Origin of the sequence: Nocardia flavorosea (genome assembly GCF_015477805.1) — a bacterium.
GTDB classification, from domain to species: domain Bacteria; phylum Actinomycetota; class Actinomycetes; order Mycobacteriales; family Mycobacteriaceae; genus Nocardia; species Nocardia flavorosea_A.
Genome location: NZ_JADLQL010000006.1, coordinates 57,672 through 288,357 on the forward strand (window position 1 = coordinate 57,672; position 230,686 = coordinate 288,357).

At 67.8% G+C, this 230,686-nt stretch carries 215 protein-coding genes, 7 pseudogenes and 1 riboswitch (1 of these 223 running past the window's edge); of the genes and pseudogenes, 119 read left to right on the forward strand and 103 right to left on the reverse strand.

Features of this window, described 5'->3' with window-relative positions:
* Positions 1-37: the 5' end (the start) of a hypothetical protein gene (locus IU448_RS29210; RefSeq protein ID WP_228814191.1), read on the reverse strand. It extends 473 nt beyond the left edge of the window; only the first 37 of its 510 coding nucleotides appear in the window; it begins with the start codon at positions 35-37; its stop codon lies off the left edge, out of view.
* Positions 38-517: 480 nt separating this feature from the next.
* Between IU448_RS29210 and IU448_RS24220 the strand changes: the two genes are divergently transcribed.
* On the forward strand, positions 518-1,675 hold the full coding sequence (locus IU448_RS24220; RefSeq protein ID WP_195058007.1) for a DoxX family protein: 1,158 nt from the start codon (positions 518-520) through the stop codon (positions 1,673-1,675).
* A 108-nt stretch (positions 1,676-1,783) separates the two neighbouring features.
* Here the strand turns inward: IU448_RS24220 and IU448_RS24225 are convergent, their stop codons facing one another.
* From IU448_RS24225 to IU448_RS29820, 4 genes and pseudogenes are all read right to left on the reverse strand, one after another.
* Positions 1,784-2,155, reverse strand: coding sequence for a VOC family protein (locus IU448_RS24225; RefSeq protein WP_195058008.1), 372 nt, complete (start codon positions 2,153-2,155; stop codon positions 1,784-1,786).
* 96 nt (positions 2,156-2,251) lie between these two features.
* Positions 2,252-2,752: a hypothetical protein gene (locus IU448_RS24230; RefSeq protein ID WP_195058009.1), complete on the reverse strand. Its 501-nt coding sequence runs from the start codon at positions 2,750-2,752 to the stop codon at positions 2,252-2,254.
* Between the two features lie 191 nt (positions 2,753-2,943).
* Positions 2,944-3,618, reverse strand: coding sequence for an MMPL family transporter (locus tag IU448_RS29815; RefSeq protein WP_416383044.1), 675 nt, complete (start codon positions 3,616-3,618; stop codon positions 2,944-2,946).
* Positions 3,619-3,951: 333 nt separating this feature from the next.
* A pseudogene (locus IU448_RS29820) lies at positions 3,952-5,082 on the reverse strand (MMPL family transporter); the annotation flags it as partial.
* Between IU448_RS29820 and IU448_RS24240 the strand changes: the two are divergent.
* The 3 genes from IU448_RS24240 to IU448_RS24250 all read left to right on the forward strand — a co-directional run bounded on the left by IU448_RS24240 (position 5,076) and on the right by IU448_RS24250 (position 6,706).
* The gene (locus IU448_RS24240) at positions 5,076-5,588 is read left to right on the forward strand and encodes a MarR family winged helix-turn-helix transcriptional regulator (RefSeq protein ID WP_195058011.1); all 513 of its coding nucleotides are present in this window, start codon (positions 5,076-5,078) and stop codon (positions 5,586-5,588) included. The pseudogene IU448_RS29820 and the gene IU448_RS24240 sit on opposite strands and share 7 nt — an antisense overlap.
* Before the next feature lie 153 nt (positions 5,589-5,741).
* Complete coding sequence (locus IU448_RS24245; RefSeq protein ID WP_195058012.1) at positions 5,742-6,071, forward strand: plasmid stabilization protein; 330 nt, start codon at positions 5,742-5,744, stop codon at positions 6,069-6,071.
* 5 nt (positions 6,072-6,076) lie between these two features.
* Positions 6,077-6,706, forward strand: a complete 630-nt coding sequence (locus IU448_RS24250) for a UdgX family uracil-DNA binding protein (RefSeq protein ID WP_195058013.1) — start codon at positions 6,077-6,079, stop codon at positions 6,704-6,706.
* 5 nt (positions 6,707-6,711) lie between these two features.
* On the opposite strand, the gene IU448_RS24255 is transcribed toward IU448_RS24250, so the two are convergent.
* Positions 6,712-8,292, reverse strand: coding sequence for a Na+/H+ antiporter (locus IU448_RS24255; RefSeq protein WP_195058014.1), 1,581 nt, complete (start codon positions 8,290-8,292; stop codon positions 6,712-6,714).
* Between the two features lie 251 nt (positions 8,293-8,543).
* On the opposite strand from IU448_RS24255, the gene IU448_RS24260 reads away from it, so the two are divergent.
* Genes IU448_RS24260 through IU448_RS24275 form a run of 4 tightly spaced genes read left to right on the forward strand, consistent with a single transcriptional unit; the run spans position 8,544 to position 13,305 of the window.
* Entirely contained in the window at positions 8,544-10,394 is a 1,851-nt protein-coding gene (locus IU448_RS24260) for an SCO2524 family protein (RefSeq protein ID WP_195058015.1), read from the forward strand.
* 10 nt (positions 10,395-10,404) lie between these two features.
* Positions 10,405-11,319 (forward strand): SCO2523 family variant P-loop protein, encoded by a 915-nt coding sequence (locus tag IU448_RS24265; protein WP_195058016.1) that lies wholly within the window; start codon positions 10,405-10,407, stop codon positions 11,317-11,319.
* A 5-nt stretch (positions 11,320-11,324) separates the two neighbouring features.
* The gene (locus IU448_RS24270) at positions 11,325-12,332 is read left to right on the forward strand and encodes an SCO2522 family protein (protein ID WP_195058307.1); all 1,008 of its coding nucleotides are present in this window, start codon (positions 11,325-11,327) and stop codon (positions 12,330-12,332) included.
* Position 12,333: 1 nt separating this feature from the next.
* Positions 12,334-13,305, forward strand: a complete 972-nt coding sequence (locus IU448_RS24275) for an SCO2521 family protein (RefSeq protein WP_195058017.1) — start codon at positions 12,334-12,336, stop codon at positions 13,303-13,305.
* 9 nt (positions 13,306-13,314) lie between these two features.
* On the opposite strand, the gene IU448_RS24280 is transcribed toward IU448_RS24275, so the two are convergent.
* Positions 13,315-14,148, reverse strand: a complete 834-nt coding sequence (locus IU448_RS24280) for a hypothetical protein (RefSeq protein ID WP_195058018.1) — start codon at positions 14,146-14,148, stop codon at positions 13,315-13,317.
* 15 nt (positions 14,149-14,163) lie between these two features.
* Entirely contained in the window at positions 14,164-14,622 is a 459-nt protein-coding gene (locus IU448_RS24285) for a GNAT family N-acetyltransferase (protein WP_195058019.1), read from the reverse strand.
* 165 nt (positions 14,623-14,787) lie between these two features.
* Here IU448_RS24285 and lexA point away from each other — a divergent pair, with 165 nt between their 5' ends.
* Both lexA and IU448_RS24295 read left to right on the forward strand, forming a co-directional pair.
* Entirely contained in the window at positions 14,788-15,435 is a 648-nt protein-coding gene (gene lexA / locus IU448_RS24290) for a transcriptional repressor LexA (RefSeq protein ID WP_195058020.1), read from the forward strand.
* A gap of 53 nt (positions 15,436-15,488) precedes the next feature.
* The gene (locus tag IU448_RS24295; protein WP_195058021.1) at positions 15,489-16,160 is read left to right on the forward strand and encodes an NUDIX hydrolase; all 672 of its coding nucleotides are present in this window, start codon (positions 15,489-15,491) and stop codon (positions 16,158-16,160) included.
* 279 nt (positions 16,161-16,439) lie between these two features.
* Here IU448_RS24295 and IU448_RS24300 read toward each other — a convergent pair whose 3' ends face one another.
* The 7 genes from IU448_RS24300 to IU448_RS24330 form a co-directional block, all read right to left on the reverse strand.
* Positions 16,440-16,727 (reverse strand): hypothetical protein, encoded by a 288-nt coding sequence (locus IU448_RS24300; protein ID WP_228814193.1) that lies wholly within the window; start codon positions 16,725-16,727, stop codon positions 16,440-16,442.
* Between the two features lie 56 nt (positions 16,728-16,783).
* Positions 16,784-17,497 (reverse strand): phosphodiesterase, encoded by a 714-nt coding sequence (locus IU448_RS24305; protein WP_195058022.1) that lies wholly within the window; start codon positions 17,495-17,497, stop codon positions 16,784-16,786.
* On the reverse strand, positions 17,490-18,344 hold the full coding sequence (locus IU448_RS24310) for an SDR family oxidoreductase (RefSeq protein WP_195058023.1): 855 nt from the start codon (positions 18,342-18,344) through the stop codon (positions 17,490-17,492). The genes IU448_RS24305 and IU448_RS24310 overlap by 8 nt, the downstream gene beginning before the upstream one ends.
* Positions 18,345-18,380: 36 nt before the next feature.
* Positions 18,381-19,442, reverse strand: coding sequence for an NAD-dependent epimerase/dehydratase family protein (locus IU448_RS24315; protein ID WP_195058024.1), 1,062 nt, complete (start codon positions 19,440-19,442; stop codon positions 18,381-18,383).
* A gap of 561 nt (positions 19,443-20,003) precedes the next feature.
* On the reverse strand, positions 20,004-20,531 hold the full coding sequence (locus IU448_RS24320; protein ID WP_195058025.1) for a carboxymuconolactone decarboxylase family protein: 528 nt from the start codon (positions 20,529-20,531) through the stop codon (positions 20,004-20,006).
* Positions 20,521-21,606 (reverse strand): dihydrodipicolinate reductase, encoded by a 1,086-nt coding sequence (locus IU448_RS24325; protein ID WP_195058026.1) that lies wholly within the window; start codon positions 21,604-21,606, stop codon positions 20,521-20,523. The genes IU448_RS24320 and IU448_RS24325 overlap by 11 nt, the downstream gene beginning before the upstream one ends.
* Before the next feature lie 53 nt (positions 21,607-21,659).
* Positions 21,660-22,436 carry an AraC family transcriptional regulator gene (locus IU448_RS24330; RefSeq protein ID WP_195058027.1) on the reverse strand — a complete coding sequence of 259 codons (777 nt, stop codon included), beginning with the start codon at positions 22,434-22,436 and terminating at the stop codon, positions 21,660-21,662.
* 202 nt (positions 22,437-22,638) lie between these two features.
* Here IU448_RS24330 and IU448_RS24335 point away from each other — a divergent pair, with 202 nt between their 5' ends.
* The 7 genes from IU448_RS24335 to IU448_RS24365 all read left to right on the forward strand — a co-directional run bounded on the left by IU448_RS24335 (position 22,639) and on the right by IU448_RS24365 (position 29,676).
* Positions 22,639-23,511: an alpha/beta fold hydrolase gene (locus IU448_RS24335; RefSeq protein WP_195058028.1), complete on the forward strand. Its 873-nt coding sequence runs from the start codon at positions 22,639-22,641 to the stop codon at positions 23,509-23,511.
* Positions 23,512-23,631: 120 nt separating this feature from the next.
* The gene (locus tag IU448_RS24340; protein ID WP_195058029.1) at positions 23,632-24,405 is read left to right on the forward strand and encodes a DUF72 domain-containing protein; all 774 of its coding nucleotides are present in this window, start codon (positions 23,632-23,634) and stop codon (positions 24,403-24,405) included.
* A 168-nt stretch (positions 24,406-24,573) separates the two neighbouring features.
* Entirely contained in the window at positions 24,574-25,548 is a 975-nt protein-coding gene (locus IU448_RS24345; protein ID WP_195058030.1) for a TIGR03557 family F420-dependent LLM class oxidoreductase, read from the forward strand.
* Between the two features lie 98 nt (positions 25,549-25,646).
* A complete protein-coding gene (locus IU448_RS24350; RefSeq protein WP_195058031.1) occupies positions 25,647-26,729 on the forward strand; it encodes a Vms1/Ankzf1 family peptidyl-tRNA hydrolase in 1,083 nt (360 codons plus the stop codon).
* Positions 26,730-26,757: 28 nt separating this feature from the next.
* Positions 26,758-26,949, forward strand: a complete 192-nt coding sequence (locus IU448_RS24355; protein WP_195058032.1) for a hypothetical protein — start codon at positions 26,758-26,760, stop codon at positions 26,947-26,949.
* 805 nt (positions 26,950-27,754) lie between these two features.
* The gene (locus IU448_RS24360; RefSeq protein ID WP_195058033.1) at positions 27,755-28,684 is read left to right on the forward strand and encodes a hydroxymethylglutaryl-CoA lyase; all 930 of its coding nucleotides are present in this window, start codon (positions 27,755-27,757) and stop codon (positions 28,682-28,684) included.
* A complete protein-coding gene (locus IU448_RS24365) occupies positions 28,681-29,676 on the forward strand; it encodes a 2-hydroxyacid dehydrogenase (RefSeq protein WP_195058034.1) in 996 nt (331 codons plus the stop codon). Before IU448_RS24360 ends, IU448_RS24365 begins: the two co-directional genes overlap by 4 nt.
* 31 nt (positions 29,677-29,707) lie before the next feature.
* On the opposite strand, the gene IU448_RS24370 is transcribed toward IU448_RS24365, so the two are convergent.
* Together IU448_RS24370 and IU448_RS24375 are read right to left on the reverse strand one after the other, a co-directional pair.
* Positions 29,708-31,168 carry an MDR family MFS transporter gene (locus IU448_RS24370; protein WP_195058035.1) on the reverse strand — a complete coding sequence of 487 codons (1,461 nt, stop codon included), beginning with the start codon at positions 31,166-31,168 and terminating at the stop codon, positions 29,708-29,710.
* Positions 31,169-31,402: 234 nt separating this feature from the next.
* Complete coding sequence (locus IU448_RS24375) at positions 31,403-32,869, reverse strand: FAD/NAD(P)-binding protein (protein ID WP_195058036.1); 1,467 nt, start codon at positions 32,867-32,869, stop codon at positions 31,403-31,405.
* A 153-nt stretch (positions 32,870-33,022) separates the two neighbouring features.
* On the opposite strand from IU448_RS24375, the gene IU448_RS24380 reads away from it, so the two are divergent.
* The 13 genes from IU448_RS24380 to IU448_RS24440 all read left to right on the forward strand — a co-directional run bounded on the left by IU448_RS24380 (position 33,023) and on the right by IU448_RS24440 (position 48,517).
* Positions 33,023-34,186: a LuxR C-terminal-related transcriptional regulator gene (locus IU448_RS24380; RefSeq protein WP_195058037.1), complete on the forward strand. Its 1,164-nt coding sequence runs from the start codon at positions 33,023-33,025 to the stop codon at positions 34,184-34,186.
* 97 nt (positions 34,187-34,283) lie between these two features.
* Complete coding sequence (locus IU448_RS24385; protein ID WP_416383045.1) at positions 34,284-35,714, forward strand: NAD-dependent succinate-semialdehyde dehydrogenase; 1,431 nt, start codon at positions 34,284-34,286, stop codon at positions 35,712-35,714.
* Positions 35,711-36,775 (forward strand): tartrate dehydrogenase, encoded by a 1,065-nt coding sequence (locus tag IU448_RS24390; RefSeq protein ID WP_195058039.1) that lies wholly within the window; start codon positions 35,711-35,713, stop codon positions 36,773-36,775. The genes IU448_RS24385 and IU448_RS24390 overlap by 4 nt, the downstream gene beginning before the upstream one ends.
* Before the next feature lie 313 nt (positions 36,776-37,088).
* Positions 37,089-38,057, forward strand: coding sequence for a glycerate kinase (locus IU448_RS24395; protein ID WP_195058040.1), 969 nt, complete (start codon positions 37,089-37,091; stop codon positions 38,055-38,057).
* Between the two features lie 230 nt (positions 38,058-38,287).
* On the forward strand, positions 38,288-38,710 hold the full coding sequence (locus IU448_RS24400) for a ChaB family protein (protein ID WP_195058041.1): 423 nt from the start codon (positions 38,288-38,290) through the stop codon (positions 38,708-38,710).
* Between the two features lie 136 nt (positions 38,711-38,846).
* Entirely contained in the window at positions 38,847-39,077 is a 231-nt protein-coding gene (locus IU448_RS24405; RefSeq protein WP_033245578.1) for a hypothetical protein, read from the forward strand.
* Between the two features lie 640 nt (positions 39,078-39,717).
* Positions 39,718-40,005 carry a hypothetical protein gene (locus IU448_RS24410; protein WP_195058308.1) on the forward strand — a complete coding sequence of 96 codons (288 nt, stop codon included), beginning with the start codon at positions 39,718-39,720 and terminating at the stop codon, positions 40,003-40,005.
* 16 nt (positions 40,006-40,021) lie between these two features.
* A complete protein-coding gene (locus tag IU448_RS24415) occupies positions 40,022-41,515 on the forward strand; it encodes an aminotransferase class I/II-fold pyridoxal phosphate-dependent enzyme (RefSeq protein ID WP_228814194.1) in 1,494 nt (497 codons plus the stop codon).
* Between the two features lie 1,358 nt (positions 41,516-42,873).
* Positions 42,874-43,524 carry an ABC transporter permease gene (locus IU448_RS24420; RefSeq protein ID WP_195058310.1) on the forward strand — a complete coding sequence of 217 codons (651 nt, stop codon included), beginning with the start codon at positions 42,874-42,876 and terminating at the stop codon, positions 43,522-43,524.
* Positions 43,517-44,704 (forward strand): ABC transporter ATP-binding protein, encoded by a 1,188-nt coding sequence (locus IU448_RS24425; RefSeq protein WP_195058042.1) that lies wholly within the window; start codon positions 43,517-43,519, stop codon positions 44,702-44,704. Before IU448_RS24420 ends, IU448_RS24425 begins: the two co-directional genes overlap by 8 nt.
* Positions 44,701-45,477 (forward strand): ABC transporter permease, encoded by a 777-nt coding sequence (locus tag IU448_RS24430; RefSeq protein ID WP_195058043.1) that lies wholly within the window; start codon positions 44,701-44,703, stop codon positions 45,475-45,477. Before IU448_RS24425 ends, IU448_RS24430 begins: the two co-directional genes overlap by 4 nt.
* Entirely contained in the window at positions 45,474-46,499 is a 1,026-nt protein-coding gene (locus tag IU448_RS24435; protein ID WP_195058044.1) for a glycine betaine ABC transporter substrate-binding protein, read from the forward strand. Before IU448_RS24430 ends, IU448_RS24435 begins: the two co-directional genes overlap by 4 nt.
* Before the next feature lie 347 nt (positions 46,500-46,846).
* On the forward strand, positions 46,847-48,517 hold the full coding sequence (locus tag IU448_RS24440) for an FUSC family protein (protein ID WP_195058045.1): 1,671 nt from the start codon (positions 46,847-46,849) through the stop codon (positions 48,515-48,517).
* A 31-nt stretch (positions 48,518-48,548) separates the two neighbouring features.
* Here the strand turns inward: IU448_RS24440 and IU448_RS24445 are convergent, their stop codons facing one another.
* The 3 genes from IU448_RS24445 to IU448_RS24455 all read right to left on the reverse strand — a co-directional run bounded on the left by IU448_RS24445 (position 48,549) and on the right by IU448_RS24455 (position 51,209).
* Positions 48,549-49,295, reverse strand: coding sequence for a maleylpyruvate isomerase family mycothiol-dependent enzyme (locus IU448_RS24445; protein ID WP_195058046.1), 747 nt, complete (start codon positions 49,293-49,295; stop codon positions 48,549-48,551).
* A 33-nt stretch (positions 49,296-49,328) separates the two neighbouring features.
* Complete coding sequence (locus tag IU448_RS24450) at positions 49,329-49,916, reverse strand: TetR/AcrR family transcriptional regulator (RefSeq protein WP_195058047.1); 588 nt, start codon at positions 49,914-49,916, stop codon at positions 49,329-49,331.
* 69 nt (positions 49,917-49,985) lie between these two features.
* Positions 49,986-51,209, reverse strand: a complete 1,224-nt coding sequence (locus IU448_RS24455) for a cytochrome P450 (protein ID WP_195058048.1) — start codon at positions 51,207-51,209, stop codon at positions 49,986-49,988.
* A 261-nt stretch (positions 51,210-51,470) separates the two neighbouring features.
* Between IU448_RS24455 and IU448_RS24460 the strand changes: the two genes are divergently transcribed.
* The 8 genes from IU448_RS24460 (at position 51,471) to IU448_RS24495 (ending at position 62,088) form a co-directional block, all read left to right on the forward strand.
* Complete coding sequence (locus IU448_RS24460) at positions 51,471-52,793, forward strand: bifunctional o-acetylhomoserine/o-acetylserine sulfhydrylase (RefSeq protein WP_195058049.1); 1,323 nt, start codon at positions 51,471-51,473, stop codon at positions 52,791-52,793.
* Between the two features lie 845 nt (positions 52,794-53,638).
* Complete coding sequence (locus IU448_RS24465) at positions 53,639-53,734, forward strand: potassium-transporting ATPase (RefSeq protein WP_156052360.1); 96 nt, start codon at positions 53,639-53,641, stop codon at positions 53,732-53,734.
* Entirely contained in the window at positions 53,731-53,820 is a 90-nt protein-coding gene (locus tag IU448_RS24470; protein WP_195058050.1) for a K(+)-transporting ATPase subunit F, read from the forward strand. The genes IU448_RS24465 and IU448_RS24470 overlap by 4 nt, the downstream gene beginning before the upstream one ends.
* Positions 53,821-55,491, forward strand: a complete 1,671-nt coding sequence (gene kdpA / locus IU448_RS24475; protein ID WP_195058051.1) for a potassium-transporting ATPase subunit KdpA — start codon at positions 53,821-53,823, stop codon at positions 55,489-55,491.
* The gene (gene kdpB / locus IU448_RS24480; protein ID WP_195058052.1) at positions 55,491-57,638 is read left to right on the forward strand and encodes a potassium-transporting ATPase subunit KdpB; all 2,148 of its coding nucleotides are present in this window, start codon (positions 55,491-55,493) and stop codon (positions 57,636-57,638) included. The genes kdpA and kdpB overlap by 1 nt, the downstream gene beginning before the upstream one ends.
* A gap of 1 nt (position 57,639) precedes the next feature.
* The gene (locus IU448_RS24485; RefSeq protein WP_195058053.1) at positions 57,640-58,587 is read left to right on the forward strand and encodes a potassium-transporting ATPase subunit C; all 948 of its coding nucleotides are present in this window, start codon (positions 57,640-57,642) and stop codon (positions 58,585-58,587) included.
* Between the two features lie 253 nt (positions 58,588-58,840).
* Entirely contained in the window at positions 58,841-61,378 is a 2,538-nt protein-coding gene (locus IU448_RS24490; RefSeq protein WP_324188705.1) for a sensor histidine kinase KdpD, read from the forward strand.
* Positions 61,375-62,088 carry a response regulator gene (locus IU448_RS24495; RefSeq protein WP_195058054.1) on the forward strand — a complete coding sequence of 238 codons (714 nt, stop codon included), beginning with the start codon at positions 61,375-61,377 and terminating at the stop codon, positions 62,086-62,088. The genes IU448_RS24490 and IU448_RS24495 overlap by 4 nt, the downstream gene beginning before the upstream one ends.
* A gap of 4 nt (positions 62,089-62,092) precedes the next feature.
* On the opposite strand, the gene IU448_RS24500 is transcribed toward IU448_RS24495, so the two are convergent.
* On the reverse strand, positions 62,093-63,910 hold the full coding sequence (locus IU448_RS24500) for an alkyl/aryl-sulfatase (protein ID WP_228814254.1): 1,818 nt from the start codon (positions 63,908-63,910) through the stop codon (positions 62,093-62,095).
* Positions 63,911-64,195: 285 nt separating this feature from the next.
* Here IU448_RS24500 and IU448_RS24505 point away from each other — a divergent pair, with 285 nt between their 5' ends.
* Positions 64,196-64,429, forward strand: a complete 234-nt coding sequence (locus IU448_RS24505; RefSeq protein ID WP_195058056.1) for a lipopolysaccharide assembly protein LapA domain-containing protein — start codon at positions 64,196-64,198, stop codon at positions 64,427-64,429.
* 120 nt (positions 64,430-64,549) lie between these two features.
* On the opposite strand, the gene IU448_RS24510 is transcribed toward IU448_RS24505, so the two are convergent.
* The 3 genes from IU448_RS24510 to IU448_RS24520 all read right to left on the reverse strand — a co-directional run bounded on the left by IU448_RS24510 (position 64,550) and on the right by IU448_RS24520 (position 67,226).
* Positions 64,550-66,259, reverse strand: coding sequence for a SulP family inorganic anion transporter (locus IU448_RS24510; protein WP_195058312.1), 1,710 nt, complete (start codon positions 66,257-66,259; stop codon positions 64,550-64,552).
* 124 nt (positions 66,260-66,383) lie between these two features.
* A complete protein-coding gene (locus tag IU448_RS24515) occupies positions 66,384-66,809 on the reverse strand; it encodes a DUF7144 family membrane protein (protein ID WP_195058057.1) in 426 nt (141 codons plus the stop codon).
* Positions 66,810-66,851: 42 nt separating this feature from the next.
* On the reverse strand, positions 66,852-67,226 hold the full coding sequence (locus IU448_RS24520; protein WP_195058058.1) for a PLDc N-terminal domain-containing protein: 375 nt from the start codon (positions 67,224-67,226) through the stop codon (positions 66,852-66,854).
* A gap of 293 nt (positions 67,227-67,519) precedes the next feature.
* Here IU448_RS24520 and IU448_RS29625 point away from each other — a divergent pair, with 293 nt between their 5' ends.
* Together IU448_RS29625 and IU448_RS24530 are read left to right on the forward strand one after the other, a co-directional pair.
* A complete protein-coding gene (locus tag IU448_RS29625; protein ID WP_195058059.1) occupies positions 67,520-70,078 on the forward strand; it encodes a LuxR C-terminal-related transcriptional regulator in 2,559 nt (852 codons plus the stop codon).
* A 120-nt stretch (positions 70,079-70,198) separates the two neighbouring features.
* A complete protein-coding gene (locus IU448_RS24530) occupies positions 70,199-70,396 on the forward strand; it encodes a hypothetical protein (RefSeq protein WP_195058060.1) in 198 nt (65 codons plus the stop codon).
* 54 nt (positions 70,397-70,450) lie between these two features.
* On the opposite strand, the gene IU448_RS24535 is transcribed toward IU448_RS24530, so the two are convergent.
* Positions 70,451-71,464 carry a polysaccharide deacetylase family protein gene (locus IU448_RS24535; RefSeq protein WP_195058061.1) on the reverse strand — a complete coding sequence of 338 codons (1,014 nt, stop codon included), beginning with the start codon at positions 71,462-71,464 and terminating at the stop codon, positions 70,451-70,453.
* A gap of 113 nt (positions 71,465-71,577) precedes the next feature.
* Between IU448_RS24535 and IU448_RS24540 the strand changes: the two genes are divergently transcribed.
* From IU448_RS24540 to IU448_RS24550, 3 genes are all read left to right on the forward strand, one after another.
* Positions 71,578-73,176 (forward strand): putative glycoside hydrolase, encoded by a 1,599-nt coding sequence (locus IU448_RS24540; RefSeq protein WP_324188706.1) that lies wholly within the window; start codon positions 71,578-71,580, stop codon positions 73,174-73,176.
* A 102-nt stretch (positions 73,177-73,278) separates the two neighbouring features.
* Entirely contained in the window at positions 73,279-75,060 is a 1,782-nt protein-coding gene (locus IU448_RS24545) for a cutinase family protein (protein ID WP_195058063.1), read from the forward strand.
* 286 nt (positions 75,061-75,346) lie between these two features.
* The gene (locus IU448_RS24550) at positions 75,347-75,841 is read left to right on the forward strand and encodes a nucleoside deaminase (protein ID WP_195058064.1); all 495 of its coding nucleotides are present in this window, start codon (positions 75,347-75,349) and stop codon (positions 75,839-75,841) included.
* Positions 75,842-75,940: 99 nt separating this feature from the next.
* Here the strand turns inward: IU448_RS24550 and IU448_RS24555 are convergent, their stop codons facing one another.
* The gene (locus IU448_RS24555; protein ID WP_195058065.1) at positions 75,941-76,468 is read right to left on the reverse strand and encodes a PadR family transcriptional regulator; all 528 of its coding nucleotides are present in this window, start codon (positions 76,466-76,468) and stop codon (positions 75,941-75,943) included.
* A gap of 84 nt (positions 76,469-76,552) precedes the next feature.
* Between IU448_RS24555 and IU448_RS24560 the strand changes: the two genes are divergently transcribed.
* From IU448_RS24560 to IU448_RS24570, 3 genes are read left to right on the forward strand one after another with little or no spacing between them, the layout of a single operon-like run.
* Positions 76,553-77,113, forward strand: coding sequence for a hypothetical protein (locus IU448_RS24560; protein ID WP_195058066.1), 561 nt, complete (start codon positions 76,553-76,555; stop codon positions 77,111-77,113).
* Positions 77,097-78,440, forward strand: a complete 1,344-nt coding sequence (locus IU448_RS24565; protein WP_195058067.1) for a carotenoid oxygenase family protein — start codon at positions 77,097-77,099, stop codon at positions 78,438-78,440. The genes IU448_RS24560 and IU448_RS24565 overlap by 17 nt, the downstream gene beginning before the upstream one ends.
* 48 nt (positions 78,441-78,488) lie before the next feature.
* The gene (locus IU448_RS24570) at positions 78,489-79,487 is read left to right on the forward strand and encodes a zinc-binding dehydrogenase (protein ID WP_195058068.1); all 999 of its coding nucleotides are present in this window, start codon (positions 78,489-78,491) and stop codon (positions 79,485-79,487) included.
* Between the two features lie 17 nt (positions 79,488-79,504).
* Here IU448_RS24570 and IU448_RS24575 read toward each other — a convergent pair whose 3' ends face one another.
* From IU448_RS24575 to IU448_RS24585, 3 genes are all read right to left on the reverse strand, one after another.
* Positions 79,505-80,062 (reverse strand): SRPBCC domain-containing protein, encoded by a 558-nt coding sequence (locus IU448_RS24575; RefSeq protein WP_195058069.1) that lies wholly within the window; start codon positions 80,060-80,062, stop codon positions 79,505-79,507.
* 1 nt (position 80,063) lies between these two features.
* Positions 80,064-80,405, reverse strand: a complete 342-nt coding sequence (locus tag IU448_RS24580) for an ArsR/SmtB family transcription factor (RefSeq protein WP_228814196.1) — start codon at positions 80,403-80,405, stop codon at positions 80,064-80,066.
* Between the two features lie 175 nt (positions 80,406-80,580).
* Positions 80,581-81,423, reverse strand: a complete 843-nt coding sequence (locus tag IU448_RS24585) for a nucleotidyltransferase domain-containing protein (protein WP_195058070.1) — start codon at positions 81,421-81,423, stop codon at positions 80,581-80,583.
* Between the two features lie 175 nt (positions 81,424-81,598).
* Between IU448_RS24585 and IU448_RS24590 the strand changes: the two genes are divergently transcribed.
* A complete protein-coding gene (locus IU448_RS24590) occupies positions 81,599-82,351 on the forward strand; it encodes an ankyrin repeat domain-containing protein (protein WP_195058071.1) in 753 nt (250 codons plus the stop codon).
* Between the two features lie 138 nt (positions 82,352-82,489).
* Complete coding sequence (locus IU448_RS24595) at positions 82,490-83,956, forward strand: flavin-containing monooxygenase (protein WP_195058072.1); 1,467 nt, start codon at positions 82,490-82,492, stop codon at positions 83,954-83,956.
* A 31-nt stretch (positions 83,957-83,987) separates the two neighbouring features.
* Here the strand turns inward: IU448_RS24595 and IU448_RS24600 are convergent, their stop codons facing one another.
* Complete coding sequence (locus tag IU448_RS24600; protein WP_195058073.1) at positions 83,988-84,449, reverse strand: hypothetical protein; 462 nt, start codon at positions 84,447-84,449, stop codon at positions 83,988-83,990.
* 220 nt (positions 84,450-84,669) lie between these two features.
* On the opposite strand from IU448_RS24600, the gene IU448_RS24605 reads away from it, so the two are divergent.
* Positions 84,670-85,107: a hypothetical protein gene (locus IU448_RS24605; RefSeq protein ID WP_195058074.1), complete on the forward strand. Its 438-nt coding sequence runs from the start codon at positions 84,670-84,672 to the stop codon at positions 85,105-85,107.
* Positions 85,108-85,207: 100 nt separating this feature from the next.
* On the opposite strand, the gene IU448_RS24610 is transcribed toward IU448_RS24605, so the two are convergent.
* From IU448_RS24610 to IU448_RS24620, 3 genes and pseudogenes are all read right to left on the reverse strand, one after another.
* Positions 85,208-85,348 (reverse strand): hypothetical protein, encoded by a 141-nt coding sequence (locus tag IU448_RS24610; RefSeq protein WP_195058075.1) that lies wholly within the window; start codon positions 85,346-85,348, stop codon positions 85,208-85,210.
* Between the two features lie 223 nt (positions 85,349-85,571).
* A pseudogene (locus tag IU448_RS24615) lies at positions 85,572-87,618 on the reverse strand (TerD family protein).
* A 439-nt stretch (positions 87,619-88,057) separates the two neighbouring features.
* Positions 88,058-88,750 carry an O-methyltransferase gene (locus IU448_RS24620; RefSeq protein ID WP_195058076.1) on the reverse strand — a complete coding sequence of 231 codons (693 nt, stop codon included), beginning with the start codon at positions 88,748-88,750 and terminating at the stop codon, positions 88,058-88,060.
* Between the two features lie 48 nt (positions 88,751-88,798).
* On the opposite strand from IU448_RS24620, the gene IU448_RS24625 reads away from it, so the two are divergent.
* Complete coding sequence (locus IU448_RS24625; protein WP_195058077.1) at positions 88,799-89,509, forward strand: TetR/AcrR family transcriptional regulator; 711 nt, start codon at positions 88,799-88,801, stop codon at positions 89,507-89,509.
* Positions 89,510-89,787: 278 nt separating this feature from the next.
* Complete coding sequence (locus IU448_RS24630) at positions 89,788-90,927, forward strand: nuclease-related domain-containing protein (protein WP_195058078.1); 1,140 nt, start codon at positions 89,788-89,790, stop codon at positions 90,925-90,927.
* Between the two features lie 361 nt (positions 90,928-91,288).
* On the opposite strand, the gene IU448_RS24635 is transcribed toward IU448_RS24630, so the two are convergent.
* Together IU448_RS24635 and IU448_RS24640 are read right to left on the reverse strand one after the other, a co-directional pair.
* The gene (locus IU448_RS24635) at positions 91,289-91,861 is read right to left on the reverse strand and encodes a DNA alkylation repair protein (protein ID WP_416383046.1); all 573 of its coding nucleotides are present in this window, start codon (positions 91,859-91,861) and stop codon (positions 91,289-91,291) included.
* Between the two features lie 121 nt (positions 91,862-91,982).
* On the reverse strand, positions 91,983-92,441 hold the full coding sequence (locus IU448_RS24640; protein ID WP_195058080.1) for an MmpS family transport accessory protein: 459 nt from the start codon (positions 92,439-92,441) through the stop codon (positions 91,983-91,985).
* A 264-nt stretch (positions 92,442-92,705) separates the two neighbouring features.
* On the opposite strand from IU448_RS24640, the gene IU448_RS24645 reads away from it, so the two are divergent.
* Positions 92,706-94,874 (forward strand): elongation factor G-like protein EF-G2, encoded by a 2,169-nt coding sequence (locus IU448_RS24645; protein ID WP_195058081.1) that lies wholly within the window; start codon positions 92,706-92,708, stop codon positions 94,872-94,874.
* 91 nt (positions 94,875-94,965) lie between these two features.
* Here IU448_RS24645 and IU448_RS24650 read toward each other — a convergent pair whose 3' ends face one another.
* Both IU448_RS24650 and IU448_RS24655 read right to left on the reverse strand, forming a co-directional pair.
* Positions 94,966-96,255 carry an RNA polymerase sigma factor gene (locus tag IU448_RS24650; protein ID WP_195058082.1) on the reverse strand — a complete coding sequence of 430 codons (1,290 nt, stop codon included), beginning with the start codon at positions 96,253-96,255 and terminating at the stop codon, positions 94,966-94,968.
* A 3-nt stretch (positions 96,256-96,258) separates the two neighbouring features.
* Positions 96,259-96,678, reverse strand: a complete 420-nt coding sequence (locus IU448_RS24655; protein ID WP_195058083.1) for a YciI family protein — start codon at positions 96,676-96,678, stop codon at positions 96,259-96,261.
* Positions 96,679-96,945: 267 nt separating this feature from the next.
* Between IU448_RS24655 and IU448_RS24660 the strand changes: the two genes are divergently transcribed.
* Both IU448_RS24660 and IU448_RS24665 read left to right on the forward strand, forming a co-directional pair.
* On the forward strand, positions 96,946-97,395 hold the full coding sequence (locus tag IU448_RS24660) for a DUF7144 family membrane protein (protein WP_228814198.1): 450 nt from the start codon (positions 96,946-96,948) through the stop codon (positions 97,393-97,395).
* A gap of 85 nt (positions 97,396-97,480) precedes the next feature.
* Positions 97,481-98,692 carry a cation:proton antiporter gene (locus tag IU448_RS24665; RefSeq protein WP_195058084.1) on the forward strand — a complete coding sequence of 404 codons (1,212 nt, stop codon included), beginning with the start codon at positions 97,481-97,483 and terminating at the stop codon, positions 98,690-98,692.
* Positions 98,693-98,762: 70 nt separating this feature from the next.
* On the opposite strand, the gene IU448_RS24670 is transcribed toward IU448_RS24665, so the two are convergent.
* The 4 genes from IU448_RS24670 to IU448_RS24685 form a co-directional block, all read right to left on the reverse strand.
* On the reverse strand, positions 98,763-99,236 hold the full coding sequence (locus IU448_RS24670; protein WP_195058085.1) for an RDD family protein: 474 nt from the start codon (positions 99,234-99,236) through the stop codon (positions 98,763-98,765).
* A gap of 151 nt (positions 99,237-99,387) precedes the next feature.
* The gene (locus IU448_RS24675) at positions 99,388-100,413 is read right to left on the reverse strand and encodes a hemolysin family protein (protein ID WP_195058086.1); all 1,026 of its coding nucleotides are present in this window, start codon (positions 100,411-100,413) and stop codon (positions 99,388-99,390) included.
* Entirely contained in the window at positions 100,406-101,770 is a 1,365-nt protein-coding gene (locus IU448_RS24680) for a hemolysin family protein (RefSeq protein WP_195058087.1), read from the reverse strand. Before IU448_RS24680 ends, IU448_RS24675 begins: the two co-directional genes overlap by 8 nt.
* A gap of 116 nt (positions 101,771-101,886) precedes the next feature.
* A complete protein-coding gene (locus IU448_RS24685) occupies positions 101,887-102,462 on the reverse strand; it encodes a TerD family protein (RefSeq protein ID WP_195058088.1) in 576 nt (191 codons plus the stop codon).
* A 290-nt stretch (positions 102,463-102,752) separates the two neighbouring features.
* On the opposite strand from IU448_RS24685, the gene IU448_RS24690 reads away from it, so the two are divergent.
* Positions 102,753-103,148 carry a MerR family transcriptional regulator gene (locus IU448_RS24690; RefSeq protein WP_195058089.1) on the forward strand — a complete coding sequence of 132 codons (396 nt, stop codon included), beginning with the start codon at positions 102,753-102,755 and terminating at the stop codon, positions 103,146-103,148.
* Positions 103,149-103,360: 212 nt separating this feature from the next.
* Here the strand turns inward: IU448_RS24690 and IU448_RS24695 are convergent, their stop codons facing one another.
* The 3 genes from IU448_RS24695 to IU448_RS24705 all read right to left on the reverse strand — a co-directional run bounded on the left by IU448_RS24695 (position 103,361) and on the right by IU448_RS24705 (position 106,090).
* Entirely contained in the window at positions 103,361-104,554 is a 1,194-nt protein-coding gene (locus IU448_RS24695; RefSeq protein ID WP_195058090.1) for a Dyp-type peroxidase, read from the reverse strand.
* A 22-nt stretch (positions 104,555-104,576) separates the two neighbouring features.
* A complete protein-coding gene (locus tag IU448_RS24700) occupies positions 104,577-105,131 on the reverse strand; it encodes a copper chaperone PCu(A)C (RefSeq protein WP_195058091.1) in 555 nt (184 codons plus the stop codon).
* A gap of 446 nt (positions 105,132-105,577) precedes the next feature.
* Positions 105,578-106,090: a hypothetical protein gene (locus IU448_RS24705; RefSeq protein WP_195058092.1), complete on the reverse strand. Its 513-nt coding sequence runs from the start codon at positions 106,088-106,090 to the stop codon at positions 105,578-105,580.
* Between the two features lie 509 nt (positions 106,091-106,599).
* Here IU448_RS24705 and IU448_RS24710 point away from each other — a divergent pair.
* Positions 106,600-107,514 carry an alpha/beta fold hydrolase gene (locus tag IU448_RS24710; protein WP_195058093.1) on the forward strand — a complete coding sequence of 305 codons (915 nt, stop codon included), beginning with the start codon at positions 106,600-106,602 and terminating at the stop codon, positions 107,512-107,514.
* A 156-nt stretch (positions 107,515-107,670) separates the two neighbouring features.
* On the opposite strand, the gene IU448_RS24715 is transcribed toward IU448_RS24710, so the two are convergent.
* Complete coding sequence (locus IU448_RS24715; protein ID WP_280458044.1) at positions 107,671-108,186, reverse strand: GbsR/MarR family transcriptional regulator; 516 nt, start codon at positions 108,184-108,186, stop codon at positions 107,671-107,673.
* A gap of 64 nt (positions 108,187-108,250) precedes the next feature.
* On the opposite strand from IU448_RS24715, the gene IU448_RS24720 reads away from it, so the two are divergent.
* Positions 108,251-109,165 carry an ABC transporter ATP-binding protein gene (locus IU448_RS24720; protein WP_195058094.1) on the forward strand — a complete coding sequence of 305 codons (915 nt, stop codon included), beginning with the start codon at positions 108,251-108,253 and terminating at the stop codon, positions 109,163-109,165.
* Positions 109,162-110,832 (forward strand): ABC transporter permease, encoded by a 1,671-nt coding sequence (locus IU448_RS24725; RefSeq protein WP_228814200.1) that lies wholly within the window; start codon positions 109,162-109,164, stop codon positions 110,830-110,832. Before IU448_RS24720 ends, IU448_RS24725 begins: the two co-directional genes overlap by 4 nt.
* Positions 110,833-110,936: 104 nt before the next feature.
* Here the strand turns inward: IU448_RS24725 and IU448_RS24730 are convergent, their stop codons facing one another.
* A complete protein-coding gene (locus IU448_RS24730; protein WP_195058095.1) occupies positions 110,937-112,379 on the reverse strand; it encodes a sodium/glutamate symporter in 1,443 nt (480 codons plus the stop codon).
* 77 nt (positions 112,380-112,456) lie between these two features.
* On the opposite strand from IU448_RS24730, the gene IU448_RS24735 reads away from it, so the two are divergent.
* Positions 112,457-113,149, forward strand: coding sequence for an LLM class flavin-dependent oxidoreductase (locus IU448_RS24735; protein WP_228814202.1), 693 nt, complete (start codon positions 112,457-112,459; stop codon positions 113,147-113,149).
* A gap of 211 nt (positions 113,150-113,360) precedes the next feature.
* Here the strand turns inward: IU448_RS24735 and IU448_RS24740 are convergent, their stop codons facing one another.
* The gene (locus IU448_RS24740; RefSeq protein ID WP_195058096.1) at positions 113,361-114,212 is read right to left on the reverse strand and encodes an alpha/beta fold hydrolase; all 852 of its coding nucleotides are present in this window, start codon (positions 114,210-114,212) and stop codon (positions 113,361-113,363) included.
* A 52-nt stretch (positions 114,213-114,264) separates the two neighbouring features.
* Here IU448_RS24740 and IU448_RS24745 point away from each other — a divergent pair, with 52 nt between their 5' ends.
* Positions 114,265-114,861, forward strand: coding sequence for a TetR/AcrR family transcriptional regulator (locus IU448_RS24745; protein WP_324188707.1), 597 nt, complete (start codon positions 114,265-114,267; stop codon positions 114,859-114,861).
* A gap of 119 nt (positions 114,862-114,980) precedes the next feature.
* Here the strand turns inward: IU448_RS24745 and IU448_RS24750 are convergent, their stop codons facing one another.
* From IU448_RS24750 to aztA, 5 genes are all read right to left on the reverse strand, one after another.
* Entirely contained in the window at positions 114,981-115,757 is a 777-nt protein-coding gene (locus IU448_RS24750; protein WP_195058097.1) for a crotonase/enoyl-CoA hydratase family protein, read from the reverse strand.
* A 229-nt stretch (positions 115,758-115,986) separates the two neighbouring features.
* Positions 115,987-117,270, reverse strand: coding sequence for an acyl-CoA dehydrogenase family protein (locus IU448_RS24755; protein WP_195058098.1), 1,284 nt, complete (start codon positions 117,268-117,270; stop codon positions 115,987-115,989).
* Positions 117,271-117,278: 8 nt separating this feature from the next.
* Complete coding sequence (locus IU448_RS24760; RefSeq protein WP_195058099.1) at positions 117,279-118,280, reverse strand: phosphotransferase family protein; 1,002 nt, start codon at positions 118,278-118,280, stop codon at positions 117,279-117,281.
* Between the two features lie 58 nt (positions 118,281-118,338).
* Positions 118,339-118,635 carry a DUF6285 domain-containing protein gene (locus IU448_RS24765; protein WP_195058100.1) on the reverse strand — a complete coding sequence of 99 codons (297 nt, stop codon included), beginning with the start codon at positions 118,633-118,635 and terminating at the stop codon, positions 118,339-118,341.
* 271 nt (positions 118,636-118,906) lie between these two features.
* Entirely contained in the window at positions 118,907-119,578 is a 672-nt protein-coding gene (gene aztA / locus IU448_RS24770) for a zinc ABC transporter ATP-binding protein AztA (RefSeq protein ID WP_195058101.1), read from the reverse strand.
* A gap of 59 nt (positions 119,579-119,637) precedes the next feature.
* On the opposite strand from aztA, the gene aztB reads away from it, so the two are divergent.
* The 6 genes from aztB to IU448_RS29635 all read left to right on the forward strand — a co-directional run bounded on the left by aztB (position 119,638) and on the right by IU448_RS29635 (position 127,031).
* On the forward strand, positions 119,638-121,746 hold the full coding sequence (gene aztB, locus IU448_RS24775) for a zinc ABC transporter permease AztB (RefSeq protein ID WP_195058102.1): 2,109 nt from the start codon (positions 119,638-119,640) through the stop codon (positions 121,744-121,746).
* Positions 121,743-122,654 (forward strand): zinc ABC transporter substrate-binding protein AztC, encoded by a 912-nt coding sequence (aztC, locus tag IU448_RS24780; RefSeq protein ID WP_195058103.1) that lies wholly within the window; start codon positions 121,743-121,745, stop codon positions 122,652-122,654. The genes aztB and aztC overlap by 4 nt, the downstream gene beginning before the upstream one ends.
* A 59-nt stretch (positions 122,655-122,713) precedes the next feature.
* Entirely contained in the window at positions 122,714-123,868 is a 1,155-nt protein-coding gene (gene aztD / locus IU448_RS24785) for a zinc metallochaperone AztD (RefSeq protein ID WP_195058104.1), read from the forward strand.
* A 199-nt stretch (positions 123,869-124,067) separates the two neighbouring features.
* Positions 124,068-125,408: a TerD family protein gene (locus IU448_RS24790; protein ID WP_195058105.1), complete on the forward strand. Its 1,341-nt coding sequence runs from the start codon at positions 124,068-124,070 to the stop codon at positions 125,406-125,408.
* Between the two features lie 187 nt (positions 125,409-125,595).
* The gene (locus IU448_RS24795; RefSeq protein WP_324188708.1) at positions 125,596-126,123 is read left to right on the forward strand and encodes a DUF1990 domain-containing protein; all 528 of its coding nucleotides are present in this window, start codon (positions 125,596-125,598) and stop codon (positions 126,121-126,123) included.
* Between the two features lie 101 nt (positions 126,124-126,224).
* Positions 126,225-127,031 carry a FadR/GntR family transcriptional regulator gene (locus IU448_RS29635; RefSeq protein WP_195058106.1) on the forward strand — a complete coding sequence of 269 codons (807 nt, stop codon included), beginning with the start codon at positions 126,225-126,227 and terminating at the stop codon, positions 127,029-127,031.
* Positions 127,032-127,059: 28 nt separating this feature from the next.
* On the opposite strand, the gene IU448_RS24805 is transcribed toward IU448_RS29635, so the two are convergent.
* The 3 genes from IU448_RS24805 to IU448_RS24815 all read right to left on the reverse strand — a co-directional run bounded on the left by IU448_RS24805 (position 127,060) and on the right by IU448_RS24815 (position 129,032).
* Positions 127,060-127,968 (reverse strand): acyl-CoA thioesterase, encoded by a 909-nt coding sequence (locus tag IU448_RS24805; protein ID WP_324188709.1) that lies wholly within the window; start codon positions 127,966-127,968, stop codon positions 127,060-127,062.
* Between the two features lie 71 nt (positions 127,969-128,039).
* Positions 128,040-128,441 (reverse strand): DUF427 domain-containing protein, encoded by a 402-nt coding sequence (locus IU448_RS24810; protein WP_195058107.1) that lies wholly within the window; start codon positions 128,439-128,441, stop codon positions 128,040-128,042.
* A 342-nt stretch (positions 128,442-128,783) separates the two neighbouring features.
* Positions 128,784-129,032 carry a hypothetical protein gene (locus tag IU448_RS24815; protein ID WP_195058108.1) on the reverse strand — a complete coding sequence of 83 codons (249 nt, stop codon included), beginning with the start codon at positions 129,030-129,032 and terminating at the stop codon, positions 128,784-128,786.
* Between the two features lie 154 nt (positions 129,033-129,186).
* Here IU448_RS24815 and IU448_RS24820 point away from each other — a divergent pair, with 154 nt between their 5' ends.
* Positions 129,187-129,828: a pentapeptide repeat-containing protein gene (locus IU448_RS24820; protein WP_195058109.1), complete on the forward strand. Its 642-nt coding sequence runs from the start codon at positions 129,187-129,189 to the stop codon at positions 129,826-129,828.
* A 45-nt stretch (positions 129,829-129,873) separates the two neighbouring features.
* Here IU448_RS24820 and bla read toward each other — a convergent pair whose 3' ends face one another.
* Complete coding sequence (bla, locus tag IU448_RS24825; protein WP_324188710.1) at positions 129,874-130,830, reverse strand: class A beta-lactamase; 957 nt, start codon at positions 130,828-130,830, stop codon at positions 129,874-129,876.
* A 152-nt stretch (positions 130,831-130,982) separates the two neighbouring features.
* On the opposite strand from bla, the gene IU448_RS24830 reads away from it, so the two are divergent.
* A complete protein-coding gene (locus IU448_RS24830) occupies positions 130,983-131,858 on the forward strand; it encodes a LysR family transcriptional regulator (RefSeq protein ID WP_195058322.1) in 876 nt (291 codons plus the stop codon).
* Positions 131,855-132,763 carry a serine hydrolase gene (locus IU448_RS24835; protein ID WP_195058110.1) on the forward strand — a complete coding sequence of 303 codons (909 nt, stop codon included), beginning with the start codon at positions 131,855-131,857 and terminating at the stop codon, positions 132,761-132,763. Before IU448_RS24830 ends, IU448_RS24835 begins: the two co-directional genes overlap by 4 nt.
* A 75-nt stretch (positions 132,764-132,838) precedes the next feature.
* Here the strand turns inward: IU448_RS24835 and IU448_RS24840 are convergent, their stop codons facing one another.
* On the reverse strand, positions 132,839-133,675 hold the full coding sequence (locus tag IU448_RS24840) for a mycofactocin-coupled SDR family oxidoreductase (RefSeq protein ID WP_195058111.1): 837 nt from the start codon (positions 133,673-133,675) through the stop codon (positions 132,839-132,841).
* Between the two features lie 50 nt (positions 133,676-133,725).
* Positions 133,726-134,994: a cytochrome P450 gene (locus IU448_RS24845; protein WP_195058112.1), complete on the reverse strand. Its 1,269-nt coding sequence runs from the start codon at positions 134,992-134,994 to the stop codon at positions 133,726-133,728.
* Positions 134,995-135,294: 300 nt separating this feature from the next.
* Here IU448_RS24845 and IU448_RS24850 point away from each other — a divergent pair, with 300 nt between their 5' ends.
* Positions 135,295-135,873 (forward strand): TetR/AcrR family transcriptional regulator, encoded by a 579-nt coding sequence (locus IU448_RS24850; protein WP_195058113.1) that lies wholly within the window; start codon positions 135,295-135,297, stop codon positions 135,871-135,873.
* 155 nt (positions 135,874-136,028) lie between these two features.
* Here the strand turns inward: IU448_RS24850 and IU448_RS24855 are convergent, their stop codons facing one another.
* On the reverse strand, positions 136,029-136,745 hold the full coding sequence (locus IU448_RS24855) for an enoyl-CoA hydratase/isomerase family protein (protein WP_195058114.1): 717 nt from the start codon (positions 136,743-136,745) through the stop codon (positions 136,029-136,031).
* Between the two features lie 93 nt (positions 136,746-136,838).
* On the opposite strand from IU448_RS24855, the gene IU448_RS24860 reads away from it, so the two are divergent.
* The 6 genes from IU448_RS24860 to IU448_RS24885 all read left to right on the forward strand — a co-directional run bounded on the left by IU448_RS24860 (position 136,839) and on the right by IU448_RS24885 (position 144,356).
* Positions 136,839-138,488: an AMP-binding protein gene (locus IU448_RS24860; protein WP_195058115.1), complete on the forward strand. Its 1,650-nt coding sequence runs from the start codon at positions 136,839-136,841 to the stop codon at positions 138,486-138,488.
* Between the two features lie 38 nt (positions 138,489-138,526).
* Positions 138,527-139,723: an amidohydrolase family protein gene (locus IU448_RS24865; RefSeq protein ID WP_195058116.1), complete on the forward strand. Its 1,197-nt coding sequence runs from the start codon at positions 138,527-138,529 to the stop codon at positions 139,721-139,723.
* A gap of 12 nt (positions 139,724-139,735) precedes the next feature.
* Positions 139,736-141,163 carry a FadD3 family acyl-CoA ligase gene (locus tag IU448_RS24870; RefSeq protein WP_195058117.1) on the forward strand — a complete coding sequence of 476 codons (1,428 nt, stop codon included), beginning with the start codon at positions 139,736-139,738 and terminating at the stop codon, positions 141,161-141,163.
* Positions 141,164-141,395: 232 nt separating this feature from the next.
* Entirely contained in the window at positions 141,396-142,655 is a 1,260-nt protein-coding gene (locus tag IU448_RS24875; RefSeq protein ID WP_195058118.1) for an amidohydrolase family protein, read from the forward strand.
* Between the two features lie 129 nt (positions 142,656-142,784).
* The gene (locus IU448_RS24880) at positions 142,785-143,444 is read left to right on the forward strand and encodes a hypothetical protein (RefSeq protein ID WP_195058119.1); all 660 of its coding nucleotides are present in this window, start codon (positions 142,785-142,787) and stop codon (positions 143,442-143,444) included.
* A gap of 171 nt (positions 143,445-143,615) precedes the next feature.
* Positions 143,616-144,356, forward strand: a complete 741-nt coding sequence (locus tag IU448_RS24885; RefSeq protein WP_195058120.1) for an SCO6745 family protein — start codon at positions 143,616-143,618, stop codon at positions 144,354-144,356.
* 443 nt (positions 144,357-144,799) lie between these two features.
* Here the strand turns inward: IU448_RS24885 and IU448_RS24890 are convergent, their stop codons facing one another.
* A complete protein-coding gene (locus IU448_RS24890) occupies positions 144,800-145,966 on the reverse strand; it encodes an erythromycin esterase family protein (protein ID WP_195058121.1) in 1,167 nt (388 codons plus the stop codon).
* Positions 145,967-146,045: 79 nt separating this feature from the next.
* Between IU448_RS24890 and IU448_RS24895 the strand changes: the two genes are divergently transcribed.
* Positions 146,046-146,762, forward strand: coding sequence for a TioE family transcriptional regulator (locus tag IU448_RS24895; protein WP_195058122.1), 717 nt, complete (start codon positions 146,046-146,048; stop codon positions 146,760-146,762).
* A gap of 6 nt (positions 146,763-146,768) precedes the next feature.
* Here IU448_RS24895 and IU448_RS24900 read toward each other — a convergent pair whose 3' ends face one another.
* The 4 genes from IU448_RS24900 to IU448_RS24915 form a co-directional block, all read right to left on the reverse strand.
* A complete protein-coding gene (locus tag IU448_RS24900; protein WP_195058123.1) occupies positions 146,769-147,995 on the reverse strand; it encodes a cytochrome P450 in 1,227 nt (408 codons plus the stop codon).
* Between the two features lie 18 nt (positions 147,996-148,013).
* A complete protein-coding gene (locus IU448_RS24905) occupies positions 148,014-149,141 on the reverse strand; it encodes a radical SAM protein (RefSeq protein ID WP_195058124.1) in 1,128 nt (375 codons plus the stop codon).
* A 387-nt stretch (positions 149,142-149,528) separates the two neighbouring features.
* A complete protein-coding gene (locus tag IU448_RS24910; RefSeq protein WP_324188711.1) occupies positions 149,529-150,620 on the reverse strand; it encodes a cytochrome P450 in 1,092 nt (363 codons plus the stop codon).
* Positions 150,621-151,093: 473 nt separating this feature from the next.
* Complete coding sequence (locus tag IU448_RS24915) at positions 151,094-151,531, reverse strand: TIGR03667 family PPOX class F420-dependent oxidoreductase (RefSeq protein WP_195058125.1); 438 nt, start codon at positions 151,529-151,531, stop codon at positions 151,094-151,096.
* A gap of 218 nt (positions 151,532-151,749) precedes the next feature.
* Between IU448_RS24915 and IU448_RS24920 the strand changes: the two genes are divergently transcribed.
* Both IU448_RS24920 and IU448_RS24925 read left to right on the forward strand, forming a co-directional pair.
* Positions 151,750-152,004: a hypothetical protein gene (locus IU448_RS24920; RefSeq protein ID WP_195058126.1), complete on the forward strand. Its 255-nt coding sequence runs from the start codon at positions 151,750-151,752 to the stop codon at positions 152,002-152,004.
* Between the two features lie 265 nt (positions 152,005-152,269).
* The gene (locus IU448_RS24925) at positions 152,270-153,454 is read left to right on the forward strand and encodes an acyltransferase (RefSeq protein ID WP_195058127.1); all 1,185 of its coding nucleotides are present in this window, start codon (positions 152,270-152,272) and stop codon (positions 153,452-153,454) included.
* 170 nt (positions 153,455-153,624) lie between these two features.
* Here the strand turns inward: IU448_RS24925 and IU448_RS24930 are convergent, their stop codons facing one another.
* Positions 153,625-154,833, reverse strand: coding sequence for a CaiB/BaiF CoA transferase family protein (locus tag IU448_RS24930; RefSeq protein ID WP_195058128.1), 1,209 nt, complete (start codon positions 154,831-154,833; stop codon positions 153,625-153,627).
* A 223-nt stretch (positions 154,834-155,056) separates the two neighbouring features.
* A complete protein-coding gene (locus IU448_RS24935) occupies positions 155,057-156,523 on the reverse strand; it encodes an aldehyde dehydrogenase family protein (protein ID WP_195058129.1) in 1,467 nt (488 codons plus the stop codon).
* A 232-nt stretch (positions 156,524-156,755) separates the two neighbouring features.
* Between IU448_RS24935 and IU448_RS24940 the strand changes: the two genes are divergently transcribed.
* The 8 genes from IU448_RS24940 (at position 156,756) to IU448_RS24975 (ending at position 163,834) form a co-directional block, all read left to right on the forward strand.
* Positions 156,756-157,463 (forward strand): SDR family NAD(P)-dependent oxidoreductase, encoded by a 708-nt coding sequence (locus IU448_RS24940; protein ID WP_195058130.1) that lies wholly within the window; start codon positions 156,756-156,758, stop codon positions 157,461-157,463.
* Positions 157,464-157,511: 48 nt separating this feature from the next.
* Positions 157,512-157,706 (forward strand): ferredoxin, encoded by a 195-nt coding sequence (locus IU448_RS24945; protein WP_195058324.1) that lies wholly within the window; start codon positions 157,512-157,514, stop codon positions 157,704-157,706.
* Between the two features lie 24 nt (positions 157,707-157,730).
* Positions 157,731-159,083, forward strand: coding sequence for a cytochrome P450 (locus IU448_RS24950; RefSeq protein ID WP_195058131.1), 1,353 nt, complete (start codon positions 157,731-157,733; stop codon positions 159,081-159,083).
* Positions 159,084-159,182: 99 nt separating this feature from the next.
* Entirely contained in the window at positions 159,183-160,868 is a 1,686-nt protein-coding gene (locus tag IU448_RS24955; RefSeq protein ID WP_195058132.1) for a thiolase C-terminal domain-containing protein, read from the forward strand.
* A 395-nt stretch (positions 160,869-161,263) separates the two neighbouring features.
* Positions 161,264-161,785: a DoxX family protein gene (locus IU448_RS24960; protein WP_195058133.1), complete on the forward strand. Its 522-nt coding sequence runs from the start codon at positions 161,264-161,266 to the stop codon at positions 161,783-161,785.
* A 20-nt stretch (positions 161,786-161,805) separates the two neighbouring features.
* Positions 161,806-162,645 (forward strand): NAD(P)-dependent oxidoreductase, encoded by an 840-nt coding sequence (locus tag IU448_RS24965; protein ID WP_195058134.1) that lies wholly within the window; start codon positions 161,806-161,808, stop codon positions 162,643-162,645.
* A 103-nt stretch (positions 162,646-162,748) separates the two neighbouring features.
* Entirely contained in the window at positions 162,749-163,543 is a 795-nt protein-coding gene (locus IU448_RS24970; protein WP_195058135.1) for an NAD(P)-dependent oxidoreductase, read from the forward strand.
* A 60-nt stretch (positions 163,544-163,603) separates the two neighbouring features.
* Entirely contained in the window at positions 163,604-163,834 is a 231-nt protein-coding gene (locus tag IU448_RS24975) for a hypothetical protein (RefSeq protein ID WP_195058136.1), read from the forward strand.
* Between the two features lie 134 nt (positions 163,835-163,968).
* On the opposite strand, the gene IU448_RS24980 is transcribed toward IU448_RS24975, so the two are convergent.
* A complete protein-coding gene (locus tag IU448_RS24980) occupies positions 163,969-164,748 on the reverse strand; it encodes an NAD(P)H-dependent oxidoreductase (protein ID WP_195058137.1) in 780 nt (259 codons plus the stop codon).
* Between the two features lie 140 nt (positions 164,749-164,888).
* Between IU448_RS24980 and IU448_RS24985 the strand changes: the two genes are divergently transcribed.
* Positions 164,889-165,734: a helix-turn-helix transcriptional regulator gene (locus tag IU448_RS24985; protein WP_195058138.1), complete on the forward strand. Its 846-nt coding sequence runs from the start codon at positions 164,889-164,891 to the stop codon at positions 165,732-165,734.
* 34 nt (positions 165,735-165,768) lie between these two features.
* On the opposite strand, the gene IU448_RS24990 is transcribed toward IU448_RS24985, so the two are convergent.
* Positions 165,769-166,944 (reverse strand): MFS transporter, encoded by a 1,176-nt coding sequence (locus tag IU448_RS24990; RefSeq protein WP_195058139.1) that lies wholly within the window; start codon positions 166,942-166,944, stop codon positions 165,769-165,771.
* Between the two features lie 58 nt (positions 166,945-167,002).
* Between IU448_RS24990 and IU448_RS24995 the strand changes: the two are divergent.
* Positions 167,003-167,778 (forward strand): annotated as a pseudogene (locus IU448_RS24995) (AraC family transcriptional regulator).
* 90 nt (positions 167,779-167,868) lie between these two features.
* On the opposite strand, the gene IU448_RS25000 reads toward IU448_RS24995, so the two are convergent.
* Positions 167,869-168,474: a TIGR03086 family metal-binding protein gene (locus IU448_RS25000; protein ID WP_195058140.1), complete on the reverse strand. Its 606-nt coding sequence runs from the start codon at positions 168,472-168,474 to the stop codon at positions 167,869-167,871.
* A 166-nt stretch (positions 168,475-168,640) separates the two neighbouring features.
* Between IU448_RS25000 and IU448_RS25005 the strand changes: the two genes are divergently transcribed.
* Positions 168,641-169,099, forward strand: a complete 459-nt coding sequence (locus IU448_RS25005) for a MarR family winged helix-turn-helix transcriptional regulator (RefSeq protein ID WP_195058141.1) — start codon at positions 168,641-168,643, stop codon at positions 169,097-169,099.
* A gap of 374 nt (positions 169,100-169,473) precedes the next feature.
* Here the strand turns inward: IU448_RS25005 and IU448_RS25010 are convergent, their stop codons facing one another.
* Positions 169,474-170,703: an acyl-CoA dehydrogenase family protein gene (locus tag IU448_RS25010; protein ID WP_195058142.1), complete on the reverse strand. Its 1,230-nt coding sequence runs from the start codon at positions 170,701-170,703 to the stop codon at positions 169,474-169,476.
* 101 nt (positions 170,704-170,804) lie between these two features.
* Positions 170,805-171,953, reverse strand: a complete 1,149-nt coding sequence (locus IU448_RS25015) for an acyl-CoA dehydrogenase family protein (RefSeq protein ID WP_195058143.1) — start codon at positions 171,951-171,953, stop codon at positions 170,805-170,807.
* A 142-nt stretch (positions 171,954-172,095) separates the two neighbouring features.
* On the opposite strand from IU448_RS25015, the gene IU448_RS25020 reads away from it, so the two are divergent.
* The 3 genes from IU448_RS25020 to IU448_RS25030 all read left to right on the forward strand — a co-directional run bounded on the left by IU448_RS25020 (position 172,096) and on the right by IU448_RS25030 (position 174,294).
* Positions 172,096-173,385, forward strand: a complete 1,290-nt coding sequence (locus IU448_RS25020) for a cytochrome P450 (protein ID WP_280459220.1) — start codon at positions 172,096-172,098, stop codon at positions 173,383-173,385.
* A gap of 4 nt (positions 173,386-173,389) precedes the next feature.
* The gene (locus IU448_RS25025) at positions 173,390-173,590 is read left to right on the forward strand and encodes a ferredoxin (RefSeq protein WP_195058145.1); all 201 of its coding nucleotides are present in this window, start codon (positions 173,390-173,392) and stop codon (positions 173,588-173,590) included.
* 284 nt (positions 173,591-173,874) lie between these two features.
* Positions 173,875-174,294, forward strand: coding sequence for a hypothetical protein (locus IU448_RS25030; protein ID WP_195058146.1), 420 nt, complete (start codon positions 173,875-173,877; stop codon positions 174,292-174,294).
* A gap of 151 nt (positions 174,295-174,445) precedes the next feature.
* Here the strand turns inward: IU448_RS25030 and IU448_RS29825 are convergent.
* Positions 174,446-175,214 (reverse strand): annotated as a pseudogene (locus IU448_RS29825) (enoyl-CoA hydratase/isomerase family protein).
* 450 nt (positions 175,215-175,664) lie between these two features.
* Between IU448_RS29825 and IU448_RS25040 the strand changes: the two are divergent.
* The 6 genes from IU448_RS25040 to IU448_RS25065 all read left to right on the forward strand — a co-directional run bounded on the left by IU448_RS25040 (position 175,665) and on the right by IU448_RS25065 (position 180,858).
* Positions 175,665-176,705 carry an NADP-dependent oxidoreductase gene (locus IU448_RS25040; RefSeq protein ID WP_228814210.1) on the forward strand — a complete coding sequence of 347 codons (1,041 nt, stop codon included), beginning with the start codon at positions 175,665-175,667 and terminating at the stop codon, positions 176,703-176,705.
* A gap of 70 nt (positions 176,706-176,775) precedes the next feature.
* The gene (locus tag IU448_RS25045; protein ID WP_195058147.1) at positions 176,776-177,645 is read left to right on the forward strand and encodes a polysaccharide deacetylase family protein; all 870 of its coding nucleotides are present in this window, start codon (positions 176,776-176,778) and stop codon (positions 177,643-177,645) included.
* 93 nt (positions 177,646-177,738) lie between these two features.
* A complete protein-coding gene (locus tag IU448_RS25050; protein WP_195058148.1) occupies positions 177,739-178,797 on the forward strand; it encodes an AraC family transcriptional regulator in 1,059 nt (352 codons plus the stop codon).
* Positions 178,798-178,862: 65 nt separating this feature from the next.
* The gene (locus IU448_RS25055) at positions 178,863-179,255 is read left to right on the forward strand and encodes a GntR family transcriptional regulator (protein WP_228814212.1); all 393 of its coding nucleotides are present in this window, start codon (positions 178,863-178,865) and stop codon (positions 179,253-179,255) included.
* Positions 179,252-180,169: an ABC transporter ATP-binding protein gene (locus tag IU448_RS25060; protein WP_195058150.1), complete on the forward strand. Its 918-nt coding sequence runs from the start codon at positions 179,252-179,254 to the stop codon at positions 180,167-180,169. The genes IU448_RS25055 and IU448_RS25060 overlap by 4 nt, the downstream gene beginning before the upstream one ends.
* The gene (locus tag IU448_RS25065) at positions 180,166-180,858 is read left to right on the forward strand and encodes an ABC transporter permease (protein WP_195058151.1); all 693 of its coding nucleotides are present in this window, start codon (positions 180,166-180,168) and stop codon (positions 180,856-180,858) included. Before IU448_RS25060 ends, IU448_RS25065 begins: the two co-directional genes overlap by 4 nt.
* 36 nt (positions 180,859-180,894) lie before the next feature.
* On the opposite strand, the gene IU448_RS25070 is transcribed toward IU448_RS25065, so the two are convergent.
* Both IU448_RS25070 and IU448_RS25075 read right to left on the reverse strand, forming a co-directional pair.
* Entirely contained in the window at positions 180,895-182,013 is a 1,119-nt protein-coding gene (locus tag IU448_RS25070) for an acyl-CoA dehydrogenase family protein (RefSeq protein WP_195058152.1), read from the reverse strand.
* Positions 182,010-182,189, reverse strand: a pseudogene (locus IU448_RS25075) (acyl-CoA dehydrogenase); the annotation flags it as partial. The pseudogene IU448_RS25075 and the gene IU448_RS25070, both read right to left, overlap by 4 nt.
* Here IU448_RS25075 and IU448_RS25080 point away from each other — a divergent pair.
* From IU448_RS25080 to IU448_RS25100, 5 genes and pseudogenes are all read left to right on the forward strand, one after another.
* Positions 182,172-182,757 (forward strand): annotated as a pseudogene (locus IU448_RS25080) (acyl-CoA dehydrogenase family protein); the annotation flags it as partial. The pseudogenes IU448_RS25075 and IU448_RS25080 sit on opposite strands and share 18 nt — an antisense overlap.
* A gap of 26 nt (positions 182,758-182,783) precedes the next feature.
* Positions 182,784-183,769, forward strand: a pseudogene (locus IU448_RS25085) (phosphotransferase family protein).
* A complete protein-coding gene (locus IU448_RS25090; RefSeq protein WP_195058153.1) occupies positions 183,766-184,605 on the forward strand; it encodes an enoyl-CoA hydratase-related protein in 840 nt (279 codons plus the stop codon). Before IU448_RS25085 ends, IU448_RS25090 begins: the two are co-directional and overlap by 4 nt.
* Positions 184,606-184,607: 2 nt before the next feature.
* The gene (locus tag IU448_RS25095; protein WP_195058326.1) at positions 184,608-185,576 is read left to right on the forward strand and encodes an NADPH:quinone oxidoreductase family protein; all 969 of its coding nucleotides are present in this window, start codon (positions 184,608-184,610) and stop codon (positions 185,574-185,576) included.
* 121 nt (positions 185,577-185,697) lie between these two features.
* A complete protein-coding gene (locus IU448_RS25100; RefSeq protein ID WP_195058154.1) occupies positions 185,698-186,306 on the forward strand; it encodes a hypothetical protein in 609 nt (202 codons plus the stop codon).
* Between the two features lie 55 nt (positions 186,307-186,361).
* On the opposite strand, the gene IU448_RS25105 is transcribed toward IU448_RS25100, so the two are convergent.
* Positions 186,362-187,258 (reverse strand): bile acid:sodium symporter family protein, encoded by an 897-nt coding sequence (locus tag IU448_RS25105; RefSeq protein ID WP_195058155.1) that lies wholly within the window; start codon positions 187,256-187,258, stop codon positions 186,362-186,364.
* A gap of 218 nt (positions 187,259-187,476) precedes the next feature.
* A riboswitch (FMN riboswitch) is annotated at positions 187,477-187,635 on the forward strand.
* A 76-nt stretch (positions 187,636-187,711) separates the two neighbouring features.
* Between IU448_RS25105 and IU448_RS25110 the strand changes: the two genes are divergently transcribed.
* A complete protein-coding gene (locus IU448_RS25110) occupies positions 187,712-188,164 on the forward strand; it encodes a 6,7-dimethyl-8-ribityllumazine synthase (protein ID WP_195058156.1) in 453 nt (150 codons plus the stop codon).
* 34 nt (positions 188,165-188,198) lie between these two features.
* On the opposite strand, the gene IU448_RS25115 is transcribed toward IU448_RS25110, so the two are convergent.
* Positions 188,199-189,779, reverse strand: a complete 1,581-nt coding sequence (locus IU448_RS25115) for an adenylate/guanylate cyclase domain-containing protein (RefSeq protein ID WP_195058157.1) — start codon at positions 189,777-189,779, stop codon at positions 188,199-188,201.
* 181 nt (positions 189,780-189,960) lie between these two features.
* On the opposite strand from IU448_RS25115, the gene poxB reads away from it, so the two are divergent.
* Positions 189,961-191,697, forward strand: coding sequence for a ubiquinone-dependent pyruvate dehydrogenase (poxB, locus tag IU448_RS25120; protein ID WP_195058158.1), 1,737 nt, complete (start codon positions 189,961-189,963; stop codon positions 191,695-191,697).
* Positions 191,698-191,774: 77 nt separating this feature from the next.
* Here poxB and IU448_RS25125 read toward each other — a convergent pair whose 3' ends face one another.
* From IU448_RS25125 to IU448_RS25180, 12 genes are all read right to left on the reverse strand, one after another.
* Positions 191,775-192,398, reverse strand: coding sequence for a hypothetical protein (locus IU448_RS25125; protein ID WP_195058159.1), 624 nt, complete (start codon positions 192,396-192,398; stop codon positions 191,775-191,777).
* A gap of 93 nt (positions 192,399-192,491) precedes the next feature.
* On the reverse strand, positions 192,492-193,640 hold the full coding sequence (locus IU448_RS25130; RefSeq protein ID WP_195058160.1) for an acyl-CoA dehydrogenase family protein: 1,149 nt from the start codon (positions 193,638-193,640) through the stop codon (positions 192,492-192,494).
* A gap of 7 nt (positions 193,641-193,647) precedes the next feature.
* Positions 193,648-194,811, reverse strand: a complete 1,164-nt coding sequence (locus IU448_RS25135; protein ID WP_195058161.1) for a thiolase family protein — start codon at positions 194,809-194,811, stop codon at positions 193,648-193,650.
* A 207-nt stretch (positions 194,812-195,018) separates the two neighbouring features.
* The gene (locus IU448_RS25140; protein WP_416383047.1) at positions 195,019-195,870 is read right to left on the reverse strand and encodes an enoyl-CoA hydratase/isomerase family protein; all 852 of its coding nucleotides are present in this window, start codon (positions 195,868-195,870) and stop codon (positions 195,019-195,021) included.
* A gap of 20 nt (positions 195,871-195,890) precedes the next feature.
* Entirely contained in the window at positions 195,891-197,126 is a 1,236-nt protein-coding gene (locus tag IU448_RS25145) for a CaiB/BaiF CoA transferase family protein (RefSeq protein ID WP_195058162.1), read from the reverse strand.
* Positions 197,126-197,893, reverse strand: a complete 768-nt coding sequence (locus tag IU448_RS25150; RefSeq protein ID WP_195058163.1) for an SDR family NAD(P)-dependent oxidoreductase — start codon at positions 197,891-197,893, stop codon at positions 197,126-197,128. Before IU448_RS25150 ends, IU448_RS25145 begins: the two co-directional genes overlap by 1 nt.
* A complete protein-coding gene (locus IU448_RS25155; RefSeq protein ID WP_195058328.1) occupies positions 197,893-199,059 on the reverse strand; it encodes an acyl-CoA dehydrogenase family protein in 1,167 nt (388 codons plus the stop codon). The genes IU448_RS25150 and IU448_RS25155 overlap by 1 nt, the downstream gene beginning before the upstream one ends.
* A 222-nt stretch (positions 199,060-199,281) precedes the next feature.
* Positions 199,282-199,659 (reverse strand): hypothetical protein, encoded by a 378-nt coding sequence (locus IU448_RS25160; protein ID WP_195058164.1) that lies wholly within the window; start codon positions 199,657-199,659, stop codon positions 199,282-199,284.
* Positions 199,656-200,363: an ABC transporter ATP-binding protein gene (locus IU448_RS25165; RefSeq protein ID WP_195058165.1), complete on the reverse strand. Its 708-nt coding sequence runs from the start codon at positions 200,361-200,363 to the stop codon at positions 199,656-199,658. The genes IU448_RS25160 and IU448_RS25165 overlap by 4 nt, the downstream gene beginning before the upstream one ends.
* Positions 200,360-201,073 carry an ABC transporter ATP-binding protein gene (locus IU448_RS25170; RefSeq protein WP_195058166.1) on the reverse strand — a complete coding sequence of 238 codons (714 nt, stop codon included), beginning with the start codon at positions 201,071-201,073 and terminating at the stop codon, positions 200,360-200,362. Before IU448_RS25170 ends, IU448_RS25165 begins: the two co-directional genes overlap by 4 nt.
* A complete protein-coding gene (locus IU448_RS25175; RefSeq protein WP_195058167.1) occupies positions 201,051-203,177 on the reverse strand; it encodes an ABC transporter permease subunit in 2,127 nt (708 codons plus the stop codon). The genes IU448_RS25170 and IU448_RS25175 overlap by 23 nt, the downstream gene beginning before the upstream one ends.
* A gap of 6 nt (positions 203,178-203,183) precedes the next feature.
* Positions 203,184-204,557: an ABC transporter substrate-binding protein gene (locus tag IU448_RS25180; protein WP_324188714.1), complete on the reverse strand. Its 1,374-nt coding sequence runs from the start codon at positions 204,555-204,557 to the stop codon at positions 203,184-203,186.
* 337 nt (positions 204,558-204,894) lie between these two features.
* Between IU448_RS25180 and IU448_RS25185 the strand changes: the two genes are divergently transcribed.
* The 7 genes from IU448_RS25185 (at position 204,895) to IU448_RS25215 (ending at position 211,040) form a co-directional block, all read left to right on the forward strand.
* Positions 204,895-205,425, forward strand: a complete 531-nt coding sequence (locus IU448_RS25185) for a carboxymuconolactone decarboxylase family protein (protein WP_195058169.1) — start codon at positions 204,895-204,897, stop codon at positions 205,423-205,425.
* A gap of 4 nt (positions 205,426-205,429) precedes the next feature.
* Entirely contained in the window at positions 205,430-206,695 is a 1,266-nt protein-coding gene (locus tag IU448_RS25190; protein WP_195058170.1) for an aromatic ring-hydroxylating oxygenase subunit alpha, read from the forward strand.
* On the forward strand, positions 206,682-207,029 hold the full coding sequence (locus tag IU448_RS25195) for a hypothetical protein (protein WP_195058171.1): 348 nt from the start codon (positions 206,682-206,684) through the stop codon (positions 207,027-207,029). The genes IU448_RS25190 and IU448_RS25195 overlap by 14 nt, the downstream gene beginning before the upstream one ends.
* A 2-nt stretch (positions 207,030-207,031) precedes the next feature.
* Positions 207,032-208,246, forward strand: a complete 1,215-nt coding sequence (locus IU448_RS25200) for a metal-dependent hydrolase family protein (protein ID WP_195058172.1) — start codon at positions 207,032-207,034, stop codon at positions 208,244-208,246.
* The gene (locus IU448_RS25205; RefSeq protein WP_195058173.1) at positions 208,230-208,646 is read left to right on the forward strand and encodes a nuclear transport factor 2 family protein; all 417 of its coding nucleotides are present in this window, start codon (positions 208,230-208,232) and stop codon (positions 208,644-208,646) included. Before IU448_RS25200 ends, IU448_RS25205 begins: the two co-directional genes overlap by 17 nt.
* 246 nt (positions 208,647-208,892) lie before the next feature.
* Positions 208,893-209,981 (forward strand): acyl-CoA dehydrogenase family protein, encoded by a 1,089-nt coding sequence (locus tag IU448_RS25210; protein ID WP_195058329.1) that lies wholly within the window; start codon positions 208,893-208,895, stop codon positions 209,979-209,981.
* 3 nt (positions 209,982-209,984) lie between these two features.
* Positions 209,985-211,040 (forward strand): acyl-CoA dehydrogenase family protein, encoded by a 1,056-nt coding sequence (locus IU448_RS25215; RefSeq protein WP_324188715.1) that lies wholly within the window; start codon positions 209,985-209,987, stop codon positions 211,038-211,040.
* A gap of 450 nt (positions 211,041-211,490) precedes the next feature.
* On the opposite strand, the gene IU448_RS25220 is transcribed toward IU448_RS25215, so the two are convergent.
* The 4 genes from IU448_RS25220 to IU448_RS25235 form a co-directional block, all read right to left on the reverse strand.
* Positions 211,491-211,985 (reverse strand): hypothetical protein, encoded by a 495-nt coding sequence (locus tag IU448_RS25220; protein WP_195058174.1) that lies wholly within the window; start codon positions 211,983-211,985, stop codon positions 211,491-211,493.
* Positions 211,986-212,329: 344 nt separating this feature from the next.
* Entirely contained in the window at positions 212,330-212,563 is a 234-nt protein-coding gene (locus IU448_RS25225; protein WP_195058175.1) for a hypothetical protein, read from the reverse strand.
* 257 nt (positions 212,564-212,820) lie between these two features.
* On the reverse strand, positions 212,821-213,609 hold the full coding sequence (locus IU448_RS25230; protein WP_195058176.1) for an enoyl-CoA hydratase: 789 nt from the start codon (positions 213,607-213,609) through the stop codon (positions 212,821-212,823).
* A 138-nt stretch (positions 213,610-213,747) separates the two neighbouring features.
* Entirely contained in the window at positions 213,748-214,746 is a 999-nt protein-coding gene (locus tag IU448_RS25235) for an acyl-CoA dehydrogenase family protein (RefSeq protein WP_195058177.1), read from the reverse strand.
* A gap of 185 nt (positions 214,747-214,931) precedes the next feature.
* Here IU448_RS25235 and IU448_RS25240 point away from each other — a divergent pair, with 185 nt between their 5' ends.
* From IU448_RS25240 to IU448_RS25250, 3 genes are all read left to right on the forward strand, one after another.
* Positions 214,932-215,588: a TetR/AcrR family transcriptional regulator gene (locus IU448_RS25240; RefSeq protein ID WP_195058178.1), complete on the forward strand. Its 657-nt coding sequence runs from the start codon at positions 214,932-214,934 to the stop codon at positions 215,586-215,588.
* Positions 215,589-215,636: 48 nt separating this feature from the next.
* A complete protein-coding gene (locus IU448_RS25245) occupies positions 215,637-216,485 on the forward strand; it encodes an acyl-CoA thioesterase (RefSeq protein ID WP_195058179.1) in 849 nt (282 codons plus the stop codon).
* A gap of 153 nt (positions 216,486-216,638) precedes the next feature.
* Positions 216,639-217,409 carry an SDR family NAD(P)-dependent oxidoreductase gene (locus tag IU448_RS25250; RefSeq protein ID WP_195058180.1) on the forward strand — a complete coding sequence of 257 codons (771 nt, stop codon included), beginning with the start codon at positions 216,639-216,641 and terminating at the stop codon, positions 217,407-217,409.
* 119 nt (positions 217,410-217,528) lie between these two features.
* On the opposite strand, the gene meaB is transcribed toward IU448_RS25250, so the two are convergent.
* Both meaB and IU448_RS25260 read right to left on the reverse strand, forming a co-directional pair.
* The gene (gene meaB / locus IU448_RS25255; RefSeq protein ID WP_228814308.1) at positions 217,529-218,413 is read right to left on the reverse strand and encodes a methylmalonyl Co-A mutase-associated GTPase MeaB; all 885 of its coding nucleotides are present in this window, start codon (positions 218,411-218,413) and stop codon (positions 217,529-217,531) included.
* Between the two features lie 392 nt (positions 218,414-218,805).
* Positions 218,806-219,954, reverse strand: coding sequence for a thiolase family protein (locus IU448_RS25260; RefSeq protein ID WP_195058182.1), 1,149 nt, complete (start codon positions 219,952-219,954; stop codon positions 218,806-218,808).
* A 100-nt stretch (positions 219,955-220,054) separates the two neighbouring features.
* Between IU448_RS25260 and IU448_RS25265 the strand changes: the two genes are divergently transcribed.
* On the forward strand, positions 220,055-220,819 hold the full coding sequence (locus tag IU448_RS25265) for an SDR family NAD(P)-dependent oxidoreductase (protein WP_195058183.1): 765 nt from the start codon (positions 220,055-220,057) through the stop codon (positions 220,817-220,819).
* A gap of 96 nt (positions 220,820-220,915) precedes the next feature.
* Here IU448_RS25265 and IU448_RS25270 read toward each other — a convergent pair whose 3' ends face one another.
* From IU448_RS25270 to IU448_RS25290, 5 genes are all read right to left on the reverse strand, one after another.
* On the reverse strand, positions 220,916-221,467 hold the full coding sequence (locus IU448_RS25270; protein WP_195058184.1) for a hypothetical protein: 552 nt from the start codon (positions 221,465-221,467) through the stop codon (positions 220,916-220,918).
* A 251-nt stretch (positions 221,468-221,718) separates the two neighbouring features.
* The gene (locus IU448_RS25275) at positions 221,719-222,486 is read right to left on the reverse strand and encodes an enoyl-CoA hydratase/isomerase family protein (protein ID WP_195058185.1); all 768 of its coding nucleotides are present in this window, start codon (positions 222,484-222,486) and stop codon (positions 221,719-221,721) included.
* Position 222,487: 1 nt separating this feature from the next.
* Positions 222,488-223,576, reverse strand: a complete 1,089-nt coding sequence (locus tag IU448_RS25280; RefSeq protein ID WP_195058186.1) for an acyl-CoA dehydrogenase family protein — start codon at positions 223,574-223,576, stop codon at positions 222,488-222,490.
* On the reverse strand, positions 223,563-224,468 hold the full coding sequence (locus IU448_RS25285; RefSeq protein ID WP_195058187.1) for an acyl-CoA dehydrogenase family protein: 906 nt from the start codon (positions 224,466-224,468) through the stop codon (positions 223,563-223,565). The genes IU448_RS25280 and IU448_RS25285 overlap by 14 nt, the downstream gene beginning before the upstream one ends.
* Positions 224,446-226,029, reverse strand: a complete 1,584-nt coding sequence (locus tag IU448_RS25290) for a class I adenylate-forming enzyme family protein (protein ID WP_195058188.1) — start codon at positions 226,027-226,029, stop codon at positions 224,446-224,448. The genes IU448_RS25285 and IU448_RS25290 overlap by 23 nt, the downstream gene beginning before the upstream one ends.
* A gap of 99 nt (positions 226,030-226,128) precedes the next feature.
* Here IU448_RS25290 and IU448_RS25295 point away from each other — a divergent pair, with 99 nt between their 5' ends.
* Positions 226,129-227,244, forward strand: a complete 1,116-nt coding sequence (locus IU448_RS25295) for a ferredoxin--NADP reductase (protein WP_195058189.1) — start codon at positions 226,129-226,131, stop codon at positions 227,242-227,244.
* A 43-nt stretch (positions 227,245-227,287) separates the two neighbouring features.
* On the opposite strand, the gene IU448_RS25300 is transcribed toward IU448_RS25295, so the two are convergent.
* From IU448_RS25300 to IU448_RS25315, 4 genes are all read right to left on the reverse strand, one after another.
* Positions 227,288-227,800, reverse strand: coding sequence for a DUF1772 domain-containing protein (locus tag IU448_RS25300; RefSeq protein WP_195058190.1), 513 nt, complete (start codon positions 227,798-227,800; stop codon positions 227,288-227,290).
* A 291-nt stretch (positions 227,801-228,091) separates the two neighbouring features.
* Positions 228,092-228,598 (reverse strand): carboxymuconolactone decarboxylase family protein, encoded by a 507-nt coding sequence (locus tag IU448_RS25305; protein WP_195058191.1) that lies wholly within the window; start codon positions 228,596-228,598, stop codon positions 228,092-228,094.
* A 61-nt stretch (positions 228,599-228,659) separates the two neighbouring features.
* Entirely contained in the window at positions 228,660-229,100 is a 441-nt protein-coding gene (locus IU448_RS25310) for a DoxX family protein (protein WP_195058192.1), read from the reverse strand.
* A 35-nt stretch (positions 229,101-229,135) separates the two neighbouring features.
* Positions 229,136-230,308, reverse strand: a complete 1,173-nt coding sequence (locus IU448_RS25315; RefSeq protein WP_195058193.1) for a serine hydrolase domain-containing protein — start codon at positions 230,306-230,308, stop codon at positions 229,136-229,138.
* Between the last annotated feature and the right edge of the window lie 378 nt (positions 230,309-230,686).

Below are 230,686 nucleotides of genomic sequence, written 5' to 3' on the forward strand. Positions count from 1 at the left end.
TATCGATGGCCTCACGGTCCGGGATCGCGGCGAACATCTGTGGTTGTCCTTCCGATCACATGACTGGTTTGGGGATGTGGTCGCCGCCAACCGGCCGCCGGCCGCGGCGGAACCCGGACGGCGGCGTGTATCACCGCGGCACGCCGGCCGGTGGACCACGGCCGCGACGGCGATTGCGCTGGTCCCGAGGGTAGACATTCGCGCGGAAGCCGGCATCGTGGTGCCGGCCGGAGAACCGGCAAGCCGTTCCCGTTCGGGCCGGTCCACGATTCGCGGATTCCACAGCCGCCCAGCATATTCCGTTCCCCTGACCGTTCTCTGTCCGGCCGCGGGCCGCCGGTGTGATGTTGGCCATGAGCGCCGTGACGTCCGGCCACACCGGGCACCGGCGCCGCGACACGCGCGACGCCACGCTGTTTCCCGCACCGAATGCCGGGTAGATCGCCAGTACGCTGGGCAACCTCCCCTGGTTTCCGGCTGTGACAGATGCGATACACCGAGGAAAGGGATGCACACCATGCTGATACGTCGGCTTGCCCGGCCGCTGCTGGCGAGTACGTTCGTCGCGAACGGCGTCGAAACCCTGATGCATCCGCAATCACGGGTACAGGAAGCGTCGAACCTGGTGGTCAAAGGGCAGGAATCGCTGCCGTCGAATGTCGCATCGTCGCTCCCCTCCGACCCGGACACGCTGGTCAAGGTCACCGCGGCCGTCCAGATCGCGGGCGGCACGCTGCTGGCGCTGGGTAAGGCGCCGCGGCCCGCGGCGCTGGCCCTGGCGGCCACCGTGGTGCCGGCGACGGTCACCGAACAGAATTTCTGGGCCGAAACCGACCCCGAACGCAAGGCCGCGAAGCGGACCGCATTCCTGAAGGATATGGGTCTGCTGGGTGGGCTGATGATCGCCGCGGCGGATACCGCGGGCAAACCGTCGCTGGGCTGGCGGGGCCGGCGGGCCGCCCGTAAGGCCGCGGCCACGGTCGGCGGCGCCCTGCCGGTCGGCGCGTCGAGCCGTAACGGAACCGGCGAGATGGCGCGCCACCAGTTACAGCAGGCCGCGGAGCGCGGCCAGGAGCTCGCGGGCACCGTCGCCGGTAAAGGGGCGGAATTGGCCGAACTCACCCGCGAACGTGGCCCGGACTGGGCCGAGGCGGCCAAACACCGCGGTTCCGAATGGGCCGATATCGCCAAGCACCGGGGGAGCGAACTGGCCGAGATCGCCAAGCATCGCGGCGGCGAACTGGCCGATACCGTGCAGAATCGCGGGCCCGGATGGGCCGAGGCGGCCAAGGGCCGCGCCGCCGAAATAGGGGATATCGCCAAGCACCGAGGCGGCGAATTGGCCGATACCGCCCAGGCCCGGGGCCCGGTATGGGCGGAGACGGCGAAGCGGCGGGCAGCGGGACTGGCCGATGTCGCCAAGCACCGGGGCGAGGAGGTCGCGGAAGCCGCCAAACATCGAGGCAGCGAACTCGCCGGGACCGCCCAGGCCAAGGGACCGGAATTGACCGAGGCCGCCAAGAATCGTGCCGCCGGTCTCGCCGATTATTCGAAGAACCGCGGCGGTGAACTCGGCGCGGCGGCGAAGCAGCAGCGCGCCCAGTTGAAGAAACAGCGGGCACAACTGGAGAAGGCATACCGGAAGGGACGGGCGGACGCGGCGAAGCACCGCTGACCCCATACCGGCGATGCCCGGGCACGGTCACCGTGCCCGGGCATCCACTTATCGAGGTACGTCCCGCGGACGAGTTCTCGGCCCGGGCGGTGTCGCGGCGGCCGGCGGTTATTCGAGCCAGACCAAACAGAAGGTGTGTCCCACCGGGTCCGTGTACACCCGGAACGTATCCGTGGTCTGGATGAGGGTGGCGCCCAGGGCGAGAACCGCGGGTTCGGCGACTTCCACATCGGCGACGCGGATATCCAGATGAATCTGCTGGGAACCCGCCGGGTCGGGAAAGCTCGGGGGCCGGTACTGCGGGCAGAGCTGGAAGGCGAGGCGGCGGCCCTGCGGATCGGCCATCGCCACCCAGGTGTCGTCGCTTTCCGGCCGGACTATCTCCCCACCGAGCAGACCGAGATAGAACTCGGCCAGTTTCCACGGGTCCGGGCAGTCCAGAACGACTGTGCGCAAACCCTCGACACCTGCGGCGGCCATGGACAGCCCTCCTTCTCGACCGGACAACTGTCACGGCATACCCGGGCGAACACCGGGAAAAACCTCGCCGCACCGCACCGGCCGGGTGGTTGCCGTTCAGGCCGTCGCCGCGACCTCTTCGTAGACCTCACCCGCGGCCGCGGACAGCAGCCGTTCGGCCATCTCCTGTTTCAGCACCGTGAGCCGGGCGTCTTCCTCGGGCGTCCGGCCGGTTTTCGCGCCGAGTGCGATGAACTCGTCGGTGACGAACCCCGCATCGCGCAGCTGCACTCGCACGGTTTTTCCGCGGTAACCGAATTCCCAGACATACCGGGCGAGAGTGGTACCGCGGGAGGTCGCTGCGAGATCGGCGTCGACGGTGAATCGGTCACCGGTGACGGCCCGCAGCGCCATCTCGATGGCGTCACGACCGCCCGGTCCGGGGAACGCGGTGCGGACGGTGACCGCACGACGTTCGACCGTACCGAGCACGGCGACGGCGTCACGCATGGCGCAGTAGGCGTGGGCGACACCGCCGGGAAAGCCCGGGCCGTGGTACTTCATGAGGTCGGCATACGAGATATTCAACGGCACACCGTTTTCGTGGACGGTAAGCATTGGTCCTTCTTTCACTGTTCGCGATATCGAGGATCGACCGGTAGGGCGCAGTCCTCAGAGTCTGGGCCGAACTGGGCTCACCGCACGGCGAGTGGTTCCGGCGGCCATGGCGGTACCAGTCGACCGCACACTCGTCGAAGTGCGAATTCAGGCTAGCCTCACCTTTTTCGCGGGTGTCAAGCGGGCTCGTTTCACTTGCTTGCGAGCGCGTTCGGCCACCAGACCTTCGGGCCGACCAGGGTGAACAACGCCGGAATGACCACGGTGCGCACCAGGAACGTATCCAGCACGATGCCGATACCGACGATGATGCCGAGCTGGGTGAGCGTGATCAGCGGCAGCACACCGAGAACACAGAACACCGCCGCCAGCACGATGCCCGCACTGGTGATCACCGCGCCCGTCGCCGAAACCGCGCGCACCATACCGGCGACAGTGCCGTGGTCCGGGGTCTCCTCACGGGCCCGGGTCACCAGGAAGATGGTGTAGTCGACGCCCAGCGCCACCAGGAAGAGGAAGGCGAACAGCGGTGTCGTGGTGTCCAGGGCCGGGAAGCCGAACAGATGAGTGCCGACCACACTGCCCAGACCGAGGGCCGCGAGCGCGCTCAGCACGGTGACCGCGATCAGCAGCACCGCGGCGGGTACGGCCCGCAGCAGCACCAGCAGTACCGCGAAGACCACCACCAGGATCAGCGGGATGACCAGGAACTGATCGCCGCGGGCGGCATCGCGGGTATCGAGAGCCTGCGCGTCACTGCCGCCGACCAGCGCTTCCGCCGCGGGCACCTCGGCCAGCGCCGCACGCATCCGCTCGATCGTGTCGAAGGCCCGCGCGGATTCCGGCGCGGCGTCGAGCGTAACCATCCACCGATCCGTACCCGCATGACTGCCGGCCGGGTTCACCGCCGAGATCGCCGGAACGGCCGACAAGGCCCCGCGCACCTCGTCGCCGGTCCCATGGCGGGCCAGCACGATCGTGGGATCGGAAGAGCCGGACGGGAAATGCGCCGCCAAGGTATCGAAACCGTCGACCGATTCCGCCTCGACCCGGAACTGCTCGGTCTGCGACAACCCGATGGATACTCCGAAAAGACCGGCGCAACAGCCGAGCAGGACCACGATCGCCGCCGCCGATACGGTCGCCGGCCGCCCCACGACCCAGGTCGCGACCCGGTGCCAGACGCCCCGCTCGGTGATGTCGTCCGCGCGCAACCGCGGAACGAACGGCCAGAAGACGTTCCGGCCGCACAATGCGAGCGCGGGCGGCAACGCCAGCAGGACGAACACCACGGCGACCAGCAGTCCCGCCGCGGCCATCAACCCCAGCGACCGCGTGTTGGGCAGAGTCGCCAGCAACAGGGTGCACAGGGCGAGGACCACGGTGACGTTACTGGCCAGGATGGCCGGGCCGGCGCGGCGCACCGCTTCGCGTAGTGCATGCCGGTGGTCGCGGTAGCGGTGTAGTTCGTCGCGGTAGCGGGAGACCAGCAACAGGGCGTAATTCGTACCCGCGCCGAACACCAGAACGCTGGTTATACCGGAGGTGGAACCGTCGAAACTCAGCTCGGTCAGCCGGGCCAGCGCGGTACCGGCACTCGTCGCGGTCCGGTCGGCGAGGCCGATCACCAGCAGCGGGAGCAGCCACAGCACGGGAGACCGGTAAGTGATGATCAGCAGCACCGCGACCACCAGTGCGGTGACCGCCAGCAGGGTGATATCCGCGCCGGCGAACGAATCGGCGATATCGGCGCCGAACGCGGGACCGCCGGTTATCTGCATGATCAGTCCGGGCGGGGTCTGCTGCGCCGCCACCTCGCGGAGCCGGTCGATCTCCTCGGTGAGGGTTTCGCCGCTGAGTTCGGTCGATACGCTCGCCCGGCCCAGCGCAGCCGCACCGTCGGGCGAGCGCACGAGCCCCGGACCGCCCGCCTCCGTGCCCGCGACCGCACCGACGGCCGCTTCGGCCGCCGCGAGGTCGCGTTCGGTGAGCGCAGCGCCGTCGGCGCGGCTGATCACGATGATGACCGGGGCGTCCGCGCCGCCGGGGAATTCGGCCACCGCGGCCTTCACCCGCGCGGATTCCGACGATTCCGGTAGCGAGGTCGGCGCCCGGCCGGCGTCGTCGTTGCTGCCGACCCCGAGAATCGCCGCGCAGGCCGCGACGACGACGGCGACGAGTAGCCACCACGAACGGCGGCCGGTGACCAGTGCGGCATAGCGCTCCCACGCATTCACCCGGCCGACTATTTCAGAAACTGAAATAATACGCAAGATCGCGACTACACTCGGTGCGCCGATCAGAACAGGGAGGACCTCCGAGCGTGACACCAACAGGCGACACGGCCGATACCGCGGCGCGCGACTCCGCCGAGACCGATATCGCCACCGATATCCGCGCGCTCACCGCGATCTCCGAGCAGATCGCCCACCTCTTCGCTCATTCGCACGGCCTGCGCAGCACCGATTTCCGCGCGCTCATGCATATCGCCACCGCCGATGCCGAAGGCCGGCCGCTCACCGCCGGACAACTCCGCGAACTCATGGGCCTGTCCCCCGCGGCCATCACCTACCTGGTGGAACGAATGATCGCCTCGGGCCATATCGAGCGGGAAATCGACGCCCGCGACCGCCGGCGCGTCCTGCTGCACTATGCCGAGCACGGGATGGCGGTGGCCGGCGAATTCTTCTCCCCGCTGGGCCGGCGCACCCGCGCCGCCATGACCGCTCTGCCGACCGATGATCTGCGCGCCGCCCACCGGGTGCTCCAATCGGTGGTCGCCGCCATGCGGGACCACCACACCGCGCTCACCGAGCAACGGCCGGCCGGCAGCTGACGAAAGATCTCGAACGGATCGAAACGAAAGATCGACGGGGTGGCCGAATCCGTCGCGCGGACACATCCGGTATGACCACAGGTCGCCGCGCGGCGCGGCCCGGGTGATTACGTCGGTGCCAGACGGGTACAGCGCATCGACAGGAGGTGTGTCATGCCGAAAGAATGGACAGGTAAACAGGAACGGCAGTACGAGCACATCAAGGATTCGGAGCAGGATCGCGGCGCGGGCACGAAACGTGCGAAGGAGATCGCCGCCCGCACGGTCAACAAGAACCGCGCGCAATCCGGCCGGTCGAAAACCGCGAGCCGCTCATCGATCCGGGATATGTCACCGCAACAGCGCGGCGGGAAGCGGTCGCACAGCAGCGGACCGAAGGGCCAGACCCGTGACCAGCTGTACAACGAGGCACGGCGCCGCCGGATACCAGGCCGTTCGAAGATGAGCAAGGACGAACTCGCCGACGCGCTGGGCCGGTCGTAACGAAGATGGGCGCCACCGCGAAACCTGTCGGGGCGGCCGAGTTCGTCCCCGCCGACGCCGATCTGGACACGGTCCGGGCAGCGGCCGCGGGCTGCCGTGGTTGCGATCTGTACCGCAATGCCACCCAGACCGTGTTCGGCGAAGGTCCCGTCGATGCGTCGGTGGTCATGGTCGGCGAACAGCCCGGCGACCAGGAGGACACCCAGGGGCAGCCGTTCGTCGGCCCGGCCGGGCGGCTCCTGGACCGGGCCCTCGACGAGGCGGGTTTCGACCGCGAGGCGGTCTACCTGACGAACGCGGTGAAACATTTCAAATTCGCCGAACGCGGTAAACGCAGGATCCACAAGCAGCCCAGCCGCACCGAGGTGGTCGCGTGCTCGGCCTGGCTGGCGACCGAGCTCGAGCTGGTGGCGCCGGATCTGGTGGTATGCCTGGGCGCGGTCGCCGCGAAGGCTCTTCTCGGTCCGTCCGCCACCGTCGGCGAACTCCGCGGACAGGTCGTGCAACGGCCGGATTACCGGATCACCGCCACCGTGCATCCGTCCTCGGTGCTGCGTGCGCCCGACCGCACAACCGCCTACGCGGAATTCCTCGACGATCTCGCCCGCATCCGCGCGGCCGCCGCCCGGGATTGAGCCGTTCAGCGGGTGGGCCCGAGATCCAGTCGCCGGGTGACCCGGTCCACGAGATCCGGTGGCATGCCCGGTTCACGACGCGCGGCCAGCGCTTCGCGGCGGCCGGCTTCGGTGAGTTCGGTTCTGATCCGTTTGACCGTGGCCGCCAGCCGGGCCTCCCGTTCCACCTGCGCCCGTGTCTGCTCACCGGCGGCCTCGGGATCGGCCCGGGCCATGCGTTTACGGACGCCTTCCCGCAATCGTTCGTAGAGCTCGTCGGGGATGTCCTCGGATTCGGCGAGTTCCTCGAGCCGGGCCAGTTCGGCGTCGACGACACGTTTCCACAGGTCCCGTTCCAGCCGGCGTTCGGCGCGGGTATCGGCGTGCACACCGGTGAACCGAACGATCAGCGGCAGTGTCGGCCCTTGGATGAGCAGGGTGAACAGCACCACCGCGAATGCGGTGAACAGGATCTCGGTGCGGCCGGGAAAATCGGCGCCCGCTTCGGTGGCCAAGGGAATGGCCAGCGCCAGCGCGACGGTCGCCACCCCGCGCATACCGGTCCACCAGGTGACCACGGTTTCCCGCCAGGTGTACGGCTCGTCGGCGTCCTCGTCGCGCCACCAGGTGCCCCGAAGCCACCAGGTCACCATCAGCCAGACGAGCCGCAGAACCACGACCACGGCCACCACCGCGGCCGCGCCGGCCACCAATTGCGGCCAGTCGTCACCGGTGGCGGCGAGTACAGCGCTCAGTTCGAGACCGATCAGGCCGAACGCGAAACCGCTGATCAGCAACTCGGTGATATCCCAGAACGATTCACCCACCATCCGGTACGCGGAATCGCCGAACTCGATCGCCGCGTCGGTGAGGTACAGCGCACACACCAAGACCGCCAGCACCCCGGAGCCGCCCCACGATTCGGCGAGTCCATACGCCGCGAACGGAAGCAGCAGGCTCAGCGCCACCTGCCAGCTCGCCTCGGCGAGGTATCCCGTGAGTTTGCTACCCAGCATGCCGAGCAGCAGTCCGACAACCACCGCCACAACGGCCGAGACGACGAATTCGAGACCGGCGTGCGTGGCCGAGAAATGCCCGGTGACCACCGCCTCGATCGCGACGGAATAGATCACGATCGCGGTGACGTCGTTGAACAGTCCTTCGCCGCCGAGTACCACCACCAGCCGCCGCGGTAACCCGAGCCGGCCGGCCAGCGCGGTCGCGGCCACGGGATCCGGCGGCGCGACCATCGCCCCGAGCACGACGGCCGCGGCCAGCGGCAGGCCGGGGTACCAGGCGTGGAATACGGCGGCGACCGCCGCCGCGGTCGCGATCACCAACCCCACCGCACGTAGCACGATGGGTTCCCAGTTCTCCGCGAACTGGCGCCAGGAGGTGCGGCGCGCGGCGGCGTAGAGCAGCGGCGGCAATACCAGCGGCAAGATCAAGTCCGGCGGTATCCGGATCTGGGGAACGAACGGCAGCAGCGCAAGCACACAGCCGAACAGTGTCATCAGCACCGCGGAGGCCACGCCGATCCGGCGGCCCAGCGCCTCGGCGAGGACCGCGGCGAACAGAAGCGTGAACATCAGCACCAACTGGTCCATGACCGTCCAGTCTGCGATGTGCGGGCCGTTGCGGCCGGGTGCAATGCCGGAGTACGGCGAAATCGGCATCTTGCGCGAAGCTCCGGCGAAGGGGCGCTATCAACTTGAACTCCGGAAGAATCTGCCCCGCAGGTTATTTCGCGGCAACCGGGAAACTCACCGTTTCCTTGGCCTTGCGAACGATTACGAGGCACACTTTAGGTACTCACAGGGTCGACGCGGCCGATCGGACGCGGGGGCGAGGGCAGAGCATGAGAATCAGGCCGCGGCAGCAGCTGTTGGATCTGTGGCAGGCGGTACTCGCCTGCTGCTATCGGGACGAGGAATGGAGCTGGGGCGGCCGCGACGGCGCCAATTCCATCAGCGATGCCGAACAACTGCTGTGCCTGCTGTATCCGGCCACCGAACTCGAGGCGTTCGCGGTGGACCAGCCGAACTATATGGCCGCCGATACCCGCCTGGCACTCGAGCCGTTCGGCGAAGAAACCCGGATCGGCGGCGTCCTGGTCGGCCTGCTGGAGGACTATCTGCAGCGCTACACGAGCCCGGAAGGTGATCCCGTCTTCGCCGCCGGCAGCTACCTGCATCCCGCCGAAGACCGCCCGCTCACCGCGGAAGAGCTCGAACTCGAGGTGGTCGACTCCTATTCGATGTCGCTGAGCCTCTGTATCGCGGCACTGCGGTTCCTGCGCGGTTACCAGCGTTTCGTCAGCGGTGAGGTGCGGCGTGAGGCGCGCCGGCTCAGCGAGCGGATTCCGGAGGTGATCGACGCGGTGGGAGTCCGGCTGACCGCGGCGATGGCAGGGCTGGTCCGCAGTTTCGTGATCCACACACCGGAACCGAGATCCGAGGCCGGGCAAGCGATTCTGCACATGATCAACCAGAATCACGCGCCTGATGACGAGGTGATCGCCCGGCTGTCGGCCCGGCTGGAACGGTTACGTGTGCAGGCCGCGAACGAGGTCCGTCTCAGCCAGGCCAGCGAGGTGGACGTCGCCGACGACCGGCGGCTCTTCGAATGCGGCTGGGGCTGGGGCATCGTCCGCACCGCGGAACCCATCGATTTCGTTCCGAGCGCGGTCGGCCGGCTACCGGGCCATGCCGAACCCCGCCCCTACCTGTATTTCACGGCGGTGGCGCTGGACGGTATCAGCGACCTGTCCTCCCAGCGCATCCGAGAACTCGATCTACTCACCGACGAACAACGAAAACTGGCCGACGCGCTGCAGTTGCGGTTCGAACTCGCCCGCAACTACTGGGCGACGGTGGCCCAGTTCGGCGGTGGCCGCTGGCCGCTCGAGGACATCCCCTGGCGCACCTCCGACGGCGAGGAATCGGACTATTTCAGCCTCACCGTCACCGCGATGCTCATCCAGGACCTCGTGTACCGCGACAGCACCGAGGACCTCGCCCGTACGGTCGCCGTCTTCGACCAGCTGGCCCGCCGCGGCCGCATAACCAGCCGCCTCACCGCCGGTGATCCGGCCGCGATCCTGCACTATCCCGGGGTCCGGCTCGGTCTTTCCGGGAGCGAGGAGATCAGCGGCGGGGCCGCACTGCGCTGGCATGTCCCCGATTTCGTGACGATGATGCTGAAACGCTGCCTGCAGGCCGCGCGATTGCGCACCGACGTCGGCACCCGCGATCAGCTGATGGCGCTCGCCGAAGCCGCCATGGATCACCTCGACCGGCGGGTCCTGCGCGAAGGACCCGCGGCCGGGCTGTGGGACGATCCCGTCGCCCTGCTCGGCCCCTCGGTCGCACCCGGCCCCGGGCCCTCCTGGTTCGTCACCGAACGGATCATGGAATGTCTCGTGATCGCCTACGACACGTTCCGGGAAGCACCGCTGGCACCGAGCAGTATGGTCGCCCGCGCCATCGACCTGATGAGCGAGGCCGACCATCTGCTCAATCAGGAAGAACTCGAGGTGGAAGGCGCCGATCCGACGCCGAAACAGGCCGCGGTCAACCGGATCCGGCAAACTTTGGACCGCGCCCGCAGTGTGCTGCGGGAACGCCCCGGTACGGCCTACAGCCTGGCGACCCAGGCCCTGGTGCAGCTCGACGAACTGGCGTACGCGCGCCAGGACGCGACCCGGTGAGGCGGCGTAAGTGCTTATTTTCTCCACATCCGACAAGGGCGGCACCGGCCGGTCGGTGACCAGCTGTAACCTCGCGTACCGGCTCTGCCTCACCGGCCGCAACGTCGCCTATGTCGATTTCGATTTCGGTTCCCCGACCGCCGGTGCGCTGTACGAGATCAGCACGGTCGAACGGGGTATCGCCGACGGCGGTGTGCACTCCTACCTGCTCGGGGAGAGCGGTACCGCGGCCCGCGTGGATGTCGGCACGGCCACCGACCGCCCGGAACTCAAACGCATCGGCCCGCGCGCAGGCCGATTGGTGTTGTTCCCCGGCGACGAGGGCGGCGCCGAATTCCTCACCACCAACGATGCCGTGGTGAACCGATGCGCGGAATTGCTGGTGGCGCTGGAACAGGAATTCCGGGTGGTGTTCGTCGACCTCAGCGCCGGCCGATCGGTCGCCCTGGAACTCGCCCTGCAGGCCACCGCGTTGCCGCAGTTGCGCAACCGCACCATCCGCTGGCTGATCTTCCACCGGTGGACCCGCCAGCACATCCTGGCCGCTGCCGGGCTGGTCCACGGCCCGCACGGCCTGCTGGAGACCGGGTCGGTCTGCGGCCACGATCCCGCCGAACTCCTCGGCTCCACCCGCTATGTGCGCACCGCCGTACCCCATGCCCATTCGCATCCGGTCGCGCAGCGCGCCGCGCAGGCCGCCTGGCTACAGGAGCAGGATGTGGCGCTGCGCCGGCTCGCGACCACGAACCGGCTCGGCGCCACCGCCGTCCTGGGCGAAACCCCCATGGAGCCCGTTTTGCAGTGGCGCGAGCAACTGATCCTGGACAGCGATGTGAACGCCCATATCGCCAACCCGGAGACCGCGTCGGCCTACACCGAACTGGCCCGCCTGCTCGTCGACACCGCCATGTGGGAGAGGCTTTGAGAGAGATGCGTGATACGCAGGCATACAGCGAGGCCACCGAACAGCCGTGGATCGCGCCGGTGCCCTTGTCACATCTGTCGATCGAGGTCGGCCATTTCTATCTCAACGACATCATCGGTGATCCGGATCGCGTGCGGGCCGAGTTCCGTCGCATCGTCCCGCTGGTGTCGGCGTTCATCGAATCGGCGCGGGTCGACTTCGGTCCCGGTGCCCGCGTCAGCACCTGCTACCTGATCGACGACTACTTCCAGCCCGATACCGATCCCGCCGAAATCCTGGGCAAACTGCTCGACGCCGCCGATGCCGCCGGGTTGACCATCGACTATCTCGCCCGCGAATCGGGCTGCTGGCAGACGTCGCCGTTCGCCGACGGCGTCCCCGCGGGTGAGGCGATCCCGATCGCGGAGATGGTGGCCGCGCGGATCGTCGCCGAACCCGCACCGCCGGAGACCGGAAGACGGCCGCCCACCGCGGAATCGGGCTGGTTGTGCAACGGCCGCCGTTCGTCCGAGCACGAACAGGCGATGGCCATGCGCAACCGCTCGTATCAGCCTCCGGAGGAGTTCGGGCGGCGTGAGCATTCGATCTTCCTCGATGTGCAATTGTGGAGCAAACAGGTAGTGGCCGGGCGCACGGAGACCAAGTGGTCGTGTCCGTTCCTGGCCGCGGTATGGCATCTACTGCGCCTCGGTATGCTGCGGTATCACGGTGCGCCCGTGGTGGTTCCGCAGCCGTGGCGGGGGGAGCCCTGGCCGCGCCGCTGGCCGGAGGTTCCACCGGTGCTACAACTGCGGCCCGAGGCGGCGCCGTTCGCGGCCTACAAGACACTGTCGATGCTGCCGAAACGCTATATCGGGATCGAGCACGCGGTCCGCCTGGTACTCGATCATCTGGATCTCGACGACGATGTGGTGGAACAGGTCGTCGCCGCCGGCGCCGCCGACGAGATCCCGGTGACCGTTTCCCGCAAGATCAGCGAGCGGCTGTCGCACCTACTCCTCGACGGGTCTTGAGATGGTATCGGCCACTCCCCTGGTCGTCCTCGGCGAGGTGCGCACCTGCCTGCTTCCTTCGGCCGCCGCTCTGGCCCGCGCCGAAGCGGGTGATCTGCTGGCGCTCATGCCGGGTCGCGCGGTCCGCTGGCGGGAGCGGCCGGGCACCCTCGGGGTGTCCCCGGTCACCGCGGTGGGTGTCGATTGCGACCTCGCCCTGGGCGAACAGACCGCGCGGATCGTCGGTACCGTCGCCACCAGTGTTTCCCTGACCGGCGGACGGGTGCTGCAATCGTCGGCACATACCCGGATTCTGCGCGCCGCCGAACGTCGGCGGCAGACGTGGTCGCATTACATCAGCCGAAAGGGCATCACGGAGGTCATCACCCGCATCCCGGAGCGAGAGACCGCCGGAAACGACTTGGTCGAAAGCTATCTCACCCAGGCACCGCACCCGGAACAATTGGACCTCGCCTCTATCAGCGAACGCCTGCTGGGCCGGGTGCGCGCCCACCCCCAACTGGATCAGAACCCGCCGGTGCAGGCCGGTACGACCCGCCTGCGCTGGGCCGCACGGATCGGCGGCAGCGCCGGCCCCGCCGCCTCGCTGCGCCTGGACGACGATACGGTCCGCTCGGTGCGGTTGATCCTGCGCGACGAAACCGATATAGCCGCGGCGCAGCGGTTCTGTGAAGATCTCGCCGTCCACGACTGGCTGCTGACGGTCTTGGCCGATGTCTTGGACGAGGCCGACCGCTTCGCCCTGCACAGCAGCGAACGGATGGATATCCTCGCGCCCGCGCTCGAACATCTCACCGGCTTGTGGATGCCGGGCGCTCATACTCCGCCCGCGTTGCGCACATTGTGGAAGGACTTCCAGAACGACCCGGGATTCAACAAACAGTGGACCACCCTGCTGGGCCGCCTCCGCGACAATATCGCCGTCGCGACGCTCTACACCTTGCGGCACAATGCGGTCGGCAACGATTGGTAGCCGCCGGCTTTACATCCGGAACCATTTGCGCACCAGGAGCGCGAAGAATACCGACATCGACACGACACCGGCCCACCCCTCGAGCACGAACAACGCCTGCGCCTCGGCGGGCATGTCACCGGTATCGTCCAGCCCCGGCGGGCTCAGGAAACTCATCACGCCCAGATAGACCGTGCCGCCCTCGCTGTTGTCTTCCCCCTCCAGCGGTAAAGCCACCGCGATCCCGGTGAACACCGTGATCTGGGCGACCACCCAGCCCAGCAGCCAGGAGGGCCGGTAGCCGTGCCCGCACAGCACATCCGATCCGAATCCCGCCCAGCGCCGCAGCCCCGGTGGGAGCGCCCGCGTCTCGGCTCTGGCGAGCAGCAGACCGCAGCGGTCCTCGGATTCGTTGTCCTCGTTGATCCGGTACAGCGCCACCGCCCGCCGATAGGCCAGCGCCGCATGAGTATCCAGCCGCGCCTGCGCCAGCTGGGCGCCGATCCGCTCGTACTCTTCGGCCAACAGCGTGTTCTGGCGACTGCTGAGCTTGAGCGGACCACGGAATTCCACTTCCGCGGCGATCAACGCGGCCACTACGACGCTGGGTACCCGCCACTCCTCTTCGTCCGCGGCCGGATGCCGGGCGGCGGCGTAGAGATGTGGGAAAACCAGGGTGCCGGAATGTTTGCGGCGCGCGCTCGGTGGATCGTATTCGTCGAGTACCGCCTCGACCCGGGCGTCCAGCTCGTCCAGCGCCATCCGGCCCGGGTGCCGTTGCTGATCGAGGAGTTCGGTGTAAGCCGTTGCGTGCCTTCGGATCCGGGTCGAGGCCGATTTCACGAACGACGGGATCTCGTTCATGACACAGTCTAGCGCTCAGGCGAACTCGTATTCGTAGACATCGCGCGGTTCGCCTGCACCGAAATAGGTCTCGTCGTGTTCACGGGGAACGAAACCGGCCTGTTTGAACAGGCTGCTCGCCGGATGATTGTCCGGCCGGACCGTGAGACGGATACGATGGATGCCCAGTTTCCGGCATACGTTCAGGGTGTGGTCCAGCAGGCCGCGCCCGTACCCCGCCCCCTGGTACCGCTTGGCCACCGCGAACGTGAAAAGTAGTGCCTCCCCCTTCTTTTCGAGCATCAATGCGTAACCGATGACCGCACCCCCCACTTCGGCGACCAGCCATTCATCCCTGTGCAGATCGTAGAGCTGACGTAGCATCAGGTACAGGTACGGCTCCGCGAACACCTCGGCTTCGATGGCCGCGATGTCCTCGAGGTCGGCAAACCGGGCCTGCCGGTATTCCGGCTGCGGCGCCTCCGCGATATCCATGTGCTCCCTAATGCCAGGGCAAAAGCCGTCCGATTCCAGCCTAAGACTTTCGACCGCTCAGTGTAAGGGTCGGGTACATACCTCCTGGGACCTACCGTCCCATGTCCGGCATACCCGGTGGCGCACCCCGCAATCGCTGTCGGTACCAGGTCATACGATGCACCGGTGACCGATTACGACCACCTCGACACCTCCGCCCTGCCCGACCGTCAGCGTCGCATTCTCGCGGCCATCCAGGAGTGGGTGATCCGGCACGGTTATCCGCCGAGCACCCGCCGGCTCGGCGCAGCGGTCGGTCTGCGGTCGGCCTCCTCGGTGTCCAGGCATCTGAAAAGCTTGGAGGAGAAGGGCTTTCTGCGGCGTGGTGCCGGGATGGCGCGGCCCATGGATGTGCGGTTGTTCCTGCATACCGCACCCGGTCGTGCCGCGGATCGCGAGGATGCCGTGGCGGTGCCCATGGTCGGCGATATTGCCGCGGGCACCCCGATCGCCGCCGAGGAGCATGTCGGCGATGTGCTGTCGCTGCCGCGCGAACTGGTCGGGCGGGGCACCGTATTCGGGCTGCGGGTACGCGGGGATTCCATGGTGGACGCCGCGATCTGCGACGGCGATATGGTGGTGGTGCGGCAGCAGCCCGAAGCGCAGTCCGGCGAGATCGTCGCCGCGATGCTGGACGGGGAGGCCACGGTGAAGGTGTTTCGCCGCCGCGGCGGGCATATCTATCTCGAACCCCGCAATCCCGCGTATCCGGTCCTCGACGGTGACCACGCCGTGGTGCTGGGCAAGGTGGTTTCGGTGATGCGGCGGTTATGACGGCACCGGAGCCGGAGTCCGGCCCCCCGCGCCGATGGGGCATGATCGAATCCATGGCCACCGCCCCGGGACCTCGGGTCCCCGAGAATATCGACGAGTTCCGTACGCTCGCCGGCGCCCGGCTGAACACGTTCGAACGGATCGCCGTTCCGGACGATCTGGCCCCCCGGCGCGCCGCGGTGGCGCTGTGCGTGGTGGACAACGGCACCGGGCCGGCGGTGACCGTCATCAAACGCGCCTACCGGGGTCGCAACGCCGGGCAGTGGGGGCTGCCGGGCGGCCGGGTGGAGCGCGGGGAAACCCTCGAACGCGCCGCCGCGCGCGAACTGCACGAAGAACTCGGGCTGGTCGCCGATCCCGCCGAGGTACTCGGTGTTCTCGACGATTTCCCGGCCGCCTCCGGTTTCGCCATCACCCCCATCGTCACGACACTGTCCGATATCGCGGACCTGCAGCCCAGCGCCGACGAAGTGCACTCTGTGCATTTCGTGGACCTGCACCGCCTGGCCGCCGACGGCGCGCCCCATTGGGTGCACCGCGGCGATCCGGATACCCCGGCAACTCCGGAGACCGGCCTGTTGCAGATGCGATTGGCCCCCGATATGACCATCCACGCGCCGACAGGCGCGATGCTCTGGCAGTTCCGGGAGGTCGTGCTGCTCGGGCGACGGTCCGAGGCGGCACGGGTCGCGCATTTCCTGCAGCCCGACTGGACCCATCACTGACGAGCCCGCGCAGACGCTGACATCCGGCTCGGTGCGGTCGGACCGACCCGATCGGCGGCGGACGGCCCTGCGCACATCGGCCGAGCCGATCCCGGAGTCACCCGGTAAAGCACATTGCCCTCGCCTCCGATACCTGTGCGGGTGAGCCGGGGCATGGTTCGACGGCTCGGTCGCGACCGGCCACGGCCAAGACCTCGTCTTTTGCCCGGCGCAGCCCTATCGGCGCTCGAAGTCTCGGCGAAGGTGACCGGCGCGGCCGGCGACCTCCGCCCGGGCTCATCACTCGCGGCGGCGACCCCTGTCGGGTGCCGCGCCGGACTGCTCGCCGTCGGGGACGATATCCGGCTGTTCCTCGGCCAGCCGTTCGTCGAGGGATTCTCCCTCGCGTTGTTCCCGGGGCGTAGTCGCATAGCGATCGGCCGCGGACCAGTCGTCGGGTGGGTCCATCCCCTCTTCCAGCGGGTCGGCGGCCAGTTCGTCCTCGTCCAATTGCTCCTCGGTCGGCGGAACGCTCGCCCATTCGGATACTTCGGCGGATTCCTGACCGATGTCTTCGGTTCCGTTCATGGTCGGCGGGTTGCCCCGCGCCACCGGTCGAAACAGGTATCCACCGATTTCTGTGCTCAGCCGGGAAGCGTCCCGGCGGCCCGCCCGGTTTCGCGATCCTCGGCTCCGCGGCCGCGCCGGCTACCGGTGTAGGCGGCCTCGCGGATGCGCTGCACCACTTGCGGTACCGGTTGCACATCGTCGGGATGGTTGAGCATCGGATCGAAGAAATCCGTCCGGTGTTCTTCCGGATCGGCCCGGCGTAGCGCCAGCTCACCGACCGTCCGTGGGCGCGAGCGCATACCCGCCGCGGTGATCTCGAAATCGAAGGGATGGTCACGCAGATGCTCTTCGAGTTCCGTCAGCCCGGCGCCCTCCGGTTGCGGCCCGGCCGGATCGGCGAAAATCCAGCGCAGACTCGAATCGGGGAAACGGTACGGAAGCAGAGATCCGTACCGGGCATGCGACCAACCGCGAGCCGGGGTGACCACGAACCGGCCGGCCATACCGCGGCCGGTGGTGGCGAGCGCGAAATCCCAGGGGTGTTCGTCGCGCGCCAGCACCCGGAAGCCGATGCCGAGAATATCCGGCACGGTGCCGGGAGTGCCCGTCCCCTTGGACAGCCGGGCGATCACCGCACGGTCACCGGTGCCGAAGAGGTCCTCGAACTCGGGTTCCGCCCGGAAACGCCCGGCCAGCCGGATACCACGGGGATGGAAGAAACGGGCGTGTCGCAGCCGCGCACCGGTGTCGAACGCGGTCCGCACAACGGGAGTGATCGGATCAAGCATCGGTTACCTCCTGTGCCGCGCCCGGCCGACGCCAGTTCTCGTCGCGCACCAACTGACTGGTTTGCGGGCCCATGAGCAGCATCCCACCGTCGACGACGTAGGAGGCGCCGGTGATATAGCCTGCGGCCGGGGTCGCCAGGAACGCGACCACGGAGGCGACCTCGTCGGCGTGGCCGGGCCGGCCCAACGGTAGCCCCGGCCGGGGATGCTCACGCGGGTCGGCATCGTCCTGGCCGGTCATCGGCGTCGAGATCTCCCCGGGCGCCACGGAGTTCACGGTGATGTCGTGTTCGGCCAGTTCCAGTGCCAGCACCTTGGTGAGCGCGCCCAGGCCCGCCTTCGCGGCACAGTACGGCGCCGCCCCGACCTTCGGCGCATGCTCGTGCACGCTGGTGATATTGATGATGCGGCCGCCGCGACCGGCGTCGATCATATGCCGGGCGGCACGTTGAGTGCACAGGAACGATCCGTCGAGATCGACGGAGAGCACATGGCGCCAGGTGTCGAAATCCATATCCATCGCCTTCTGCGAGGAGCCGGTGCCCGCGCAGTTGACCAGGACGTCCAGCCCGCCCAGTTCGCCGGCGAGTTCGTCGATTGCGGCCGTGCTCGTCGGCAGATCGTCGAGGTCGAGCTGCCGGACAGCGGCCCGCGCACCCCGGTCACGAGCCAGCTCGGCAGTATGCGCGGCCCCGGATTCATCCGTGTGGTACGTGATGCCCACATCCACGCCGCCACCGGCCAGTGCGACCGCGACGGCCCGGCCGATACCCGAATCGGAGCCGGTCACCACCGCGCGCAGGGGTGCGCCGATACGTTCTCTCGGTAAGGGAGCGATAGTAGCCATGGGCGGCGGCTACCCGGTTAGCGCGCGGTGACACAGCTATTCGTCGACCGGATCGTGGCCGCCGGCGCCGGAGCCGAATTCGCGGTGCCGGGCCGTGCCGCCGGCGTCCGGCGCCAGCGGCGGGGTCGGGCCGCCGGTTCCGCGCCGGAACGCGTCGAGGAACTGCCGCAGCGTATCGGTGGCGGCGGTACGGGGTACCCAGCCGAGTTCCGCGCGTGCCCGCCCCGAATCGAGTATCGGCAGGTGCATGAGGGCGTCGAACAGGCCGGGGGTCGCGGGCGCCAGATGCAGATGCCAGGCACCGGCCAGGACGGTGCGGACCAGGCGCGGCGGAACCGATATTGCACGAACATCCAGGGTGCGCTCGATTTCGATGCGGTCCAGGAGGGGTTCGGCGGCGAGATTGAACGCACCGTGTACGTCGGCCACCACCGCGGCCGCGTACGCGGTGGCCACATCGGCACTGTGCAGGGTCTGGAAACGCAGCCCACGCGGGTACGGCAGAACCGGGAGCAGTTCGGGGCGGACCAGCCCGTTGGGTACCAGCGGTCCGGCGAACAGGCGGCGCTGTTCGCTGGCCGAGGCGCGCTGGAAGATGAACGCCGGCCGCATCCGGACCACCCGGCATTCGCTGTGCCGCTGTTCGAACAGGTCGAGGATCCGCTCGACATAGGCTTTCTCGACCATGTAGGAGGCCTCGGGCCAGCCTTCCGTCGGCCACGACTCGTCGACCGGTGTATCGCCGGCGCCCGGCGAGTACGCGCCGATCGACGAGGCGTATATGAGGGCCGGGACTCCCGCGGTCGCCACGGCATCGAGCACTCGTTCGGTGCCGCCCACATTGGTGCGCCAGGTGTCCAGCGGCCGCCGGGTGGGCTGGAACGCCCACGCCAGGTGGATCACCGCCGCCGCGCCGCGGAAGATCGCCGCGAGATCGCTGGACCGCACATCCGCGGTCACCCATTCCACGCCCGGCCGTTCCACGGCGGGTTCACGCCGGGCCAGGCCGGCGATCGAGGTCACCTCGGGTGTGGTGGACAGGGCGTCGAGCACCGCGGTACCCACATTTCCGGTCGCCCCCGTCACGACTACGCGCATCGGCACTCCTCGGGTCGGTTCCGGCTCCGGCTTACCCCCATCTGCGCGCCCGACACCACCGATCACCGACGCCCGTGTCGGACGGACCGCACCCCGCGCATGCGGGGATGATCCCGTCGCGGTAGAAAGCCGCTTGCAGGCGATAGCCGTGCTCCGCGCGCCTGCGGGGATGCTTCCTTCTCCGGCGACTGCCGCAGTGATGCTTCGGGCCGAGGTGGTCCGGCGGGTGTCCTGCCGCAGCGGAACCCTCGCGGCTCGACCGTGACCGCCGGTGCCGGGTACCCGGGTACCCGGGTGCGCGGGTGCGCGGCGGGATCGCGGGCCATCGCAGCCCCGCTGGGGTTGCCCGGGGAACAGTGGCCCACAGGACAGAGCCGGATCGCAGACGGCCGGGGGGCGGGATCGACCTGCCCGCGCCGAAGCCGCACCCGGCGACGAGCCGCTCCGGGCCCCGTGCGCACCACACGTAGTTTCCGGTGCCCGGCCGATTTCGGGGGCAGCCCGCTCCGCCGTGATGGAAGCCGGTGGACGGGGGTCAGCGAGAGCCGGGCCGGCCGCGGTTCACCCGGCCGGTGACCGGTCGGGCGCCGGGCCCGGGCGGGAGCCACCGGCATGGCCCGGTAGGACACAGACCGCGTCGAGTCCCAGCACATGGTTGAGCCGGCCGAACGCTAGCCACGAGCCCAGGCACATACTGAGCTCCACGATCTCGGCCTGGCTGTAGTGCGCCGTTATCCGGGACCAGAAGTCGTCGTCGAGATTGTGGTGATCGAGGGCGTAACGTTCGGCGTACTCGGCGGCCAGCCGGGTCCGATCGTCGAGTCCAGCGGCTGCGCGCCAATCGGTGACGGCGTCGGCGAATCCTTCCTCCACCTTCTGCCCGTCGCGTTCGGTGCGCCAGTCCAGACAGAAAATACATCCGTTGATCTGGGCGATTCGCAACCGCGCGGCCTCGAACTCGCGCAGACCGAGCGTGGTGTGCTCGTAGACCGCCAGCGACAACTGCGCGGCGGCGGGGCCGATACCGGGCACCATTTCCCCCCATACATAGCCGATGGGGTCCTTGCCTTCGGGGATGTCAACTCGCATGGCTGTTCCTTCCCAGCTTGCCGGCCGCCGGCCGCAGCGGTACGTCGAGTGCGTCGTAGAGACCGGGCGCGGCGTCGACGAGCCAGTCGATCGCGCCGACGAGGCGCCCGACGGCGGTGGCATTACCACCGGCCGCGTAGTTGCCGCCCTCGTCGGTGGCCTCGACGGTGACCTCGATACGCGGTCGCCCTTCGATGATCACCCGGTGCGCGCCCGACCCGTTGGGCGGGGCCGGCCATTCCGGCGCACAGGACGGATGGATGCGGGTGATGTGCTCCACGACGATCCGCGGCACCCCGGCCACGATGCCCTGTACCTCGAAACGCATCGCCCCTTGGGTTCCGGCCGCGAACTCACCCATCGTCGCGGTCTCCACCGTCTGCGCCAGCGGCAATCGCTGCACGTCTTCCCGGATCTCGTCCAGTTCGACCCCGAGCGCGCGGGCCATGAGCCGCACCTGCCCGCCCCACACCATGGTCGGCACGCCGGGGGCCACCATGGGTGGCAGCTGGTCCATCGGCTGCCCCATACCCACCAGGTATCGGACGGAGTCGGGCTGATCGTAGGTCGAATAGTCGAAGATCTCCTGGCAGCGCACCACCTCGACCACACTGCCGAGACCGCTGATCAGCAACGGCAGGACATCGTTGCCCCAGCCGGGGTCGATCCCGGAGACGAACAGTGATCCCCCGCCGGATTCGACGGCGGCCAGTACGGGTTCGCGCACTTCCGGCGGTGCGCCGCGCTGGTCGTAGAGGGCGTAGAGGGCCGGGGTCACCACCACGGCGCCGGCGCCCACCGCGCGCACGATATCGGTGAGCGCGGCGTCGGGCCGGATATCGCCGGACGCGGCGTAGACCACGGCATCGGGGCCGTCCGCGAGAACGCCGTCGATATCGGTGGTGGCCGGGACGCCGAGCGGCCGGTCCAGCCCGGCGAGTTCGCCGGCGTCCCGCCCGTGCTTGTCCGGATTGTGGACGACCACGGCCGTCAATGCGAGTTCGGGGTGGGCGTCCACCGCACGTATCGCGGCACGTCCCACATTGCCGGTCCCCCAGACGACCGTCGAGATCATCCGCGAATCGTAGCAAGCGCTTGGTTGCGAAAGGGCCGGTTTCGCGGCGCCGCTCACTGTTCGATGATCTGCAGTTCTCCACCGATCCGGGTGAACGCGGTCGGGGTGAGCCCGAACATCGCCCGGAAGGTATCGCTGAAATGCGACGGCGAGGCGAATCCGGCATCCGCTGCCGCCCGGGTCAGATCATGACCGGCGGCGTAGGAGCGGGCGATACGCACCATCCGCGCCCACTGGATGTAGCGGCGGAAACTGGTTCCCGTCTGCCCGGCGAAGGTCCGCAGGAAATACGAGGTGGAAAGCCCCGCGGCGCGGGCGGTTTCCGCCGCCCGGTGCGGATGCGCCGGATCGGCGCGGATGCGGGCCGCGGCGGCGGCGATCCGGGCATCGCGGATCGTGGGCACCGGGATACTGGCCAGGTCGAGCAGCCGCTCGATATCCGGCTCCGGTTCCCGGCACAGTGCCACGAGATCGGCTTCGTTGCGGTGTGCATACGGGTAGTCCCCCGCCCGGCGGGTCATACCGCCGAGGCAGCGGGCGAGGGCGCTGCTGGTCGGGTCGAAGAAACAGAACAGTATGCGGCCCTGGCTCTGCACCACATGGTGAGTGATCCGGGCGCGGAACAGGAAGCTCCGGACGGAGATATCGGGGAGCCCGCCCGCCCGTACCCGGAACGGCGCATCGATACCGACACCGAGAGACGGGACAGCAGTCGAATGCGCGTCCAGTCCCAGCCCCGGCCCCAGATAGACGGCGTGCCCCAGGCGCACCCACAGCCGGGCCGTGGTCGCCGGCGCAGCGCACGTTTCCGGAAGTGCCACCTGTGTCATATGCGCGACGATACCGGCGCGGGATCGAGGAGCGGCACCCTTCCAGTACCGGTGACCAGCACTACGAGAACCCCGCCCGGGCCGACGCCCTCCCGGCACCAGTCGCTGGAAAACGACGCACCTTCCAGCACAGCCGGCCCTGGAGAGAGAGCGCACACACCTCCCGGCACAGGCTGCCCGGGAACGAGAAAGGTGGACGGCGATGACCACAGACCCGATCGACTCGGGAACGGAACCGGAGTTGAAGCAGGCAACGGTCGACGGTGCCCGACTGTGCTACGCCGAGGCGGGCACCGGTGACCCGCTCGTCCTGCTGCACGGCTGGCCGGAATCACATCGGACCTGGCGGCACCAGATCGGCCCGCTGTCGGCGCGGCGGCGGGTACTGGCGCCCGATTGGCTCGGCTGGGGCGAATCCGCCCGCGACACCGCCCTGTCCTGCGATTACGACAGCGAAGTCGACCGGATCGCGCGGATGTTCGACGTCCTGGGGCTCGACCGGGTCGATCTGGCCTGTCACGACTACGGTGGCTTCCTCGGGCTCGGTTTCGTGCAGCGCCATCCCGATCGGGTCCGGCGGCTGGCGATCCTGAATTCGCGGGCACACCGTAGTTTCACGATGCCGTACCGGCTGTTGTTCGGCACGTTCACCGCCGGTTGCCGGCACCGCCCGACCCGCCGCCTGCTGGCCACCCCGGCGGTGTACCCCGTCCACCGGATCGGCCTGGCACGCTACCTGCGCAACGGCAGCTTCGACCCCGAACAGCTGGCGGGCTACCTCGCGATGCTGCGCACGCCGGCGGGCCGCCGCTGGTACACGCATTTCTGGTCCGGATACGAAGTGCGGACGCGACCCGAACTGAGAGCCCGGCTACCGGAGATCGCCTGCCCTACCACCGTCATCTGGGGCACTCGCGATCCGGCGATCCCGATGCGCACCGCCGAGGAACTCGCCGACCGGATACCCGACGCCGACCTGGTGCGGCTGGACGCCGATCATTTCCTCATGGAAGAACGGCCGGCCGAGGTCACCGCCGCCCTGCTGCGCTGGCTCGACCGGCCCGCACCGACCTGACCGGCAGGCCGATTCTCGAATGCACTGACCGCTCCGGGGTAGTCACCCCATATGACGACGTGTCGGTCTTGCGACCGGACGCCCCGGCCCGGCCACGGCAGACGGCCGGGGTGAGCCGCGATGCCGTGGTATGTCGGGACATCCGGCTGGCAGTACCGGGACTGGCGGGGCATCCTCTACCCGGATACCTGTCCGCAGCGGTTGTGGCTCGAGCAGTACGCCCGGAATTTCGCGACCGTCGAGAACAACAACGCCTTCTACCGGCTGCCCGGCCGGGAGACCTTCGCCGCCTGGCACGATCGCACACCCGCCGATTTCCGCTGCGCCGTGAAGGCGAGCCGTTTCCTGACCCATATGAAAAGGCTGCGCGATCCCGCCGAACCCGTGGCGCGGTTACTCGATCACGCCGAAGGTCTCGGCACGAAGCTGGGCCCGGTCCTGGTGCAATTGCCCGGCACGCTGCGGGCCGACCCCGATCTGCTCGAGGCGTGCCTGCGCCGTTTCCCGGCCGGGGTCCGGGTCGCGGTCGAACCGCGACACGAATCGTGGTGGACGCCCGCGGTGCGCGCCGTCCTCGAACGCAACCACGCCGCACTGTGCTGGGCCGATGCCGGGTCGCGGCCGGTGACACCGCTGTGGCGTACCACCGACTGGGGCTATCTGCGGCTGCACCACGGCCGCGCCGAGCCGCCGCCCCGCTACGGCCGGCAGGCGTTGCGCACCTGGACCGAACGACTCGCCGCGGCCTGGCCCGGCGAGCACGATCTGCACATCTACTTCAACAACGATCCCGGCGGCGCCGCGATCCACGACGCGATTTCGTTCGCCCACCTCGCCACCGCCGCCGGCGCCACCGTCACACGCACACCCGGCCGACTGCCCGAGAACGACTGACCGATCAGCGGCGCGCTGACTCGCCCCGCCCGAATCGGGCACCGCTGATCCCGGTTCGGGCGGACCTCGCGTTTCACCCACCGGCGCTCGGGTACCGCGACCGGTGTCCGGTATCTGCGCGCAACTGTTGTCCGTGCGCACCCGCCATCGACAGTTCCGGAGGAACCCATGCAGATCGGGTACAAGCTGGCCGCCGAAGCCTTCGGGCCCGGCGAACTGGTCCGCCAGGCCGTACAAGCCGAAGAAGCCGGTTTCGATTTCGTCGAGATGAGCGACCACTACCACCCCTGGCTCGATAACCAGGGACATTCGCCGTTCGCCTGGTCGGTCCTGGGCACGATCGCCGCGGAAACCGACCGGATCGGACTCGCCACCGGTGTCACCTGTCCGACCGTGCGCTACCACCCGGCGATCATCGCGCAGGCCGCCGCCACCGTGGCCCTTCTCTCGGACGGCCGGTTCACCCTCGGCGTGGGCTCCGGGGAACGGCTCAACGAACATATCGTCGGCGAGGGATTCCCCGTCGATGTCGCCGGTCGGCACGCGCTGTTACGGGAGGCTTTGGAGATCATCCGATTGCTGTGGCAGGGCGGATACCAGTCCTACGACGGCCGTCATCTGCGACTTTCCGACGCCCGCGTGTTCGACCTGCCCGACGAGCCGCCGGTGATCGCGGTCGCCGCCGGAGGCAGCCAGGCCGCCGAAATCGCCGCCGAGCTGGGCGACGGCCTGTTCGCCACCGAGCCGAAACCGGAACTGGTCTCCGGCTATCGCGCGGCGGGCGGGGACGGACCGCGCTACGCCGAGGTCCCCATGGCCTGGGCGCCCGACGCCGAGACCGCGGCCCGCGCGGCTCACGACACCTCACGCTGGGCGATGACCGGTTGGAAGGTGATGAGCGAACTACCCAATCCGGTGAACTTCGCCGCCGCCTCCGCCACTGTGCGGGAGCAGGACATCCTGGAGAAATTCGCCTGCGGCCCGGACCCGCGACGCTACCTCGAAGTCGCGCAGCCGTTCGTGGACGCCGGTTTCGACCATCTCGTCATGCAGAACGCGGGACCCGACCCCGACGGTTTCCTCGACTTCTACCGTGCCGAACTCGACGAGCCGCTACGCAAACTCACTGCCCAGCCGGGCTGAGCCGCCACGCCGAACGGTTTTGCCGACCGGCCGCAGACCGGTTCGGGACACCGTGATTCGATCGGGTCGCGCCGGGTACGCGCCACCACGTGACTGGCATGAGTATCAGAGAAGTAGCGCAACGACCCGGCCCGTTCGCCTCGCTGTACATCGACGCCGAACACGACACCGAGGACGCCGAACAGCAGCGCACACTGCGCTGGCGAGCCCTCGCCGAACGCCTCGAGGCCGCGGGGGCCACGGACCGCATGATCGAATCGCTGGCGGCGGCGGTCACCGGCAGCCCACCCGAACCGGGCCGCGCGGGACGCGTACTGATCGCCGACTCCGAACGGGTGCTGATCGACCGGCGGCTCCCCCGGCCGGTACAGCCGGAAATCGTCCGGGTTTCGCCGCTGCCCTATCTGCTGCCGCTCATCGAATGCGAAACCGAGGAGGTTCCACACGTGGTGGCGGTGGTGGACAAGGTGGGTTCGGAACTGTACGGAGTCGACGACGAAGGCAATGTGGTCGGCGAAACCGTCGAAGGCGAGGGACATCCGGTCCACAAGGTCCGGCACGGCGGCGGCTGGTCGCATCTGTCGATGCAGCGGCGGGTGGAGGAAACGGTCCGGCGTAATGCCGACGATATCGCCGCAGAACTGAAGAACCTGGCCGAACGGATCCGGGCGCGGATCGTGGTGCTGGCCGGTGATGTCACCGCCCGCGCCGAGGTCCGCCGGGCGCTAGGCACGGTGACGGCGCGGGTCGTGGAGGTCGAATCCGGCGGCCGGGCGGCCGGCACCGATCCCGGCGGATTCGACGCCGATGTTCGTGATCTCATCACCGCCGAGGCCCGGGTGGTACGCGACGAGGCGGTCGCGCGGTTCGATCAAGCCCGCGGCCGCGACAACGGTCCGGCCGTCGCCGGCCTTTCCGCGACGGTTTCGGCGCTGCTGGCGGCGAACACCGAAAATCTGCTGGTCAACGCCGCGACGCTCGGCGACCGCACGGTACGGCTGGATCCCGAACCGGTCCGCGACCCGGCCGCGCTCGGCGCCCTGTCCGAAATGTCCGCGCAGACCTGCCGGGCCGACGAAGCATTACCGGTGGGTGTCCTGGTGCGCGGCGGAACGATCACCCCGGTCGACGCGGAGACCGTCCCCAGTGAGGGCGTCGGCGCCCTGCTGCGGCACACCTGAACCGCGCCGGCCCTGGCAGGAGGACACGATGGAACGAGGAAGCAGTAAGCACGGCCCGGCCCGCGACGACGAACTCGCCCACGAAATGGAGGGCACGCTGCGCGGTAACCGATCCAGCCGGGCCGAGGAATGGCACGATCCGGAACCGCCCGCGGACGACGACGAGCTCGTCAACGAGCGAATCGACCGAACCGAGCGCCCACAGAGCGACGGGACATAACGGTCTGCGCGGCCTCGGGCTCACCGGCAGGGCGCGGGGCCGCGGCTGAATTGCGATAGCCCGGCCATCTCGGTCGCCCGGAACCGGGCGGTTAGCGCGGACAGTACCGAGTGTCCCGCACGGCTCACGGCTCACGGCTCACGGCTCACGGCTCACGGCTCACGGCTCACGGCTCACGGCTCACGGCTCACGGCTCACGAGAGTATCGGTGCGTACCCGCGCGGCGTGGTCCCGAACGATTCGATCGGGACCACTCGGCCCACTGCTGCGTTCGTGCCCGGCAACGGCGCGGCGGTCGCGACCGTAGTCACGATCGCCTCTCCATTCGCCCTGTCGGGCACGCCGAACACCGCGCAATCCGGGGATCCGCGTACCGGCCGCCCGGTGTCTCGAGAGGTGGGCGATTGCGCGATATCGATGATGCCGAAAGCCGCACGCTGCGGCGCGGCCGGTATCCCCATCCGGCCGAACGGACTGTTGTGGACCGCCATCAGTACGGAGGCGCCGAGGCCGGTCGCATCGTCCAGTGCGGCATCGGCATCGGCATCGGCATCGGCATCGGAGACCTGGAACCACGCCGGCCAATCGCCGGATCCGACCCGTGGGCGCCGACGCCGCCGGGCCCGGTGGCTTCGCCATGTCCGGCGGTTCCCCGGGAACGTCCCGGTGATCGGCGGGGCTCTGTCCGATCCGTACAATCGGACCGGATCCGGGCGAACACACGCGAGGTTCTCGCTTCGGTGCGCCGCCTCACCGACGACGAAATCGACGCCGTCACAGGCACGGCCGATACAGAGGTCAGGGTATGAGCTTCACCTACACACCGGCCGCGCGATTGCGCGATGTCACGCTGCGCGACGGTTTGCAGCTCACCGGGAAATTGCTGCCGACCGCGCGCAAGGTCGAAATCGCCCGCGAACTGCTCGCCCTCGGTGTCCCGGAGTTGGAGATCGGTTCCATGGCGCGGCCCGACCTCGTACCGCCGCTGGCCAATACGCTCGAGGTCATCGCCGAGCTGACACCGACGGAACTCGCGAAATGCTGGGTGTGGGTGGCCACGCCTCGGCATATCGAGAAGGCCGCCGCCGCGGGGGCGCGTAACTTCCAATACTGCTTTTCTGCTACGGATTCGCATAACCAGGCCAATATCGGGCGCAGCACCGAGGACAGTGTGGCCGCCATGCCGCGGGCTGTGGAACTCGCTCGGGACTGCGGGGGCACCATCGCGCTCTGTATCGCGACCTCCTTCACCTGCCCGATCGAGGGCACGGTCGATCCGGAGCGCGTGCTCGGTATCGCCGCCGACCCCCGCACCGACGGGGCCGCCGATATCGTTATCTGCGATACGCTCGGCCAGGCCGTACCGGCGCAGGTCCGGCAGCTGATCCAGGCGGTCGGCGCCGGCACTGCGGGCCGCCGGATCGTCTTCCACGGCCACGACACCTGGGGGCTGGGCGTAGCCAATACGCTGGCCGCCATCGATGCGGGCGCCGGCATGGTCGACGGCTGCCTGGGCGGTCTCGGCGGTTGCCCGTTCGCGCCCGGCGCCAGCGGTAACACCGCCAGCGAGGACATCCTGTTCGCCACCCGCCCCGACTGGCTCACCCCGGACACCCTGGCGCGGATGGTGGATATCAGTGCGCGGATGCTCACCGAACTCGGCGAACCCAACCGTTCGAAAACCGCCCAGGGCGCGCGTTCGCACGCTCGTGCCTTCGAATGGGTGGTCTCGTGACGGCTACCGATTTCCTCGTCACCACACCGCTGCCGGACCCGGGTATGCGGCTGCTCGAGGCGGCCGGAACGGTGACGGTCGCAGAAAACGGTTTGTCCCACGGCGAATTGGTGGACGCGTGCACATCGGGTAACCACCGGGTGGTGGTGGCGCAGTTGCGCGACGAGTTCGACGCACCTCTGCTGAACCGCGCGAGAATCACCGGGATCAGTAATTTCGCGGTGGGCTACAACAATATCGACATCGCGGCGGCCACGTCGAACGCCATTGTCGTCGGCAACACCCCCGGGGTGCTCACCGATGCCACCGCGGATATCGCCGTATTGCTGATGCTGGCGGTCGCGCGCCGATGCGTCGAGGCCGATGCCTTCGTCCGGGCCGGGAAATTCCACGGCTGGCAGCCGCAGTTGCTCCTGGGCCACGATGTCAGCGGGAAGACACTGGGCCTGGCCGGTTTCGGCCGGATCGCCCGCGCCACTGCCCGGCGTGCCCTCGCCTTCGGAATGACGGTCGCGTTTTGTCCGCGGCCCCCGGGTGATCGCGAGGTGAGCGAGGCGGAACTGGGCGAATTCGCCGGCAAGGTACGCCATGTGTCCTGGCCCGAACTGGTCGCGACCAGTGACTATCTCTCGGTGCACGTACCGCTGAACGCGCAGACCCGCCACCTCGTCGATGCCGCCGTCCTGCACGCGATGAAACCCTCGGCGATCCTGATCAACACCGCGCGCGGGCCCATCGTGGACGAGCGGGCGCTGGTCGCGGCCCTGCGGGACGGGACCATCGCGGGCGCCGGACTCGATGTGTACGAGAACGAGCCGCGGCTGGCCCCGGGGCTCGCCGAACTCCCGAATACGGTGCTGTTACCGCATGTCGGCAGCGCCACCGTACCGGTACGCGCCGAAATGGCCCGCCGCTGTGCGGAGAATGCGATCGCGATGGCACGCCGCGAACTACCGCCCTATCCGGTCAACCCGGAGGCGCTTGCCCGCTGAGAGCCGAACGGCTCTCAGCGCCCGGCCACGATCAGACCTCGACCAGCTCGCCTTTCACCGATGCATCACCGGCCTCGTCCGGCGCGCTGGACCGGTTGGGCAGCAGGACGGCCGTCACGATCACGACCACCGCCAGAGCCGCCGATACGGCGAACGCCCACTGCATCCCGCTCAGCTGCGCCGACACCGCGTCGACACCGGAATCTTCCAGGGATCCGGCCCGGGTTGCCATCACCGTGACCACGAGGGCGGTGCCCAGCGCGGCGGCGACCTGCTGCAAGGTGCCCAGCATCGAACTGCCGTGCGAATACAGGTCCTCGGGAAGGGCGCCCAAGGCCAGCGTGAACACCGGAGTGAAAGCCGCGGCGAGCCCGACCATGAGCACGACGTGCAGGGCGAGCAGCAACCAGTACGGTGTGTCGATACCGATCCGGGTGAAGCCCGCCAGCGCCACGGTGATCGCGATCGATCCCGGGATCACCAGTACGCGACCTCCGAAACGGTCGAACAGCCGGCCGATCACCGGCCCCAGCAGACCCATCGCCAGCCCGCCCGGCATCACCAGCAGACCGGTGAGCAGCGGCGAGAGTTCGCGCAGATTCTGCAGGTAGAGCGGCAGCAGCATCATCGAACCGAGCATGGCGAGGAACGCCACCGCCATGAGCACCAGCCCCTTGGCGTAGGTCGCCGAGCGCAGCACCCGCAGATCCAGCAGCGGGGTCCCGGTGCGCTGCAACCACAGCTGACGCGCCACGAAGAGGCCGATGAGGGCGATCCCGGCCACGGTGATCAGCGCGGGAGTCGCGATACTGCCCGCCTCGAACTGGCTGAGCCCGTAGACCAAGCCGCCGAAGCCGAGGGCCGCGAACACCACACTGAGCCAGTCGATCGCGCCGGACTCCGGTTCACCGACGTTCTCCAGGCTGCGCAGGCCGAACCAGGTCACCACCCCCGCGATCGGGAGTACCAGTACGAACAACCACCGCCACGAGGCGATCTGCAACACCAGACCGGAGATCACCGGGCCCATGGCCGGCGCCACCGAGATCGCGAGTGTCACATTGCCCATCACCCGGCCCCGGTCGTGTTCGGGCACCACCGTCATCAGGGTGGTCATCAGCAGCGGCATCATCACCGCGGTCCCACCCGCCTGCACGATCCGGCCGGCCAGCAGCACTCCGAACGAAGGCGCCAGCGCGGACAGGATCGTGCCGGCGAGAAAGACCCCCATGGCGATCGCGTACGCCCGCCGGGTGGTGACCCGCTGCAGGAACCAGCCGGTCACCGGGATCACGGCGGCCATGGTGAGCATGAAGGCGGTGGACACCCACTGCGCGGCCCGTTCGGTCACCTCGAGGTCGTGCATCAGCCGCGGAATCGCGTTGATCATGATGGTCTCGTTCAGGATCACCACGAACGTCGCGATCACCAGTAATCGGATCACTGCCGGGGTGCCCCCGCCGGCCCCGCGGACAGAAACTCGTGCGGGCATGGGCTACCTCCGGGATCGCGTAGATGATGGTGCGGACCGGGCGGATCCTCGACGACCACGCCGGCCATGAGATCAGACGAACACAGCTCGCCACTCTCATCGGTGACGGACCAGTGTTTCTTACAGCTACGCCCGGGATCAATCGATTTTCATACCCCCGTATTCCCGGGCACCGCCATGATCACAGCGTTCGGCAGCGTCGCCGCAACCATCCGACGCCCGCTGTGAGAGAGGTCACGCGGATCGACGGGTACCGGCGGCCGACCTGGGCTGCCCACCCGCCCCGTGTAGGGCGCGAGCGGCGAATACCGCCTGAGCCGCGAGCCCGGCGATACCGGTGGTGATGAACGACCCCCCGCCGTGCAGGTCGCCTACGATATGGACGCACGGATCGGCCGGGACGATGCCGCCCTCCGGATGGCGAGCGGCCAGGCCGGCGGTCGCCAGGGCGTCGACGAGGGAACGTGCCCCGGCGGGTATCGCTTGCGGGGGCGGATTCACCGCGTTGACCACGATATCGGCGGTGTGATCGCCCGCGCCGTGTTCGATTCGGAATCGACCGGCCACCGACTCGACAGCACGCACGCCCCGGAGCAGTTCGAGCCGGCCGGTGTCCAGCATTTCCAGGACCGTTACGGCATTGACCGGGATCATCGGCGAAGCGATCGCGGTGGCAGTACGGAAATGCTGCCGCAACCGGGCCCGGTCGTCGTCCGGGAGCAGCGGCCACACGGAGGGTCCGAGTCGATGCACCGATTCCTGCAGAACCCGCCGGCCGATCCGGGGATCGTCGATCGCCTCCAACTGGCTCCGCAGCCGGGTCACCGGGTGGTCGGAGTTCAGGAATTCCGCGGCGAGATCGTCGAAACTCTCGCCGGTATCGGCGAGTTCCGCCTCCATCAGATCCGCGAGATCGGCCAGCGTGACCGAACCCTGTTCCCGGTACAGGGCGGAGATCCGCTCGCCGGTCAGCTGGGTGGGTGTCCGCGGGATGGGGCGCTGCCAGACGTGCGGGAGGGTTCCGGTGCGCGACAGCAGCGTGACCGGGCCGGTATGGCCGCGGGCGGCCAGTGATACCGCGATATCGACAGCGGTGAGCCCACTCCCGAGCACCGAAACAGTGCTGTCGACCGGGATCCGGCCCAGAGTGCGAGCCAGCGGGTACGGATCGTGGATATAGCCCGGCCGGTCGGCCAGGTTGTACAGGTCGGGGGGTGTCCCGCCGCCTACGCACAGCGCCAGCCGGCTCACCCGATGCTCCTGCCCCGCGTCCGTGCGCAGGACGATCATCCCCTCATGACGGGTGGCACCGGTGATCCGGGCCCGCACCACACGGGTTTCCCAGCCTCGGCCGCGCAGCGCCGCCAGCGCAGCCTCCGCCGACTCCACCAGGTATTCGCCGTACAGTGCCCGCGGGACCAGTGGCTGTCCCAGCCGGGTATCAAGATATTGCGCGCCTCGCTCGCCCAGCCATCCGCTGTAGTGGCCGAAATCGGCACCGCGGATGGACATCAGTTGTGGAATCGCGTTCACCAGCACCGAGTCGAGATCCGGTGCATAGGGACGGCCGCGCCATAACCACGGTGACGGCTCGAACACGGTGAGCGGACCGGGACGAGCCCCGGCCTCGTCCGCCGATACGGCCAAGGCGTCCAATAGGGCGACCGCCGCCGGACCGCCGCCGATTATCGCGATTTTCATGATGTCCTCTCGATCGACTGCCTTCGACCTTTGCCGGGGCGGCGGCCCGGAACCATCCCGCGCGCACAGGGTGAGCGCGGGACCCGCCCCCCTCGAACGGGGGGTTGGCGGCCGGCCGCCGACCCGGCAGGCTGGACCGCGGAGGAGCACCGAATGAATCAGTTGTCCGAACCCGTCCTGACCGCCGCCGGCCGAGCCGTCGACAGCATGGATTTCTTCGGCCGGGTCTCGGCGGGAATCCGCAGGCTCGTGCCGTTCGATTCGGCAGTCTGGACAGCGGCCGATCCGGAAACGGGACTCATCACCGCGCCGATGCTGGTGGAGAATCTCGGGTCGGGTGAGAGCTGCGCCGCCTACTGGGAGAGCGAACTGCTCGAGGAGAACGTAGTGCCCTTCCGTGATCTGGCGCGTGCCGCCGTCCCCGCGGCCGGGCTGCGCGCGGCGACCGGTGATCTGCCGGCGCGTAGCGCGCGTTTCCGTCGGCTGTTCGCCGGGCAGGGCATACATGACGAACTGCGGGTGGCGCTGCGCATCGGCGACCGGCCATGGGGACTGGTGAGCCTGTTCCGCGGCGCCGGCGACTTCACCGCGACGGAAGTGGCGCTGCTCGCCGATCTCGCCCAGCCGCTGGCGGCGCGGTTGCGCGGTTTCGCCCGGCCGGTCCCGTCGGCGACGCATACCGAGGCACCCGCACCCGGCCTGATCCTGTTCGACGAGACGGGCACGGCCGTCTCGGCCAACGCCGAAGCCAGGCAGCACCTCGCGCTGTTGCCGCCCGGGCCGGCGGTTCCGACCGCTCTCGGGCCGAAACTCCCGATCTGGTTGCTGAGCACGGTACTCCAGGCCCGGGCCCGCGCGGCCGGACTCGATCACGGCAGCGCCCGGTTGCGTATCCGGAATACGCAGGGCCGCTGGTTGTGCTGCCACGCTTCGGATCTCACCGATACGGGAGGTGGCCCCGGCCCGGTCGCGCTGATCATCGAACCGGCGACACCGGCCGACCTCGCGGTGCTGATCGCCGAAGCGCACGGTCTCACGTCCCGGGAACTCCAGGTCACCCAGCTCATCGCGCGGGGCCTGAACACCAGTGAGATCGCGGGCACGCTGTTCCTGTCGCCGCATACTGTGCGCGATCACATCAAGTCGGTCTTCGCGAAGGTCGAGGTGGGCAGCCGGGGAGAATTGGTCGCTCGCTTGTTCACCGAGCACTACTGGCCCGCCCTACCGGATCCGGTCCGCATCTCCCAGCCCGGGAACCTACCCGCGCATATCCGCGCAACCGAAGATATCGAGCCCCCGGTCACCCATCTATTGTAGGATTGTCGACAATCTAGCTCCGGGCTTCCGGGGCCAACAGGGAGGAACCGACGCCGTGCTCACCGAAGACACTCGCACCGCCGCCGAACACGCCGCCATCGATTCCGTGCCAAAAGGCCTTTTCATCGGGGGGCAGTGGCGTACGGCCGCGGCGACCATGCCGGTGTTCGATCCCGCCACCGGCGCGCAACTGTGCGCGGTCGCCGACGCCACTGCGCAAGACGGTACGGCAGCACTGGACGCGGCGGCGGCCGCGCAGGCCGCCTGGGCCCGGACTCCCGCCCGGGAACGCAGCGAAATCCTCATGCGCGCCCACCGCCTGCTGCTCGACGACGCCGACCGCCTCGCCCTCGTCGCCACCCTCGAAATGGGCAAACCACTCGCCGAGGCCCGCGGGGAAATCGCCTATGCCGCCGAGTTCTTCCGCTGGTTCGCCGAGGAAGCCGTCCGCCTCGACGGCGGATACCTGCCCGCGCCCGGCGGCGGTTCCCGGTTCCTCGTCACCAAACAACCCGTCGGCCCCAGCCTGCTCATCACCCCGTGGAACTTCCCGATGGCGATGGGGGCCCGCAAAATCGGCCCGGCGCTCGCGGCGGGCTGCACCTGTGTGGTCAAACCCGCCGAGCAGACGCCCCTGTGCACGCTGGCGCTGGCCGAGATCCTGCGGACCGCGGGCGTACCGTCGGGGGTCGTGAACGTTGTCACCACATCGGATCCCGGCCGGCTGATGGGCCCGCTGATCAGCGACCCCCGTTCACGCAAGCTCTCCTTCACCGGTTCGACAGCGGTCGGCAAACTGCTGCTCGAACAGTGCGCGCGCACGGTCATGCGCACTTCGATGGAACTGGGCGGCAACGCACCGTTCCTGGTATTCGACGACGCGGATCTGGACGCGGCCGTCGACGGAGCCCTCGCCGCGAAGATGCGCAATATAGGCCAGGCCTGTACAGCGGCCAACCGGTTCTTCGTCCAGCGCCATATCGCCACCGATTTCGCCGAACGCCTCACTGCGCGGATGGCCGAACTGCCCTTGGGGCCCGGAACCGAGCCGGGCGTCGTGGTAGGGCCCCTGATCGATACCGACGCCGTCGCCAAGGTGACCGAACTCGTCGCCGACGCCCGCGCGCGCGGCGCCCGGGTGCTGCTGGGCGGTGAGCCCGTGGACGGTCCCGGAAACTTCTACCCGGCCACCGTGCTCACCGACGTACCCGATGACGCGCTCATCTGCCACACCGAAGTCTTCGGACCCGTGGCCTGCCTCACCACCTTCGATACCGAGGACGAGGCGCTGGACCGGGCCAACGACACCCCCTACGGTCTAGTGGGTTACGTCTACACCGAGAACCTGCGGCGCGGGCTGCGGGTCTCGGAAGCGCTGGACACCGGAATGGTCGGATTGAATCAGGGTGTGGTGTCCAATCCCGCCGCGCCGTTCGGCGGGGTGAAAGAATCCGGGCTCGGCCGCGAAGGCGGCCTGGTCGGTATCGACGAATTCCTCGAGATCAAATACATCGGAGTGCCACTGTGAGTTCCTATCGGATCGCGACCATCCCCGGCGACGGTATCGGCGTCGACGTCACGGCCGAGGCAGTGAAGGTCATCGACCGGGTCCTGCCCGGAATCGAATGGACCGAATTCGATTGGTCCTGCGAAAACTACCTGCGCACGGGCGCGATGATGCCGGCGAACGGCCCGGAGCAGCTCGCGGGTTACGATGCGATCCTGCTGGGCGCGGTCGGCTTTCCCGGAGTTCCCGACCATATCTCCCTGTGGGGGTTGCTGATTCCGCTGCGACGGGCGTTCGGGCAGTTCGTGAACCTCCGCCCGGTCCGGCTGCTCCCCGGCACGACCTCGGCCCTGCGCGACCGTGACGCCGGAGATCTCGATCTGCTCATCGTGCGCGAGAACTCCGAAGGCGAATACTCCGAGATCGGTGGCCGCCACAACCCGGGCCGGCCCGACGAATTCGTCCTGCAGGAATCGGTGTTCACCCGCGTGGGCTGCGAACGGATCATCCGCTACGCCTTCGAACGAGCGAGCGAGCGCACGGGCCGGCTGTGCTCGGCCACCAAATCGAACGGCCTGATCCATTCCATGCCGTACTGGGACGAGATCTTCGACCGGATCGCCGCCGATTACCCCGGGGTGCAGACCCGGCAGATGCATGTCGACGCGCTCGCCGCCGAGATCGTGCTGCACCCCGACCGGCTGGATGTGATCGTCGGCTCCAACCTGTTCGGTGACATCCTCTCGGATCTGGCCGCCGCCGTCACCGGCGGACTGGGCCTGGCGCCGTCCGGCAACATCAACCCTGGACGCGACGCTCCCTCCATGTTCGAAGCGGTGCACGGGAGTGCGCCGGATATCGCCGGGCAGGGCATCGCCAACCCGGTCGCCCAGATACTGGCGGCCGCCATGCTGCTCGACCACCTCGGCGAGCACACCGCGGCCGCCGCCGTGGACCGGGCCGTGACCGATGTCCTCGGCACCGGTGGTCCCCGCACACCCGATCTCGGCGGCACCGCCACCACGACAGAGGTCGGCACCGCGATCGCCGACCGCGCCTCGGCCCTGCTCCCGGCCGGCTGACAACCGCTCGGCGCTCAGGACGAGCTGCGAACCGCTACCGCGTTCGGTAGCGTTCGACGGCGACGAGGCCGGCCTGTCCGGCGACGTTCTCGGTCGCCGCGCGGATCGAGACAGCCCGTGGTGAGTCCGGAACCGATACGCCAAGGGCGACCCAGTGGCCCGATAGGGTTGCAGCCATGAATTTCTCAGGCCGTCGAGTCGTCGGTGATTCGCGGATATCCGCCGGCGGATTGTCCGGCCGGGCCGCGGGGACCGCGGCCGGCGCCGCCCGGTTCCGCCCTGCCACGTTCGGGTGTAGCGGAGCGGCGCTGTCGTGACCGTGCTCATCGCCCCGGACAGTTTCAAAGGCACCTATTCGGCGGCGGAGGTCGCCGAGGCGATCGGCCGCGGGGTCGAGGAATCCGGGGGTCGCGCGCTGCGGCTACCGGTCGCCGATGGCGGTGAGGGGACACTGGATGTCCTCGCCGAGCCACTCGGTCTGCATCGGGTGTCCGTCGAATCACGCAACCCCTGGGGTGTGCCGTGCACCGCCACTTTCGGCCTTTCGGACGACGGAATCGCGGTGGTCGAACTCGCCGCGGCCAGTGGAATCACCACCCCGCACGACGGCCCGCGTGACCCGGTCACCGCCGATACCTACGGCACCGGGATGCTCATCGCGGCGGCCGCGCGCCGCGGGGCCCGGCGGATCGTGGTCGCGGCAGGTGGTTCGGCCAGCACCGACGGCGGTGCCGGCGCCATCGCGGCCATCGAGGACCGCGGCGGTCTGCACGCCGCGTCGATCACCGTGCTCACCGATGTCACCACCCGTTACCTCGACGCAGCCCGCGTCTTCGGCCCGCAGAAGGGGGCCGATCCGGCCGCCGTGGAACTATTGACCCGCCGCCTCGCCGATACCGCGCGCCGGTTGCCACGCGACCCTTCCGGTATCGATGCGACGGGGGCGGCCGGCGGCTTCTCCGGGGGGATGTGGGCACAGTACGGCGCGGAATTGCGGTCGGGTGCCGAGTACATCCTGGATACCGGCGGATTCGATGGGGCGGCCGCGGGCGTCGACGCGATCGTCGTCGGGGAGGGTCGTCTCGACGGCCAGACCCGCTCCGGGAAAATCATCTCGGCGATCCTGGCACGTGCCGGTACGACGCCGGTGTACGCCGTGGTCGGTTCGGTGGGCGAGGATCTCGGCGACTACCGGTCGCGATTCGCCGAGGTGTTCATCGCCTCCGATACCACCGCTATGCACACGGCGGGGCAGCGTATCGGAGTCCGGTACTCCCCATAGCGGCCGATGACCGCCGGCCTACTGCCGCCGGTACGGCTGACCCGGGGCGGCCGGCCCCCTGGGGGACAGCTGCGGGCCCCCGTCCGACCGGCCGGTGACCAGGACGCCGCGGGGATCGGGAGGCCGGATTCAGTATTGCGCGAACGGGTAGCCGCCCGGTACCCGAGCCGGACGAGATCACGAAGTCCGCGCCGGAATGCCTGACCACCAGGACCAGGAAGGAGTACGCGATGCCGAAGACGACTGCTCGCGGCACGGTCCGGAAATCGGACCTGCCGAGCACCCTGCAGCGTTCGGACGAGAAAGCGCAGCGAACCTTCGCCAAGGCCCACGACTCGGCACTGCAGACCTACGGCAGCGAGCAACGCGCGCATCGGGTGGCCTACGAGGCGCTCAAGCACAGCTTCGAGAAAGTGGGCGACCACTGGGAGCCCAAGAAGAAGCGGGGGCCGTCCGACGAGCGCGCCGCCAGTGGTGGCCCGAACCCGAAGGGCGCCAGCGCCGGAGGTGTGGACGCAAATGCCTCCAAACAGCATCTGCGCGATATCGCCGGCCGGCTCGATATCACCGGCCGGTGGCGGATGACCAAGGACGAACTCGTCACCGCGATCGAGAAATCCAACCGCCGGGAAACCGCCCGGCGCCGGAAGTGAGCGGGCTCGCCCGGCGGTACACGTACTCCCGCTGTTTCGCGGACGACGCGGCGGGTAGGGCGCCGGTGACGGTAGGGACACCGTCGGCAGAGCAGACGCCCGGTACCGGGCGCGAACAAACGAGCAGGAGGCCGTAATGAGCATCCAGCAGGAAACCGGCCAGTTCACCGGGACCAAGGACAAGGACTACAACCTCATCTGGTTCACCGAGGCATGCCTGAGCAATGCACTGCGCATGGAGGTGTACAGCCGGGACGCCGAGCGGGCCGGTGACGCCGAGATCGCCGAATTCTTCAAACGCGCCCAGCACGAGAGTCAGAAAGGCGCCGAGCAGGCCAAGGCACTGCTCGCTCAGCGCCTGAGCTGATCCCTCCGGCAGGGCCGCTGACTATGCGACCGGCCACCGCCCAGCGCCGGTGGCCGGTCGGCGCAGCACCCGCCCCAGGACGCCGGAAGGAAGATGATGCGAGATATCGACCTGCGGCCGTCGCCGGCGTCCGGTTCCCCCGACCCCGACCCCTGGCCCACTCCCCCGCAGCCTCCGCCGGACCCGGGACACCCGCCCGACCCGGCGCGGCCGCCGGCCCCGGATCCACGCCCGCAACCGGACCCAGGCCGACCGCCGCCGATTCCCGACCCCGGGCGGCCACCACCGGTACCTGACCCGGGAAGGCCGCCCGCTATTCGATCCGGAGAGGCCGCCCCACTACCAGAACCGGAGAGGCCGCCCATTACCGGACCCCGGAACGCTGCCGTCACCCGACAGCTGAAGCGGGGCGGAGATGCCGGTGATTCAATGCCCGGCGACCGGGTATCCGGGACGTAATCCCTGGTCGGAAGGTCGACAGGAAGGACACGCCATGGTCTCCGGACCCGACGAACCGCAGCGCCCCAGTGGCGCGGCACCACACCCGAGCGGTGGCCTGCAGCGCGGCAACGCTCCGCAGACGCCGCCCACCGGTGGCCTGCAGCCCCGCAGCACTCCGCCCAGCAGCGGTCCGCACAACATCCCGTACGAACACCGCTTTCCCGATGATTCGCGAACCACCCGCTCGCATGCCGGGGAGTCCATCGAGGTGGCCCGGAACTGGCCGGGCATGATCCTGGCCGCGATCGGCATCGTGCTGGTGGCACTCACCCTCACCGCCGCCGGCTACGGGTTCGAGGGCTGGGCCGTTATCGCGGGTATCTGCGGCGGGGTATGCCTGGTGGCCGGTATTGCGATGGTGGCCGCCGAACATCGCCGGGTGAAATCCGGAGAAGGGGCGACCTTGCGGGAGCAGCGTGGGCACTGAGGGCGGAGCCCCGGACATGGGCACTGAGGGCGGACCCCGGAAACATCTCGACCATTCCCGGGCGCCGATGCTCGAAGCGCTCGACGAGTACCACACGCTGGGCCGCTACGGATTCACCCCGCCGGGGCATCGGCAGGGTCGCGGCGCGGACGAACGGGTCCTCGCGGTGATCGGCCGGGACGCATTCGCTTCGGACGTGCTCGCGGCGCCGGGGCTCGACGACCGATTGTCGCAGGGCGGGTATCTCGCGCACGCGGAAGAGCTCATGGCCGACGCGGTCGGTGCGGAGCGCGCGTACTTCTCCACCTGCGGCAGTTCCTTGTCGGTCAAAGCCGCGATGATGGCGGTCGCCGGCGGCTGCGACGGCGGTCTGCTCGTCGCCCGCGACTGCCATAAATCCATCGTGGCCGGCCTGATCTTCTCCGGAGTACTGCCGCGCTGGATCACGCCGCGCTGGGATACCGAACGCCATTTCACCCATCCCCCGTCACCCGAACAGGTTCGCCGGGCCTGGGACGAAAACCCGGACGCCGCGGGCGCGCTGGTGGTGAGCCCCAGCCCGTACGGCACTTGTGCGGATATCGAAGGGATCGCCCGGGTTTGCCACGAACGCGGGAAACCGCTGATCGTGGACGAGGCATGGGGGGCGCATCTGCCGTTCCATCCGGATCTGCCGACCTGGGCGATGGATGTGGGCGCGGATGTCTGCGTGGTGAGCGTGCACAAAATGGGTGCCGGGTTCGAGCAGGGCTCGGTATTCCATCTGCAGGGTGATCTTGTCGACCCGGTGCGGTTACGGCACTGCGCGGACCTCCTGATGACGACCAGCCCCAATGTGCTGGTCTACACCGCGCTCGATGGCTGGCGCCGGCAGATGGTGCAGCGGGGCCGCGAAATCTTCGACAACGCCTTGCACACGGCGCGGGAGGTCCGCACCGAACTCGACCGGATCCCGGGGATTCAGGTGATGGAGGACCAACTGCTGGGAGTGGAGGCCTCCCACGACCTCGACCGCCTCCAGGTACTGATGGATATCTCCGAAACCGGGGTCAGCGGATACGAAGCCGATGCCTGGTTGCGTAATCATCGCCGGATCGATCTCGGGCTCAGCGATCATCGCCGACTGCTGGCGACCTTGTCCTTCGCCGACGGCGCGGAGACGGTCGAGACCCTGGTAACGGCGATGCGCGATTGGCGGGCGCAGGCCCGCCCCAGCGATACACCGCAGAAGATACAGGTCCCCAAGCCGGACGAATTACTGCTGGAAACCGCGATGTTGCCCCGTGACGCGTTCTTCGGGCCGACCGAAATGGTGCCGATCGGCAAGGCGGCGGGCCGGATCGTGGCCGAACAGCTCACCCCGTATCCCCCGGGAATCCCCGCGGTGATCCCCGGCGAACGGCTCGGCCAGGGTGTCCTGGACTATTTGCGCACCGGTCATGAACACGGAATGAACCTGCCCGACGCCTCGGACCCGGAGTTGAAACAGATCCGAGTTGTCGCCGGTTGACCCGTCGACCGGTGGCCTGCTGCCTCGGTAACCCGGGCGTGGGGATTGGCGCATACTGTCCGGCCGAGGCCGGAATCCTCATGCTCACCGCGGATCGTCTGTCCGGTGGGCGGACCGTGAACGCACGGCTGCCGACCGGTGAGCCGGTGTTCGCGGGGGTCGCAATAACCCGCGGCTGCGGGCGGTTTCAGCGGACAACGCGGGAAAATGTCCGATCACGACGAGGCATCCAGCAGGCACGCTGTCCCCGGGCCTGATCGCCGCCGGGCGACCCCATGAGAATTGCCGCCGTCGGGGCGACAGCCGTGCCCCGGGTGGCTGGTGTTGCCGGCAGCGGGCAACTTGCGATGTCCAGAGGAAGGCGGTGAAGTCGGTTGGTGGCGGGTCGTCGCCGCGCTCGCGGGCGTCGGTGCGATCATCGCCGCCGATCCGGCCCACCGACGCCGGCAAATCATCGATGTGGGCGGCGGACCCGCGCCCGGCTCCGCCATGGGCCGAGACCAGCACCGAAAAGCGGAGGGCCGTCCTTTGGCCGAACAAACATGTCCTGTCCAGGCAACCATGGCGGCGGACCGGAACGTGCCGACTGCGAGGCGAAAGCCAGGGGTGGGGCTCATTTACCGTCGTTGTCCGGGGATTCGGGCTCGTCCGGGCGGCGGCCGGTCAACCAACGGAAGCCGACGACCAACGCGACGAGGATCGCGATCCCGATGATCACGAGTAGTTCCATAGGGATCGCGTACCCCTCACCAGGCGGCCGAATCACGGGAAGTCCGGCGGCTCACCGCGCCGGCGTCAGGTTCGCTTCGCCCGGCGCGCATCGAGTGGCCGGCGTCGCTCGCGCATGGGGATCGTGCGTTTCGGCGGCCGGCCCCGGGAGACCGGAATACTGCCGGCCCAGCAGCCGCGACGTGCGCATCGCGCGAGGCCGGTTGCCGCGGGTTGCGGTGCGCCGGTGAAGACCCGACAGGACTGTTCGTTCATCGCGCCGGACCCGCAGGTCACGCCGGTACCGGCATCCGGGCCGCGTTCTCCTGCCGCATGCACTACAACTGCTGTCCGCATCGTGACCGCGGCCGATCCGCGTTCTTCGGCGGCGGACGGCTGGAGTCGAGTCGGCGAAGTCGCAGCACGCTCACTACCGCACTCCCGGCACCGCGCGCCGGAGAAACAGTTGGTGTGACAACGCGGGGTTTCGATCTTGTCCCGATCGGGCACTCCATACTGCGGACCCAGTGTGCGCGTCGCGCCGCCGGGCTCCAGTCGTTTGCTTTCGCCGGCGGCCTGCCGCGCCGGTACCCGTCCGGTCGTGGCGAGGCCGCGACAGCCGGTCGCACCGGACACGTGGAGGTCTGATCCTGGATACGTTGTGGACCTTCGTGGTGGAGCGTCGCCACCAGCTTTTCGTGGATTCGTATCTGCACGTCTCGGCCGTATTGCAATCATTGTTGATCGCGACGGCGATCGCGGTGCTGATCGGTGTGCTGGTCTACCGCAGTCCGGCCGGTTCGGCGGCCGCGACCGCCGCGGCCGGCACGATCCTCACCGTGCCGTCGTTCGCACTGCTCGGCCTGCTGATCCCGATATTCGGGCTGGGTGTCGTGCCGACGGTGATCGCCCTGGTGCTCTACGCACTGTTGCCGATCCTGCGTAACACCCTCGTCGGCCTGTCCGCGGTGGACCCGGCGGTCGTCGATGCGGCGCGCGGAGTCGGGATGAACCGGCTACGGGTTCTGGCCGCGGTGGAACTACCGCTGGCCTGGCCGTCGATTCTCACCGGAATGCGGGTGAGCACCCAGCTGATCATGGGCATTCTCGCCCTCGCCGCCTACGCCAAGGGTCCGGGCCTGGGCAATCTGATCTTCTCGGGTCTGGCCCGGCTCGGCAGCCCGAACGCGGTACCGCAGGCGCTGACGGGCACGGTACTCATCGTCGTACTCGCCCTACTGCTCGACGGGATCTTCCTGCTCGTCGGCCGTTTCACCGTTCCGAGGGGGATTCGTGACTGATTCCGCTACCGCCACCGGGAAATCGGCGGTTTCCGGTGTCGAGATCGTGCTCGATTCCGTCACCAAACAGTATCCGGGTCAGCCGCAGCCGGCCGTCGACGCGGTGTCGATGACCATTCCGGCGGGCGAGATCGTGGTGCTGGTGGGGCCTTCGGGCTGCGGGAAGACCACCACCATGCGGATGATCAACCGGCTGATCGAACCTACGTCCGGCACGGTGACGATCGACGGCCGCGATGCCGCGACAATGGATCCGGACCGGTTGCGCCGCGGGATCGGCTATTCCATCCAGCAGGCGGGTCTGTTCCCCCATATGACGGTAGCCCGCAATATCGCCACCGTCCCCGGACTCATCGGCTGGGATCGCAAGCGGATCGCCGCCCGCACCGATGAAATGCTGGAACTGGTGGGCCTGGATCCGGGCACCTACCGGCGCCGCTATCCGCGGCAGCTCTCGGGCGGTCAGCAACAGCGAGTCGGGGTGGCGCGGGCGCTGGCCGCCGATCCACCGGTGCTGTTGATGGACGAGCCGTTCGGCGCGGTCGACCCGATCACCCGCGGCCTGCTGCAGGACGAACTACTGCGACTGCAAGCGGAACTGGGTAAGACCATCGTGTTCGTCACCCACGATTTCAACGAGGCGGTCAAACTCGGCGACCGGATCGCGGTCCTCGGCGACCGGTCGCGCATCCTGCAATACGGCACTCCCGCCGCGATCCTGGCCGATCCGGCCGACGATACGGTGGCTGGATTCGTCGGCGCCGATGCCTCCCTGAAACAGCTGACCCTGACCCGTATCCGGGATGTCGAACTCGGCGACTGCCCCACCGTCGCCGAGGACGCTTCGATCGAAACCGCGCGTGCGGCCGTGGCGGGCACCGACTGGGCTCTGGTGCTCGACGCCCGCCGGCGGCCCCTGCGCTGGGTTTCCGCCGCCCAGCTCGCGCACGCGGCGGCGGTTCGAGACACCGGAACACCGCTCGGTGAAACCCTGTCCATGGCATCGACATTGCAGGACGGTCTGGAGGCACTGCTCACCGACCGCAACGCCACCGGGGTGGTCACCGGACCGCGCGGCGAATACGCCGGCCTCATCACCATCGATACCCTGGTCGCCCACCTCTCGGCCCTGCGCGCCGCGCACGGTGGTGCGCAGACCGCGACGGAAGCACCGGCATGACGGCGCAACTCGCGGCCGATACCGGAAAGCCCCCGGCGCTGCGGCGCGCGGACGGTGCCCGGCTGCTCGTCCAGCCCGTCCTCGTCGCCTTGCTCACCGTCGGCGTGCTGGTGTGGGCACTACGACGCGATCTCACCGTCACCCAGCAGGCCAGCCTGAACGCGAGCAATATCGCCACCGTCACCTGGCAGCACGTGCTCATCAGCGCCACGGTGGTGCTGATCGTGATCGCCGTCGCGGTACCGCTGGGCACGCTGCTCACCCGCCCGGGTTACCGCCGGCTCGCGCCGTTCTTCGTCGGTATCGCCAATATCGGCGCGGCGGCCCCCGCCATCGGGCTGATCGTGCTGTTCTACCTGGCCACCAGGACCACGGGTTTCTGGATCGGGGTGGCACCGATCGCGTTCTATTCGCTGCTGCCGGTCCTGCGTAACACCATCCTCGGCTATCAGCAGGTGGATCCGCTGCTCATCGATGCCGGGCGCGGACAGGGGATGTCGGCGGCAACGGTACTGCGGCGGATCGAATTCCCGCTGGCAGTCCCCTATATCCTGGCCGGACTGCGCACCTCGCTGGTCCTGGCCGTGGGCACCGCCACCCTGTCGTTCCTGGTGAGTGCCGGCGGCCTCGGAATTCTCATCGACACCGGATACAAACTACGCGACAACGTCACCCTGGTCGTCGGCGCGGTACTGGCGGTCGCGCTGGCGCTGCTGGTGGATTGGCTGGGCGCGGTGGCCGAACGCCTGCTCGGCCCGAGGGGGCTGCGATGAACACGCTGCGGACACCCCTGCACCCGTATCGCCCGGTGCGCAGGTCGAACGGGATCCGCACGCTGGGGGTGCTGCTGCTCTGCGGGGTTGTACTGATCGCGGGATGCGGTCTGCAATCCGGTAGCGCGGTACCGCTACGCGTGGGGCCCGGCAGTATCCGGCCGGTGCCCGCACTCGCGGGGGCCCCGGTCACGGTGGGGTCGAAGGATTTCACCGAACAGCAGATCCTCGGCTACATCATCGAATTCGCGCTGGTCGCCGCCGGGGCCGAGGTGCGCGATCTGACGAATATCCAAGGCTCCAACAGCTTGCGCGACGCCCAGCTCAGCGGCCAGATCGATATCGCCTACGACTACACCGGCACCGGCTGGGTGAACTATCTGGGCAACGAAACACCGGTCCCGGACGAACAGGGCCAGTTCGAGGCGGTCCGCGATGCCGACCGGGCCGCCCACGGGATGGTCTGGGCGGCGATGGCGCCGATGAACAACACCTACGCGCTGGCCACCGCCCGGCGCACCGCAGAAAGCACCGGGGTGTGGTCGCTGTCGGACTACGCCGAACTCGTCGCCACCGATCCGGCCGCGGCCGCCACCTGCGTCGGCACCGAATTCAATGTGCGCCAGGACGGCTACCCGGGTATGGCCCGTGCCTACGGGATCGACGAGAGCCGGGTGAGCAAACGGATCGTGCAGGACGCCGTGGTCTTCCAGGCGACCGCCGATGCCCGCCAGTGTGCGTTCGGGTCGGTGGCGGCCACCGACGGCCGTATCCCCGCACTCGATCTGGTACTGCTGGCCGACGATCGCGCATTCTTCCCGAAGTACAATGCTGCGCTGGTGATGCGCGCGGAATTCGCCGACGCATACCCGGAGGTCACCGCGATCATGACGCCGATTTCCCGGTTGCTGACAAACGAGTCGATCACCGAACTGAACAGGCAGGTCGATGTGGAGGGCCGCGAACCCGCGGAAGTCGCACGGGACTGGATGGTCACGCACGGGTTCGTCACAGCGAAGTGACCGGCCTGGTCGGCTCACCGGATTGACCGGCCTGGTCGGCTCAGCGGGGGCGGCCGGGGTCGGCTCAGCCGAGGGCGGCCGGAGGGCGCAACTGAACGCCGACCCGGTTCGCCTCGGCGGAACGACGGGGCAGGTTCGGCTCGACAGAACGACGGGCCGGGTCGGCTCGGCGGGACGGCCGGGCGGCCCGACAGAACGACAGACCGGGCCGCCCCAATGGAGCGATGGCCAGGTTCGGCCCGACAGGAGCGATGGACCGGATCGGCCCAACAGAGCGATGAACCGGATCGGCCCGACGAACGACGGGCCGGATCGGCGCGGCGGAACGACAAGTAGGAGGCGGTGGATTGGTTGCCCCGGAGGGTCCGAAGATTCCGTCGCCCGCACCGGCCCGGTCGGCGCTGTTCGGGGTACCACCCGCGGGCCGCCGGCTGCCCGGCGCCGTCCGGGCCGCGGTGGCGTTCGGCGCGCCGGCTCTCGTCGCGGTAGCGCTGGGGCACGAACAGCAGGGACTGATGGCGGCGACCGGCGCGTTGGCGGTGATCTTCGGCGAGGGCCAGGTCTACCGGCGCCGCGTGCGGGTGATCGGCGCGGCCGCGCTGTCGCTGGTGCTGACGGCGTTCGCCGGCGGGCTCACCGGGGAATTGATCCAGACCCGGCTCGCCGCCGGTGGATCGCACTGGTGGCAGTTGAGTCTGGTGGTGCTGATGTCGGCGGTCGCGGTGGCGGGCACCTTCGTCAATTCCGCCTTGCGTCTCGGCCCGCCGGGCGGGTTCTTCTTCGTCCTCGCCGCGGGGGTCGGCGCGCTCATCACCGGGCACGGGGTGCCGCCCGGTGAGGTGGCGCTGTGGACCGCCATCGGGGGACTCAGTGCGCTGATCGTCGGAATGTCGGCCGCGCTCACCCGCGCCGATCCGCCCGAACAGCGGGCGGTGACAGCCGCGGCTGCCGCGGTACGCGATTACGCCGCGCTCGATCCGGCGGCCGGCGACACCATCGGCGCCCGCTACGCCACCGCGATGAAGGTACAGACGGCGTGGGCGCTGCTCGACGACGCCCGGCGCACTGACAGCACAGACGGCCTCGTCGACGAACTCACCCGCGCCCAGCGCGCGTTCGCCGGTGCACTGCACCGCGACAACGCCGCGGACAACGCCTCCGATCTGCTGTTCGACACCGGCCGCCCTGCGCCGACACCCCGCCCGACGCTGCGGTACCGGCTGCTGCGGTCGGTATCCCCGGACAGCCACGCCGCAGTATCGGCGAACCGGATCGCGATCGCCACACTGCTGGCCGGTGGCCTGACCGTCGCGCTCGACCTGGGGCGTCCCGATTGGGCGGTGGTCACCGTCACGGTGCTGTTGCACCAAGGGCCGGACCGGGTCCGGGGCACCTATCGCGGTGTGCACCGCATCGGCGGCACCGCGCTGGGATTGGTGCTGTTCACCGGTCTCTATGCCCTCGAACCGGGGCCGTGGTCGCTGGTGCTCATCCTGATGACGCTGCAGTTCGCGATCGAAACGTTCGTGGCCCGCAACTACGGACTGGCCGTCGTGTTCATCACTGCGCTGGCGCTGCTCATGGGTGGTGGCGGGCAGTACGGCGATATGGTCCCCGTGGTCCGGGACCGGCTGGTGGAGAGCGCGATCGGCGTGCTGATCGGCCTGGCGGCGCTGTGGTCGATCGACCGCCGCGCGCACCGCCGGGTGCTGTTGCGCAACGACCAGCGAGTACTCGAAGCACTCGGCCGGCTGCTGCGGCTCCTGGCGCTGCCGGCGCGGCAACGCACGGCGTTACCCGAGGTGCGGCGGGAACTCGAATTCGAACTGATGGGTTCGACACTCGGCGCGATCGACGCCGCCCACAACGAACCCGAGTGGACCCGTACCCATTGGATCAGGCATCAGCGTATCCGCCGGCTCGGCCACCACGTCCTCGCCGCCGACCTGTACCCGGACTCCCCTGTCGATCCGGGCCTGCTGAGCGGGTGGTCCCGCAATCTCGCAGAGCTGGCTTGACGTGCTCCCCGCCGGTTCATCGGCCATCCGGTCAGGGGACGATCGGTTCGAGTAACAGCGCGTCCAGGTCGGCGCGACGGCCGTCGACGATCAGTCCGGCCTCGTCCGGGTCGATGCGGCCCCACAGCAGGAGCGCCAGTCCCTCGGCGGGACCGGAGACCCGCAACGGCACCTCGTCGATATCGCCGCCCGAACCGCCGAGCACCCAGCCGGGCGCGGGGTCGAGGTCCGTCGCGACCAGAGCGAGCGGGGACGACAGCGGTGCCATCCGGCCGATTCCCACCTGGCGGGGATGAAAGACCGTCACCACCTCGTCCACAGCGTCCGCCCAGACCTCCGGCACGGCCCGCATCAGGCCGAGGGCGGGCTTGCCCGCGATCGCGGCGCGCAGATCGTGCCCGTGGACGAGCGTCTCGTGGACCTGCCGGCGATGCCAGAACGACACCGGACCTTCGCCCATCGGGTCCGGATGGGCCAGGACGCGGGCGGTCGCCGCCGGATCCAGTTCGGCGAGGGTTCCCCGCAGTTCCGTAGCGCAGGCGGCGTAGTGGTCGGCGAGGTCGAACGGCCCGTCCTCCAGGGGCGTCGCTCGCTGCGCGCGCGCACTTGCCGCGGCCCAGTGGTGCACGAACGCCAGGTGCTCCACCAGTTCGCGGACCGTCCAGTCGCCGCAGGACGGCACGGTGGCAGCCGGGTCCGCGTCCGGAATCGAAGCGAGGAACTCCCCTTGGAAGTCCGCTAGCAGCAGTGGGAAATCGAGACCGGAAAGCGCACTCATGGCGTCACGCTACCGCAGACCACCGACCGGATCTCAGCCGATCGGCAGCCGCTCGTCGAGCAGGAACGGCAGCAGGAAATCGCGGAGCAGGGCGCGTTCCTCGGCCTCGTCCGCGGGCGGCAGGGTCAGCAGCGAGACCATGATCCGCACCGTCCACCGGCTCAGCCGCTGCGCCGCGGCGGGGGTCAGCTCGGGCCGGAACCGGGTGACGAAGGCGGTGACCAGGGCGTCGATCACCGCCGACGAATCCGACAGCCGCGCCACTATTCCCGCGTCGGCCGGTTCGAACCAGACCGCCAGATGAGGTGTCTTGCGGGTTTCGGCGAGGGTGGCGGCGATACCGTCCAGCAGGCGTTCGGCGCGGTCGGGACCGTCCAATCGCTGCTCTCGCCAGACCCGTTCGATCAACTGGGTGGCCTCCCGGCCGGCGAAGGCCACGTACAGCGACTGCCGGCTGTCGAAATACCGGTAGAGCGTCGCGCGTGAACAACCGGCGGCCTCGGCGATCTCGGCCATCCCGACAGTCGCGGCGCCTTTGTCGATCACCAATGCCCGGACCGCGTCCAGAATTCGCTCGACGGCCAGTTCGGAACGCCCGCCGGCCAGCCAGTCACCACTCATACACACCCCGCAGCAGCGCACCGGCCGATACCGGGCCACCACCCCCGGATCCGCCCCGAACCCGGCAGCTCATGCCGCGCATCGGAACGGAACGCTGGTGGGGCGGCGCACATACGGGCCGGGGGCGTAGGTGACGGCATCGATATCGACCCGGTAGTCCGGGAAACGGTCCAGCAGTTCCTCCAGCGCCACCCGTGCCTGCATCCGGGCGGCCGCCGCGCCGAGACAGTGGTGCGGGCCGTGCCCGAAAGTCATGATGCGCTGGGGGTTGCGCTCGATATCCAGTTCCGCCGCGTCGGCGCCGAAGGACCGTTCGTCGCGGTTCGCCGAGCCGTACACCAGCAGTACCTTACGGCCCGCCGGTATCGTCCGGCCGTCGAGTTCCACATCCCGCGTCGCGGTGCGGGCCAGCCCCTGGACCGGGGAGGTGAGGCGGGCGAATTCCTCGACCGCCGCCCGGATCTGTCCGGGGTCCGCGGCCAGCGCGGCCCGCTGTTCGGGGTGCTGCTGCAACAACTGCACGGCGCCACCCAGGAGGCCGGTGGTCGTGTCGTTTCCACCGGACACCATGGTCCAGGTGTAGGCCAGGATCTGCACCAGCCCGTCCACATCGGTATCGTCGGCCGCCATCCCCGCCTGCACCAGCAGCGAGACGGTATCGTCGCCCGGGTCGGTGCGCCGCCGTTTGATCAGTTCGGCGAAATAGCCCAGCATCTGCATCGATGCCGCCTGTGCGTCGGCGGTGCGCTGAGTACTCGCCGCCACGACGGCATCGGTCCATCCGTCGAAAAGCGGCCGGTCGTCTTCCGGAACACCCAGGTAGTAGGCCACCACCATGGTGGGCAGGGGTTTGAACAGGTCGATCACGATATCGCCGCCGCCGTGTTCGGCCAGCCGGTCCAGCCGCTGCCGGACGAACCGGCGGACCACCGGTTCCACCTCCGCCACCTGCCGCGGTGTGAAACCCGCGGCCACCAGTTTGCGGAATTCGGTGTGCTCGGGCGGATCCTGCATCACCATCGGCGGATTGGCGGTGAGGTTGATCTTTTCCAGTTCGCCGTACTCCACGGTGAGCCCCTGGCCCGAGGAGTAGGTGGTGACATCGCGCGCTGCCGCATACACGTGCTCGTGCCGGGTCAGTACCCAGTAGTCGTTCTCCGGCTGGTTCCGCGGCACGACCCGATGCACCGGATCGTGCTCCCGCAATCCCGCGTACATCGCCCACGGCGACCGCCAGGTTTCACCCGAACGCAGCTCGAAATACGCTTCGCTCTGATACGTCTGACCCTCCATGTCGTAACAGTAAGACAAAATCTAGATTTTGTCTGCCGAATCGTCCGAATGCGATCGCTCGGCAAACCACGGCGGAAGAACCGGTCACAGGATGCCCACCCCGCGATCGGCGAACGAGGGCATAGTTGGAATCGACCCGAACAAAACCCTGGCCTCGGCACGCTGACCACCCATAACCTCGGCGGGCCGCAGCGGCGCGACCGGCCGAGGACGCCGGAAGTACGCTTGATCGTTCCCGACCCAGTAGAGAAGGACATCGCGATGACCGATTCCAACCCGCCGAATCCCGCCGACGGCTGGAGCTTCGAGACCAAGCAGATCCACGTGGGACAGGTTCCGGACAACACCACCAACGCCCGCGCTCTGCCGATCTACCAGACCACCTCCTACACCTTCCGCGATACCGAGCACGCCGCTGCCCTGTTCGGCCTGGCCGAACCCGGCAATATCTACACCCGGATCATGAATCCCACCCAGGATGCGGTGGAGCAGCGGATCGCAGCGCTCGAGGGCGGGGTCGCCGCACTGGTGCTGGCGTCGGGGCAGGCCGCCGAGACTCTGGCGATCCTGAACCTCGCCGGCGCCGGTGATCACATCGTCGCCAGCCCGCGGCTCTACGGCGGCACCTACAACCTCCTCCACTACACGCTGCCCAAACTCGGTATCGAGGTATCGTTCGTCGGCGATCCCGACGACCTGGACCAGTGGCGCGCCGCGACCCGCCCGAATACGAAGGCCTTCTACGGGGAGACGGTGTCCAACCCGCAGAACCATATTTTCGATATCCCGGGTATCGCCGAGGTCGCGCACGCCGCCGGTATTCCGCTGATCGTCGACAACACGGTCGCGACCCCCTATCTGATCCAGCCACTGGCACACGGCGCCGATATCGTCGTGCACTCGGCGACGAAATACCTGGGTGGGCACGGCGCCGCCATCGCGGGCGCGATCGTCGACGGCGGAACCTTCGACTGGACGGTTCGCGGGGACGACGGCCCCCGCTTCCCCGGGTTCACCGAACCGGATCCGAGCTACCACGGCGCCGTCTTCGCCGACCTGGGCGCACCGGCGTTCGCGCTCAAAGCCCGGGTCCAACTGCTGCGCGACCTCGGCCCCGCGGTTGCCCCGTTCAATGCCTTCCTGATCAGCCAGGGCCTGGAAACGCTGAGCCTGCGGATGGAACGGCACGTACAGAACGCTCAGGCCGTCGCCGAATTCCTCACCGAACGGCCGGAGGTCACCTCGGTGTCGTATGCGGGGCTCCCGTCCTCGCCGTGGTACGAACGCGGTAAGCAGCTCGCACCGAAGGGCACCGGTGCGGTGATCTCGTTCGAACTGGCCGGCGGTGTGGACGCGGGTAAGAAATTCGTCGACGCGCTGACCCTGCACAGCCATGTCGCCAATATCGGCGATGTGCGCTCGCTGGTGATCCACCCTGCCTCGACCACGCATTCGCAGCTGACGCCCGAGGAACAGCTGAGTTCCGGGGTCACGCCGGGTCTGGTGCGGCTCGCAGTGGGAATCGAGGGAATCGACGACATCCTCGCCGACCTGCGTGTCGGTTTCGCCGCCGCGGCCGGCTAGTCCCGGTCACCCAGATCTGGCGAACCCCGGAGCCGGACCCGCTCGACAGCGGGTCCGGCTCTCTTCGTGCCTCGGCGCCCCCGGCAACGCGACAACCGCCGCCGGGAATCATCGCCCCTTCGTATCGGCCCCCTGTCGCGACGGTCCGGCCGGGTACAAGTGAACCGCTCGCGACCGGCAGGTCGCTCAGACCGGGACGCACGGCGTACCCGACGAATACACATGCAGTACACAGCGCACGGCCAGGATGATGGCATCGGCCAGTTCGGCGGGGGTATAGGCGAACGGGTGCATCGAACGTTCCTCCGGATGCGGGGCCGGGCAGTTCCCGGCCGGGCGGACACTCTGTGCGTGAAACCCTCCTCGGTAAGAGTGTGCGCTCGGCGCGCCTCATACGTCGATTCACCGGATACGGCTTCACATCGACTTCGTCGCGATACGCCCGCACTCCACCGGCCGGCGCGCCAGACTATCCAGGCGGTCCCGCGCCGGCAGACCGCGCACCGCGGTCGAAACGTCCGCCGTCCAGAAGCCGGCCCCGCACTCGGAACACCCACACCACCGTCCAGAGGTGGCCGGAGCCAGGCCACGCTCGCGTAACCAGAGCAGACGGCATACCGGCAGCCGCGCCCAGGGTCTCGGCTGGGCCGCGCGCCGGAGACCGGGCGCGCCCTGTGGCGTACGCCGCAGCGGCCCGGGCGGCTCCGCAAGGAAGCCGTCAAGGCGTCGAAGCGGGGCGTAAAGGACGCGTCAACGTGCTGGGTGCAGGGGAACCCGGCTCGTAGTTTCGACCCGGTTGGGCAGCCGCAGCCGTTCGGTTGCGTCGCGCTGCCCCGGTTTTCGGAATGGAGGCGGACGTGTCGATCCTGGCCTATCTCCTGGTCACGGTCGCGGTATTCGGTGTGCTCGGATTCGTACAGCGGATGGTGGAGCGATTGTGAATGTCGTCAATGCCGTGGGCCTGGTCCTGGCCGTCGTGGTCATCGGGCTGATGGTGGCCGCCCTGCTGTTTCCCGAGAGGTTCTGAGTGAGTACAACCATTGCGGGTGTGCTGTTCCTCGGCACACTGGTGGCGGCGCTGGCCGCGGTACATGTGCCGCTGGGGGATTACATGTACCGCGTCTATACGCGCACCACCCATTCCCGCTTCGAACGGCGGCTCTACCGGCTGGTCGGCGCCGATCCGGACCGCGAGCAGACCTGGGGCGGTTACGCCCGCAGCGCCCTCGCCTTCTCCGCGGTGAGCCTGATCTTCCTGTTCGTTCTGCTGGCCACGCAGCACAAACTGCCCTTGTTCCCGGACGAGACGGCCACCCCGATGTCGGCCGCCCTGGCGTGGAACACCGCCGCAAGTTTCGTCACCAACACCAACTGGCAGAATTACGCGGGCGAATCCACACTCGGCCCGCTGGCCCAGGCCGCCGGGCTGACCGTGCAGAATTTCGTCTCCGCGGCGGTCGGTATGGCCGTCGCCATGGCCGTTGTCCGCGGCCTGGCGCGTTCGCGCGGCGGCACCCTCGGTAACTTCTGGGTCGATCTGGTGCGCGGTACGCTCCGTATTCTGCTGCCCATTTCGACGGTGGCCGCCATCGCGCTGATCGCGGGCGGGGTGATCCAGAACTTCCATCTCAACGACCAGGTGGTCACCACGCTCGGTGGTGTCCGGCAGAATCTGCCCGGCGGTCTCATCGCGAGCCAGGAGGCCATCAAGGATCTCGGCACCAACGGTGGCGGCGCGTTCAACGCGAACTCCGCGCATCCGTTCGAGAACCCCACCGCGTGGACCAACTGGGTGGAAATCTTCCTGCTGACGGTGATCGCCTTCTCGCTGCCGCGCACCTTCGGTCGCATGGTGGACAGCCGCAGACAGGGTTATGCGATCGCCGCCGTCATGACCGTGCTCGCGTTGATCAGCGTGACCCTGGTCAGCGTTTTCCAGCTCCAGCACCACGGCACCGTGCCGGCCGCGGTCGGAGCGTCCATGGAAGGCGTCGAACAACGTTTCGGCGTGGCGAATTCGGCGACCTTCGCCGCCGCCACCACGCTCACCTCCACCGGTGCGGTGGATTCGATGCACGATTCCTACACCAGCCTCGGCGGCATGATGCTGATGTTCAATATGCAGCTCGGCGAGGTGGCGCCCGGCGGTGTCGGCTCGGGTCTGTACGGCATGCTGGTGCTCGCGCTCATCACGGTGTTCGTCGCCGGACTGATGGTCGGGCGTACCCCGGAGTATCTGGGGAAGAAGATCACTCCGCGCGAGATCAAACTGGCCGCCGCCTATTTCCTGGTGACGCCGGTGATCGTGCTGACCGGAACCGCTCTGGCCATGGCCATGCCGGGACAGCGGGCCTCGATCCAGGATTCCGGGCCGCACGGTCTGTCGGAAGTGCTGTACGCGTTCACCTCGGCCGGTAACAACAACGGCTCCGCTTTCGCCGGGCTGTCCGGCAACACCGAATGGTTCAACACCGCGCTCGGCCTCGCCATGCTCTTCGGCCGGTTCCTGCCGATGATCCTGGTGCTGGCCCTGGCCGGTTCGCTGGCCAGACAGGGCACCACCCCCGCTTCGGTGGGAACGCTGCCGACCCACCGGCCGCAATTCGTCGGCCTGGTCGTCGTGGTCACCGTGATCCTGGTCGCTCTCACCTTCCTGCCCGCGCTGGCGCTCGGGCCGCTCGCCGAAGGATTGCACTGATGTCCGCTCCCACCATCGAATCGAATCCCGTACCGGCGGCGCCGCAGCCCCCGAAAAGCCGGGTCCGCGGTGGCCTGCTCGATCCGCAGCTGCTGCTGACCTCGTTACCGCAGGCGATGCGCAAACTCGATCCGCGCACACTGTGGCGCAATCCGGTGATGTTCATCGTCGAGATCGGCGCGGTCTGGGCCACGGTGCTGGCGATCGCCGACCCGAGTTTCTTCGCCTGGGCGATCGTCGCGTGGCTGTGGCTCACCGTGGTATTCGCCAATCTCGCCGAGGCGGTGGCCGAAGGGCGCGGTAAGGCCCAGGCCGACACCCTGCGCCGCGCCAAAGCCGACACCGTGGCCCGCCGGCTGGTCGACTGGTCGCCCGGTGCCGATCACACCGAAGAACCCGTGCCGGCGCCGCAACTGCGCCGGGGCGACCATGTCGTCGTCGAAGCGGGTCAGGTGATCCCCGGCGACGGCGATGTGGTGGAAGGTATCGCCTCGGTGGACGAATCCGCCATCACGGGCGAATCGGCCCCGGTGATCCGGGAATCCGGCGGCGACCGGTCCGCGGTCACCGGCGGCACCACAGTGCTGTCGGACCGGATCGTCGTGCGCATCACCCAGGAACCGGGCCAGAGCTTCATCGACAAGATGATCGCGCTGGTGGAGGGAGCGGCGCGGCAGAAGACGCCGAACGAGATCGCGCTCAATATCCTGCTGGCCGCGCTCACATTGATCTTCGTGGTCGCCGTGGTCACGCTGCAGCCGCTGGCCATCTTCGCCAAGGACAACAATCCCGGTGTGCCGGACAGTCTCGCGCTGGGCACCTATGGGGTCACCGGGATCGTGCTGGTCTCCCTGCTGGTGTGCCTTATCCCGACCACTATCGGCGCGTTGCTGTCGGCCATCGGTATCGCGGGGATGGACCGGCTGGTGCAGCGCAATGTGCTGGCCATGTCCGGCCGGGCCGTCGAGGCCGCGGGGGATGTGAACACGCTGCTGCTGGACAAAACCGGCACCATTACGCTCGGCAACCGCCAAGCCACGCAGTTCGTTGCGCTGGCCGGGGTCGGCGAACAAGAGCTGACGGATGCGGCGCAACTGTCCAGCCTCGCCGACGAGACCCCCGAAGGCCGGTCCATCGTGGTGTACGCGAAGGACGCCTACGGCCTGCGCGAACGCACACCAGGGGAACTGGCGCACGCCGAATGGGTGCCGTTCACCGCCGCCACCCGGATGTCCGGGGTGGATATCGACGGGATCCAGTTGCGTAAGGGCGCCGCGAATTCGGTGGCCCAGTGGATCCGCAGCAACGGCGGTGCGGTGCCGGCCGAACTGGGAACCGTCGTCGACGGGATCTCGGAGGCCGGTGGAACCCCGCTCGTCGTGGGCGAGCTCCGCGACGGCACGGCACGGATACTCGGCGTGATCCGGCTCGAAGACGTCGTAAAACAGGGGATGCGGGACCGTTTCGCGGAAATGCGCCGGATGGGTATCCGCACGGTCATGATCACCGGTGACAATCCACGCACCGCCAAAGCGATCGCCGACGAGGCAGGCGTGGACGATTTCCTGGCCGAGGCCACGCCCGAGGACAAACTGGCGTTGATCCGGCGGGAGCAGGAGGGCGGGCGGCTGGTCGCGATGACCGGCGACGGCACCAATGACGCGCCCGCGCTGGCGCAGGCCGATGTCGGGGTCGCCATGAACACCGGCACCTCGGCCGCGAAAGAAGCCGGCAACATGGTCGATCTCGATTCCGATCCGACCAAACTGATCGAAATCGTCGAGATCGGCAAACAGCTTCTCATCACCCGCGGTGCGCTGACCACGTTCTCGATCGCCAACGATATCGCCAAGTACTTCGCGATCATCCCGGCGTTGTTCGTCGGGCTGTTCCCGGGGCTGGACCTGCTGAACATCATGCGGCTGGCCAGTCCGCAGTCGGCGATCCTGTCGGCGGTGATCTTCAACGCGCTGGTGATCGTGGCCCTGATCCCGCTGGCCCTGCGGGGTGTGCAGTACACGCCCGGCAGCGCGGCGAAACTGCTCGGCCGCAATCTGTCGATCTACGGGCTCGGCGGGATCGTCGCGCCGTTCCTCGGGATCAAACTGATCGACCTCATCGTCCAATACCTGCCCGGGATGTCCTGATATGCCTGTCTCCGATCTGATCCGCCAGCATCTCGCCGGATTGCGCGCACTGCTGATACTGACCTTGATCACTGGTTTCGCCTATCCCGGGATCGTCTGGGTGGCGGGCCAATTACCGGGGCTGCACGATAAATCGCACGGTTCGATCATCGAGGTCGACGGCCGGGCGGTGGGTAGTTCGCAGCTGGGCCAATCGTTCACCGACGCCAACGGTGACCCGATCGCCTGGTATTTCCAGAGCCGGCCCTCGGCGGCCGGTGACGGATACGACACCCTGGCCTCCGGCGGCAGCAATCTCGGCCCGGAGAATATCGTCGACACCCCCGCCGACCCGGCCCTGCTCGCCGCGGGATCCGACCCGGAATCGGCCGGTTTCGCACCGAGCCTGCTCACCCAGGTCTGCACCCGCAGCCACGAGATCGGCCTGCGCGAAGGTGTCGACGGCGCCCGGCCGTTCTGCACACCGGGCGGAGTCGGGGCGGTGCTCTCGGTCCTGGGCCCGCGTGCCGCGGACGGTACGGTACTCCCGCAGCGGGTGGTCAGCGTCAACGAACCGTGCCGCGCCCGGTCCGCCGGATCCACGCCGGTGTTCCTCGCCGAATATCAGGGTGTTCCGGTGGAATGCGCGCAGTACGGCGAAGACTATTCGACCGGCCGGATCATACCGATGGCGGGGAACGCAGTCGCCGAACCGGCGGTCCCGGCGGATGCGGTGACCAGCAGCGGTAGCGGCCTGGATCCGCATATCTCCCCCGCCTACGCCGAGATCCAGGTGAACCGGGTGGCGGCCGCGCGCGGCATCGAACCGGCCGCGGTCCGCGAGCTCCTCGCGGCGCACACCAGCGGCCGGGTACTCGGTTTCGCCGGGGAACCGCGGGTCCACGTCCTGGAACTCAACCTCGACCTCGACAGCCGCTACCCGGTGGCCCGCGCCGCGGCGGGCGAGTGAGAGCGGTGACCGGGGCACGCAGCGCCCGGACCGGCCGTCCGGGTCCAGGCCACCACCTCGCCGACCGCACTGATACGGTTGACCCTGTTCCCGCTGCCGGGCGGGGGGCGAGGCGAAACACCTGTGGAGCGGATGTAAGACCTTCACGCCGGGAGGCGATTTGCGGTGAAGCAGGAACCCACCGAGATGCCGAATCTCGGCATCGCAGGAGTCCCGGTTGTTCGCAACCGGGAAGACGTCACATGATGCGGACGTGACCGCTGCACCACACCGAACCCCGGGTGAGCTGCGTATCTATCTCGGCGCAGCTCCCGGGGTCGGCAAAACCTATGCGATGCTCGGCGAGGCGCATCGGCGACTGGCTCGCGGTCAGGATGTGGTGGCCGCCGTGGTCGAGACGCACGGCCGCGCGCAGACCGCGGAATTGCTGGAGGGTATCGAGCAGGTGCCCAGAATCGCGGTCTCCTATCGCGGCACGGTGCAGTACGAACTGGATGTGGACGCTGTGCTGGCCCGCCGGCCCGATCTGGTGCTGGTGGACGAACTCGCGCATACCAACACTCCGGGCAGCCGCAACCGCAAACGGTACGAGGACGTTCAGGAGCTGCTGGCCGCCGGGATCACCGTAGTGTCCACGGTGAACATCCAGCATCTCGAGGGCCTCAACGATGTGGTCGAGCAGATCACCGGCGTAACCCAGCGCGAGACCGTGCCGGACGCGGTGGTCCGGGCCGCCGACCAGATCGAACTCGTCGATATCACCCCGGAAGCACTGCAACGGCGGATCACGCTCGGCAATGTGTACGCACCGGAGAAGGCCGATGCCGCGCTGGCGCACTACTTCCGGCGCGGCAACCTGACCGCGTTACGCGAACTCGCGCTGCTGTGGCTGGCCGACCAGGTCGACGCCGCGCTGGCGAAATACCGGGCCGATCATCGGATCACCGCCACCTGGGAGGCCCGGGAACGAGTGGTCGTCGCCGTGACCGGCGGCCGCGAATCGGAAACGCTGGTGCGGCGGGCGGGCCGGATCGCCGCGAAATCCAGCGCCGAACTACTGGTGGTTCATGTGGTGCGGGGCGACGGCCTGACCGGTGTCGCGGCACCGAAGATGGCCGCGGTCCGGGAGCTGGCCGCGCACCTCGGCGCCGAACTGCATACCGTCGTCGGTGACGAGGTGCCCACCGCCCTGCTGGATTTCGCCCGCACGGTCAACGCCACCCAGCTGGTGCTCGGCACCTCCCGGCGGTCGCGCTGGGCGCGGATGTTCGACGAGGGCATCGGCGCGGAAGTGGTGCAGCACTCGGGCAAGATCGATGTGCATATGGTCACCCACGAGGCCGCGGGCCGCCGCCGGCGGCGACCACGGCCGCGAGCGCGCCGCACCGCGGCCTGGATCGCGGCGTTCGCTGTGCCCTCGGCGATCTCGGCACTGCTGGCCGCCTGGCTCGACCGCTACCTCGATCTGGTGAGCGAAAGTGCACTGTACTTCGTGGCGGTACTGGCGGTCGCACTGTTCGGCGGGGTGCTGCCGGCGATCGCGTCGGCGCTGATCGCGGGCCTGCTGCTGAACGTCCTGTTCACCGATCCCCGCTACAGCGTCACCATCCAGGAACCGAACAATTTCCTGCCCGCGGTCCTGCTGCTGGTGGTGGCGGTCGCGGTGGCGGTACTGGTCGATACCGCCGCGCGCCGGGCCGAGCAGGCCGGCCAGGCGTCGCGCGAGGCCGAACTGCTCACCCTGTTCGCGGGATCGGTGCTGCGCGGCGCCGATCCGACCGCGCTGCTGGAACGGTTACGCCAGACCTACGGCCAGCAGGCGGTGAGTCTGCGGCACCGCCATCGCGGCGCGCTCGCCGCAGTCGGTACAGACCCGCCCGAGCGCGCGGATACGGCCGATACCGCGATCGAGGTCGGCGACGGGGACTATGCGCTGCTGCTGTCCGGCCCGACCCTGCGCGCCCGCGACCGGCGAGTGCTGGAGGCCGTCGCAGGGCAGGCTGTCGGCCTGGTTCAGCGACGGCAGCTCGCGGAGGAGGCGAACAAGGCCGCGGCACTCGCCGAGGCCGACCGGTTGCGTCGCGACCTGCTCTCGGCGGTCAGCCACGATCTGCGCACCCCGCTGGCGGCGGTCAAAGCCGCGGTATCGAGTCTGCGGTCCGATGATGTCGAGTTCTCCGCCGCGGACCGGGCCGAATTGCTCGCCACGGTGGAGGAATCCGCCGACCAGCTCACGGCGCTGGTCGGTAACCTGCTCGATTCCTCGCGGCTCGCCGCGGGGGTGGTGCGGCCGCGGTTGCGGCCGGTGTATCTGGACGAGGTGGTGCACCGGTCGCTGGTCAGCGTGGGGGTGAGCCCGCGCGGGGCGCGCCGCGGCGCGCTCGACCGGGTACGGGTCAGCGTCGGGACAACGGTGGTGCAGGCCGACCCCGACCTGCTGGAACGTATTCTGGCCAATCTTGTCGACAATGCCTTGCGCTACGGCGCCGAATCGGAGGTGACGATCGATGCCGCGGCGGTGGACGGCCGGATCCTGGTCCGGGTGGTCGACCACGGACCGGGGCTGCCCGGAGCCGATCCCGAACGGGTTTTCGACCCGTTCCAGCAGCTGGGCGACCGGGACAACACCAGTGGTCTGGGGCTGGGGCTCTCGGTGGTGCGCGGGTTCGCCGATGCCATGGGCGGTTCCGTGAGCGCGGCCCCCACCCCCGGCGGGGGACTCACCGTCACCGTCGATCTCGCGGTCGCGGACGGCCGCACCGATACGTCGCCCACGGAGGTTTCGCCATGAAAACCGCACCGCAGCCGGAGCCCGGCGCACAGCCCACCGTCCTGGTGGTCGACGACGAACCCCAGATCCTGCGGGCGATGCGGATCAACCTCTCGGTGCGCGGCTACGACGTGGTCACCGCGGCCACCGGCGCCGGCGCGCTGCGGGTGGCGACCGAACGCAAACCCGATGTGGTGGTGCTCGATCTCGGACTTCCCGATATCGACGGGATCGAGGTGCTCGCGGGTTTGCGCGGCTGGACCAAGGTGCCGATCATCGTGTTGTCCGCCCGCACCGATTCGGCGGACAAGGTGGACGCGCTCGACGCCGGCGCCGACGACTACGTGACCAAACCGTTCGGGATGGATGAATTCCTGGCCCGGTTGCGCGCGGCGCTGCGCCGGGCCGCGGATACGGCCGAGCCCGACGAACCCGTGGTGGTCACCGATTCGTTCACCGTGGATCTCGCGGCGAAGAAGGTGATCAAGGCGGGAACCGAAGTCCATCTGACCCCCACCGAATGGGGGGTGCTGGAAATGCTGGTGCGTAATCGCGGGAAACTCGTGGGCCGGCAGGAACTGCTGCGCGAAGTATGGGGCCCGGCCTACCAGTCCGAAACCCACTACCTGCGGGTCTATCTCGCCCAGCTGCGCCGGAAACTGGAGGACGATCCGTCGCATCCCAGACATCTGGTCACCGAACCGGGGATGGGCCACCGGTTCCGGGAGTGACCGGTCAGGGGGTGACGATCGGGAATTGCGGGTCCGGGGTGTCCAGCAGCGCCACGAAGGTACGCAGCAGATTCTCATCGCCCTTCATGGTCACCCCCTCGAACCCGCCGCCGCTCACGGCTTTCAGCAGTTGCGCCTTGGTCAGGGTCAAAGTGAGATCCGCGGGACCGAGGGCCGGCGCCTCGGCTGTGGGCGTCCGGTGGGTGAGCGCACCGTTGGAGAGGGTCAGCCGGTGCACACGATTCTCGTCGGTCAGTTCCCAGTCCATGATGAAATCCGTCGCCGCGGCGCGCAGGCCGTCGATCCGGACTGCGAGGGAGTCGACGATCATGTCCAGCGTCAACGCCGTCAGCATCTCCGGGCCCGCCGTACTGGTGGCGGTCGGGCTCGGACCGGTGCGCAACTCCTGTGCGCCGACGAGGTAGAAGTTGCGCCAGGTGCCGTTCTCGGCGCCGTGGCCGAGCCGCCGGTAGACCTTCGCCAACTCCTCTCTGGCGCCGTCGTGGTCCGGTTCGGCAAAGACGGCGTGCTGCAAAAGGGTGGCGGCGAACCGCAGATCCCCGTCGGCGGCATACTGCCGGCCCTTGCCGACGATCGCATCGATACCGCCGTAGTCGGCGACATACCGCTGCGCCAACTCGACCGGTGGATGTTCCCACAGGTGGGCGGGGTTTCCGTCGAACCAGCCCATGTACCGCTGATAGATCGCTTTGACGTTGTGGCTCGTGGAACCGTAGTAGCCGCGGTTGGCCCACAGTTTGTCGAGCGCGGCCGGGAATTCGAACTGTTCGGCGATTTCCGGGCCGGTGAATCCCTGGTTCGTCAGGCGCAGCGTCTGATCGTGCAGGTAGGCGTACATATCGCGCTGCCCGGCCAGCCAGGCCGTCCAATTCTCTCGCCCCCAGGCCGGCCAGTGGTGGGAAGCGAAAGCGATATCGGCCTTGTCACCGAAGCGGGCGATGGCCTCGTCCAGATACCGCGCCCAGACCCGGGAATCGCGGACGACGGCACCGCGCAGGGTGAGCACGTTGTGCATATTGTGCGACGCGTTCTCCGCCATACAGAGTGCACGGTGGTCGGGGAACAGGAAGTTCATCTCCGCCGGAGCTTCGGTACCCGGGGTGAGCTGAAAAACGATTCGGACGCCGTCGATCTCCTCTTCCTGCCCGGTGCGGGTGATATCGACCGTCGGCGGGATGAGCGTGACGGTCCCGACGGAGGTGGTCATCCCGAGCCCGGCGCCGATCTGCCCGTCGGGCGCCTTGTCCAGCACCGCACCGTACATGAAGATCGCGCGGCGGTTCATCGCATTGCCGGCGTAGACGTTCTCGCTGACGGCGTGTTCCAGGAAACCCTCGGGAGCCAGGATCGGTACCGCTGGATGACCTTCGGGCAACACTCCCCGGGCACCGCCGAAATGATCGACATGCGAATGGGTGTAGATCATCCCGGTGACCGGCCGGTCACCGCGATGCGCTCGATACAGGGCCAATCCCGCAGCCGCGGTCTCCGCCGAGATGAGAGGGTCGATCACGATGACGCCGTCGCGGCCCTCGACGAACGTCATATTCGACAGGTCCAGGTTGCGCACCTGGTAGATCCCTTCGGTGACTTCGAACAACCCCTGTTTGCTGCAGAGTTGTCCCTGCCGCCACAGACTCGGATTCGCGGTCGGCGGGCAGTCGCCGTCGAGGAAGGCGTAGGCGCCGGTATCCCAGACCACACGCCCGTCGGCGGCTTTCACTGCCCGCGGGTCGAGTTCGGCGATGAACCCCCGGCTCGCGTTGTCGAAATCGGTCGTGTCGTCGAAGTCCGCGTGCATGGTCATCGTTACCTCACTCGGCGATGTCTCGGCTGCTGAAACGGTCACGGCGCGAAGGTTCGAGCACCCGCTCACCAAGATGGTCGTCCGCAAGCGGGAACACCAGCACAGCCGACGCTAGCCGGGCCTCCCGGCCGCAGGTATCACCTGCACCGGGTGAATTCACCGGATGACCTCGCACCGGCGAGCGGATGCGGTGAACTCATCCGGCCCGGGTGAGGCCGAACCAGCCGCGTCCGCAGCAGAATCTCGGTGCACCGTCAGCCCACCTTTCCGGAGGATCCGATGACAACCCAGGACACGCCGAAGCCAGGCCTGCTGTCTCGTATCACGGTGAACCAGTGGGTAGCCGCCGCCCTGGTCGTGCTGTCCGTGGTGTTCATCGCCCAGAATCGCAACCGGGTGGATATCAATTTCCTGCTGGTCACCGTTCGTTCGCCCATGTGGCTGATCCTGCTGATCATGTTTCTGGTCGGCGCGCTCGCGGGTCTGCTGATCAGACGCCGCGCCCGCCGCTGAAATGCCGACGCCCACGTCCAGCGCGGCTGGGTACGGCGGCCGGCCGAGGAGCCGTACCGGCTGCCCGGGCTGGGCGCACCGGGCCCGGTGATCCGGCCACCACGCAGCCGGCGTGGTCGGTCAGCGAGCCGGGGCCGCGGTGTCCGGGGCGCGCGGCGGTTCCGCGGTCGCCGCGGCGACACTCGCGTAGACCGGGATCCGATGAGTTCCGGTTTGCGCGGCCGCCAGTTCGTCACCGAACTGCCCGATCGAGCGGGCGATGCGGAACTCGATACCGCGGTGGGCCAGGCCGTCCCGGAGATCGACCAGCATCGCCGCGGCGGTGACATCGATAGCGGGCGAAGTTTCGGCGTCGAGCACCACCAGCCGGGTGCGCCGGGTGCACAGTTGTTCGATGCGAGTCCGCACATGGTCGGCGTTGACGAAGTACAGCCCCGCTTCCACGCGCACCACCAGCTGGTCGGGTCGCTGTGCGAGACCGGGGTGACGGTGCAGGTCCAGCCATAAACCGTCGCGGGGGCCGAGCACCGCGATATGCGGCCGGGAGCCACGGTATACCAACAGGACGATGGCGACCCCGACCCCGATGAGCAAACCGGGAAGGGTGCCGAACAGCAGTACACCGAGCAGCGCGGCCAGTGCGGCGGCGAAATCGGCACGCGCGACCCGGCCGTAGATATGGCCCAGCCAGTCGGTCCACACCCGGTACAGCCGCCGCAATGCCGCGATATCGACCAGTTCGACCACCGCCGCGATCACCACCGCGGCCAGTGTGGCCTCGGGCAACTGTTCGAACAGTCCGGTGAGCAGCAGCAGGGTCACGACGGTCAGGGCCGCCACCACCAGCCCACTGACCTGGGTTTCGGCGCCGGCCGACCCGTTGACCGCGGTTTTGGACAGACTGCCGTTGACCACCATCCCGGAGGTGAATCCCGGCCCCAGGTTCGCGGCGCCCAAGCCGAACAGTTCGCGGTTGGGGTCGATTTCGTAGCCGGCTTTCGCGGCATAGGTTTTGGCCGCGCCCAATCCTTCGGCGAATCCGATCAGCAGGACACCGATCGCCGGTCCCAGCAGATCGAGGTAGTCGCCGAAACCCACGCCCGCGGGCAGACCGGGAACGGGCAGGCCGGGGTCGATAGGACCGACTATGGCCACCCCTTTGTCATCCAGGTCGAACAGCGCCACCGCCAGAATTCCGGCCAGGACGGCGAGCAACGCGGCCGGGATCAGCGGCAGCCACCGTTTGACCGCGAGCACCAGCACCAGGCTGAGACCGCCGATTATCAGGGTCTGCCAGTGGGTGCCCCCGAGACCGGTCAGCGCGCCCCACAACTGCTCGAAGAAATTGCCCTCGTGCTTGTCGATGCCGAACAGTCCGGGTACCTGGCCGATGATGATCACCAGCGCCAGTCCGACGATGAAACCTTTCAGCACCGGCTCGGAGATGAACGAGGCGATGAACCCGAGCCGCAGCAGCCCGGCGAGCAACCCGACCACCCCGGTCGCGAGGGCGAGCGCGGTGGTGAGCGCGAGATAGCGGCCCCCGTCCGCTCCGGCCAGCGGGGTGATCAGTGCGGCCGACAGCGCCGCGGTCGCCGACATCGGGCCCACTACGAGATGCCGGGAGCTACCGGCCAGCGCATACAAGATCAGCGACGGAACCGCCGCGTACAGTCCGGCCACCGGCGGGACACCGGCGATCGTGGCGTAGGCCAGCGCTTCCGGCACCAGCACCGCCCAGACGGTCAGGCCGGCGACGATATCCGGCCGCAACCAGCTACGCCGGTACCCGTGCAGGGAAGGGAACAGCTGTACGGCGACTGCCCGCATCCGGCCCGTATCGCTGTCGCCGGTCGGACGAGTGCGTTCCTCGCTCACAACACACCTGCCGTTCGCCGCGGTGGGACCGGCCCGGCCGCATGGGCGACCGGGCCGGCCCCGCGTGACGGATGCCTCAGGTCCGGGGCTGCCAGGTCGCGATCGCCCAGATCACCACGATGTTCAGGGCGATGACCAGCGTCGACCACCAGGGGTAGTAGGGCAGCCAGAGGAAATTCGCCAGGATCGACAGTGCCGCGACGACGATCGCCAGCACCCGGCCCCAGGTCGTTCCGGTCATCAGTCCGAGCGCGGCCACGATCAGGATGGCACCCAGGACGATATGGATCCAGCCCCAGGTGGTGATATCGAACTCGTAGATGTAGTCGACACCGACAACGAACAATTCGTCCCGGGCGACCGCGGCGATCCCCTCGAGCACCGAGAGCACGCCGACCGTCAGTAGCAGAATCGACGCGCCGATCGCGGCGCCGGCCGCGAAACCCTGCCGTAGCGGGCCACGGCCGGTTGTGTCGGTGGTGTATTGCGGTGCGGTGGTCATCTCCACTCCTTCCGAGCGCAGTGATTACGTCGACTGTCGCGGTCACCCCATGGCCTTGGCCTTGAGCCGCTCGAATTCTCCTTCGGTGATCGTGCCTTCGGTGAGCAGCCGTTTCGCGGCGGCGATCTGCGCGGCCGGGTTGGTACCGGCAGTGCGCTGGATGTATTCCTGCTCCGCGGCCTGCATCTGCCGGACCTCGGCGACGGACCGCTGCGTCATACCTCGACCGCGGACGATCAGATAGACCAGCGAGGTCAGCAGCGGCAGCACGATCAGGAAAACCACCCAGACGGCTTTGACCCAGCCGGAGGTCTCCCGATCCCGGAAAAGGTCACCGATGATGTGGAACAGCAGCAGCAGGTACGCGATGAACGCGAAGCTCACCACGATCAGCCAGAGCGCTTCCCAGAAGGACACGGTCCACCTCACTTACCTCGGATCCAGTGGTCCCCACAGCGGGGATCCGGCCCACGGTATGGCGGCCCGGCCGGTGCGCGACTCACCCGATACGGATGAATATTCCCGGATACGCCCTGGTAACAGGTTGGTTCACGGGCCGCTGAGGGTGCCCTGTGCTCAGGTAGGCTGCGGCCGAGTGCGTGCTAGTGCTGTTTCGGAAATTTTCTTCGGGAGGCACCGTGACCGCTTCGCCAACACTGGATCCGACAGGCCGCCCGATATCGCGAGCCCGGCCCCGGTCCCATATCCCGGTGTTCCCCTTCGACCCGGTGTCCCGGCCGCGATTGCACGCCGGCCTGGACGCCGCGGTGGATCACCGCAACGGCGGAGTCCTGCTGGTCTGCGGCGCGGTGGGGGTCGGGAAAACGGTCGCCGTGGCGGACTGGGTGACAACGCATCTGCCGCGGTCGCATCCGGAGGCCCGGATCGCCTGGCTCACCGTCCGTGACCAGACCGCGCTGTGGCCGGAGCTGCGTGCCCGGCTGTGCGTGCCCGCCGCCGGATCCGGGCAGCCCGCCGCCGGGGTGGGCGAGGCCGAAGCCATCCTCGCCGCGCTCGCCGACAGCGCGGACCCGGCCGTCGTGGTGATCGACGACGCCCACCTGATCACCGATCCGCTCGCCCTGGCGGGGCTGGAGTACTTCCTGCAGCATGCACCTCCGGCGGTGACCACCGTGCTGTGTGCCCGCTTCGATCCGCCTATCCGCTGGCATCTGCTGCAACTGCATTCCCGGCTGACCCGGTGGAGCGCGCAGGATCTCGCGCTCTCGCCCGCCGAGGCGTCCCGGCTGTGCGCGGGGCACGAATGCGTACTCGACGAACAGGGCCTGCACACTTTGATGGGTCTCACCGAGGGGTGGGCGGCACTGGTGCGGATCGCAGCGATCTATCTCACCGCCAGCGCGAGCGACAGCGCCGATGCGCTCACCGCGCTGGCCCGGCCGCCGCATGCGTTCGCCGACCTGCTGGTGGGTGAACTGATCGATACGCTCTCCCCCGCGCTGCGGCAGTTCCTCACCTGCACCAGCGTTCCGGACGAGTTCACCGAACAACTCGCCGACGATCTCGTCGGCGGCGGCGCCGCGCATCTGCTCTACGAACTCGACCGGATCAATTTCCCGATGACCTCACTGTCCCGCAGTGGAAAGGTCTGGTACTCCTACCATCCGATGCTGCGGGCCTACTTCCTGGCGGAGGCCAATCGGCTGGGCCGCGATATGTGTGCCGATCTGCATCTGCGCAGCGCCCGCCGACTCACCGCGATCGGCGAATTGCAGGCAGCGCTGACGCATCTGCTCGCGATACCCGATCACCGTGAGCTGGGGTCGTTCCTGGCCGAGCACGCATTGGCTCTGATTTTCGCCGATCACGGCGAATCCCTTTTCGACGCGCTCGCCACCGCAGCGCCGGATGTGCTGACCGATCCGTTCCTGCGCCTGCTGCAGGCCACCGACGCGCTGCTGCACGGCAGCAGCGGTACCGCGCAGGCATACCGCGACAGCGCCCGCCTGCTCGCCGACGACGATCCGCATTCACTAGCCGGCCCGTACCGGCTGGAGGCCCTGACAGCGGCCGTGGATGCCGAGCTCGCGGTCGCGACCGGCGCCGAGTCCGATCCGGTCGTTTTCCCGGAGCGGATGCCGCCCGCCGACCGCCCTGATCTGGACGGCTATCTGGCCGTCGCCACCGGGACCGCGCTCGCGCTGCGCGGTGAACTGGCCCGGGGCGAGGAACGGTTGCGGATCGCGCTGAGCCGCACCCGGTCCCGCTGCCATCCCCGGTTGCGCTTGATCGCGGTGACTCGGCTCGCCATCACCGCCGGCCTGGCCGGATCGATCACGACGATGCGTCAGCGCGCCGAGCGGGCCTGCGCTATCGCCCGCGATCACGATCTGCTGGATCTGCCGGAAACCGTGCACGCCACCGCACTCGAGGCCTACGGCGCTTATCTACAGGGCTCGGATCCGCATCCGGAGCAGATCCGGGTGCTGTGCGCCGAGCTCATCCGCCGCGACGGAACTCCCGGACCGGTGGCGGGTCGGTTACCGCATGTGGTCGGCAGCCTGCTCGACTGCCAATGCGGCGGTGACCCGGGCACCGCCGACCGGCTGCGGCGCAGTATCGGCCGGCTGCTCGATACCGACCCCGCACCCGTACTCGGTGGCGGCCTGGTGAGTGCGGCGGTGTGGGCGCTGCTGAGGGCCGGCGATACCGCGGCCGCCCGGCAGTTGACCGAACGGGCGCGCGCAGTACTGGGCCGGATCCCCGACACCGTCCTGTCCACGGCCGCCCTGACCTCCGTCGCGGGTAACCATCACACGGTGATCGGCCAGGTGGAGCCCGTACTCGCGCCGTCCTCCGGCGCCCACCCCGTGGCCCGGCTCACCGGCTGGCTGCTGCATGCCCGCGCCCACCATCAGCTGGGCAACGATTCCAAAACCCGGGAGGCCGTGGACAACGCCCTGCGGATCGGCGCCACCCACCGGATCGCCCGGCCGTTCTTCGACGTTCCCGGCACCATCGACCTGCTCGACTATTACGCGGGCTGTTTCGGGCACTGCAGCGCCTTCGCCGACAGTGTGCGAGCCGGCCACCGGCCGCGGCGGCGGGTCCAGCATCCACCGCTCACGGCTACCGAACTGCGGATTCTGCAGCAGCTGCCGTCGGGCCGTACGACCCAGCACATCGCCGACGATCTCAGTGTCTCCATCAATACGGTGAAAACACATCTGCGTGGCATCTACGCGAAACTCGGCACTCGCTCCCGGATGGAGACGCTGCAGGAAGCACGGCGCAGCGGATTGCTCTGATCCCGTCCGAGCGTTTCACCCGGTGCGGACGATGCGCGGCGGCCACGCCGTGGGACACACTTCATTCCGACGCGGCGACACCTGCCGTCGCGTCCGGTCCGGACGAGGCAGGAGACGGCGATGCGATACCAGTTCACCATCGACGGCGAACTCTCCGAACGTGCGCTGGCCGCTTTTCCCGAACTCACCGGCGATCACACCCGCGGCACCACTGTGCTGGCGGGTCCGGTCACCGACCCGACGGGTATCCGCGCAATCCTGGCCCGTATCGACAATCTGGGTCTCACCGTGATCGAGATGCGGCGGCTACCCGATTGAGCGCGAGACGCCGCAAGGGACGGCACGCCCACGTGCAGCGGTGCGGGGAAGACATCAATAGGTATGAGTCCGCTCGGACCAGCGTGGGTCGAGCCGATCCGCCGAGGCACGCGGGAACGAGATACGCCCGGGGTCGCCGTCGGAGGTATAGCGGCGGGCCGGTTCGGCCGCGAGTACGTCGAGCCAATAGGCGGAATCGAACGGTACCGCACCCAGCCCTGATCGGATCCGCGGCACCGCGCCGGGATCGACCGGACCGAACGGTGAAGGCGCGGGGTTCGCGCCGACCAGCATGACCGCAGCGAATCGGTAGGACGTTCCGTCCGAGGTACCGGCCAGCGCGAGGTCCGGATCGGCCGGGGCGCTGCCCAGCGGCAGCGCCATCGTGGTCACCGTGGTTCCCGGCGCCGCGGCGGTGATCGCCCGGACGTTCTGCGCCAGCTCCCGCTGCACGCCCGCGCCGTCCAGGCCGGCGAGATCGGGATGGCTCGCGGTATGCGCGCCGATCTCGTATCCGTGCTCGGCCAGCCAGGGCAGGGCGCGCGGATCGGCTTCGAACGGGTCGTTGTTGACGTAGAAGGTCGCGCGGGCCGGGAAGTCGGGGTGCTCGGCGGCGAACCGCTCCAGCACCCCGACCGCGCAGTCGGCGGCGGGAACCCCGTCCGCGGTGAACCGGAGCTGGCTGCCGGTGGAATCGTCGAAGGTGAGTACCACCGGATGTTTCCCGGCCGGAATATCGATATTGCCGGTGATGTACTGCGCGGTGGTGATCGGGCGGTAGCCCTCGCGGTACAACCGTTCCAGTTCCGCGCGGAACTCGGCCGGGCTCTGATCGTATTCACCGGCCGGAGCGGCAGTCACCTGGTGGTACATGAGGATCGGGACCTCACCCAGTTCGTCGGCGCCGACGGCCGCCGGATCCGGTGGCGCGAGCGGCGGGGCCACCGCGGACGTAATCGGCGCAGTGTCCGCCGCGGCGGGTTCGCCTGTTGCCCCACATGCGGTGGCCGCCGCGCAGATCAGCGCCGCCGCCACCACCCGAACGCCTCTCTCCCGGTACCGCACCATCGCCCGGATATTACGTGCCGGCAACGATTTACGGTTCATCTCCGCGAAACAGATCGGCGCTGCCGGGGACTCGCCATAGTGGGCGGGAAGCTGTTCGTGGAAGTTGGTGTGTTGTGCTCGTGCGGGTCCGGCCCGTCGATCGAAAACGATCGGCAGCCCTGGTAGTCGGTGTTGTCGCGCTCGTCCTGCTGGTGTTCGCCGGGATCGGAGCCGGTCGTTCCCCGGCGCCCGAGCTTCCCCTCACCGGTCTCCCGCCGGGCCCCGTCGGCGCCGCGGCGCTGCGGGATCTGACCTTTCGGGTGGACGCCACCGGACACGATCCGCACGCCGTCGAGCTCACGGTGGACGGTTCGCCCGTCACCGGCCGGGTCGACGGCGATACCGTCATCTACCGTCCCGAAGGACTGTCCGACGGCGAGCACACCTTCACCGCCGAGATCCCGTCCGGCGGGGTGGCCGGTTGGCTGCGCGGCGGCCCGGGCACCGAGGCGACCTTCACCGTCGACACCGCCGCACCGGAACTGGAAGTGACCCAACCGGATACCGTCGCCTCCTACCGCGAACCGGTCACCGTGCGCGGGCGGGCGCCCGGCGCGGAATGGGTCTCGATCGGCGCGCATTCGGTGTCACCCGGCCCCGACGGCAGTTTCGTCAGCGAACTCCCGCACAGCCCCACCGGGTCGGAGGTGGTGGCGGTGGACGCGGCCGGCAACACCACCGCGCAGGCGCTCACCACCGGTATCGATCTACCCCGGATGCGGGCCGTGCACGTCACCGCACACGCCTGGTCATACGGTCCGATGCGCGAAGCCGTTCTCGATCTGGCCCGCCAGAAACGTATCGATACCGTGCAACTCGATATCAAGGACGAGGACGGCGTCGTCGGCTACGCCTCGACGGTGCCGCTGGCCCGCACGACCGGCGCCGCCACCCCCATCTACGAAGCGCGGGCGGCGCTACGGCAACTCCACGATATGGGGGTGCAGGTGGTCGGCCGGATCGTCGCCTTCCGCGATCCCACGCTCGCCGAATGGGCCTGGCGGCACGGCCGCCCGGATTGGGTGGTGCAGAACCCGGCCGGACAACCCTACTCGAGCCACTACGGCGCGATCGCGTTCACCAATTTCGCCCATCCCGAGGTTCGCGACTACAACATCGCGCTTGCCGTCGAGGCCGCGGAACTGGGCTTCGACGGGATCATGTACGACTACGTCCGCCGCCCCGACGGCAGCCTGTCGAGTATGCGCTTCCCCGGACTGGCGGGCCCCGCCACCGAAGCTGTCGCCGGGTTCCTGGCGCAGAGCCGCGATCCGGTGCACGCGGCCGGCGCGCACCAGAGCGCCGCGGTCTACGGGATCGCCGCGACCCGGCCCGGCCAGATCGCGCAGGATATCCGGCTCATCGCACCGCAGGTGGATTTCGTCGCACCGATGATCTACCCCTCGCACTGGGGTCCGGGCGAATACGGTGTGGCGAATCCGAACGCACAGCCGTTCGATATCGTCGCCGCCTCCCTGCGTGATTTCCAGACCGTGACCAAAGGCACGGGCGCGACGGTGATCCCTTGGCTGCAGGATTTCAGTTTGGGCGTCGACTATGGGGACGCCCAGGTCAGGGCACAGATCGACGCGACCTACAAAGCCGGGATCGACAGTTTTTTCCTGTGGAGTCCGAGCGTGGAATATCACGGCGGCGCACTCGCCCCCGCCTGATCGCGTAACGCCGCACGCCCCCGCGGCGACGTCTCCGGTGACGTAACGGCCCGTCGGGGGGCCAGTCCGTCCATTTGTCAGTTCTGGAATGGAGCATGGGACATGGCTTTCCGAAGTAGCTGGATTCTGCGATCATCCGGCGGGTTCGCCCGGCGATCCCGCGGCTGGTTCGCCCGGCACCGTATCGCCGCGGCGATCGCCGCACCCGCCGCCCTGGGTGTGGTGGCAGCGGTGGGCGCCGCCTATTCGGTGACCGCACCCTCGCAGCAGGCGGATACGCAACTGAAGGCATCGGTCACCGAATGCCACGATATGGTCACCATCTCGGTCGCGGGCCGCGGGGACACTCCTCGGGAAGGCACCACGAAACTGCTGGTGGACGCGCACGGCAACCCGCTGCCCGCGGCGCTGTCGGGCGATCACAGCAGCGACTGGGTGGACCCGGTGGTCAACGCCCCCGCCGATGATGTGGACCCCGGTTCCTACGCCGCGGTCTATATCGCCTACCCGGCGGATATGGCCACCTACGAGGAAGCGGTCACCTCCGGGGTCGCCAACACCCAGCAGGTGATGCGCGAGATCTCGCGGGCCTGCCCGGACACCCGCTTCGCGATCGTCGGCTACAGCGAGGGCGCCGATGTGGTGCGCCGGGTCGCCATGGAGATCGGGCATCAGGAACAGCAGGACGGCGGCTACGCGATCGTCGACCCGGACCGGGTCACCGGTGTGGTCATCCTCGCCGATTCCGGCCGCGCCGCGGGTGACGGCCCGTTCCCGGGCGCCGAGAACCCACACGGCAACCCGGACGGTTTCGACCAGGCGTATCAGAACGGGAAGAACCCGGTTCCCGGTCAAGGCGCGCTCCCCGATACGAGTGGTGATTTCGGCGCGCTGAACGGCAAGATCGCCTCGTTCTGCTCCGACGGCGACCTCACCTGCGCGGCACCGGAGAACATCGCGCTGCTGCAACTGGTGGTCAATGTGGCGCGGCAGATGAATGTCGACGCGCTCGAGCGGGACGGGTTGACGCCGGCCACCGGTCAGGATGTCGCGGTCGTACTGAGCCGGGTCGCACTGCTCGCGCTCGCCGACATCCAGTCGCAGCCGAACTGGATGGCCAGTGACGAAACCTTCCTCGAGGTCCTGCTGCGGGTCTCCGAGCCGGGCTACGAACCCGGCGTCACTCCCCCGGCCGGCGAACAGCCCGCCGACTCGATCTCGACCGACGAGATGGCGCCGCTGGCCTACCTCCCGCAAAAGGTGCTCAACGAGATCATCGGGCTGATCGTGACCAACCAGAACACCATCCCGGTGATCCTGTCCGACCCCTACAACCTCACGCTGGGCCCGAACGCCACCGGTCACCACTTCGACTACTGGCGCGATGCCGACCCGGCCAACGGCAAACCGCTGACCTCCGCCGAATACGCGGCGGCCTGGCTCACTCATCTCGCGAAGCAAGCCCAGGCGGGCGAACCGGTGGATACGAAGTCCACCCCCACCCCCGAAGATCTGGACGATGCCTACCGGGCCGCCGCGGCGACGACCACCGAACAGCCGGCCGGGACCACCACATCGGTGCCGACCACCACCGGCACCGCCTCGGCTACGACCACGCCGGAAGAAACAAGCACCACGATGACACCGGAAGAGACCACCACGACCACCACACCGCCGGCCGGCGAGCAGACGACGGTACCGCCCTCGTCGACGACGGAACCGCCGAGTTCGACGACTGCGCCCCCGAGTTCCGCACCCGCAACGAAGGTCGCCGCGCCGCCGTCCACCAGACCCACGACGACGGTACCCCCGGCCACCGAGACGACCACCACGGCAACACCGGCACCACCGGCGGGTGAATCGGTCGCCGAAACCACGCGCTGAGCGGCGGGTTCCGTACCATCCAGGAGCCGGGACGGCAGGTCACGGCTTCCTGGGGCGCGCGCCGACCCGTCGGCGGGAACAACCGACCGGTCCGGCCTCCGTCACCGTCGCGCTCTGTCTCGCCCGGGCGGCATCGGCGAATACGTGCAGGGCCTGACAGTGCGGAAAATGGTCGAACCCGGCAAGCGATTGTTCCGGTCGAGTCGCTGACCGGTCACCGGGCGATCCCGGCGGAACCGCCGGGTACGGCTCCCGCCGTTTGTCCCGGATCGGCGAAGATACCCTTATGACCGTCTCCGCACAGGACCTCACCTACCTTCGCCGTTGCATCGAACTCGCCCGTGAAGCACTGGCCGTCGGCGACGAACCGTTCGGCTCCGTCCTGGTCGCCGCCGATGGCACAGTGCTCTTCGAGGACCGGAACCGGGTGAACAGCGGTGACGCGACCCGGCATCCGGAATTCGCGATATCCCGCTGGGCCGCCGGGCAGCTGCCTCCGGAACAACGCGCCGCCGCCACCGTCTACACCTCCGGGGAGCATTGCCCGATGTGCTCCGCGAGCCATGGCTGGGCCGGGTTGGGACGCATCGTCTACATCACCTCCGGCAGTCAGTTCCGGGCTTGGCTGCGCGAATGGGATGTTCCCGCGGCACCGGTCGCCTCGCTACCGATCGGCGAGATCGTCCCGGGCGTGGTCACCGACGGGCCGGTCGACGAACTGGCCGGGGAGGTTCGAGAGCTCTACCGCGCCTGCTTCGCCCCGAGCGGCAGCACGAGCTGACCTCGGCCACCTGATCCGGCCGCAACGCCCTTGGACCGACGACGAATGGGTGGGCCGGTTCGGAGATCTCGCGATGAATACGAGCAGCCGGTGGAGTGCTCATCGGGCCGCGGGCCCTTCGGCGGTCAGCCGGGCGGTCGCCCAGCGGGCCCAGTCGGCTTCCATTCGGTAGTGGCGCAGACCGTGTTCCAAGGCGATACGCCCGAAGTCGTTGTCGCCGGTGTCCCAGGGAATCTGTTCGAGCAGCGTGGTCAGGTGCGCGAGTTCCGCCTCCGCCCGCTGCTCGATATCGGCGAAGAACGCCAGGGCGGCGGGCGTATCCACCTCCGACAGCAGGAAGACCCGCAGCAGGCGTGAGCTGCGGGCGGGCGTGGAATCCGGGGTGGCGAGCCAGTCCCTCAGTGCGTGGCGCCCGGTTTCGGTGATCGCGTACAGCTTCCGGCGCCGCGGCCCTTCGGCGGCGATTTCGATCAATCCCTCGCGTTCGAGCCGGCCGAGTTCACCGTACAGCTGGCTCTGGGTAGCGGCCCATACGTTGGCCATCGAGTTCTCGAAGCGCTTGAGGAGGTCGTAACCGCTGCCGGACTCTTGCGCGAGAAGGCCGAGCGCGGCGAATCGGAGACTCATGGGCCGATGATATCCCTCTCTTGTCATGTCACAACTGACATGACAAAGTAGTAGGTCAAGGCCGACTCCCCACATGAGGTGCCCATGTCCGTCGTTTTCGCCGTCTGCCCGTGGATCGTGTACGCGATCGCCTCGTCTTTCACGCCGGTGGCGACGGCGGCGCTGATCAGCGGCGCGGCAGCGCTGCTACTCATCGGACTGCGGCTCACTCGCGGTGTTCGCCTGGCCGAAACAACCATCGACAGTGCGACCGCGGCGTTCTTCCTCGCCGCCGCGCTCTGCTCCGCGGCCACCGGCTCCGATCCGGTCGGCCGGTTCATCGGTGCCGGTTGCGAGTTGTGGCTAGCGCTGGTCGTCGCCGCCGGGCTCGCGATCGGCCGCCCGTTCACCGAGCCGATCGCACGCCGGCAGGCGCCGGCGGAGTTCAGCGCCACGCCCGCTTTCCGCGCATTCAATACCGTGATCACGCGCGCCTGGCTGGTCAGTTTCCTCGTGGCGGGCTTGCTCATCCTGGTTTCGGTCGGCGCTTTCGGCCCAGCCGGCCGCTACGCCACCTACGTTCTCATCCCCCTCTCGATTCTGATCCCCGTGCGCTACACGGCACACCTCGTCCGAAAGGTACGGTTCGATGCAGCTCCCGTCTGACACCCGTTCCACACACGCCCATCTGGAAGACAACTTCGCCCCGGTGGACCGGGAACGCACGGTGCGCACACTCCGGGTGACCGGCCGGATCCCCGCCGAACTCAACGGCCGGTACCTGCGAAACGGCCCGAACCCGGTAAACGGTTCGCCGCACTGGTTTCTCGGCGAGGGCATGCTGCACGGGGTCCGGTTGCGGGACGGCCAGGCCGAGTGGTACCGCAACCGCTGGGTTCGTACCGCAAAATTCGACGGAGACCCCACACCGCTCTACGACCCGGCTACCGGCAACCGCAATCTCCATGTGGCCAACGCCAATACACATATCGTCGGTCACGCCGGGCACCTGCTGGCGCTGGTCGAATCGTCACTGCCCTGGGAAATCACCGACGAGCTCGATACCCTGGGCGTCTACGATTTCGGCGGTGCGCTCACCGATTCGATGACCGCGCATCCCAAGACCTGCCCCGTCACCGGGGAACTGCATTTCTTCGGCTACGGCAGCCTCACCACACCACATGTGCGCTATCACCGCGCCGATGCGGGCGGCACGCTCGTCGTGGACCAGCCGATCGACGTCCCCGGCCTGACCATGATGCACGACTTCGCGATCACCGAACGGTACGTCCTGTTCCTCGATCTGCCGGTCGTTTTCAGTCTCGAATCGGCACAGCAGGGCACCATGCCCTACCTCTGGGACGCCGGCTACGGGGCCCGTATCGGGGTGCTGCGCCGCGACGATCCGGCCGCGGCGGTGCGCTGGTTCGATATCGCACCCTGCTATGTCTTCCACGTCGCGAACGCCTTCGATTCCGGCGGCGTGATCACCTTGCACGCGGTGCGCTACGAGTCGATGTGGGTCGGTTCCAGTTCGGCCTTCGACGAGGACGGAACACTGCACGAATGGACGATCGATCTCACCCGCGACACGGTTACCGAACGCGCCCTCGACGACCGCAGTATCGAGTTCCCGCGCATCGACGACGCGTCGACCGGCCGGCCACACTCGAACGTGTACGCCATCGGCACCCACCACCTGACCGCATACGATACGAACTCGGGTCAGCACCGGACACACGAATTCGGCCCGGACGAGCCCGGCGAGGCCGTCTTCGTACCGTCCGCCACCGGCGCCGGATACCTGCTGCTGTTCGTATTCCGCGCCGAAACCGCCACCAGCGATCTCGTAATCCTCGACGCCGGGAATCCGTCGGCGGCCCCGCTCGCGCAGATCCATCTCGGTGTGCGTGTCCCGACCGGGTTCCACGGCAACTGGTTTCCCGACCCTCCCGCACAGAGCCGGCCACTTCCCGGGTTGACCTCGAGTTAGGTTGAGGATCCAGACTGACCCGGTACCAGCTGATCGAGGAGGCACACAGTGCGAGCAGTACAGGTCAAGGAGTTCGGCGGACCAGAGGTACTCGGGCTGCAGGAGGTTCCGGCGCCCGAACCGGCGGCCGGACAGGTCGTGGTGCAGGTCGGCGCGGCCGATGTGATGTTCCTCGACACCCAGTTGCGCGCGGGCTGGGGCACCGATTTCTTCCCGGTGCGGCCGCCGTACATTCCCGGCGGCGCGATCGGTGGCACGGTCCGCGCAGTCGGGCCGGGCGTGGACAGTGCCTGGGTCGGCCGGCGGGTGGCGGCCCGGACGGCGGCCAGTGGTATCGGCGGCGGAGTCCCGACCGGGGGCTACGCCGAACAGGCACTCGCGCAGGCCGATCTTCTCACCGAGGTGCCCGAGGAGGTGAGCATCGACCAGGCGACAGCACTTGTCCACGACGGTCATACCGCGCTCGCCGTCTTCGACCGTGCCGCCGTGCGGGCCGGTGATCGGGTACTGATCACCGCCGCGGCCGGCGGGCTGGGTACCCTGCTCATCCAATTCGCCCGGCAGGCGGGTGCGCACGTGATCGCGGCCGCGCGCGGAGACGCCAAGCTCGCGCTCACCGAACGCCTGGGCGCGCATATCGCGATCGATTACTCCGCCCCCGGCTGGACCGATCGCGTACTGGCCGCGACCGGCGGCGCGGGCCCCCGGATCGTGCTCGACGGCGCCGGTGGCGGGCCCGGCGATTCGGCACTGGCGATCACCGCCGCGGGCGGGCGATTCATCGGATATGGCGCGGCCGCAGGAGAATTCGCCGGTTCAGCAGCGGCCGACGCCCGCGCGCGCGGAATCGATGCCGTCGGCTTGCATGAACTGGACACCGGTGACGACTATCGCGCCGGGTATGCCACCCGCATACTCGATGCCCTGGCGACCGACGCGGTCGAGGTCGTCATCGGCCAGACCTACCCGCTGGCCGAGGCGGCTCGCGCGCACGCGGCCATCGAGGCCCGCACCGCGCTGGGCCGCACCCTGCTCCGTATCGGTTGATCTCCGCTCGCGGGCGGCTATGCCGAGGTCGTGCCGACGGCCTCGGCATAGTGACGGCGCAGCGCCGTCACCGTCGCCGGGTCCGGCGGCCCGAGGGGTTCACCGCCGAGCGATTCCACGAGCGCGTCGAGGCAGACGTGGTAACCGGCGGCAGTGCCCTCCACACCATGCGGGCCGGGTGTGCCGAACCAGACGGTGCAACGCAATCGCGTCCCCTGCCCGTCGGCGCTCAGCTCGAACCGCAGTTGCTCGTCGTCCCAGCGGAATTCGAAGACCTGCGGGGGATCCCAGGTGATGATCCGGCCGGGAAGGTCGGGTTCGTCGAGATCGATTTCCATCTCGGCCAGTTCGCCCGCGGCCTGTTCGACCGATTCGGGCCAGAACCGGAACCGGACCTCGGCCCCGGCCCGGCGCTCGCCGAGGATATCGGCCGGGAACCAATGCCGCAGATGCTCGGATTCGGTGAGCGCCCGCCATACTTTGGCCGGCGGATGTGCGAGCACGCGCTCATAGCGGACGCCCACGCGATCGCCGTCGCGCAATACCTCGCCGAGCCGCTGGTTCACTCCGGTCATCTCACTCCTCGGGTTCGTCGGGCATGGTGTCGAGATAGCCCTCGAGCTGGTCGAGCCGATCGGCCCAGATTTCGCGGAACGGCGCCAGCCAGGCATCGATCTCGCGCAGCCGGGCGGCGGCCAGCGCATAGTGGCGACGCGGGCCGTCCACCCGGACCTGCACCAGCGCGGCGGCGTCGAGCATTTTCAGATGTTTGGACACATTCGGTTGCGCCGTATCCAGCGCACCGACGAGTTCGCCGACGGTGTGCTCACCGTCACGCAGCAGTTCGAGGATCCGCCGCCGCGTGGGATCGGCGAGAACTTCGAAGACATCGCGAGCCACGCCCATATAATTCCTCATGGAGAATATTCCTGTCAAGGAATATATTTGCTCTCCGCTGCGGGCACCGAGCCCTACCCGAGTTCCGCACAGCCCCCGGCCGCCGCGCCACCGAACCGCCCGCGTGCTTCGGTATCCGTTACCCTCACGCCCCCGCACTCGTACCCGGCCGCGGAACCAGCCGATGCCCGGCAGGTCAGGAGCCCACAACGCCGCATACCCGGTCGACATCGCGCCGTACCCAGGACAGGAAGCTGTTCACCTCCTCGACGGGCAGGTCGCGTGCCTCACCCCGCGGCCGCTCGAAGCTGCGCAGCGCTCGATCCACCACCGGACGGAAGCGCGGTTCGGCGGCCGCGATCGAGCGCCCGGCCGCTCGTTTGGCAGCCCAGCGCCCGGTCCGGCAGTAGAGGACGGACCGGCAGCCGTTGAGTACCCGATTGTCGGCGAGATGTCCCTGCCCCGCCGCATGCTCCCGCACCGACTCCGCCACCGCCGCCAGCAGGTCCCGCCGCGCGGGTGCGCCGAGCGCTTCCCGAATCGAACGACCGGCCAACGTCCACCCACTCTGCTGCCCGACCGCGCGATCGATCACGAACCAGAACCCCTGCGTCCCCCCGGGGTCGTAATCGGCGACGGCCGGCAGCAGCGGACCTGTGTTCAGGTTCAGCAGATACCCTGCGCCCGGAGCACCGGAAACGGCGAAGTCGGCGTCGTACACCACGAGCTCCAGACCGGCGGCCGGACAGCGGAACCCGGGATGGGCCAGTGCCTGTGCCAACTCGTGCGCGGCCGGCACGGGCGCCGACGGGTCGACCACGACCGCGATATCGATATCGCTGCGGCCGTGCCGATAGTCCCCCAACGCCAGCGAACCCACCGCGCCGACACTCACCAGCCGATCGCCGTAGACGTCGCGGACCCGCCGCACCAGTTCGGACAGGTAGGACTGCACGTCACCGGGCAGGTCATCCGGCCCGGTAGCCCCACCGGCGCCCGGTTGCCCGTGCCGATCCCACGGCGGCCCGTAATCCGTCATCGCACACCCGCGCAATACGGTCCCGCCGCCGGACCGCCCGCACCGAACCCGACCATCCCCTCAGGCTAGGGCTCGACAGGATATGGATGCGCACCCCGCCGCCATATCATCGGCGCGGCGCGCTGCATGCGCGTCCGGGCGGTTATCCGGTTGACACCGCAGCTGTAATTGGTGGGTGACGAACCTGATCAGCGCGGTGTGGGAACGCGACCCGACGGCAGTCGAGACACTACTGAAAGAAGGCGCGGAGCCCGACGAGCCGGACGAGGACGGGAGCACTCCGCTCTACCAGGCCGCAGTGCACGGTTCCACCGAAATCGTTCACCTGCTCCTGGCATACGGGGCGGATCCGAATCTCGCCGGCGACCCTGTCGAAGAAGGACTGCCGTTGTGCGCCGCGGCGTGCTGGAACCACACCGGTGTCGTATCGGCGCTGCTGGCCGCCGGCGCCGACCCCGATCTGCCCGAACCGCCACATCCGGACCAGACGGGCCCGGGCACTCCTCCGCTGCTGTGGGCCGTGCGCAACGGCCACCGCGAAACGGTGGACCTCTTGCTCACCGCGGGCGCCGACCCGAACCTCTCCCCCACGCCGTTGACGATTGCGGCCCGCGGCGGACGATACGGGATCGTGCGGTCACTGCTCGACCACGGCGCCGACCCCACGCGCACCGACCAGGACGGGCGGACAGCCGCGCAGATCGCAGCCGAGCTCGCCGGCGCGGACCTGGTCGGCCTTCTCGCCGAATCACCCGGCTGGGGCGAACGCGGCTACACGGTACATCGCAGTCCCGCCGGCGACGGCACGGAACTGATCACCCTGCGCTACGACGACCGCGACGGCGGCGGGGGTGAGACCTCGATCCAGAACGGGCACAGCGCGATTGCCGCGCTGCTGCAGGCACCGGGCGAATCAGGCCCGGAGTGACGGTGAATCACCGAACGGTCCGGACGATCTCCGCTCGGCAATCCGCGCCACAACCGGCCCCCTGTTGGCCGAAAGTGCCGATCTGGACCCTGTCCGCGGTTCTACAGTGAAAGGTGACACAGGCGGACAGGAGCGGGGATGAGCGTGGCACGCCCGATATCGGTACTGATCATCGGCACCGGATTCGGCGGAATCGGCGTGGCGATCGAATTGCGACGCCACGGCTTCACCGATTTGACCATCCTGGAGAAAGCCCTCGATCTCGGCGGGGTCTGGCGGGAGAACACCTACCCCGGGGCGGCCTGCGATGTTCCGTCTCCGCTGTACTCGTATTCGTTCGAGCCGAAACCCGACTGGCCGCAGCGCTATTCCGGGCAGGCCGCCATCCACGAGTATCTGCGTGGGGTCGCGGGCCGGCACGAGCTGCTCGACCGGATCGAGTTCGGCACCGAGGTCACCGAGGCGGTGTTCGACGAGAAAACCGGCCGCTGGACGGTGACCACGGCCGACGACGCCACCCACCACGCCGATGTGCTTATTTCGGCCGTCGGGCAACTGTCCCGCCCGCAATATCCGAGTATTCCGGGTGTCGGCAGTTTTGCCGGAGAGTCTTTCCATTCGGCCATGTGGGATCACGAGGTGAACCTCGCCGGCAAACGAGTGGCCTGTATCGGTACCGGCGCCAGCGCCGTCCAATATGTGCCACAGATCCAACCGCAGGTCGAACAGCTCACCCTGTTCCAGCGCACCGCCGCATGGGTGCTGCCGAAATTCGATACCGATTATTCGCCGGTGCAGCACAAATTGTTCGCGAGAATTCCCGGTATGCTTTCGGTCGAACGCCTGGGCTGGTGGCTGACGGCCGAGATATCCTCGCTGGGCCTGGTGGAACTACCGATCATCAGCCGCCTGGTGGCGCGGATGGCGGCACGGAACCTGCGCAAGAATGTCGACGATCCCGAGTTGCGCGCCAAACTCACTCCCGATTATCCGATCGCCTGTAAACGCACACTCTTCTCCAGCGATTACTTTCCGGCGCTCACGCAACCCAATGTGGAAGTGACCACCGCTGCCGTCACCGAGATAACCCCGCGCGGTGTCCGCACGGCCGACGGCGCGCTACACGAAGCCGATGTGATCATCTACGGCACCGGTTTCAAAGGCACCGAATTCCTGTGGCCGATGCGGATCAGCGGCCGGGGCGGTCGCGAACTGGCCGATGTGTGGGCCGACGGCGCACACGCCTATTACGGCATGGCAGTGCCGGAGTTCCCGAATTTCTTCATGGTCTACGGGCCGAATACGAACCTGGGCGTCGGATCGATCATCTATATGATCGAAACCCAGTCGAGGTATATCCGTCAGGCCGTACAACTCCTCGCGGGCAAACCCGGACACGTGCTCGAGGTCCGCGCCGAAACCGAGCGCACGTTCAACGACGCGCTGCAGAAACGTCTCGAGCGCACCCCGTGGAATTTCTGCTCCAGCTGGTATCGCAATGCCGCCGGACGGATCACCAACAACTGGCCCGGTACGGTCACCAGCTACCGCCGGCGCGTCCGCAGACTGGAGCCGCAGGACTACACCCTTACCCCTGCCGCGTAAGCCTCCGGCCGGTGGTCGCTGCGACGGCCTGTCAGAAGTCGGGAAACAGCCAGAGATCCTGCGCGGTCACCGCCCGCAGGTACGCCGCCAGCGACCGCACCCGGGTGAGCGCGTACCCGTCGTCACTGTCGGCGCCGAACAGCGGTGTCTGCGCATCCCCCGATTCGGCGCGACCCAGCCATTCGTCCAGCCGTTCCAGAAATCCGCGCACGTCGTCGGGATCCAACAATTCGTACAGGCTCAGCCCGAACTCATCGGACACCCACTTCTCGTAGACCTGCCCGCGGAACCCGGTCGCATCACCGTCGGACGGCCAGAACAGGCCACCTTGCGCGAAATCGCGCGGTAGCTCGTCGAACGGTTCGAGATCGTCCGGATGCAACCACCCGAACTCCCCGCGTTCCTCCGGCGGCATCGCCTGGAGCTGCTGGAAGGCCGCCAAATCGGATACCCGGCTCTGGCTGGGCCGGACCGCGTACACGTCGAGTCCCATGGGGACGAGCCTATGCATTTCCCGGTCCGGATGCAGACTCTGCGCCACATTCCCGGCACACCGCCGAAACACCCCCGGACAATCCCGCCTCGTGGTGGACTGAACGACCGCCTCCCGCGGCCGGCGTGTCCGGTCAAGGGACCTACCCAGCGAGGGGTTTACCCCTGGCAGCTCCCTGGGTAACCGGCCCGGAACCCCGTTGTTCGAGAGGAATAATGTCTTGCGAAAGCTCTTGCGACCGTTTGCTCTAGGCGCTCTCACCGCAACCGCCCTGCTCCCGGTCGCGGCACCGGCGGGAGCCCAGGCGGCCGCCGATTTCCAGGACGCCCGAGTCGAGGTCGCACCCGGATGCGCCGGCACGGTCCGCACCCAGGTCGCTGTCACTCCGCTACCGACCGATGTCGTCGGCGTAGGCATTTCGGTGCTGTTCCGAGCCGACCGCCCGGACCCGTCGTGCACGCTGGAAGCGACCGTGACCTGGCGTAATGTGCATACCGGCGCCACCGGGTCCCAGGAGGTCACCGTATCATCGGTCCCCGCACCCGGTGGCTGGTTCCCGACCGACCACGGTTTCCAGCGGGCAGTGGCCGATACCGGCCCGGGTCCGGTGGTCGTCACGATGAGTACCAATCCCGGCGAGGTCAGCGTCACGGTCTGATCGGCCGGGGAGCCGGGCGGCCGTGTGCCGCCCGGCTGCGCTCCGGCCCGAACAGGTGCCCGCCCGATCCGGCGGGCAATCGCACCGGTTCGGGCGTCTGTCACGAACCGCGCCGGCCGTCCCGCGGCACCTCCCGGAAGGGAACAGTGTGGTCGGACCGGGCTTCCCTGGGCATGCCCAGCACACGTTCGCTGATCACATTGCGCGTCATCTCGGCGGTACCGCCACCGATACAGCTCACCTGCCGCATCAGGAACACATCCGCAATCGCCGAGACCCTCGGTCCACACTGCCCCGCCCGCGACGGCGACCTCGAATTCGATGGTGGCCCGGCGGGATTCGGCAATTCCCCGGAACTCTCGCCCGATGGCGGCCGACTGTTCGGAAATCCGGCCCGAGACCGCTCCGGTGCCGAGCCGCCGCTGTAACGCGTTTCCGCCGGGGCGCCGGCCACCACGACGGGATCAGGAGCCGCGAGGTTCCTCCACCACCGGAACCGCCGCCTCGGACTGCTGTTTCGGAGCCGCGGGCGACCACACCCGCAATGGCTGCACCACGCTCCCGTAAAAAAGCCATCTACCGCCGCGGTCACACTGGTGATGAAGCCGGCAGCCGTTCCGGACCGGCGAGCTCCCATCGGGAAACTCTGCTCGAGGGAGAACGATACGATCTCACCGGCTCGGCCGACGGTCAGCAGCTTCGGATCCGCACGCACCGCATCAAGATGCTCACAGGCTTCATTGCCCGGCTCCGGTACACCGCTTCGATCCGTGCGGCCCCTGGAGCGTCGGACAACTGCTTGAGCAACCAGGCCAGGCGCCGGCCCGACGTCCCCTCACCGGGTGCGCCTATGGTCGTCCGGCACCGGACCTTGTTGGTACGCACATCAGCGACAACCTCCAGATCACCGGCTGTGTCCGGGATACGCAGAACCGCTTCGAACACCCCCTCGGCCGCCAACTGCCCGGCACACGCGGCATCGCGTGCTGCCGGATCCGACGAGTACCGCCGCGGAAGTATGTTCTTCACCGTCACCCCGAGTTCGGCAGTCAGCCGCAGGGCAAGGTGCCGGGCCAGCGACGCCCACCGTTCGGCCACGGCCAGCGCTTTCTTGTCGCCGGCGCGCAGGGTCCCCGCAGTCACCGCGTCGCGTACCGCCACCCAATGGCGTCCCATATCCACGAACTCCCGCGCTCCGGAACGAGGATGCTCGAGATACCGCAGCAGCTCACCGAGCAACCAGACCTCGAAGGGGTCCTCGACACCACCGTGGGCGAGCAGCATGCGCGCCTCGTGCGCCACTTCCGCCCAGGACAGATGCCGAAGCGCGACCTTGGCGAGTTTGCGCCGATCGACCTCCACGGGCAGTTCGCCTGCGGCGGCCGGAATATCGTTGGAGAGGCTGATGACGGCGTCGTACTTCTTCCGCCGCGCAACATCGAGATAGGCTTCCAGCTGTTCTCGTTTGAGAGCTCCCGTCCCGGTCTTCACCTCGAGCAACCCCGTCCACAACCGGGTACCTCGCGCAACCCGCAGTACCGCGTCGGGAATGACTTTCGCATCGCCCCGCTCGTACTTGACCTCGAAATATCCTTCGAAGGCACCCGCCGGGGCTCCCATCCGCGCACACAGGGCGCGGGCGAACGGGCGCACCGCCTGCATGGTAGCCACCAGCGCCGATGTGGCTCTGCGTTCCTGTTCCTCCCCGGCTCCGACGCCGACCACCGAGAACAGTCGGGCAGGTTGCCAGGTGTCGTTCTCTGCCAGCGTGAACTCTATGGCTTTGGCCTTGCGCACCACTCGTTTTGCCGTGCGGACCCCTCGGCCCCGGGCCGGCGGTTTCGGCTCGGACAGCACCGACGTATCCGGCTCGGCGCGCGGCCTACCCTCAGGGGCGACCGACCGACCCGGAGACGATGCCGGTTCGGTGCAGATGCCACCGGGCTCGGCAACCGGTTCAGCAGTTTCGGTCGATACCTCATCGTCGATCTCGACACCGAAATCCGTCGCGAGACCGGCCAGACCGGAGTCCCAGCCCTGCCCGACGGCGCGGACCTTCCACTGTGCCCCTCTTCGATAGATTTCGCCGAACAGGAATGCCGATTCGGTTACGGCGTCTGCCGTGATGTATTCGGCCAGCATCCGGCCGGCGGCATCGACAACTCGAAAGGTTATTTTGCCCAGCTCACCGAATGTCCCGGTGGTGAGACTGCCGGCCAGCGCGACCGTCTGCACCTCCTGTTCCAATGCTGCGAGATCCATCGTTATCCGGGCCTGGGCGCCGTCTTCGGTAGCACTGGCCCCTACGAACCGGACCGAACCATCCGATGATTCCGGTTGGTTGTAGAAGACGAAATCCGCGTCCGAACGCACTTTGCCCGCCTCCGACAGCAATAGCGCCGAGACGTCGACTTCGACAACCGGCTCGGCCCAGCCGAGCACCACATCGATGTGGAGTACATCGGCCGGCAATGCCAGATTCTGGCCCTTGGACAACAACTCAGAGGTCACGGATACACCTTCGATCGTGCGCGGGCAGTGCTATGTCACACGCAGATCGAGCCCGGGCGACCATCTGTTACGGGCATGTGTCCGAACCTGTTGTTACGCAAACTTCCTGGGTGAACCGCTGCGACCCGCAATCGCCGCGCACAGTGCACAATCGGGACCGCCTCGACCTCGATTTCCGGACTACCGGGCCGGCGGGCCGGATACGTCCCGTCAGTGCGAACAGCAGGATGCCGACACGCGCCCGCGCGACGGTCGTCGCCTTCCCATGTGCGCGCGTCCAGGCGGTCGACGATCCAGCCGGGCGGACGATCCATTCACCATCGGTGCCCAGCCCCGGATCGGTGGCATGGAGATGTGCCGAGTGGCTCTGTCCGGCGAGACGGTTCCCGTGCGGCGGGCCGAGTCGATACTCGGCAGCTAGCGTCACTCGCAGATGGCGTCAGCGTTTGACCACGAGTTCTAGACCACCGCGGAAAGGCAGGGTCTGGGTGAGCAGGCCGTTGGCCGGGTCGTCGATGAATTCGAAGGTGGCGCGGTAGCTTTCGGGACGGTTCTCGGTGTTGTCGATCAGGATGATCCCGCCCGGACGAAGTTTTGGTGCGATCAGTTCGAGTGCAGGTCGTGCCACGGCCGGCCAGATATCGATCAACGCCAGGTCGACGGGCGCCGCCAAGTTCACGAGCGTCTTCCGGACGTCCCCTTCTCTCAGATCGATATAGTCCGCCAGTCCGGCTTTGCGGAAGTTGTCCTGGGCCGCCGCGATTTTGCCGGGTTCGCACTCGGTGCCGATCACCACACCGGTACCACCGCCGGCTTCGGCGATCAGCCGTACGGCCTGGGCGAGGTAGAGCGTGGAAACCCCGTAGGACGTCCCGACCTCCACGATCCGGCGGGCCCGCAGTGCCAGGCACAGCTGGTGACACAGCAGCGCCTTGTCGTGTTCGAGGGCTACGAGCTTATCGGCGAGGAACGCGGTGGCCGCGGTATCGAGCTTGCCGAGGTCGGCGCGGTTGCCTTGATCTGCGCGGTCGGCGAAATAGGTGCCGATCCCGGCGACCTGAGCTGTACTGCGCTCCTGCAGCTCGGCGACGAGTCGATCGAGGGCGGGGTTCTGCAGTGGACTGGAAATCATCGTAAGCCTTTCGGTCACGCGGTTCGGCACCGCGGGGGGCGCGTCTCAGTGTCCGAACCGCTTCCCCCGGGCCGGCGGCGCCGCAGCCCACGCACCCGCTCCGGCCGCGCCACACTGACCGCCGATTCCATCGCCGCGACCATGCTCGAACTGGCCGGCCGCCGAGGATTCCGAGCGGTGACGATGCAGGATCTCGCCACCCATCTCGGCGTCACCGTCCGGGCGCTGTACCGCCACGTACAGGATCGGGCCGAGGTTGTCGACCGCGCCGTGCAACTGTGGCTGTCGCAATGGCCCCAGCCCGTACTCGACCCCGGAAACTGGCAGGTGAGCCTGCGGGAGTTCTGCCGACTGCATCGGCGCATCGCCCGCCGTCACCCCCGGGCGCTGCTGGTTTCGCTGGACGAGCAGGTCGGCGACACCCGGGTGCCGGCACAGCGCCTCACCGCCCCCGAAGCGTTCCTGCAGTTCCTGACCGAGGTCGGGCTCGGCCTCGACGATGCCCTGCTCGTCCACGCGGATGTGATGATCCGGATCTACGGCTTCGTACTGCTGGTCGACCACCGCGCGGACACCGGAGTTCCGGTGGCCGAGCAGTATCCCGCGTCGCAGGTCTGGCTCGACCACCACGACGACCTCGAACTGCCCCTGCTGCACCGTGCGTCGGCGAATACCGGTTTCGATGCCGACCGCCTCTTCGAGCATATGGTCGCCGAGGTGACCCATACGATCGAACGCCTCATCGCCACTATCGAATGAACGACCGGCAGATTCCGGACAGAGCCGGCGGAGCTTTCGCGGCGCTGTCCTGGAGCTCGCCCCGGGCGAGGTGACGGCCCCGACGCCGGCTCCTCGTCGATCGGTCGGCAACGCCGATGACGTACTGCCCTGCCTCACCTCCACCGATAACGTTTCCGGGCGCCGGGTCGGATACATCAATCGTCGCTCAGGACGCTGTCTGCCGCAAGCGATCTCGATACGAACGGCCTGCGGCGGCTATGGTGGCGGCATCACCAGCGAAGGGAGGGGTGGGCTCGATGCTCGTCATCGCCGACAAGCTCAGATCCGGGGCGGAGAAGCGGGTCGTCTCCTGGCTGCGGAAATGGCAGGACGATTACCGGGTTCCCGGGGTGGCGATCGCGAACTGTTTCGTTTCCGGGCAGGAAGTCGATCTGGTGATCATCACCCCGTACACCACGGTCGTCTGTGAGATCAAGGGGTTGAACCCGGGAGTCACCAGCGGCGTCCTGCACTGCACCACCAACAGCCGGTGGAAGGTACCGGGGTTCGACGGCGACCCGGTCGGCGTACGCCAGAACGACACCACACCTTACGACCAGGTCCGGGACGGCGTTTTCAAGGTGAAGAACGCGGCGGCGCGGGCCGGCGGGCCCGCGTTCGTCACGGGGCTCGTGGTGGTGGTACCGCCTCGCGGATCGACGCTGCGACTCGACAAGAAGTCGGCGCCGCAGGGTTGCGATGTCCTGCTGTGCAATACCCAGAATCCGCTGCGCGCCTGGTTCCACCGCGCCCATCACCGCGCTGCCGTCGTATGGACAGCGGAACAGGCGTACGCCTTGCTCGAGGCCCTCGAACACGGTGACAGCACCACCGTGGCCGGCCTGGCCGCAGCAGGTTTCCCCGTCGAGGCGCCATCGGAACCGGCCGCACCGCTGAACCCGCCCGCCGCACCTTCCGAACCGGAGCCGCTGGTCACCGCATCCCCGCGCGAGACCCCACCCAAACCCGGTCCGCCCGCCCGGCCACCGGCGGCGCGGGCCCGGACCCCGCTGCCACCGCCGGTGTCCCGCACGGATGAGCCGGCCCCGGCTCGTGTAGAAGATCCGCCACCACAGCGCGATATCTCGGCCCCGGAAGCCGCTGAGCCCGAACCGTTCCCGCCGGCCCCGCAACCACTGCCGTCCCCGGTCCCCGAAGCCTTCGACGATCGACGGCGACACCGGATGCACACCGCGGCGGCCGTCGCGGCGATCGGCGTCCTGGCCGCCGCAATCTGGCTGGTGGCCCAACTCGGCAACGGCCGCACCGAACCGCGGGGAACCACCGGTCAGCAGCAGAACAGTGCGGTCACCGACCAGACGAGCGTGCCGCCTACGCCGAAGACGACATCTCCCTCGCCCCCAACTGCTTGCTTTCCATTCCAGCCGAACTGCTGACCGCTACGGTTCCTTCAACGCACGATCCGCCGTCGCTGGCGGGCCCCCCGGCGACGATCTGATCAGTGTCCTGGGCCACCGGCACCGGCGACGAGGCGCTGACAACCACCGAAACCGTGAACTTCTGCATTCTGCTCCTGGTCGCGGGCCACGAGACCACGACGAATCTGATCGGCAACGCGATGCTCGCACTGTTCGATCGCGCATCGCAAGCCCGGTCCTGCGCGGCCGGCGCAGCCGGCCGGTCTCCCTCGGTGCCCTGCACTACCCCCGTGCCCTGGCGGCCGGCACCGGGTGATCCGCGGTCCGTCGACCTACCGGCAAGGCTCCGGGGCTCGATCCCGCGCGGCCGCGCCTGCGTTCACCGGCCCTCTTGCCGGCGGACGATTTCGGCGATCCAGATCGGCGCGAACGGCGACGTGCAGTTCGGTGGCGTCGGGTAATCCTTCAGGACTTCCAAGCGCTCACCGATATCGATGGCGCGGGCGCGGTACTCGGCGTGGTCGATTCCGATCTGGGCCAGGCAGTGGTTCATCGCCCACTGCAGACGGTCCGGCGCTGTTTTCATCTCGGCCTCGATGGTGTCGAGCAGGCCGGGCAGGTCGAGGCCCTCGGATTTCTTCGTCACCCGGTGAGTGGTCAGCGCCCAGCCGGCGCGGGCCACCAGTGGGTCCGGCTCGGCAGCCTCGAACGCCTTCGGGCGGCAGATCAGCAGCGCCAGCAGCCGCGCCGCGCCGTTGCCGGTGTGCCAGAGTTCCCCGGCGAGCTCGTGCTCGGTTTTCAGCTGTTTCGCGAGCGCGCGCAGCTTGGTGAGGTTGACCCCGTGGTCGTCGCCGTGTTTCTCGTTCACCGCGCGGATCTTCGGATCCTCGAGCGCAGCCAGTTCGGCCATCACCTCGGCCACCGTTGCCGGAGTCTTCGTTGCCTGGGCCACCTCGATCTCCTTTCCGCGCATCGCTGGCTCAGCGTACGACGACCGCAGCGGTATGCGGGACCGGCGGACAGTGCGGTCACGCCCCTGCGTACCGGGCCGCCCACGACCGAGCGGACGAGATCTACTGTTCTCCGGCGTCCCCCGAACAACTCGCCGACGCGTACGGGCCACTGGAGGTCTGTTCGGTCATCACCCGGCCGGCGACCAGGATTCGGCAGGTGATATCACCACCGTCGGGGCCGTTGGCGGCGGTCATGGATACGATCCGGCCCCAGGCGCCGATGGGCACGTCCTTGCGCCACGGGAGCGAGACCGCTGTTTCCCGCGCCATACCTTGGTCCGGGCCCATGTAGGTGATCGCGGCGTCGGAACCGGTGCCACGGACTTCGTAGGTCACGGTGATCTCGTCGACGGCATTCTCGTCGTCGTTCTCCGCGAACGTGAAGCCACCGGCGAGCAGGGCAAGTACCAGCAGCAGCCCCGCGGTGATCCACGGCCATCTCGCCTTCCGCGGAGACGGGTGGTATTCCGCCGGTGGCGTACCGGAATCCTGCGGCTGATCGCCGGAACGGTAGGACAATGTGCCTCCTCGGCTCGGGGCGCGCCCGGGGCGCCATCAGGAGGTAGATCACATTTTCATTCCGTGATGTTACACCGCTATTTACGCAGTTCATACCCCCGTAACGATGCGCGGACCGGACGTTGCGTCCGTCGGCCCGGCCAGTTCGTACGGAAACCCGCACCGCTCGCGGCGGCCGCCGGTTCGGGCTGGACCGTGGACCTATGCGCCTGCGAGTGGGAAGCTCGTAGACAACCACGTGCCGATTCCCGAGGACGGTGAGTCATGGTGGACAGAGCGAGCGGGGCGCCACGGCCGGTGGATATCCGGAATGTGGTGCTGGTCGGGGGTAGCGGAGCCGGGAAGACGACCCTGGTCGACGCGCTGGCGTTGGCGTCCGGGGCGGTGAACCGGGTGGGGCGGGTCGAAGACGGCACTTCGCTGTCGGATTACGACGAGATCGAACAGCGCCGGCACCGGTCGGTGCAACTGTCGGTGGTGCCGGTGCACTGGGGCGGGGTGAAGGTGAACCTCATCGATACGCCGGGGTACGCGGATTTCGTGGGTGAGCTGCGGGCCGGGCTGCGGGCGGCCGACGCCGCGCTTTTCGTGGTGTCGGCGGCCGACGGGGTCGAGGGGGTAAGCGGGGTTTCGCGGGCGCTGTGGGAGGAATGCGCGAGCGTCGGGATGCCGCGGGCGATCGTACTCACCCATCTGGATACCGCACGCGCCGATTTCGACGAGATGACACGGACCTGTCAGGCGCTGCTCGGGGGAACTTCGGCGGAGAACGTGCTCCCGCTGCACCTCCCCGTGTACGGGCCCGCAGCCGCGGACGGGCACCGGCCGGCCACCGGGTTGGTGGAATTGCTCGAGCAGCGAGTGGCCGACTATTCCACCGGTGAACGACGGTGGGTCCCGGACTCGCCGGACGATATGGCGATCGTCGAACACGCCCGGCAGCGGCTCATCGAGGGCATCATCGCCGAAAGCGAGGACGAAACCCTCATGGACCGCTACCTCGCCGGAGAAGCCGTCGAACTCAGCACCCTGGTCGCCGATCTCGAACGCGCGGTGGCGCGCGGCAGTTTCCATCCGGTGTTGTTCGCAGCCCCGGCGGCGGGCGAAGGCCGGCAGGGGCTGGGCACGGTCGAACTGCTCGACCTAGTCACCGCCGGCTTTCCCACCCCGAGTGAGCATCCGGTATCTGCCGTTCACCGCACGAACGGGTCGAAACCGGTCGCGTTGCGCTGCGACCCGGCCGCGGAACTGGCTGCCGAGGTCATCCGTACCTCCTCCGACCCCTACGTCGGCCGGATATCGCTGGTCCGTGTGTTCTCCGGGACATTGCACGCCGACGATACCGTGCATATCTGCGGGCACGGCCCGGTCACCGACCACGACGCCGAGGAACGCATCGGCGGTGTGACAGCGCCCTTCGGACGCGAACAGCGGCCGCTCGACGAGGCAATCGCCGGGGATATCGCCTACGTGACCAAACTCGGGCACGCCGAAACCGGCGACACCCTCTCGGGCACCGGTGCCCCCTTGCTGATCGAACCGTGGCGGATGCCGGATCCGCTGCTGCCCACGGCCGTTCGCGCGCACAGCAAAGCCGACGAGGACAAACTTTCGCAGAGCCTGGCCCGGCTGGTCGCCGAGGATCCCGCACTGCGGGTCGAGAACAACGAGCGCACCGGCCAGCTGGTGGTGTGGTCGCTCGGCGAAGCGCAGCGCGATGTCGCGCTGGAGCGGTTGCGCAGCCGGTTCGGCGTCTCGGTGGATATCGAGGAGTACCGGGTCGCATTGCGGGAGACGTTCGCCGGCAAGGTCGCCGGACGCGGTCGGCATGTCAAACAGTCCGGCGGGCACGGACAGTACGCGGTCTGCGATATCGAAGTGGAGCCGGCAACGGAAGGGTCCGGGGTCGAATTCGTGGACCGGGTGGTCGGCGGGGCCGTACCGCGACAGTTCATCGGTTCGGTGGAGAAGGGGGTGCGGGCGCAGGCGGCGCGGGGCGTGACCGCCGGCTACCCGCTGGTCGACGTGCGCGTCACCTTGGTCGACGGTAAAGCGCATTCGGTCGATTCCTCCGATGCGGCATTCCAGACCGCCGGGGCACTGGCGCTCCGTGATGCGGCCGCCCAGGGCCGGATCGACCTGCTCGAACCCATCGCGCAAGTCGCTGTCCGCGTTCCCGACGAGCACCTCGGCGCGGCGCTGAGCGATCTGTCGGTACGCCGCGCCCGCATCCTGGGCACCGAACCGGCCGAGACCGGGCGGACGGTGATCCGCGCCGAGGTCCCCGAAGCCGAACTCGCTCGCTACACGGTGGATCTGCGCTCCCTCACCCACGGGGTGGCGCACTTCACCCGGGAGTACCTGCGGCACGACCGCTTACCCGCCCAACTGGCGGACAAGGTGCGTGCGGGAACTCCGGTCCCGTCGGGCTGAGCGTGGCACGGTGCCGACACCCGAGTGACCGGGCCGTCCGAAATGGGAGCGGCGCGGGCACTCCGGGGCGGGTGACCGTCCGACCACCGGACTACGCGTCCAGTTGTCGTATCTTGTCTTCGAGTACAGCGCGTTCGCGTTCGTTACCGCAGCGGGCCACCGCTTGTTCCAGCTCGGTGCGCGCTTCCGCCGGGCGGGCGAGGCGGATGAGCAGTTCACCGCGCACTCTCGGCAGCAGATGCGAGTTGGGCAGCGCGCCGGCGGCCACGAGTTCGTCGATAATCGCCAGGGCAGCGGCCGGACCGCGGGCCATGGACACCGCCACCGCCCGGTTCACCTCGACCACCGGGGAGGGCGCGAGCCGGCCCAGTGCCTCGTAGAGGACGACGATGCGGTCCCAATCGGTTTCCGCGACCGACGGCGCCACGGCATGGCATTCCGCGATCGCGGCCTGTAGGCCGTAAGTTCCCAGGCCGCGCCCGGCTTTCCCGGCACGGGCCAGGGCGGCCCGGCCCCGGCCGATGGCGCTGCGGTCCCAGCGCCGCCGGTCCTGCTGCTCCAGCAGCACCGGTGCGCCGTCAGGTCCGGTGCGGGCGGGAAAACGCGCGGCGGTGAGCTCCAGAAGCGCGAGCAGGCTCTGGGCCTCGGGTTCGTCCGGGACCAACCGGGTCAGTACGCGGGCCAGGCGTTGCGCTTCGGCGGCGAGGTCGACGCGGATCAGGTCGGTGCCCGAGCTGGCCGTGGAGCCCTCGGTGAAGATCACGTACACCACCCGCAGCACCGACACCAGCCGCGCGGGTCGTTCGGCGGCGGGTGGCACCTCGAACGGCACGCGGGCTGCGGCGAGGGTTTTCTTCGCACGGGTTATCCGCGCCTGCACGGTTGCTGTGGGTACCAGAAAGGCACGCGCTATCTCGTCGCTGGTCAGACCGCCGACGACGCGCAGGGTCAATGCCACTCGTGCCTCCGGCGACAGCACCGGGTGGCAGGAGATGAACATCAGGGCCAGGACATCGTCGTCGATCCGGTCGGGATCCCAGGGCTGCTCCCCCGCCCACGACGACGCGTCACCACCCGCGGCTATACCGCCCTCGCCCAGGTCGCGGGCGAGGGCGGTATAGCGGTCGTCGAGTGCGGCGCGCCGGCGGAAACCATCGATGGCGCGCCGTTTGCCGACAGTGAGCAGCCAGCCGGCCGGGTTACGTGGCACGCCCTCCCGCGGCCAGGTCACCAAGGCTTCGGCGAGCGCCTCCTGGGCCAGATCTTCGGCGAGGGGGAAATCACCGGTGTAGCGCGCGAGGGCGCCGACGATCCGCGCGGATTCGATCCGCCAGACCGCCGCAACCGCCTCCCGGCCCTCGTGGTCGGCTCCCGTCCGCATGGCTCAGAGCTGACCGGTGGCTTCGCGCCACGCCCGCTCCTTCTGGATCCAGATATTGTCCTGCGGAAATTCGTCGATGGTGCTGACCCGGCGGATCTCGGTTTTGAAGCCGGCCCCGGTCATCGGCATCCGCTTGGCCCATTCCACGGCCTCTTCCTTGGAGGCGACATTGAGAATGTAGAAGCCGTTGAAGAGCTCCTTCGTCTCGCCGTAGGGGCCGTCGGTGACCACCGGATCCGCGGAGGAATAGTCGACGACCACCCCGTCGGCGGCATCGTCGAGACCTTCCGCGGCGAGCAGTACACCGGCCCGGATCAGCTCGTCGTTGAACCGGCCGACCGTTTCCAGCATCTTGTCGAAATCGATCTCGCCCATCTGGGCGAATGCTTCGTCGGTCGCGCGCATGATCAGCATGTATTTCATGGTCGGTCTCCCTTGTGTCGTAGGGTCGCGTTCGAACCCTTTCACCCATAGGTCGAACGGGGAACCCGCGGATCGACAACCCGCCGGAGAAATTCTTTCCGAAGTATCGCGACTCGGCACCGAAACGGCACGGTCCTGTTCGAACGTCCAGGCCAGTGGCATAATCGCCCTTCAGAACAAGGGAATCGAAGTGTGGCGTATGAGGGCGTCATCGGCGATCAGTTCTCAGGGTCCGGTGTTGGCCCCTCCCGTACCGAAGGGAGCGTTATGACCACCCAGCCCGCAGCGCAGGCCCCCAGAACCGGGGCACATGCGGCGCCCGAAGAAGGACAACCGGTGAAACAGGCGGTGGCCGGGGGCGCATCGATCGCCGCCGCGGCGCTTTTGCTCACGGCGGGGTTCATCACCCTGTTCCAGGGCATTTCCGCAGTCGCCGAGGACGAGGTTTTCGTCGCCGGCCCCCAGTATGTCTACGAACTCAACCTCTCCGGCTGGGGCTGGGTGCATATCGTTTTCGGCATTCTGCTGATTCTCACCGCGCTCGCGCTGATGACCGGCGCCACCTGGGCGCGGGTCACCGCCATCGGCCTGGCCGCGCTGTCGATCGTGGTGAACTTCCTGTGGCTGCCCTACTACCCGCTGTGGTCGATTCTGATCATCGCGCTGGATATCGTCATCATCTGGGCGATCGCTACTTGGGACACCGGGCGCATCTGAGGTACCTGGGACCGGCACGCAACAGTGAACAGGATTCATCGTGTCGGCGCCGGGCGTGGGGGTGCTCCGATGCGACCATGATCGAATGACGATATGGGCGGCGTCCGTCGGATCGGAGCCGTCGGCGATCGTCTCGCTGTTCTGGATCGCGGCCGCCGCGGTGGCGGCACCACTGCTGTCCCGGCTGCTGCGCGGGTTGATTCCGGATGTGGTGCTGTTGCTGGGCCTGGGGGTCGTGCTGGGGCCGCACGTCCTGGCGCTCGCGGGCAGCGAAGGCGGTGTCGACCTGCTCAGCGAACTCGGGCTGGGCATGCTCTTCCTGCTCGCCGGCTACGAACTGGACCCGAAACTCCTCGGCGGCAAACCCGGCCGGACCGCCTGGCTGACCTGGGCGGCCGGTTTGATGCTGGCGCTGCTGCTGGTGTGGCCGGCCGCGCCCGATGCCGAGTTCACCGCGCTCATCGCGGTCGCCATCGCGCTGAGCTCGACGGCGCTGGGCACCCTGCTGCCGATCGTGAAACAGGACGGTGTGCTGGAGCAGCCGCTGGGCCGTGCAGTACTGGCACACGGTGCGGTGGGCGAACTGGGGCCGGTGCTGGCGATGTCGATCCTGCTCACCGGACACAATCTGGTTGCTTCGTTGCTGGTCCTGATCCTGTTCGGCGCCGCCGCCGCAGTGGTGGCGTGGGTGCCGCAACGAATACTGGATCGCCATCCGGGTACCGAACGGGTGATCGTGGCCCTCGCCACCGGAACCACCCAGCTCCCGGTACGCCTGGTGTTCCTGCTGCTGCTCGTTCTCATGACCGTGGCCGAGGTTTTCGAACTCGATGTGGTGCTGGGCGCGTTCGCAGCGGGTCTCATCCTGCGCCGGCTCATGGCGGAAACGCATCCGGAGATCCAGGAGTCCTTGGAAACCATCGGCTACGGCGTGCTCATCCCCATTTTCTTCGTCGTCTCCGGGATGGGTATCGACCCCGCTGCCGTCGCCACCGAGCCCGTGGCGTGGGTGCTGTTCGTCGTGGCGATCGGGGTGGCCCGCGGTTCGACCGTATGGCTGAGCGAACGGATCGTCGCGCACGGCGCGAATCTCGAGCACCCACACGAACGGGTCCAGCTGGCGTTGTACGCGGCGACGGGCCTGCCGATCATCGTCGCGGTCACCCAGGTCGCGGTGCGAGCCGAACTCATGACCGCGACCCTGGCCTCCACTCTGGTCGCCGCGGGTGCGACCACGGTCTTGCTGTTCCCACTGCTCGCCACCTGGGTGCGCGGCCGTGCCACGAGCCCGGCATGACCCGGCGCCGCGAGTCCATGTGCGCCGCGCAGGCCGGCGGTGGCAGCGGCGCATGGGCAACGGGTGCGGCTCACGACTCTTCGACGACCTGTGTTCCGTCGGCGAACCTGTCGTGCCAGCCCTGTTTGGCCGGGCTGGAGCCGACCGTGACGGCGATGGCCAGAGCAGCGAAGAACCAGAGGACACCGCCGATACAGGGCACCAGGTTGAGCAGCATGTAGGCGTTGCGGAACGCCGATTCTTTGATGCTGGGTTTCGCAGCACCACCGGATCCGTTGACGTGCAGGCCGAGAAGCTTCTTGCCGGGAGTGGAGCCGGTAGTCGTTTCGAAGCCGAGGAAATAGAGGAAGCCGAACCCGGCGCCGGGCAGGATGTTGACCCATTCGGGTGTGCCCGCCGACTTGTTCAGCAACCAGAACAGGATCCCGCCGACCACCGCCGCGATGATCCAGTCGATGAATCGGGCGGCGGCGCGTTTACCCAAGCCGCCGGGTGTCACTCCCATGGCCGTTCCGAAGTGCGCGCCTGGTCCACCGAAAGTCATGCTCTATCCTCCTGTCGATAGGCAGCCGGCCCGTTCACGGGTGGTTGCGGCGCCTGTTGTGCGTCCTATTTCAAAGGTCTCATAGGCCCGGTGCCGTCGTCTGCACTGTTGCCGAGTTCGTCCGGGCCGGAGGCTGTTTCGCACGGGCGCCTCACCGTGGTGCCGCGTCCGTGGAAGCAACGGGTAACAGTCGTTGCAGGACATCGGTGATGGTGAGAAGTCCGACGAATTCGCCGGTGTCCGAAGCGGTTACGGTGGCGAGGTGACTGCGGGTCTCCCGCATGATGCGCAGCGCTTCGTAGACCGGAACGGCGGTGGTCAGGGACAGGACCGGGCGCATCAGCTGCCGCGCGGTGGTGGCACCGGCCTGCAGACTGTCGCGGACGTGCACGACCCCTTCGATCCGGGGGCCGTCGCGGACCAGTAACCGCAGGTGTCCCGTTGTGCGTGACGTGGTTTGGATGGTGTCGGGTCCGGCGTCCGGGGTGACGGCGCTGGGTGTGGTGTCGGGGCGCACGATATCGGCGATCGTGAGCTGTTCCAGTTCCAGTGCGCTGGTGAGATTGCCGTGATAACGCTCGTCCAGCGTGCCCGCGGTGGCGGAGTGTTCGACGAGATGGCGTAGCGCGGCCGGATCCTGCCCGGTTTCGACTTCGTCGACGGGGGTGACCCCGACTTTGCGCAGGCACCAGTTGGCGGCCCGGTTGAGTGCGGTCAACAGCGGCCGGGTCAGCCACATGAAGGCACGCATGGGGATGGCCAGGATGGTGGCCGATTTCTCCGGGTGCGCGATAGCCCACGACTTGGGCGCCATCTCGCCGACCACGAGGTGCAAGAACGTCACGACGATGAGCGCGAGAACGAATCCGGCGACGTCGGCTGCCCACAGCGGGACGCCGAAATCCTCGAACAGTGGTGTGAGCCAGTGGTGCACCGCGGGTTTGGTGGTGGCACCCAGAGCGAGTGTGCAGACGGTGATACCGAGCTGGGAGCCGGCCAGCAGTACCGACAGTTCCGCCGAACTCTTCAGCGCCGCGCGGGCTGCGCGGCTGTCGGGGGCGGCGTCCTCGAGGCGGTGGCGCCGAGCGGCGATGAGCGCGAACTCCACGGCGACGAAGAAAGCGCTGGCGGCGATCAGTGCGATGGTGACGGCCACGACAACCCAGGGATTACTCATCGCCGGTGCCCTCCTGTTCGGTATTCACGGTGAGGAACACCGACGAAGGAACATGGTTGTCGATCCTGCGCACCTGCGCGTTCAGACTCCGCCGCGGTGGTGGCCGGTCATCGAGGAAATCGGCGACATCACCGCGCAACGGGATATCGATCCGGTCGCCGACCTCGGGCAATCCGTTGAAAACGGCGATGACGAGTCCGGCGATGGTTTCGTGATCGCCGGTGGGCAGGCTCAGGTCGAGCAGGCGCTCCACCTCGTCGAGATGGACATCGCCGGCCAACAGCCAGCCCTCCCCCTCGGCGACGATATCGCGGGCAGTACCGGGATCGTGCTCATCGGCGATCTCGCCTACGAGTTCTTCGGCAATATCCTCGACCGTGACGATTCCGGCGAAACCACCGTATTCATCGACGACGAGCGCCATTTCCTGCCGCTGCGCGCCGAGCCGCCTCACGACTTCGGGCAACGGCAGTGTTTCGGGCACCAGGACCGCGGGTCGTAGCCGGGCGCCGACGGTACCGCCGGAGTCGCTTCCGAGCAGATCGTGCAGGTGGATCACCCCCTGTAGATCGTCGACGGAGGAACCGACGACCGGGTAGCGGGTGTGTCCGGTGCGCATCCTGGCCAGCACCTCGGCGACCAGGTCATCGATATGCACCGTATCGACCCGGGCGCGGGGGATCATCGCGTGTTCGGCGGTGCTGGTCGGGAAATCCAGGATGCGGTCGAGCAGAGTGGATAGCTCGGGCGGGAGTTCCCCGGCGTCGCGGGAGGCGGCAACGATATGTTCGAGATCGCGCGGGGTGGCCGAATGCTCCACATCGTGCACCGGCTCGATGCGCAACGCCTTCAGCAGCAGATTCGACGACTGGTCGAACAACCGGATCAGCCATCCGAAAACTTTCAGATACACCGCGGTCGAAGCGGCCAGCCGGCGTGCCACCGGTTCGGGCCGGGCGATGGCGAGGTTCTTGGGAACCAGCTCCCCGAACAGCATCTGCACGAGCGTGGAGAAGGCGATGGCCAGAACAGCACCGACGCCGACTCCGACGGCGGTGGGGATACCGACGCCGCCGAGTAGTTCGCCGAGCCCGCGGCCGATGAGCGGTTCGGCGACGTAGCCGACGAGCAGCCCGGTCACGGTGATGCCCAGTTGAGCACCGGAGAGCATGAACGATGTCCGGCGGGTGACCCGCAGTGCGCGTCCGGCGGCCTTGTCACCATCGGTGGCACGGGCTTTGAGCCGTGAGCGGTCCACGGCCATGTAGGCGAATTCCTGGGCGACGAAGTACCCGGTCAACGCGGTGATCGCGAGCACCACGCCGACGCCGAGCACGATATTGAGCACGGTCACCACGACGTGACCTCCGGATGGGCTCCGGGAGGCTGCTCGTCACGGGGCGGCCCGGGTTGTCGATATTTGCGCTTGGCGCGTCTCATCGGCTCTCTCGGTTCGAAGAAAGGGGGTGGGCGTCAGACGTTCACGCCGTAGTCGCGGGCGATCCCCGCCAGCCCCGAGGCGTAGCCCTGCCCGATCGCGCGGAACTTCCATTCCGCACCGTTGCGGTAGAGCTCACCGAAAACCATCGCGGTCTCGGTCGAAGCGTCCTCGGTCAGGTCGTAGCGCGCCAGCTCGGTACCGTTGGCGCGGTCAACGACCCGGATGAACGCGTTGCGTACCTGCCCGAACGACTGCTGGCGCGTATCCGCGTCGTGGATGGAGACGGGGAAGAAGATATTGGTGATCGTCTCGGGCGTGGCCGCCAGGTCGACGTTGATCACCTCGTCGTCGCCCTCGCCCTCGCCGGTGAGGTTGTCACCGGTGTGCTCGATGCTGCCCTCCGGGGAGCGCAGGTTGTTGTAGAACACGAAGTGCTGGTCCGAGACGACCTTGCGCTCCGGGCCGGTGGCGATGGCACTGGCGTCCAGGTCGAATTCCGCACCGGTGGTGGAGCGGACGTCCCAGCCCAGGCCGACCGCAACCGCGGTCAGGTTGGGTGCTTGCTTGGACAGCGAGACATTGCCGCCTTTGGCGAGACTGACGCTCATTTCTGCTACTCCTGATCTCGTACGGTCAACGAATGCCCTGCGTTGTGCTGTGAACTGCCCGCGACGCCCTGGACCGATACCACAGTCCGCCGCCGGGCGGCCGCGCCACCGAGTCGAGTGATCGCGATCCGGCGCCCGCGACCCGGGAGCCGCGCACTGCGGACAGGATGGACATGTGCAGCCCGAACACCCGGCCGGCGCGTACCGGTGCTGTCACGGATTCCCGCGCGTGGACATACAACCCACACTAGCACGCGGCACTGTATGGTTTGTGGGAAGGGAGGTGACCGATGTCGTCCCTACTGAGAATCGGCGAATTCGCCACACGCGCCGAGGTCAGCCCGCGAACGATCGACTACTACACGAGTCTGGGCCTGCTGACCCCGGCCGAACGCACCGCCGGCGGCTATCGTCTCTACGACGACGCCGATATCGCGCGGGTCCACCTGATCCGGCAACTCGAAGCCCAGGGTCTCTCACTCGAGGAGATCACCAAGGCTCTCACCTCCGGAACCGGCGATATCGGCGACGCCTTGGCACGTCTCGACGACGACCTGAAACTCCTGCACTCGGTCGCCGAAACCGCTCCCGCCGAGGTCCACGGCCTGCTGACACTGATCAGCGCTCGCGTCCACTCCCTGATCACCGTGGCGCTGCAGATACCACCCGATATCCCGATCCTGTGAACCGGGACGCCGGCACGAGGAACAACGGCCTGTCCCTCGATGGCCTCGGTGCCCGCACTCCACCGGCACACCGCGGCACGCGCATCGGGCCCGGCTCTCCGGACAGGGGCACGAAGAGGCGTTGTCCGGCCGGCGACAGGTGCCCCCGGCAGCTCGCCACGCCGAGGTCGTGAACGAAACCGCCAGGGGCGCCCGTCATCGCACCGCCCGTATCAGCGGCCGAGTAGACCCTCACCGATATAGCTGCCCGAGCCGACTCCGGGCGGAATCGCGAATACCGCGGAGCCGACCGGGACGGTCCATTCGTTGAGCGCGTCGAATTCGTCGAGGCGTCGCTGAACGGGCACGAACTGGGCAGTGATATCGCGCTGGAACGAGACGAACAGAAGTCCCGAGTTCGATACCTCCCCCGGCGCCGGCGGATCGTCGTAGTTGTAGACGCGCCGGAAGATCCGTTCACCCGGATGGGTGTGGCGGGCGCGGGCGATATGCGCGCTCGGCGGGATGACCGGTATGCCGTTACGGTCGGTCGCCGCGAAATCCGGTTCGTCGGATTCGTGCGTGCCGGTCAGCGGAGCCCCGGTGGCCAGTGTGCGGCCGACGCTGAGTTCGCGGCCCGGCCGGTCCAGTTCGTCCCAGGTGTCCAGTTCCATCCGGATCCGCCGCAACACCATCGAGGTCCCGTCACGCATCCAGGACCGGTCGCTGCCGTCGTCCCACACCAGGGGATCGAAATCCGCGGTGCCGGGCTCCGGATTGGTCGTACCGTCCACCTGGCCCATCAGATTGCGCATCGTGGTCCCCGGGGCCTCGGTGCCCCGGGCCCGGCGGAATCCGCGCTGTATCCACCGCACAGTGACCAGTGACCTGACGTTCTTCACCAGAACCCGCACCGCGTGCGCGACCGTGACCGGATCGTCGGAACACACCTGCAGACCCAGATCTGCACCGGTGTAGGCCGGATCGAGGCGGTCGATCGAGAACGCGGGCAGCGGCATCAGCCACGCTGGCGCGGCCTCCGGCCGGCCGAGTGCCGCGAAGACGCCCGGTCCGTAACCTATGGTCACGGTGAGCCGGGCCGGCGCGGCGGCCAGTTCGGGTTCGGTATCCGCGAGTGCGGGCCGGCCCTGGGTGAGCCGGGCGATATCGGCGGTCCAGACCTTCATGATGCCGATCAGCTCGGCGGGACCGACCCGCGGCAACAGATCGAGGCCGACGAACAACGCATGCGCTTGCGGCGGCGTGGTCGCGATCCCGGCTTGGCGCGGGCCGTCCCAGGCGACGGTGTCGGTTCCGGTGGCGGCCGCCGCCGGCCGGCTCCCGTCGGCGACCCCGTAGATTCCCGCACCGACTCCCGCGGCACCGACGGCGGCGGCACTCGAACCGAGCAGCCGCCGCCGGGTCATCGTTCGCCGCCGCGGTTCCCGCTCACCCACCGTGTGCGGGGGTCGACGGGGCGGCCGGGGCGCCGGCGGGATGGCCGCCGCCCGGTTGGTAGTTCTCCTGTGCACCCGCGAAATCCCGGACCTGTGCGGTGAATGTCTTGGTGGACCGGTCCTCGAATTCGAGCGTGATCTCGGTTTCCGCACCGGGGGTGAGCGGAGCGAGCAGATCCATCAGCATCAGATGGTCGCCACCGGCCGCGAGCGTGTAGGTCCCACCGGCGGGGATGACGAAACCTCCGGCCTTCGGCCGCATCACCGGTGCACCGGTATCTCCCGGGGCGATCTCGTGGAGCTCGGACCATCCGGCCGCCGGTGAGGACGCGGCGACCACGCGAACCTCGGTATCGGCGGAATTGCGGAATTCGGCGAAAGCCGCCGTCATCCCGGAATCGGCGGCCTTCACCCACTGTTCGTGGACGACCACCGAATCGGCCTGCCGGCCCATGGATTCGGCATTGTCGGTGGAACACGCGCCCGAGAGGGCGGCGGCACAGGACAGCGCCGCCGCGAAGGCGCCGCGTCGGATAGATGTTTTCATGTGTGATCACTTTCGGAAATCGGATGGGCGCGTCATTCCCGGATCGCGGGTCGCGGCACAAGGGCACAAGGGCACAAGGGCACAAGGGCACAAGGGCACAAGGGCACAAGGGCACAAGGGCACAGCGAGTACACGGATCGCGCCTGCGGATATCGAGTGACGAGACAGCCCGCGGGCGAGGACGCGCAGTTTCGGTGGGGTCGAGACCTCGTTCATGTCTCGACTCGTCGTCAGGCGGAAACGTTCTGCCACTGCCGCTTTACGGCTTCGAGCACGGTCGGTCCCGGAGCGGGCCGGCGATGTCACTGCCGGAGGCCGCTCGGCGCTACAGCCGGCGGCTGATCGATGGCCGATCGGCGGCCCTGCCGAAAGCCGGCCGGTGCGGTAGCCGGCAACCCGTTGTTCCGTAGCTCTACCGTCCTGCTCGGCGTTTCGCGAGTGGCGGATCAGGCGGCGAAAGGAGGTCCGCGGGTGCCGGTGCCGGAGAGATCGAAAAGCCGCGGTGTGCGGACGACCCGATACATCGTCACCGGCACGCACAGCGTCCGGTCGATGGGGCCGGGCGCCGGGGCCGGCACTACGCGCCGGAGGGTGGATGCCGCCCAGCGGGAACCGCGCTCGGCGGCATCGACGAGATAGGCGCCCGCGACAACCGCCACCAGATGTGCCCAGAACATCCGGCCGTCGGCCGGGTCGCCGTGCGGGTGCGTATCCATCAGCGACAACGCGAGATGACCGAACGCCTGCGCGGCCGCGAGCGCCCCCATCAATCGAACGCGCGATATTCCGCGCATCGATCCGGTCACCCAGCCGATGGCTGCGCATACGGAGACAAGAAGCAGGAAACCGGCTTCGGACGGAAGCGCTCCACCGCCGGCGCTGTGCGCCGCGGCCGTGACGATCGCCGACAGCGCACCGACGGATGCGCCACGCAGTACGTGATTCACATCCGGCGCCATATCGGAAGTTTAGCTTCTACTACCGGATGTAGTTGAATCGGCAGGCACCGCAGCGGATCGGCGCACCGTGCTGCAGCGGACCCGCAACGGACTGCACACGCCGTACACCGCGCAACGGTCGTATGGACCGTCGAAGCTTTCTCGCGCGGCCCGATCTCATTCCATCCCTGGACCGACCTGAACGCGGTTCGTCCGACGAGAAAACGGCGGGCAGTCGACCGGCGAACAGGCCGAACACGACTCGTCACGGGATCGCGGTTTGCGTTCGACGTGGCCCGTACGGCATCTTTGCACCAGGAGAGCCGGGAAGCCTGGTCGGCATACCCGGCTTTCACGTGGGCCGGGTCGACACCGACGAAAGAGGCCCCGCGCCGATGAGCTCACCTCCACCCCCTACCTCAGGCTCCTGGCCCGGGATACGGCGGATCACCGCCGTCCCGCGCACAGAGACCGCTGCCACCCCTCGGCAACGGCGGCATCCCCGACATCTACGGGCAAGGGGTCCGACCATGCCGCCGCATCTTTCGGAACCGCCACGTATCGGAAAGGGACGGCAGGCCAATGGAAACGGCTATCTGAACACCTCCAGCAGTGAAGTCATCGGCCTGTGGTGCACCCGGCAACTCCAGGAATGGGACACTGCCCACCGGCGGTGGACCATCATGACTTCGGCCGGCCCCACCCGGGTCGTGGCCCTCGGCCATGAACACGAGCCGGGGCCAACGGTTGTGGTGATCCCGGGAACGAATATGAACACCGCGGCCTCGCTCCCCTTTCTGGCGAGACTGGCGACGCGCCACCGGGTCATCGCCCTCGATGTACCGGGCCAGCCCGGTCTCAGCGCGCCACAACGACCACGTAAAGACCGGCTCGCCTGGTACGGGCACTGGATCGGCGAAGCGCTCGAGCAGACCGTGCCCGACACGGCCGTACTGCTCGGGCATTCGCTGGGTGGCGCGATCGCCTTGGCCTGCCCACCCCGACGAGTCGCCGGCCGAGTACTGGTGGCGCCGGCCGGGTTGGTTCGCCTGAAAGTACCGCCACGCCTGCTCGCGGCAACCATGACCTGGCTCGCCGCGCCCGCACACGACCGCACACAACGCCTCCTGCGCCTGATGACAGGCCCGGAGCAGACTGTGGCACCGCACCTGACGGAGTGGATGACTCTTGTCGCCCGCTACTGTCGGACCACCCTGGCGCCCGCCCCACTGGCTCCCGCAGTGCTCGAGCGATGCCGGTCGGCACCGTGTGTGGTGGCCACCGGCTCCCACGACATCTTCCTGCCACCCGACCGGCTGGAACCCGCCGTCCGCGAACTGCTCGGAAGCGAACTACACGTGCTCGAGGGCTGTGGACACCTGGCCTTCGACGACGACCCGGCCGGTGTCGTGGCACTGGTGGACGATCTCACCGGACGCCTGTGATATCGACCGACCGGCCGGACAGCGTCGGAGTAGGCCGAATCGGATTGCCTCGGCAGTGCTGGGTTGCCCAACCGGGGCAGCACTGCCCCGGCCGTGCCGCGTGCACCTTCGGGACCGGCATCGACCACCCACTGTCGTGGCAGATCAGCGCGCAGATCAGTCGGGAAACATTTCGCGGCGGTGCTTCTGCCAGCGGCCCATCATCTCGGGAAGTTCGGCGCGCATGAACCGATAGAACTCCAGCGTTTCGCGGACCCGACGGCCGCCGGGACGAGCGGCGTCGAGCAGTTCGACCCCCTCGCCGAGAAACCGCAGGGCCCGGTCGAGAGATTCCTGACGCTGACCGGTGATCGCGGACCAGACATCCTCGTCGTACACACGATACGTGTCGGCACGCGCGCCGGGTTCGCGTTCGCGGCCGAGCAACCCGGCTTGGACGAGGTAGCGGACGGCGCCCGAGATCGCGGCGGGACTGACCTGCAACCCGGTCGATAGTTCTTGGGCGGTGTAGCGCTCGGCATCGTCGGCGAGGACGTAGGCGAAGACCCGCGCCGCCATCCGCGGTGTGCCCGAGTCCGCCAGCAACAGCGCGAACTGCTCGACGAACCGCAGGACCGCCTGTTCCTGCTGGTCCTGCTCGTCCACCCAGACCTCCTCTACCCCTATCGGCACATGCAGCTACATCATAGCCTTCAAACTATTCACACATTTGTGAAAGAAATGTACGCTGAGGGGTATGGATACCGCCGTCGCAATCTCCGAGTTGCGCAAGACTTTTGGCCGCACCACCGCGCTCGACGGCCTGGACCTGGACGTCCGGCGAGGCGAGGTCCACGGCTTCCTCGGCCCGAACGGCGCCGGGAAGACCACGACCATCCGGGTCCTACTCGGACTTCTACGCCCCGACAGCGGCTCGGTCGAACTACTGGGCGGGGATCCCTGGCGGGACGCGGTCGCGTTGCATCGCCGCCTGGCCTACGTCCCCGGCGATGTGGAACTGTGGCCGAACCTCACCGGCGGAGAGGCGATCGACGTATTCGCCCGGCTGCGAGGCGCGGTGAACACGACCCGTCGCGAAGAGCTGATCGAACGGTTCGACCTGGACCCGACGAAGAAGGCCCGCACCTACTCGAAGGGCAACCGGCAGAAGGTCGCGCTGATCGCGGCCCTGGCCTCGGACGCGGATCTGTTCCTGCTCGACGAACCCACCGCCGGGCTCGACCCCTTGATGGAAGTGGTGTTCCAGGATGTGGTCGCCGAGGTGAAGGCCCGGGGCGGTACGGTTCTGCTGTCCAGCCACATCCTGGCGCAGGTCGAGAAACTCGCCGACCGGGTGAGCATCATCCGCAGCGGTCGGGTCGTGCAGACGGGCACCCTCAGCGAGCTCCGGCACCTGACCCGCACCACGGTCGAAGCCGTGACCGAACGCCCGGTCGGGGACCTGAGCGCGCTGGCCGGCGTCCACAATGTGATCGCCGAGGACGGCCGGGTCCGTTTCGATGTCGATACCGACGCACTCGACGCCGCCATCGCGGCGGTCAGCCGCGCCGGGGTTCGCGCGCTCACCAGCCACCCGCCCACGCTCGAAGAGCTCATGCTGCGCCATTACGGCGACGAACTCACCGCCGCAGGCAACGGAGCAGGCGAATGACGACCACGACAATACATTCCGGCACACCCGCCGCGGCCCCGATCGATCCGCAGCAGACCACCTGGCGCGACACTCTGGCCGGTACCGGCGCGCTGGTACGGCTCGATCTGCGGCGGGACCGGATCAAGCTCCCCGCATGGGTCCTCGGCATCACGCTGATGAGCGTCTACTACGCCTCGGCACTGCAGCAGGTATACACAACTCCCGAAGACCTGCGGGCCGTCAGCCAGTTCAGCGAGGGCGTCGTCGGCGCGCTGATCTCCGGCCCCGGATACGGCGTGGCCGATCCCACCATCGAATCGGTGATCGTCGCCGTCTACGGCCTGTACTACCTGCTGCTCGCCGCGCTGATGAATATCCTGCTCATCTCCCGGCACACCCGCGTCGAAGAACAGACCGGACGTGCCGAACTCGTCCGCGCCAATGCCGTCGGCCGCCATGCCCAGCTCACCGCCGCACTCGTCCTCGCGGTCATCGCGAACCTCGCGGTGACCCTGCTGATCGCCGGTTCGTTCGCCGCGGCCGGACTCGATACCTCCGACGCCCTACTGTTCGGTGCCAGTGTCGGTGCGGCGGGCTTGATCTTCGCCGCGATCACCGCGGTCACCGTGCAGATCACCGAATACTCCCGCGCCGCATCCGGGCTCGCGGGTCTGGCACTGGGCATCGCCTATGTCATCCGCGCGGCCGGCGATGCCGTCCGGGAAGGTGGCAGCGCGTTGTCGTGGCTGTCCCCGCTGGCCTGGTCACAGCAGACCCGCGCCTACGCCGACGGGCGTTGGTGGCCGCTGCTGCTTTCGGCCACGCTGGTTCTGGCAGTCACCGCGGTGGCCTATTTCCTCTCCTCGCGCCGCGACCTCGGTGCCGGGCTGGTACCGCCGCGTCCCGGCCACCGGGCGGCGCCCGCCTGGCTGGCCACACCGGTAGCGTTGGCGGCACGCCTGCAACGGGCCGGGCTCATCGGCTGGACTTGTGCCCTGGTGGCCAGTGGCGCGCTCTACGGCGGGATCGGCAATACCATCGTCGATTCCTTCGACGACCTGCCCGACCAGGTCGTCGACGTCATGGGCGGCGATGCGAGCCGTATGCTCGACGGCTACCTCGGCACGATGGCGTTCTTCGACGCCCTGCTGGTCACGGTTTTCGCGATCCTCGCCGTGCAATCCCTGCGCACCGAGGAAACCACCGGCCGCACCGAACCGGTGCTCGCCACCGCGACCGGCCGGGTGGTCTGGTTCACCGGGTACATCGGCGTCGCGGCGCTCGGCGTGCTCGCCCTGCTAGCCACGACCGGCCTGGCATTCGGGATTGCGCTGGCCCTGTCGGTCGGCGACGCCGGCTACGTGGTCGACGGCCTCGTATCCCACCTCGTATTCGCGCCCGCGGTGTTGCTCGTACTGGCGATTGCCGCACTGCTCTACGGCATCCTCCCACAGGCGATCGGCGCCACCTGGGCTCTGTTCGGGGTCGCCCTGGTCCTCGGTTTCTTCGGCCCGATCATGAACCTGCCGCAGTGGGTCCATGATCTGTCCCCGTTCCAGCACGTGGCGCGTATTCCGATGGAGGAGCTGCGCTGGCCGGCGTTGATCGTGCTGACCGTCCTTGCGGCCGTATCCGCTGCCGTCGGCGCCTACCGATTCCGGGAGCGCGATCTGGACGCGACATGACCGCGCCGGCCGCCGGAACACACGATTTGCCGGTCACCGGAAAACGGCCGGGAAGCCGCCTGCCCGGCGCGAAGTTTCGCGCCGGGCAGGCGGGGTCACACTTGTCAGGATGCGGTTGTCACCGGTTCCCCGGCAGTAGCGGCGACAGGGCGCCGGCCGAAGTACAACAGCCCGGCGGCAAGAGCACCGACGAACAATGCGAGCATGCCCGCGAGCAGCCAGCCGACCCCGAAGTTGGCGATGATCGGAATCGCCCCGGCGGTGACGAGACCGCCCCCGAAGAACGGTTCCAGGATCAGCTGCTTGTATCCGAACGCCTGATACGCCGGGGTTTTCAGATCCGGGTCGACCACCCGCAGCAGGATCAGCCCGGTGGAGGTCACCCCCATGGCCTGGCCGACATCGGCGATTCCGCGTTCGAACCAGAAATCCGGCAGCATCCGGCGCGCCAGGAAGATGAACGCCCCGGCGGTCCATACCAGTCCGGTGACAGCCAGCAGGATGAACGGCCCCATATTCGCCGCGATCGCCGTCAGCGACAAGGTTCCCAGTGCGGCGATGACCAGTACATCGAGACTGAAACCCTGCAGGCGCTCGATCATCTGCACGTCCACGATCTCCTCGCGGTCGAACGCCTGGATCAATCCCTGCACGATGATCCCGCCAATCATGGCGATCGGGAACAGCGGGACGTGAGCGAACAGTTCGAAGCTGTCGGCCCACAGCTTCGACTCCACCCACTGCACCCCTTCCAGCATCAGCCACCCGATCAGCACCGCCACCGCCAGCAACCCGAAATGCAGAGTCAACGGCTCGATCGATGAGGGATTCACTGTCAGCGTTCCCGCGGAACGACGCCGCTCCTTCTCCACCAGACCCGCACGCTCGGCAACCGAAGGCTGCGCATCTACCCGCAATTCGGTGGTCTTACCGGTGCGCACACCCCAGTTGATCAACGCGATGCCGCAGATGATGCCGGACAAAACGCCCACTGTTGCCAGCCCCAGTGCCAGGTCCTGTCCCTCGGGGAATCCGAATTCCTCGAAGGTGCCGGCCATACCCGCGGCGGTGCCGTGCCCACCTTCGAAACCGATCTCGATCAGCGTGCCTGCCATCGCCGGCAGCCCGAACACCGGCCCGAGCACCAGAATCGCCAGCAGCAAACCGAACACGTACTGGCCGCTGGCCACCGTCATTCCGAAAGCGATCTGCGGCCCGGCCACCCGGAACGCTTTCTTCGGCGACGGCAGCTTGTGCCCCATCAACAGTCCGGCGAAAACCAGCGAGATCAACAGGCCCGGAAGGGTTTTCCACACCTCGATGATCTCCGGGGTCAGCAGCCCCGACTCGGCGAACCGGTCGGTTCCGAACAACCCGGCGATCCGGCCGAAGACATCCGGCCCGATCAGCAGAGCCAGCGCCCCGCCGATGATCGAACTGGGAATGAACAACTTCTGCGCCAATCGCCACTTGACTCTGATGATCTTGGCGACCAACATCAACACACCCAGCAACAACAGTGCGAACCCGATTGCATTGGGAGACATACCCACCCGCTTTCTCGAAGACGATCCGGGCGGGGCTTCGCAGTGGCCGAGCGTGAGCACCGCACCAAATCTTACCGTTGGTTGACGGTACGATACGCAACGGTCCATCATTCTGTAAACCTGCCACTGGCGGGAACACCTGTCGGCACAGTAGAGGAGAGCGACCAGGCTACGTCCCGACGGCTGCGCATTTCTGGCTTTTCGATCACCTCTGGTCGCCCGGACTACCCGAGTATCCCGCCCTGGAAGCATGGACGACCGCGACCGCACTACTCGCCGGCACCACGACGTTGCGAGTAGGAGCCTTGGTGTTGTGCAACAACTTCCGGCGTCCGGCGGTACTGGGCCGGATGGCGACCTCGTCGGATGTGATCTCCGGCGGACGGCTCGAGTTCGGGCTCGGTAGCGGATCCATTCCCGGAGAACATCGCCAGGCAGAGCTGCCATGGGGTTCGGCGGGCGAGCGCGCCGAATGCACCCGCATCGGCCGCGACCCAGCCACGATCCGCCACTCCCGTCAGGCGGTACTGGCCATTGCCGAGAACGAGCGCGAACTCCCTGGGGTCCGGGCTCGGGCACACCGGCATTACGGAGCCGAAGCGTTCGCCCTCGACGAGGGCTACGTCGGCACGCCGGCCATGCTGGTGGATCGGCTGACCGAACGCGCGGGACAGGGAATGGATTCGGTGATCTTCATGACCGGGGCGAAACCGGCGGCAGCGAGAATGGAGTTGTTCGCGGCCGAGGTCATACCGCACCTACCGAACTGAAAGTGCCACAGCGCCCACCTCGAGTCCCGAACGAACCTGCCCGCACGTTGTCCGGCACCACCCCGCGGCTCGTTGCGCAACGCCCTGTCGTGACCCGGCCGGCAACGGCGGCGATTCAACACCGCGCAATCGGCGGCCCGCGGCGAGTGCCGCACCGCGGTCGAACTCCGGGCGTTGCGTTCGCACCGCCGGCGTCCGGCGCCGGTCGGCGTCACTTGGCGCTGCGGGCCCGGCTGCCGAGCAGGAATTCCGACATCGCTTTCGCGACGATCTCGGGCTGGTCCAGCATGGACAGCACGTAGGCGTCCGGGATCTCGACCAGCCCGGCCGCCGGAATCAGCTCTGCCAGTCGCCGGCCGTGGTCGCGCGGCATCACTTTGCCGGCCGACGACCACAGCACGAGTGCCGCACCGCGGAATCGGCGCAGTTCTTCGGTGTGTGCAATGAGTTCGCGGGCAGGGAACCCCGACCGGGTGTAGGCGAGCAGATCGCGGCGGATTCGCGCGTCTCGCAGGCCCGGTTCGGTCCAATCGCGGACCAGATCGTCGGGGATCGGGTAACGCGCCATCCAGCCGAACAGCAGCGGTGTGCGGCGCAACCACCGCACTCGCAGTTGCCGCAGCGCCAGGGTGACCCCGCCCGGAACCCGGCTCGCGACGGTGGCGAGTTTGCCGGGGAGTCCGGGCGGGAAGTTGCCGAATGCCTCGCACGGCAGGATCACGAGCCCGCCGACGCGTTCGTCCAGGCCGTAGGCGGTGAGGAACAGGGCGCCGCCCCAGTCGCTGTGGACGAGGACGACATCGTGCAGGTCGAGCGCGGCCAGGAAGTCCGCGACCAGGCGATTCAGCCCCTTCATACTCAGGTCGGCGCCCGGCTCGAGCGGGATCGAGTGGGCTCCCAGCGGCAGGTCGGGCCGGATATAGCGGAAGCCCGGCGGTAACAACGGAAGCACCCTGTCCCAAACGGTGTGGTTCATCAGCAAGCCGTGTAGCAGCACCACCGGTGGACCGTCGCCGTGTTCCACATAGTGCATCCGGCCTGCGGGGATATCGACTGTCGGCATTTCCGTCCCCTTTCGAGCGATCGCTCTAGAGTGATTGCTCTAGTCTGGAACGGTGACCGAGAAGATGTCAACCACCGGAACCCGCGAGCGACTGGTGACCGCAACGATCGAACTCCTGCGCACCCGCGGTTACAGCGGCACCAGCGTCAAACAGATCAGTGCCGCGGCGAACGCGCCGATGGGATCGCTCTATCACCACTTCCCCGGCGGCAAACCCGAACTGGCGGCCGCCGCCCTACGGGACGCGGGGGTGGCCTACGGGCAGCTGATCCCGCTGCTGCTCGACCCCTACGCCGATCTGCGGGAAGCCTTGCCCGCCGCCTTCACCACGGCCGCCGAGCAAATCGAGCAGACCGGGTGGATCAATATGTGCCCGGTGGGCACTGTCGCGGGCGAAATCGCCGACGCCGAGCCGGAACTGCGCGCGGTGGCCGCGGAGATCATCGCGTCGTGGATCGAAGACGGGACCGCATATTTCACCGGCCGGGGTCTGCCCGAGGACACCGCACGCGAACTGATCCTGGGCACCCTCACCGCCCTCGAGGGCGCTTTCGTCCTGAGCCGCACCCTGCGCTCCACCGAACCACTCCACGCCGCGGGCCGGGCGATGAGCGCACGACTGTCCCAGCTCACCGTCCGGGACCGCTAGGCAGTGCGGGATGTAATCCACCAGGTATTCCGGCCGCCCGACAGCTCACCGCCGACAGTCACGGCTGCCTCCGGCCGCCCGGGCGGCGCGGGCCGGCACACCGAACTCGCCGCGTCGGCTCAACCCAGGTCGGCGAAGGAGCCGCCGCGGCCCGCGCCGTCGGCGAAGCGCCGGGCGCCGGTGGCGGCGTCGGTGAGGGAAATCAGTCCGTGTTCCCATTCGTTGGACAGGGCTTCCGGTTCGGTCATACCTTCCTGCTCGAGCAGGGAGAGCCGGTCCTGGCGGGCGCAGGTCTGGGGGAAGCGGGCGATCTCGGCGGCCAGTTCCTCGGCGGCCACGCGTTCGGTACCGGCGGGCACCACCCGGTTCACCAGTCCCATGGACAGGGCTTCCGCCGCGTCCACCGGCCGGCCGGTGAGTACCAGGTCCATGGCTCGCCCGGTACCGATCAGCCGGGGCAGGCGCACGGTGCCGCCGTCGATCAGCGGCACGCCCCAGCGGCGGCAGAAGACACCGAACACCGCGTCCTCGGCTGCGACCCGCATATCGCACCAGATCGCCAGCTCCAAACCGCCGGCGACGGCGTGCCCGGCGACCGCGGCGATCACGGGTTTACCGAGCCGCATCCGGCTCGGCCCCATCGGGCCGGGGCCGTCGGGCGCCAACCGGTTTCCCCGGTCGGTGCCCACCGACTTCAGATCCGCTCCGGCACAGAAGGTTCCGCCCTCGCCCCACAGCACGGCCACCGCGGCCGATTCGTCTTGGTCGAATTCGGTGAACGCGTCGTACAGTGCCGCGCCGGTCGGGCCGTCCACGGCATTGCGAGCTTCGGGGCGCGACAGGATCACGGTGAAAACCGGGCCCTCGCGTTCGATACGTACTGCTGGAAGAGTCACGGAAGCTCCTTGCCTGAATAGATCCCTACGCTACGCCGACCGTGGCTACGGTGAATGCGACTCAACCAACAGTGCCCGTTGCACGGCTACCGGGCCGACCGGAGCACGGCCCGCCCGAGGAGATCGCGGTCGAGAACCTCCGCTCGGCATCCCGCGACTGTCGCTTCGTAGCGCCGACGGCCGCTTACGGAACCGGGAATCACAGCCGGTGAGGGCACTCGGGCGAAGGCTAGCCCTGTCCGGTGGTGCCGCCGACGCCCTTCACCGCGGCGCGGTCCATGAATCCGAACAGATATCCCGCGACTCGACGCATCTGGATCTCCTCGGCGCCCTCGGTGATCCGGTAGCGGCGGTGGTGGCGGTAGATGTGCTCGAACGGGGTGTAGCGGGAGTAGCCGAGGCCCCCGTGCACCTGCATGGCCCGGTCGGCGGCCTCGCAGCAGAGGCGGTTGGCCCAGTAGTTGCACATGGAGACCTGTTCGGACACTGCGAATGTGCCGTACTTGTCCATCGACCAGGCGGTTTTGTGCACCAGGGCGCGCAGCATCTCGCATTGGGTGTGCAGTTCGACCAGCTGGAACTGGATGGCCTGGTTCGACGACAGCGGTTTACCGAACGGTTTGCGTTCGTTGGCGTAGGCGACGGCCCGGTCGACGCAGTACTGCGCGGCACCGAGACTGGATGCAGCCTGCCGGATGCGGTTCTCGTTGAAGAAATGCTGGACCACCCCCAGGCCGCGGCCCTCCTGGCCGAAGATCGCCGAATCGGGCACCCGGACATCGGTGAGCGAGACCCGCGCGTGGTCGGTGGGCATATTGAAGGTCCACAGGTATTCCTCGACCGTGAATCCGGGCGCGTCGATGGGCACCAGGAAGGCGGTGATACCGCGGCCGTCGCCGGGATTGCCGGAGGTGCGGGCGAAGATGAGGTCGGCGTCGGCGATATGAACACCGGTGTTCCAGGTCTTGGTGCCGTTGATCACCCAGTCGTCGCCGTCGCGGACGGCGATGGTCTCCATGTGGGTTGCGTCCGAGCCGTGTTCGGGTTCGGTGATACCGAAGGCGAAGAATTCGGTGCCGGCCGCGAGACCGTCCACCCACTGTTGTTTCTGCGCGGGGGAACCGTATTCGAGCATCAGCAGCAGGCCGACATTGTTGGCGACGATGGCGTGCTCGTTCTGCAGATCGCAGTGCAGGCCCAGTCCGCGCCGGGCGAGGTGCTCGCGGATCACGGCCATCCCGAGATTGGTGCCGTCGCGGCCGCCGAACTCCTTCGGGAAGGCATAGCGGTAGTGGCCGGCGGCATCGGCGCGGCGCCGGGACTCGGCGAGCAACTCCTCCCATTCCGCACTGGGCAGGCCGCCGCGATCCCAATCGGTGCGGGCATCTTCGCGGCGATGATCGAAGAACCGGATATTGTCGCCGGATTGCTGGAGCGGTTCGATTTCGCGTTCGATGAACTCGTCGAGTTCGGTCAGATACGCGCGTAGTTCGGCGGGCAGTTCGAAATCCACGGTGACTCCTATGCTTTCGCAGCGGGCCGGATCTGCATGAGCAGATCCCATTCGATCTCCGAAACACGGCGCCCGCTGGCGGCCATGACGATATCGCGGACAGTGCCGTCCAGATGGGCGGCCGCCTGCTGGGCCAGGCCGGCGCCCCAGTACAGAGTGCCCATCACCTTCCACCAGCGGTAGCGGTCCGGATCGAAGGTCCCACCCGCGTCCTCGTAGCCGCGGACGAAGGTGTCGCGGCCGGCGAAACCGCCGAATTCCTGCGCGTCCTCGCGGAACCGCCACATGCGCAGCGCGGGCCAAGCCATATCGCGCATGGGGTCACCGAAACGTTGTGTGCCCTCCCAGTCGAGGACGGCCCGTAATCCGTCCGCGCCGATGATCAGGTTGCCGTTGCGCATATCGGTGTGCACGAGCGCGGGACGCGGTGGCGGCCCCGGCAACCGCTTCTCCAGCCAGCGCAGGGCGAGCGAGAAAACGGGCCGGTCGGCCAGCAATTCGCCCGCCACCGCCGCGACCTCGGCGAGATGTTCGGCCGCCGGGTCGGCGCCGGCGGCGGGCACCGATTCGGGTGCCAGCGCCGGATCGATACCGTGCAGGCGGGCCATGGCCGCGCCCCACTGCCGCGCCGTCTGCTCCGCGTTCCCGGCGGCGGCGAGGGTGCGCAGCACCCGGCGCGGCACGGTTTCGCCGTCGATATGTTCGGAGATCAGGAAGGGTTCACCGACGTAGGCGGTATCGGTGCAGGTCGCCACGACCGCGGGGACCGGAACGCCGTGTGCGCGCGCCAGTTCCCGGACACCGGCTTCCGCTTCCACGGGCATGAGTTCGACGGCCGGCGGCACCACGGTCGCGACCAATCGGCGCGGGGTATCGCCGACGGTTGCGGTGAAGGCGATATTGCGGCGCCGCGCGCCCGCGGACAGGAACCGGAAATCGGAGATGGTGACCTGGTCACCGAGTTCTCCGGTGAGGAAATCGGTGAGGCCGCGGGCGGGGTCGGTACTCATACCGCCTCCGGGGCGTCTGCGCGAGGCCGCCTGTGGGGACGCTGCGCCACTGCCACGCTCACTCTCGCTCCCAGCTGTCGTAGCCGGGTTTGGCGATGGCAAGATCCGCTCGCACCACCTCGGCCAGAGCGCGCCAGAGTGCTTCGTCGTCACCGGCCGGAACGCTCGCGAGCAGCTCCTGTTCTCGGGCAGCCGCCGCGGGACCGAGTTCGGCTTCCCGGCCGAGAATACGAGCCAGATTCGCCCCGACCCGCGCACGATGCTGCAGATCCGCGGGCAGTGCCGGTAGCAGGGTGTCCTCCAGCAGTTCGGCGAGTGATTCCAGCAGCTCGGCTGCCGTGGGTCTGTTCTGCACTACGGCTCCCCTCGATGGATTCCGGCGCCCGCGGACACGGCGGCGGGCTCGCTGGAGCACACGATCCGGCCTCCTTGTCATCGCTTATCGACGCGAGTGAGACAAACAGTAGAGGATCTTCTCACTGTCGCACCAGGGGGCGTTCCTCCGCCCGCGCCCGGCGACAAACCGCTTGTGCACACTGCCGGCGGCCGGCCTTCGCGCCGAACGACGATCGCGGTCGAATCACTGCCGTCACGCGAGCCATCACGGCCGACCGCACAGCCGTGGTCTACGCCGCCGGGGCGAGTACGGACTCGGGGTCTCCCGTACCCACGACCTGCCCGGCGCGCAGGAGTACACAGTGGTCGGCATGCCGGACGTCGGCGAGATCGTGGGTGGCGTGCACAACCGTGACCCCGGAGGCCGCGGCTTCCCGGACGGCGGCCCCGATGGCTTCCTGAGCGGCGGCGTCCAATCCGGTGCTCGGTTCGTCCAGTAGCAGCAGATCCGATTGCTGCGCCAGCGCGCGGGCCAGCAGGACACGCTGGCGCTGTCCGCCGGACAGGGTATCGAGGCGGCGGCCGGCGAGATCGGCGATATCCATCCGTTCGAGGCATTGCACGACCACGGCCCGGTCGGCGCGGGTGAGGCGGCGCCAGAGACCGCGCTGCGCCCAGCGGCCCATGGCGACGGTTTCGGCAACCGTGATCGGCAGGGTCGGCGGGACCGACTGCTGCTGGACGACCAGGGCCGGGCGCCGGGCGCCGGGACGGTCGACCGATCCGGATACCGGGGTCAGGATGCCGGCTAGTACCGCGAGCAGGGTGGATTTCCCCGAGCCGTTGGGCCCCATCAGCGCGGTCACCCGGCCGGCCGGCAGGGTCGCCGTGACGTCGCGCAGCACCAGGTTGTCGCGGTATCCGGCCGATAGACCGGTGATTTCGATATCCGCCGTGCGCATACTGTGACTCCCGCAATCAACTTGTAATGACAATCGTTATCAGTTTACAGTGTTCGATCATGGATTGGCTGATCGCCCCGTTCGAGGTTTCATTCGTCCAACGGGCTCTCTGGGGCGGACTGCTGGTCTCGTGCCTGTGCGCCCTCGCCGGAACGTGGGTCGTGGTGCGGGGCATGGCTTTTCTCGGCGAAGCAATGGCACACGGCATGCTGCCCGGAGTCGCGGTGGCCGCGCTGCTCGGCGGGAACCTGCTCCTCGGCGCGCTGGTGAGCGCATCTGCCATGGCGGCGGGCGTATCGGTGCTCAGCCGTAACCGCCGGCTGTCCACCGATACCGGAATCGGGCTGCTGTTCGTGGCGATGCTGGCCACCGCGGTGATCCTGATATCGCGGTCGCAATCGTTCGCTGTCGACCTGACCGGCTTCCTCTTCGGTGACGTTCTCGCCACGCGACCGGCCGATCTGGTCTTCCTGCTCGCGGCGCTGGCCGTCGCACTGGTGATCACCGTGATCGGGCACCGGGCCTTCGTCGCCCTCAGCTTCGACCCGCGGACCGCCCATACGCTCGGACTGCGGCCACGCGCCGCCCAGATCGCGCTGCTGGCGCTGCTCACCCTGGCGATCGCGGCATCATTCCATATCGTGGGCACCCTGCTGGTCCTCGGGCTGCTCATCGCTCCCCCGGCCGCGGCGACCTATTTCACGCATCGCATCCCCCGGATCATGCTGCTGGCGGCCGGAATCGGCGCGATATCCACCGCGGTGGGGCTGCTGGTGTCCTGGCATGCGAGCACCGCAGCCGGGGCGACCATCGCGCTGACCGCGGTGACGATCTTCTTCCTCTCCGCCCTGGCCACGCGGGTTCGCAGCGCGGTGCGGGCGCGCCCCGGGACCGGCGGCTCCGGGAACGACCGCGGGGGCCGGCCCGGCCCCGCCGAACCCCGCCCTGCGGGCTCCGTACGCGGCAACTCGCCGAGTACGAAGTGGCGTTCCGGCGTAACCGCACGATCGCTGCGGGTGAAAACCGTGGCCCGGGTGGCGTTGGCCGGGCTGCTGGTGATTCCGGTTGCCGCCTGTGGTGGCGAGGAACCGGCCGAACCGGTGCCGCACGGGTATGTGGAAGGCGCCGAGGAGAGTGCAAGCGCCCAGCCGCGGCTGGTGGTCGCCGACCGGGATTCGGGTGCGGTCCGGTTGCTCGATCTGGTGACCGAAGAGATCGCGGAGCTCGAACCGGTCCCGGGCGTCACCACACTCGCGGGCGACGGGCGTTACGCCTATCTCGCCACCGCCGACGCCACCACCGTGGTGGACAGCGGGAGCTGGGTCGTCGACCACGGTGATCACGTGCACTACTACCGGACACAACCGCGCCGGGTGGGGGTCGTCGACGGATCCGTGCGGTCCGCGCACAGCGATCCCATGGTGTCCGCTGCGGTACTCGATACCGGATCCACCGTGCCGGCCGACCGCACAGCTCTCGATGAGGGGAAGCTGCGGACCGGTCCGGTGGTGGACGGGGTCGCGGTGCCCTACGGTGGGCACCTGCTGGTCGTGCGTCCGGGGTCGGCCCAGGTCGAGGTCCGCACGCGCGAGGACGAACCGGTCGAGACATTGACCCCGGAATGTGCTGATCCGGGCGGGTACACGGTGACCCGGCGTGGCGCGGTGTTCTCCTGCGGCGACGGAGCACTGCTGGTGACCGAACGCGACGATCGGTTCACGGCCGAAAAATTGCCGTATCCCGCCGGGACCACCGGAAGCGTGGCGGGCTTCTTCCACCGGCCGGGTAGTGATGTGCTGGTGGCGGTCCGGGAATCGCGGGTTCTGGTCCTCGATATCGCCCGCCGGGCCTGGCGCCCGATCGCGACCGGACCGGTGACCGCGGCGACCACAGCGGGCGCGGGAACCGCCGTGCTCGCACTCACCCCCGACGGCGTCCTGCACGCCTACGATCCGGCCACCGGCGCCGAAACAGCCCACCAGCGGGTGCTTTCCGCGCCCGTCGACCCGGCCGCGCCACCGGCGCTGCTGGTCGACGCCGAACGCGCCTACCTCAACGACCCGGCCCGGCGCGAGGTCCACGAAATCGACTACTCCGACGATCTGCGCGTGGCCCGCACCTTTTCCTTCGATATCGACCCCGACCTGATGGTGGAGACCGGACGATGACCACGATCACCCGTATCTGCGCCGTTCTCCTCGCCGGCGTGCTCGCGCTGACCGGTTGCGGATTCACCGATTCGGGGGGCGGCGGGATCGTCGTCACCACCGATATCCTCGGCGATATCACCCGCGCCGTGGTCGGCGATACGGCACCGGTCACGGTACTGATGCCGCCGGGATCCGATCCGCATTCGTTCGCACTCTCGGCCCAGGACGCCGCGGTTCTCGACGACGCCGATCTCCTCGTCGAGAACGGTCTGGGCCTGGAAGAGGGCCTGGCACGGCATGTGACGGCGGCCGCCGAAGCCGGGGTGGCGAAATTGTCGGTGGGCGATCGGATCGACCCGCTCCCCTACCGGGCCGGCGATTCCGAGGGCACACCCGACCCGCATTTCTGGACCGATCCACAGCGGGTGCGCCGGGCGGTCGAGGTGATCCGCGACGAGGTGATCGCCTCGGTGCCCGGTATCGATGCTGCCGCCGTCCGGGCGAACGCCGACCGCTATCTCACCGAACTCGACACCCTGCAGCGATGGATGACCGAACGTTTCGCCACGGTCGCGCCCGAGCGCCGCAAACTGGTCACCAATCACCACGTGTTCGGTTATCTCGCCGAACGTTTCGATTTCGAGGTGGTGGGCGCCGTGATCCCCGGCGGCACCACGCTGGCCTCACCGAGCGCCGCCGACCTCGCCGATCTGGCGGGGGCCATCCGGACCACCGGAGTTCCGGCGATATTCGTGGATTCCGCCCGGCCCGACCGCCTCGCGCAAGCGCTGGCCGAACAGGCCGGTGTCCACGTGCGGATCGTCGGTCTGTACTCCGAATCGCTGACCGCCCCCGGAGCGGGTGCCGGTACCTACCTGGAGATGATGCGCGCCAACACCACAGCGATGGTGACCGGCCTCGTATGACCCGCAATACCCGCGGTGGATCGTCGCCGCGGGCAGCACGAAGAAGATGAGGGAACACAATGCAGAATCGATCCGGCACCAGAAGAGCAGCCGCACTGTCCGGTCTGCTCACCGCGGTGGTCGCTCTGAGCGGCTGCGGCGGCGCGGATTCCGGCGAACAGATCGAGATCGCCGAACCACTGGCGGTCACCTACGACGGCGGTATCCATCTACTGGACGGCGCCACCCTGGAGCGGGGCGGCGGGGTGGAGCTCAGTGGATTCAACCGGGTCAATCCCGCCGGTGACGATCGGCATGTGATCGTATCCACCGCCGACGGTTTCGAAGTCCTCGACGCGGCCGGGGCCCGGTTCACCGATATCGAATTCCCCGGACCGAAACCCGGGCACGTCGTGCGCCATGCCGGACGCACCGTGCTCTTCTCGGACGGCACCGGAAAGGTGATCTCCTTCGACCCCGCCGATCTGGCCGGTGGCGTCCCGGAAACCACCGAATACCAGACCGCCGAACCGCATCACGGTGTGGCCGTGGAACTGGAAAGCGGAGAACTCGCCGTCACCCTCGGCAACGAGGAGGAGCGGACCGGGATGATGATCCTCGATGCCGACCGCAAAGAAGTAGCCCGCAACGAGAAATGCCCGGGCGTGCACGGCGAGGCCACCGCGGCCGGCGACACCCTGGTGGTCGGCTGCGAGAACGGTGTGCTGGTCTACCGGGACGGTAAGCTCACCAAGGTCGGCAGCCCGGACTCCTACGGCCGGATCGGAAATCAGGCGGGTAGCGATGTCTCCCCGATCGTGCTCGGCGACTACAAGACCGATGAGTTCGCCGAACTCGAGCGCCCGGAACGCATCTCGCTGATCGATACCGAGAAGGGCACGCTGCGGCTGGTGGATCTGGGCACCAGTTACACCTTCCGCTCGCTGGCCCGCGGACCGCAGGGCGAGGCGCTCGTTCTCGGCACGGACGGCGCCGTTCACGTGATCGACCCGGTCGCCGGCAAGGTGACCCGGACCATCGATGTCATCGACTCCTGGCAGGAGCCGATCGATTGGCAGCAGCCCCGTCCCGCTTTGTTCGTCCGCGAGGGAATTGCCTACGTATCCGATCCGGCCACCAAGCAGATCCACCGGATCGATCTGGCTTCCGGTGCGGTGACCCAGTCGGTGACGCTGCCGGACGTCCCGAACGAACTCAGCGGTGTGGTCGCCTGACGTTCGCCCCACCGGGTTCGCCGGGAGACCGGACAGCGTGTGCCCCGGATGTCTGCCGATATCCGGGGCACACGAACCGATAGATGCGCTATCCCGGCCCTGAAGTTGCCGGCACGGCCGCGAGCCGCGAGCACCGCGCTGGACGGCTCGCCGTCCTTATAGGCTGGAGGACGACGCGACGAACGACAGGGGTTGCTCGATGCCCGAGACGATCGGCAAAGGTGCGAATACCGCGCTGCGGGGTGGTCAGTTGCGGATATCGGCAGTCCCGTCCGGGATCGATCTCACGGTGTTGTGCCTGCGAGAAAACGGGAAGGTCGGGAGCGACGCCGATTTCGTCTTCTACAACCAGCCGGTATCCCCCGATTCCGCGGTCCGGTTGACGGCGGGCGAGATCACCAGCGATCTGGCGGCGGTCACCGATGACACCCATCGGATGGTGGTCGCGGCGTCGGTGGACACCGCGACGTTCGGCGCGATCGCCCTGTCGGTGCGTATCACCGAAGCCGGCGCCGGTGTGTACGACCTGCCCATCACGGGCTCGACCGCGGAGACGACGGTGCTGCTCGCCGAGGTGTACCGGCGGGCCGGCGGCTGGAAACTCCGCAATATCGGACAGGGGTACGCCACCGGGTTGGCCGGGTTGGCCACCGATTTCGGGATCACCGTCGATGACGAACCAGCCCCAGCACCGGCCATCCCGATGACGCCGGGCACATCGACTCGACCACCGGCGCAGCGGAGTCATCCGACGCCGCCGGCCCCGGGACAGCACGTGACCGCGGGTGCAGCGCAGTATCCGGCCGCCCCCGCGGCATCGGTCGGCGGGCCGGCCGGTTTCGCGGATGCACCAGGCCATCCGCCGGCCCGGACGGGCTCCGCCGACCCCGGGCATCCGCAATCCTCGCCGCCCGGTGTGAACTTCGGCAAAGGCGTCATCACCCTCGGCAAAGACGCCGGGCCGGTGCTTTTGGAGAAGGCGCCGCTCGTCCGGCTGCGGGTGGCGTGGGCCAGCGGTACCGACTACGAGGCCTACGCCCTGGTCGTCCTGTCCGACGGAAAAATCGTGCACGTGGCCACTTTTCCGGCCGCCGGGATTCCGGCGAGCCCGCAGTACGGCGATCTGGTGCGTCATCTCGGCGACCGCGGCCGCGGGGATGTCCAGCGCGGCGGCGGCCTGACCGAGGAGATCATCGAGGTGTGCCTGGCGCCCGAGATCGTCGCGGTGGTGCCGGTGGCGTATTCGGCGATCAACAACGGAACAGGATCGTTCCGCAAATACCGGGTCACGCTGTCCATCGAGAGCGGCGCGGATTCGGTGAGCATTCCGGCCGACCAGGCGAAGAAGTCGAGCTGGATCTTCACCTGTGTGCCGGGCATCGTCTACAACCGGCCCGAAGGTGTGCTCATCGAACGCCTCGAACTCTACAGCCGCCGCTTCTCCGAACATCGCCCTGCGGTGGCGCTGCAGCCCGACGGACGGGTGGAAGTGCGGATGGACAAAGGTCCGGTGAACCAGTTCAAGGCCGACCGCACCTGATCGTTCCCGATCGACAAATCCGGAGGTGGGAGTACCCCGCGCCGCGACGAGTTCGGCTGCAGGTCCACCGTTGACCTTTTCGGAGGTCGGGGCCCGCGGCTCGATGCCGGCCCGGGGCCGCGACTCGGCGACCGTTTCGGTGTCACCCTGCGCACGATCCCGGCCGGTTGCGGGGGACAATCGTGTCGTGACGAATTCCGCCGAACGTCCGCCGTTCACCTATGCGGAGGTGGGAGCCACCCGTGGTGCGATGCCGGCCGGGTACCACCATCAGGACCTCCGCCGCCGGCTCGGCCGCGGGCGCGACGATTTCCGGCGGTTCGGCGAGGCCGTCCTGGCCTACCGGATGCAGCGCGGCCTGCATTTGCTGGCCGAGGCGCAGACACCGCGGGCCGAACCGGGAGCGCGCGTCACGGTCCGGCTCGGGATCGGCCGGTTCGGGGTGCTCGCACCGTGCCGGGTGGTGTATGTGGTGGACGAGGAGGATCGCCGGGGATTCGCCTACGGTACGCTGCCGGGCCATCCCGCATCGGGTGAGGAACTGTTCGCGGTCGAATACGACCGCGCTACGGCGACGGTTTACGGGGTGGTGCGCGCATTCTCGCGCCCCGCGGCCTGGTACACCCGTCTCGGTGGGCCGGTGACCCGGGCTGTGCAACGCCTGGCCGCCGAGGCGTATGTCATGGCGTTGCGACGCACGCCGCCCGAACGGTGACGCAGCCGCTGTCCTCACAAATATTGCAATCATTGATGAACTGGTGGGTTTCGCTATAAACTCGCGGTTATGGTGCACTTTTCCGGCCGGAAGCGGCTGTCGTGACGGCCCCGCGGCGTGGGCGGGTCACCCAGCACCGGGTGGCGCAGACGGTGGCGGACGAATTACGCACCCGGATCCTCAACGGCACCGACGATTACCGTCTCCCCACCCAGGATCAGCTGGTACAGGAATTCGGGGTCTCCTATCCGTCGATCCGCGAGGCGATCCGCATTCTCGAAACCGAGGGTTTGGTCACCGTGCGCCGCGGCAATGTCGGCGGCGCCGAGGTACACCGGCCCGGCGAGACATCGGCGGCGTACCACCTCGGCCTCGCCCTGCAGGGCGCCCGGGTGACCCTGCGCGATCTGGCGTCCGGGCTGCAGATGCTGGAACCGATGTGCGCGGCCGAATGCGCCCGCCGCGACGACCGCCTCGAGATGGTGGTCCCGGTGCTCACCGCGAATATCGAGAAGTCCGAAGAATTGGTAGACGACGGGATCGCCTTCACGCAGACGGCGCGTGAATTCCATGATCTGGTGGTCTCTTTCACGCCGAATGCGACCGTCCGCTACGTGGTGAGCAGCCTGGTCACGCTGTGGTCGGCGCAGGAGGAGGCGTGGGCCGAAGCGCTCACCGGTCGCGGCGAGTATCCGTCGCGGGAACAGGCGCAGGCCGCGGTCCGCACCCATCAGAAGATCGTCGACGATATCGCCGCCGGCCGGGCCTCGGCGGCCGAGCATATGGCGTGCGCGCATCTCGCGGCGACACAAGCGTTGCTGCTGGACCGTTTCGACGACGGCATCGTCAACGCGTCGTCCACCATGGCCCAGCAGGCGATTCGCGGCGCCCAGGGCATCCGCCGGTGATCCGGGCACACCGGCCGGGCGCGTACGCCTAGAGCCGGGCCGCGCTCGGAATATCGGTGACCGGCCCCCGGTCGAACGTGCGGATCATCGCGTCCTGGGTGAACGAGGCGATCAGCCGGCCGTTCCCGGTGCTGATCTGGCCACGGATATACGCGGCGCCCGCACCCACAAACGTCGCCTCGTGGTGGTAGCGCAACCAGCCGTCCCATTTCACAGGGTCGTGAAATGTCACCGCGATTCCCATCGGCGCCGTCGACAGGGTGTGGTGGGCCTGTGCGGTACCGAGTCCGGGATGCGGGCGCAGCGCCGTGGAGATTCCGAGATGCCCGGTGAAATGCGCGAGTACGGCACGGTGCAGATCGTCGCGCGCCGGTACCTCGTCGTAGCGCAACCAGGCGTCCACCACCGGCGGGCCGACTTCGTCCGGATCGTTGATATCGGCGCAGCCGACGATCCGGACTTCACGCCCCGGCAGCGGCAAACTGTCCGCCGCTAGCGCTTCGTCCGGTCCGGGCACCCCCGGCCCGGACGGTTCGTCGCGGCGGACGAGGTCGGGTTGCGGTGTGTCCAGCAGCACTGTGCAACTCGTGCGGACCTTCTGGTCCTGGCAGGCGGTTACCGTGGCGCTCGCGAAACTGCGTCCGGCCTTGATCGAGGTGACGGTGAAGTCCAGCGCACCATCGGGATCGGCGGCGGAGACGAACAGCGCGTGCGCGGTGCGCACCGTGCGACCGGGCAGGGCTTTGGTGGCCGCGACGATGCTCTGTCCGAGGATCTGACTGCCGTCGACCACCCTGCGCGTACCGCCGTCGCTATCGCCCAGGTACCGCGCGGGCACCACCGGGTCGGGCCGGACGTCGAAGATTTCCAGCATGCGGGCCATCGATGATTCAGCGACCCCGTCGGCTCCCGATCCTTTGTGCGCCCGGCCGTTCACACGCTGTCCATGGGGCCTGACCGGGGCCCCTGCGTCGTTACGAATCGCCGCCGCCTCCGGGCGCGGCCCGCTCACGCCCGCCCCCCGGTGTACCGGCCGGCACCGATTGTCACCTGCACCACGGACTGGTCGAATGCGATATACCCGGCCAGTCGCGCCACCTGCGGATGCGGTTGCGGGTAGGACCATGCGACCCAGGGACGGTCGCTGCCCGGCAGTGTCCAATACGACGCCTGGCCCTTGAACGGGCACACGGTATGCAGTGCGACGGGTTCGAGCAGATCCGAGTTCACCGCCTGCGGCGGGAAGTACACCACCAGGCCGTGGTCCTGTTCGTCCACCAGCAGGCATTCGTCGCTCACCGCCAGTTGCTGCCCGTCGATGGCGGCGGTCATCGTGTTGGTGCGGACCAGCAGATCGACCCGGTAGTCGGGGCGGTGCCGGTACCCGGAGGGCGGGGCCTGTTCACTCATGATTGCTCCGAATCTCGGTCGGACGAGGGCGCCGGAACCGACGGATCGAAATACCGGCGACTCCCGGACCGGAACCACCGCATCGGCATGGCGGCAATCGCGTGCCGGGGTATCCCCGACCGTACCCGATCAGCGCAGTACACCGGCCGTCCGCAGCGGGCCGGCATCCACCGGCGACCGGCCTGCGACTGTCCGGCGGATGAGCCGTTCGCACTCCCGATCGGACCCGTCCATCAATCTTTGTAAGGATAAATGCGAGCATGGGACATCCCCTGGGTACAGATCGTTTTCGAAGCTTCCGAAAAGCCATCACAGCCACCGCAAGGCTTGCGGATGAGAATATCATTCTCCAAATAGGGAATGTTCGATTCGTCCGAGATCGCCGGCGCGGGCCAGACCCTCCGGATCAGGCACTATGGCCGACGGTGGGCGGCGTCGCTGCCCGGTGCGCACGGCGGTGACGTCCGGCCCCTGGCAGACGACCACCGCACCGCGGTTGTCCGCGGCGGCCGGGGGCGGGGCCACGGCATGCCCCGCCGGCAGATGCACGCCCGGGCCGCCCACCGGATTCGCCACGGTATTCGCGCGCATATTCTCCTGCCGGTGTGCTCCGCCCGGGGGAACGAGTTCGCCGGCGACCCAGGCCCATACGCAGCGGCTCGGCCGCATGCTCGAGTTCGGATCCGGCAGGCATCTACAGTGGGACCGGCGCGGCGTGCACACACATGATCAGCGAAGGAGTCGTATGCCCCGGGAACTGGCCGAACTGCCGTTCGCACAATGGCTGGAACCAGCCGGCGATCCGGATCTCGAGCGTGAATACGACTGTGCCGTGTTCGAGGATACGGTGCTGACCGAACCCGACCTCCGCAATGCGGTATTCGACCAGTGCGCCTTCCGCTCGGTGCACATCGACCACGGTCTGGCCGGTGCTGCGCGGTTCGCCGATGTCTGGCTGCACGGTGTCCGGTTCACCGGTACGGATATGCCGGATACCGCGTGGCTGGATGCGGAAGTGATCGAGGGAGGCTGGTCGGGCGTGGAGGCCGGCGGGGCCGAACTGCGCCGGGTGGTCTTCCACAACTGCAAACTGGACTCGGTGAACTTCCGCAACGCCCGGTTGACCAAGGTCCGCTTCGTCGACTGCGTCCTGCGCCATGTCGATTTCGGTAGCGCGAAGCTGTCGGAGGTGAGCTTTCCGGGGTCCGAGGTATCGGCGTTGACGGTGCGCAACGCACAACTGAAGAAGGTCGACTTCCGGCGCGCGCACAGTATCGGTATCGCCGACGGGGTGGAATCGTTGCGCGGCGCGCTCGTCACCCCGGGCCAGCTGCTGGATCTCGCGCCGACCCTGGCCGCGACGGTCGGGCTGGTCGTCCAGGAATGACCTTCGCTACTCGTGTTCTCTCGCCTGCGGGCCCCGGTCGCGGCGTCAGCCGGTTACCGTCTCCAGCACCGCCGTCGTGGCATCGGCGAGGGCCTGGTTGCTGGGCGCGGCCATGGGGTAGCCGATGGTCGAGCGGCTGAAAATGACCAAGACGACCGAAGTTCCGGTGGGACTCCACACCACACCGGCATCGTTGACGGTGCCGTAGGCGCCGGTACCGGATTTATCGGCTGCCACCCAGCCGACCGGCAGCCCTTCGCGCATCCGCTCGCCGGAGGTGACGCTCGACCGCATCCAGCCGGTGAGCAGCCGCCGGTGCTGGGGGATCAGCGCATTGCCGAGAATCAGCCGGTGCAGGCCCCCGGCGAACGCGGCGGGGGTGCTGGTATCGCGGATATCGCCGGGGAGGGCTTCGTTGAGGGCGGGTTCCCAGCGGTCCAACCTGGTTTCGGTATCGCCGATCATGCGGGCCAGCGCGGTGACCGCGGGCGGGCCGCCGATCCGGCGCAGGATGAGATTGGCGGCCGTGTTGTCGTTGCGGACGAGGGCGGCCTGGCACAGGTCGTACCAGCTGAGGGTCTCGCCCACCCGGTAGCTGGTGGTCGGCGAGGCGATCACGATATCGCCGGCCAGGATCGGCACCTGCTCGTTCAGGTCCACTTCCCCGCGTTCGGCGAGGCGCAGCAGCGCGGCCACCGCGTACACCTTGAAGGTGGAGGTGAGGGCGAATCGGTCCGCGGCATTCCACTCGAAGGTCCGCGCACCCGTCGGGCTGTAGGCGGCGATACCGAACAGCACGTCGTGGCGTTCCTGGATCTCCATCAGCGTATTGCTGAGGTCGGCGACGGCCGGCGGGCTGATCGTGACCGGCGCCGAGGTGGCGGGCTCGCTCGAATCGGAACCGCATGCGGTGACGGCGAGCGCGGTAACGGCGAATACGGCCGCCAGTGATCGGCGCGGAACGCGGAATTCGGACCGGGACGGTTTCACATCGGGCAGCACACACGGGTCCGTGGCCGGCCGCCAATATCCGACACTCCCACACACGATACGCAACGGGTATCGCTGCAGGTGAACAACAGTTTCGCCATGCGATACCCGCTCCAAAACCGCTATCGGACGGCGGCCGGGCGGAACGCTGGTTCAATATGGCTATGGACCTCATCCGCCACCTCGGCTATTTCGTCGCCATCGCGGACGAGGGCCATTTCGGGCGGGCGGCCACGGTTCTCGATATGACCCAGCCGCCGCTGTCACAGGGTTTACGACGACTGGAGGCCCAGCTCGGGGTCGAACTCGTGCACCGCACGCGGCAAGGCGCGGTGCTCACAGCGGCCGGCCGGCAAATCCTGCCCCGAGCCCGGCTGCTGGTCGACGACGCCGCCCGGCTGCTGGCCGAGGCACAGCGCATCGCCCGCACCCGCGGCACCGTGCACTGGGGTGCGACCACCGCGCTCCCGGACCGGATCCTCACCGCCTGTGTCACCGCACTGCGCACCGAGAACAACACTGGGGACGCGGTATCCACCACGGTCGCCGGCACGGTGGACCTGGTGTCGGCGGTGCGGTCGGGATTGTGCGATGTGGCAGTGATCGAACATCCGGCGCTGGTCGACGGTGTGGAGGCCCGGCCGGTGGTGAAGCTGCCGCGCTGGATCGTGGTACCCGCCGAACATCGCAGTGCCGCCACCGAACGTCCGGTGTTCCCGATGCTGGCCGGCCTCACCTTCGCGGCGTATCCGCGCGCCGCCAATCCCCCGGCCTCCGATACGGTCCGGGACCTGTTGCGCGAGCGGGGACTCGACGCGCCGACGGCCACCGTGCACGATGATCGGTCGATACTCGCCGCAGTGGCCGCCGGGACCAGTTTCGGTCTCACCACCACCCCGCCCTCCGATATCCCGGGGGTCGCCTGGCTGCGGATGGCGCCGCAGGCGGTGGCACTGCGCTGCCGGGTGATCCACCGGACAGGCGCCGAAGAACAGGCCGACGCTCTGGACAGCGTGCTGTTCCGGGAACGAGTGCGGTGACGGTCGCGGAACGGATTCACGCGGTATTCGCCGACGCGGGGTGCACCGGCCGGTTACACGCCAGGCGATGTGACGGTGGCGCCGCGGAGGTCTCGATCGGCGGCGCCGAACGGGTGGTGACCGCGTCGGTCTACAAACTTCCACTACTGCTCGCGTACTGCCACGCGGTGGACGCCGGCCGGATCGACCCGTTGGAACGGCTCACCCTCACCCCCGCCGAATGCACCCCCGGACCCACCGGTATCTCCGCCCTGCACGATCCGGTCACCATGAGCCGCCGCGACCTGGCGACCTCGATGATGACGGTGTCCGACAATGCCGCGGCGGATCTACTACTCGGCGAGATCGGCCTCGCCCGGGTGCACGACCTGCTGGAATCCCTCGGACTCACCCGGACCCGGCTGGTCGGCGGCACGGCCGATATCCAGCGCAGCCTGATCTCCGATACCGATACCCACAGCACGGTGGAGGCGTTCGCGGCGCTGGCCGACAACGACGAGGCATGGACGGTTTCGGCCTACGATCCCGCCTACACGAGCGCGACCACACCCGAGGAGATGACCCGGCTGCTGTCGGCGCTGTGGTGCGGCGAGATCCTGTCGGCGCAGCAGACGGAATTCGCGCAGGCGGTGATGCGCCGCCAGGTCTGGCCGCACCGGATCGCGGCGGGTTTCCCGCATCGCGCGGTCGCGGTAGCGGGGAAAACGGGCACCATCGGCATCATCCGCAATGAGGTCGCGGTGGTCGAATTCGCGGGCGAATACCCGGTCGCGGTGGCGGTTTTCACCCGCGCCGCCCGCGCCGACCCGGCCCTACCGGCCGTGGACGCCGCCATTGCCGAGGCCGCGCGGATCGCTGTCACCGAGCTACGCCGCGCGCTCCCCGCAGATCGACGTCTCGGATAGCGGCGGTTTCAGTAGGCGAGCTCCGACCACGGAATTTCGATCGGAAACGGGAAACCCACCAGCGGTGCACTCGGGTTACTTGAGCATCGAACCGCAGTCGACCGGCAGCGTGACGCCGGTGAGATAGCGGGCCTCGTCGGAGGCCAGGTACAGCACCGCGTTGCTGATATCGATCGGATCCACCCACGGCACCGGCAGGGTGTGGAACATCTGGCAGATCGGCGCCATATCGTCGGCGGTCGGGTTCTCCAGATCGGGGCGGAACATCTGGAACGTCTTCTCGTTCATGATCATGGCGGTGCTCACGTGCGTGGGGTGCACCGAGTTCACCCGGATCATGTGCTGGCCGAGTTCCACCGCGAAGGCCCGCATCAGGCCGACGACACCGTGTTTCGCGGAGACATAGTGGCCGGTCTGCGGGTAGGCCTTCAGGCCGCCGACCGAGCTGGTGAGCACGATGGAACCACCGCGCCCACCTTCCAGGATGTGCGGGACACCGGCTTTCACCGATTTCCACACACCGCTGAGGTTGATATCGATCGTTTCCTGCCAGACTTTCTCCTCGGTTTCGGCCAGGGTGTCACCGCCGCTGGCGATACCGGCGTTGGCGACAATGATGTCGAGGCGGCCGAGTTTTCCGACGCCCTCGGCGAGCGATTCCTTCAGCCCGTCGGCGTCGCGGACGTCCACCTCGGCGGTGACGATTTTGCGACCGGTGGCCTTGACGAGTTCTTCGGTTTCGGCGAGATCGGCGGGTGTCGCCGGGGGGATCTCGGCCGTGTCGATCGGTTTACAGATATCGATGGCGATGATGTCGGCGCCTTCTTCGGCCAGCCGTACCGCATGGCTGCGGCCCTGGCCGCGGGCGGCACCGGTGATGAACGCGACTTTTCCTTCGACCCGTCCGGTCATGTCTTCCTCATTTCTCGTTACGGCAGGACACCTGCCGGCTTCCGTTGTTTTCAGGAGTACGGGGTGAAGGTGATGTGCAGTTCGGTCAGGCCGCGCAGGATGAAGGTCGGCTCGAATCGGAACACCGGATTGTCTGCCGAACCGTGTTTTTCAGGATCCACCCGGATATCGAGCATCCGGTCCAGAATCCGTTCCAGCGATACCCGTCCCTCCACTCGCGCGAGCGGACTACCCGGGCAGGTGTGCACCCCACGGCCGAAAGCCATGTGCTCGCGGAAGTTCGGGCGGTCGAGATCGAATTCGTGCGGGTTGTCGAAACGCCGCGGGTCGCGATTGGCGGCGCCGGGGCACACCATCACCAGATCACCGGCGACCAGCGGTATGTCGCCGACCTCCACGGGTTTTTTCGCGAGCCGGAAACCGCTCTTCACCGGCGCCTGCATCCGCAGGGTCTCCTCGATGAAGACCGGGATCCTGCTGCGGTCCGCTCGCAGCGCATCCTGCAGTTCGGGGCGGGTGATCAGGAATTGCATAGCACTGCCGAGGAGTTTTGCGGTGGTTTCCTGGCCCGCGGCGAAGAGGAAGGTCGCAGTGCGGACTACCTCGGTCACCTCGGGCGTCGATCCGTCCGGATACTTCGCCCCGGCCAGCGAGGTCAGCACATCGTCGTGTGGGTTGCGCCGCCGGTCGGTGATCAATTCGCTGAACAGGTTATCCAGCCATTCCAAGGGATTGACCGGCACGATCTCCTTGTCGATCGACCCCACGGTCGGTCCACCGGCCAGGTTGACCCGCAGTTCCTCGTGGTATTCCTCGGGAACGCCGAGCAGGTCGGCGATCACGAGCAGGGTGAAGACCTTGGCGTAGGCGCCGAGGAATTCGCACCTGCCGTCGTCGATGAATTCGTCGAGCTGTTCATCGGCCAGCTTCCACATGAACTGCTCGTTCTCTTTCAGCCGGGAAGGAACGAGCAGTTTGTTGAGCAGCGACCGAGCGTCGGTGTGCTCCGGCGGGTCCATGGTGACCATATGCTCGTACATCGGCAGTTCGGTGCGATGGGCGGCGATCTGTGCGGTGATATCGTCGCCTTCGGGCGTGAACGGCAGCGGCGGGAACGGCCCACCCACGGCGATGCAGGACGAGAACGAGTCCGAATCGCGCAGCACGTCGTTGGCTTCCTGGTATCCGGTGACCGCGTACACGCCGTAGTTGGGTTCCCGTGTCACCGGGCATTTGGCCCGCAGGTGGTCGTAGTAGGGGTGCGGATCGGGCACCAGCGCCGGGTCGGTGAAGTAGTCGACCGTATCGAAATCGGTCACGGGAACCTCCTGGATATCAGCAGAATTGTGTGCTCAACCGCGGATCACCGGTTGATACGGCAGGTATTCCGGGGCGGGCCGGTCCCGTTCACGCCGTGTGCCGGAACGCATCCCACCGGAGAGGCCCCTACCCGGAGCCGATCCGGAACGACCCTTGCTGAGCGACTGCTCAGGTGTGATGCTGAGCACATGCTTAGCATGTGTGGGATGCGAGCGTCAACCGCCACGGCAGCCGGGATACCATCCCCGGTGATCACGGGACCGCCACGGCCACGCGGCAATTCAGGAGGAGGCACCACCATGTCAGCACCCCGCCGGCTCGGCGCACCCGATGCCAAGAACCGTGGCGTCCTGATGGACGCCGCCGAAGAACTCATGCTGGAACAGGGCTGGGCAGCGGTGACCTCGCGACGTGTCGCCGAGTGCGCCGGCCTCAAACCGCAACTCGTGCACTATTACTTCCGTTCCATGGACGAGCTGTTCCTGGAGTTGTTCCGCCGCCGCGCCGACCAGGGCCTGGAAACGCTGGCCCAGGTCCTGAATTCCGACCGTCCGCTGCACGCCCTGTGGAAATTCAGCACCGACGCCGCCGCGGCACGTTTCACCATGGAATTCGTCGGCCTGGCCAACCACCGGCCGGCCATCCGCGCCGAAGTGGCGCGCTACTCCGAACAGTTCCGCGCAGCACAGACCGAGGCTCTGGGCCGGATGCTGGAGGGGTACGGCGTCGATATGGACCGCTTCCCCGCCGAGGTACTGTCGGTGCTGATGACCGGCGCTGCCCGGATGGTCGTCCTGGAACAGGCACTCGGAATGACGGCCGGGCACGCCGAAACCTTCGCCTTCGCCGAACGCGAGATCGACCTCCTCGAAAAATAGGCGCATCTCCACCGGTACTGCGGACATGCGCGGCGACAGGCTGCGCAACTCCTGCCGGCCTCCACCGACCGGAAACTCGGCATATCCCGCGTTCCCATTCGGCCATACACGCGGGATCTCACCGACTGTTCGCGGCAGCTGCTGCACGGCGGACCTCATTTCCCGCGGTTCATCACCTGTTCGGCCGCGACCCAATGGGCATCGGCGACCCAGAGTTCGGCGAAAGCGTCCACTGCCTCCTGCGGAGTGGCACCGTCGATCACTCGTTTGATCGCACCGGCGGACGGGGTGGCCAGGGCTCGCGCCAGCGAACGCCAGCCCGCGTCGAATTCCGGGCGCGGCAGGACCCGGTCCACCAGGCCCAGCCGTTCGGCCTCGGGTGCGGTGACCATCTCCCCCGAACCGGCCAGCAGAAGCGCGCGGCTCCGCCCGACCAGCCGCGTCAGCCGTTCGGCACCTCCCCAGGCGGGCATGATCGCCAGGGCGACCTGATTGAACCCGATCTTGATATCGGCGGCCGCAATGCGGATATCGGCCGCGACGGCGACCTCGGCCCCACCACCGAGGGCGTGCCCGTTGAGCGCGGCGATCACCGGCCCGGGGAAGCCGGCGAGTTTGCCGCACACCCGCCGCATCCGGCTCGCCATCTCCACCGCTTGCTCGTGGGTTCGCAACGCGGCGAGTTCTTTCAGGTCGCCGCCGGAGACGAACGCTTTGTCACCGGCACCGGTGATCACCAGCGTCCGCGCCCCGGCCGCTGCGTCGATCGCCTTGTCGAGCTCGTCCATCGTGTCCAGGGCGATGGCGTTGCGAGCGTGCGGGCGGTTGATGGTGAGGACGGCCAGTCCGTCCGCCAGTTCGAGCTCGATCACAACTTGTTCTCCTCGACGGAAATATGATTCTCTTACATAGAGAATCATATACTTTCCCGCTGGTTTCCGGCGCTCGGATCGGGAGTTCGTCATATGCCGCATTCATCGCGCACGAGCGAAGACACCACACGGGCGCACACTTGCGGCGCACCCGGTCCGCTCACCCGCCGGATCCCCGCCGACCTGGCCCGCGACTACCGCGAAGCGGGCTGGTGGACCGACGAAACACTCGGCGAACTCCTCGCCCGCGGCCTGGCAACCACGCCCGGCGCGACCTTCGCGGTGCATTCGCGAACCCGCCCTTACACCGGCACATTCGCCGATGTGGAACTGACCGCCCGGCGGCTGGCGAACGGCCTGCGCCGGCGCGGGGTGGGCCCCGGCGATATCGTCGCCTTCCAGCTACCGAACTGGATGGAGGCCGCCGCCACCTACTGGGCCTGCGCCCTGCTGGGCACCACGGTGGTACCCATCGCACATTTCTACGGCCGCAAAGAGCTCGGCTACATCCTCGGCGCGGTCGGCCCGAAAGCGTTCATCACCTGCGAACGCTTCGGCCACAACGAATTCGACCCGCAGTTGTGCGCGGATGTTCCCGTGGTGGGCGTGGTAGGCCGGGATTTCGAGGCACTACTCGATACCGAACCGCTGACCGGCGTACTGACCACCGCCCCGGACAACCCCGCGTGTATCGCGTTCACCTCCGGGACCACCCGGGCGCCGAAGGGGGTCGTGCACAGCCACAACACCCTGGGCTACGAAGTGCGGCAACTGGCCGGGATGTACCCGCCGGATCGGGGTGATCAGCTCACCTCGGCGCCGGTCGGGCATTTCATCGGCATGCTCAACGCCCTGCTCATCCCGGTGCTCGACGGTGCGCCGATCCATCTGCTCGATATCTGCGATCCGGGCTGGGCACTCGAGCTCATGGCCTCCGAGAACATCTGTGTGGGCGGCGGAGTCAGCTATTTCGTCACCAGCCTGCTCGATCATCCCGACTACGAACCCGCACATCTGGCCCAGCTGCGCTACGCCGGGCTCGGCGGCGCCGCGGTCCCCGCCGCGGTCAGCACCCGGCTGGAGAGCCTGGGGATCCGGGTCTTCCGTTCGTACGGCAGTACCGAACATCCGTCGATCACGGGGTCACTGGCCACCGAACCCGCGGACAAGCGGCTGTTCACCGACGGCCGCGCTCTACCGGGCGTGGAGTTCCGGATCGCAGCGGACGGCGAGATCATCAGTCGCGGACCGGATCTGTGCCTGGGCTACACCGATCCCGACCTCACCGCGCACGCTTTCGACGCCGACGGCTGGTACCACACCGGCGATATCGGCACCGTCGACGAAGACGGTTACCTGACCATCACCGACCGCAAATCCGACATCATCATCCGCGGCGGGGAGAACGTGAGCGCACTCGAGGTCGAAGAGGTGCTGCTGACTCTGACGGGCGTGGCCGAGGGGGTCGCGGTGGCCGTCCACGATCCACGATTGGGGGAACGCACCGCCGCGGTGGTGCGCTGCCTGCCGGGGCACCCCGAACCCGATATCGCGATACTGCGCGCGCATTTCGCGCAGGCGGGGCTGGCCAAACAGAAATGGCCCGAGGAGCTCCATATCGTCACCGATTTCCCGCGGACCCCCAGCGGAAAGATCCAGAAGTTCGTCATCCGGCGCGAGCTGGCCGCGACGCGCCCGGAAGCCGCCGCGGCCGGCAACGACGCCATTGCGACCGAACCATGACGAGAATACGATTCTCTTAAATAGCCAAGGAGGATTTCATGAGTAAAGTCGAGCTGCCCTACCAGCTCTTCGACGCCGACAACCACCTCTACGAAACCAAGGAGGCGCTCACCCGCCACCTGCCGAAGCAGTACGAGGGCGCCATCCAGTACGTCGAGATCAACGGCCGTACCAAGATCGCGGTACTCGGCCAGATCAGCGAGTACATCCCCAACCCGACCTTCGAGGTCGTCGCCCGCCCGGGCGCGATGGAGGACTATTTCAAGCACGGCAACCCCGAGGGCAAGAGCCGACGCGAAATCTTCGGCAAATCGATGAAGGCGATCGATGCCTTCCGCGACCCGCACGCACGACTGAAGGTCATGGACGATCTCCAGCTACAGCGCGCGCTCATGTTCCCGACCCTGGCCAGCCTCGTCGAGGAGCGGATGCGCCACCACCCCGAACTGATCCATGCGGTCATCGAATCGCTGAACCGCTGGATGCTCGACGACTGGGGTCAGGACGGCAGCTTCGTGCACTCCGGCCGGATCTTCACCGTTCCGGTGATCACCCTGCCGATCGTCGAACGGGCGATCGACGAACTGAACTGGGCCGTGGTCGAACACGGTGCCAAGGCCATCCTGGTGCGCCCGGCCCCGGTTCCGGGATTCAAGGGCATGCGCTCGTTCGCGCTGCCGGAGTTCGACCCGTTCTGGAAACGCGTCGTCGAACTCGATGTGCTGGTCACGATGCATTCCTCCGACAGCGGCTATTCCCGCTTCGACGCCGAATGGGACGGCAGTGACAAGGAGATGCTGCCGTTCCAGACCAACACCTTCGCGATGACCAACCAGTGGCGGCCGGTCACCGACGCGGTCGCGTCCTGGGTGTGCCATGGTGCACTGAACCGCTTCCCCGATCTGAAGATCGCGGTGATCGAAAACGGTTCGGCCTGGCTGGAACCACTATTGCAGCAGCTGTCCGACGTCTACAAGAAGGCGCCCGAGGGCTTCGGCTTCCAGAATCCGATCGAGGCCATCAAACGCAGCCTCTACGTGAGCCCGTTCTGGGAAGAGGATCTGCAGCGGCTGTCGGAGGTCATGGGCGCCGATCATGTGCTGTTCGGTTCCGACTGGCCGCATCCGGAAGGGTTGGCCGAACCGGCCCGCTACATCCACGAGATCAAAGATATGCCGCTGGAGAACCAGGCCGAGATCATGGGCGGCAACCTGGCGCGACTGCTGAAGGTCTGAGCGGAACCACCCATGACCTGGGAGACGATCCCGCAGCTCGCCCTGTCCACCGCCGACCGATTCGGTGATGCCGAAGCGGTGGTGGACGGGGACCTGCGGTTGACCTATACAGAACTCGCGGACCGGATCCGCCGGGCCGCGGGGGCGTTCGCCGGAGCCGGGATCGGCAAGGGCGATCGGGCGGCGGTATGGGCACCCAATTCCGCCGAATGGATCATCGCCGCACTCGGTCTGCTCACCGCGGGCGGCGTCCTGGTTCCGGTGAACACCCGGTTCAAAGCCGACGAAGCCGCCGACGTCATCCGCCGCAGCGGCGCCGCGGTGCTACTCGTGCAGAAGGGCTTCCTCGGCGGCGACTATCCGGCGCCGCCCGGAATTCCGGTTTTCGATCTGAAATCGGAGTTCCTCGGCAGCGGCGCACCGTTCGAAGGCGAAGTGGCGGGTACCGATATCGCCGACATCATCTACACCTCGGGCACCACCGGGCGTCCCAAGGGCGTGATGATGAACCATCTGCAGACGTTGCGACTCTATACGGAATGGTGCGATCTGGCCGATCTCCGCGCGGGCGATCGCTACCTGATGGTGAACCCGTTCTTTCACACCTTCGGGTTGAAGGCGGGTATCGTCGCCTCGCTCATTCGGGGCGCCACCATGCTTCCCGTACCGGTGTTCGATGTCGGCAAGGTGCTCGAACTGGTGGAGAAGGAACGGGTCACCATGCTCCCGGGCGCGCCGACCCTCTACCATTCTCTGCTCGAATACGAGGGCACCCGCGATATCTCGTCGCTGCGGGCCGCGGTCACCGGGGCCGCCGATATCCCGGTAGACCTGATCCGCCGAATCCGTCAGGAACTGCCCTTCCGGTCGATCATGACCGGGTACGGGCTCACCGAAGCAGGCACGGCCACCGCATCCCGGCCCGGCGACACCTTCGAACAGATCGCCACCACCGCCGGAACGGCATGCGACGGTGTGGAGCTGCGTATCGACGACGACGGTGAGGTGCTCATCCGCGGGTACAGCGTGATGCAGGGATACCTGGACGATCCGGCGGGCACCGCCGCGGCGATCGACGCCGACGGCTGGCTGCACACCGGCGATCTGGGCAGCCTCGACGAAGACGGCCGGCTGAAGGTTATCGGGCGCAAGAAGGATATGTACATCGTCGGCGGATTCAACGCCTACCCGGCCGAGATCGAAGGTTTTCTGCTGGCGCATCCGGCGGTCGCCCAGGCCGCGGTGATCGGAGTACCCGACGAACGAATGGGGCAGGTGGGCAAAGCATTCGTGGTGGCGCGCGAAGCCGTCCGCGAAGCCGATCTGATCGCCTGGGCCAAGGAACGAATGGCCGGTTACAAGGTGCCGCGGTCGGTGGTATTCCTCGACGAGCTCCCGCTCAACGCCACCGGAAAGGTGATGAAGGACCAGTTGCGTTGAGCACCGCCGGTCGGCGACCGGTAACAGGGCAGGCACACCGTCGGGCGTACGCAGCGGGGAGGCTGCCGCGAGGGCGAGCCGAGCCGTTTCACGATCCGCTCCGATCGTCTCGACCCGGCACCGGCCCGCGGTGTATCGTCGAATACAACCGAGAGCGCCATTCTCATAGGTGGAGATTTCCACTCTTACAACCGGGTGCACCCGGCGTCGACCATGAACAGCGAGGAATCCGGTGAATATCGACGACATGATTCTGGTGAGCATCGACGACCACGTGGTCGAACCGCGCGATATGTTCGACCACCACGTGCCGAAGAAGTACGCCGAGTACGTCCCCAAGGTGGTGGTGGACGATCAGGGCATCGACCGCTGGATCTACCGGGACCGGCCGACCGGTGTCACGGGGCTCAACGCGGTCGTCTCCTGGCCCCCCGAAGAGTGGGGTTACGACCCCGCCGGGTATGCCGAAATGCGGCCCGCCGTCTACGACATCCACGATCGGGTACGCGATATGGACGCCAACGGCGTCCTCGGCTCCATGTGCTTTCCCACCTTCACCGGTTTCAGCGCCGGGCATCTGAGCCGCGGCGGCATGGACGACATCACCGTGGCGATGATCTCCGCCTACAACGACTGGCATATCGAGGAATGGGCCGGCGCCTACCCGGGCCGTTTCATCCCGATCGGAATCCTGCCGCTGTGGGAACCACAACTGGCCGTCGACGAGATCAACCGGCTCGCCGCCAAGGGCTGTCGTTCGGTGACCATGCCGGAACTGCCGCATATCGACGGTCTGCCCAGCTATCACGATATCGGCTACTGGGGCCCGGTGTTCAAGGCGCTCTGCGATAACGACACCGTCATGAACCTGCACATCGGGCAGGGTTTCGGCGTGTTGAAGCTGGCGCCGGACGCGCCGATCGACAACCTCATGGTCCTCGCACCCAGCATCTCGTTGATCGGTGTCCAAGACCTGCTGTGGGGCCCGGCCTTCCGCACCTACCCGAAGCTGAAGGTCGCGATGTCCGAGGGTGGTGTCGGCTGGATTCCGTTCTTCCTGGATCGCTCCGACCGGCACTACACCAATCAGCGCTGGCTGCGCCGCGATTTCGGCGGCAAAATGCCCAGCGAGGTGTTCCGCGAGCATGTCATGGCCTGCTACGTCACCGACCCGACCTCGCTGAAACTCCGGCACGAGATCGGAATCGACAATATCGCCTGGGAATGCGACTACCCGCACTCGGATTCACTATGGCCGGGCGCGCCCGAATTCGTGTTGAACGAACTCGAGGGCGCCGGCGCCGACGATTCCGATATCGACAAGATCACCTGGCAGAACGCCTGCCGCTTCCTGAACTGGGATCCCTTCGCCCACCGGACCCGGGCAGAAGCGACGGTCGGCGCGCTACGAGCCGAGGGCGCCGATGTCGATCTGTCCACCACCACCCGCCAGGAGTATGCCGACCGCTACGCAGCCAAGCACGCGAGCTGACCGGAAACGCGGACACCAGCCCGCTGTCCGCCGTCCGCCGGCCGAGTTCAACGGGGCGGCGGAATGCCTTTGCCGGGGAGCTGAGCTGGGCATTGGGAACCTGTCGGACCGACTCGATAATCTGCCGGGATGGTCCGACCCGATCCGGCGCTGCGCCGTTTACTGCGGGAAACGCAGAAGTTGCTGGAGCCGTACGGCTTCCACGGCAACGATCCGCGCTGGGTACGCGTCGAACCGGGCGGGGTCGCCGCCGTCGGGCGCACCCGGGCATCCCGCCTGTGGACCGACGGGCAGCAGGTACTCCGATTCGACCTGTACCTGACCGCCACCCCGGCCGCGTGGTGGGAGTTCGGGAACTGGCGTAATTCCCGGCTGGGCCTGCCGCCCATACCACTGGAAGAGGCCACGGGCCCCGATCTGCTGACCACCGCGAACGCCGGCACGGAACCGTCCGGGCCGTGGAGCCTGCGGTCGGCCCCCGACGGGAATGTCCGGCAATCCGATATCGACACCGTTCGCGCCGAACTCCCCCGCCGGGTCCACACCTGCGCACGCCGCGCCCTGCAACTGGTGGAACCGGACCGCTACCTCGACGAACTCCTGGCTCACGCGGATCCACACATCGGCACCTGGGAGACGATCGTCGTCCTGCTCGCCGGCCGCGGGCCGGGCCCGGAACTCGACGACGCGGTCCAACACCTGCGGGCCTGTTTCACCGGCCGCGAGCTACCGGCCTACACCATGGACGTCATCACCTACGCACAGCACCGGAGCGCCCTTGTCCGGTAACTCGAGATAACCGGGCACAGCCGGTGAGCACACCGGACGGTCGCGCATGTGAGCATCCGGCAGCCGCGTCAAACCGAGGACCGGCCCGGACAGAAGCCTCCCGACCACCCTTCCGTACGGCGTAAAGACCCGATACGGTGACTGGAAGAATCAGGGCGAGAAGGAGTCGCAATGTCGGTCGGCGCAACCGTGAACAACCATATCCAGCAGCTCGGCGGGGCGTTCATGTTCTCCAGGGAGGCACGGACGTACGCTGCCGAGACCGGTGTGGACGAATTCTTCGGCCCCTACACCCGCGGCCGCGGCGGTGTACTCGGCGAGGTGGACGCCGATGTGGTCACCGCGGCGTTCGGATTCTTCCCCGGACATTCGATTCGCACCGCGTGGGAATCGGTGGCGATGCCCGCCGAAAAAGCCGCGCAGCGCTACGCGGTGGCCTGCCAGGAATTCGGCCGGCGCAAACTCGGCGCCTTCGAGGAGTCGGCCCGGCTGGCTGCTCTCATGGAAGCCGTTGCGGTAGCGGCCGATCCCTCCGGGGTCCCGTTGTTCGCCGGCTGGCGGGCGATGCCCCTGCCCACCGATCCGGCCGCGCGGGTCATGCAGCTCGCGCACGTCCTGCGTGAACTCCGCGGCGGCCTGCACCTGCTGGCCGTACGCGCATCCGGGATCACCCCGTTGCAGGCGGTCCTGGTTTCCGGTTCCCCGCTCAACGACGGCCCGGGGCAGGCCCGCTGGTACGGCTGGCCCGAACCTTTCGAGGAGATCACCGACGAGATCCGCGACGCCTGGAAACAGGCAGAATCGGTGACCGACGAGTTGATCGCCCCGGCTTTCGCGGTGCTGGCCGACGGCGATGCCGACGATCTCGTCCGGCTGGTCGCCGCCGCCCACACCGCAACCTTCGCCCGCTGAATCGCCCGGCCCACGGAGAACGTACGGCCCGCGGAGAACGTGCGGTCAGGCCGGGTCGGCGAATGGTCGCGGGTTCTCATCGCGCCGGCCGGTCCGTACAAGGCCGGAGACCCGTCGGGCGGGCAAACGCGTTGCCAGAACACCGTGAGCACGGTGGTGTGGTGACCACGCCGCGAACAACCCGCGCCGACCGTTTCCCGACGGTTGCTCACCGCGGTCATGCAGCGATCGGATCGTCCGGGCCGCGGTTCCGGATTTCACCCGCGCGCAGCTGCTACAGAACTGCTTGTAGCGGGCGGCGCTGCGCGCCGCCCACATACACGCGCGTTCGGTGCGGCTCCCGGAATCAACCGGGGTCGGCGCTTTGATCGGTGCAGTCGGTCGGCCGACGGGCTCACCCCGCACCGTGCGTAGATATCGCAGGCCGTCCAGTTCCGGTACGTTCACCGGACTTCGTTCGGCGATTCGCCCCGGTGAGCAGCGCCGTCGTGGATGTGCAGGATCGCATCGGCTGCCTCCACCATTGCGCGGTCGAGTGGGAAGTAGCCGTGGGCAGGCGTGTAATCGTTTCGTGTGACAGCTGCCGGTATCTCGATCGGCGCAATCAGCTCCCGGGCTCCGATACGGCCCTGGAGAAACCCCTCGTAGGTGCCGACAGCGGGTTCCGGCATGCCAATGGCGGCGTCACGTCCCAGACTGCCGACCATCACCGAATACCGGAAGCCCGGCAGCGACCCGACGATGGCGCCGGCGCCAGACCATTCGAGGTCCATATCACCCATGCGCATCCGGCTCATGTTGCGTTGCAGATGCAGGTTGTGTCCGAACACCAGGGTCGCACCGCGTCCGGCCTCGACGCGCCGGATATCGAGGAGATTCTGCGCCATGAGTGCGTCCCGGAAGGCGCACATCCGGTTCCACCGCGCTTCCTGGCCGATGCGTTGCGCGGCCTGCCGGTGGTATCGCAGCATGCCGAGTCCGGCGGTCAGCTGAGTCTCGGCCCGGAACCATTCGGCCTGCGAGGTTTTCGCCACCAGCTCGGGCGCGCGTGCGTAGAGCTCGGTGCGCATATCGTCGGCCAGCACCCGCAGAACATCGGCTTCGCGGGTGGCGCCGGGCGATTCGGCCGGGTCCATGACCGCCTCTGTACGGTGCCAGCGTTCGTCCGCACCCGCAAGACCGTCCAGGTCGTGGTCGAGACCCAGGTAGCGCCGGGCGTATTCGAGGTACCGGCGTGGGCTGGGCGCGTTCATGGTTTCCATCGGCCCGTCGAAGCCGTGGAAGGCCACCCGTTGTCCGGCGGGCCGGTTCTCGTTGTATGCCCGCATCCAGGCGACCAACTGCCGGTTGGCCTCGATCTCACCGAAACCGTGTGAGAAACCTGTCCGCATGGCCTCGTCCAGGGTGCCCCTCCCCTGCCGGACGTAGTCGTCGACGACGAGCGCGGCCACGCGATCGCTTTCGAGTGCTATCGACCGGAATCCGCGGCCGGCCAATTCGGCGAACAGGTCGTTGCGGGTCCAGGCAAAGGCGGGTTCCAGGTGGGTCGGTTCACCGAACGCGAGCAGGTCGGTGGAGTCGATGTCGATGATTGTCGTATCGAAGGTCATTTCTTCGATCGTATCTTTGAAAGAACGGTTTAAACTTTCCCGGCATTCACATCGTATTACTGGCATGTAGTCTCAAACCGTGCGCAACCTCCGCCCGGCCGACCTCGCCCGTGAGCACGGACTCTCCACACAGGCCGTCCGCAACTACGAACGCGATGGGTTCATTCCCGCGGCCGAGCGCACACCCACCGGCTATCGCCGCTATACCGAAGTGCACGCCGCGGCGTTGCGCGCCTACCTGGCCCTGATCACCGCATACGGTCACGCCCTCGCCGGCCGGATCATGAACGGTCTGCACGAGGGCGAACTCGATACCGCCTTGGAACTCATCGACCGCGGCCACCACCAACTGTTACGCGATCGCGAAACCCTCGACGCGGTCCGGCGGGCCATCGGTCACCTGACGGCCGGAACCGGCGCCGGCACCGGCCGTTCGATCGATCCCGCCCCCCGTACGGTCGGCGAACTCGCCCACCACCTCCGGGTCACCCCGGCGACCCTGCGCAAATGGGAAACCGCCGGCGTCCTCACCCCGGGCCGCGACCCGGCCACCGGATACCGGATCTTCCTCGCATCCGATATCCGGGACGCCGAACTGGCCCACCTGCTCCGCCGCGGCGGCTACGGTCTCGCCCAAATCGCCACCGTGGTGGAACAGATCCGGGCGGCCGGCGGCACCGATGCCCTCGCCGCCGCACTCGACGGCTGGCAGGGCAAACTGACCGCGCGCGGGGTCGCGATGCTGGCGGCGGCCGGGCTGCTCGGCAGCTACCTGCGCTACCTCGAACGGCCGTGATCCCGTTCAGTTCCCGAGAACGACGGGCAGCCCGCGTAACCCGTGGAGCGCACGCGACTGCAGGGGTTGCGGTTTTCCCGCGATACGCGCGTCCGGATATCTTTCGAAGAATCGCTGGACGGCGATCGTCGCTTCCGCACGGGCCAGCGCGGCACCGATACAGAAATGGATTCCGGCACCGAAGGTGAGGTGGCGATGCGGTTCCCGGCGCCGGGGGTCGAAGACCTGCGGGTCGGTGAAGATCTCCGGGTCGCGATTCGCGGCGGCGAGCAACAGTACGATCGGCGTTCCGGCGGTGATGGGCCGGCCGGCGAGCCGGGTATCGGTTTTGGCGACCCGGACGACGTACTGAACAGGGGTGTCGTAGCGCAGGGATTCTTCGATCAGCGCCGTGTAGTCACCGTCCGCCGGGTGGAGGCCGGGTTGCCGTAGCAGCATGTACAGGGCGTTTCCGAGCAGATGTGTGGCGGTGCCGAAGCCGCCGACCAGCAGCATGCTGCAGGTGGCGATGGCCTCCCGCAACGTCAGATGCGCCGGGCACTGCTGCGCCACAGCGCCGATGAGCCCGGTGCTTCCCGGTTCGGCCTGCTCCAGACGGTCCTTGAAATACGCCGTCATCTCGGTGACCAGAGCACGCGAACGCTGCCGTTCCTCCGCCGTTCTGGCTCCGTCCAGCAACGAGGCCAGCACCTTCCCCCAGGCGGCGAAACGCGGAGCGTCCGAATGCGGCAGGCCGAGGATTTCCGAGATCACCGCCATCGGAACGGCTTCGGCGTAGTTCGTGACCAGATCGGTGGCCCGGTCGTGCGGGAGCTCGTTCAGGCAGTTACCGACACTCTTTTCGATCCGGGGCCCGAGATCGGCCAGTGCGCGCCGGTGGAACGTCGGGGCCACCATCGACCGCAGTTCGGTGTGCCGGGGCGGCTCCAGCTTCAGAAAGGAGTCGTCGACCGGATGGACGAGCGTGACATCGCCGGACGCGTTGCGCCGGCGTGCCGACGCTCCGATCGGCGCCGGGCCGAAGTCGCCGCTTGTCAGGACCTGGTGACACAGCGGGTGGGAGGCGGTGAACAACAGGCCGCGGCGACTGGCGGCCAGGGCGCCCCGGGCACGGACCTTCTCGTATTCCCGGTGCCGGTCGGACCCGGGGCGGGCCCAGAGGATCCGGGCACCCGGGTCACCGCGAAGGACATCGGAGAAGAGCCGTGCCTTTTCCAGAGACATTGCTGCCATGGTCGGTCGCTATCCGCCCTACGCTCCGACCGCCGGTTGGGCGGGTACCTGCCGGGCGGGATGGTAATCGGACCAGTAGTACTGGCGGTAGAAGTTCTCGGCCAATGACACCCAGGTGTGCAACTGGTCGATATCACCCAGGAAGCGGTGCATATTGACCAGCAGCCAGCTCCACACGGCCTGGCTGTCCCGGCAGTTGTCGCAATCTCCGGTGGTGGCGCAGTACTGGACACTGTGGTCGGTGCGGTACGCGTTGAAGCGGCCGACGATCGGGTGGCCCTCGGTCAGGCGCTGGGCGTGCGCGGGGTGATCGTTGCTGATGCTGGGGCAGGTTTCGGCACCGAATGTGCCCCAATGTGTACGGCCGGTGACCAGCGTGCGGAAGTAATACGGATCGCCGATCACGGTATCGGGGTAGGTTTCGCGCATCCGCGTCATTTCCTCGATCGCCCGTTCCTCGTTGTGCAGGCGGGCGGTGGGGTCGGTGCCGTTATCGCTGTAGTAACCGAAATTGACCTGGTTGCCGTTCTCGGCGATGGCTGCGACAGTGCGTTCGAGGTACGGCATTCCGGCTTCACTGAGTGTGTAGACCCAGGTGGCTCGCGGGTCACCGGTGTAGGTGCGCAACGCCTTGTCGAACAACCCGCTGATCCGCCGGCCGTTGACTCCGTGGCCGCGCAACTCGTCGTCGACCGGTCCGCCGCCCCACAGCGATACCGCGATGGCGAGATCTTCCAGCCCGTCGTAGGGTATCGGCCGCGTACCGTTCGTCACGACGGTGACATTGCGAATCGTCTCCGCGAATACGCGGACGCGGTCCAGGACGAGCGCGGGCTCACCGCCGATCAGCAGTGTGCTGGTGATCTTCTTGTTGTCGCGCAGGTCTTCGGCGAAGGCGCGGATCGTCCCCAGATCACGAATCTCGACGCTCTGCTTGTCCATATCGTGCTCGAAGAACCAGCACCCCTTGCACCGCAGGTTACAGGCGTCGGTAACCCACACCTCCACGGTGCGAATTCCGCGGGCTACATCGTTCACACGCAACAAACGTTCGGCCAGTGCCGGATCCTCTTGCGCGAGTTCGAATGCTCGGGTTAATATGCGTTCCTTACTTGGCCTGACGTCCAAGAAAACGGGCTGAGCCACGACATCCTCCTCGGTGCGATGCGGCAAGTTCTGCGCGCTGCTAGATGTCACCGGCTAGCCGAACATGTCAAAAGAACAACAGTTGCTGCCGATGCGCTGCCGAATCAACGGGATTCGGCGGTGGTGGGTGAGAATGCGGATACGGAGTGGTCCTACGGAACTGAAATCGTTAGCGCCACAAAGAATTCTAGGATAGGCCCGCTGACAGCGCGACCCCTCTGACGTATCCTTGATGCTTTTTACGATACGCGCCGAAGGTCGCCGAATCTATTCCGGCGCAACGGTACACGTTGCGTAAGTTCTACATGCCCGTGCCGCGCAACGTAGCCGCGCGCCCACCGTTGCGTCAGCCACCGCGTAGCCGTAACCGGCTACGCCGCAGCAACTTCACGGACCGAGCGGTGGGGACGGCGGAAACATCACCGGCAGCGCCGACAGTGCACGATGGAACGGCCCCGGTCGCCAGTGCAATTCCTCGACCGGGCAGGCCAGCTGTACCTCGGGGAGCGCGTCGAGCAGCTGATCGATCGCGTTCTGGGCAACCATATAGGCGATCGACCTGGCCGGGCAGGTATGCGGGCCCGAGCCCCATGCCAGATGCGCGTTGTTGTCGGTGTACTCGCCCGCATGGATCGCCGGATCGTTGTTGCAGGCCGACATGCCGATGAGCACCGGCTGATCGGCCGGCAGCCATACGCCGTCGAGCATGGTCGGCTGCCTCGGATAGCTGAGACAGTAGTTCGCCATCGGCGGATCGGTGTACAGCAGCTCGTTGAGCGCGTCCCGAGTCGTCGGCGCCACGCCGGACGACGTACCGGCGAAGCGCGGATCGGTGATCATGAGAAGCAGGGTGTTGACGGTCAGGTTGGTCAGCGGCTCGATACCCGCCCCGTACAGCACGGCCAACTGGTGCACCATCTCCGAATCCTGCAGACCGGCCGGGTGGGCGAGCAGGCGGGAGGTGACATCGCGACCCGGTTCGGCGCGTTTGAGCGCGATGAGTTCCAGGAGCGCTTCGTTGATCCTGGCGTCGGCTTCGGTGGCGGCGGCGCCGCCTTCGAACATGGCGGCCATCCCGGCAGCGATGTACTGCCCGAGATCCGGCGGGCAGCCCAGCATGGCGTTGAGCACCTCAAAGGTCAGCGGGAACGCGTACTGGCCGATGAGTTCGGCGTTACCGTCCATGCAGAAGTCGTTGATCAACGGGGTGGCAACCGCTTCGACATTCTGGTGCATGGAGAACAGGTCGACCCCGTCCAGCGCGGCCGTGATCGCCTGCCGGTAGCGGGCATGTTCCCGTCCGGTACTGCGCATCACATTGGGCCGCCACGCCATCATCGGCATGAGCGGGTGGTCTGCCGGGACGTTCTTTTCCCACGAGCGCGCATCGGCCGGAAAATGCTCGGGGTCGTTGAAGATCCGGATCGCGGTGTGGTAGCCGATCACCAGAGTGGCCGGAATACCGGGTGCGAGCTCCACCGGTGCAAGGGTTTCGTGCCGGCGACGCATCTGCGCGAAGACGCGATGCGGATCTGCGGCGTACTCCTCCGTGTACAGAGCTACCCGCGGCGAGAGATCGGTCCGTGCGGATGCGGAGTACGGGCAGCCGCCAGTGCCGGCTTCGGTCGATGGTAGAGACTTGGCCAAGGCCGGGAACTCCAATGAATGCAACAACAACAGAACAGAAGTTGTCTCAGTTGAGACAACCTCTGTGCCGGAACAGTATTGCGGTAGCGAATCGGCCGCAAGCCGGCGGGTAGTGCAATCGGCCACTACCGGCCGCACCGGACTCCGGCCACCGGCATCATTCGAACCCGTATCCGTAGTCCCGGGTTCCGCCGTCCGCGGTCCGGATCGGCTCCGTTCCGATCGCGATACCGCAGCCGCCGGCGGAGTCGCGCGCACGCGATCGACGATGCCGTTCGGTAGCGGCAGTGCGCGCCGGGGGCCTTTCAGAAACCTCGGAGACGGTCGGGTATCACCCGGATCGGCACCGAATATTCGGCACGGAACTGGTCGGCGGTCATCGACAGGCCGGCCAGCCCGTCCCGGTACTTTTCGAGATAGGCCGCGACCTCGTCCGGATCGGTTGCCAGTTCGAGCCGGGCGGAGCCGCCGAACACCACGATATCGCCGCCGGATCCGGTGCCGTTGAAGTGCAGCGCCACTCGGGGGTCGCGGGCGATATTGCGGAGTTTGGGCCGGTCCGGCCGGCTGAAGACGAGAAAGGATCCCGCCCGCCAGCCGAACCAGACCTGGTTCGGCTGCGGGGTACCGGCGGGTCCGACGGTGGTCAGCCAGACGCTCTCCTCGCCGGCCAAGAGCGCGGCAACCCGGGCACCGAACTCCGTTGCGGGATCGAATAATTCGTTGACCTGCGGTGTTTCCATGGGCCGACCTCCAGATCGTCGGGGAATTTGTCGGGGAATTCGCCGGAACCACACCCTCACCCGCCCGCCGACTACCCGCAAGAGCGACGACCGCGGCAAAACCGTAAGCATTCGATAACACCTTATTTTATAGGTCACTTTTCCAGAGAAATCGGCCGCTATGACACGCGGTCGTGCAAGACTTCTGCCGTTCGTCAACTCCCCTGAAAGAAGACGTCATGAGAACACTCGCCACACTGGGCGCGACGGCACTCGCCTTCGCCGCCGCCGGCGTCGTCGCCGCGCAACCCGCCGCCGCCCAGCCCGCGCAATGCCACTCCTCCTACGAACCCTGCGTCCCTGTCACCAGCGATGTCGACTGCGCGGGCGGCAGCGGTAACGGCCCGGAGTACACGGGAAAGGTCCGGGTGATCGGCCCCGACGAATACGACCTGGACCGCGACGGCAACGGAATCGGCTGCGAGAACAGCTGACGAACGGACTCGACCCGTGAGCATGCTCGACGGGCTTGTACTCCCCATAGGAGATGCGGGCCCGGCGCGCTGTGCGCCCCCGCGTAGCCGGGTGTTCGGCGGGCCGCGACCGCTGCCGGCCGCCTCCCGGTCGGCGGCCCATCCGGCCCGGCCCGCATCCGCATCCGGCGGTGATCCGAGCAACGCCCTGGTAAAGGCGAGTTGGCGCTGGGTACACCGTTACGGTAGACAGGTCGCGTCTCATACGTATGGGTAAGGGTTTTTCGTGGTCGACACGCTGGCGAGGACGGACGCAGCTACTCCGCAGGCCGCCCCACCCAGATCCCGCCCGTATAATCACACCGCCGATTTCGTACGCGTCGCCTTGTTCACGCTGGTCGTCGCCTCGCATACGCATGGCACCACCCCCGATGTGGCCGGCGGCACCGGGCTGATGGCGACGGTGGGCCACACCACCCGGTACGGGTTCGTCGCCATCACCGTTTTCGTGCTCTTCCTGGGCTATTCCGGCCGCACGGTATCCCCGGTCGCATTCTGGCGTCGCCGCTTCGGCCAGATCGTCCTGCCATATCTCGCCTGGTCGGTGCTCTACACGCTGTTCCTGGTGTGGCGCGACGACGCCGAGCCGAAGCCCGGGGCCGGCGATCTGGCCCGCGATTCGGTGGGCAGCATCCTGACCGGCGAAGGCTGGTACCACCTGTACTTCCTGCTCATCTCGATGCAGATCTACCTGCTGTTCCCGGCACTGCAATGGTTGATCACGCGAACAACCGGCCACCACCTGGAACTCCTGGCCGCGGCCGTGGCGATCCAACTGGCCATGTTCGTCCTGTTCGATTGGCCCGGCGGCCCCGCGGTCCTCGGCTGGGGGACCTACCACCACCTGTGGAAGACCCTCCCCATGTACGCGATGTTCGCGGTGATGGGCGCGCTCCTCGCGGTGCACTTCGACCGCGTCGACGCCTGGATCCGCACTCATCTGCCGGCCGTCGTCACGACCGCCGCCCTCGGCTGTGCGTACGGGATCATCGGCCATCTACGGGACGTGGACGCCGGTATCCACCCGGCCCGTAACTCCTCGCCGTGGAACCCGCAGTTCCTGCCCCTGTTCGTCGGCGCGCTGATCCTGCTGTACCTCGTAGGCATGTTCTGGAACGACCGTCGCGGCGCCGGCACGGGTGTGGTCGGGCGGATCGTCAGCTACGGCGCGCTGCGCGCGTTCGGTGTTTTCGCGGTGCATCCGATGATGATCGATATCGTGTACCAGGTGCTTCCGGTGGACTGGCTGCTCGATCCCGTCCCACATCTGCGCTCGACCGCGCTCACCATCATCGTGCTGGCCGCCAGCCTCGCGGTGGTGGAGGTCGCGCTGCGTACGCCCTTGAGCAGTATTCTCGTCGCCCGCCCCCGGCAGCCACTGCGACGCCGGAGTCCCGCATACACCGGCTAGGAATCGACCACGGCCGCGGTACGGCTCCGGCCACCCAGGGGCCGGTTTCCGCCGCGAAACTGCTGACACCACAGCCCGCGCTGTCGATCCCGGCGGTCCCGCCTGCGGCCGGCCGACGCGTGACCAGGCCACGCAGGCCGGACTCCGCACACCGCCGGCGGTGCCGGTACTCAGGCGACAGCGCCGCCGGTTTTCAACTCGATGATGCGGTCCCAATCCCAGCCGAGTTCCAGCAGGACCTCTTCGGTCTGGGCGGCGAACTCCGGCCCCGGCCGCAGTTCCGGCGGGGTGAGGTCGAACTGCACCGGGCTGGACACCAACTCCAGTTCGCCGGCGGGGAGAAGGTAGTCGTTACCGCGAATCTGGTGATCCGCACCGACCTGATAGGAGTCCTGCACCGGCGCCCAGGGGCCCTTCAGAGTCGCGAACTTCTTGGTCCATTCCGCGAGCGTCCGCTCTGCGATGGCCTCGCGCAGGATTTCCACACCGGCATCCGTATTGGCCGCGATCCGCGCGGCATCGGCGAACCGCGGGTCACCGGCCAGGTCGGGACGGTCGATATGGTGGCAGACATCGGCCCAGAACTTGCCCGGCTGCAGCATGACGAAGGACAGGTACCGGTCGTCGGCGGTCTTGTACAGCCCCGACAGCGGATTCGCCATCGCACCGTGCGTACCCGGCGGCGGTGCGACCATCGGCTCCCGCTGATACGCAGACAGGGCCACGGTATGGCCGAGCGACCACAAGCCACTGCCCAGCAACGAGACATCGACGACCGAAGCTTCGCCGGTGCGCTCTCGCTTCAGCAGTGCCGCGGCGATACCGCCGGCCAGATTCGTGCCGGAGATCGTATCCCCGAACGCGGGCCCGGGCGGCGAGATCATACCGTCGGTGCCCTCCGGGGTAATGGTCGCGGCGATACCGCCGCGGCACCAGAAAGCCGTCATATCGTAGCCGCCGCGATCGGCCTCCGGTCCCCGCGGACCGAGCGCGCTACCGCGGGCGTAGACGATCTCCGGGTTCACGGCGCGGATATCGTCGATATCGATCCCGAACTTGGTGCGCGCGGACGGCAGGAAACTGGTGAGGAAGACATCCGCGCGCCGCGCCAGCTCGTAGATGACCTCACGCCCGCCCGCGACCGACATATCGATACCGATACTGCGTTTCCCGCGGTTGGCGTGCTCGATATTCGGGTTCGGGTCGCCCTCGACCTTGAACTTGCCGATCTGACGCAGCCCGCGCTGCGGATCTCCGGTCACCGCGTGCTCGACCTTGATCACGTTCGCGCCCCAGTCGGCGAGCACCGCGCCCGCCGACGGTACGAACCCGTACATCGCGACCTCGAGGACCGTGATCCCCTCCAGCGGTTTGCTCACGCGGCGTCTCCTTTCGGCACGAGCGAGAGCCCTACGTGGCCACGCTCCGCTACCGCCTCCGGGCCTGACTCGCTCATGCTGTATCCATCGCGCACGAGCGAGAGCCCTACGTGGCCACGCTCCGCTACCGCCTCCGGGCCTGACTCGCTCATGCTGTATCCATCGCGCACGAGCGAGAGCCCTACGTGGCCACGCTCCGCTACCGCCTCCGGGCTTGACTCGCTCATGCCAGGACCTCGGCGATGGTCTTGCGTTCCATGAACTCTTCCATCCCCACGACGCCCATTTCGCGTCCGACACCGGACTGTTTGTAGCCGCCGAACGGCGCGTCGGGGTGAAAGTAGTTGCCGCCGTTGATGCTGAAGGTGCCGGTACGGATACGCCGCGCTACCGAGCGGGCGCGTTCGGCGTCGGCGCCGAAGACACCGCCGGACAGGCCGTAGATGGAGTTGTTGGCGATCGCCACGGCGTGGTCGATATCGTCGTACGGAATCATCGCCAGGACCGGGCCGAACACTTCTTCCTGCGCGATCTCGCTGTCGGGGTCCACGTTCGCCAGCAGGGTCGGTTTGTAGAAGTAACCCGGATCCACCTTCTCACCGCCGGCCACCAGGGTGGCGCCGGCCGCGACCGCGCGCTCCACCAGACCGTGCACTTTGTCACGCTGACGTTCGCTGATCAACGGACCCATATAGTTCTTCGGGTCGGCCGGGTCACCGTAGGTCACGTCGGCGAGATTCGCGGCGACCAGTTCGGCGATCTTGTCGTGGTCGGCCCGCGGTACCAGCAGGCGCGTGGTGATGGCGCAGCCCTGCCCGGCGTGCGAGCAGATGCTGAACGCGGCGAACATGGCGCCCATGTTGTAGTCGGCGTCGTCGAGCAGGATCGCAGCGGATTTGCCGCCGAGCTCGAGGAATACCTTCTTCAGGGTGGCGCTGGCGGCCGCCATGATCTTGCGGCCGACCGGGGTCGAACCGGTGAACGATACGACATCCACGTCGGGGTGCGTGGTCATCCGTTCGCCGACGGCCACTTCGGAGCTGGTGAGGATATTCACCACGCCGGCCGGGATATCGGTGTGCCGCGCGATGAGTTCGCCCAGCGCCAGGGTGATCAACGGCGTATCGGGCGCGCCCTTCAGGACGACGGTGCACCCCGCGGCCAGCGACGGCGCGAGTTTCGCGAATGCCAGCTGGTAAGGATAGTTGTAGGCGGCGATGGCCGCGACGACGCCGGCGCCTTCTTTCTCGACCCACCGCTGATGCTGTGCACCGCGGATCTCGACCGGCCCGAGGTCTTCGGTCCAGGTGTAGTCCGGCAGCAGCCCGGCGTAATACTTGACGATTTCGAACGGTGTTTCGAGCTGGTTGCCCTTGGTGAGGATGTAGCTCGCGCCGACCTCGGCGATCATCAGGGCGCGCAACTCCTCCACATTGTCCCGGAGGGCTTGATAGAGCTGTTCCAGGCAGTGCGCACGGAATTCGTGATTCGTCGGCCAGTCGGTGGTGTCGAACGCGCGGCGGGCGGCGGCGACAGCGGCGTCGACCTCGGCCACACCGGCTTCGGGCGCGTAGCCGACCACTGCACCGTTCGCGGGATTGAGCGAGGCCAGGGTGCGCCCGGTCTCGATCAGCTGCCCGTCGATGAGCAACCGTTGGGTGGCAGTCGCCGCTTGTTCCTGCGTTGACATCCCGCCTCCTCGAAGTCTGTGGAAATAGCATTCTCACTTCAGGAGAATAGTACATTTAGGGATGCGGCCACGCGGCCGATTCGTTGCGCTGGAGCTATCCAGCTCGCAGCCGACCTGCGGCCGATTGCGCGGATCGCGCCGATCTTGCGCAGCCGAACTTTACGAGAGTACGGTTCTCGCATTAGGGAATTCATGTTCTTGCGTCGGTGGGCGCGAGAGAGGAGAGGCCAGCGTGAAAACCGCAGTTGTCACCGGCGGCGCATCGGGCATCGGACTGGCCATCGCGCAGCGGCTCCGCAGCGACGGGTTCCACGTGGCGGCCCTGGACCGCAATGCCTGCGCCGACGACGATTCCGCCTACCGGGCCGATGTCACCGACCCCGACAGCCTCGCCGCCGCGCTCGGCGCCATCCGCGAGAAACTGGGCCCGGTCACCGTGCTGGTGAACGCCGCCGGCGTGGACGGATTCAAACGTTTCCAGAACATCGATTTCGCCGAATGGCAGCGCGTGATCGAGGTCAACCTGCACGGCGTCTTCCATACGATCCAGGCGGTACTGCCCGATATGCTCGAAGCCGGTTGGGGGCGAATCGTCAATATCTCCTCCTCCAGCGCACATTCGGGGCAGCCGTTCATGTCGCACTATGTCTCGTCGAAATCCGCGGTCAACGGGCTCACCAAATCGCTGGCACTGGAACTCGGCCCGGCCGGAATCACCGTCAACGCGGTGCCACCGGGATTCATCGACACCCCCATGCTGCGCCGCTCCGAAGAACGCAAGCTACTCGGCGGCACCGTTGCCGACCATATTCAGCGCACTCCCGTGCGGCGCGTCGGTAAACCCGAGGATATCGCCGCCACCTGCGCTTTCCTGATCTCCGAAGAGGCCGGCTACATCACCGGCCAGATCATCGGCGTCAACGGCGGACGCAACACCTGAACCAGCCCTGAAGAATCCGCCGACCGCACTCGAAGGGAAGTGACAACCGTGAAGGTCCATGTCGATCAGGAACGCTGCCAGGGGCATACCCTCTGCTCGATGATCGCACCGAAAGCGTTCGAACTCAGCGAAATCGACGGCCATTCGTCGCCGGTGGACGAGAATGTCGCCCACGACCAAGAGGATCGGGTGCGCGAAGCAGCGCATTCCTGCCCCGAACGCGCCATCTCGCTCACCGAGTAGCCCGAGTAGCGCGAGGGGCAACCGATGTCCGCCACCGATTCCACCGGCCGTCGCCGGCCTCATTTCCCCTTCGACCGCTACGAGCCCGGCTACCGGGAATCGTTCCAGGCGATCACCGAGCATATGCACCGGCACTGCCCGATCGCCTGGACCGACAACCACGACGGCTACTGGGTAGCGGCGGGCAACCGGGAAGTCTTCGAACTCGCCCGCTGCCCCTATGTCTCCAACGACCGCGATGTCGAGGGCGTGCGCCGCGGGTACCAGGGCATCACGATTCCGTCGACGAACCAGGCGGCCATCCGCAACGGCATCCTGGAAATGGACGATCCCGAACACCGCGAACTACGGTCGGCGCTCAACCCGTACCTCTCCCCCGCCGCCGTCCAGCGGTGGATTCCGTTCGTCGACGAACTCGTGCGCGCCGCGCTCGACGAGAAGATCGCCACCGGGCGAATCGATTTCGTCGACGACCTGGCCAATATCGTGCCCGCGGTCCTGACCCTGGCGATGCTCGGCATCCCACTGCGCAACTGGGCGGTCTACAGCGAACCCGCGCACGCCACGGTGTACACCCCGCCGGACTCCCCGGAGTACGAGCGGGTGCACCGACTTCACCAGGAAATGGGCCTGGACATGTACACCAATCTGGTCGAGATCCGGGAGCATCCGCGCCCCGGACTCGTCCACGCGCTGGCCACCGAGGCGACGCTCGGCGGCGAACCGCTTTCCGATATCGAGATCCTGGGCATGCTCGGGCTCCTGATCGGCGGGGGTTTCGATACGACCACCGCGCTCACCGCGCATTCGCTGGAATGGTTGTCCGAACACCCCGGCGAACGCGACACCCTCAGCCGGGAACGCGACGAACTGCTCGATTCGGCGACCGAGGAGTTCCTGCGCTACTTCACCCCCGCGCCCGGAGACGGCCGGACCCTCAACACCGATATCGAACTGGCCGGCGCCCGGTTCGCCGAAGGGGAACGACTGTGGCTGTCCTGGGCGATGGCCAACCGCGACCCGGCGGTCTTCGAGCAACCCGACACCGTCGTCTTGGACCGGAAGGGCAACCGGCACTTCAGCTTCGGTCTCGGCATCCATCGCTGCATCGGATCGAATGTGGCCCGCGCGGTGTACAAACGGATGCTGCTGGCCGTGCTGGACCGGATACCGGATTTCCGCTGTATTCCGGAGGAAACGGTGCACTACGAGACGATCGCGGTCATTCAGGGCATGCGTCATCTCCCGGCCACGTTCACTCCGGGCGAGCCGCTCGGTCCGGGTCTGGCCGAAACACTGGAGAAGCTGCAGACGGTCTGCGATGAACAACGACTCGCCGAACCCGTGACCGTCCGGAAAGACGCCGCGCAGATCTAGGCCCCGGGCACCACAACGGTTTCCCGCGGCCGCGGCGGCCGGCCACCGCGGCCGGGAAGCAACGAGGAGATCACCGTACGGGTGAGGCGAGGAGGCGATATGGCATCGACGAACGGTGACGATCCGGCGCCCCGTTCCGGGCGACCGCTGCCGCTGCTGTCCCTGGACACCGAGTTCTTCTGGACCTCCGGCGCCGACGGGCGGCTGCGGATCCAGGAGTGCCGGGCGTGTTCGGCGCTGATCCATCCGCCCCAGCCGATCTGCCGGTGCTGCCGGGGTCGCGAACTCGCCCCGCGCGTGGTCTCGGGTGCCGCGACACTGGCCTCGTTCACCGTCAACCACCGGTTCGCGCTGCCGGGCCTGTCGCCCCCGTACGTGGTGGCGACGGTCGCGCTCACCGACGACCCCCGGGTCCGGCTCACCACCAATATCGTCGAATGCGATCCGGACGAACTCCGCCTCGGTATGCGGGTCGAAGTGGTGTTCCAGCAGGACGACGATGTCTGGCTACCGCTGTTCCGGCCCGCCGCGCACCAGCCGGAACCGGCGCCGCTGCCCGTCGACGAGATCGCGCCGGCCGAATTCGGTCAGCGGGTGACACCGATGCTGCGGCGCGACAAATTCGAGGACAGTGTCGTTCTCACCGGTATCGGGATGTCGGAGCTCGGGCGGCGGCTGATGCGGCCACCCTTGGAACTCACCGTGGACGCCTGCGAGCGGGCGGTGGCCGATGCCGGCCTGACCCTCGACGATATCGACGGCCTGTCCTCCTATCCGGGTGGTGGCAACCTGGGCGGTTTCGGCGAGGGCGGGGTCACCGCACTGGAATCGGCGCTGGGCATCCGGCCCACCTGGCACAACGGCGGGATCGAAACCTTCGGCCCCGGCGGCTCGGTGATCGCAGCAATGCTCGCCGTACACGCCGGGCTGGCCACCCATGTGCTGTGCTACCGCACGGTATGGGAGGCCACGTTCAACGAGATGATGAAACGCGGCGCCATCCCGGTTTCCGGCGGCGGGCGCACCTCCAGCTGGATGCATCCGTTCGGCTCCACCTCCGCCGCGCACACGCTGGCGCAGAAGGCGCAGCGGCATTTCCACGATTACGGAACCACCCGCGAAACGCTGGGCTGGATCGCATTGAACCAGCGGGCGAACGCGGCGCTGAACCCGAGTGCGGTCTACCGCGAGCCGATGACCATGGACGACTATTTCGATGCCCGCCCGATCACCACGCCGTTCGGTCTCTACGACTGCGATGTGCCGTGCGACGGGGCGGTCGCGGTGATCGTCTCGGCGCGCGACGCCGCGGTGGACCTGCCGGTACCCGGGATCGAGGTGGCGGCCGTGGGCACGCAGATCGTGGAACGGATCGAATGGGATCAGAGCACCCTCACCCACGAACCGCAGGTTCTCGGGCCGGCCGCGCATCTGTGGACGCGCACCGAGCTGCGGCCCGACGACGTGGATGTGGCCGAACTGTACGACGGGTTCACCATCAATTGCCTGTCCTGGATTGAGGCCCTGGGATTCTGCAAAATCGGCGAGGCCAAGGATTTCCTGGACGGCGGGAAGAACATCGCCCGCGACGGGATCCTGCCGCTGAACACCCACGGCGGGCAGCTGTCCCACGGCCGCACCCACGGGATGGGGCTGCTGCACGAGGCGATTGTGCAGTTGCGCGGGACGGCGGGGGAACGACAGGTCCGGGACGCGCGGGTCGCGGTGGTGTCCAGCGGGGGCCTGACTCCGGGCGGTGCCATGCTGCTGCGGAGAGGCTCCTGATGTGTGCGCACGCCGCGATCGCCGTGGGCCCGCGGGGTGGGCCGGCCATCCGTCCCGGCCGAGCCGGTCCCGTCCTGCGCGATCACGCATTCCCCGATCGCACCATCGACGGTGGCGGTTGCCGTGGGGCGACGAGACGAGCAGAGGGGGATCGGACCTGCGCCGCGTCGTCGGTGGACAGAAGCGCCGCCGGGGCGCGCAGGCGCGATGCCGACCGGACAGGCGTCCCGACGGACCACAACGCTCACAAGATCAGCCTCGGCCGCACGGCACCGGCCTACCATCTGACCGTGCTCGTTTTCGCCGAAGAATGTGCCGTCGCCCGGCGGACCGGCGAATGCACCGGGCCGGCCTGGCAATTCGACGGCGGCGCCCCGGCGCCGGAAAGGTAACCCATGGACGTCACCGATATCGCATTGTTGCTGCTACGGCTGGTCGTGGGTGCGACCATGATCGCGCACGGGGTAAACCACTGGATCGGCGGCGGCAAGATCGCCGGCACCGCGCGCTGGTTCAGCAGCCTCGGGTTACGCAACGGTGTCCTGCAGGCGTGGCTGAGTGTGATCACCGAGATCGGAGCGGGTGTGCTGCTGATCCTCGGCCTGCTCACCCCGCTGGCCGCCGCGGCGGTGATCTCGGTGATGCTGGTCGCCGCGCTGCTGGCGCACCGGAAGAACGGATTCTTCGTGATGCGCGACGGCTACGAGTACGTGCTGGTGCTCGGCGTGGTCTGCGTGGTCATCGGTTTGCTGGGTCCCGGGTGGCTGTCGGTGGACCACGCCGTCGGGATCGAGATCACCGGTTGGGCCGGTGGACTGATCGCGCTCCTCGCCGGTGTACTCGGGACCGCCGCACTGCTGGCCGTGTTCTGGCGGCCGGACACCGGTCAACAGGATTCGGCGAGCGCCGATTCCTGAACGCGCGAAGGGAGAATCGTATGCGCGTCGGATTCATCGGATTGGGTAGCCAGGGCGGGCCGATGGCCCGCCGGATCGTCGAGGGCGGCTATCCGACCACACTGTGGGCCCGCCGTGCGGTATCGGTCGAACCGTATGCCGATACCGCGGCGAAGGTCGCCGAAAGCCCGGCCGCGCTGGCCGCCGACAGTGATCTGGTGTGCCTGTGCGTTGTCGGCGACGCGGATGTGCGAGAAGTGCTGGAACGCACCGACGGTGTCTTCGCCGGCTTCGCCGCCTCCGCCGCCGGACGGACCGAGCGGCCCGTGATCGCCATCCACAGCACCGTCCATCCGGAAACCTGCCGCGACCTCGCCGAAAAAGCGAATGTACAAGGCATTTCACTGATCGACGCGCCGGTGAGTGGCGGCGCGCCGGCGGTCGAGGCGGGGCGGTTGCTGGTGATGGCCGGTGGTGACGCCGATACCCTGGCACGCTGTCTGCCGGTGTTCGGCACCTACGCCGACCCGGTGGTGCACCTCGGTGATGTCGGGGCCGGCCAGACCACCAAACTGCTGAACAACCTGCTCTTCACGGCGCATATGGCCACCGCCGTGAGCACTCTGGAACTCGGCGCACAACTCGGGGTGAGCCCGCAGCGGCTCGGTGAGGTGATCGGCAACGGCAGCGGGAACAGTTTCGCGCTGGGCCGGATCCTGGCGGGCGGCGGATCACTGGATCAGATCGCGCAACACGCCGGGGAACTGCTGCGCAAGGATGCCCGGCTGATCAGCGAGCTCGCCGAGACCGCCGGTATCACGCCCGGCGCGGTGCTCGACACCGCCGACGCGACCCTTGCCCTCATGGGCAAACCGCGCTGAACCAGCGTTGCGGAGAACAGCGGTCGCGAACGGTGCGCACACCCGCGGCCCGAACCCGTTCGGCGCCAGAGAGACCCGGCGTCCACGATCGAAGGAGAACCGAGTGCGTATCGGATTCGTCGGCGCCGGCCGAATGGGCCTCCCCATGATCGGGCGCCTCGCAGCCGCCGGGCACAGTGTGCGCGCGGTCGGGCGCAACCCTGGCACCCGCGCGGCGATCGAGGCCGCCGGCGCGGTCACCGTCGGCTCGGCAGCCGAGGCGGGGGTGGACGCGGACGCGGTGGTGATCTGCGTTTTCACCGACGACCAGGTACGCGCGGTCTGCCTCGACGGCGATCTGCTCGAAACCATGCCGGGCGATTCGGTGCTGATCCTGCACACCACCGGCAGCCCCGATACCGTGACCGCGATCGCCGCGGCCGCGGCCGGCCGTCAAGTGGTCGATGCCCCGCTCAGCGGCGGCCCGCACAATATCGCCGAGGGCGCGATCACGGTGTTCCTCGGTGGCGAACCGGAAGCGGTCGCACGGGCCCGTCCCGTCCTCGTGGCCTACGCCGATCCGGTGTTGCCGGTGGGCGCGCTCGGTAACGGCCAGCGCGTCAAGCTTGTGAACAACGCGCTGTTCGCCGCCCAGATCGGCTTGGTCACCGACGCGGTCCGGCTCGCCGGGCAACTGGGTCTTGCCGAATCGGAGGTACTCGCCGCACTCCCCCACGCGAGCAGTTCGAGCCGCGCGGTCCTCAGCGTCGCGGCCAAGGGATCGGTCGCAGCTTTCGCCGAATCCGTCGGCGATTTCCTCCGTAAAGATGTGGCGGTAGCCCGCGAACTAGCCGACCGCCTGGGCAGCGACCTCGGCCTCCTCGACCCCGCCATCCGCGCGGCCGTCGGCCCTGCCTGAACCACCGCCGCACACCCGCACCGATGTCCGAGCACGCACCGCAATCACGAATTCAGCGGGATGCGGCTGCTCTGCGAAGGGCATCGAGGAGTACTGGACCGCCGGACCGACGACAACGACCGGCGGCGAACCCTCGTCGCTATCGCCGATTCGCATCGAACGGCGGTAACGACCTGGCTCGGTGGCGCGGATGGCGGATGGCGCGACGCACTGGGCCCGCTGACCGCCGAGCGGCGCACCTTGGCCGTAACGACACGGCGCGCCTACGAGGAAGCCATCGCTGCCGGGTGAGGTCGCCCGGCTACGCGGCGATCCCGCCGGGCCGCGGGCACCGGTCCACTTGCCGCCGGCGCAGTCGCCATTGCCACAAACCGATCCGCACCCCGAGCAGTGCACACGCCGGCATTGTCCTGCTCAGGGACGGCTCAGCCGCTTGTATGCAACCCGAAACCGGTGCGGCCCGCTGGTTCGAGTCCCGGTTTCAGCTGGAGCGAGGGGATCTCGTAATCACCGAAGTTCTGCCGCCGGAACGGGATCGGCTCGGTCGAACCCAGGGTGAGCAGGCGCCGCTCCCATGCCTTGGCCACATCCGGGTAGGCCGCCGCGGTCATCCGGTCGGCGCCGTATGTCACGAACGGTGGCAGCACGTCGATGCCCGGATAGTAGAGGATGCCGTGGTGGATCGGGAACAGCAGATCCTCGACCGGTCCGTTGACTCCGCGGGCGGAGTAGTGCGATTCCTGGCCGCCGATGGTCACCGAGAGCAGCGCCTTACGGCCCGCCAGGGTGCCTTCGCCGTAGCGCTCACCGTACTTCGTATCGCTGTGCTCGCCGACGCCGTACGCGAAATGGTAGGTGAACACGCGGTCCACCCAGCCCTTGAGGATCGCAGGCATCGAATACCACCACAGCGGGAACTGGAAGATGATCATCTCGGCCCACAGCAGTTTCTCCTGTTCGGTGCGAACATCCTGGGTGAGATCTCCGGTATCGAAGGCCCGGCCCGAATCGCGGACGACCCGCAGCGGGGCCGAGGCGGCGGGACCGTAGTCCCCGGCATCCACCACCGCTTTCCAGTCCATCGCGTACAGATCGCTCACCCGCACCTCGTGTCCCGCTTTCTCCAGCGTGGTCACCGCGAGGTCTTTCAGCGCGCCGTTGAGCGACTGCGGTTCGGGGTGGGCGTAGACGATCAGCGTTTTCATCGGAACTCCTCCGGGTCGGGTATCTCCGATCCTGGGTGCCGCGTCGCCCGGCGTTCAGGGTCGCCGCTTCCACCGGACCGGGCTTCCTGGTATCGGCAGGACCACCCTGACCGACGCCGGCGCGGGCAATACTGGGGAACATGGACGATCTCGCGGGCTTCCTGCGCACCCGGCGCTCCCGGGTCGACCCGGCCGCTGCCGGTATCCCCACCGGCAGGTACCGCCGGGTCGACGGACTGCGCCGCGAAGAAGTCGCGCACCTGTCCGGCGTGAGCGTCGACTATTACGTCCGCCTCGAACAGGGCCGTGCCACCCAGCCTTCCGAGCAGGTTCTCGACGCGCTCGCCCGCGTCCTCGGACTCGACGAAACCGAACGCGCGCATCTCCACCGGCTCGCCCACCAGCGCCGGCGCCGCCCGAAGACGCCGGGCGGGCAGATCCGGCCCGAATTGCTGCGCGTTCTGGATTTAGTCGCCGACGCACCCGCACTGATCATGAACCACCGCCTGGACGTACTCGCCGGCAACCGCCTCGCCGAACTCCTCTACGGCCGGGTGATGCCGGGGCTGAACACAGCGCGGCACCTCTTCTTGGAGGAGGCCGAGCGTGGCCTGTACGCGGAGTGGGAAACCTGCACCCTCGACGCGGTCGGGCATCTTCGCCTGGCCGCGGGCAAGTACCCGGACGACCCGCGTCTGGTCTCGCTCATCGGGGAACTGGCGGTGGGTAGCGAACGTTTCCGCCGGCTCTGGGCCCGGGCGGATGTCCGCGCCCGCACTCACGGACGCAAGGCGTACCGGCATCCGATGGTCGGACTACTCGAACTGCATCAGGAGAACTTCGCCCTACCGGACGAATCGGGTCTGGAGCTACTGGTCCTCTCCGCTGTCCCCGGCAGCCCCGCCGAGGACGGGTTGCGCCTGCTCGCCGGCCTGGACGCGGACAGCCCCGCGGATTCCACGCCGGCTGCTCCAATGCGCGAGTAATCCCGGTCCGCAACCAGGGAACCGGTGTATGCGTTCAGACCTCGGCGCCGGCTTTCGCGTCCGTCCGTCCCCGGGGTAACCCTGGTTCGCGCAGATTGCAGAACAACAGTCCGCTGAGCACGGGCATCGCGATCAGCGGTATCAGCGCGACCTGCAACGAGGTGGTGTCGGCGAGGTGGCCGAGGGCGGGGCTCGCCAAACCGCCGGCACTGACGGTGAGTCCGAGAGTGACGCCGGCCGCAGTACCGACCCGGGACGGCAGGTAATCCTGGCCGAGGGTCACCTGGAGTGAGAAGGGCACGTAGAGCCCGACCGAGGTGACCGCCACGAACAGATAGACGACCGGGGCCGGTGCCCAGACGATCCCCGCGATCGCCCCGGCGGCGAACAGGTACGACCACCGTGCGACGGTCACCCGGTCCCAGCGCGCCGCCAGCGAACCGCCCAGTACCGACCCGATCACGCCGCCCAGATAGAGCACGAACAGGGCCACCGTGCCCGCCGCCGACTCGCCGCCCGTTCGCTGCCGGACGTATAGGGAAATGAAGGTGCTCAGCCCGACGAAGGCGACCGAACGGAACACCACGGCCAGCGAGACCCGCACGAACGATGCGATATCGTCGCGCCCGGCGGGCGCGTACTCGTCGAGAACCGCGGACCGGCTCTGTTGCCGCGCCCGCAAGACCGGCAGGGTCGCCGCCACCCCGGCGAGCGCGGGCACGAGAAGCAGTGGTGTCCAGGCCGATCCCCCGATCGCGACCGTGGCCGCGACCAGTGCCGGCGCCAGCGCGAAGCCGATATTGCCGCCGGTGGCGAAATACGCCATCGAGGTGTGGCTGTCCCGGCTCGCAGCCCGCGCGATCCGGGCGGCTTCCGGATGGTAGGCCGCCACCCCGATTCCCGATATCGCCACGCATGCCAGCGTGAGCGGATACGAGCCGGACAGCCCGATCGACGCGATACCGGTACCGGCGACCAGTGTGCTGACCGGTAACAGCCACGCCATCGGCCACCGGTCGGTCAGCGCACCGAACAGTGGTTGCACCACAGACGACAGCAGCGATGCCGCCAGCACGATCCCCGACACCGCGGCGTAGGTGTAGGCGCGCTCGGCGACGAAGAACGGTACGAGCGCGGCCACTGCCCCCTGGTACACATCGACGCAGGCATGACCGGTGGACAGCAGCAGAATGGCGGGATTTCGGCGCACGACCACCATGCTCGCAACCCGGCCGCCTGGCGCGCTTCCGATAAACTGCCACCCTGTGATGGAAATCCGCCATCAGCCGGTCGCCCCGACCCGCGCCCAGCGCCTCGCCTCCGGCGCGCGAATCGACGCCCACCGCCACGACGATCACCAGATCATCTACGCCGGCCGCGGGGTCCTCTCGATCAGCACCGATGCCGGGACCTGGGTCGCGCCGGGCACCCACGCCATCTGGGTGCCCGCCGGGACCGTGCACGCCCACCGCGCCTACGGCGACCTGGAGTTGCATCTACTGGGTCTGCCCGCCGGCGACAACCCACTCGGTCTGACCTCTCCCACCGTGCTGACGGTGGACCGGCTGCTGCGGGAGCTGATCATCGCCTACACCCGCGACAACCGCGAAAGTCCCGAGCGCACTCGCCTGCGCGCGGTTCTGCTCGACCGGCTCCGCGCCTCAGCCCAGCAGCCCCTGCACCTGCCCAGCCCCACCGCGCCGCTGCTACGCGCGGTTTGCGCCGTTCTGGTCGACAATCCCGGCGACACCCGAACGCTCGGTGAACTCGGCCGCGAAGTCGGGGCCAGTGACCGGACCTGTCACGGCTGTTCCGCAGCGATCTCGGCATGACGTTTCCGCAGTGGCGGACCCAGCTACGCCTGCACCACGCCCTGATCCTCCTGGCGGAAAAGACTCCCGTCACGGCCGTGGCACACCGCTGCGGCTGGGCCTCGGCGAGCGCGTTCATCGATATCTTCCGCAGGACGTTCGGCCATACCCCCGGCACCCATCTGCCCGGCAGAGTTCCGGTCGCCACCACAGCGACAGGAGGCGAAAGCTAGTTCGGCAGCATCCCGGCCCGCATTCTCAGAGCGCTTCCGGTGGCCGGAATGCTGCCCGGTTCAGTGGGACCCGGTTCAGTGGGACCCGGTTCAGTCGGATTCGGGCCAGTTCGGGGACCGGCCGAGCATGCGCAGGATTCGGTCGAGTGCGGAGCCGGCGCCGGTATCCGGGAGCGCGTGCGCGAACGGCGATTCCGGGCTGTCCCGCTCCGGCCCGTCCGGAATCTGCCCGACGATCCGCAGCACCGGATCGGCGCAGCCCGGGTCCAGTTCATAATCCTGTCCGGCGGCCCGCGCGAGATCCCAGCCGTGGACCACGTAGTCGACGAGGTGGAATCCGATGGCCTGGTGTCCGGGCACGGTGACGCCGGGGCCGAATTCCGGCATGGCGAAAAGGCGCTCCGGGACATCGGCGGGCGCGAATGCGGCCAAGACCTCCGTCACGGATTCGGCGTATTCGGTCGTCGTGTGGGGGCCGGGTGGTCGCGGTTGCCAGCGGGCGAGGTCTCCGGCTTCGCCCCGCGCCGCCGCGGCGAAGCCGCGATGCTGGGCGGCCATATGCGCCAGTAGCTCACCGATATTCCAGGCAGCGCAGGGGGTCGGCCGGGAGAGCAGATCCGGGGTCACGAGTTCGGCGGTTTTCACGGTGGCGAGCACCGCGGTGCGGTCGAGTTCACGGAGATCTTCGGTAGTCATACCGGAATAATAAGCAGTCGCACATCATATGTCTATGCTTATTATTTCCTGGCCGCGGCCGGTTCTGTGCCCCGGACGCACCCGGGAACCGCACGCGACGCAGGCCCGCCGGCGGGGAACGGGCGGCTCGGAGAATCCGCCGCTTCCCGCCCGGTAAATTCGGCTCATGGGATCAACGGACCGTCCGGACCTGGCGGCAATGCTGGCACCGCTGACCCGCACGCTCATCGCCATGGAACGCCCCATCCTCGAATCGCACGGGCTCAGCATGTGGGCCTACAGCGTCCTGGTCGCACTGAGCCGGGGACCCGCGCGCGGGCAAGGGGTGCTCGCCCAGGAAATCGGCGCCGACAAGACCCGCATCATCGCGGTCCTCGACGACCTCCAGAAACGCGGCCTCCTCGATCGCACCCCCGACCCGTCCGACCGCCGCGCCCGGCTCCTCGAACTCACACCGGAAGGTCACCGGGTCGTCGCGCAAGCCCAGGCCCGGATCCAGGCCGGGGAAGAGCAACAGCTACTGCAGTACCTGTCCCCCGGGGAGCGTGCGGTATTCCTGCAAGCCCTCCGCACATTGACCGCCCTCCCCGGCGATCATCCCGGCAGCAGCACCGAGTCCGGCTGAACAGCGGCCCCGGCGGCCGGAAACCGGTGTGAGCCCTGCCCAGCCTTGGTCCGGCCAGTTGAACCAGCCGGCGGAGGCGGAGGTTCCGCCGTCAGGGTGCAGGGTGGTGCCGGTGAGATACGCCGAGAGCTGGGAAGACGGGAAGACGGCGCAGTTTGTTCCACTCCCCCTTCCAATGCAGCGGGAGTACGTCGAGCGTTTCGTCGAACAAGGTGTCGCGCTCGTCGAAATCCACGCCCAGCGCGTGGAATCACCTTCAACCGCCACCGCGACCTCGCCCAGTGGCCCGGCGTCGAGGATATCGCTGTCGGCGCCGCCCGTCTCCGGGTAATGGAAGATGAAGCGCATCACTGCCTCCCAACTGCGGGTCCGCGCTAGCGGCCCCGTTTGACCTGGTTGAACGGCACGTCGCGGTCGGCGGCGTATTCCCGGGGCATACCGAGGACACGTTCGCCGATCACCGTGCGCGCCATCTCGGTACTACCGCCGGCCAGGCTCCAGGCGGCACGGAACAAGTAGTCGGTGCCGATCTTGGCGGTATCGAGCGGGTCCCCGGGCGCGTGGGTCGCCGCGTTCGCACCCGCGACCTTCACCGCCATATCGGTTTGCAGCCACGCGTTCTCGGCGCTGAACAATCGCGTGATGGAACCGGCGGCGGGCGGCAGTTCACCGGCGGCGATCCGGTGCGTGATATGGGCGATCAACTGATCGCGCACCACCATCATCGCGTAGGCTTCGCCGATATCCTCGCGTACGCGGACGTCGTCGAGCCGGCCGAGGCGGCGGGCTGTCTCGAGGATCGGAGAGTCCTCGCCCCCGAGGTGCGGGCGGGCGCCGCTCATATACGGCGAGGTCCCGCCGATCGCGGCCCGTTCGTGGTGGAGCAGCCGCGACGCCGCCTCCCAGCCGTTGTCGACCTGACCGATCACCGCGTCGTCGCCGAGCGTGACATCGTCGAAGAATTCCTGGCAGAACTCGGTGGATCCGGTGACCTGTTTGATCCGCTGCACGGTGACCCCCGGTGCCCCGAGCGGCACCAGAAACATGGTGAGTCCACGATGTTTGGGCACATCCCAGTTGGTGCGGGCCAGGCAGAGGCCGTAATCGGCGGCGTAGGCGCCGGAACTCCAGATCTTGGAACCGTTGAGGATCCACCGGTCCCCGTCCCGGTCGGCGCGGGTTGTGAGCCCCGCCAGATCGGAGCCGCCACGGGGTTCGGACAGCAGTTGCACCAGCAGTTCGTCACCGCGCAATACCGCGGGAAGATGTTCGCGCTTCTGTTCCTCGGTGCCGAGTTCGAGCAGGGTCGCCGCGCAGATGGACAGGGTGGGCACGTTCAGGATGACCGGCATCTCATAGGGGTAGGACTCCTTGGTGAACGCCGCCTGGTGCGCCGGGCTCAGACCGAGTCCACCGTATTCCTTGGGAAAGCAGATACCGGCGTAACCGGCGTCGTACAGCGCGCGCTGTAACGCCCGGGCGCGGTCCCACTCCTCCTTGCTGTCCGGCGGGCCCTGGTCCGGCGGGACCGGGGGCATAGTGGCGCGCAACCAGCTCCGGGCGCGCTCCCGGAATTCGGGGACGGGTTCCATATCGGTGGTCATGGTGTGCCTTCCAGGAGATCCGTAGCGCTACGCGCGGTAATTCCGGGGCTCGAACGGGACTGGGCGGTGACGCTGTGCTGCCGCCGCTGGGCCCGATCGGCTCATGCCGCTGCGACGAGAAGATCGGTGATCCGGCGGCGATGCTCCTCGGGCGTCCCGTAGAGCGCCCGGCCCAATCCGATCCGGCGCAGGTACAGGTGCAGATCGTGCTCCCAGGTGACCCCGATCCCGCCGTGCAGTTGTACGCAGTCCTGCCCGATCACCGGCGCCTTCGCACCCACATAGGATTTCGCGACGCTCACCGCCTCGTCCGCGGTATCCGGATCGTCGTCGCAGGCCGCGGCCGCGGCGGTCGCGGTCGCCCGGCAGGCCTCCAGCCAGGTCTTGCTATCGGCCATCCGGTGTTTGAGCGCCTGATACGACGCGAGTGGGCGCCCGAAGGTGAAGCGGTCGTTCAGCCATCCCAGGGTGGCTTCGAGTGCCACTTCGGTGGCGCCCACGATTTCGGCCGCGGTGAGCACCGCAGCGGTATGCAGCTGGGCGCGTACGGCGGCTGTGGCGGCCGGTCCGGTATGGGTGACCGCGCCGGCGGGCACCGCGACCCCGTCGAAGTCGATGCGGGCGGTGCGCCGGACGAGATCCAGGGTCCAGGTGGGGCTTACGGTCACGCCGGGGGCATCGGCCGGGACGAGTAGCTGTATCGCACAGTCGGGGCTCGATGCGGTTACCAGGAACAGATCCGCCTGGTCGCCGGATTCGACCCGGTCCTTGGTCCCGGTCAGGCGGTAGCCTACACCGTCGGGCGTAGCCCGGACCTGTGGCTGCGAGTCCCCGCTCGGCGCGTACATCGCTTCCATACCACGGCCCGGTTCGTAGACCGCCCACGCGACGACCTGCTCCCCCGCCGCCACCCCGGCGATCGTGTCACCGAATCCGGCCGCCGCGCTCGCCAGCCCGGCCAGCGCCGCATTCGTGGTGACGAACGGCCCCGGCGCGCAGGCGCGGCCCAGTTCCCCTGCGATGAGCGCGAGTTCGGTGAACGGGCGGCCGGAGACGGAGCCGCCGCCGTGCTCGTCGGCCACCAGCATGGCGGTCCAGCCGAGTTCGGTAGCCGCGCTCCACCATCGGCGGTCGAACCCGGTGCCGGCCGCACCGAGAGCGCGTACTGTCGCCACCGGCACGGTCTCTGCCAGGAACTCCCGGGCAGTCTGCTGGAAGAGCCGCTGATCAGCGGTGAGATCGAGGGTCATGGTGTCCGGTCCTCCGGTTGACGCACGGCACGCCGTATGGAAATCTCATACTCACAGATGAGAGTTATATTCTCAAATGCGGAAGTCAACCGGCGGAGCTGCTCGTGGCGGCGGGAGCCGGCGGAGCGAAGGGAACCCTCACGTGAAAAACTTCCAGGATCTGGACTTCTTCCTCGGACAGGAACTGGTCGCCGATCCGTACCCGTATTTCGACGCTCTTCGCGAACAGTGCCCGGTGACCCGGGAAAAGCACCACAACGTCATGATGGTGACGGGCTACGACGAGGCACTGGAAGTTCTCAACGACGCCGAACGGTACTCCTCCTGCATCTCGGTCACCGGCCCGTTCCCCGGCTTCCCCGCCCCCATCGACGAGAACTCCGATGTGGACGCGCTGATCGCCGAACACCGGGATTCGCTGCCACTCAGCGACCAGTTGCCCACCCTGGACCCGCCCACCCACACGGCGCACCGCGGCCTGCTCATGCGGCTGATCACCCCGAAACGCCTCGAGGAGAACGAGGAGGCGATGTGGGATATGGCCGATAAGGTGCTCGACGAGTACCTGGCCGCCGGGAAGGGCGATATGATCCGCGATTTCGCGGGCCCGTTCACCCTCTACATCATCGCGGACCTGCTCGGCGTACCCCAGGAGGATCAGCAGGAGTTCCTCAATGCTCTCCAGCGCGACCCGCACCGCACCGAAACCGTCGGCAGCACCGAGGGCGAAGGCGGGATGTCACACAACCCGATCGAATTCCTCTACGGGAAGTTCTCGGCCTATATCGAGGACCGCCGCGCCGCCCCACGCAACGATGTCCTCACCAGCCTCGCCGAGGCGGCGTTCCCCGACGGTAGCCAACCCGAGATACTGGATGTGGTGCGGGTTGCCGCCAACCTGTTCTCGGCCGGCCAGGAAACCACCGTCCGGCTGCTGTCCTCATCGCTGAAGATGATCGCCGAAGATCCGAAGCTGCAGCGCTGGCTGCGCGAAGACCATGAGCGGATCGGTAACTTCATCGAGGAAATGCTGCGAATGGAAAGTCCGGTGAAGGGTGATTTCCGGATGGCGAAGAAGAACACCACCGTGGGCGGCGTGGATATCCCGGCCGGGACGGTCCTGATGCTGGCCAACGGCGGCGCCAACCGCGATCCCCGCAGGTTCGACAACCCGAGCACCTTCGACCCGCAGCGGTCCAACGCCCGCTCGCATATCGCGTTCGGCCGTGGTATACACACCTGCCCCGGCGCGCCGCTGGCCCGGGCCGAGGCGAAGGTCGCGATCAAACGACTGCTGGAACGCACCAGCGATATCCGGATCGACGAAAGCGTGCACGGCCCGGCAGACGCCCGCGAATACACCTACCTGCCGACCTTCATCCTGCGCGGAATCACCACCCTGCACCTCGAATTCGACCGTACGGAAGGTTAGTTCCATGAAGGTCATCGTCGACGCCGACTCCTGCAAGGGCCACGGGATCTGCACCACCCTGTGCGCGGAAGTCTTCACACTCAACGATTACGGATACGCCGAAGCGGTCGACACCGAGATCCCCGAAGATCTCACCGAAGCGGTACAGACCGCCAAGGACGCCTGCCCGGAATGGGCGATCAAAATCGTCGACGAGTCTCGATAACCGGAAGCCCCGCAATCGCATACGGTACATCGCGGGACCTCCGCCCATCATTGAGTAGTATCCCCGATGTGTCCGCAATCGCCGCGGCGAACAATTGGTCCATGCCTCTTGTACTCCCGACGCGGGCGGTCCGGTCCCGATGCTCCATCAGGCCCCGCACGGCCGTCGCAATTGCCCTCTGCGCGCTGACGATCAGTGCCGGGACGGCATGCGATAAACCTTCACCCGAAGCCCCCCTCGACGAAACCTCCGCTTACACTCTGGCGTACAAGCACATAGTCGCGATGGCATGCCCACTCGGCCCCGAGGCGATACTCCGCCCCAATCCGCAAAGCAGTACCATCACCAGACAGCAATTGGGCCGGGGCGCAGAGTTCGTCACCGTCGAAGCGAATTATTCACTCGAATTCACCCGAGAGGGTCGTAAGGTTCACCGGATCGGCGATGAGGTCTATGGCCGGATGGAACAGTGGTGGACCGACAACGGTTATCAGGTGATCCAGTACCACATCGAACCCTTCGGTCTCCTGCGAGTAGTAGATCTGGACACGGGATTCACCGTGGAATTACGCGCGGGCAACCCGGACAAAATGCAAATCACCGCGAAACGCTGGTCCGTACGCCGCACCGGGGTGATCCCACCGCCGCGGACACCACGATTCGACGTTACGAAATGCCATTCGTGGAAACATCCGGGGCGTTGACCGCTCGTTCCATCGAAGACCAGGGCCGGTCATCCGGAATACCGGCGCACCCCGTCTGGGCGGGACCACCAGCCGCCAAAGCTACCGGTGGCGGGCCGGGCGGCGGAGACCGCGACCGTTACCGTTTCCCCCAGCACAATCGCGGCGTAGATCAGGTTCCCGTCCAGTGCGGCGGCCGCTTCTGCGCGAACGCGGCGGGTCCTTCTCTGGCATCCGCGCTGCGATAGGCGCGGGACGCGGCGTGCCGGGCTGCCGCCAGGGCCGCCGTGCGGCCCATCTCGGTCGCCAGCATGACGGTTTCGCGGGCCGCGCGTACCGACAGCGGCGCGCCGGCCAGGATCCGGCCGGCCAAGTCGAGGGCCGTGTCCAGTAGGTGGCCGGGTTCGGCGAGCCGGTTGACCAACCCGATCTCGTAGGCGCGCTGTGCGGTGACCGGGCTCGCCGGTGAGCAGGATTTCCATCATGATCCGCTGCGGAATCATATGGATCAGCGGAGCCGCCCAGGGCGAGTTGCGGCCCACCTTCACCTCGGTGACCGCGAAGGTGGCGGTGGTACTGGCCACGCAGAGATCGCAGGCCTGGGCGATCATCCAGCCGCCGGCGAAGGCGGCGCCGTTGACCGCCCCGATGGTGGGTTTGGACAACTCGATGCTGTCGTAGGGCGGGGGGAACATGTCACGGGGCGGTTCACCCATCCCGGTGTCCACCATCTCCGCGAGAACCCCACCGGCGCAGAACGCTTTACGACCCGAGCCGGTGAGGATCGCGATACGCAGGGAAGGGTCGTGTTCGAACCGGTCTCAGGCGTCGAACAGACCGGACCGGATATCTCTGTCCAGGCAGTTGCGGCGCTCCGGGCGGTTCAAGGTGATAACCGCGATCCCGTCGAGGCGGGCGTCGAAGAGTACGGGGTCGGTCATCGAGAACGCTCCGAGGAAATCCCCGCCTTCAGGCGTGGGGAGAAGCCGGAGCGCCACTCACGGCTTCCGCTGGTTTTCGACATACTTCTCGATCACCTCCGAGGTCGCGCCGCCGAGAAGTAGCGACGAAGTGGCTGTTGGTCCGCAGCGTCGAGAGTTCGGACTCGTACCAGGGAATTCCTGACGCAGCAGCCGTGACGATCGGCCCTCGATCTGCTGGAGGACAGCGGGCACTGATCGAGCGGGGTACGCGGGCGGGCCGGAAGGTGGTGTTGACGACGTAAGACACTGCCTCCTCCTTCCGAGGTCGTCGGTGCGGTCCGAGTCGCCACTCGGCCGCACCCCCGTTCAGCGCTGTGCACCCCGCGCGCGCCGAATCGGCGTGTTCGGCCCTCTTGCTGGCGCATCGAGCCCTCCGCCGGCAGCCATCGTGTCCATAGCGTTGCCGGCATGGTTGTTCCTACCGAAATGATCTCGGCCGGAGTCCTGGAAACCGCGGGCCGGGAAGTCCGATTGGTCACGCGCCCGGCAACGGATGTCGAGGCCCACCATTTCCAGCTCGTGCGGGTACCGGTACCGCGAGTGCGCCCAGGCCAGCTCCTGGTCCGGAACACCTGGATGTCGGTCGACCCCTATATGCGGGAAGCGATGAAGCCGGTGAGCCATCTGCCGGCCGTGAACCCCGGGGATGTGCCCTATGGCGGGGCGCTCGGTTACGTTGTCGAGTCCCGGGCCTCGGGGATCGCCGTGGGCGCTACGGTGACTCATTTCTCCGGATGGCGAGATTACGCGGTGGTCGACGCCGCGGATGCCAAGGTTGTCGATACCGAATCTGCGCCGGCCGCGTTCTATCTCGGAGCGCTGGGCGATACCGGACTGACGGCCTACGCCACTCTGACAGAGGTTGCGCCCATCCGCGAAGGCGACGTGGTATTCATCTCGGCGGCAGCCGGCGCGGTCGGCAGTATTGCGGGGCAGATCGCTCGGAAGCTGGGGGCCGCCGCTGTGATCGGTTCAGCGGGCGGGCCGGCGAAAGTACGCCGTGTGGTCGAGCATTTCGGATTCGACGCCGGTATCGACTACCGGTCCGAATCGCTGTCACGCCGGCTGGCCGAACTCGCGCCCGAAGGTATCGACTACTACTTCGACAATGTCGGCGGTGACCATCTGGAGGCCGCGATCGACGCCCTGCGCGACCGTGGCCGGATCGCGATGGTCGGCGCCGTGAGCGGATACAACGCGCCGCAGCCGCCACCCGGGCCTCGTAACCTTTTCGCGCTCGGCGGTAAGAACGCCGCCTTGTACGGGATGCATGTGGTGGCCTACGAACACCTGCGCACCGAATGGGTTCGGCGGGCGGCAAACTGGCTCGCCGAGGGCAGCCTGCACACGGACCAAACCGTCGTCGAGGGACTCGAGCAGGCTCCGGCAGCACTCCACGGTGTCCTGCACGGCGCGAATACCGGAAAGATGCTTGTCCGCATCAATTGAGTGGGACGGCGCACCCGGCAAGATTTTCGTAAAAGCACGCCACATTCACAGAATTTCAGGAGTACCTTTCATGCCTGGCCACGATCCCACAATTTTCGACTACAGCCCGATCACCGAAAGACCCACCGTGGAATGGCCCGGGGGCGCGCGGGTCGCGTTCTATATCGGTCTCAATATCGAATACTTCCGCATCGACCGTCCGTCCACCAGTATCTGGCCCGGCACCGCCGAACTGGTACCGGACCCCCTCAACTACGGATGGCGCGACTACGGGCCCCGCGTGGGAATCTGGCGCATCGCCGATATTCTGCACCGGCACGGAGTCCGCGCCAGCGCACTGTTGAACTCCGCCGCCGCCGAGCGCTATCCGCAGATCATCGAAGCCGGCCTGGCACGCGACTGGGCCTGGCTGGCGCACGGGCGAACCAACTCCGAACCGATCGCGGGCATGGCGATCGACGAGGAACGGAAATATCTCACCGATGTCGTCGAAACGATCGCGTCCGCAACAGGCCGGCGACCGCGTGGTTGGCTCGGGCCGGGATTGACCGAAACCTTCGGCACTCCGGCGCTCCTGGCCGAACTCGGTATCGAGTACCTACTCGATTGGACCAACGACGACCAGCCGTATCCGCTGCACGTGCCCGGAATGCTGAACGTCCCGTATACGGTCGAACTGAACGATCTGGGATTGTTCGGAAAAGGCGTCACCGGACCGGAATTCGTGCAGATGGTCCGCGATCAGTACGAACAACTACATGCGGATGCGGCCACGGGTGGCAGGGTAATGGCTCTCGCACTGCATCCCTTCGTCATAGGACAACCGTTCCGGGCCAAATATCTCGACCAGGCCCTGGAATTCCTGACTGCTCAGCCGGATATCTGGCCGGCGACCAGCGACGAGATCGCCGAACATTATCGCACCATCTGTACGGCATGAAATTCGGCAGAAGGGCCGCGATCGGAACTGCGGCCCGCCCGGCCGGTGCATTCTGATACCTATCGCCGGCCACGGCCGACTACGATCACGAGTATGAAGTCGTCGGCGTCGCCGGGTGAGCGGATCGGCCCAGCCGATGTTCCGTCGCGCGACACCGTCAATCCCGAGATGGTGCGATGGCTGATCGACGCCGGGCTGGAAGCGGGAGCCTGTCCGCGCGACCTGGCACGTATCCCTGGCGCTTCCGTCCTGGGCCAGGGCGGAATCCGGCTGCCGGCGACCTCGGTGATCCGCGCCTGGGAGACGATCTATCGGACGGTGTGGGACAACGGAGGCAGCCGGCTCCTGCTCGATCTCTGGCGGCCGGGCACGCTGGGCGTCTGGGACTATCTGTTCACCGCGGGAGCCACGCTCGCCGATGCGCTTCAAGTGAGTGCCGAGCATTCGGACGCGGGCCTCAACAATGCCGATACGGTGCGAATCGTCCGTGACGATGACGATGTTTCGGTGATCTGGCGAACCATCTACCCGGACAATCCTGCCTATGCGTGCATCTGCGAATTGGTCCCGGCACTGATCCAGGCGCCCGCGAGCGCCGCGGCCGGCCGGCCACTGACGCCGGTGCGCGTGCTACTGGACCGCCCGGCTCTCGATTCGTACGAGCATCTGGTCGAGCTGTACGGCACCCGGAATATCGAATTCGACGCCGGCCTCACCGCGATCACCTTCGCCGAATCCGATGCCGACCGGCCGCTGCCGGGCTACGACGAAGCGCTCGCCGCGATCCTCACCCACCACGCGCGACTCGTGGTCACCACGGCTCGGCCCGTACTCGGCTGGCTGGACCGGTTCCATCTCGCCCTCGAGACCTCCTGGGGATCCGGTTTTCCCGACCTCCCGCTGGTGGCTCGGGCACTGGCAGTCAGTCCACGCACCCTGCAGCGGCGACTACGCGAGGAAGGGACGAGCTGGCGCGCGGAAGTGGAATACGCACGATACCGCCGGGTGGACCATCTGCTCCGGGAGACGTCTCTGACGATGGAATCCATTGCCGGCCGTGCCGGATACACCGATTCCAGGACCTTGCGACGAGCCGTCCACCGCTGGTACGGCCACGGCCCCGCACAGGTGCGAGGAACAAGAACCAGGTGATATGGCGAGCCCGGGAGGCAGTTGCGCCACTCGACCGGCCGGCGCTATGGTTCATTACATGAGTAATGAACCACTCAACCGGTGGAGGTGAGCTCGTGCTCGAGGACGGCAAGCCGCTCTTCCTGCAGATCGCGGAGATGATCGAGAACTCGATCATCGACCGGTCCCTGCCCGAAGACACGCAGGCGCCGTCGTCGAACGAGCTCGCCGCCTTTCACCGGATCAATCCGGCCACCGCGGCCAAAGGGCTGAATCAGCTGGTGTCGGACGGGATTCTGTACAAGAAACGAGGGATCGGCATGTTCGTCACCGTGGGAGCGCGCGATGCCCTGCGGCTGCGGCGCAGGGAACGTTTCGCACAGCTCTACATCGATCCACTCATTGCCGAAGCGGGCAAGCTGGGCGTGGGGATCGACGAACTGAAGGCAATGCTGGACCAGCGGGAGGGAACGCTATGAGTACGGCGACGATGGACCGGATGACCGACGGCGCCGTCGTCGCCGCCGCGCGGGCGGTGACGATGCGGTTCGGTTCGGTGACGGCCCTCGACGACGTAACCCTCGACCTGCGGCAGAACACCGTCTACGGCCTGCTCGGCCGTAACGGCGCCGGCAAGACCACGCTCATGCAGGTGCTCACCGGTCAGCTGTTCCAGACCTCGGGCGAGGTCCGGGTGCACGGGGCGGTCCCGCACGAGAACCCCGAAGCCCTGCGCGGTGTCTCGTTCATCCAGGAAAGCCAGCCGTACCCCGCCGACTACCGGGTGCGCCACGTACTGGCAGCGGCCCGCCACCTACTCCCGCGCTGGGACGAGGATTTCGCCCGAGACCTGCTGCGCGATTTCGACCTACCGGCCGACCGCAAGGTCAAAAAGCTTTCCCGCGGTATGACCTCCGCGCTCGGCGTCATCATCGGCCTGGCCTCCCGGGCGCCGCTGACATTGTTCGACGAGCCGTATCTGGGATTGGACGCGGTGGCCCGGCAGCTGTTCTACGACCGGCTGCTCGCCGACTACGCCGAGAACCCGCGAACCATCGTGTTGTCCACACACCTGATCGACGAGGTGGCGGACCTGCTCGAACATGTGGTGGTCATCGACCACGGCCGGGTCGTCACCGATTCCCCCGCCGACGAGTTGCGCGGGTCGGCGATCGCACTGTCCGGGGCGACGGCCGATATCGACAGTGTGGTCGGGGACCGGCCCACGCTTCGGCGCGAATCCCTCGGCAACCAAGCCCGGGTACTGCTGCGCACCGACAGCCGTGCCGACGACGCGGGACATGCCACATCGCTGGGTCTCACCGTCGAACCGGTGTCGTTGCAGCAGCTCATCGTCGAAACCAGCAATTCGAAAGAGAAGGAGCAGCGGTGATCCCCCGTACCCTGTCCGTCGCTCGTGTCCACACCGTGGCGTGGCCGCTGCTGATCGCCTGGCCCATCGGAGTGCTCACTGTCGCCTTCGCGATCTCGTGGACGATTTTCGCCCTGGTCGGCTCGGCGGACGAAGCCGTCACCGGCACCGTCTCCGCAATGCTCGGCCTCATAATGGCGTTCTACCTGTCCGCCATGACGCAGACTTTCCCATTCGCTCTCGGTCTCGGCGTGACCAGACGCGACTATTTCGCCGCAACAGTGCTGGTCGGGCTGGCGCAGATTCTCGGATTCGCGCTGATGCTGTGGGGCCTGACCGCGGTCGAGCAGGCCACCGGCGGGTGGGGAGTGAATATGGTGATGTTCGCGGTGCCCGCCGCGACCGGCGCCGCTTCGTTCACCCAGTTCGGCACGTTCGCCGCGGTACTCGCAGTGGTCGCCGCGATCGGACTGCTGTTCGGCGCGGTCCACCAACGCTGGCGGGTCATCGGCGTCTACACCCTCGGGCTCGGCGTACTGTTGCTCGCCGGCCTGGCAACGATCCTGATGACCTGGCTGCAGTGGTGGCCGGAGATCGGACGCTGGTTCGCCGACGCGCCACGAGCGGTGCCGTTGGTCGTGCTGCCCGTTCTCTTGGCACTGGGCTGCCTGGCAGGAGCGTGGGCGGTGATCCGGCGGGCCACAGCCTGATCGGCCCGGCGCGGCCCATGCCCCGAGCGACACCGGTCAGTGGTTCCCATAGCTTCGGGCGAGGGCGTGGCGGTGGTCCGCGGGTGAGCCGTAGAGGGCGCGATCGAGAGTGGCGCGTTTGAGGTAACGGTGGAGTCCGCTTTCCCAGGTGTAGCCGATTCCACCGTGCAACTGAACAGCTCCACCGGCGATCCGGACCGCCGCCTCGCCGGTGAACGATTTCGCCATGCTCACCGACCGGCCGCTGTCGGGGGTACCGGCGGCCGTGGCGGTGACGGCGGCGGCGACCAGTTGCCGGGCAATGGTGAGCTCCACCAGCATATCGGCGCAAGCATGTTTCACCGCCTGGAAGGAACCGATGGGACGCCCGAATTGTTCGCGTACCCGGGTGTAGCCGATGGTCGCGTCCAGCATGGCGGCCGCAAGCCCCAGGCTGTCGCAGGCGACCGCGAGGACCGCGCGGTCGTAGAGCTGACGCAGGGGGTCGGCTACGCCGGGCGCGAACGGGACGAACGACTCCGGTGCCAGGGCCATGTCCCAGGAGGTGACCTTGCCGAAAATGCGGGTCTCGTCGACGACCGGTTGTCCGGTGATTTCCAGCCCCGCCGAACCGGCGTCGGCCAGAGCGACACCGAGAGTTCCGTCGGCGGCGCGGGCGGGGATCAGCAATACCGTGGCCGACGGGGCATCGAGGACGAACTCCGCCGAACCCGACAACAGCGTCGCCTTACCGGTTTGGTCCAGTTCGAAGGTGGGTACTATGCCTCCGGTGCCGGCACAAGCCGTTTCGCCGCCGGCCGCCGGCACCGTGTTTCCAGCGAGTACCGCCACGGGGCGCGCAGTTCCCGCGACGGTTTCGCGCAGTACGACGTCGCGGCGGGTATTCGGTTCCAGTAAGCACAGGGCGCCGATACCCGTCGTGGCGACGGCGGGATACGGGGTACGGGCCGCAGCGCGGCCGATCTCCTCGAGCAGAATCGCCGTTTCCGTGAAGGTCGCCGCGGCGCCGTCGAATTCGGCCGCCACCTCGAGGCCCGTCCACCCGGCGCCGGCCAGGGCCTTCCACTCGACCGCCGCGTCACCGGCCTTGCCGAGCAGTTCGCGCGCCACGGTGCGCAGTTCGTCGTGGAATTCGCCGAAATCACCGCTCATCATTCCCCCGCCAGTTCCCTGGGCAGGCCCAGTCCACGTTCCCCGATGATCGTGCGCTGGATTTCGCTACTGCCGCCGGGGATGGTCCATTCCCAGGAGCCGACGAAATCCAGTACCCAGGCGCCGGATTCCCAGCCGCCCGATATCGGTTTACACAGCACAGTCTGACCGGCCGGACCGCATCGTTCCTGATCGTCATGGCGGTAACCGATCCGGCGGTCAGCCCCTACAAGGGGATGTCGATGTTCCTGGTTCCTGCCGATCGATATGATGTGCGAACGCGCCCTGAGCCGGGAGACCGCCGGCAGCCGGCTCGCGGACAAACAATTCGTCCAAGGCTATATCGCCGATTCCTACGCCCAGCTGAAACAGTTCCGGCTGCTGGTGCTCAACACGGCATGGGAGATCGACAAGTACAACGACTACAAGAGAGTCCGCAAGGATATCGCCGCGGTGAAGGTGGTGATGCCGGCCGTCCTGCACGATATCGCCTGGCGGGCCATGCAGGTCCACGGCGCCCTCGGCACCACCAATGAAATGCCGTTCTTCACCATGATCCACGGCGCCGCAGTGCTGGGGCTGGCCGACGGCCCCACCGAGGTGCACAAGATGACCGTGGCCGAACAGGTGCTCCGCGGCTACCTGCCCAGCGACGACGACTGGCCGACCGAATGGATTCCCCGGCGACTCGCGGCGGCCCACGCCAAATACGCCGAATACCTGGACCCCGAGGTGGACAACCTGTGATCGATTCCGCGCCACTGACGAACTGGATGGACGAGTCCGGGCTTCCGGGCAAGGGCGAATCGCTGGAGACCCGGCTGCTGTCGGGCGGTACACAGAACGAGATCTACGAGATCACCCGTGGGGAACACCGATGCGTACTGCGCATTCCGCCGGTACACGCGCCCGCCGGCCGGGACAACGGCATTCTGCGGGAATGGCGGATCATCGAAGCCCTGGACGGCACCGAGGTACCGCATACGCCCGCTGTGGCCGTCTGCACCGATACCGGCGTACTCGGCCGCACCTTCTACCTGATGGGTTTCGTGGACGGCTGGTCGCCGATGGACCATCGCCGGGTCTGGCCGGTGCCCTTCGATACCGACCCCGCCGCCCGCGCGGGCCTGGCCTTCCAGCTCGCCGAGGGCATCGCCCTGCTGTCCAAGGTCGATTGGCGCGACCGGGGCCTGCACGACCTGGGGCGGCCGGACGGCTTCCACGAACGCCAGGTCGCCCGGTGGACCGGCTTCTTCGACCGGATCAAAACCGCGAACTCGACGGGATGGACACCGCGACCCGCTGGCTGCGCGAACACCGCCCGCTGGACTACCACCCCGGCCTCATGCACGGGGACTACCAGTTCGCGAATGTCATGTACCGCAACGGTGCACCCGCCCGGCTGGCGGCGATCGTGGACTGGGAGATGGGCACCGTCGGGGATCCGAAACTGGATCTGGCGTGGATGGTGCAGAACTGGCCGGCCGACACCTCCGCACCGGGCGATTTCAGGTACGTGGATATGCGCGATATGCCCTCGCGCGATCAGGTCGTGGCGCATTATGCGGAGGTGTCCGGACGCCAGGTCGATGATCTCGATTACTACCTGGTGCTCGCCAAATGGAAACTCGCCATCGTGCTGGAACAGGGGTTCCAACGTGCGGGCGACGATGTGAAACTGCAATCCTTCGGCCCGATCGTCGGCGAACTCATGCGGTCGGCCGCCGAGCTCGCCGAAACAACGGAGTACCGCTCATGAACGAGACAGGCCCGGAGGGTAGCCACGGAAATCCCGCGCCCATTACCGGTCGGCACAGCAGCAGCGACGAAGAATTCCTGGTCGAATCCCACGGGGCGGTCACCGTCCTCACGCTGAACCGGCCACAAGTCCGTAATGCACTGAACGGGAATGTGATCGCCGGGATCGGCGCCACCGTGCTGGCGGCCGAACAGGATCCCGCCATCCGGGCGCTGGTGCTCACCGCGGCCGGCGCGAAGGCGTTCTGCTCTGGGATGGATCTGCGGGCCTTTGCCGGCGGCGAAGACGTCGGTTTCAGCGATACCCCGCAGAACCGCGCCTTCCAGCGCCTCACCCGCGGCACAGTGGCGGTCCCGGTGATCGGAGCCGCCAACGGCACCGCGGTGGGCGGCGGCCTGGAACTACTGCTGGGCTGCGATCTGATCGTCGCCGCCGACACCGCGAAATTCGGGCTGCCCGAAGTGCAGCGCGGACTGTTCCCCGGTGGCGGCGGCACCTATATCGCCGAGCGGATACCCCTCGGAATCGCCCTGCAGCTCACCCTGACCGGCGACTATTTCACCGCCGCCCGCGGCTACGAGATCGGCCTGTTCAATGCGGTGACACCCGCGGATCAGGTGCTCGACACCGCGATCGCGTTCGCCGAACGGATCGCCGCCAACGGCCCACTGGGCGTCGCGGCCTGTAAGGAACTGGTGCGATTGTCGGTCACCGACCCCGGTAAGGCCGCCGAACGGCTGCGGCATTGGCAGGGTGTGGTGTTCGCGAGCGCCGACGCCGAGGAGGGCGCGATGGCGTTCATGGAGAAGCGAGAGCCGGTGTGGCAGGGGAAGTGACCGTGCGGGCGGTGGTCTGCCCCGAATACGGCGCACCGGACGTCCTGCGAATCGAGAAGCGGCCCGTACCCGTGCCCGGTAGGGGGCAGGCGCGGGTACGGGTGTGCGCCGCGGCCGTCAATTTCCCGGACGTGCTGCTGATCGGCGGCAAATATCAGATCGCCGTTCCACCGCCGTTCGTACCCGGCAGCGAGTTCGCCGGGGAGATCGTGGAATTGGGTCCCGGCTGTGAAGGCCGCGCAGTCGGGGACCCCGTCACCGGCACCGGCCGCTACGGCGCCTTCGCCGATCAGGTGCTCGCCTGCGCCGCGGATCTCACACCGATCCCGGACGGCGTGGACTATCACGCGGCAGCCGCATTCGGTGTCGCCTACCGCACCGCCTACCACTGCCTGCGTTCGGTGGCCGGAGTCGGGCCGGGCGACACTGTGATCGTGTTCGGCGCGGGCGGCGGTGTCGGACTGGCAGCCGTACAACTGGCCGTCGCGCTCGGCGCGAACGTGATCGCGGTGGCGTCCTCGGCCGCCAAACTGGCCACTGCCCACTCCTACGGCGCCACCCATCTGATCGACCACCGCGACGGCGCCCTGCGCCGGCAACTCCGCACCGTCGTCCCCGACGGCGCCACCGCTGTCCTCGACCCGGTCGGCGGCGACCTGTCCGAACCCGCCCTGCGCGCGCTGGGCCGGGGCGGACGCTTCGTCACCATCGGTTACGCCTCGGGTACCGTCCCCCGAATCCCGCTGAACCTGGTACTCGTGAAAGGTCTGCGAATCCTCGGCTTCCAGTTCCAGGATATCGACCCGCACGAATTCGCCCGCAACGAACAGGAACTCACCGACCTGCTTGCCTCCGGCCGCGTATCCCCCCATATCGGCGCCGTATTCCCCCTCGAGCAGGCGTCCGTGGCACTCGGCGAGATCGCCGCCGGTCGAGCCGTCGGCAAGATCCTGCTCGACCCGGGCGCCTGACGTCACCACCCATCGTCGGCGAACGACTCGGGCGCTCTTGGCATTCTGTTGAAATCGCCACCTCCGGCGGGGAGACTGAACAAGCCGCGTTCACGCGCGGGCGGGGATCGGAGGTGGCGTCATGGCCGGAAAACCGGAAAGCAGGACCGGGCCGGATCCGGTGCCGGACGAAGGATCGCCCGCCATCCCCTGGACCGTGCTGACAGCGATCTACTCCATGCTGGGCGTGGCATTGTTCCTCCTCGCCTCGGCCGCGGTTGCCTTCGTCGACCGCTCCCTCGCGACCAGGCCGGCGGATCTGGCCGGCGGGGTGGTGTCGGCGATGGTCCTGGCCGGGCTGTGGATCTGGCTGGCTCTGGCCAGTGAGGCGGGGCGACGCGGGGCACGGATCGCCGGTACAGCGCTTCTCGGAACGAGCGCATCGTTCGTCGGCCTCAGCTTCCTACCGGCGGCCTGGCGGGGGACACCGACGAATGCCTTCTGCCTGTTCGTATTCGCCGTCGCTGTCACCGCGGCCATAGCCCTCGGTACCTTCGGCTACCTCGCACTACCGCTTGCCACTCTCATCTTCGCGGGCGGCCTGATCACCACGTCCACCATCCTCGGGATCCACACCGCGGGAATGAACCTCGTGGTCGACACCATCGTGCTGGCCACGAGCCTTGTCGCGGTCATCGCCCTCTGGCACCCGGCATCGGCGCGCCATTTCTCCCCACCGAGATCCGGATGACCAGGTCGCTCCCCCGCCTCGGGCACGGCGGCGACCGATGCGTTCGGGTACGACCCTAGCGTGGAGTCGCGGGCTCGGCGGATACCGAGGCGCGGCCGCCGCGGCGGGACCTGGCGAACAGGACAGCGGCGACGGCCGCGGGAATGTTCATGAGAAATCCGTACAGGGCGGCCGGCACGGCCATCGTCTCGTTGCCGAGCACGGTGGTCGCAATGGTGATGGCCAGCGCGGCGTTGTGCACGCCGATCTCCATCCCGGCGGCCACGGCGTCGGCGCGTTCCACACCGAAGGCCCGGGGCACCAGATAGCCGACCAGCAGGCTGCACACACAGAGCAGCAAGGCGATCGGGCCCAGCTCCCAGAGATGTTCGGTGACCGTGCCGAATTCCGAGAACAGCGCGGCGGCCACCACGAACACGAGGACACCGGCCGCGGCGATCTTCACCGTGGACTGCCGCCGGCCCGACCAGTCCGGGTAGCGCCGGCGAACCCACATACCCGCCGCCACCGGCACCAGGACCAGGGCGAAAACCTGCACGAACTTCGCGGGATGGAAGACGATCGCCGCGCTGTCCTGCAGGAACAGCGCGTAGGAGACGGCGACCACGAGGGGCAACGTGACCACTGCCAGCACGGAATTGATCGCCGTGAGCGTGATGTTCAGGGCGACGTTACCGCCGGCGATATGGCTGAACAGATTCGCCGAGGTACCGCCGGGCGATGCGACCAGCAGCATCATTCCCACCGCGAGCACCCCGTCCAGGCCGAACAGGTGGATCAGGCCGAAACAGATCAGCGGCAGGACGAGCAGCTGGCAGGCCAGTGCGATCACGGCGGTTTTCGGGTACTTCGCGACCCGGGTGAAATCATCGGCCGTCAAGGTCAGCCCGAGGCCGAACATCACGATCCCCAGCGCGAGCGGTAAAGCTACCGCGAAAAGTGTGGAACCCATATACGTCCTTCCGGCGGTCGAGGCATACCCGGGCCCCGGGCAGCATCGGCCTGGGCCTCGTACCGGGGGCGGGACCCGTGCGCGAGGCGATCATCGATACGGTCGCCTTATATCTTGTCGATGCCCGTATCCTGTGCAAGCCGATGACCTCGAGTCGGCAGGCCATCGCCTGGGCTGCTGTAGCCGCGACGACGGCCCGTTGTTAGAGTCCGCGCTGTACACGTTCTCAGGGCGGGGCGGAATTCCCCACCGGCGGTAATGGCATCCGGGCCGATCCGGACGCACGAGCCCGCGAGCGCCACCATTCGTGGTGGGTCGAGCAGATTCCGGTGCGATCCCGGAGCCGACGGTCACAGTCCGGATGAAAGAGAACGCGGCAGCGGAGAGCCCGGATACGGGCCGCTCCTGTTCGCGTTGCCATGCCCTGGGTGACATAGCGAAGAGGAGTACATTATGTCGCCCGACTCGAACCGCATCGCTCTCGTCGCCGCCCGCTGGCACGCCGATATCGTCGACCGGGCGGTGCAGTCCTGCCGATCCGGGCTCGCCGGGCACGGGTTCACCGAGGTCGACGTGATCGAAGTGCCCGGGGCGTTCGAGATCCCGCTGCGAATCAAACGGCTGGCAGCCACCGGCCGGTACGCCGCGCTCGCCGGCTGCGCCCTGGTGGTCGACGGCGGTATCTACCGGCACGATTTCGTCGCCTCCACTGTGGTGGACGCACTCATGCGGATCCAGCTCGAGGCCGATATCCCGGTGTTCTCTGCGGTTCTCACCCCGCATCACTTCCACGAGCACAGTGAGCATCTGACGTACTTCACGCGGCATTTCGAAACCAAGGGCGCGGAGCTGGCCGACTCCGTCGCGGCCACGCTGGGAGTCGAGGTGCCGTCGCCGGGGAAGTAGGCGGCCCCCGGCGGGCAGCGCCACTGCACCGTGATCAGGCCTCCCGCCCCGGCGCTTTCGGCCGCTGGACCGGGCGGGCGAGCCGGGTCGGGGTGAGCCGGCCGCGCAGCGTCACCGATTCGCCGAGCACCCAGTGGCCGGCCTCGGTGGCTGCGGCCGCGGTGACCGTCTTCTCCGAGGTGAGCAGCAGGCAATCCTGCTTCGCCAGTTCGCAGAGCCGGGCGGCTTCGTTGACGGCATCACCGATCACCGTGAATTCGTAGCGTTGCCGAGCGCCCACATTACCCGCGACGACCCGCCCCTCGGCGATACCTATCGCCGCCTCGAATTCGGCGCTGCCGGTATCGAGCCTGGCCCGGATCGCGCGGCCGCAGGCCAGTGCCGCGCCCGCGGAGTCGGACAGTTGGGCGGGTGTCCCGAAGACGGCCAGTGCCGCGTCGCCTTCGAATTTGTTGAGCAGGCCGCCGTGCTTTTCCACCTCGTCCACCACCACATCGAAGAACCTGTTGAGGATCGTGACCATCTCGGGCGCGCTCAGGGTCGCGGCCATGGTGGTGGAGCCGACTATATCGATGAACAGGGCCGCGGCCTCGACCTCGGCGCCGCCGAGCTCCGGCTTGCCGGCCAGTGCGGCGTCGGCGACCTCGCGCCCGACATGCCTGCCGAACAGATCCCTGATCTCCTCGCGTTCGCGGAGCCCGCCGACCATACCGTTGAAACCGCTCTGCAGTTCACCCAGTTCGGTGCCGTCGTAGACCGCGAGCGTGAGATCGAATTCGCCCTTCTCCACCTCGCGCATCGCCCGGCGCACACCGCTGATCGGGGCAACGGTCGCCGCCAATGTCTGGGTCATCAGCAGGCAGCCGATCACGAGCGCCGCACCGCCGAGCGACAGTACACACACCGCCAGACGTGCGGTGCTCACATCGCCGGTGGTCAGTGCGACCACCGCCACCACCATCAGGCCCGCCACCGGCAGACCCGAACCGACCAGCCACATCAGCAGCGACCGGCCGAAGACGCCGATACCGCTGCGGGAGCGCGAAGTCCGCGCCGACAGCACCCGCGAGGTCACCGGCCGTAACGCGAACTCGATGATCAGGTACGTACTCGCGCACACCACGATCGCGCTGAAGGTGATACCGAAGGCAACCTTGGGGATCAGCCCCGGGTCGGCCAGTCCGGCCAGCAGCGTGAGCACGACCACTCCCCCGAACCACAGCAGCGCCTGGAGCCGCACCAGCCGCCGTGGCACCGCCGCGGCGGCTGCCTGCTGCTTCCCGGTGGGCACCGTATCGGGGTCGAGCGCCCAGCCCAGTGCGCCCAGACCGCGCGCGGTGCCCCACCACACCCCGATCAGCACGGCAACCGCCGCGTACACCGGGGCCGCGACCGCATCGATCAGGATCATCTTCTCGGTGAACACCGACGGTCCCGGTAGCACGAACCCGATCAGCGTGATCGACACGAATACACCGGCCAGGTTGGCCAGCACGATCGGCACCGTCAACAGCAATTGGATACGAAGCCGCCGAATTCCCGCGGCCTCCTCCTCGCGCCCGAGTAGTCGCGACCCCCACGGTGCCGCCGCGAGTGGGTGGTTGCTCCGCGGCATGCTCTGCCCGCCCTTTCCGGATCCACACGTACCGAGTACCGGGTCGACCGGCCCAGCACCCGAACCAGGCATACCACGCCGCCGCACTCCTGACGATCTCCCGGAGCACCGATTCCCTCGCTCCGCGGCGACGCCGCTTCGCCTCACCGACGATCGAGCCTCGCGCGCGTAGGGTCGCGCCATGGCGACTGTTGCTCAACATATGATCTCTGCGCTGCAGGTCAGCGGGGTCGGCCGCGTATACGGGTTGCCCGGCGACAGCTTGAACGGGTTCACCGACGCGATACGGCGGGCGGACGGCATCTCCTGGGAGCATGTGCGGCACGAGGAGGCCGCCGCGTTCGCCGCGACAGCGGATGCCGCGCTGACGGGCCGGCTCGCGGTCTGCGCCGGGAGTTGCGGGCCCGGCAATCTCCATCTGATCAACGGACTGTACGACGCGCAGCGGACCAGGGTTCCGGTTCTGGCCGTCGCCGCGCATATCCCGATCGCCGAGATCGGATCCGGCTACTTCCAGGAAACCCACCCGGAGGAGTTGTTCCGCGAGTGCAGTGTCTACTGCGAGCTGGTCAGCAGCCCGGAGTCGGCCCCGCGGATCGTGGAGATGGCTATGCGGGCGGCCGTGGAAGAAAAGGGGGTCGCCGTCGTGGTGATCCCCGGCGAAGTGTTCCAGAGCCGGCTACCCGACGACCGGTGGAGCACCCGGCCGGTACTACCTTCCCGGTCGGTGGTGCGGCCGGACGACACCACCCTGCGCCGGGCGGCCGACGTCCTGAATGCCGGGTCGCGGGTGACGATTCTCGGCGGGGCCGGCACCGGCGGCGCTCACCACGAGGTCATGCGGTTGGCCGCTACGCTGCAATCCCCGATCGTGCACGCGTTCCGCGGTAAGGAGCACCTGGAGTACGACAACCCGTACGACGTGGGAATGACCGGGTTGCTCGGATACGCATCGGGGTACAAGGCGATCAAAGAAGCCGACGTACTGCTGATGCTCGGTACCGATTTCCCGTATACGCAGTTCTACCCGGAGGACGCCGCGGTCATCCAGGTCGATATCCGCGGCAGCCACCTCGGGCGGCGTACGCCGGTCGACGTGGGCATGGTGGGCAGCGTAGCGGACACAGCCGAAGCGCTGCTGCCGCTGCTCACCCCGAAAACCGATCGGACACACCTCGACCGGTCACTGCGGCATTACCGGCGCACCCGCAAATCGCTCGACGAACTCGCGGTCAACGATCGCGACCGCACCCCGATCAGGCCGGAGTACGTGGCCGGTGTGGTGAACCGGTCGGCTGCCGACGATGCGGTGTTCACTTTCGACGTCGGTTCCCCGACCACCTGGGCGGCGCGTTATCTGACCATGAACGGCCGGCGCCGGCTGACCGGTTCGTTCACCCACGGCACGATGGCCTGCGCCCTGCCGCATGCCATCGGCGCGCAGACGGCCTATCCCGGACGCCAGGTGATCGCCCTCGCCGGAGACGGCGGCTTGACGATGCTGTTCGGCGAGCTGCTCACGCTGGTGCAGAACGATCTGCCAGTGAAGGTGATCGTGTTCAACAACTCGTCACTGAACTTCGTGGAGCTGGAGATGAAGGCGGCCGGGGTGGTGAACTTCGGTACCGGCCTGGACAATCCCGACTTCGGTGCCGTCGCCCGTGCGATGGGAATATGGGGCCGACGGGTCGAGCAGCCGGGCGACCTGGAGCCGGCGATCACAGAGGCGTTGGCCCACGACGGACCCGCGCTCGTCGATGTCGTCGTCGCACGGCAGGAATTGACGATCCCGCCGGCCGTCTCGGCGGAGCAGGCGAAGGGTTTCACCCTCTACGCCATCCGCACCATCCTCGCCGGTCGCGGCGACGAACTGCTCGACCTGGTCACCACCAACGTCGCCCGGCGCATCCTGGATTAGGGGCCCAGAGGCGAGCACAGCGACAGCCTGCCCGGCGCACGGCCGGGTCACGTCCGCGCGTCGCCGGAGTCTGCCGGTCAGACCGCCCGGACCAGCGCCTGGCGACCTCGCAGATCTGCCAGGAGCACCTCGCCGCTGTGGAAGGTTTCGAGGTTTTCGTCCGCGCGCTCCGGGATTCCCGCCGCGCCGAGCGCGCAGCGTTTGAACGCCCGGGCGGCGGTGCTCAATCGGTGGTGCGCCGTGAAAACCCGGCAGGCGAGTTCATCGGGCAGATCGTCACCCCAGACCGCCAGTTCGGTGAGCCCTTTGTCGAGGCAGTCGATGGCCCCTCGGCGAACCCATTCGTTGGTGACGAACACATCGGGTGCCAGCAGCACGCTTTCCGGCCAGGTGGCGTGCACCGGGGAGGCCAGGGCGGTGGTCAGGTCCAGGACGGTGGCGCCGAGGATCTCCAGGGGCCGGACATCGTCGTGTTCCGTGAGTACGGCGACCACTTCCCAGCCGCCCATCATCCGGTCGAAGATGAAACCGCCCGCGTACCGGACCGCATCCACCGTATTCGGGGCGACAATTGCCAGCCGGTGCCGCAGCGGATGGCGCCGGGCGTGCGCGCGCACGAGATCGACCGGATGCAGGCCCGCGCGGATTTCGCACTCGGTGTCGAAGAGGCAATCATCGCGCTCATCCCGTGAACCGATCACCGGGTACTCCGTTCGATAAACCAACTGTTGAAACAGTAGGTTCGAACGCGCTTATGTGATGTGCCTCTCACCAAATATCCAGTGTGCTATACATCACAGGCCGAGGTCTTTGGCAATGATAACTTTCATGACCTCGCTGGTGCCCGCGTAGATACGGGCCACCCGGGCATCGGTGTAGAGCCGGGCGATCGGATACTCCATCATGTAGCCGTAACCGCCGAACAATTGCAGGCAGCGGTCCACGGTACGGGCCTGGGTTTCGGTGGCGAACAGTTTCACGCGGGCGGCGTCCGCGCCCGAGAGCTGCCCGTGCACCAGATCGAGCACCGCCCGGTCCACCATGGTCTGCGCGGCCTCGACCTCCGCGGACATGGCGGCGAGTTCGAATTTGGTGTTCTGAAACGAGGCCACGGGTGTTCCGAATGCCTTGCGTTCCCGCACATATTCGATGGTCGCGGTTACCGCGGCCCGGGCTTGCGCCACCGAACCCACCGCCACCGTCATCCGTTCCTGCGGCAGATTGTGGCCCAGGTAGCCGAAGGCGACGCCTTCGGCCCCCAGCCGGTTGGCCACCGGGACCCGCACATCGGTGAACGACAGTTCCACCGTGTCCTGGACTCTGCAGCCCATCTTGTCCAGCACCCGGCCGCGTTCGAAGCCGGGCATCTCGTCCTCGATAACGAGCAGGGTGAGCCCGGCGCGCCGATTCGCGGGGTCGGTAGCGGTCCGCGCGACCACGATCACCAGATCGGCGAGCAGGCCACCGGTGATGAACGTTTTCGCGCCGTTGAGGATGTAGTGGTCGCCGTCGCGGACGGCGGTGGTGCGGATACCGGCCAAATCCGAACCGGTACCGGGTTCGGTCATGGCGATGGCGGTGAGCAGGCTGCCGTCGGCCAGGCCGGGAAACCAGCGGGCCCGCTGGTCACCGTCGGCGTATTCGAGGAAGTACGGCAGGATCACATCCAGCTGGGTGCGCACCGTACCGAGGGTGACCAGCGCGCGCTGCGCCTCCTCCTGCAGCACCACGTTGTACCGGTAGTCCCGGGCACCCATACCGCCGTATTCCGCGGGAACAGCGGTGCCGAGCAGGCCGAGTCCGCCGAGCCGGCGAAACACCGCACGCGGCATCTGTCCCTGTTTCTCCCATTCGGGATAGTTCGGGACGACTTCCTTTTCGATGAACTCCCGGGCGAGGTCCCGGAAGGCCTCGTGGTCGGGGGTGAACAGATCGCGGCGCATATTCGTCCTAAGAGATCAATTCGACGACGGTGGCATTCGCCGTGCCGCCGCCTTCACACATGGTCTGCAAGCCATAGCGAATTCCGTTGTCCTGCATGTGGTGCAGCATCCGGGTCATGAGTACGGCACCGGAGGCCCCCAGCGGATGTCCCAGCGCGATGGCACCGCCCAGCGGATTGACCCGGCCGGGGTCGGCTCCGGTTTCCGCGAGCCAGGCCAGCGGGACCGGCGCGAATGCCTCGTTCACCTCGAACACCCCGATATCGGCGAGCGACAGTCCCGCTTTCCGCAGCACCTTCTCGGTGGCCGGGATGGGGCCGGTGAGCATGAGCACCGGGTCGGCGCCGGCCACCGCACCGGCCCGATACCGGGCGAGCGGACGCACACCGAGCTGGGCGGCCAGCTCTGCCGTGGTGATCAGCAGGGCAGCGGCACCGTCGGAGATCTGGGAGGAGTTACCGGCATGGATGACGCCGTCGTCCTGGAACGCCGGTTTCAGGTTCGCCAGTTTCTCCGCACTGCTGTCGCGCCGGACTCCTTCGTCGGCGACGACCACACCGCCTTCGGCGTATTCGCCGGCGGGCGCGGTGACCTCGACGATCTGCTCGTCGAATGCCCCACGGTCCTGCGCCGCGGCGGCGAGTTCATGCGACCGCGCCGAATATTCGTCGAGAACCGAGCGGCCGAAACCCCATTTCGCGGCGATCATTTCGGCCGAGATCCCCTGATTGAAGGAGAAATCGTCGTAGCGCGACAGCACGGCCGGGCCGTACGGCTGTCCGGTGGCGCGCGCGGCCCCCAGCGGCACCCGGCTCATCACCTCGACGCCCCCGGCGACGACGATATCCTGCTGTCCCGACATCACCGCCTGCGCCGCGAAGTCCAGCGCCTGCTGACTCGCCCCGCAGGCCCGGTTCACCGTCGTCCCCGGAATCGATTCCGGCCACCCCGCCGCCAGTACGGCGAAACGGCCGATATTGCTGGACTGGTCGCCGACCTGCGAAACACAACCCCATACGACGTCGTCGATGAGCTGCGGGCTCACCCCGGTCCGCTCGGCCAGCTCCCGCAGCACCACCGCGGACAGGTCCGCGGCATGCATCGCGGACAACCCGCCCTTCCGTTTACCGATCGGCGTACGCACCGCACCGGCGATCACTACTTCCCGCATCCAACCCACTCCGTTCCGAAACGTCGCGCCGTTGCTGTCCACACCCGGCGCGCCTGGAGCCGTCCCTCTCGACCCGGCTTGTTCGCCGCTGCCCTCACATCATCACGAACCGGCGCGCCCGCGTCCGCTCTTTCTCCAGCTGAACAGATCACGGGCCGCCCGCTCAGCCCACGGCTGCACACCTCTGCGGCCCACGGCACAGCCGGGTTACTCATTTTCCCGGCGCCTGACGGTCTTCGGCTGCTCCGGCCGGACACTGTTCCCTGCGGATGGCAGGGACCATTCGCCGGTGAAGTGGGGGGCACGTTTCTCGGCAAAAGCCCTGTATGCCTCGGGAGCATCGACGGTGGCGAAATTGACGCCCTGGGCACGGGATTCGGCGGCCAATGCCTCGTGGAGCGTCGCATCGGCCCCCGCGTTGAGCAGTGCCTTGGTCTGGGCGAGGGCGACCGGCGGACCGGCCGCGAGCCGGGCGGCGAGATCGGCGGTGAACTCGCCGATCTCGTCGGCGGCGACGATCCAGGTGACCAGGCCGAGTGCTTCGGCCTGCGCGGCGTCGATGGTTTCGGCCAGCAGGGCGAGGCGTTTCGCCTGCTGTAACCCGATCAACTTCGGCAGCAGCCAGGAGCCGCCCAGGTCGAGCGAGAGGCCGCGCCGGGCGAATATCTGCGCGAAGGTAGCGTCCGGGGTGGCCACCACGAGATCGCAGCCCAGTGCCAGATTCCAGCCGGCGCCGACCGCCACCCCGGTCACCTTCGCTACGGTCGGGGTCGGTAGTTCGTGCAGTTGCAGCGCCAGATCGCTGAAGATCCGCATCTTGTCCATCGGGTGCCGGGCATCGGGTACCGAGATATCGGCGCCGGAACAGAAGGCGCCACCGGCGCCGGTGAGCACCAGGGCACGCACCGACCGGTCCATCCCGGTATCGCGCAGGACATCCGCCAGGTCGCGCCACATGGCCCAGGTCATCGCGTTCTTGCGATGGGGGCGGTTGAGAGTAACGGTCCGGATGCCGTCGTGGTCGGCGACGATCAGTTCACCGTCGCTCACGGCGTTCACTTCCCCGTCGCCCACGGCGATCACGGCTGATTCCGTTCGACCGGCACAGCACCGTATTCGGAGCCGATCACATTCGCCGCCCGAAGCGCGGCGATTTCCGCCGTGGTCCGGCCCAGCTCGCGCAGGACCGCGTCGGTGTGTTCGCCGAGGCCCGGTACCGCGCCCATCGGCGGTTCGAACCCCTCGACGACGGCCGGTGGTAGCAGCGCCGGGATCGGCCCGCCGGGAGTGTCGATCTCGCGCCAGCGCTCGCGGGCGGTGAGCTGCGGATGGTGGAGGACGTCGGTGGCGGTGTTGTAGCGGGAGTTCCCGATACCAGCGTCGTCGGCGGCTTTCTGCACCTCGGCGAGGGTGTGTCCGGCGCACCAGGCGCCGATGGCTTCGTCGAGCTCCTGGCGATACCGCACCCGGTCGGAATTGGTGCCGAACCGGGAGTCCTCGGCCAGATCGGCCCGGCCGAGGACATCGCGCGCCAGACGTTGCCATTCGCGGTCGTTGGTGGTGCCCAGGACAACCGTCTGCCCGTCACCGGTGGCGTAGGCGCCGTAGGGGGCGACCGCGGGCGAGCTCATCGCGAGCGGCTGCTGTTCGACACCGGAATGCCGGGTGTAATTGAGGTGGTAACCCATCATTTCGGCCATGGTGTCGAACAGGCTGAGGCTGATCGCGCCACCGGCCGGGCCGGTATCCCGGTAACGCCCGCACAGGGTCGCCAGGATCGACAGCGCCGCGTACAGGCCGGTGGTCACATCGGCCACCGCCGGACCCGGTTTCGCGGGTTCACCGGGCCGTCCGGTCACCGCGCAAACCCCGGACTCGGCCTGGACCAGCAGGTCGTAGGCGCGTTTGTGTGAGAGCGGCCCACCCGCGCCGAAACCGTCGATTTCCAGCGCGATCAGCCGGGGATACCGTTCGGCGAGCGCGGCCGGGGCCAGTCCGAGCCGTGTGGTGGCGCCGGGCGCGAGGTTGGATACCAGCACATCGGCACGGGCCAGCAGTTCGTGCAGTATCCGCGCGCCGCATTCGGATTTCAGGTCCAGGGTCACCGATTCCTTACCCCGGTTCACCCATACGAAATGCGCGGCCTGCCCGGCCACTACATCGTCGTAGTGCCGGGCGAAATCCCCGCCCACCGGGTTTTCCACCTTGATCACCCGGGCCCCGAAATCGGCGAGGGTGCGGGTGCACATGGGCGCCGAAACGGCCTGCTCCAGCGCCACCACCAGCACCCCGGACAGCGGACCGGCGGCCGGCATCACATCACCATGCCGCCGTCGACCGGCAGCACCTGGCCGGTGACGAAGGACGCCGCGTCGGAGGCCAGGAATACGAAGGCGCCGGCCACTTCGCCGGGTTCGGCCCAGCGACGCAGCAGGATGCGGTTGATCATCTGTTTCGCGAATTTCTCATCCGTGCGGATGGTTTCGGTCATCGACGTGGCGGCCAGCGGGGCCAGCGCGTTGACGAGGATGTTCTTGCGGGCGAGTTCGCGGGCCAGCGATTTGGTGACCCCGATGATGCCGGCCTTGGCGGCGGAATAGTTCACCTGCCCGAGCGTTCCGGTGAGCCCCGCCGACGAGGTGACATTGATGATCCGCCCGGTGCCGTCGGTTGCGAGATACGGTAGCGCGGCCTGACTGCAGTTGAAGGTGCCCAGTACATGGACATCGAAGATCTTGCGCATCGATTCCGGCGTGGTTCCGGGGAACATGGCGGGCGCGGTGATCCCCGCATTGTTCACCAGGATATGTATTTTCCCGCTGCCCAATTCGGCTGCCTGCGCGGCGGCCGCCACGGCGGATTCCGGGTCCGCGACATCGAGCGCGCAGGCCCGTGCGGTACCGCCGTCCGCGGTGATCTTCTCGGCGACCGTCCCGGCCGCGGCACCGTCGAGATCGGTGACCAGCACCGCCGCCCCCTGGCCGGCCAGCGCCCGCGCCACCGCCGAACCGATACCGCCCGCGCCACCGGTGACCAGCGCGGCGCGGCCGGTCAGATCGAATAGTCCGTTTTTCGCTGCCATCAGTAACTCCTCGGCATACCCAACACGTGCGACCCCAGATAGTTGAGGATCATTTCCTGACTGATCGGCGCGATCCGCATCACGCGTGACTCCCGGAAATACCGGGAGATGTGATATTCCTCCGAATAACCCATGCCGCCGTGCGTCTGCATCGCGCGGTCGGCGGCCTCGAAACCGGCTTCGGCGCACAGATATTTGGCGGTATTGGCCTCCCGGCCACAGGGTTTGCCCTGGTCGTACAACCAGGTCGCTTTCCGCAGCACCAGTTCCGCGGCGTCCAGCCGGGTCAGCGAATCGGCCAGCGGGAATTGGATGCCCTGGTTCTTGCCGATGGGCCGCCCGAAAACCTCGCGCTCGTTCGCGTAACGCACCGCGCGATCGAGTGCGACCCGCCCGATCCCGAGCGCTTCGGCCGCGATCAGCATCCGCTCGGGATTGAGGCCGTCGAGCAGATACTCGAATCCGCGGCCCTCCTCCCCCACCCGGTCTTCCACCGGAATCCGCAGATCGTCGATGAACAATTCGTTCGACGACACCGCGTTGCGGCCCATTTTCGGAATGGGCCGGATATCGACGTGATCGCGGTCGAGATCGGTGAGGAACAGCGTCATACCGCTGGTCTTCTTCTCGACCTCGTCGTACTTGTGGGTGCGGGTGAGCAGCAGGATCTTCTCCGATTCCAGCGCTTTGGAGATCCACACCTTGCGTCCGTTGACCACGTAGTGGTCGCCGTCGCGGCGGGCGAAGGTGGTGATCCGGCTGGTGTCCAGGCCCGCGCCCGGTTCGGTGACGCCGAAGCAGACGTGCAGGTCACCGCGGGCGACCAGGGGCAGGGTGCGCTGTTTCAGCTCCGCCGAACCGTGCACGATCACGGGCTGCATACCGAACAGGGACAGGTGAATCGCGGTGGCGGCGTTCATACCGCCACCGGACCGCGAGACCTGCTCGGCCAGGATCGAAGCCTCGGTGATCCCGAGCCCGTGCCCGCCGTATTCCTCGGGGATACAGATACCCAGCCAGCCGCCGTCGGCAATTGCCCGGTAGAACTCGGTGGGGAACTGGTGATCCCGGTCCTTCTCCATCCAGTATTGATCGTCGAATTTCCGAGCCAGTTCGGCCACCGAATCCCGGATCAGCCGCTGATCCTCGGACAGTTCGAAACTCATACCGTCGGACACATCAACTCCTCTCGTCGCCGCCCCGCGGCCTGGCGGTCGCCCGCTCTCGTCGCAGCAGATCACTGCCCTCGCTCGGATCAACTCACCTCGGGCCGGGACATCTACTCCGGACAGGGCGGGCGTCACCCCGAATCGAACAGTTCGCCACCGTGCTGCCGAAGCGGCTCGCCGCTGTACCCGCCGGAGCAGCGTCCCGTTCCCGCCGCAGGCTCACCGCTGTGGCATCCCGACCTCGCCGAGTTCCTGATCCGGCGCACCGGGCAGGCGACCGGCGAGCTGGGCCAAGTCGTAGGACTGCCGGGCCATCCAGTACCGCAGCACCCCGGTGAGCGAATAGCGAAGGAACAGTGCCGCGCCCACGATGCTCGACGCGACCCCGGCCAGGGCGAGGATGATCGCATCGCGCTGGACGAGCGCATCGGAGGTGTTGTTGGACACCAGATAGCCCAGCACGATCACCACCGGTCCGAGGATCAGCAGGGTGACACCGACCCGCAGCCACAGACCACCGCGGCCGGCGGCGGGATCGGGGATCTTCAGCTCCGCGAGCTCGGAGACGAAACGGTCCGCACGGGTGGATTCGGTCATGGGGCACTTCCAAGATAGAGGGTGGCCAGTTGATTGCGGAGCCCGAGATCGGGCGGGCCGTGATGTTCGACGCGGCCGCGGACCAGTACCGCGGCGGTATCGGCGATTTCGAGTACCGCGGCGGCGAACTGTTCGACGATCAGCACCGCCACTCCCTGCTGGGCGATTTCGGCGACCTGCCCGTAGAGCCGTTTCACCACCAGCGGCGCGAGTCCCATGGACAATTCGTCCAACAGCAGCACGGCCGGGTCGGTGGCCAGGCCGCGGGCCAGTGCCAGCATCTGCTGTTCGCCGCCGGAGAGGGTGCCCGCGGTCTGTCCGGCGCGCTGCGCCACGATCGGGAACCGCGCGAACGCGATTTCCTCGATCTCCGCCACCGGGCGGCCGGTGAACGACATCATCAGCAGGTTGTCGCGGACGGTGAGATTGGGGAAGATACCCCGGCCCTCCGGAATGAGGCAGACACCGGCGCGGGCGAGGTCGCGTGGATCGACGCCGTTGACCGTGCGCCCACCGAGCCGCAGTGCACCCGCGGCGACCGGATGCACTCCGGCGGCCACTTTCAATGTGGTGGTCTTACCGGCGCCGTTGGGCCCCAGCAGCGCGACCACCTCCCCCACGCGCACACTCAGATCGACACCGTGCAGGACGGTGATCGCGTCGTAGGCGGCGCGGATTGCGCTCAGTTCCAGCAGTGCGGTCACGAGCCCCCCAGATACGCCGCCAGGACTCGTTCGTCGCGGCGGATCGCCTCGGGCGGTCCGCCGGCGATCACAGTGCCGAGGTCGAGAACGTAGACCTGGTCGCAGACGCTCATCACCAGCCCCATGTCGTGTTCGACCAGCACCACCGCGGTTCCGTCGGCGGCCACCGAACGAAGCAGTTCGGCGAAGCGATCCGTTTCCGCACTGTCCTGCCCGGCGGCGGGTTCGTCGAGCAGCAGCAGGGTGGGCCGCACCGCCAGCGCGCGGCCGACCTCGACGAGCCGGGCCAGACCGGTGGGCAGTGAATCGGCCGGATCCCCGGCGCGTTCGCCGAGACCCAGCCGGCCGATGATCTCGTCGACGACCTTGTCCGCCTGCCGGCGTCGCGGACCGAGTTCCGCGGCGACGAGCAGGTTGTCGCGGACCGAGAGACGGCCGAAGAGCTCCAGCCGCTGGAAGGTCCGCGCCATACCGCGCCGGGCGCGGCGCGCCGGGCCCAGCGCGGTGATATCGCGACCGGCCAGCCGGACTCGTCCGCGCACGGGCCGGCGCAGTCCGCAGATCACGTCGAACAGCGTGCTCTTGCCGGCCCCGTTCGGTCCGATCAGTCCGGTGACCTCGCCCGCTTCGGCCCGCAGCCCGGCGCCGTCGAGGGCGCGCCGGCCACCGAAGGTGACGGTGATATCGCTAACGTCCAGCAGCGATGGCATGATCGAGCACCTCCTTGTCCGCCGGCCGCCACGGCCGTTTCACGCCCCACCATTCGACGGGCACATCCGCTTCGCCCGCGGCCGTACGTTGTTCCCGGTTGTTCGACCAGAACCGGATTGCGAAGACGGCGAGCAACGAGCCCCAGAAGAACATCCAGCCGTCGATCACCCCGGCCGACCGCACCAGCCACAGCGCAACCGGTACAGCGACCATCAGCACCAGCGTCACCCGGTTGCGGATCGCCGCCTCGAATCCGGCCCGGATACGGGTTACCGCCCCGTGGCTCACCACGCCGCCGCCGAAGGCGATACCGGCCAGCGCCGGAAGGACGTGGACGAGGTTCTCGGTCGACGGGAACAGCACCGGAATCGCGAGCATCGGCCCGTAGAGTGCGACACCGACGAACAGGCCGTTGCCGAGGGCGGCGAGTCCGGCGAACACCGCGACCAGGAAGATCGGCAGACCGGCCACGAAATTGAACTGTTCTGGGGTCACCGAGCCCAGCTGCATTCCGAACAGCGCGCCGCCGAGCCCGGCCAGACCGGCGCTCAGCGCGAAAACCGCCACTTTGGCGCCCAGCAGATTACCGCCGAGGGTGGCGTAGGCGGCTTCGCTGTCGCGCAAGGCGATGAGGCGGCGGCCGAACCGCCCGCGCCGCAACGCCGCGATACCGAGCGTGGCCCCCGCCAGGCAGACCGCCGCGAATACGGTGGTGCTCGCGGCGGTCTCGAGCCGCAGCCCGAACAGGTTCGGCCCGGACACCTCCACCGAACCCTGGTCGAAGAACGAGACCTGCACGCCCGCGATATCGAAGGACGGGAGGGTGAAGATCCATCGATCGAGCACCACCGCGAAGGCCGCGGTTCCCAGCGCCAGATAGACACCCGAAAGGCGTAGTGCCGGAACCGCGATCAGCGTCCCGGCCAGTGCGGCGATTGCGACGGCCGCGAGCAGCCCCCACAGTTCGCCGTCCGGTGCGAGTTGCCCGTAGGCGATCGCCCCGATTCCGGCCATGCTCAACTGGCACAGCGAGATCTGCCCGGCGTACCCGGACAACGGCACGAACGACAGCGCGATCACCCCGAAGGCGAACATCGGCCCGTAGGCGATCAGATCGCTCTCCCCGAGCGTGGTGGCGACTATCAGGCCGATGATCACGATCAACGCCGCGAAGAACACCGCACCGCCGCGCGACGGTGTGGGCACCGCGCTGAGTTTGCGGTCGCGACCGCGCAGCCGCCCGTGCGGGAACAGCAGCAGCGCCGCGAACAACAGCAGCGCGGGCGCCGCCAGTCGCAGGCCCGGCAGGTACTCGTTCTGCGGCAGGTACCCGGTGAGGTAGCTCTCCATCAGACCCACCACGATGGCGCCGAGGAAGGTCATGGGCAGGCTGCGCAACCGGCCGAAGATCGCCGCGGTGTAGGCGCTGACGATCAGCAGCGACAGTGTCGCGGCGTCCAGCGAGACCGTGGGGGCGATGAGAATTCCGCCCACCGCTGCCAATTCGATGCCCAGGATCCAGGCGACCCGGTTGGCGCGGACCGGGTCGGCGCCGGTGAGCCCGGCCAGGGCCCGGTCGTCGACGGTGGCCCGCATCTCCGCGCCGGTTCGGGTGTTGAACAGCAGAACCCGCAGCGCCACCGCGACCGCGATCGCGACCAGCATGGTCAACGCCTGATGCCAGGTGATGGTGGCGGCGCCGACCCGGATCGGTTCCGTGCGGGCGAAGAAGGTGGGCAGCGTACGCGCGTGCATCGGGTTCCAGATCCAGCGCGCGGTGGCGATGAGTCCGCTCAACAACGCGACGGTCATCACCAGTTTCTCCGCGTCGCCCAGCCCCTGGGCCGAACGCAACGCCCGTTCCACCAGCAGACCCGACAGCGGCGCCGGCACCAGCAGCACGATCGCCAGTGCCACCGGTACCGGTACCCCCCAGCCGGCGGTGAGCTGCCAGTAGGAGAAGGCCGCCATCATCCCGGCCGCGCCGTGCGCGAAATTGAAGATTCCGGTGGTCGTATGGGTGAGCACCAGGCCGCTGCCGATCACGGCGTAGACGGCGGCGGTGCTCAGCCCGACGATCCCGAAGGCGAGGAATTGCTCCATGATCGGTTACTTGACGTCCGCCATGGTCTTGCCGACATCGGCGAGCGTCAGCGGTTCGCCGTAGTCACCGGTGTACCGGAAGGGCGGGGTATCGCAGCGGAACAGTCCGTTGTCGGGGCCGAAATCGGCGGCCTGCCAACCCTCCGGGGTGGCCTGCATGGCGTTGAAGCAAGTCGGGGCGGGGTCCTGCGCCGACAGGTCGTTCGGGCTGTGCAGCCCGCCGCCGGTCCACTCGGTTTCCCTCTTCGCCGTTTCCACCAGGCAGGTACGGGTGAGTTCGGACCCGCAGGCGCTCGCGGCTTTCGCGAACAAGAGCCAGGCCGAGAACGCGCGGGTGGCGGGCAGGGTGATCTCCGCGTCGGGTGCGTACTTCTCGTACAACTGCTGCAGTTGCTGCATGGCCGGGGATCGGTCGGCCAGTTGCAGGGGCACGACACCGCCGAGATCGACGATATTGTTCTGGAAACCCGCCGAACGACCCAGCAACTCGATGTAATCGGGCCCGAAGGCGTTGTTGGTGGGATCGATCCAATCCAGCTTGTAGTCCATCGAGGTCAGTTTCTCCTCGAGCTTGGCCAGCGGACCGTCCTCGCCGAGCCAGATCAACCCGCGGACTCCGCTGTTCTTGATCGCCTGCGCGTAGGGTGTCCAGTCGGTGACGCCGCCCACCGGGTACAGCTCGTTGTAGATCACCTTCGCGCCCATGGCCTCCAGCGATTCGACGGCCTTGGCGCCGAGGACTTTGGTCACCGGGGAGTCACCGTTGATGATTCCGATAGCACCGGCCGACTGCGGATACGCCTCTGTGGTCAGCCACCGGCGCGAGGCGTGGTAGGGGTCGTAGTGGGCGTAGGTGCTCTGTGAGGCGATCACCTGAATATCGGTGCCGAGATTCTGCTGCTGGGAGACCTGCGCGGGAAAGTCCGGGAGGGTGCATTCCAGCCGTTCTTTCACACCGAGCCCGTCCAGCCCGGCACCACCGCCGACCAGCGCGAAATCGGTGCGGCAGGCTTCCACCATCTTCTGGCGTACGGCCATCAGCTTGGAATCGTGGATTTCGGTGGTGAGGGTGCGGCCGTTGATCCCGCCGGCCGCGTTGCACCAGGAGGTGAAAACTTTGGCGGCGTCGACGAATTCCGGGTTCTTGGAGTAGCCGACATCGGTGAAGACTCCGACGGTGATCCCGGTATCGGTGACCCCCTGCGTGGGGGCACCGGAGGCGTCCCCGTCCTGGCAGACACCGGTCAGGTCGCCGAAGTCGGCGACCACGGTATCGCCGGCAGACGAGTTGCCGGTTTCGCTGCCGCTGCGGCCGGAGCAGCCGGCGGTGGCCAGGAGCGCCAGGGCGAGCAGAACGGCGGCTGTTCGCTTCGGTCTCACGATGGTCCTTTCTGCGCCGGCCCCCATCGGCCGGCCGATCGTGATCGGGCGAGAGACCCGCCCGCACACCGAGTACGCCTCGCGATATCCGGCCGCACGGCCGTGTATCCAACTCTCGGTGAATGAAAACTAGCTTCTCACTTATCGAGAATCAATATCCTGTTTTTCGGGTACACATCGATACGGACCACCACACCGGCGGTAACACGAAGTCGGCCGCGAGGACCGCAGCAACGGACGCACCACCTGTCCATAAGCCTTCACGTTGACTATCGGGACCGGGCGTGAAAATCTGTTTCCGAAAGCGAGAATATCATTCTCATCGAGAGGAGGCGCGATGCGAGTACCGCCGCTGCCCGCAGACCGGTGGGACGAGGACGTCGACGACGCGCTACGAGTGATGCTGCCGCGCCGGCTGCGCAACCCGGACTCGGCGAGCAACGCCCTGTCCACACTCGTCCGGCATCCCGCGCTGACCAAGGCGTTTCTCACCCTGAACGTCCACCTGCTGTTCCGGTCCCCGCTGCCGGCCCGGCTGCGCGAAATCGCCATCCTGCGCGTCGCGCACCTGCGGGACTGTATCTACGAGTGGAACCACCATCGCGAAGCCGCACTGGGGGAAGGGATCACCGCCGACGAGATCGCCGGGATCGCCCGGGGCGAAGCCGCCGACCCGGTCGACCGGCTGATCCTGCGCGCCGTCGACGAACTCGACGAGAAGTCGAACCTGTCCGACGCCACCTGGGACGGACTGTGCGCGCATCTCGACGAGCAGCAGCGGATGGACCTGATCTTCACCATCGGCACCTACAACATGCTTGCCGCGGCCTTCAACACCTTCGGCATCCGATCCGAGTACGAGAGGTAATCCCTTGGCACACTTCAACAAACCTGCGGCAGGCAGCTGGACCGAGCACTATCCGGATCTGGGCACCGAACCGGTCGACTACTCCGACTCCATCGACCCCGGATTCTACGAAGACGAGCGCGAAGCAATCTTCAAGAAGACCTGGCTCAACGTCGGCCGGGTGGAGCGACTGCCGCGCAAGGGCAGCTATTTCACCAAGGAACTCTCGGCGGCCGGCACCTCGCTGATCATCGTGCGCGGTAACGACGACGAAATCCACGCCTACCACAACGTCTGCCGGCACCGCGGCAACAAACTCGTCTGGGACGACTTCCCCAATGAGGAGACCTCGGGCTTCTGCAAACAGTTCACCTGCAAATACCACGCCTGGCGCTACAGCCTCGAAGGCGAACTGACCTTCGTCCAGCAGGAGAAGGAATTCTTCGGCCTGGACCGCGCCGACTACGGACTCAAGGATGTGCGCTGCGAGGTGTGGGAGGGGTTCATCTTCATCAACCTCGACCACGATGCCGAACCGCTGACCACCTTCCTCGGCCCGATGATCAAAGGGCTGGAGGGTTATCCGTTCCACGAGATGACCGAGGTGTTCAGTTACAGGGCCGAGGTCGGCAGCAACTGGAAACTGTTCATCGACGCGTTCGCCGAGTTCTATCACGCGCCGATCCTGCATATGAAGCAGGCGGTCAAGGACGAGGCCGACAAACTGGCCGGTTACGGCTACGAAGCCCTGCACTACGAACTGCAACCACCGCATTCGATGATCTCGTCGTGGGGTGGGATGGCGCCGCCCAAGGACCTGAACATGGTCAAACCGATCGAGCGCATCCTGCGCAGCGGTCTGTTCGGCCCGTGGGACCGCCCCGATATCGAGGGCCTGGATCCGCTGCCCGTCGGAATCAACCCCAGCGGCCACCGTGCTTGGGGCGTGGACGAATTCGAAATCTGGCCGAACTTCTCGCTGCTGTTCTGGGCGCCCGGCTGGTACCTCACCTACCACTACTGGCCGACCGCGGTGGACCGGCACATCTTCGAGGCCAACCTGTACTTCGTACCGGCAAAGACAGCTCGGGAACGGCTGGCCCAGGAACTCGCGGGTGTGACCTTCAAGGAGTACGCGCTGCAGGACGCGAACACCCTCGAAGCCACCCAGACGATGATCGCGACCCGCACGGTGACCGATTTCCCGCTCAACGATCAGGAGATCCTGCTCCGCCACCTGCACAAGACCGCCCAGAAGAAGGTCGAGGAATACCGCAATGGCAATTGCTGACAACGAATCGAAGGCTCTACCGGACGAATTCGCCGATCTGGCGCGGTTCGCGGACTGGATCCTGCCAACCGAGCCCGAGCGGTACGCCAAACGGCTGGCCTCCACGATGCCGCAGATGCAGGCCTTCTACGACGCCGGGATGGCGCGGCTCGAAGACGCCATCGCCTACTGCGACCGGTTCGACCTCGACGATCTGCCCGACGACGCCCGCAACCTGTTCCATCTCATGCAATCGCTGGTGATGGCCTCGTTCCCGGTGGAGGTCTGGAAGCAGCCGCGGGTACCCGACAGCGGCGCGGCCTACCTGGACATCGTGCGCGAGCCGGTGGTGTAACCGTGTTGACGCTACGAGCCGCCGGGCTGCTCGATGTGGATTCCGGCGAGATCATCCGGCCCGGCATCCTGCGCGTCGACGGTGACCGGATCGTCGGCGTCGGCGGGGAACCGGAGGGTGAGGTCATCGACCTCGGCGATCTCGTCCTGCTGCCGGGGCTGATGGATATGGAGGTCAACCTCCTGATGGGCGGCCAGGGTGAAACCGGGCTGAGTTCCTCGGTGCAGGACGACCCGCCACTGCGGATGCTGCGCGCGGTCGGTAATGCCCGGCGTACGCTGCGCGCCGGGTTCACCACGGTGCGCAACCTCGGGTTGTTCGTCAAGACCGGCGGATACCTGCTGGACGTCGCGCTCGGCAAGGCGATCGACGCCGGCTGGATCGACGGTCCGCGGATCGTGCCGGCGGGCCATGCCATCACCCCCACCGGCGGGCATCTCGATCCCACCATGTTCTCGGCCTTCGCCCCCGATGTGCTGAAGCTGACCCTCGAAGAGGGCATCGCCAACGGTGTCGACGAGGTACGCAAGGCGGTGCGGTATCAGATCAAACACGGCGCCCAACTGATAAAGGTCTGCGTTTCCGGCGGCGTGATGTCGCTGACGGGCGCGCCCGGCGCACAACACTATTCGACCGAGGAACTGTGCGCGATCGTGGACGAGGCGCACCGCCGCGGCCTGCGGGTGGCCGCGCACACCCACGGCGCGGACGCGGTGAAAGAGGCCGTCCGCGCCGGGATCGACTGTATCGAACACGGTTTCCTGATCGACGACGAAGCCATCGACCTCATGGTCCGGGAGGGCACCTATATGGTGCCGACCACGCGGCTGGCCGATGCCATGGATGTCTCCGAGGCGGCGCCGGAGCTCCAGGCCAAGGCAGCCGAGATGTTCCCTCGCGCCCGGACCTCGGTCAAAGCCGCCTTCGACGCGGGCGTGCAGATCGCCGTCGGCACCGACGCGCCGGCGATCCCGCACGGCCGCAACGCCGACGAACTGGTGGCACTGGTCGAGCGCGGACTCGATCCGCTATCGGTACTGCGCGCGGCAACGGTCGTCGCGGCCGAACTCATCCAGGTCTCCGACCGCGGCCGGCTCGCCGAAGGGCTGCTGGCGGATGTGATCGGGGTACCCGGCGACCCCCTGGCCGATATCACCGTCACCCAGCAGGTGCGGTTCGTGATGAAAGGCGGAAAGGTCTATGGCGGCAACCGATGACCTGATCGAGATCCAGCAGTTGCTCGCCCGCTACGCGGTGACCATCACCAAGGGCGATATCGACGGCCTGATCGGCGTATTCACCACCGACGGCAGCTACCGCGCCTTCGGCGACACCTACACCCTCGACGTGTTCCCCGAACTCGTCGCCGCGGCGCCGAAGGGCTTGTTCCTCACCGCAACCCCACTGATCGAACTGGACGGCGATACCGGCACCGGCACCCAGCCGCTGTGTTTCGTGGAGCAGTCGACCCACGATATGCGTATCGGCTACTACACCGACACCTACCGGCGCACCGCACAAGGCTGGCGGCTGGCCACCCGGGCAATGACCTTCATCCGGCGCAGCGGTGACCACGATTCCGGTATCCCCCACGCCTTCGAGCGGCCGTCGGCATGAACGGGTCAGGCCCGCAGGCGGCAGCGCAGCGTCACCACGCAGGGCCCCCGCACATGCCCCGTGAACACCATATGAATGGGTCAGGCGGGAGGAAGCAGCGTCACGCCACGACGCAAGGCGCTCGCTCATGTCCTGGGCAAAACGGCATGAGCGAATCGGCCCGGAGGTGGCGGTGCCGCGTCACCACACAAGCCCCCACCCATGTCCGGGGGATACGGCATGAGCAAGTCTGATCCGGGAAGCACCATGGGTGCCGGGGAGTTCCGGTCGCGGTTGCGTGCCTGGCTGGACGACAACGATCTCTCCCCCGGTCCCGAACCCGGTTTCGATGCGCAGGTCGCGCAACTGGGCCGGGTCCGGCGGGCACTGTTCGAGGCCGGGTGGATGCGGTACGGGTGGCCGGAGTCAGTGGGCGGGCTGGGCGGGCCGGCGCTGCTGCGGGCGGTACTCGGCGAGGAGGTCGCAAGCCGCGGTCTGGCCGAGCCGGGAATCTATTCCATGGTGGAGGTGCTGGCCCCCAGCATGATCGCCTACGCCCGCCCGGAACTGGCCGCGGAAATGGTGCCCCGGCTGCTGGATGGCAGCGAACAGTGGTGCCAGGGTTTTTCCGAGCCGAGTTCCGGATCGGATCTGGCCTCCCTGCGGACGCGCGCCGAACGACGCGGCGACCGATGGGTGATCAACGGACAGAAGGTGTGGACCAGCCTCGCGCAGTTCGCTGCCCGCTGTGTGCTGCTCACCCGTACCGGTCCGGGGCACGATGGGATCACCGCGTTCTTCGTCGATATGGACACCCCCGGGATCACGGTCCGGCCGTTGCGCACCATGCACGGGGTCGACGAATTCGCCGAGGTCTATTTCGACGAGGTGGTGGTCGCCGAGGCACGGATGTTGGGTCGGCCCGGTGACGGCTGGCGGGTCGCGATGGATCTGCTGCCCTACGAACGGTCGACCTGTTTCTGGCATCGGATCGCGCACCTGTTCACCCGGCTCGATCGCCTCCTGGAACAGTCCTCGAGCGCCGACGATGCCGATCTCGGCGCCGCCTACCTGGCGTTGCACACCGTCCGGTGCCGGTCCCGAGCGACCCAGCGACGCCTGGCCGACGGTGCCGCGCTGGGCCCGGACACCTCGATCGACAAGGTGCTGCTGGCCTCCGCCGAACAGCAACTCTTCGATACCGCCCGCGATCTGCTGCCCGGCGAAATCGAACTCGCCGATACCGAATGGCGCCCGGAATTCCTGTATTCCCGCGCCGCGACCATCTACGGGGGCACCGCCGAGATCCAGCGCAATATCATCGCCCGCCGCCTGCTCGGCCTGGGAAAGGAGTGAGCGGTGGACGCCGCCGAACAGACTCTGCTCACCGATTCGCTACGCAAGACCATGGCAACGTCCACCGGCGCCGAACTCTGTTCCGCGCTGCACGACCTCGGTTGGCTCGACCTGCTCACCGATGACGATACCGTCGATATCGCCGTGCCCCTGGTGTTCCGTCTCCTCGGTGAGACCGGCGCCCACGCACCGCTGATCAACGATGTGGTCACCTATGCGGCGGGCCGGCCGTTCGGGGAACCGGTGCCACTACCGTTCACCGGCGGTCGCTGGGTGCTCTGGCAGGACGGCCCCGAAGTCACCGACGGCTCAGCACCCGCTGTCGGCGTCGGCATCGGCAACCCGAACAACGAAAGCGGCAGCGGCAGGAGCAGCGAAACCAGCAGCAGCGCCAACAACGAAACCAGCCGCAGCGGCGGCACCAGCAGCAGCACCAGCGGCAGCGGTGGCAACAGTGGCAGCGGCAACGGTGTGGGGCGGTATCGGGATGCCGACCGGGCCGCAGCGCTCGATCCCGAGCTTCCGCTGCGCGTGGTCGGTTCGCCGAGCGATTCCGCGGCAGCGGAAGCTGTTCCGCTCGCGCACGCACGACGCGCGCTGGGCTGGTGGCTGACCGGTTCCGCGCGTGCCGCACTCGGGCTGGCCCGTCGGCACGCACTCGAGCGGGTGCAGTTCGGCAAACCCGTGGCGGGATTCCAGGCGATCCGGCATCGGCTGGCCGAAAGCCTGGTCGCCATCGAGGGAGCCGAGGCCGCTCTCGCGGTGGGTCCCGCCGATGCACGGCATCCGGCCCACCCCGAGTCCGCCGTACCGCAGCACTACGACTGTCTCGCTGCCGCACTCGCCAAGGCCGCCGCAGGCCGCGCGGCACTGACGACTGCACGCCACTGCCAGCAAGTACTGGGCGGTATCGGTTTCACCGCCGAGCACGAATTCCATCGCCACTATCGGCGGGTTCTGGTGCTGGACGGATTACTCGGCAGTTCCCGGGATCTCACCCGCGAGGCGGGTGCGACACTGCGCGAACTCGGGTACGCGCCCCGGCTAGCACAGTTGTAGGTCCGATCACTGCAGAACGCTTTCCTGTCCCGCATACGCAGCTCGGGACGGACCCACCGATCCGGCAGCTCTGGGTGCGTACCGCCGAAGGTCGTTTCGCCGGGCTCGGGCGCCGACTGGGTACACCGTGCGGCAGACGATCGGCCAGAGCGGCCCTGGCGCTCCCGTGATCGGTCGACGTGATCGGCGCGAACTGGGCGGATGCACCACTATCGAAGCGGCCGCCGACACCATGTGCGACGGTGGCCCGTCGTGCTCGTCGCCTCACTCGGCCGACCGCCCGTGGCGATCGGCCGCTCTACGAAACACCGCCGCGGCGGCGGATCGACACGGCCGGGCTTGCGGCTCCCGGCCGGTGCGGCAGCCCCGCCATCCTTTGCGGCGAACTGAGTATCCCGCGCCGCGGCCCGGGACACGCCGAGCGAAGAAGTACCGGCATCGGGGATCGTTCTATGCGCAGGCTTGCGACATACCTCCGGAGATCGCCACCAAACCGCACATGGTGGTTGCGGAGATCTTCCAGCCGTTCGATTCCCGCACCGCGTGCCCGACCTGGTTGTGCACCACCGGATTGCCGGAGATGTTCAAGGTGAAACGCAATTCGGCGTGCGCCGGGTCGAGGACGATCACATCGGCGATCTCGACCGTGGTGAGCGCGGTGCGAATATGGCTGGCCATCCCGGAGATCTCGGTTTCGAAATCCGTCCCGCGTTCCACCAGCGCCATCCGGTCTTCGGTGGAGGTCGCGGGGGCGAAGAATGCTTGGTAGACACCGGTTATCGCCGCGGCAGCGGCAGCGGGCGAGTCCGATGTGACCGCCCCCGGCTGCGGAGCGGCCGCCCCGGGGTTTCCCGCGGCGACTTCGGTGGCGGGCGCCTCGGTCGTGGGTAGTACATAGCAGTTGTCGGGCCCGAAGAAGTTGCCGCAGCCCGTGACCGCGCTCAACGCGAGCGCGACTCCACAGGCAGCGGCAGTTCGCGCTACCCGGTGTCGTCGTGACATCGGTTCGTCTTTCTGAAGAGTGATGATCGGCTTCAGCGGAAACCACGTTCCACGGACGCCGCGGGGAGCTTAGCCCGGCATCACCTCGGCTACAGCGGATTTCACCGAATTTGCCGGAGGGCGCTTCGGTTTAACAGTCCGGCCGGTCGGCGGGCGGATGCCACCCGCCGGAAAGCCCTCGTGCCGGGTCGCTCCAGAAACGGCGGAGACGTCGTATCGATACTGCGCAACCGATACGACGCACTCCCCTTCCGCACCGGGCGCTCCCCAGCGCCTGCTGCGCAGGGTCAGCCGCAGGCGGGAACCACCTCGCCCGTACCCTGCACCGCGAGCAGCGCGCAGAAGGTCATCGCGGCGACCTTCCAGGTATCACCCTCTCCGATCGCCTGCCCCGACTGGTCCGGCAGCACCGGTTTGTCGGCCAGCAGCAGGGTATAGGTCACATCGGCGGTCGCATCGTCAACGATCTCCACTGCGGAAACGGTGACACTCGTCCCGGTCGCACGCGGGTCGGCCGCCATCCCCTCGAGCATCGGCCGGAATTCGCCCCCTTTTCTCGACCAGGCCGGCCCGGGCCGCGGGCGCGGCTTTTACCGTCGAAGAATGTGACGAACGCGTCGGTGATCGCTTTCTCGGTCGCCGGCGAGGCCGCGGCGGGGGCGGTCGAACCGGTGGCGGCGGGAGACGAAAGAATCCCCGGCCGCCGTTTCCGCCTCGGCGTCGTTTCTTCGATACGGGGGATCGGCGCCGCGGCGAACGGTAACGATCCCCCGTTGCACTACTGCATATTCGTCTTCATCTGCTCCAGATCCACCAGAATCGGATAGCCGCTCACACTGAGTGCGTTTCCGTGCCCGGTGGAATGGATATCGAATACCGATTGGATCGCGGCGTAGAAACCCTGCACGTCCATGGTCTGGTTCACCGCACGCTTGGCCTGGCGCAACCCGAACGGCGGCATCGTCGCGATCCGGCCCGCCAGTTCCGCGGTCTTGGCCGGCAACTCTGCGAGCGGTACCACCATATTCACCATCCCGGCCTGCTCGGCCTCCTGCGCGGTGACCGGCCGGCCGGTGAACAGGATCTCCTTGGCCTTACGGTGCCCGAGTTCCCACGTATGACCGTGGTATTCGACCCCGCCGATACCCATCATCGCCACCGGATCGGAGAACAGTGCGTTGTCCGCGGCGACGATCAGATCACACGGCCAGCACAGCATGAGCCCGCCGGCGATACAGCGGCCCTGCACGGCCGCGATCGAGGGTTTGGGCACATTACGCCAGCGCAGTGTGTATTCCAGATACCGACGGCTCTCGGTGCGATAGATCCAGTCGAGCGTGATCTTTTCCGGTTTGGGCCAGCTGTCGTCCTCGAGATCGTGCCCTGCCGAGAAGTGTCTTCCGGCCGCATTCAAGACGATCACCACGGCATCGTCGTCGTCGGCCGCGCGAGTCCACGCGGCATCCAGTTCGTCGAGTAATGCGGAATTCTGCGCATTGGCCGCCTCGGGCCGGTTCAGCGTTATCGTCGCGACCTTGTCGGCGACGGAATAGTCGATATAGGACAAGACAATACTCCTCGGTTCCGGGAGGCACCGGACTCGCCCGGTGCACGTATTTCGTTTCTGCGCCACCCGGCTGTCTACGTTCCCCCGCCGGGCGACCTGCGGCCGGCACACCAGCGCCCGATCGCACGGTGTCGCCGGTCAGCGGTGGGCGGCGAGATATTCATGGGCCACCACCGCCCGATGTATGGCCGCGCCGCCGAACAGCAATTCGCCGGCCTTGGCCCGTTTGATCGCGAACTGCAGATCGTTCTCCCAGGTGAACCCCATGGCGCCGAACAGCTGCACACCGTGCCGGAAAACCACCGACTGGCACTCTCCGGCCGACGCCTTGGCCATCGCGGCCGCGAGTTTGCGGCGCGGATCGTTGTGCGCCAGGCACAAAGCCGCGAAGTAGCCGAGGGCACGGGCCCGTTCGATGGCCAGGTGCATATCGGCGGCCTTGTGCTGCACCGCCTGGAACGCCCCGATCGCGGTATCGAACTGCCGGCGCGTTCGCACATGGTCGAGCACCAGGTCGAGGACGCGCCGGCAGGCGCCCACCGTCGTCAGCGCGAGACCGGTCAGCGCCAGCTGCCGGGCGCGTTCGGGATCGGCGCCGGTGCGTTCGGCGTCGGTGACCCGGACGTCGTCGAAGGTGACCTCCGCGATGTGCAACACCGGATCGAAGACCTCGACGCGCCGGGCGCCGACCGCCTGCGCGGGAACGACGAACACACCGGCCGTGGTGACGACCGCGAGCCGGTCACCGCGGTCGCCGTCCAGGACCTGACCGGCAGTACCGCGCAGCAGCCAGCCTGCACCGTCACGAACCGCGGTGACACCGTCGAAGACCCCGGCACCGGGCCCGTCCGCGATTCCGGACGGGCCCGCCAGCGGCGCGAATTGGGTCATCGTGGCCAGGTAGGGCGTCGGATCGGTGGCCCGGCCCAGCCCTTCGAGCACGATGCCGAGTTCCACGGCCGCTTCCGGCTCCACGAGTTCGGTCCAGCCGAGTTCGACATAGGTTTTCCACAACCGGCCGGTATCCGCCCCCGCGTCCACAATCTCCCTGATCACCGAGGCGGGGCATTCTTTGGCGGTGACCTCCCGGACCGTATCGCGCAGCAGCCGCTGGTCGGCATCGAACTCGAAGAGCATCCGGGCTGCCTCCTGTTGGGCGGGGTTGCGTTACATTCAGGAGAATAGCATTCTCTTGTGATGAAATTAATAGTCTCCAATATAGCGCGAACACCGGACGTGCCTGCCCGGACATGGGACGTTCTCCGGTACAGTGCACCCATGTTCTCCTCATATGGGATCGACGGGATCGGACGGGCCGCCCGGTGACCAGCCCCAGCGAAGAACCGGCCTGGAAACAGCGTGCGGTCGAGCGGTCGATCCGCACCGCGAAGCTGCGGGCCGAACAGCGCGTGCAGCGGTTTCTCGATGCCGCCCAGGCGATCATCACCGAAAAGGGCACTACCGATTTCACGGTCCAGGAGGTCGTGGATCGGTCGAAACAGTCCCTGCGCAGCTTCTACCTGCAGTTCGACGGGAAGCACGAACTCCTGCTGGCACTGTTCGAGGATGCCCTGAGCCGTACCGCGGACCAGATCCGCGCGGCCGCCGCGGGTAAGGACAACACCCTGGAGCGGCTACAGCTCGCCGTCGAACTCCTCTACGAACTGTGCCGTCCGGATCCGACCGCCCAGCGGCCGCTGTTCACCGATTTCGCCCCCCAGCTGCTGGTCAGCCATCCGGCTCAGGTGAAGGTCGCACACACACCACTACTGGCCCTGTTCACCGAACTCATGGTCGACGCCGACAAGGACGGCCTGCTGCGCGAAGAGGTCAATCCGCGCCGGATGGCGGCCATGGTGATGCAGACCGTGATGTTCACGGCACAGTCCAACGGCGGAATCGACGATGAGACCGCCTATCCCATTTCGGCCGAGGAGATCTGGGAGTTCTGCGCCAAGGGGTTCGCTCGCGGAAACTAGGCGAGAATAGCGTTCTTAAAATCAGAGATGCGGGTTTACACTCGCTGTATGCCCGATCTCTGGACCGACCTTCTCGCCTGCATGGACCTGCGCCTACACCCCACCGCCCCGCAGACCGACGCCGAGGCACCCGAGCCGGACCCGCAGGCCACCCTCTCGGTATTCGAGGGCCCGAATCAGCAGCTGGAATACCATCGGCTCTTCGGCGGCCAGCTGCTGGCCCAGTTCCTGCGTGCCGCGGTTTTCGCCTGCCCGGACAAAACCGTGAAATCCGTCCACGTCATCTTCGCCCGCGAGGGAAAGAGCGACGCCCCGGTCTACTACGTGGTGCAGCCGCAGCATCGCGGACGCTCCTTCGCCACCCTCACCGTCGTGGCTCGACAGAAGGGCGATGTGATCGCCACCGCACTGTTGTCGATGACAGCGTTCGAGGAGGGGCGGGCGAACCAGGAAATCGGTGCGGTACCACCGGTTCCGGGGCCGGCGCACACCGTCGATATCGGCCTGATCCCCTGGGAGACCCGGTCGCTCACCGACCTCGGCGACAAGGCCGCCGGCCCGGCCGAGTACGACCTGTGGATGCGCACGCCCGAGGTCGGCGCCGAACTCGCTCCGGGTCTGGTGTCGTATGCCACCGATCTCAATGTCATCGGCACCGTTCTACGCCCGCTCGAAGGGTTCGACCACAGCGGCAACGGCACCGAATTCACCTCCGCCACCACCTCGCACACGCTGTGGTTCCACCGCCCGTTCCGCAGCGACGACTGGTTGCTGCTACGACATGCCGGCCTGGTCATGGCGCACGGCCGCGCCTACGGCCGTGGTGACGTGCTCACCGCGGACGGCACCCTGGTGGCCTCCTTCGCACAGGAAGCCCTGCTGCGTTTCCGGCCCTGAATCCGCCGACGCCCGCCTCCACGGCTTCGGCCACTATCACTGAACCCACGCCGAGACCGGCGGCCACTGGTTATCCACACCGATGCAGTCCGGGATTTTTTCCACTCGGTTCGATGTTGATCGAACCGAGCAACACATGCGAGAGGATTCCGGATGCACACCGAGACACCTCGATTCGAGGGCAAAGTCGCCTTGGTCACCGGCGGTAGCAGCGGGATCGGCGCGGCCACCGCGCGCCGGCTGCTCGACGAGGGCGCACAGGTGGTGATCACCGGCCGCGATGGCGACCGGCTCGATGCCGCGGTGCGGGAATTCGATTCCGGCGACCGCGTACTCGCGATCCCCGGCGATGTCGCCCATATCGCGGACCTCGATTCGCTGGTGGCCCGGATTCGCCACCGCCACAACCGTATCGATGTACTGTTCGCCAACGCCGGGACCGCCGCCTTCGTGCCCACCGCGGAGATCACCGAGGACGACTTCGATCGCGTGGTCGCCATCAACTTCAAAGGAGTGTTCTTCACCGTTCAGAAGGCGCTTCCTTTGATGCCGGAGAACAGCGCCATCGTGGTGACCTCGTCATGGGCGGTCCATCGCGGTGTACCGGCTGCGGCCCTGTACTCGGCGACGAAGGCCGCGACCGGTAATCTCGCACGCTCGCTCGCGGCCGAACTGGCTCCGCGCCGGATCCGGGTCAATGCCATCAGCCCGGGGTATATCGAAACTCCGTCCTATCTCGCCGACGTCTCCGCGGCGGCACAGGCCGCGGCGGTGTCGACGGTCGCGGCGGGCCGGCTCGGCACCTCGGCGGATATCGCCGCCACTGTCGCCTTCCTCGCTTCCGACCAGGCGTCGTACGTCAACGGACAGGACATCGTGGTCGACGGCGGGCTGATCGCCGCCGTGCCCGGCACGATGGTCTGATCGCACTCCAGCCGGGGCACTGGGCACCGTGTTCGGTTCCGGCGCCACGAGCCCGGACGCTGTCTTCCGGATGAGCTGGTAGCCGGACAGTGCACCCGACGCGACGGATATCGCGGTGTTCACGCGGTTACGCTGTCTTCTTCGGGATTCGCGGCCGTCGGGAGCGGTAGCAGACGTCGGGCGGCTGTGTACGGATCGCAACGCCCGGCGGCAACCGCGGCGGCCAGCGTATCGAGTGCGGGATGGGTGCGCAGCCGGCTGTGCGCGAGTGAGAGAATCTGCGATCTGGCCCGGGCGGCCCGGCGGTCGGCGGTATCGGCGCGGTGGTGTGCGTCGACGGCTGCGACCAGGTCCGGTATCCCGGTGCCGTCCGCGGCGACCGCGGTGAGAACGGGCGCATCGGATTCGGCGCGCAGTTCCCGCACCGTCCGGTCTGCGCCGGGGCGGTCGGCCTTGTTCACGACCAGCAGATCGGCGACCTCGAGCAGGCCGGCCTTCGCTGCCTGCACCGCATCGCCCGCCCCCGGGGTGAGGACTACGACGGTGGGGTCGGCCACGGCAGCGATCTCGATCTCCGACTGGCCGACACCCACCGATTCGATCACCACGAGGTCGTAGGACAACGCCGCCAGCAATCGGATCGCCGCCGGTACAGCCACCGAAAGCCCGCCCAGATGCCCGCGGGTGGCCATCGAGCGGATGAGCACCTGCGGATCGTCGATATGGGCGGCCATCCGGATCCGGTCGCCGAGCAGGGCGCCGCCGCTGTACGGGGAGGACGGGTCCACGGCCAGCACGGCCACCCGCAATCCCTGTGATCGGTAGGCCGTGACCACCGCGGCGATGGTGGTGGATTTACCGGCGCCGGGTGGCCCGGTGAACCCCACCACCCGGATCGTCGCCGGTTCCAGCAGTGCGAGCACCTCGTCGCGCCGCTCCCCTTCGATGAGGGTCAGCAGCCGGCCCGCCGCGCGCACCGACCCGCCGCGCGCGGCAGCGATCAACTCTGCCGGATTCTTGCCGCCGACACCGGCCTCGTGAAGTGCGCGGACCTCTCGGCCTGGGTTCTCCACTCCTCCGCTCCTCCACATCGCATCGTCGCCATATCACGGCGCTGCCCAGTAACTCTCGTCCCGTAGCCACCGGCCGACATCGCCACACCGCACCCGGCCGCGTGCCTATGCGGCGGCCGGGTGAACAGGCCGGGCAGTGCTACCACCGGCCATTCGGCACCGCACAACTGCGCACCCAGCTTGGTTCCAGACCGGGCCACCCCGGTTCCAGGCCCGACCACTTCGGCTCCAAAACCCGAGCACCGGGGTTCGGGCTGGTGCCGTCGCCGCCCGGGCGGCGCGCTGTGATGTGAGACAGTGCCGTGGCGCCGGCGGAACGCGATTCACGCAGCGGCGACTTCGAGGACTGTCGCCGAGCCCATACCGCCGCCGGCGCACATCGCCACAATTGCGAGTCCGCCACCGCGGCGGCGCAATTCGTGCACAGTTGTGACGATCATCCGCGCTCCCGTCGCGGCTACCGGGTGCCCCAGAGAACAGCCGCTGCCGTTCACGTTCACCAGGTCCGGGTTCAGGTCCAGGGCACGAACGGCCGCGATGGGTACCGAGGCGAAAGCTTCGTTGATCTCGAAGAGTTTCACCTCGCTCAACGAGATCCCGGCCTTCTGCGCGGCCTTGGCGATCGCTTCGACCGGGGCGAGGCCGGTATCGGCGGGGTCGACGCCCACCGAGGCCCAGGACCGGATGGTGGCCAGGGCGGGCAGGCCCAGCTCGTCGCTGGCGACGGTGAGCAGTGCGGCGCCGTCGTTGGCGCCGGCCGCATTGCCCGCGGTGATCGAGAATCCTTCGATTTCGGGATGCAGGACCTTCAGGGAGGCCAGCTTCTCCATGGTGGTGGTGCGGCGGGGGTGCTCGTCCACGGCGAACTGGCCGAACGGGGTGTCGATGGGCACGATTTCGTCGTCGAAACGGCCCTCGTCGATGGCCGCGACGGCGTTGCGGTGCGAGCGCAGCGCCCAGGCGTCCAGTTCTTCGCGCGTGATCCCGGATTTCACCGCGGCGTTCCAGCCCACGGTGATCGACATATCGAGGTTCGGTGCGTCGGGACGGTCCGGATGCGAGGGCGAGGTCCACGGATCCACCCATTCGTCCTGCCCCACCCGGAACCGTGCCCGGGGTGCGGTGGAATCGGCGTTGACCCCGCCCGCCAGCACCAAACGGTCCATTCCGGCCCGGATTCCGGCCGCCGCGGTCTGCACGGCCGCCATCCCGGCCGCGCAGTGCCGGTTGTGCGCGAGGCCCGGGACTCCGGTGAGCCCGGCGGTGATCGCGGCATGGCGGGCGATCACGCCGCCGCCGTAGCGGCCTTCGCCGAGGATCAGATCGTCGACGGGCGCATCGGTTTCCAGCTGTTCGGCCGTGGCTTCGACCACATGATGGGCGAGGTCGAAGGCGGTGGTTTCGCGCAAGGTTCCCTTCGCGGCGGTACCGATCGGGGTACGCAGCGCGGATACGATCACGGCTTCGGGCATCAGTTCTCTCCAGTTTCCGCCACGTCGACGATCTTGCCGATATTTATGAGAATAGTATTCTCTCAATTTGAGAGCGATAATCGCAATAGAGGGTAGCGCTATGCAGATCCAGGGATGTTCGGCGATTGTCGTCGGCGGTACGGGCGGGCTCGGCGAAGCGACCGTTCGGCGACTGCACGCCGCCGGAGCCGAGGTGGTGGTCGCCGATGTCGCCGACGACAAGGGCAAGGAACTGGCCGGCGAGCTCGGTATCCGCTATGTGCACACCGACGCCACCAGCGAGGAGTCGGTGCAGGCGGCCATCGAGGAAGCGAAATCGCTCGGCCCGCTCCGCATCTCCGTCGATACCCACGGCGGCCCCGCCGGCGGCGGGCGGCTCGTGGGCAAGGACGGTTCCCCGCTGGCGCTCGACGGTTTCCGCACCACCATCGAGTTCTATCTGACTGCGGTCTTCAACGTCATGCGGTTGTCCGCCGCGGCGATCGCCGAATCCGATCCCACCGACGGAGGTTCGCGCGGGGTCATCGTGAACACCGCCTCTGTCGCCGGCTACGAGGGGCAGATCGGCCAGCTCCCCTACTCGGCCGCCAAAGGCGGGGTCATCGGGATGACGCTGGTCGCGGCCCGGGACCTGTCCCCACTGGGCATCCGGGTGGTCACCATCGCCCCGGGCACCTTCAACACTCCCGCCTACGGCAAGGCCGCCGACCAGCTCGAACAGTACTGGTCGCCGCAGATCCCGTTTCCGAAGCGGATGGGCCGCTCGCCGGAATACGGGCAACTGGTCCAGTCGATCGTGGAGAACGACTATCTCAACGGCGAGGTCATCCGGCTCGACGGCGCTCTGCGGTTCCCGCCCAAGTGAGTACCGGACAGCCGGACAGCAACAGGGCGGCCGCAGTTCTTCCGGCGCAACGGGCTGCTCGCCGGCAGCGGTAACCCGCGTACCGGCCGCCGGCGATCAGTCGCCGCCCGGTCGATACGTGTGGTCGGAAGCGTCGAAGACCAAACCGGTGGTATCGATGAAATCGGACAACCGGTGTTCCGGCGTATGCACGGCTATGCCCTCGAACTCCGTGTCGACCACAACCCGGAGCCGGTCGATATCGACCCAGGTATCCCCTTCGGGCTCCACCTTCACGCGATCGACCTCGCATTCCGCGAGGTCGATCGCGAATCGCACCGTGGAGCCCACCTGGCCCAACACCTCGACTCGCACATAATCGAAATAGCTGTGTTCACCGTCGTACAGGTACGCCTCGATCGGCTCACCCGATTCCTCGCATTCGGCGCGGGCACCCGCGAGCTCACGCCAGGACCGAACAGTGAACGGAATCGACTCGATTTCGAAGTTCACCCCGGATTCCTCGTCCGGCCAGCCGGTGAAGGATACGCTCCAGGTCAGTTCCGGGGCGCCGGTCACCGGGTTCTCCGACAGAGTTCCCTCGCAGGATCCCAGGGAAGCCGGCCGGTACTCCGGAAACGGATGGTGCTCACAGCATGATGCGTCCATCGGCCGAGAATAGAACCGGTCACCGACAGCCGCCTCGCGTCACTGCGGCGCACCGCCACATAGGGATTGCGGCCGGTGGCAGTACCGGCGGGCATCGTCCGAGCCGTAGCCCCTCCAGCCCTGTCCGGCGATCTCACGCCCGCCGCCGCGTGGCCCCGCCGGGTCGTGGACGGCGAAGGTGCGCAACGAATAGCAGCGCTGCGCCGAAATCCGGCAAATCGGCAGTCGCCGCTGTGCCGTGGGATGACGGCCTATTTCTGGTTCGAGGTGAGCCGGGTGATGGTGGTGTGGAAATCGTCGGTCTGGAACGACTGGTATTCCGCGGTGAGCGCGTAGTCCAAGGAGGTGAGCACCGCCTTTTCCAGCTGCATGTTCAGTACCCGTTTGGTGGCCTCGACGGCCTGGCGCGGCATTTCGGCGATCCGTTTCGCGCAGGCCAGCGCTTCGGCCATCGGATCGGCGACCACATGATTGGCCAGCCCCATTTCCCGGGCCCGTTCGGCGGGGATCCGGGCACCGGTGAGCGCGTACTCCTTTGCCAGCAGCAGACTGGTGTGCAGCGGCCAGGTCAGTGGCCCGCCGTCGGCGGCGACCAGTCCCACCTGGACGTGTGGATCGGCGAGATAGGCGCTTTCGGCCATATAGACGATATCGCTGAGGGAGACCAGACTGCAGCCGAGACCGACGGCCGGCCCGTTGACCGCGGCCACCACCGGAACCCGGCAGCGCGCCATTCCGAGGACGATATCGCGGCCGTGCGCGATGGTTTTCTCGCGCAGTGCGGTATCGCGGCCGAGCTCCTCGAGATAGGCGAAATCCCCGCCCGCCGAGAACGCTTTACCGGCGCCGGTGAGCACCACGGCCCGGACCCCGGCATCTTCGGACAGCCGCGGCCACAGCCGGGCCAGCCCGGTGTGCAGGGCGTCGTCGACAGCATTGAGCGCGTCCGGCCGGTTCAGGGTGACGATACGCAGCGGGCCGTCGGCCCGGACGTCGATTTCCGCGGACATATCGTACATTTCAGACTCCCAATCCGAGGATGCGCGAGGCGATGATGTTCTTCTGGATCTGTGAGGTCCCGCCCATCACGCTCTGCGCGCGGCTGTACAGGTAGGAACCGAACATTTCCTGGTCGCCGGTTCCGGCGACAGCGAGGGCGGCCTGCCCGACCGCTTGGTCGACCCACGTCATGAGCAGTTTGTCCAAGGAGCCCTGCGGTCCGTGCGTTACGCCGTCGAGCTGTTCGGACAAGCGCCGGCGGACGTGCAGCCGCAGCATTTCCGACTGCACGGCGGCCCAGGCCAGTTCGTCGGGCGCCCGGCCGTCCACGCGGGCTGCCAGCTGCCGCACCAGTTTCCCGTAGCGCGCGGCATAGCCCAAGGTCGATGGTTCGCGTTCGTGTCCCACAACGGTCATCGCGAGTTTCCAGCCCGTGCCGGGCGCCCCGACCATCTGGTCGGCGGGTACCCGCGCCCCGTCGAGCAGCACCTGGCCGAATTCGGTCGTTACACCGCTCATCATCTCCAGCGGCCGCTGCTGTACCCCGGGTTGTTTCATCGAGACGATGAACGCGGAAATACCTTTGTGCCGCGGCGCTTCCGGGTCGGTACGCGCCAGCAGCAGACACCAATCGGCGATATCGGAATAGCTGGTCCAGATCTTGTGCCCGTGGATGATGTACTCGTCGCCGGCGCGGGTGGCGACGGTGGTGAGCGACGCCAGATCCGATCCGGCACCCGGTTCGCTGAAACCCTGGCACCAGCGCTGACTTCCGTCGATCATGCCGGGCAGGAAGCGCCGGCACAGTTCAGGGCTCGCGTGCCGCCCCAGCCCTTGGATCAGATAGCCCAGACTCGGCCGCGGCGGTGCGCCGGCGACGGCCAGTTCCTCGTCGAGGATCACGTCGTAGACCGGCGGCAGATCCTGCCCGCCGTACTCGCGAGGCCAGGACAACCCGAAGAAACCGGCCCGGTACAGCTCGCAATGCCATTCGCCCTGCCGAGCCCAGTACTCGTCGCCGGAGGTGGGATATTCACCCGCCACGCCGGCGAGCCAGTCGCGCAACCGCTGCCGGAACGCTGCTTCTTCGGGGGAATCACGATAGTCCAAGACCGGCCTCCTCCAGGCGTACGGGAAACAGTTCGGTGGACACCAGGGCCCGCCGCAGATACACGTGGGCCAGGCATTCCCAGGTATTGCCGATTCCGCCGTGCACCTGGACGGCGGTTTCGCAGACGGTGCGGGCGGCGCGGGCGGCGTAGATCTTGGCGATCCGTGCCGCGCGCACCGCCTCGGCCGGGTCGAGTGCGTCGACGGCCCAGGCGGCATGCCACAGCACGCTGACCGAACCCTCGATCAGGGCCTCGCTTTCGGCCAGCAGATGCGCCACCGCTTGATAGGAGCCGATCGCGTGACCGTATTGCTCGCGGACTTTCGCGTACTCCACAGCGAGCCGCTGCGCACCGCGTGCGGTGCCGACGAGGTCTGCGCAGGTAATGGTGAGCGCCAACGCCTGCCAGCGTTCGCGGTGCGCGGCGGAGATATCCCCGCGCGGCTCCCACGGGCCGGTGGCCGCTGCGGAGGCACGGGTGAGGTCGGCGCCGGGGAGCGGTTCGCCGACCGGCCCCGCGAACAGCCTGCCGTGCTCCAGTTTCAGCACCCGGTCGCTGCCGCGGGCGTCGATCGCGGTGCCCGCCACCGCCACCGTCCACCGCGCGGAATCATCGTCGAACCGGCCGTGCAGATCGTCGGCGAGTACCGGCCCGAGCAGCGCGACATCCACCAGCCCGCGCCCGAACTCCTCGGCGACGAGCGCCACCTCGACGCCGGAGGCACCGTCGGACCGCAGAGCGCGGAGACCGGTCGCCGCCACCGTATCCTCGAGCCGGCCACGGCGTTTCTCGTCGGCCAGGTCCAGAACGGACCCGGGGCCCAGTTCGTCGGCCAGTTTCGCGGCCGCGTCCCGGAGTTGCCGCTGTTCACTGGTCAGCCGGACGTCCATAACGCTCCTTCAGCACTCGCCGCAGCACCTTGCCGGACGGCAGGCGCGGGATTTCGGCTACGAACAGCACCTGCTTCAACCGTTTGTATCCGGCCAGCCGCTGCTCGACCGTGGCCATCAACTCGTCGGCCGTCACCGGCGCGACGGTCGCTACCGCGGCCACGATCGCCTCTCCGTTCGCCCCGTCGGGCACGCCGAACACCGCGCAATCGGCGACCGCGTCGTGGCCGTGCAGTACCGTTTCGATCTCCGCGGGCGCCACCTGGAAACCGCGGACCTTGATCATTTCCTTGGACCGGTCGGTGAGCCGCAACCAGCCGCCGGCGTCCAGGTTCCCGACGTCACCGGTGCGGTACCAGCCGTCGTCGAACGCGGCCGCGGTCGCGGATTCGGGTAGATACCCGGCCATCGCCGAGGCGGATCGCAACTGGATCTCGCCGTCCTCGCCGGCGGCGACCGGTTTCCCGTCGTCCAGCGAAACCACCCGGGCCTCGACCCCGGGCACCACCTTGCCCACACTGTCCAGCCGCGGGTCGTCGAGCGGACTGCACGCGATCACCGGTAGTTCACTGGCCCCATAGGCGGGGAGCCAGGTGACTCCCGTGCGGCGGGTGACGGTTTCGGCAACACTGGCCGTCACCGGCGTCGCACCCCACATGATGTAGCGCAGCGAGGACAGATCGTAGGACTCCAGATCCGGATACTGCGCCATGGCCAGCGCGATCGGGGCGACCGCCATCTCGATGGTGATCCGGTCGGATTCGATATGCGCGAGCACCTTCTGCAGGTCGAAGCGGCGATGCAACCGCACCCAGCAGCCGGTTTCCAGAGCGGTGACGATATTGAGGATGCCGAGAATATGCGACGGCGGGGTCGCGACCTGGATCCGGTCGCCGGGTCCCAGTCCGAGCGCGTCCTGCCAGTGCCGGACCGCCGCTGCGAAGGACCCGTGCGTGTGCCGCACCGCCTTCGGCATTCCGGTGGTGCCCGAACTGAATACGAGAACGGCGTCGGCGGCGGGGCGGGGCTCGGCGAAAGCGCGAGTGACAGCGGGCAGCGGTTCGTCCAGCGACAACATTTCGGTGAGGCCGGCGAGCACCGGGTGATCGCCGAGTGTGTACCGGGCGCCGGTGATCTCCAGCGCGTGCGCGACCTCGGCCTCCTTCCAAGCAGGGCTGAGCAGCACCACGGCGGCTCCCAGCCGCCAGATCGCCAGTACCGAAGTCACGAATTCGGGCCGGTTCGACGACATCAACGCCACCCGCTCACCGGAGCGGACCCCGCGCCTCGCCAGCGCTTCAGCGAGACCATCGGCCATGGTGTCCAGTTCGGCGCGGGTGTATTCGTGTTCTTCGAACGCGAGCACGGTGCGCCGCGCCTGCCCCGCGGCCGCTGCCACCTCCGGGGTTTCGGCGGTCGCAGCGACCTCGGGCACTCCCCCGGACGCAACGGGCAGGAACGCATTCCCGGGCGCGGCGGGTTCGAGCAGGTTCCCCGGTGCAGCAGGTGCGGGCACATCGCCGGACACTGCGGGCTCGGGAGGCACTGTGGGCTCACTCATCTGCCGCCCCGATCCGATAGCACTTCATCGCTGTTCCTATCCGAATTTGAGAATATTATTCTCGCCTGGATAGAATCTTAATACCAGAAGGAGGCGGCCATGGCGAGACCACCGTTGTTCCGGCGCGCGAAGGTAATCCGGATAGTCGAGGAAACACCCGATACCCGCACCTTCGTGCTGGAACCCGAAGACGGGCCGTTCTCCTATCGGGCCGGGCAGTTCTGCACCTTCAAGGTCACCGTCGACGGCAAACCGCTGTTCCGGTCGTACTCGATGTCCAGCGCCCCCGAAACCGATGCCGAGTTCACGACCACGGTGAAACGCGTGCCCGGCGGGGCGGTGTCGAACTGGATGCACGACAACATCGACGAAGGCGACGAGGTCGAGCTGACCGTCCCCACCGGCCGGTTCTGCCTGCGCGAGGGCGATACTCCGGTACTCGGTTTCTCGGGGGGCAGCGGTATCACCCCCATCATCTCCCTGGCCAAGAGCACGCTCGCGAGCACCGATCGCACGGTCCGGCTACTGTGCGCCGACCGCGACCGACCCTCGGCAATCTTCGAGGCCGCGCTGGACGAACTGGTCGCGAAGTATCCGGACCGATTGACCGTCGTCCGGCACCGCGACGACGAACACGGATACGTCGATGCGGCGAAGGTTTGGGAATTCGTCGGCGAGGACACCGCCGGCGACGCCTATATCTGCGGCCCCGAACCGTTCATGGAACTGGTGGAGAACGCACTCCCCGGCCCTGGCCGGATCTTCTCGGAACGGTTCGGCGGCGCACCCGCCCCCGCCACCCCGAACCTTTCCGGCCCCACGCCGGCCGACTCGGCTTCCAGCCCACCGGCCGTCACAGTCTCCGGCAACCCGCCTCCGGCGACTCCCGCGGCGGCACCGACCGGTCCGGTAGCAGACGCGAAGCCGGCCCCGGCGGCCGAACCAGGCACGGTGACCATCTTCATCAACCGGAAGAAGAAGACCGTCCCCCGCCGCGACGGCGAAACCCTCCTGGAAAGCGCCCGCCGCGCCGGCCTTTCTCCCCCGTTCTCCTGCGAATCCGGCAACTGCGCCACCTGTATGGCCGAACTCACCGAGGGCAGGGCCACCATGCGGGTCAACGATGCCCTCACCGACGACGATCTCGCCGACGGCTACATCCTCACCTGCCAGGCCGTCCCCGACACCCCGTCGGTGACCGTCCGTTACGAATAACGCTCGGGCCTCGAATCCGGGCCGTTGCCCTGCGGCGCCCGCGTCAACTGACCGGCTGGACGCGGCCCCACTGCACCAGCGCCCACGCCAGGCAACCGAATGCCAGCCCGCTCGTCACCACCCGGACGAGATTCCACGCGACCCAGCGTGTTTCGTCGAATGCCGCGCGCACCGCTGCCGGATCCGCCATCTCCGCGGGTGCCCCCGCTGCCTTCAACGCATCGTTGAGCGGCAGGTGAACCGCCACCGTGACCACCACCGCAATCAGATACAGCACGGCCGCCACGGCCGTCCAGATCAGCACCGCTCCCCGGCCCGGACCCAGCTGCAACAACGCCGCGACCACCGCCAGGACCAGCGCCCCCATGAAGGTCAGCAGGAACAGCGGGTTCACGATCGCGCGGTCTATCGCCTGGTAGGCGCCGATAAAAGTACGGTCGTCGGTGGTCTGCAACCCGGGCATGATCGCCAGCGCGTAGATACCGAACACTCCCGCCATCAGTCCGGTTGCCAGAGTCGCGGCCATCAGCACGGCGGCACGGACAGTGTCGAGCATTTTCCATCTCCTCGTCCGGATTTCGTCCGGCTGCCCCGGAGCGAAGCGGGCGCCGCCACGACCTCCGCGAGCGGACGCCGAACAGCTTACCTCGCAGGCGTTCAGCACTACGGCTCGTCCACCGGGGCCGCTCATTCGCCGTACGCTGCGCACTTCCGGCCGGCGGGTTCGCCTCGCTCGATGTCATGGCCCCGAGCGAGGTCCCTGCCACCGAACGAGCGCAGCGTATGAGCACGGGCACCGGGCCGGGCGCGTAGTCGCCCCGGCCCGGTCACCGATCGTTTCGACCCGTCAGGCCGGCACCGGGGTCCACTGTTCGGCCGGCGGCCGGCCGGGCAGCGGCTTGCCGATGAGAGCCAGCGGGACGAAGAAGTTCACCTGACCGATCACCATCGCGAGGGTGGCGAGTGCGGCATCGTCGTAGTGTGCGGCCGCGTGTGCGTACAGCTCGTCGGGCACCCGCTCACCGTGCGGCGCCGGCTGCAGCACCGCCTCGACCAGGGCGAGCGCGGCGCGTTCCGCATCGGTGAAGTACGGGGCGTCGCGCCAGGTCGCGACCGCGGTGATCCGTTCCTCGGATACCCCCGCGGCGCGGAGGTTTCCCGAATGCAGGACGGCCAGGTAGGTGCTGCCCACGAGCTGCCCCGCGCGCAGCTGGACCAGGCCGATCGTGACTCGTGGGACGGCCCCGTTACCGGTGGCTTCGAACAGCGCCGCGCCGACCTGTCCCAGCGCCGGGACGAGTTGCTGCGGGTTCGGCAGACGGGAGCCGGCCTGCTGTGTGGTGTTCGCGTTCATGACTGTTGTTTCCTTATCTCTTGTGGGGTTCTCTTGCCGGGGATCCGGGTGGGGTCGGGAGTCAGGCGTGCCGAGGACGCGCGATGCTGCCGAGCGCGGGCAGCGCGGCGGTTACCGAACCGCCCTGCGGCAGCCAGGCGCGGGCGGCGAAGGTGCAGGCGGCGAACGCCAGTGGCATGGCCCATTTGTCCGGGCCGTCACCGGCGGCGACGTGGGAGACGGCGGCGCCGCCGTAGACGAAGACCAGTCCGGCGTAGGCCCATTCCTTGGTGCGCGGGTGTCCCGGGGTGAGGATCGCGGCGAGCGCGGCGGTTTTGGCCACCCCGAGCATCGTGGCGAAGTACATGGGGTAACCGAGGTGGTCGAACGACTCACGGACGTAGGAGATACGGGCGAGATCCCAGTACGCGCCGACCGCGGTCTCGACCAGGACGGCGGTCACGGGAACCCAGCGCGCGAGTTTCCGGCCGCGGGCGATCGTCGAGATACTACGAGTGGACATGGTTTGTGTTACTCCTGGAGTTCGGGTGGAGGGGGTCAGGCAGCCGCGGGAATATCGGCGTCGATCGCGGCGCGGTGAAGGACGGCGGCCAGCCGCGCGTTCTCGGGTGCGTTGAAGGCGAAGGCGGCACGGCGGCGGGTGTAGCCGTAGGTGAGACCGCGATGCGGGTCGGCGAATCCGTCCGACCCCGCGGAACCGGTGTGCCCGAAGGCGTGCGCGCCGAGGAACGGGTACAGCAGACTCTTGGCTTCGAAACCCAATGTGTAGGGCGCGCGGTCGCCACGCACCAGATCGGCGCCGCCGGAATGGACCGCCGAGATCGTCGCGATGGTTTCCAGCGACAGCAGCGGCTCCCGGCCGTCGATGCCGGTGACGGCCGCCGCGTACATCGTGGCCAGACCGCGCGCGCTGCCGACACCGCCCGCCGACGCCTGCCCGAGCCGGCGCAGCGCCGGATCGTTGGGCAGCGTCATCACGTCGGGGGCGGTGAAACCGCGTGCGTTGAGGTTGTAGGAGATACCGGCGACGCCGTACGGGTTGGGCGAATTCGCGGCGAACGCCGCTTCCATCTCCGCACTGGCCTGCCACGGCAGGATCGGGAGGTAGCGGTGGTCCAGGTCTGCGGGCAGACCCAGGTACACATCCAGGCCGTAGGGTGCGCGGATCCGCCGCTCGAACAGTTCCTGAACGGTACTCCCGGTCACCGCCCGCACGACCTGGCCGAGGATCGCGTACATCACGAATCCGCCGTATCCGTGTACGGTGCGCGGCGCGAACAGCGGGCGCTGCCCGGCCACCCGTTCGGCGATGATCTGTTCGTCGGCCAGTTCGGCGACGGTGAAACCGCCGTCCACTCCGACGATCCCGGACCGGTGTACGAGCACATCGCGCACCGTGATGTGCTCCTTGCCCGCCGCGGCGAACCGCGGCCAGTAATGGGCCACCGGCCGGTCGATATCGAGCGCACCGTCCTGGATCAGCAGCGCCATCACCAGACCCGCCGCGCCCTTGCTCGACGAGTGGAGGCCGGTGAGCGTTGTGCCGGTGACCTCCGCACCCGCCCACAGGTCCACCACCTGCCGGCCACGGACGAACGCGGCCAGCTGCGCGCCGGATGCGCCGCCCTCCTCGGCGACGACGGCGGCGAATTCCGCGCGTACCGGCTCGTACCCGTCGGCCACGGTGCCGTGAACTGCGATTTCTTCCATGGTGATTGTTCCCTTCAGCAGAAGTTCGAACAGTCCCCGAGGCGGGAGCTCCCGGCTCCGGTCGCCGCGGTGGACCGTGTTCTGCTGCACTGACGAACGCCGGGACAAGAACGTGACCGCAACAGGAGAAATCCCTGGTGGGAGGGCGGATTCCGCGATAGCCGGCGAGCGGTCCCGGCGGCCCGTCCGGCGGCCGTATGACCGGAGGAGATGTCACGACAGGCCCGCGGTGCGGGGGCGACGAACGGGCTCGGCGGGACAGGGCTTACCGACCACCCGGCGGGTAACATCCGTCGAGACGAAACCGACGCGCTACGCGAGATCTCGAGAAACATGCCCGCGTCCACCCGTACCGGTCACGTTCGCCGGCTCCGATTC

Excerpts from the sequence above, each read along its gene's own strand:
- IU448_RS24710 (WP_195058093.1), top strand. The coding sequence starts at position 106,600 with ATGCCGCCGCATCTTTCGGAACCGCCACGTATCGGAAAGGGACGGCAG.
- IU448_RS24730 (WP_195058095.1), bottom strand. The coding sequence starts at position 112,379 with ATGTCTCCCAATGCAATCGGGTTCGCACTGTTGTTGCTGGGTGTGTTG.
- IU448_RS24255 (WP_195058014.1), bottom strand. The coding sequence starts at position 8,292 with ATGGACCAGTTGGTGCTGATGTTCACGCTTCTGTTCGCCGCGGTCCTC.
- IU448_RS24870 (WP_195058117.1), top strand. The coding sequence starts at position 139,736 with ATGACCTGGGAGACGATCCCGCAGCTCGCCCTGTCCACCGCCGACCGA.
- IU448_RS25205 (WP_195058173.1), top strand. The coding sequence starts at position 208,230 with ATGGCGGCAACCGATGACCTGATCGAGATCCAGCAGTTGCTCGCCCGC.
- IU448_RS24690 (WP_195058089.1), top strand. The coding sequence starts at position 102,753 with ATGTCGTCCCTACTGAGAATCGGCGAATTCGCCACACGCGCCGAGGTC.
- IU448_RS24435 (WP_195058044.1), top strand. The coding sequence starts at position 45,474 with ATGAACACGCTGCGGACACCCCTGCACCCGTATCGCCCGGTGCGCAGG.
- IU448_RS24510 (WP_195058312.1), bottom strand. The coding sequence starts at position 66,259 with ATGCGGGCAGTCGCCGTACAGCTGTTCCCTTCCCTGCACGGGTACCGG.
- IU448_RS29815 (WP_416383044.1), bottom strand. The coding sequence starts at position 3,618 with ATGGTTACGCTCGACGCCGCGCCGGAATCCGCGCGGGCCTTCGACACG.
- IU448_RS24315 (WP_195058024.1), bottom strand. The coding sequence starts at position 19,442 with ATGCGCGTAGTCGTGACGGGGGCGACCGGAAATGTGGGTACCGCGGTG.
- IU448_RS25060 (WP_195058150.1), top strand. The coding sequence starts at position 179,252 with ATGAGTACGGCGACGATGGACCGGATGACCGACGGCGCCGTCGTCGCC.
- IU448_RS24555 (WP_195058065.1), bottom strand. The coding sequence starts at position 76,468 with ATGAGTCTCCGATTCGCCGCGCTCGGCCTTCTCGCGCAAGAGTCCGGC.
- IU448_RS24950 (WP_195058131.1), top strand. The coding sequence starts at position 157,731 with ATGTCCGCCACCGATTCCACCGGCCGTCGCCGGCCTCATTTCCCCTTC.
- IU448_RS24665 (WP_195058084.1), top strand. The coding sequence starts at position 97,481 with ATGACGATATGGGCGGCGTCCGTCGGATCGGAGCCGTCGGCGATCGTC.
- IU448_RS24350 (WP_195058031.1), top strand. The coding sequence starts at position 25,647 with ATGAGTATCAGAGAAGTAGCGCAACGACCCGGCCCGTTCGCCTCGCTG.
- IU448_RS24220 (WP_195058007.1), top strand. The coding sequence starts at position 518 with ATGCTGATACGTCGGCTTGCCCGGCCGCTGCTGGCGAGTACGTTCGTC.
- IU448_RS24880 (WP_195058119.1), top strand. The coding sequence starts at position 142,785 with ATGGTCCGACCCGATCCGGCGCTGCGCCGTTTACTGCGGGAAACGCAG.
- IU448_RS24935 (WP_195058129.1), bottom strand. The coding sequence starts at position 156,523 with ATGTCAACGCAGGAACAAGCGGCGACTGCCACCCAACGGTTGCTCATC.
- aztC (WP_195058103.1), top strand. The coding sequence starts at position 121,743 with ATGACCACGATCACCCGTATCTGCGCCGTTCTCCTCGCCGGCGTGCTC.
- IU448_RS24900 (WP_195058123.1), bottom strand. The coding sequence starts at position 147,995 with ATGGCAGCAATGTCTCTGGAAAAGGCACGGCTCTTCTCCGATGTCCTT.
- IU448_RS24815 (WP_195058108.1), bottom strand. The coding sequence starts at position 129,032 with ATGCGCGCGAATACCGTGGCGAATCCGGTGGGCGGCCCGGGCGTGCAT.
- IU448_RS25105 (WP_195058155.1), bottom strand. The coding sequence starts at position 187,258 with ATGGGTTCCACACTTTTCGCGGTAGCTTTACCGCTCGCGCTGGGGATC.
- IU448_RS25270 (WP_195058184.1), bottom strand. The coding sequence starts at position 221,467 with ATGGACGCATCATGCTGTGAGCACCATCCGTTTCCGGAGTACCGGCCG.
- IU448_RS25070 (WP_195058152.1), bottom strand. The coding sequence starts at position 182,013 with ATGATGAGCGGTGATTTCGGCGAATTCCACGACGAACTGCGCACCGTG.
- IU448_RS24330 (WP_195058027.1), bottom strand. The coding sequence starts at position 22,436 with ATGACACAGGTGGCACTTCCGGAAACGTGCGCTGCGCCGGCGACCACG.
- IU448_RS25000 (WP_195058140.1), bottom strand. The coding sequence starts at position 168,474 with ATGACTACCGAAGATCTCCGTGAACTCGACCGCACCGCGGTGCTCGCC.
- IU448_RS24565 (WP_195058067.1), top strand. The coding sequence starts at position 77,097 with ATGCAGCTCCCGTCTGACACCCGTTCCACACACGCCCATCTGGAAGAC.
- IU448_RS25210 (WP_195058329.1), top strand. The coding sequence starts at position 208,893 with ATGGGTGCCGGGGAGTTCCGGTCGCGGTTGCGTGCCTGGCTGGACGAC.
- IU448_RS24230 (WP_195058009.1), bottom strand. The coding sequence starts at position 2,752 with ATGCTTACCGTCCACGAAAACGGTGTGCCGTTGAATATCTCGTATGCC.
- IU448_RS25250 (WP_195058180.1), top strand. The coding sequence starts at position 216,639 with ATGCACACCGAGACACCTCGATTCGAGGGCAAAGTCGCCTTGGTCACC.
- IU448_RS25195 (WP_195058171.1), top strand. The coding sequence starts at position 206,682 with ATGGCAATTGCTGACAACGAATCGAAGGCTCTACCGGACGAATTCGCC.
- kdpB (WP_195058052.1), top strand. The coding sequence starts at position 55,491 with ATGTCCGCTCCCACCATCGAATCGAATCCCGTACCGGCGGCGCCGCAG.
- IU448_RS24305 (WP_195058022.1), bottom strand. The coding sequence starts at position 17,497 with ATGCTTGATCCGATCACTCCCGTTGTGCGGACCGCGTTCGACACCGGT.
- IU448_RS24890 (WP_195058121.1), bottom strand. The coding sequence starts at position 145,966 with ATGACCTTCGATACGACAATCATCGACATCGACTCCACCGACCTGCTC.
- IU448_RS24860 (WP_195058115.1), top strand. The coding sequence starts at position 136,839 with ATGCCGCATTCATCGCGCACGAGCGAAGACACCACACGGGCGCACACT.
- IU448_RS24495 (WP_195058054.1), top strand. The coding sequence starts at position 61,375 with ATGAAAACCGCACCGCAGCCGGAGCCCGGCGCACAGCCCACCGTCCTG.
- IU448_RS24360 (WP_195058033.1), top strand. The coding sequence starts at position 27,755 with ATGAGCTTCACCTACACACCGGCCGCGCGATTGCGCGATGTCACGCTG.
- IU448_RS25160 (WP_195058164.1), bottom strand. The coding sequence starts at position 199,659 with ATGACCGAATCCACCCGTGCGGACCGTTTCGTCTCCGAGCTCGCGGAG.
- IU448_RS24450 (WP_195058047.1), bottom strand. The coding sequence starts at position 49,916 with ATGAGTGGTGACTGGCTGGCCGGCGGGCGTTCCGAACTGGCCGTCGAG.
- IU448_RS25090 (WP_195058153.1), top strand. The coding sequence starts at position 183,766 with ATGAACGAGACAGGCCCGGAGGGTAGCCACGGAAATCCCGCGCCCATT.
- IU448_RS24720 (WP_195058094.1), top strand. The coding sequence starts at position 108,251 with ATGGATACCGCCGTCGCAATCTCCGAGTTGCGCAAGACTTTTGGCCGC.
- IU448_RS25150 (WP_195058163.1), bottom strand. The coding sequence starts at position 197,893 with ATGGCAGCGAAAAACGGACTATTCGATCTGACCGGCCGCGCCGCGCTG.
- IU448_RS25185 (WP_195058169.1), top strand. The coding sequence starts at position 204,895 with ATGCGAGTACCGCCGCTGCCCGCAGACCGGTGGGACGAGGACGTCGAC.
- IU448_RS24975 (WP_195058136.1), top strand. The coding sequence starts at position 163,604 with ATGCGGCTGCTCTGCGAAGGGCATCGAGGAGTACTGGACCGCCGGACC.
- IU448_RS25290 (WP_195058188.1), bottom strand. The coding sequence starts at position 226,029 with ATGAGTGAGCCCACAGTGCCTCCCGAGCCCGCAGTGTCCGGCGATGTG.
- aztA (WP_195058101.1), bottom strand. The coding sequence starts at position 119,578 with ATGCGCACGGCGGATATCGAAATCACCGGTCTATCGGCCGGATACCGC.
- IU448_RS24915 (WP_195058125.1), bottom strand. The coding sequence starts at position 151,531 with ATGGAAACACCGCAGGTCAACGAATTATTCGATCCCGCAACGGAGTTC.
- IU448_RS24455 (WP_195058048.1), bottom strand. The coding sequence starts at position 51,209 with ATGGAGGGTCAGACGTATCAGAGCGAAGCGTATTTCGAGCTGCGTTCG.
- IU448_RS25245 (WP_195058179.1), top strand. The coding sequence starts at position 215,637 with ATGCCCGATCTCTGGACCGACCTTCTCGCCTGCATGGACCTGCGCCTA.
- IU448_RS25265 (WP_195058183.1), top strand. The coding sequence starts at position 220,055 with ATGCAGATCCAGGGATGTTCGGCGATTGTCGTCGGCGGTACGGGCGGG.
- aztB (WP_195058102.1), top strand. The coding sequence starts at position 119,638 with ATGGATTGGCTGATCGCCCCGTTCGAGGTTTCATTCGTCCAACGGGCT.
- IU448_RS25040 (WP_228814210.1), top strand. The coding sequence starts at position 175,665 with ATGGTTGTTCCTACCGAAATGATCTCGGCCGGAGTCCTGGAAACCGCG.
- IU448_RS24280 (WP_195058018.1), bottom strand. The coding sequence starts at position 14,148 with ATGAACGAGATCCCGTCGTTCGTGAAATCGGCCTCGACCCGGATCCGA.
- IU448_RS25135 (WP_195058161.1), bottom strand. The coding sequence starts at position 194,811 with ATGCGGGAAGTAGTGATCGCCGGTGCGGTGCGTACGCCGATCGGTAAA.
- IU448_RS24675 (WP_195058086.1), bottom strand. The coding sequence starts at position 100,413 with ATGAGTAATCCCTGGGTTGTCGTGGCCGTCACCATCGCACTGATCGCC.
- IU448_RS24245 (WP_195058012.1), top strand. The coding sequence starts at position 5,742 with ATGCCGAAAGAATGGACAGGTAAACAGGAACGGCAGTACGAGCACATC.
- IU448_RS24550 (WP_195058064.1), top strand. The coding sequence starts at position 75,347 with ATGACCGTCTCCGCACAGGACCTCACCTACCTTCGCCGTTGCATCGAA.
- IU448_RS24600 (WP_195058073.1), bottom strand. The coding sequence starts at position 84,449 with ATGGGACTCGACGTGTACGCGGTCCGGCCCAGCCAGAGCCGGGTATCC.
- IU448_RS24705 (WP_195058092.1), bottom strand. The coding sequence starts at position 106,090 with ATGGCGCCGGATGTGAATCACGTACTGCGTGGCGCATCCGTCGGTGCG.
- IU448_RS24955 (WP_195058132.1), top strand. The coding sequence starts at position 159,183 with ATGGCATCGACGAACGGTGACGATCCGGCGCCCCGTTCCGGGCGACCG.
- IU448_RS24500 (WP_228814254.1), bottom strand. The coding sequence starts at position 63,910 with ATGCACGCGGACTTCGACGACACGACCGATTTCGACAACGCGAGCCGG.
- IU448_RS24250 (WP_195058013.1), top strand. The coding sequence starts at position 6,077 with ATGGGCGCCACCGCGAAACCTGTCGGGGCGGCCGAGTTCGTCCCCGCC.
- IU448_RS25050 (WP_195058148.1), top strand. The coding sequence starts at position 177,739 with ATGAAGTCGTCGGCGTCGCCGGGTGAGCGGATCGGCCCAGCCGATGTT.
- IU448_RS24790 (WP_195058105.1), top strand. The coding sequence starts at position 124,068 with ATGCCCGAGACGATCGGCAAAGGTGCGAATACCGCGCTGCGGGGTGGT.
- IU448_RS25110 (WP_195058156.1), top strand. The coding sequence starts at position 187,712 with ATGTCGCCCGACTCGAACCGCATCGCTCTCGTCGCCGCCCGCTGGCAC.
- IU448_RS24535 (WP_195058061.1), bottom strand. The coding sequence starts at position 71,464 with ATGGTGCGGTACCGGGAGAGAGGCGTTCGGGTGGTGGCGGCGGCGCTG.
- IU448_RS24985 (WP_195058138.1), top strand. The coding sequence starts at position 164,889 with ATGGACGATCTCGCGGGCTTCCTGCGCACCCGGCGCTCCCGGGTCGAC.
- IU448_RS24645 (WP_195058081.1), top strand. The coding sequence starts at position 92,706 with ATGGTGGACAGAGCGAGCGGGGCGCCACGGCCGGTGGATATCCGGAAT.
- IU448_RS24885 (WP_195058120.1), top strand. The coding sequence starts at position 143,616 with ATGTCGGTCGGCGCAACCGTGAACAACCATATCCAGCAGCTCGGCGGG.
- IU448_RS24595 (WP_195058072.1), top strand. The coding sequence starts at position 82,490 with ATGAGCGTGGCACGCCCGATATCGGTACTGATCATCGGCACCGGATTC.
- IU448_RS25260 (WP_195058182.1), bottom strand. The coding sequence starts at position 219,954 with ATGCCCGAAGCCGTGATCGTATCCGCGCTGCGTACCCCGATCGGTACC.
- IU448_RS25025 (WP_195058145.1), top strand. The coding sequence starts at position 173,390 with ATGAAGGTCATCGTCGACGCCGACTCCTGCAAGGGCCACGGGATCTGC.
- IU448_RS24840 (WP_195058111.1), bottom strand. The coding sequence starts at position 133,675 with ATGACCGGACGGGTCGAAGGAAAAGTCGCGTTCATCACCGGTGCCGCC.
- IU448_RS24345 (WP_195058030.1), top strand. The coding sequence starts at position 24,574 with ATGCAGATCGGGTACAAGCTGGCCGCCGAAGCCTTCGGGCCCGGCGAA.
- IU448_RS24630 (WP_195058078.1), top strand. The coding sequence starts at position 89,788 with ATGCTCGTCATCGCCGACAAGCTCAGATCCGGGGCGGAGAAGCGGGTC.
- IU448_RS25275 (WP_195058185.1), bottom strand. The coding sequence starts at position 222,486 with ATGTACGATATGTCCGCGGAAATCGACGTCCGGGCCGACGGCCCGCTG.
- IU448_RS24530 (WP_195058060.1), top strand. The coding sequence starts at position 70,199 with ATGCGATACCAGTTCACCATCGACGGCGAACTCTCCGAACGTGCGCTG.
- IU448_RS24760 (WP_195058099.1), bottom strand. The coding sequence starts at position 118,280 with ATGAGTACCGACCCCGCCCGCGGCCTCACCGATTTCCTCACCGGAGAA.
- IU448_RS25005 (WP_195058141.1), top strand. The coding sequence starts at position 168,641 with ATGGGATCAACGGACCGTCCGGACCTGGCGGCAATGCTGGCACCGCTG.
- IU448_RS24650 (WP_195058082.1), bottom strand. The coding sequence starts at position 96,255 with ATGCGGACGGGAGCCGACCACGAGGGCCGGGAGGCGGTTGCGGCGGTC.
- aztD (WP_195058104.1), top strand. The coding sequence starts at position 122,714 with ATGCAGAATCGATCCGGCACCAGAAGAGCAGCCGCACTGTCCGGTCTG.
- IU448_RS24850 (WP_195058113.1), top strand. The coding sequence starts at position 135,295 with ATGTCAGCACCCCGCCGGCTCGGCGCACCCGATGCCAAGAACCGTGGC.
- IU448_RS24725 (WP_228814200.1), top strand. The coding sequence starts at position 109,162 with ATGACGACCACGACAATACATTCCGGCACACCCGCCGCGGCCCCGATC.
- IU448_RS24295 (WP_195058021.1), top strand. The coding sequence starts at position 15,489 with ATGGCCACCGCCCCGGGACCTCGGGTCCCCGAGAATATCGACGAGTTC.
- IU448_RS24375 (WP_195058036.1), bottom strand. The coding sequence starts at position 32,869 with ATGAAAATCGCGATAATCGGCGGCGGTCCGGCGGCGGTCGCCCTATTG.
- poxB (WP_195058158.1), top strand. The coding sequence starts at position 189,961 with ATGGCGACTGTTGCTCAACATATGATCTCTGCGCTGCAGGTCAGCGGG.
- IU448_RS24820 (WP_195058109.1), top strand. The coding sequence starts at position 129,187 with ATGCCCCGGGAACTGGCCGAACTGCCGTTCGCACAATGGCTGGAACCA.
- IU448_RS24830 (WP_195058322.1), top strand. The coding sequence starts at position 130,983 with ATGGACCTCATCCGCCACCTCGGCTATTTCGTCGCCATCGCGGACGAG.
- IU448_RS24225 (WP_195058008.1), bottom strand. The coding sequence starts at position 2,155 with ATGGCCGCCGCAGGTGTCGAGGGTTTGCGCACAGTCGTTCTGGACTGC.
- IU448_RS25310 (WP_195058192.1), bottom strand. The coding sequence starts at position 229,100 with ATGTCCACTCGTAGTATCTCGACGATCGCCCGCGGCCGGAAACTCGCG.
- IU448_RS24740 (WP_195058096.1), bottom strand. The coding sequence starts at position 114,212 with ATGCCGACAGTCGATATCCCCGCAGGCCGGATGCACTATGTGGAACAC.
- IU448_RS24810 (WP_195058107.1), bottom strand. The coding sequence starts at position 128,441 with ATGAGTGAACAGGCCCCGCCCTCCGGGTACCGGCACCGCCCCGACTAC.
- IU448_RS25045 (WP_195058147.1), top strand. The coding sequence starts at position 176,776 with ATGCCTGGCCACGATCCCACAATTTTCGACTACAGCCCGATCACCGAA.
- IU448_RS24340 (WP_195058029.1), top strand. The coding sequence starts at position 23,632 with ATGCCGTGGTATGTCGGGACATCCGGCTGGCAGTACCGGGACTGGCGG.
- IU448_RS24465 (WP_156052360.1), top strand. The coding sequence starts at position 53,639 with ATGGAGGCGGACGTGTCGATCCTGGCCTATCTCCTGGTCACGGTCGCG.
- IU448_RS24515 (WP_195058057.1), bottom strand. The coding sequence starts at position 66,809 with ATGACCACCGCACCGCAATACACCACCGACACAACCGGCCGTGGCCCG.
- IU448_RS24545 (WP_195058063.1), top strand. The coding sequence starts at position 73,279 with ATGGCTTTCCGAAGTAGCTGGATTCTGCGATCATCCGGCGGGTTCGCC.
- IU448_RS25300 (WP_195058190.1), bottom strand. The coding sequence starts at position 227,800 with ATGCTCGACACTGTCCGTGCCGCCGTGCTGATGGCCGCGACTCTGGCA.
- IU448_RS24430 (WP_195058043.1), top strand. The coding sequence starts at position 44,701 with ATGACGGCGCAACTCGCGGCCGATACCGGAAAGCCCCCGGCGCTGCGG.
- IU448_RS24325 (WP_195058026.1), bottom strand. The coding sequence starts at position 21,606 with ATGATCTCGACGGTCGTCTGGGGGACCGGCAATGTGGGACGTGCCGCG.
- IU448_RS24485 (WP_195058053.1), top strand. The coding sequence starts at position 57,640 with ATGCCTGTCTCCGATCTGATCCGCCAGCATCTCGCCGGATTGCGCGCA.
- IU448_RS24920 (WP_195058126.1), top strand. The coding sequence starts at position 151,750 with ATGAGAACACTCGCCACACTGGGCGCGACGGCACTCGCCTTCGCCGCC.
- IU448_RS25055 (WP_228814212.1), top strand. The coding sequence starts at position 178,863 with ATGAACCACTCAACCGGTGGAGGTGAGCTCGTGCTCGAGGACGGCAAG.
- IU448_RS25225 (WP_195058175.1), bottom strand. The coding sequence starts at position 212,563 with ATGGCGGCCGACCCGCGTGCGACCGGGACGAGTGTCACCGTTTCCGCA.
- IU448_RS25145 (WP_195058162.1), bottom strand. The coding sequence starts at position 197,126 with ATGCCGGCCGCCGGTCCGCTGTCCGGGGTGCTGGTGGTGGCGCTGGAG.
- IU448_RS24585 (WP_195058070.1), bottom strand. The coding sequence starts at position 81,423 with ATGACGGATTACGGGCCGCCGTGGGATCGGCACGGGCAACCGGGCGCC.
- IU448_RS25305 (WP_195058191.1), bottom strand. The coding sequence starts at position 228,598 with ATGAACGCGAACACCACACAGCAGGCCGGCTCCCGTCTGCCGAACCCG.
- IU448_RS24310 (WP_195058023.1), bottom strand. The coding sequence starts at position 18,344 with ATGGCTACTATCGCTCCCTTACCGAGAGAACGTATCGGCGCACCCCTG.
- IU448_RS24620 (WP_195058076.1), bottom strand. The coding sequence starts at position 88,750 with ATGATTTCCAGTCCACTGCAGAACCCCGCCCTCGATCGACTCGTCGCC.
- IU448_RS24460 (WP_195058049.1), top strand. The coding sequence starts at position 51,471 with ATGACCGATTCCAACCCGCCGAATCCCGCCGACGGCTGGAGCTTCGAG.
- IU448_RS25170 (WP_195058166.1), bottom strand. The coding sequence starts at position 201,073 with ATGCCATCGCTGCTGGACGTTAGCGATATCACCGTCACCTTCGGTGGC.
- IU448_RS24400 (WP_195058041.1), top strand. The coding sequence starts at position 38,288 with ATGCCGAAGACGACTGCTCGCGGCACGGTCCGGAAATCGGACCTGCCG.
- IU448_RS24275 (WP_195058017.1), top strand. The coding sequence starts at position 12,334 with ATGGTATCGGCCACTCCCCTGGTCGTCCTCGGCGAGGTGCGCACCTGC.
- IU448_RS25315 (WP_195058193.1), bottom strand. The coding sequence starts at position 230,308 with ATGGAAGAAATCGCAGTTCACGGCACCGTGGCCGACGGGTACGAGCCG.
- IU448_RS24965 (WP_195058134.1), top strand. The coding sequence starts at position 161,806 with ATGCGCGTCGGATTCATCGGATTGGGTAGCCAGGGCGGGCCGATGGCC.
- IU448_RS25100 (WP_195058154.1), top strand. The coding sequence starts at position 185,698 with ATGGCCGGAAAACCGGAAAGCAGGACCGGGCCGGATCCGGTGCCGGAC.
- IU448_RS24320 (WP_195058025.1), bottom strand. The coding sequence starts at position 20,531 with ATGCGAGTTGACATCCCCGAAGGCAAGGACCCCATCGGCTATGTATGG.
- IU448_RS24285 (WP_195058019.1), bottom strand. The coding sequence starts at position 14,622 with ATGGATATCGCGGAGGCGCCGCAGCCGGAATACCGGCAGGCCCGGTTT.
- IU448_RS24260 (WP_195058015.1), top strand. The coding sequence starts at position 8,544 with ATGAGAATCAGGCCGCGGCAGCAGCTGTTGGATCTGTGGCAGGCGGTA.
- IU448_RS25030 (WP_195058146.1), top strand. The coding sequence starts at position 173,875 with ATGGCATGCCCACTCGGCCCCGAGGCGATACTCCGCCCCAATCCGCAA.
- IU448_RS24415 (WP_228814194.1), top strand. The coding sequence starts at position 40,022 with ATGGGCACTGAGGGCGGACCCCGGAAACATCTCGACCATTCCCGGGCG.
- IU448_RS24655 (WP_195058083.1), bottom strand. The coding sequence starts at position 96,678 with ATGAAATACATGCTGATCATGCGCGCGACCGACGAAGCATTCGCCCAG.
- IU448_RS24660 (WP_228814198.1), top strand. The coding sequence starts at position 96,946 with ATGACCACCCAGCCCGCAGCGCAGGCCCCCAGAACCGGGGCACATGCG.
- IU448_RS25015 (WP_195058143.1), bottom strand. The coding sequence starts at position 171,953 with ATGACCCTCGATCTCACCGCTGATCAGCGGCTCTTCCAGCAGACTGCC.
- IU448_RS24685 (WP_195058088.1), bottom strand. The coding sequence starts at position 102,462 with ATGAGCGTCAGTCTCGCCAAAGGCGGCAATGTCTCGCTGTCCAAGCAA.
- IU448_RS25285 (WP_195058187.1), bottom strand. The coding sequence starts at position 224,468 with ATGGACGTCCGGCTGACCAGTGAACAGCGGCAACTCCGGGACGCGGCC.
- IU448_RS24560 (WP_195058066.1), top strand. The coding sequence starts at position 76,553 with ATGTCCGTCGTTTTCGCCGTCTGCCCGTGGATCGTGTACGCGATCGCC.
- IU448_RS24505 (WP_195058056.1), top strand. The coding sequence starts at position 64,196 with ATGACAACCCAGGACACGCCGAAGCCAGGCCTGCTGTCTCGTATCACG.
- IU448_RS24700 (WP_195058091.1), bottom strand. The coding sequence starts at position 105,131 with ATGAAAACATCTATCCGACGCGGCGCCTTCGCGGCGGCGCTGTCCTGT.
- IU448_RS24960 (WP_195058133.1), top strand. The coding sequence starts at position 161,264 with ATGGACGTCACCGATATCGCATTGTTGCTGCTACGGCTGGTCGTGGGT.
- IU448_RS25115 (WP_195058157.1), bottom strand. The coding sequence starts at position 189,779 with ATGCCGCGGAGCAACCACCCACTCGCGGCGGCACCGTGGGGGTCGCGA.
- IU448_RS24580 (WP_228814196.1), bottom strand. The coding sequence starts at position 80,405 with ATGAGGAATTATATGGGCGTGGCTCGCGATGTCTTCGAAGTTCTCGCC.
- IU448_RS24380 (WP_195058037.1), top strand. The coding sequence starts at position 33,023 with ATGAATCAGTTGTCCGAACCCGTCCTGACCGCCGCCGGCCGAGCCGTC.
- IU448_RS24300 (WP_228814193.1), bottom strand. The coding sequence starts at position 16,727 with ATGAACGGAACCGAAGACATCGGTCAGGAATCCGCCGAAGTATCCGAA.
- IU448_RS24405 (WP_033245578.1), top strand. The coding sequence starts at position 38,847 with ATGAGCATCCAGCAGGAAACCGGCCAGTTCACCGGGACCAAGGACAAG.
- IU448_RS24980 (WP_195058137.1), bottom strand. The coding sequence starts at position 164,748 with ATGAAAACGCTGATCGTCTACGCCCACCCCGAACCGCAGTCGCTCAAC.
- IU448_RS24335 (WP_195058028.1), top strand. The coding sequence starts at position 22,639 with ATGACCACAGACCCGATCGACTCGGGAACGGAACCGGAGTTGAAGCAG.
- IU448_RS25155 (WP_195058328.1), bottom strand. The coding sequence starts at position 199,059 with ATGAGTTTCGAACTGTCCGAGGATCAGCGGCTGATCCGGGATTCGGTG.
- IU448_RS24695 (WP_195058090.1), bottom strand. The coding sequence starts at position 104,554 with ATGACCCGGCGGCGGCTGCTCGGTTCGAGTGCCGCCGCCGTCGGTGCC.
- IU448_RS24370 (WP_195058035.1), bottom strand. The coding sequence starts at position 31,168 with ATGCCCGCACGAGTTTCTGTCCGCGGGGCCGGCGGGGGCACCCCGGCA.
- IU448_RS25010 (WP_195058142.1), bottom strand. The coding sequence starts at position 170,703 with ATGACCACCGATATGGAACCCGTCCCCGAATTCCGGGAGCGCGCCCGG.
- IU448_RS25235 (WP_195058177.1), bottom strand. The coding sequence starts at position 214,746 with ATGCTCTTCGAGTTCGATGCCGACCAGCGGCTGCTGCGCGATACGGTC.
- IU448_RS24865 (WP_195058116.1), top strand. The coding sequence starts at position 138,527 with ATGAGTAAAGTCGAGCTGCCCTACCAGCTCTTCGACGCCGACAACCAC.
- IU448_RS24575 (WP_195058069.1), bottom strand. The coding sequence starts at position 80,062 with ATGACCGGAGTGAACCAGCGGCTCGGCGAGGTATTGCGCGACGGCGAT.
- IU448_RS25295 (WP_195058189.1), top strand. The coding sequence starts at position 226,129 with ATGGCGAGACCACCGTTGTTCCGGCGCGCGAAGGTAATCCGGATAGTC.
- IU448_RS24270 (WP_195058307.1), top strand. The coding sequence starts at position 11,325 with ATGCGTGATACGCAGGCATACAGCGAGGCCACCGAACAGCCGTGGATC.
- IU448_RS24445 (WP_195058046.1), bottom strand. The coding sequence starts at position 49,295 with ATGAGTGCGCTTTCCGGTCTCGATTTCCCACTGCTGCTAGCGGACTTC.
- IU448_RS25130 (WP_195058160.1), bottom strand. The coding sequence starts at position 193,640 with ATGCGCCGCGATCTGTTCACCCCCGACCACGAGGCCTTCCGGGACCTC.
- IU448_RS24670 (WP_195058085.1), bottom strand. The coding sequence starts at position 99,236 with ATGACTTTCGGTGGACCAGGCGCGCACTTCGGAACGGCCATGGGAGTG.
- IU448_RS24355 (WP_195058032.1), top strand. The coding sequence starts at position 26,758 with ATGGAACGAGGAAGCAGTAAGCACGGCCCGGCCCGCGACGACGAACTC.
- IU448_RS25175 (WP_195058167.1), bottom strand. The coding sequence starts at position 203,177 with ATGGAGCAATTCCTCGCCTTCGGGATCGTCGGGCTGAGCACCGCCGCC.